The 227,997-nt window shown below is 67.7% G+C and carries 198 protein-coding genes (2 of these 198 cut by a window edge); 107 read left to right on the top strand and 91 right to left on the bottom strand.

Annotation, left to right across the window (positions count from 1 at the left end; genetic code table 11):
* On the bottom strand, positions 1–903 hold the 5' end (the start) of the coding sequence (locus EJO71_RS01845; protein WP_125947071.1) for an indolepyruvate ferredoxin oxidoreductase family protein. The gene continues 2,637 nt to the left of window position 1, outside the view; the window shows 903 of its 3,540 coding nt (coding positions 1–903); its start codon is at positions 901–903; its stop codon lies off the left edge, out of view.
* Between the two features lie 268 nt (positions 904–1,171).
* On the opposite strand from EJO71_RS01845, the gene EJO71_RS01840 reads away from it, so the two are divergent.
* Entirely contained in the window at positions 1,172–2,059 is an 888-nt protein-coding gene (locus EJO71_RS01840) for a LysR family transcriptional regulator (protein WP_093197325.1), read from the top strand.
* A 1,041-nt stretch (positions 2,060–3,100) separates the two neighbouring features.
* The gene (locus tag EJO71_RS01830; RefSeq protein WP_125947073.1) at positions 3,101–3,460 is read left to right on the top strand and encodes a hypothetical protein; all 360 of its coding nucleotides are present in this window, start codon (positions 3,101–3,103) and stop codon (positions 3,458–3,460) included.
* Between the two features lie 79 nt (positions 3,461–3,539).
* Here the strand turns inward: EJO71_RS01830 and EJO71_RS01825 are convergent, their stop codons facing one another.
* Positions 3,540–3,860 (bottom strand): hypothetical protein, encoded by a 321-nt coding sequence (locus EJO71_RS01825; protein ID WP_125947074.1) that lies wholly within the window; start codon positions 3,858–3,860, stop codon positions 3,540–3,542.
* 99 nt (positions 3,861–3,959) lie between these two features.
* Between EJO71_RS01825 and EJO71_RS01820 the strand changes: the two genes are divergently transcribed.
* The 6 genes from EJO71_RS01820 (at position 3,960) to EJO71_RS01790 (ending at position 8,042) form a co-directional block, all read left to right on the top strand.
* On the top strand, positions 3,960–4,775 hold the full coding sequence (locus EJO71_RS01820) for a DUF4375 domain-containing protein (protein WP_125947075.1): 816 nt from the start codon (positions 3,960–3,962) through the stop codon (positions 4,773–4,775).
* Positions 4,776–4,852: 77 nt separating this feature from the next.
* Positions 4,853–5,362, top strand: coding sequence for a hypothetical protein (locus EJO71_RS01815; RefSeq protein ID WP_137860457.1), 510 nt, complete (start codon positions 4,853–4,855; stop codon positions 5,360–5,362).
* 149 nt (positions 5,363–5,511) lie between these two features.
* A complete protein-coding gene (locus tag EJO71_RS01810) occupies positions 5,512–5,790 on the top strand; it encodes a hypothetical protein (RefSeq protein WP_125947077.1) in 279 nt (92 codons plus the stop codon).
* A 161-nt stretch (positions 5,791–5,951) separates the two neighbouring features.
* The gene (locus EJO71_RS01805; RefSeq protein WP_125947078.1) at positions 5,952–6,437 is read left to right on the top strand and encodes a hypothetical protein; all 486 of its coding nucleotides are present in this window, start codon (positions 5,952–5,954) and stop codon (positions 6,435–6,437) included.
* 79 nt (positions 6,438–6,516) lie between these two features.
* Positions 6,517–6,903 (top strand): hypothetical protein, encoded by a 387-nt coding sequence (locus tag EJO71_RS01800; protein ID WP_125947079.1) that lies wholly within the window; start codon positions 6,517–6,519, stop codon positions 6,901–6,903.
* A gap of 644 nt (positions 6,904–7,547) precedes the next feature.
* Positions 7,548–8,042, top strand: a complete 495-nt coding sequence (locus EJO71_RS01790) for a hypothetical protein (RefSeq protein ID WP_125947080.1) — start codon at positions 7,548–7,550, stop codon at positions 8,040–8,042.
* A gap of 122 nt (positions 8,043–8,164) precedes the next feature.
* On the opposite strand, the gene EJO71_RS01785 is transcribed toward EJO71_RS01790, so the two are convergent.
* The 11 genes from EJO71_RS01785 to EJO71_RS01735 form a co-directional block, all read right to left on the bottom strand.
* Positions 8,165–8,593, bottom strand: coding sequence for a hypothetical protein (locus EJO71_RS01785; protein ID WP_125947081.1), 429 nt, complete (start codon positions 8,591–8,593; stop codon positions 8,165–8,167).
* 451 nt (positions 8,594–9,044) lie between these two features.
* On the bottom strand, positions 9,045–9,575 hold the full coding sequence (locus tag EJO71_RS01780; protein ID WP_125947082.1) for a hypothetical protein: 531 nt from the start codon (positions 9,573–9,575) through the stop codon (positions 9,045–9,047).
* Positions 9,576–9,830: 255 nt separating this feature from the next.
* A complete protein-coding gene (locus EJO71_RS01775; protein ID WP_125947083.1) occupies positions 9,831–10,727 on the bottom strand; it encodes an NAD(P)-dependent oxidoreductase in 897 nt (298 codons plus the stop codon).
* Between the two features lie 9 nt (positions 10,728–10,736).
* The gene (locus EJO71_RS01770) at positions 10,737–12,191 is read right to left on the bottom strand and encodes an aldehyde dehydrogenase family protein (RefSeq protein WP_125947084.1); all 1,455 of its coding nucleotides are present in this window, start codon (positions 12,189–12,191) and stop codon (positions 10,737–10,739) included.
* A gap of 25 nt (positions 12,192–12,216) precedes the next feature.
* A complete protein-coding gene (locus EJO71_RS01765) occupies positions 12,217–13,638 on the bottom strand; it encodes an amidase (RefSeq protein WP_125947085.1) in 1,422 nt (473 codons plus the stop codon).
* A gap of 4 nt (positions 13,639–13,642) precedes the next feature.
* A complete protein-coding gene (locus EJO71_RS01760) occupies positions 13,643–15,136 on the bottom strand; it encodes an ABC transporter substrate-binding protein (protein ID WP_125947086.1) in 1,494 nt (497 codons plus the stop codon).
* A 49-nt stretch (positions 15,137–15,185) separates the two neighbouring features.
* Positions 15,186–16,001 carry an ATP-binding cassette domain-containing protein gene (locus EJO71_RS01755; RefSeq protein ID WP_125947087.1) on the bottom strand — a complete coding sequence of 272 codons (816 nt, stop codon included), beginning with the start codon at positions 15,999–16,001 and terminating at the stop codon, positions 15,186–15,188.
* The gene (locus EJO71_RS01750) at positions 15,998–16,993 is read right to left on the bottom strand and encodes an ABC transporter ATP-binding protein (RefSeq protein ID WP_125947088.1); all 996 of its coding nucleotides are present in this window, start codon (positions 16,991–16,993) and stop codon (positions 15,998–16,000) included. The genes EJO71_RS01755 and EJO71_RS01750 overlap by 4 nt, the downstream gene beginning before the upstream one ends.
* Positions 16,994–16,998: 5 nt before the next feature.
* Positions 16,999–17,895 (bottom strand): ABC transporter permease, encoded by an 897-nt coding sequence (locus EJO71_RS01745; RefSeq protein WP_125947089.1) that lies wholly within the window; start codon positions 17,893–17,895, stop codon positions 16,999–17,001.
* Entirely contained in the window at positions 17,892–18,842 is a 951-nt protein-coding gene (locus tag EJO71_RS01740; protein ID WP_125947090.1) for an ABC transporter permease, read from the bottom strand. The genes EJO71_RS01745 and EJO71_RS01740 overlap by 4 nt, the downstream gene beginning before the upstream one ends.
* Before the next feature lie 36 nt (positions 18,843–18,878).
* Positions 18,879–19,964, bottom strand: a complete 1,086-nt coding sequence (locus tag EJO71_RS01735; RefSeq protein ID WP_125947091.1) for a tartrate dehydrogenase — start codon at positions 19,962–19,964, stop codon at positions 18,879–18,881.
* A 352-nt stretch (positions 19,965–20,316) separates the two neighbouring features.
* On the opposite strand from EJO71_RS01735, the gene EJO71_RS01730 reads away from it, so the two are divergent.
* Together EJO71_RS01730 and EJO71_RS01725 are read left to right on the top strand one after the other, a co-directional pair.
* Positions 20,317–21,744 carry a HAMP domain-containing sensor histidine kinase gene (locus EJO71_RS01730; protein WP_125947092.1) on the top strand — a complete coding sequence of 476 codons (1,428 nt, stop codon included), beginning with the start codon at positions 20,317–20,319 and terminating at the stop codon, positions 21,742–21,744.
* A 31-nt stretch (positions 21,745–21,775) separates the two neighbouring features.
* A complete protein-coding gene (locus EJO71_RS01725; protein ID WP_125947093.1) occupies positions 21,776–22,633 on the top strand; it encodes an aldo/keto reductase in 858 nt (285 codons plus the stop codon).
* Between the two features lie 100 nt (positions 22,634–22,733).
* Here the strand turns inward: EJO71_RS01725 and EJO71_RS01720 are convergent, their stop codons facing one another.
* From EJO71_RS01720 to EJO71_RS01690, 7 genes are all read right to left on the bottom strand, one after another.
* Positions 22,734–24,224 (bottom strand): nucleobase:cation symporter-2 family protein, encoded by a 1,491-nt coding sequence (locus EJO71_RS01720; RefSeq protein ID WP_125947094.1) that lies wholly within the window; start codon positions 24,222–24,224, stop codon positions 22,734–22,736.
* 148 nt (positions 24,225–24,372) lie between these two features.
* Complete coding sequence (locus EJO71_RS01715; RefSeq protein WP_125947095.1) at positions 24,373–25,356, bottom strand: NAD(P)-dependent oxidoreductase; 984 nt, start codon at positions 25,354–25,356, stop codon at positions 24,373–24,375.
* Positions 25,357–25,420: 64 nt separating this feature from the next.
* Positions 25,421–27,193 carry an EAL domain-containing protein gene (locus EJO71_RS01710; RefSeq protein WP_125947096.1) on the bottom strand — a complete coding sequence of 591 codons (1,773 nt, stop codon included), beginning with the start codon at positions 27,191–27,193 and terminating at the stop codon, positions 25,421–25,423.
* Positions 27,194–27,312: 119 nt separating this feature from the next.
* Positions 27,313–27,852: a helix-turn-helix transcriptional regulator gene (locus tag EJO71_RS01705; protein WP_125947097.1), complete on the bottom strand. Its 540-nt coding sequence runs from the start codon at positions 27,850–27,852 to the stop codon at positions 27,313–27,315.
* Position 27,853: 1 nt separating this feature from the next.
* On the bottom strand, positions 27,854–28,615 hold the full coding sequence (locus EJO71_RS01700) for a GntR family transcriptional regulator (protein ID WP_125947098.1): 762 nt from the start codon (positions 28,613–28,615) through the stop codon (positions 27,854–27,856).
* Positions 28,616–28,761: 146 nt separating this feature from the next.
* Positions 28,762–29,499, bottom strand: coding sequence for an aspartate/glutamate racemase family protein (locus EJO71_RS01695; protein WP_125947099.1), 738 nt, complete (start codon positions 29,497–29,499; stop codon positions 28,762–28,764).
* Positions 29,500–29,527: 28 nt separating this feature from the next.
* Entirely contained in the window at positions 29,528–31,021 is a 1,494-nt protein-coding gene (locus EJO71_RS01690; protein ID WP_125947100.1) for an NCS1 family nucleobase:cation symporter-1, read from the bottom strand.
* Positions 31,022–31,281: 260 nt separating this feature from the next.
* On the opposite strand from EJO71_RS01690, the gene EJO71_RS01685 reads away from it, so the two are divergent.
* The 3 genes from EJO71_RS01685 to EJO71_RS01675 all read left to right on the top strand — a co-directional run bounded on the left by EJO71_RS01685 (position 31,282) and on the right by EJO71_RS01675 (position 34,174).
* Entirely contained in the window at positions 31,282–32,694 is a 1,413-nt protein-coding gene (locus EJO71_RS01685) for a DUF6792 domain-containing protein (RefSeq protein ID WP_164546727.1), read from the top strand.
* 168 nt (positions 32,695–32,862) lie between these two features.
* The gene (locus EJO71_RS01680) at positions 32,863–33,294 is read left to right on the top strand and encodes a VOC family protein (RefSeq protein WP_125947102.1); all 432 of its coding nucleotides are present in this window, start codon (positions 32,863–32,865) and stop codon (positions 33,292–33,294) included.
* A gap of 130 nt (positions 33,295–33,424) precedes the next feature.
* The gene (locus tag EJO71_RS01675; protein ID WP_125947103.1) at positions 33,425–34,174 is read left to right on the top strand and encodes a TerC family protein; all 750 of its coding nucleotides are present in this window, start codon (positions 33,425–33,427) and stop codon (positions 34,172–34,174) included.
* A gap of 9 nt (positions 34,175–34,183) precedes the next feature.
* On the opposite strand, the gene EJO71_RS01670 is transcribed toward EJO71_RS01675, so the two are convergent.
* Positions 34,184–35,083: a LysR substrate-binding domain-containing protein gene (locus tag EJO71_RS01670; RefSeq protein WP_125947104.1), complete on the bottom strand. Its 900-nt coding sequence runs from the start codon at positions 35,081–35,083 to the stop codon at positions 34,184–34,186.
* A 129-nt stretch (positions 35,084–35,212) separates the two neighbouring features.
* Between EJO71_RS01670 and EJO71_RS01665 the strand changes: the two genes are divergently transcribed.
* The 3 genes from EJO71_RS01665 (at position 35,213) to EJO71_RS01655 (ending at position 38,220) form a co-directional block, all read left to right on the top strand.
* On the top strand, positions 35,213–36,868 hold the full coding sequence (locus EJO71_RS01665) for a HAMP domain-containing sensor histidine kinase (protein ID WP_125947105.1): 1,656 nt from the start codon (positions 35,213–35,215) through the stop codon (positions 36,866–36,868).
* Positions 36,865–37,551 carry a response regulator transcription factor gene (locus tag EJO71_RS01660; protein ID WP_125947106.1) on the top strand — a complete coding sequence of 229 codons (687 nt, stop codon included), beginning with the start codon at positions 36,865–36,867 and terminating at the stop codon, positions 37,549–37,551. The genes EJO71_RS01665 and EJO71_RS01660 overlap by 4 nt, the downstream gene beginning before the upstream one ends.
* 249 nt (positions 37,552–37,800) lie before the next feature.
* Positions 37,801–38,220, top strand: coding sequence for an SgcJ/EcaC family oxidoreductase (locus tag EJO71_RS01655; protein WP_240651277.1), 420 nt, complete (start codon positions 37,801–37,803; stop codon positions 38,218–38,220).
* A gap of 55 nt (positions 38,221–38,275) precedes the next feature.
* Here EJO71_RS01655 and EJO71_RS01650 read toward each other — a convergent pair whose 3' ends face one another.
* Positions 38,276–39,985 carry an S-layer protein gene (locus tag EJO71_RS01650; RefSeq protein ID WP_125947108.1) on the bottom strand — a complete coding sequence of 570 codons (1,710 nt, stop codon included), beginning with the start codon at positions 39,983–39,985 and terminating at the stop codon, positions 38,276–38,278.
* A 182-nt stretch (positions 39,986–40,167) separates the two neighbouring features.
* On the opposite strand from EJO71_RS01650, the gene EJO71_RS34920 reads away from it, so the two are divergent.
* The gene (locus EJO71_RS34920; protein WP_125947109.1) at positions 40,168–42,204 is read left to right on the top strand and encodes a GGDEF domain-containing phosphodiesterase; all 2,037 of its coding nucleotides are present in this window, start codon (positions 40,168–40,170) and stop codon (positions 42,202–42,204) included.
* Positions 42,205–42,210: 6 nt separating this feature from the next.
* On the opposite strand, the gene EJO71_RS01640 is transcribed toward EJO71_RS34920, so the two are convergent.
* The 4 genes from EJO71_RS01640 to EJO71_RS01625 are packed head-to-tail and all read right to left on the bottom strand — an operon-like array spanning position 42,211 to position 46,899.
* The gene (locus EJO71_RS01640; protein WP_125947110.1) at positions 42,211–43,437 is read right to left on the bottom strand and encodes an ArgE/DapE family deacylase; all 1,227 of its coding nucleotides are present in this window, start codon (positions 43,435–43,437) and stop codon (positions 42,211–42,213) included.
* A 17-nt stretch (positions 43,438–43,454) separates the two neighbouring features.
* The gene (gene uraD, locus EJO71_RS01635; protein ID WP_125947111.1) at positions 43,455–45,257 is read right to left on the bottom strand and encodes a 2-oxo-4-hydroxy-4-carboxy-5-ureidoimidazoline decarboxylase; all 1,803 of its coding nucleotides are present in this window, start codon (positions 45,255–45,257) and stop codon (positions 43,455–43,457) included.
* A complete protein-coding gene (gene puuE, locus EJO71_RS01630; RefSeq protein WP_125947112.1) occupies positions 45,254–46,216 on the bottom strand; it encodes an allantoinase PuuE in 963 nt (320 codons plus the stop codon). The genes uraD and puuE overlap by 4 nt, the downstream gene beginning before the upstream one ends.
* A gap of 8 nt (positions 46,217–46,224) precedes the next feature.
* Complete coding sequence (locus tag EJO71_RS01625) at positions 46,225–46,899, bottom strand: GntR family transcriptional regulator (RefSeq protein WP_081269340.1); 675 nt, start codon at positions 46,897–46,899, stop codon at positions 46,225–46,227.
* Between the two features lie 93 nt (positions 46,900–46,992).
* Between EJO71_RS01625 and uraH the strand changes: the two genes are divergently transcribed.
* The gene (gene uraH, locus EJO71_RS01620) at positions 46,993–47,343 is read left to right on the top strand and encodes a hydroxyisourate hydrolase (protein ID WP_125947113.1); all 351 of its coding nucleotides are present in this window, start codon (positions 46,993–46,995) and stop codon (positions 47,341–47,343) included.
* A 2-nt stretch (positions 47,344–47,345) separates the two neighbouring features.
* On the opposite strand, the gene EJO71_RS01615 is transcribed toward uraH, so the two are convergent.
* Positions 47,346–47,843, bottom strand: coding sequence for a hypothetical protein (locus EJO71_RS01615; RefSeq protein ID WP_171022434.1), 498 nt, complete (start codon positions 47,841–47,843; stop codon positions 47,346–47,348).
* A gap of 56 nt (positions 47,844–47,899) precedes the next feature.
* Here EJO71_RS01615 and xdhC point away from each other — a divergent pair, with 56 nt between their 5' ends.
* The 3 genes from xdhC to EJO71_RS01600 all read left to right on the top strand — a co-directional run bounded on the left by xdhC (position 47,900) and on the right by EJO71_RS01600 (position 51,551).
* The gene (gene xdhC, locus EJO71_RS01610; protein ID WP_125947115.1) at positions 47,900–48,709 is read left to right on the top strand and encodes a xanthine dehydrogenase accessory protein XdhC; all 810 of its coding nucleotides are present in this window, start codon (positions 47,900–47,902) and stop codon (positions 48,707–48,709) included.
* 215 nt (positions 48,710–48,924) lie between these two features.
* Positions 48,925–50,130: a urate hydroxylase PuuD gene (locus tag EJO71_RS01605; protein WP_125947116.1), complete on the top strand. Its 1,206-nt coding sequence runs from the start codon at positions 48,925–48,927 to the stop codon at positions 50,128–50,130.
* An 80-nt stretch (positions 50,131–50,210) separates the two neighbouring features.
* Positions 50,211–51,551, top strand: a complete 1,341-nt coding sequence (locus EJO71_RS01600; RefSeq protein ID WP_125947117.1) for a glycerate kinase — start codon at positions 50,211–50,213, stop codon at positions 51,549–51,551.
* Between the two features lie 23 nt (positions 51,552–51,574).
* Here the strand turns inward: EJO71_RS01600 and EJO71_RS01595 are convergent, their stop codons facing one another.
* Positions 51,575–52,162 (bottom strand): phospholipid scramblase-related protein, encoded by a 588-nt coding sequence (locus EJO71_RS01595; RefSeq protein ID WP_125947118.1) that lies wholly within the window; start codon positions 52,160–52,162, stop codon positions 51,575–51,577.
* A 226-nt stretch (positions 52,163–52,388) separates the two neighbouring features.
* Here EJO71_RS01595 and EJO71_RS01590 point away from each other — a divergent pair, with 226 nt between their 5' ends.
* Entirely contained in the window at positions 52,389–53,825 is a 1,437-nt protein-coding gene (locus EJO71_RS01590; protein WP_125947119.1) for an NAD-dependent succinate-semialdehyde dehydrogenase, read from the top strand.
* Between the two features lie 16 nt (positions 53,826–53,841).
* Here the strand turns inward: EJO71_RS01590 and EJO71_RS01585 are convergent, their stop codons facing one another.
* The 5 genes from EJO71_RS01585 to EJO71_RS01565 all read right to left on the bottom strand — a co-directional run bounded on the left by EJO71_RS01585 (position 53,842) and on the right by EJO71_RS01565 (position 59,426).
* Complete coding sequence (locus EJO71_RS01585; RefSeq protein WP_125947120.1) at positions 53,842–54,558, bottom strand: MgtC/SapB family protein; 717 nt, start codon at positions 54,556–54,558, stop codon at positions 53,842–53,844.
* A 32-nt stretch (positions 54,559–54,590) separates the two neighbouring features.
* A complete protein-coding gene (locus EJO71_RS01580) occupies positions 54,591–55,166 on the bottom strand; it encodes an HAD family hydrolase (RefSeq protein WP_125947121.1) in 576 nt (191 codons plus the stop codon).
* Between the two features lie 129 nt (positions 55,167–55,295).
* Positions 55,296–58,061 (bottom strand): magnesium-translocating P-type ATPase, encoded by a 2,766-nt coding sequence (gene mgtA, locus EJO71_RS01575; protein ID WP_125947122.1) that lies wholly within the window; start codon positions 58,059–58,061, stop codon positions 55,296–55,298.
* A gap of 229 nt (positions 58,062–58,290) precedes the next feature.
* Positions 58,291–58,494 (bottom strand): hypothetical protein, encoded by a 204-nt coding sequence (locus tag EJO71_RS01570; RefSeq protein ID WP_125947123.1) that lies wholly within the window; start codon positions 58,492–58,494, stop codon positions 58,291–58,293.
* Between the two features lie 368 nt (positions 58,495–58,862).
* Positions 58,863–59,426, bottom strand: coding sequence for a hypothetical protein (locus EJO71_RS01565; RefSeq protein WP_125947124.1), 564 nt, complete (start codon positions 59,424–59,426; stop codon positions 58,863–58,865).
* Between the two features lie 80 nt (positions 59,427–59,506).
* Here EJO71_RS01565 and EJO71_RS01560 point away from each other — a divergent pair, with 80 nt between their 5' ends.
* Positions 59,507–59,974, top strand: a complete 468-nt coding sequence (locus EJO71_RS01560) for a low molecular weight protein-tyrosine-phosphatase (protein WP_125947125.1) — start codon at positions 59,507–59,509, stop codon at positions 59,972–59,974.
* 11 nt (positions 59,975–59,985) lie between these two features.
* Here EJO71_RS01560 and EJO71_RS01555 read toward each other — a convergent pair whose 3' ends face one another.
* The 10 genes from EJO71_RS01555 to EJO71_RS01510 all read right to left on the bottom strand — a co-directional run bounded on the left by EJO71_RS01555 (position 59,986) and on the right by EJO71_RS01510 (position 71,381).
* Positions 59,986–60,411, bottom strand: a complete 426-nt coding sequence (locus EJO71_RS01555; RefSeq protein ID WP_125947126.1) for an acyl-CoA thioesterase — start codon at positions 60,409–60,411, stop codon at positions 59,986–59,988.
* Positions 60,411–61,712, bottom strand: a complete 1,302-nt coding sequence (locus EJO71_RS01550) for a TRAP transporter permease (protein ID WP_125947127.1) — start codon at positions 61,710–61,712, stop codon at positions 60,411–60,413. Before EJO71_RS01550 ends, EJO71_RS01555 begins: the two co-directional genes overlap by 1 nt.
* The gene (locus tag EJO71_RS01545; RefSeq protein WP_240651254.1) at positions 61,709–62,233 is read right to left on the bottom strand and encodes a TRAP transporter small permease; all 525 of its coding nucleotides are present in this window, start codon (positions 62,231–62,233) and stop codon (positions 61,709–61,711) included. The genes EJO71_RS01550 and EJO71_RS01545 overlap by 4 nt, the downstream gene beginning before the upstream one ends.
* Before the next feature lie 3 nt (positions 62,234–62,236).
* Positions 62,237–63,289, bottom strand: coding sequence for a TRAP transporter substrate-binding protein (locus EJO71_RS01540; protein WP_125947128.1), 1,053 nt, complete (start codon positions 63,287–63,289; stop codon positions 62,237–62,239).
* A 47-nt stretch (positions 63,290–63,336) separates the two neighbouring features.
* Positions 63,337–64,572, bottom strand: a complete 1,236-nt coding sequence (locus EJO71_RS01535; RefSeq protein WP_125947129.1) for an alpha-hydroxy acid oxidase — start codon at positions 64,570–64,572, stop codon at positions 63,337–63,339.
* 3 nt (positions 64,573–64,575) lie between these two features.
* Positions 64,576–65,562 carry a tripartite tricarboxylate transporter substrate binding protein gene (locus tag EJO71_RS01530; protein ID WP_125947130.1) on the bottom strand — a complete coding sequence of 329 codons (987 nt, stop codon included), beginning with the start codon at positions 65,560–65,562 and terminating at the stop codon, positions 64,576–64,578.
* 34 nt (positions 65,563–65,596) lie between these two features.
* Positions 65,597–67,213 (bottom strand): indolepyruvate oxidoreductase subunit beta family protein, encoded by a 1,617-nt coding sequence (locus EJO71_RS01525; RefSeq protein WP_125947131.1) that lies wholly within the window; start codon positions 67,211–67,213, stop codon positions 65,597–65,599.
* A 14-nt stretch (positions 67,214–67,227) separates the two neighbouring features.
* The gene (locus EJO71_RS01520; RefSeq protein WP_125947132.1) at positions 67,228–69,396 is read right to left on the bottom strand and encodes an indolepyruvate ferredoxin oxidoreductase subunit alpha; all 2,169 of its coding nucleotides are present in this window, start codon (positions 69,394–69,396) and stop codon (positions 67,228–67,230) included.
* Positions 69,397–69,495: 99 nt separating this feature from the next.
* Complete coding sequence (locus EJO71_RS01515) at positions 69,496–70,119, bottom strand: c-type cytochrome (RefSeq protein ID WP_206169080.1); 624 nt, start codon at positions 70,117–70,119, stop codon at positions 69,496–69,498.
* A 47-nt stretch (positions 70,120–70,166) separates the two neighbouring features.
* Complete coding sequence (locus EJO71_RS01510) at positions 70,167–71,381, bottom strand: PQQ-dependent sugar dehydrogenase (RefSeq protein WP_206168984.1); 1,215 nt, start codon at positions 71,379–71,381, stop codon at positions 70,167–70,169.
* 125 nt (positions 71,382–71,506) lie between these two features.
* On the opposite strand from EJO71_RS01510, the gene EJO71_RS01505 reads away from it, so the two are divergent.
* From EJO71_RS01505 to EJO71_RS01425, 17 genes are all read left to right on the top strand, one after another.
* The gene (locus EJO71_RS01505) at positions 71,507–72,421 is read left to right on the top strand and encodes a LysR family transcriptional regulator (RefSeq protein WP_125947134.1); all 915 of its coding nucleotides are present in this window, start codon (positions 71,507–71,509) and stop codon (positions 72,419–72,421) included.
* Between the two features lie 141 nt (positions 72,422–72,562).
* Positions 72,563–73,342: a sulfite exporter TauE/SafE family protein gene (locus EJO71_RS01500; RefSeq protein ID WP_125947135.1), complete on the top strand. Its 780-nt coding sequence runs from the start codon at positions 72,563–72,565 to the stop codon at positions 73,340–73,342.
* Positions 73,343–73,519: 177 nt separating this feature from the next.
* Positions 73,520–75,115 carry a xanthine dehydrogenase small subunit gene (xdhA, locus tag EJO71_RS01495; protein ID WP_125947136.1) on the top strand — a complete coding sequence of 532 codons (1,596 nt, stop codon included), beginning with the start codon at positions 73,520–73,522 and terminating at the stop codon, positions 75,113–75,115.
* A 2-nt stretch (positions 75,116–75,117) separates the two neighbouring features.
* Positions 75,118–77,577 (top strand): xanthine dehydrogenase molybdopterin binding subunit, encoded by a 2,460-nt coding sequence (gene xdhB, locus EJO71_RS01490; RefSeq protein ID WP_125947137.1) that lies wholly within the window; start codon positions 75,118–75,120, stop codon positions 77,575–77,577.
* Positions 77,578–77,680: 103 nt separating this feature from the next.
* Complete coding sequence (locus EJO71_RS01485) at positions 77,681–78,682, top strand: LysR family transcriptional regulator (protein ID WP_125947138.1); 1,002 nt, start codon at positions 77,681–77,683, stop codon at positions 78,680–78,682.
* A gap of 76 nt (positions 78,683–78,758) precedes the next feature.
* Positions 78,759–80,159, top strand: coding sequence for an NCS2 family permease (locus EJO71_RS01480; protein ID WP_125947139.1), 1,401 nt, complete (start codon positions 78,759–78,761; stop codon positions 80,157–80,159).
* Between the two features lie 114 nt (positions 80,160–80,273).
* Positions 80,274–81,812 carry an ABC transporter ATP-binding protein gene (locus EJO71_RS01475; RefSeq protein WP_125947140.1) on the top strand — a complete coding sequence of 513 codons (1,539 nt, stop codon included), beginning with the start codon at positions 80,274–80,276 and terminating at the stop codon, positions 81,810–81,812.
* Positions 81,805–82,950: an ABC transporter permease gene (locus EJO71_RS01470; protein ID WP_125947141.1), complete on the top strand. Its 1,146-nt coding sequence runs from the start codon at positions 81,805–81,807 to the stop codon at positions 82,948–82,950. The genes EJO71_RS01475 and EJO71_RS01470 overlap by 8 nt, the downstream gene beginning before the upstream one ends.
* Positions 82,951–82,952: 2 nt before the next feature.
* Positions 82,953–83,873 (top strand): ABC transporter permease, encoded by a 921-nt coding sequence (locus EJO71_RS01465; RefSeq protein WP_125947142.1) that lies wholly within the window; start codon positions 82,953–82,955, stop codon positions 83,871–83,873.
* Between the two features lie 48 nt (positions 83,874–83,921).
* On the top strand, positions 83,922–85,094 hold the full coding sequence (locus EJO71_RS01460) for a BMP family ABC transporter substrate-binding protein (RefSeq protein ID WP_125947143.1): 1,173 nt from the start codon (positions 83,922–83,924) through the stop codon (positions 85,092–85,094).
* 317 nt (positions 85,095–85,411) lie between these two features.
* A complete protein-coding gene (locus EJO71_RS01455; RefSeq protein ID WP_125947144.1) occupies positions 85,412–89,452 on the top strand; it encodes a TOMM system kinase/cyclase fusion protein in 4,041 nt (1,346 codons plus the stop codon).
* A gap of 18 nt (positions 89,453–89,470) precedes the next feature.
* A complete protein-coding gene (locus tag EJO71_RS01450; RefSeq protein ID WP_125947145.1) occupies positions 89,471–90,253 on the top strand; it encodes a BMA_0021/BMA_0022 family TOMM bacteriocin in 783 nt (260 codons plus the stop codon).
* Complete coding sequence (locus tag EJO71_RS01445; RefSeq protein WP_240651255.1) at positions 90,201–91,112, top strand: class I SAM-dependent methyltransferase; 912 nt, start codon at positions 90,201–90,203, stop codon at positions 91,110–91,112. Before EJO71_RS01450 ends, EJO71_RS01445 begins: the two co-directional genes overlap by 53 nt.
* Positions 91,105–93,300, top strand: coding sequence for a TOMM precursor leader peptide-binding protein (locus tag EJO71_RS01440; protein ID WP_137860453.1), 2,196 nt, complete (start codon positions 91,105–91,107; stop codon positions 93,298–93,300). The genes EJO71_RS01445 and EJO71_RS01440 overlap by 8 nt, the downstream gene beginning before the upstream one ends.
* A 21-nt stretch (positions 93,301–93,321) precedes the next feature.
* Entirely contained in the window at positions 93,322–94,260 is a 939-nt protein-coding gene (locus EJO71_RS01435) for an FHA domain-containing protein (protein ID WP_125947147.1), read from the top strand.
* A 100-nt stretch (positions 94,261–94,360) separates the two neighbouring features.
* Positions 94,361–95,017: a hypothetical protein gene (locus tag EJO71_RS01430; protein WP_240651256.1), complete on the top strand. Its 657-nt coding sequence runs from the start codon at positions 94,361–94,363 to the stop codon at positions 95,015–95,017.
* A 132-nt stretch (positions 95,018–95,149) separates the two neighbouring features.
* The gene (locus EJO71_RS01425) at positions 95,150–95,521 is read left to right on the top strand and encodes a hypothetical protein (RefSeq protein ID WP_240651257.1); all 372 of its coding nucleotides are present in this window, start codon (positions 95,150–95,152) and stop codon (positions 95,519–95,521) included.
* Here the strand turns inward: EJO71_RS01425 and EJO71_RS01420 are convergent.
* The gene (locus tag EJO71_RS01420) at positions 95,518–96,699 is read right to left on the bottom strand and encodes a HAMP domain-containing sensor histidine kinase (RefSeq protein ID WP_125947148.1); all 1,182 of its coding nucleotides are present in this window, start codon (positions 96,697–96,699) and stop codon (positions 95,518–95,520) included. The two genes, EJO71_RS01425 and EJO71_RS01420, sit on opposite strands and share 4 nt — an antisense overlap.
* Positions 96,696–97,391: a response regulator transcription factor gene (locus EJO71_RS01415; protein WP_125947149.1), complete on the bottom strand. Its 696-nt coding sequence runs from the start codon at positions 97,389–97,391 to the stop codon at positions 96,696–96,698. Before EJO71_RS01415 ends, EJO71_RS01420 begins: the two co-directional genes overlap by 4 nt.
* A 331-nt stretch (positions 97,392–97,722) precedes the next feature.
* On the opposite strand from EJO71_RS01415, the gene EJO71_RS01410 reads away from it, so the two are divergent.
* Both EJO71_RS01410 and EJO71_RS01405 read left to right on the top strand, forming a co-directional pair.
* The gene (locus EJO71_RS01410) at positions 97,723–98,079 is read left to right on the top strand and encodes a hypothetical protein (RefSeq protein ID WP_125947150.1); all 357 of its coding nucleotides are present in this window, start codon (positions 97,723–97,725) and stop codon (positions 98,077–98,079) included.
* A 100-nt stretch (positions 98,080–98,179) separates the two neighbouring features.
* Positions 98,180–99,649: a DUF4832 domain-containing protein gene (locus tag EJO71_RS01405; RefSeq protein WP_125947151.1), complete on the top strand. Its 1,470-nt coding sequence runs from the start codon at positions 98,180–98,182 to the stop codon at positions 99,647–99,649.
* A gap of 33 nt (positions 99,650–99,682) precedes the next feature.
* On the opposite strand, the gene EJO71_RS01400 is transcribed toward EJO71_RS01405, so the two are convergent.
* The 5 genes from EJO71_RS01400 to EJO71_RS01380 all read right to left on the bottom strand — a co-directional run bounded on the left by EJO71_RS01400 (position 99,683) and on the right by EJO71_RS01380 (position 103,808).
* Positions 99,683–100,078 (bottom strand): nuclear transport factor 2 family protein, encoded by a 396-nt coding sequence (locus EJO71_RS01400; protein ID WP_125947152.1) that lies wholly within the window; start codon positions 100,076–100,078, stop codon positions 99,683–99,685.
* A gap of 89 nt (positions 100,079–100,167) precedes the next feature.
* Entirely contained in the window at positions 100,168–101,448 is a 1,281-nt protein-coding gene (locus tag EJO71_RS01395; RefSeq protein WP_125947153.1) for an FAD-binding oxidoreductase, read from the bottom strand.
* Positions 101,445–102,206 carry an amino acid ABC transporter ATP-binding protein gene (locus tag EJO71_RS01390; protein ID WP_125947154.1) on the bottom strand — a complete coding sequence of 254 codons (762 nt, stop codon included), beginning with the start codon at positions 102,204–102,206 and terminating at the stop codon, positions 101,445–101,447. The genes EJO71_RS01395 and EJO71_RS01390 overlap by 4 nt, the downstream gene beginning before the upstream one ends.
* Positions 102,203–102,874: an ectoine/hydroxyectoine ABC transporter permease subunit EhuD gene (gene ehuD / locus EJO71_RS01385; protein WP_125947155.1), complete on the bottom strand. Its 672-nt coding sequence runs from the start codon at positions 102,872–102,874 to the stop codon at positions 102,203–102,205. Before ehuD ends, EJO71_RS01390 begins: the two co-directional genes overlap by 4 nt.
* A 166-nt stretch (positions 102,875–103,040) precedes the next feature.
* The gene (locus EJO71_RS01380; protein WP_125947156.1) at positions 103,041–103,808 is read right to left on the bottom strand and encodes an ABC transporter substrate-binding protein; all 768 of its coding nucleotides are present in this window, start codon (positions 103,806–103,808) and stop codon (positions 103,041–103,043) included.
* Between EJO71_RS01380 and EJO71_RS34915 the strand changes: the two genes are divergently transcribed.
* The 3 genes from EJO71_RS34915 to EJO71_RS01370 all read left to right on the top strand — a co-directional run bounded on the left by EJO71_RS34915 (position 103,807) and on the right by EJO71_RS01370 (position 105,960).
* Positions 103,807–103,941 carry a hypothetical protein gene (locus EJO71_RS34915; RefSeq protein WP_276311642.1) on the top strand — a complete coding sequence of 45 codons (135 nt, stop codon included), beginning with the start codon at positions 103,807–103,809 and terminating at the stop codon, positions 103,939–103,941. The genes EJO71_RS01380 and EJO71_RS34915 overlap by 2 nt on opposite strands.
* Positions 103,942–104,009: 68 nt before the next feature.
* On the top strand, positions 104,010–104,813 hold the full coding sequence (locus EJO71_RS01375; protein WP_125947157.1) for an IclR family transcriptional regulator: 804 nt from the start codon (positions 104,010–104,012) through the stop codon (positions 104,811–104,813).
* Between the two features lie 85 nt (positions 104,814–104,898).
* Positions 104,899–105,960: an adenosine deaminase gene (locus EJO71_RS01370; RefSeq protein WP_171022433.1), complete on the top strand. Its 1,062-nt coding sequence runs from the start codon at positions 104,899–104,901 to the stop codon at positions 105,958–105,960.
* Here the strand turns inward: EJO71_RS01370 and EJO71_RS01365 are convergent.
* Positions 105,921–107,228, bottom strand: coding sequence for an MFS transporter (locus tag EJO71_RS01365; RefSeq protein WP_125947159.1), 1,308 nt, complete (start codon positions 107,226–107,228; stop codon positions 105,921–105,923). The genes EJO71_RS01370 and EJO71_RS01365 overlap by 40 nt on opposite strands.
* A 105-nt stretch (positions 107,229–107,333) precedes the next feature.
* Here EJO71_RS01365 and EJO71_RS01360 point away from each other — a divergent pair, with 105 nt between their 5' ends.
* From EJO71_RS01360 to EJO71_RS01345, 4 genes are all read left to right on the top strand, one after another.
* Positions 107,334–108,362 (top strand): LysR substrate-binding domain-containing protein, encoded by a 1,029-nt coding sequence (locus EJO71_RS01360; protein WP_125947427.1) that lies wholly within the window; start codon positions 107,334–107,336, stop codon positions 108,360–108,362.
* Positions 108,328–109,134, top strand: a complete 807-nt coding sequence (locus EJO71_RS01355) for a helix-turn-helix domain-containing protein (protein ID WP_125947160.1) — start codon at positions 108,328–108,330, stop codon at positions 109,132–109,134. The genes EJO71_RS01360 and EJO71_RS01355 overlap by 35 nt, the downstream gene beginning before the upstream one ends.
* Positions 109,135–109,256: 122 nt before the next feature.
* On the top strand, positions 109,257–111,791 hold the full coding sequence (locus EJO71_RS01350; protein ID WP_125947161.1) for a penicillin acylase family protein: 2,535 nt from the start codon (positions 109,257–109,259) through the stop codon (positions 111,789–111,791).
* Positions 111,792–111,934: 143 nt separating this feature from the next.
* Complete coding sequence (locus tag EJO71_RS01345) at positions 111,935–114,367, top strand: penicillin acylase family protein (protein ID WP_125947162.1); 2,433 nt, start codon at positions 111,935–111,937, stop codon at positions 114,365–114,367.
* Positions 114,368–114,388: 21 nt separating this feature from the next.
* Here the strand turns inward: EJO71_RS01345 and EJO71_RS01340 are convergent, their stop codons facing one another.
* Entirely contained in the window at positions 114,389–115,624 is a 1,236-nt protein-coding gene (locus EJO71_RS01340) for an MFS transporter (protein WP_125947163.1), read from the bottom strand.
* 170 nt (positions 115,625–115,794) lie between these two features.
* Between EJO71_RS01340 and EJO71_RS01335 the strand changes: the two genes are divergently transcribed.
* Positions 115,795–116,742, top strand: coding sequence for a GlxA family transcriptional regulator (locus EJO71_RS01335; RefSeq protein ID WP_125947164.1), 948 nt, complete (start codon positions 115,795–115,797; stop codon positions 116,740–116,742).
* 109 nt (positions 116,743–116,851) lie between these two features.
* On the top strand, positions 116,852–117,676 hold the full coding sequence (locus EJO71_RS01330; RefSeq protein ID WP_125947165.1) for an SDR family oxidoreductase: 825 nt from the start codon (positions 116,852–116,854) through the stop codon (positions 117,674–117,676).
* A 79-nt stretch (positions 117,677–117,755) separates the two neighbouring features.
* Here the strand turns inward: EJO71_RS01330 and EJO71_RS01325 are convergent, their stop codons facing one another.
* Positions 117,756–118,499: a hypothetical protein gene (locus EJO71_RS01325; protein WP_125947166.1), complete on the bottom strand. Its 744-nt coding sequence runs from the start codon at positions 118,497–118,499 to the stop codon at positions 117,756–117,758.
* 235 nt (positions 118,500–118,734) lie between these two features.
* Between EJO71_RS01325 and EJO71_RS01320 the strand changes: the two genes are divergently transcribed.
* Positions 118,735–119,838 (top strand): BMP family ABC transporter substrate-binding protein, encoded by a 1,104-nt coding sequence (locus EJO71_RS01320; protein WP_125947167.1) that lies wholly within the window; start codon positions 118,735–118,737, stop codon positions 119,836–119,838.
* Here the strand turns inward: EJO71_RS01320 and EJO71_RS01315 are convergent.
* Positions 119,835–120,716, bottom strand: a complete 882-nt coding sequence (locus EJO71_RS01315; RefSeq protein WP_125947168.1) for a LysR family transcriptional regulator — start codon at positions 120,714–120,716, stop codon at positions 119,835–119,837. The genes EJO71_RS01320 and EJO71_RS01315 overlap by 4 nt on opposite strands.
* A gap of 104 nt (positions 120,717–120,820) precedes the next feature.
* On the opposite strand from EJO71_RS01315, the gene EJO71_RS01310 reads away from it, so the two are divergent.
* From EJO71_RS01310 to EJO71_RS01285, 6 genes are all read left to right on the top strand, one after another.
* The gene (locus EJO71_RS01310) at positions 120,821–121,426 is read left to right on the top strand and encodes a short chain dehydrogenase (protein WP_125947169.1); all 606 of its coding nucleotides are present in this window, start codon (positions 120,821–120,823) and stop codon (positions 121,424–121,426) included.
* A complete protein-coding gene (locus EJO71_RS01305) occupies positions 121,423–122,406 on the top strand; it encodes a hypothetical protein (protein ID WP_240651258.1) in 984 nt (327 codons plus the stop codon). Before EJO71_RS01310 ends, EJO71_RS01305 begins: the two co-directional genes overlap by 4 nt.
* Positions 122,407–122,482: 76 nt before the next feature.
* Positions 122,483–123,769, top strand: a complete 1,287-nt coding sequence (gene guaD / locus EJO71_RS01300; RefSeq protein ID WP_125947170.1) for a guanine deaminase — start codon at positions 122,483–122,485, stop codon at positions 123,767–123,769.
* 76 nt (positions 123,770–123,845) lie between these two features.
* A complete protein-coding gene (dcd, locus tag EJO71_RS01295; protein ID WP_019655140.1) occupies positions 123,846–124,412 on the top strand; it encodes a dCTP deaminase in 567 nt (188 codons plus the stop codon).
* 110 nt (positions 124,413–124,522) lie between these two features.
* A complete protein-coding gene (locus EJO71_RS01290) occupies positions 124,523–125,410 on the top strand; it encodes a neutral zinc metallopeptidase (RefSeq protein ID WP_125947171.1) in 888 nt (295 codons plus the stop codon).
* A 131-nt stretch (positions 125,411–125,541) separates the two neighbouring features.
* Positions 125,542–127,005, top strand: coding sequence for a DEAD/DEAH box helicase (locus EJO71_RS01285; RefSeq protein ID WP_125947172.1), 1,464 nt, complete (start codon positions 125,542–125,544; stop codon positions 127,003–127,005).
* Positions 127,006–127,236: 231 nt separating this feature from the next.
* On the opposite strand, the gene EJO71_RS01280 is transcribed toward EJO71_RS01285, so the two are convergent.
* From EJO71_RS01280 to EJO71_RS01260, 5 genes are all read right to left on the bottom strand, one after another.
* Positions 127,237–127,461, bottom strand: coding sequence for a hypothetical protein (locus EJO71_RS01280; RefSeq protein ID WP_125947173.1), 225 nt, complete (start codon positions 127,459–127,461; stop codon positions 127,237–127,239).
* A 153-nt stretch (positions 127,462–127,614) separates the two neighbouring features.
* Positions 127,615–129,240 (bottom strand): rhodanese-related sulfurtransferase, encoded by a 1,626-nt coding sequence (locus EJO71_RS01275; RefSeq protein ID WP_125947174.1) that lies wholly within the window; start codon positions 129,238–129,240, stop codon positions 127,615–127,617.
* Complete coding sequence (locus EJO71_RS01270) at positions 129,237–129,851, bottom strand: cysteine dioxygenase (RefSeq protein ID WP_125947175.1); 615 nt, start codon at positions 129,849–129,851, stop codon at positions 129,237–129,239. The genes EJO71_RS01275 and EJO71_RS01270 overlap by 4 nt, the downstream gene beginning before the upstream one ends.
* Positions 129,848–130,831, bottom strand: a complete 984-nt coding sequence (locus tag EJO71_RS01265) for an ABC transporter substrate-binding protein (protein ID WP_125947176.1) — start codon at positions 130,829–130,831, stop codon at positions 129,848–129,850. Before EJO71_RS01265 ends, EJO71_RS01270 begins: the two co-directional genes overlap by 4 nt.
* Complete coding sequence (locus tag EJO71_RS01260; protein ID WP_125947177.1) at positions 130,828–132,069, bottom strand: acyl-CoA dehydrogenase family protein; 1,242 nt, start codon at positions 132,067–132,069, stop codon at positions 130,828–130,830. The genes EJO71_RS01265 and EJO71_RS01260 overlap by 4 nt, the downstream gene beginning before the upstream one ends.
* Positions 132,070–132,178: 109 nt before the next feature.
* Here EJO71_RS01260 and EJO71_RS01255 point away from each other — a divergent pair, with 109 nt between their 5' ends.
* The 8 genes from EJO71_RS01255 (at position 132,179) to EJO71_RS01220 (ending at position 139,782) form a co-directional block, all read left to right on the top strand.
* Positions 132,179–133,180 (top strand): ABC transporter substrate-binding protein, encoded by a 1,002-nt coding sequence (locus tag EJO71_RS01255; RefSeq protein ID WP_125947178.1) that lies wholly within the window; start codon positions 132,179–132,181, stop codon positions 133,178–133,180.
* Positions 133,181–133,220: 40 nt separating this feature from the next.
* Positions 133,221–134,342 (top strand): LLM class flavin-dependent oxidoreductase, encoded by a 1,122-nt coding sequence (locus tag EJO71_RS01250; protein WP_125947179.1) that lies wholly within the window; start codon positions 133,221–133,223, stop codon positions 134,340–134,342.
* Positions 134,343–134,345: 3 nt separating this feature from the next.
* The gene (locus EJO71_RS01245) at positions 134,346–135,173 is read left to right on the top strand and encodes a class II aldolase/adducin family protein (RefSeq protein ID WP_125947180.1); all 828 of its coding nucleotides are present in this window, start codon (positions 134,346–134,348) and stop codon (positions 135,171–135,173) included.
* Positions 135,174–135,183: 10 nt separating this feature from the next.
* The gene (locus EJO71_RS01240; protein WP_125947181.1) at positions 135,184–136,185 is read left to right on the top strand and encodes an ABC transporter substrate-binding protein; all 1,002 of its coding nucleotides are present in this window, start codon (positions 135,184–135,186) and stop codon (positions 136,183–136,185) included.
* Positions 136,186–136,202: 17 nt separating this feature from the next.
* On the top strand, positions 136,203–137,156 hold the full coding sequence (locus tag EJO71_RS01235) for an ABC transporter substrate-binding protein (protein WP_125947182.1): 954 nt from the start codon (positions 136,203–136,205) through the stop codon (positions 137,154–137,156).
* 85 nt (positions 137,157–137,241) lie between these two features.
* Positions 137,242–137,931, top strand: a complete 690-nt coding sequence (locus EJO71_RS01230; RefSeq protein ID WP_125947183.1) for a fumarylacetoacetate hydrolase family protein — start codon at positions 137,242–137,244, stop codon at positions 137,929–137,931.
* 101 nt (positions 137,932–138,032) lie between these two features.
* Positions 138,033–138,950 carry an AraC family transcriptional regulator gene (locus tag EJO71_RS01225; RefSeq protein WP_240651259.1) on the top strand — a complete coding sequence of 306 codons (918 nt, stop codon included), beginning with the start codon at positions 138,033–138,035 and terminating at the stop codon, positions 138,948–138,950.
* 115 nt (positions 138,951–139,065) lie between these two features.
* Positions 139,066–139,782: a GNAT family protein gene (locus tag EJO71_RS01220; protein WP_125947184.1), complete on the top strand. Its 717-nt coding sequence runs from the start codon at positions 139,066–139,068 to the stop codon at positions 139,780–139,782.
* Positions 139,783–139,791: 9 nt separating this feature from the next.
* On the opposite strand, the gene EJO71_RS01215 is transcribed toward EJO71_RS01220, so the two are convergent.
* Positions 139,792–140,637: a symmetrical bis(5'-nucleosyl)-tetraphosphatase gene (locus EJO71_RS01215; protein ID WP_125947185.1), complete on the bottom strand. Its 846-nt coding sequence runs from the start codon at positions 140,635–140,637 to the stop codon at positions 139,792–139,794.
* A 23-nt stretch (positions 140,638–140,660) separates the two neighbouring features.
* Between EJO71_RS01215 and EJO71_RS01210 the strand changes: the two genes are divergently transcribed.
* The 7 genes from EJO71_RS01210 to EJO71_RS01180 are packed head-to-tail and all read left to right on the top strand — an operon-like array spanning position 140,661 to position 148,257.
* On the top strand, positions 140,661–141,974 hold the full coding sequence (locus EJO71_RS01210; protein ID WP_125947186.1) for a hemolysin family protein: 1,314 nt from the start codon (positions 140,661–140,663) through the stop codon (positions 141,972–141,974).
* 10 nt (positions 141,975–141,984) lie between these two features.
* Complete coding sequence (locus EJO71_RS01205) at positions 141,985–142,974, top strand: serine/threonine-protein kinase (RefSeq protein ID WP_125947187.1); 990 nt, start codon at positions 141,985–141,987, stop codon at positions 142,972–142,974.
* Positions 142,975–143,016: 42 nt separating this feature from the next.
* Positions 143,017–143,991: a VWA domain-containing protein gene (locus EJO71_RS01200; protein ID WP_125947188.1), complete on the top strand. Its 975-nt coding sequence runs from the start codon at positions 143,017–143,019 to the stop codon at positions 143,989–143,991.
* A gap of 8 nt (positions 143,992–143,999) precedes the next feature.
* Positions 144,000–145,346, top strand: a complete 1,347-nt coding sequence (locus EJO71_RS01195; RefSeq protein WP_125947189.1) for an adenylosuccinate synthetase — start codon at positions 144,000–144,002, stop codon at positions 145,344–145,346.
* Positions 145,347–145,369: 23 nt separating this feature from the next.
* The gene (locus tag EJO71_RS01190) at positions 145,370–145,795 is read left to right on the top strand and encodes a hypothetical protein (RefSeq protein ID WP_125947190.1); all 426 of its coding nucleotides are present in this window, start codon (positions 145,370–145,372) and stop codon (positions 145,793–145,795) included.
* A gap of 19 nt (positions 145,796–145,814) precedes the next feature.
* Entirely contained in the window at positions 145,815–146,351 is a 537-nt protein-coding gene (locus tag EJO71_RS01185; RefSeq protein ID WP_125947191.1) for a GrpB family protein, read from the top strand.
* 55 nt (positions 146,352–146,406) lie between these two features.
* Positions 146,407–148,257 (top strand): HAMP domain-containing sensor histidine kinase, encoded by a 1,851-nt coding sequence (locus EJO71_RS01180; protein WP_164546730.1) that lies wholly within the window; start codon positions 146,407–146,409, stop codon positions 148,255–148,257.
* On the opposite strand, the gene EJO71_RS01175 is transcribed toward EJO71_RS01180, so the two are convergent.
* Positions 148,235–149,950 (bottom strand): CocE/NonD family hydrolase, encoded by a 1,716-nt coding sequence (locus tag EJO71_RS01175; protein WP_125947193.1) that lies wholly within the window; start codon positions 149,948–149,950, stop codon positions 148,235–148,237. The genes EJO71_RS01180 and EJO71_RS01175 overlap by 23 nt on opposite strands.
* 127 nt (positions 149,951–150,077) lie before the next feature.
* Between EJO71_RS01175 and EJO71_RS01170 the strand changes: the two genes are divergently transcribed.
* The gene (locus tag EJO71_RS01170) at positions 150,078–150,677 is read left to right on the top strand and encodes a TetR/AcrR family transcriptional regulator (RefSeq protein ID WP_125947194.1); all 600 of its coding nucleotides are present in this window, start codon (positions 150,078–150,080) and stop codon (positions 150,675–150,677) included.
* Between the two features lie 76 nt (positions 150,678–150,753).
* Here the strand turns inward: EJO71_RS01170 and EJO71_RS01165 are convergent, their stop codons facing one another.
* A complete protein-coding gene (locus EJO71_RS01165; RefSeq protein WP_125947195.1) occupies positions 150,754–151,791 on the bottom strand; it encodes a sensor domain-containing diguanylate cyclase in 1,038 nt (345 codons plus the stop codon).
* Between the two features lie 155 nt (positions 151,792–151,946).
* Between EJO71_RS01165 and EJO71_RS01160 the strand changes: the two genes are divergently transcribed.
* From EJO71_RS01160 to EJO71_RS01115, 9 genes are all read left to right on the top strand, one after another.
* Entirely contained in the window at positions 151,947–152,303 is a 357-nt protein-coding gene (locus tag EJO71_RS01160) for a hypothetical protein (RefSeq protein WP_125947196.1), read from the top strand.
* Between the two features lie 327 nt (positions 152,304–152,630).
* A complete protein-coding gene (locus EJO71_RS01150) occupies positions 152,631–154,007 on the top strand; it encodes a DUF1566 domain-containing protein (RefSeq protein ID WP_206169079.1) in 1,377 nt (458 codons plus the stop codon).
* A 490-nt stretch (positions 154,008–154,497) separates the two neighbouring features.
* Positions 154,498–154,806 carry a hypothetical protein gene (locus tag EJO71_RS01145; RefSeq protein ID WP_125947198.1) on the top strand — a complete coding sequence of 103 codons (309 nt, stop codon included), beginning with the start codon at positions 154,498–154,500 and terminating at the stop codon, positions 154,804–154,806.
* Positions 154,807–154,891: 85 nt separating this feature from the next.
* The gene (locus tag EJO71_RS01140; protein WP_125947199.1) at positions 154,892–155,818 is read left to right on the top strand and encodes an alpha/beta hydrolase; all 927 of its coding nucleotides are present in this window, start codon (positions 154,892–154,894) and stop codon (positions 155,816–155,818) included.
* A 217-nt stretch (positions 155,819–156,035) separates the two neighbouring features.
* Positions 156,036–156,677, top strand: a complete 642-nt coding sequence (locus tag EJO71_RS01135) for a hypothetical protein (protein ID WP_125947200.1) — start codon at positions 156,036–156,038, stop codon at positions 156,675–156,677.
* Positions 156,678–157,417: 740 nt separating this feature from the next.
* A complete protein-coding gene (locus EJO71_RS01130) occupies positions 157,418–157,816 on the top strand; it encodes a hypothetical protein (RefSeq protein ID WP_125947201.1) in 399 nt (132 codons plus the stop codon).
* Positions 157,817–157,861: 45 nt separating this feature from the next.
* A complete protein-coding gene (locus EJO71_RS01125) occupies positions 157,862–158,530 on the top strand; it encodes a tetratricopeptide repeat protein (RefSeq protein WP_125947202.1) in 669 nt (222 codons plus the stop codon).
* Between the two features lie 81 nt (positions 158,531–158,611).
* Positions 158,612–159,013: a hypothetical protein gene (locus EJO71_RS01120; RefSeq protein WP_125947203.1), complete on the top strand. Its 402-nt coding sequence runs from the start codon at positions 158,612–158,614 to the stop codon at positions 159,011–159,013.
* Positions 159,014–159,438: 425 nt separating this feature from the next.
* Positions 159,439–159,741 (top strand): I78 family peptidase inhibitor, encoded by a 303-nt coding sequence (locus tag EJO71_RS01115; protein ID WP_125947204.1) that lies wholly within the window; start codon positions 159,439–159,441, stop codon positions 159,739–159,741.
* A 76-nt stretch (positions 159,742–159,817) separates the two neighbouring features.
* On the opposite strand, the gene EJO71_RS01110 is transcribed toward EJO71_RS01115, so the two are convergent.
* Positions 159,818–161,602 (bottom strand): adhesin, encoded by a 1,785-nt coding sequence (locus EJO71_RS01110; RefSeq protein ID WP_240651260.1) that lies wholly within the window; start codon positions 161,600–161,602, stop codon positions 159,818–159,820.
* A 269-nt stretch (positions 161,603–161,871) separates the two neighbouring features.
* On the opposite strand from EJO71_RS01110, the gene EJO71_RS01105 reads away from it, so the two are divergent.
* Positions 161,872–163,509 (top strand): phospholipase D family protein, encoded by a 1,638-nt coding sequence (locus tag EJO71_RS01105; protein ID WP_125947205.1) that lies wholly within the window; start codon positions 161,872–161,874, stop codon positions 163,507–163,509.
* 15 nt (positions 163,510–163,524) lie between these two features.
* Here the strand turns inward: EJO71_RS01105 and EJO71_RS01100 are convergent, their stop codons facing one another.
* Entirely contained in the window at positions 163,525–165,435 is a 1,911-nt protein-coding gene (locus EJO71_RS01100) for an ATPase, T2SS/T4P/T4SS family (protein WP_125947206.1), read from the bottom strand.
* 149 nt (positions 165,436–165,584) lie between these two features.
* Here EJO71_RS01100 and EJO71_RS01095 point away from each other — a divergent pair, with 149 nt between their 5' ends.
* Positions 165,585–165,929: a hypothetical protein gene (locus EJO71_RS01095; protein ID WP_125947207.1), complete on the top strand. Its 345-nt coding sequence runs from the start codon at positions 165,585–165,587 to the stop codon at positions 165,927–165,929.
* Positions 165,930–166,009: 80 nt separating this feature from the next.
* The gene (locus tag EJO71_RS01090) at positions 166,010–166,390 is read left to right on the top strand and encodes a phosphopantetheine adenylyltransferase (RefSeq protein ID WP_125947208.1); all 381 of its coding nucleotides are present in this window, start codon (positions 166,010–166,012) and stop codon (positions 166,388–166,390) included.
* A 12-nt stretch (positions 166,391–166,402) separates the two neighbouring features.
* On the opposite strand, the gene EJO71_RS01085 is transcribed toward EJO71_RS01090, so the two are convergent.
* The 10 genes from EJO71_RS01085 to EJO71_RS01040 all read right to left on the bottom strand — a co-directional run bounded on the left by EJO71_RS01085 (position 166,403) and on the right by EJO71_RS01040 (position 177,295).
* A complete protein-coding gene (locus tag EJO71_RS01085) occupies positions 166,403–166,864 on the bottom strand; it encodes a GNAT family N-acetyltransferase (protein ID WP_125947431.1) in 462 nt (153 codons plus the stop codon).
* Positions 166,865–166,923: 59 nt separating this feature from the next.
* Positions 166,924–167,871 (bottom strand): CobW family GTP-binding protein, encoded by a 948-nt coding sequence (locus EJO71_RS01080; protein WP_125947209.1) that lies wholly within the window; start codon positions 167,869–167,871, stop codon positions 166,924–166,926.
* Entirely contained in the window at positions 167,871–169,556 is a 1,686-nt protein-coding gene (locus tag EJO71_RS01075; RefSeq protein ID WP_125947210.1) for an amidohydrolase, read from the bottom strand. The genes EJO71_RS01080 and EJO71_RS01075 overlap by 1 nt, the downstream gene beginning before the upstream one ends.
* On the bottom strand, positions 169,553–170,590 hold the full coding sequence (locus tag EJO71_RS01070) for an oligopeptide/dipeptide ABC transporter ATP-binding protein (RefSeq protein ID WP_125947211.1): 1,038 nt from the start codon (positions 170,588–170,590) through the stop codon (positions 169,553–169,555). Before EJO71_RS01070 ends, EJO71_RS01075 begins: the two co-directional genes overlap by 4 nt.
* The gene (locus tag EJO71_RS01065) at positions 170,587–171,642 is read right to left on the bottom strand and encodes an ABC transporter ATP-binding protein (protein WP_125947212.1); all 1,056 of its coding nucleotides are present in this window, start codon (positions 171,640–171,642) and stop codon (positions 170,587–170,589) included. Before EJO71_RS01065 ends, EJO71_RS01070 begins: the two co-directional genes overlap by 4 nt.
* Positions 171,642–172,544, bottom strand: a complete 903-nt coding sequence (locus EJO71_RS01060; RefSeq protein ID WP_125947213.1) for an ABC transporter permease — start codon at positions 172,542–172,544, stop codon at positions 171,642–171,644. The genes EJO71_RS01065 and EJO71_RS01060 overlap by 1 nt, the downstream gene beginning before the upstream one ends.
* On the bottom strand, positions 172,541–173,518 hold the full coding sequence (locus EJO71_RS01055) for an ABC transporter permease (RefSeq protein ID WP_125947214.1): 978 nt from the start codon (positions 173,516–173,518) through the stop codon (positions 172,541–172,543). The genes EJO71_RS01060 and EJO71_RS01055 overlap by 4 nt, the downstream gene beginning before the upstream one ends.
* Positions 173,519–173,533: 15 nt before the next feature.
* Positions 173,534–175,141, bottom strand: a complete 1,608-nt coding sequence (locus tag EJO71_RS01050) for an ABC transporter substrate-binding protein (protein ID WP_125947215.1) — start codon at positions 175,139–175,141, stop codon at positions 173,534–173,536.
* 211 nt (positions 175,142–175,352) lie between these two features.
* Positions 175,353–176,849, bottom strand: coding sequence for an FAD-dependent oxidoreductase (locus EJO71_RS01045; RefSeq protein ID WP_240651261.1), 1,497 nt, complete (start codon positions 176,847–176,849; stop codon positions 175,353–175,355).
* Between the two features lie 41 nt (positions 176,850–176,890).
* Positions 176,891–177,295, bottom strand: coding sequence for a nuclear transport factor 2 family protein (locus EJO71_RS01040; RefSeq protein WP_125947216.1), 405 nt, complete (start codon positions 177,293–177,295; stop codon positions 176,891–176,893).
* 151 nt (positions 177,296–177,446) lie between these two features.
* On the opposite strand from EJO71_RS01040, the gene EJO71_RS01035 reads away from it, so the two are divergent.
* The 4 genes from EJO71_RS01035 to EJO71_RS01010 all read left to right on the top strand — a co-directional run bounded on the left by EJO71_RS01035 (position 177,447) and on the right by EJO71_RS01010 (position 182,480).
* Positions 177,447–178,985, top strand: a complete 1,539-nt coding sequence (locus EJO71_RS01035) for a PLP-dependent aminotransferase family protein (RefSeq protein WP_125947217.1) — start codon at positions 177,447–177,449, stop codon at positions 178,983–178,985.
* A gap of 801 nt (positions 178,986–179,786) precedes the next feature.
* Positions 179,787–180,800: a taurine ABC transporter substrate-binding protein gene (gene tauA / locus EJO71_RS01020; RefSeq protein WP_125947218.1), complete on the top strand. Its 1,014-nt coding sequence runs from the start codon at positions 179,787–179,789 to the stop codon at positions 180,798–180,800.
* Between the two features lie 14 nt (positions 180,801–180,814).
* Positions 180,815–181,603: an ATP-binding cassette domain-containing protein gene (locus EJO71_RS01015; RefSeq protein WP_125947219.1), complete on the top strand. Its 789-nt coding sequence runs from the start codon at positions 180,815–180,817 to the stop codon at positions 181,601–181,603.
* Between the two features lie 25 nt (positions 181,604–181,628).
* A complete protein-coding gene (locus tag EJO71_RS01010) occupies positions 181,629–182,480 on the top strand; it encodes an ABC transporter permease subunit (RefSeq protein ID WP_240651262.1) in 852 nt (283 codons plus the stop codon).
* Here EJO71_RS01010 and EJO71_RS01005 read toward each other — a convergent pair.
* Entirely contained in the window at positions 182,398–183,420 is a 1,023-nt protein-coding gene (locus EJO71_RS01005; RefSeq protein ID WP_125947221.1) for a LysR family transcriptional regulator, read from the bottom strand. The genes EJO71_RS01010 and EJO71_RS01005 overlap by 83 nt on opposite strands.
* A 351-nt stretch (positions 183,421–183,771) precedes the next feature.
* On the opposite strand from EJO71_RS01005, the gene EJO71_RS34670 reads away from it, so the two are divergent.
* Positions 183,772–184,080, top strand: a complete 309-nt coding sequence (locus EJO71_RS34670; RefSeq protein WP_240651263.1) for a hypothetical protein — start codon at positions 183,772–183,774, stop codon at positions 184,078–184,080.
* Here EJO71_RS34670 and EJO71_RS00995 read toward each other — a convergent pair.
* Positions 184,073–185,551 carry an HD domain-containing phosphohydrolase gene (locus tag EJO71_RS00995; RefSeq protein ID WP_125947433.1) on the bottom strand — a complete coding sequence of 493 codons (1,479 nt, stop codon included), beginning with the start codon at positions 185,549–185,551 and terminating at the stop codon, positions 184,073–184,075. The genes EJO71_RS34670 and EJO71_RS00995 overlap by 8 nt on opposite strands.
* A gap of 170 nt (positions 185,552–185,721) precedes the next feature.
* Between EJO71_RS00995 and EJO71_RS00990 the strand changes: the two genes are divergently transcribed.
* Both EJO71_RS00990 and EJO71_RS00985 read left to right on the top strand, forming a co-directional pair.
* Complete coding sequence (locus EJO71_RS00990; RefSeq protein WP_125947222.1) at positions 185,722–186,309, top strand: DUF308 domain-containing protein; 588 nt, start codon at positions 185,722–185,724, stop codon at positions 186,307–186,309.
* A 250-nt stretch (positions 186,310–186,559) separates the two neighbouring features.
* Positions 186,560–187,111, top strand: a complete 552-nt coding sequence (locus EJO71_RS00985; RefSeq protein ID WP_125947223.1) for a GDSL-type esterase/lipase family protein — start codon at positions 186,560–186,562, stop codon at positions 187,109–187,111.
* A 48-nt stretch (positions 187,112–187,159) separates the two neighbouring features.
* Here the strand turns inward: EJO71_RS00985 and EJO71_RS00980 are convergent, their stop codons facing one another.
* From EJO71_RS00980 to EJO71_RS00935, 11 genes are all read right to left on the bottom strand, one after another.
* Positions 187,160–187,585 carry a low affinity iron permease family protein gene (locus tag EJO71_RS00980; RefSeq protein ID WP_093305408.1) on the bottom strand — a complete coding sequence of 142 codons (426 nt, stop codon included), beginning with the start codon at positions 187,583–187,585 and terminating at the stop codon, positions 187,160–187,162.
* Positions 187,586–187,715: 130 nt separating this feature from the next.
* The gene (locus EJO71_RS00975) at positions 187,716–189,575 is read right to left on the bottom strand and encodes an FAD/NAD(P)-binding protein (protein ID WP_125947224.1); all 1,860 of its coding nucleotides are present in this window, start codon (positions 189,573–189,575) and stop codon (positions 187,716–187,718) included.
* Complete coding sequence (locus EJO71_RS00970; RefSeq protein ID WP_206168986.1) at positions 189,565–190,476, bottom strand: EamA family transporter; 912 nt, start codon at positions 190,474–190,476, stop codon at positions 189,565–189,567. Before EJO71_RS00970 ends, EJO71_RS00975 begins: the two co-directional genes overlap by 11 nt.
* A gap of 10 nt (positions 190,477–190,486) precedes the next feature.
* A complete protein-coding gene (locus EJO71_RS00965) occupies positions 190,487–193,534 on the bottom strand; it encodes an AMP-binding protein (RefSeq protein WP_164546731.1) in 3,048 nt (1,015 codons plus the stop codon).
* The gene (locus EJO71_RS34255) at positions 193,531–195,318 is read right to left on the bottom strand and encodes an FAD-dependent oxidoreductase (protein WP_164546732.1); all 1,788 of its coding nucleotides are present in this window, start codon (positions 195,316–195,318) and stop codon (positions 193,531–193,533) included. The genes EJO71_RS00965 and EJO71_RS34255 overlap by 4 nt, the downstream gene beginning before the upstream one ends.
* Positions 195,315–196,340: an oligopeptide/dipeptide ABC transporter ATP-binding protein gene (locus EJO71_RS00960; RefSeq protein WP_125947226.1), complete on the bottom strand. Its 1,026-nt coding sequence runs from the start codon at positions 196,338–196,340 to the stop codon at positions 195,315–195,317. The genes EJO71_RS34255 and EJO71_RS00960 overlap by 4 nt, the downstream gene beginning before the upstream one ends.
* A 4-nt stretch (positions 196,341–196,344) precedes the next feature.
* Positions 196,345–197,358 (bottom strand): ABC transporter ATP-binding protein, encoded by a 1,014-nt coding sequence (locus EJO71_RS00955; RefSeq protein ID WP_093200018.1) that lies wholly within the window; start codon positions 197,356–197,358, stop codon positions 196,345–196,347.
* A complete protein-coding gene (locus tag EJO71_RS00950) occupies positions 197,355–198,266 on the bottom strand; it encodes an ABC transporter permease (RefSeq protein ID WP_125947227.1) in 912 nt (303 codons plus the stop codon). The genes EJO71_RS00955 and EJO71_RS00950 overlap by 4 nt, the downstream gene beginning before the upstream one ends.
* Entirely contained in the window at positions 198,263–199,240 is a 978-nt protein-coding gene (locus tag EJO71_RS00945) for an ABC transporter permease (RefSeq protein ID WP_125947228.1), read from the bottom strand. Before EJO71_RS00945 ends, EJO71_RS00950 begins: the two co-directional genes overlap by 4 nt.
* Positions 199,241–199,272: 32 nt before the next feature.
* Positions 199,273–200,301, bottom strand: a complete 1,029-nt coding sequence (locus tag EJO71_RS00940) for a M14 family metallopeptidase (protein ID WP_125947229.1) — start codon at positions 200,299–200,301, stop codon at positions 199,273–199,275.
* Positions 200,298–201,890: an ABC transporter substrate-binding protein gene (locus EJO71_RS00935; RefSeq protein ID WP_125947230.1), complete on the bottom strand. Its 1,593-nt coding sequence runs from the start codon at positions 201,888–201,890 to the stop codon at positions 200,298–200,300. Before EJO71_RS00935 ends, EJO71_RS00940 begins: the two co-directional genes overlap by 4 nt.
* Before the next feature lie 169 nt (positions 201,891–202,059).
* On the opposite strand from EJO71_RS00935, the gene EJO71_RS00930 reads away from it, so the two are divergent.
* The gene (locus EJO71_RS00930) at positions 202,060–202,935 is read left to right on the top strand and encodes a helix-turn-helix transcriptional regulator (protein WP_125947231.1); all 876 of its coding nucleotides are present in this window, start codon (positions 202,060–202,062) and stop codon (positions 202,933–202,935) included.
* 42 nt (positions 202,936–202,977) lie between these two features.
* Here the strand turns inward: EJO71_RS00930 and EJO71_RS00925 are convergent, their stop codons facing one another.
* The 3 genes from EJO71_RS00925 to sctQ all read right to left on the bottom strand — a co-directional run bounded on the left by EJO71_RS00925 (position 202,978) and on the right by sctQ (position 214,838).
* On the bottom strand, positions 202,978–212,793 hold the full coding sequence (locus tag EJO71_RS00925) for a DUF4781 domain-containing protein (protein WP_125947232.1): 9,816 nt from the start codon (positions 212,791–212,793) through the stop codon (positions 202,978–202,980).
* Positions 212,794–213,046: 253 nt separating this feature from the next.
* Positions 213,047–213,706: a type III secretion system export apparatus subunit SctR gene (sctR, locus tag EJO71_RS00920; RefSeq protein WP_125947233.1), complete on the bottom strand. Its 660-nt coding sequence runs from the start codon at positions 213,704–213,706 to the stop codon at positions 213,047–213,049.
* A gap of 28 nt (positions 213,707–213,734) precedes the next feature.
* On the bottom strand, positions 213,735–214,838 hold the full coding sequence (sctQ, locus tag EJO71_RS00915) for a type III secretion system cytoplasmic ring protein SctQ (RefSeq protein ID WP_125947234.1): 1,104 nt from the start codon (positions 214,836–214,838) through the stop codon (positions 213,735–213,737).
* A gap of 313 nt (positions 214,839–215,151) precedes the next feature.
* Between sctQ and sctV the strand changes: the two genes are divergently transcribed.
* From sctV to EJO71_RS00850, 13 genes are all read left to right on the top strand, one after another.
* Positions 215,152–217,227 carry a type III secretion system export apparatus subunit SctV gene (sctV, locus tag EJO71_RS00910; RefSeq protein ID WP_125947235.1) on the top strand — a complete coding sequence of 692 codons (2,076 nt, stop codon included), beginning with the start codon at positions 215,152–215,154 and terminating at the stop codon, positions 217,225–217,227.
* A 44-nt stretch (positions 217,228–217,271) separates the two neighbouring features.
* Positions 217,272–217,538: a type III secretion system export apparatus subunit SctS gene (gene sctS, locus EJO71_RS00905; RefSeq protein WP_093200459.1), complete on the top strand. Its 267-nt coding sequence runs from the start codon at positions 217,272–217,274 to the stop codon at positions 217,536–217,538.
* Positions 217,539–217,552: 14 nt separating this feature from the next.
* A complete protein-coding gene (sctC, locus tag EJO71_RS00900) occupies positions 217,553–219,316 on the top strand; it encodes a type III secretion system outer membrane ring subunit SctC (RefSeq protein ID WP_125947236.1) in 1,764 nt (587 codons plus the stop codon).
* Between the two features lie 2 nt (positions 219,317–219,318).
* The gene (locus EJO71_RS00895) at positions 219,319–220,509 is read left to right on the top strand and encodes an FHA domain-containing protein (RefSeq protein WP_240651264.1); all 1,191 of its coding nucleotides are present in this window, start codon (positions 219,319–219,321) and stop codon (positions 220,507–220,509) included.
* 145 nt (positions 220,510–220,654) lie between these two features.
* Complete coding sequence (locus EJO71_RS00890; RefSeq protein WP_021004014.1) at positions 220,655–220,861, top strand: hypothetical protein; 207 nt, start codon at positions 220,655–220,657, stop codon at positions 220,859–220,861.
* A gap of 72 nt (positions 220,862–220,933) precedes the next feature.
* Positions 220,934–221,347 (top strand): hypothetical protein, encoded by a 414-nt coding sequence (locus EJO71_RS00885; protein ID WP_125947237.1) that lies wholly within the window; start codon positions 220,934–220,936, stop codon positions 221,345–221,347.
* A gap of 7 nt (positions 221,348–221,354) precedes the next feature.
* On the top strand, positions 221,355–222,161 hold the full coding sequence (gene sctJ, locus EJO71_RS00880; RefSeq protein ID WP_240651265.1) for a type III secretion inner membrane ring lipoprotein SctJ: 807 nt from the start codon (positions 221,355–221,357) through the stop codon (positions 222,159–222,161).
* A 6-nt stretch (positions 222,162–222,167) separates the two neighbouring features.
* A complete protein-coding gene (locus EJO71_RS00875) occupies positions 222,168–222,872 on the top strand; it encodes a type III secretion system protein (protein WP_125947238.1) in 705 nt (234 codons plus the stop codon).
* Complete coding sequence (gene sctL, locus EJO71_RS00870; protein WP_125947239.1) at positions 222,854–223,492, top strand: type III secretion system stator protein SctL; 639 nt, start codon at positions 222,854–222,856, stop codon at positions 223,490–223,492. The genes EJO71_RS00875 and sctL overlap by 19 nt, the downstream gene beginning before the upstream one ends.
* Positions 223,489–224,835 (top strand): FliI/YscN family ATPase, encoded by a 1,347-nt coding sequence (locus EJO71_RS00865; RefSeq protein WP_125947240.1) that lies wholly within the window; start codon positions 223,489–223,491, stop codon positions 224,833–224,835. The genes sctL and EJO71_RS00865 overlap by 4 nt, the downstream gene beginning before the upstream one ends.
* Complete coding sequence (locus tag EJO71_RS00860; RefSeq protein ID WP_125947241.1) at positions 224,832–225,320, top strand: serine kinase; 489 nt, start codon at positions 224,832–224,834, stop codon at positions 225,318–225,320. The genes EJO71_RS00865 and EJO71_RS00860 overlap by 4 nt, the downstream gene beginning before the upstream one ends.
* Positions 225,321–225,358: 38 nt before the next feature.
* Positions 225,359–226,141 (top strand): type III secretion system export apparatus subunit SctT, encoded by a 783-nt coding sequence (sctT, locus tag EJO71_RS00855; RefSeq protein ID WP_093200056.1) that lies wholly within the window; start codon positions 225,359–225,361, stop codon positions 226,139–226,141.
* 4 nt (positions 226,142–226,145) lie between these two features.
* A complete protein-coding gene (locus EJO71_RS00850) occupies positions 226,146–227,177 on the top strand; it encodes an EscU/YscU/HrcU family type III secretion system export apparatus switch protein (protein WP_125947243.1) in 1,032 nt (343 codons plus the stop codon).
* 15 nt (positions 227,178–227,192) lie between these two features.
* Here the strand turns inward: EJO71_RS00850 and EJO71_RS00845 are convergent, their stop codons facing one another.
* Positions 227,193–227,997, bottom strand: partial view of an AraC family transcriptional regulator gene (locus EJO71_RS00845; protein ID WP_164546733.1) — the 3' portion only. 95 nt of this gene lie beyond the right edge of the window; the window shows 805 of its 900 coding nt (coding positions 96–900); the start codon falls outside the window, past its right edge; its stop codon occupies positions 227,193–227,195.

The following is a 227,997-nucleotide window of genomic DNA, read 5'->3' as shown; positions in this document are numbered from 1 at the left end:
CGCCTCGAGCACGTCGCGGTACGACTTGCCCGATGCCACGATGCCGAGGCGTGCCTTCGGTGAATCGATGGTCACGCGGTTCAGCTTGTTCTCGCGCGCATAGGCGATGGCCGCGTAGATCTTGTAGTCCTGCATCAGCGCTTCCTGCTTGCGCGCCTGCACGCCTAGCGTGTCGGTCGACAGGCGCGCGTGCACGCCGCCGGGCGGGAAGACGAAGTCCGAAGGCAGCCGTGTGTGCACGTCGAGCGCACCGGCCGGGATGGAGCCCGAAGACTCCACCGTGTCCGCCAGCGCCTTGAACCCCACCGGCAGCCCCGCGAAGCGCGACATCGCGAAGCCGTGCAGGCCGAGCTCGATGTACTCCTCCACGCTCTGCGGATAGAGCATCGGGATCATCGACGCGGCGAACAGGTGGTCGCTCTGGTTGGGCAGCGTCGACGAAGACGCGCCATGGTCGTCACCCGCCACCAGCAGAACGCCGCCGTTGGGCGAGGTGCCCGCGTGGCTCATGTGCTTGAACACGTCGCCGCAGCGGTCCACGCCCGGCGCCTTGCCGTACCACATGGCGAAGACGCCATCGACGGCGGACTCGCCTGTCAGGTGCACCTGCTGCGTGCCCCAGACGGCGGTGGCGGCCAGCTCTTCGTTCACGCCGGGCAGGAACTTCACGGCGTTGGCTTCGAGCTGCGGCTGCGCCTTCCACAGTGCTTCGTCGAGGCCGCCGAGCGGCGAGCCGCGGTAGCCCGAGACGAAGCCCGCGGTGTTCAGCCCGGCCTTCTGGTCGCGCCACTTCTGCACGAGCATGAGGCGCACCAGCGCCTGGATGCCGCTGAGGTAGATCCGGCCTTCGGTGGCCGTGTATTTGTCGTCCAGCGCAACGCTGGCCAGTTCGTGGGATGCCATGACTGAAAAAGACTCCGGGTAGGACTCGTTGGAATGCGGGCGTGGCCCCGGTAGAGGGCCGGCTCGCGGAACGCCCCGGCGGGGTAGACGCCGGAACAGCAACGATTCTTCCGCTTCGCCCGCGGAAAGTGCTTCTTCGTTTGGGCAAAGTGCAGCGCATTCCGGAAGATCTGTCTCTTGCGGGCGCGATCCGCCGAAAGTATTTCGGCCGAGGCCATGGCCCCTGCTGGCCCGACAATGTCGGCCTCGCAGACCGACCCCGAACCCCATGAGACCCGACCTCGATTCGCTGGCGCTTTTCCTGCGCGCCATTGAGCACGGCAGCCTGTCGAAGGCCGCGGCCGAGAGCCACATGGTGCTGTCGGCCGCCAGCCGCCGGCTGGCCATCCTCGAAGAGCACCTGGGCGTTGCGCTGCTCAACCGCACTTCGAGGGGCGTGACGCCCACCGGCGCCGGCGAATCGCTGGCCGTGCATGCGCGCCAGATATTGCGCGACGTCGACCGCATGCGCGCCGACCTCTCGGACTACGCGCAGGGTGCCACCGGCCGCGTGCGACTGCATGCCAACGCATCGGCCATGGGCCAGTTCCTGCCCGACGACGTGGCGAGCTTCCGCCAGCGCTATCCCGAGATCCGCGTGAGCGTGGAGGAGCACCGCAGCGTCTACATCGTGCAGGCCATTCGCGACCGGCAGGCCGACGTGGGCGTCATCACCAGCGAGGCGGCCGACCCGGCGTTGCACTTCATTCCCTACCGCACCGACCGGCTGGTGGCCATCGTGCGGCAGAAGCATCCGTGGCGTGGCCGCGAGGTGTCGTTCGAGGAACTGCTCGACTACGACTTCGTCGGCCTGGAGGACGACTCCGCCATCTCACGCACCATGGAAGACGCTGCGATGAGCGCGCGCAAGGTGCTGCGCCTGCGCGTGCGGGTGAAGAGTTTCGAGGCCGTGTGCCGGATGATCGAAGCGGGCATGGGCGTGGGCATCCTGCCCGAAGGTGCCGCGGTGACCTATCGCAAGGAGATGAAGCTGCGCTTCATCAACCTCACCGATGCGTGGGCCTCGCGCCGCATGTACCTGTGCACGCGGCAGGAGGCGCTGAGCTTTCCGCAGCGGCGGCTGGTGGATCACTTGCTGGCGCGCGGGATGTCTTAAGGCTTGGGCTTGGGTTCGGGTTCATTCAGTGCGGCGCTCACGCCGACGGGGTACCTTGCTCCGCGAATGTCCTCCGGCCTTCGGCCTCCCCCTTTATTTCGCTGCGCAAGGCACCCCATCGGCGTGTGCGTTTGGAGCCGCTGCGGCATCGGCTCACGAGGCTCGCGCACGGCGCATTGCGGAAGCTGCATTTGTTGGCAGTCTTCGCGACTTCGTGCTGTAGCAGCAGCTACTTTGTCGGCTTCTTCTCCAGAGTGAATGCCCCTGTCACTCGATACCCCACCAAGGGGAGCAGAAAGGCGCACACACCAAGCCACCACCGAGATGTTTGAAGGCTGCTTGCCTCGCGGCAGGTCGTCGGTGCGAAAGCAGCGATGCAGATGCGAGGTATCAAAAGGCGACGGCCGGGATGTAGCGAGCACCCCAGCCGTCTAACCAAGTTCGTGCAACCCTCTAAAGAACCGCACAAAAATGGCTACCAAGACTATAGCCCGGCCAACTACGCCGGTAGATTCCGAAGATAACGCCCAGGACCCGGCGGATCTTCTCGAAAACACCCTTTCTCAGCTCGAAGCTCTCCTGTGGGTCTGCCACGGGGAAGACATCGACTGGTGCAGCGGGGATGGGCCTCGACGACTGGACAACCTGCTTTGGCTTGCGGCTGAACTGGCTCGCAAGGCTGGGGAGTTGTTCCAGATGAGCGAGAAGGCGCGACACGGAGCGCCTGAAACCGGCGGCTAGCGGCTGGTCTGCGGGCTGCGTGTTTCGCGGCCCGTGGGGGCTTTGGGGTACGACGGCCGAAGTCTTTGCGTGGTGGAAATCCGTCCGCGCCATACTGATCCTCGGCAAACGCTGCGAGCAGCCGCTTTGCAGCAGTTGCTGTTTTCTGTTTGGGGCGTGCCAAACTTCGGCATCTGGCCGGTAGCGAGTCAGACTACATTCACCAGAAATCGGCCGACGCCCATCAGGGACGATGCGTTGGGAATTTCATCGTCGACCTGCCTTGTGTGACACCAGACAGCACCTATAACGCCAACAAAGATGTCAAACCCAGAAACCGAATGGAACGGCTCCAAGCTTTTCGTGACCTCAACACTTCTGGCTAGAAAGCTGTGGCAAGCCGCATCCATCGACTTGTTTCTAGGCGAAAAATGCCTACTCAAGACAGGCGGAGTGTTCAAGCTTGTCGGCACGCACTCGGTCGAGTTCGAGCATGAAGGAACTCGCCATCGGGCCACCCTGTCCTGGGGCCGCGCCGGCTTCCGCTCCTTTCCAATTAAGGTCGAGATTGATGGTGCCCACCTCCTTGAAGGACACGTCGTCAGCAGCAACTGGCTTCTCTCCTTTTGGCCATGGTTGGTAGTAGGAGGCTTGATTTCTCACTGGGCGTGGAGACAGTGAGGAGAAAGGCTGTTCGCGACATTGGTGCGGCCGACTGCATTCGGCCACAAGCGGACGGTCGGCGTCGCCCTCCAGTTCGCTAGTAGGTGAACTGAACCGAGTACTTCCAGTCACCGCCTTCCGTCTGGTTGACGGAGTACGACGCAGAGCGCCAAACAGTTCCGCGCTCACGGAAAAGGTCAGCGAGCGCATAGAGGCTTGAGTAGATTTCCTCGGTCGGGCTAATCGGCTCGGGCAGGCCGTCTGGCGACGTGATGACGATGGTCATCTGCTCCTGCGAGCCGTGCTGTTCCCGGTCGGCGACAAGGGTCGCCGAATTCCACCATTCCGGGGTCGCAGCAATGAGGGCATTCGCTACTGCCAGGTCCAGCGGAGCTTGTCTTTCGAGCCAATCATCCATCTATGATTCCAACGAGCCGTGTCGGTCCGGAAGGTAGCATGCCGCCGGCGGCACCCGGTCAGCAGAAGACTTTCGGCAACAACCTTTATTCGACCGACTATGCGCATCCTCGCCTCCGACGACGTCGTTGTAGTTTCCCAAGAGAGCCTAGCTGATTCAGATCCCTCTGCGGTCATCGAGTCGAATGTCTCGTTCGTGAACGCTTTGCGCGGTGAGCATTTGCGACAGGAGGAAATCTCGCGCAACGCATGGCTTAGCTACTACGCAGACTACTACCTGCGTCAAGTAGAGAACGGTGGGTTCTCACAGTTCCTCTACAACTCCAAGCGCGCGGAGCCTGGAATGACATTCGTGCGCCAAGGACTGGACGCAATCGGCGCGCGTCGGCATCTCGTGTTGCTAAAGGAAGGAGAATCCCTAGCCGATTCACTGGGCTCACGCATTCGCAAGTTTTTCTCATCTGGTTACTTCGGAAAGAACACGGAACGCGATCGACTTGATGCGATCACCGAGAGCTTTTATCGACTGAATGAGACGGAAAACATCGAACAGCTGAATGCAGCGTGGTTGAAGTCGAACCCCAAACTTTTGGCCGTTCCCCGCGCAGCAATGCGTGAGCAGGTGGAGTTGAGAGCGAGAGCCCTCCCAGACCGCGGACAACGGGAGGCGGTAGCGAGGGCCAACGAACATGTATGGATGAAAAACATTCGGGCAGTGTGCGCGGCGGCGGATCAGGAACTCCTCCGGCTTAATGCTGGGAGCGGATACATGCACGAGGGAAAGACCGTTTTCGCTCATCACTTCTCTACCGACAAGGGCCATCACTTCATGATCGAGGTTGATGGTCAATCGATGCTTTTCGACGGTACAACGAAGCAACGAATATTGGCGTTACCCTCGATCTCCGATTCTTAGCGAGATATCCCCGTTCGGCCAAATGCGGTCGTTCGGCAACAAGCCTCATTCATCGCGTACACAAGAGGAAAGTTCAAGTGAAAAGAATGCCACTGATATGGATGCTGTTGACGCTGACTGGATGCGCAGGCCCGATCGTGCAATACGGACCACAAAGTGGCGATAGCAAACAACAGGCTCGCCTGTTGCTTCGCGGCGGAAAGGCCGAGCCACCATTCGAGGCATTTGCGAAGCTGCAGACCATCGGCTCTGACCGGGTTTGGGATTGGAAGGTTGCAGGCTATGACTTGGCTGCGGGGTCCTACGAACTCCGCTACGCGTGGAGCAGTGGTACAGGCAACGTGGTCATGTATTTCAAGGACTTGATTTACCCATACAAGATCCAAGCGGAACTGAAGGCAGGCTACGTTTATGTCCCTGTGTTGCCTTATGAATCGAATCCCCCCAGCGAGCTGTGCCTTTTTGGTGAGCCGCTCGGGGCACCAGGTCAGCGCAGACTTCACGACTTTGTCATCTTGTCCAAATCAGCGCAGAAAGTCGCGTGCGGCCCGATTGACCGGTCAATGCGCGTGGCCGACGCCGGCTGAGCTGTGTTCGCCCGAGCGTTGCAACAAGTGGCTGCTTTGTGCCCCAAGGAAACGCCCGCAGGGGCCCGAAACTCTCCACGAGCGCAACAGGCTACAGTCGGCCAGAACCGGACATTGAGCAAGGCGTTGTCGTATTGAGGAATCATCGCATGAACCACCGACAAATTGACCTTGGAAATCTACCGTTAGCGGAGCAGATCCAATTGACGTACCCGGAGGAGCCGGATTGGGACAAAGTCGATAGCAAGACCCTCGTTGCTCTCGTTGAAGACTTTGTAATGGAGCAGTCCTGTGCAACGATAGCAATTGGACATCTCGCCACACGACGCCATGAACGCGCTGTGGAGTTGGCCAATTGGCTGCTTGAACAAGAGTGCGCGGACGAATGGCTGAAGGCTTCCGCGCTTGACGTTCTGGCAGCCGAATAGCCGCATGGAGGGCCGATAGTGTGGGCTTTGGTGTGGCAGGATGCGGCCAAAGCGGTCGTTAAGCCGGCGCGCACAATTGCCAAGAGGATGCCAGTTTGGGTGCGCACTTCTCCGTCACCCGTGCCAGGTCGGCGGCGAGTCAGATGACGTAAGGAGGCAAAGTGGAGCCTGAATCTCTGTCGGATGAAGCTATTGAAGCGCAGTACTTCCCTGGAACTGTGCCTCCTGCTGGGCCAGCTTTGCTGCAGTACCGCATTGCAGACGGTAGACCAGATGGCGCGGGAAACTACTTCTTCAACGCAGTTGGTGGCATCGAAATCCTCCTGCCTGAAATCAACGGGCAGCCCGCCGACGATGCGGTCAATCTCCTGAGCTTAGTAGCTGCGCATTTCGAAGACATGCGGGAAGCAGCCTTCCGACTCGCGAAGTTGTTCACTCGAGATGCAGGAAGCTGGAGCCTTGACTCCATTGACCTGGGGACGGCTGCTGCCGCGGACAGATGCGATTTCCAGGTCCACCTGAGCCTTTCCCCCGACGATGGTAGTGAATCGTACGGCTACACGGACTTTGTCGCCTGCTTTCGTCGACACAAGCGACCAGAGCGTGAACCGTTCTCGGCGTTCAAGCTAGTAATCGAGTTTCTTTGAACGCTGGCCAGGCAGTCGGTGCCACCGGCACAATCCGGCCAACACCGGTCATTCGGCGCGAGCAATCAACCTTATCGACATGTTCATTCGCTTTGTAATCCACAGCAACGACATCGACTCTGGCAGAAGGCAGGGCTTGTTTCAGGCACTCGGAGAACTCGAGACACAAGGGTTGCTCTCGGAGCACGAAGTTGAGAACTACTACGAACTTCGAGACTGGTTCCGAAAAAATCTTCGCAAGCCCGTGAGCTTCACTCGCTCATCCAAACCGCACGCGAAGAAGGTGGCACTCAGTTGGTTCAAGGACACTGCAACTCAGCACATCAACATGATGCACGGAATGGCTCGGGTACTGGAAGCGCACGATGTGATGGTTGAAATCTTGCGTAGCGAGCGACCTGGCTATGTTGTTTACGAGGATGAATTTCAAGTCGCGGCTGAACCATTCCATGAAACACTAACGTAGCCTTGCTCGGCAAAATTCGAACAGAACCGGACGATCAGCCCCGAGTCGCTCTTAGAAAGACGCAAATGCCCAGAGTATCGTGTTGGTTGATTGCAGTCATTTTTTTGCCCCTCACATTGCCTCATCAACGTCTATCGTGCTGGCAGAAGGGGCCTTGTACTACCTGAAGGACAGTACAGAGCTTCAACCAAATGACTTGGTGACACTTCAATCCGTGGCGTGCGACGCGAAGGCAACTGGCAATCGAGTTACTTTGGAAGGCAATGCATCAAGCGACGAGAAGCACCCCGATCAACTGTCATTACGGCGAGCTATCGACGTGAAAGACCGACTGATTCGTCATGGTGTGCATAGCGACCAGATTGCGATCGCTGCTTATGGAGTGAAGCGACCCACCGTAAGTAACGAGCTGCCAGAAGGTCGGGCACTCAATCGTGTATTGTTTTTTTCAGCCGGTCCCGTGTCTTCTGGTGAATGCAGCAAGATGATTCGAAGCTTCCCTCGGACGTAGAACTCAAAGCCGGCACGACGTACAAGCTACCGATATCGGAAGACTTCGGGAAAGCCAGACAGTCAAATCTGGCGGCGCGAGCCGGCCGGAAGCTGACAGCCACTTTGACGATTGACCTCACAAGAAAACTGAAATGGCAGACGCCCTCCTGCACGAAATTTCAAGGACCCTCTGGCCGTTCTTGAAGAACGAGGGCTTCACCAAAGTGACGTCTCGCAAGTTCGTGCGCCAGAAGAACGATGTCTTTCAGCAACTCTGGGTCGATGCCAATGGCTCGGGAGGCCAGAAGAGGACCTGCGTAGTTCTATGTGCTTCACTACCTTTCGGACCCGTCAACGGCTACATGGACCCCCATGGTTTCAGAATAGCTAACGGGCGGGCATGGAACATGACCACTCCTGATAGCGCGGCCGATTGCATGTTGCAGGTCGTAGAGGCGCTTCGGTCGCATGAACTGAACAAGCTCGATGCCATTTCAAGCGTGGAAAAGCTCCTCGGGCTTCTGGAGCCGCTTGCGAATCGAAACTGGCATTCGACGTATTCAGTGCTGCATCAAAAGTGGCTCGCCAAACATCCCGAAGCTCTCGCTCTAGAGAGAGCACATCGAGCCAAGTTGAAACTGGCGTAGCAGCTTGAATGGCGGCTTCGAAGAAAGACGTACGTCGGCATCGGGCCCAACGCGGAAGTTGGGTTTGCTCCAGAGCAGCCATTCGTCCCGGTCGTTTGAGTGGCCGAGCCTTCTGAAGTGAGTTAGCTCTCGACCTGCCGAACCGGGATTCCTTGTCTCAAAGCTTCGGCTGCCACTGCTCTACCTTCAACCTCATCTTCAATGAGCAGTGCCATTTTCGAAACTTCGTTGAACGGCAGGTAACCACTGCGGTCCAGCGCCTGCTCTTCCACACGTAGGCCGCAGTCCCGAAGCCTCTCAATCAGCCTTCGGGCTTCCCGGGGCTCCATTTCCCCGAGGTCGATGCGCCGACGTCCGCGAAGCTGCAGGACAGCTTGCTGGGCAGGCAGTGCAGTGAATTCGGGCACCACGCGGCGTAGTGCCTGGATTTCTAGAGGAGCCGCTCCGGGCTCATCAAACAGCACCGCGATGGTCGATCTCTGGCGATGGACCTGCAAAAGTACCCAGCCTGGCTCGGTACCGTCCCATAAGTGGCTGTAGTTCGACATCATGCAGGGCGCGAAGGACTGGTTCTGGTCGAAGTTTGCCTGTCATAGCGCTCTATCTGCCCACGGCTCTGCAATCAGTTCCAAGTCGGAGCAGTAGGGTCGAAGCGCGGCGACTAACTCGTTCGCGAGAGCCTTTTGAACTTCGAGGTCAGATTCGTGCTGCGGAAAGACGGATAGGCTGTACTTGAAGTACGGCCACGAACTCTCGCCGTTCCCAAGCTTGCTGCTGTCACGGAGCGGGTTTTCGGAAAACTTTAGGACGTTGCCTTGTGCAAGCAAGTAACCTCCTTGCCGAGTCCCGCGCAGTGGGCGCTGCAAGGCTTCCAGTAACTCTGCTTCAGTGCGCTCGGACTCGACAAGGACTTCGAAAGTAGGGTCCATCGGGCAGCTTTCGTGGAACGACGGTTCGCAGATTCTGCCTCAGCCCCGAATGTCTGGTTGTGGTCAACAGCCGCTATGCCTTGCGGAACAGCAACGTGTCAGGGGCGTCTGGTTGCGTCAGTCGGTTCAGGATAAGCCCGCCACCTTTTGGCATCGACAAACGCCACCAGGCGCCGCTCGGTTCCGCATAGAACGTTACGTCGCTCTCATCCGGTGCTTGTCCAAGATTCGGCGATGGAAATCTCGCCGGTACTTCGTAGACGCCCAACTTGCTCATGTGGCGCCTGATCAACCATACAACCCGGTAGTGCTCACAGATGTTGAACTCTTCGGCACTCGGCAGGGGATAAGGGCCAGCCAGCTTTCTCCTGTGTTCGATTGCCCAGGGTGGAGGTTCACCCGACTCAACAAATGCATACAGCCCCCGCCATGACTCAGGTTCCGGCCAGTTCTCTCGGTAGCGCTGGCGCTCTTCTTCCTTCAAGGCCAGGAAGAAAATTTTCCATTGACCCCAGTACGCCTCACCCCAACCCATGCGCCACCCGACGCTACCCCACGGGATGTCAGGATGCTTGACCCACAGCGGTGACATTGCGACTGTCATGTTCCTGTGATTGGTGAGTTGGGTTGGAAGGTAGACCGAGGCGGTGAAGGTCGGCTATTGGCCGTGAGCTGCCATCGTAAGCCTCATCCTTCTGCTCTAGACTTACGCCGCTATCGAGCAGCAAGTCTGCCGCCCAACTCACTGGTGCGCGAGAGCGCGTCCACCTGCGATCCGCCCCAGCGGTCGCATCACCAACGCCCTGTGCACGCGCCCCGAACAACGTCGGTGGCGCACAGGGCAGAAGCAGGCAAAGAGTCAGCGCAACGCTTCAACCAGATCGAGCACCATCCGGTCCCCACCGAACTTCTCGACCCCATGAGTCAGCAGCGCATCCACGGCTTGCGCAATGCCATGGCTCGAAGAAGACTGCTCCGCCATGTCGTTGTAGTACCCCAGGTCCTTCTTCGCATTCGCCATCGAGAACTTCAGCGAATCGGTGCTGCCCGTCAGCAGCTTGGGCTTGACGCGTTCCAGCGCCACGCCGTTGCCGCCGCCCTTGGCGAGCACGTCGACGAACACGTCGGGCTTCACGCCGGCGCGCTCGGCGCAGGCGGCAGCCTCGCACAGCAGCGCCACGGTGCCCAGCGACACGAAGTTGTGCAGCAGCTTCATTGCATGGCCTGCGCCGATGCCGCCCACGTGCGTGACGTTCTCTGCGAAGCAGCGCAGCAGCGGCAGGCACGAGGCCAGCACCTGCTCGTCGCCGCCCACCAGCAGGTTGAGCCGGCCTTCGGCGGCTTCCTTCGCGGTGCGGGTCATGGGCGCGTCGATGAACTTGCCGCCCTTGGCGCTCACTGCTTCCGCGACCTTTGCGGTGGAGGCGGGAACGGCCGTCGAGCAGTCGATCACCACGGTGCCGGGGCGCAGCGTGGTCAGCGCGCCGCTGTCGCCGAGCATCACGGCCTCGACCTGCGGGGTGCCGGTGACGCACAGGATCAGCACGTCGACCTGCGCGGCCAGCGCGGCCACGTCCTTCACCGAGGTGGCGCCGGCCTTCAGCAGGCCGTCGATGGGCTGGTTGCCCGCGTGCTCCAGCACGGTGAGCTGGTGGCCGTGCTTGACGATGTTGCTGGCGATGCCGTGGCCCATGAGGCCGACGCCGACGAGGCCGACCTTGCGCGGCGCTTGCTGCTGTTCAGTGGTGGTAGTCATGTGTTGTCTTCATCCGTGCTTGATGGCGATGGTCTTTAGGGTCGTGAATCCGAGCAGGGCCTCGAAGCCCTTCTCGCGGCCGAAGCCGCTGGATTTCACGCCGCCGAAAGGCAGTTCTACACCACCCGCCGCACCGTAATTGTTGACGAAGACCTGGCCGCAATGCAGCTTGTGCGCCATGCGCAGCTGGCGCGCGCCGTCGCGGGTCCACACGCCGGCCACCAGGCCGAAGTCCGTGCCATTGGCCAGGCGCACCGCCTCGGCTTCGTCGGCAAAGGGCGTCAGGGCCAGCACCGGGCCGAAGATCTCGCGCTGCGCGATGTCGCTTTCGTGCGGCACGTCGCGGAACAGCACGGCTTCCTGGTAGTAGCCGGTGGAAGACGCGTTGGGCGACACCGTGCCGCGCGCCGCCACCTTCAGGCCGGCCGCCTCGGCGGTCGCGACCATGTCGCGCACCTGGCGGAACTGCTTTTCGTTGATGAGCGGGCCCATGTCCAGGTCTTCGGCGGGCGTGCCCGCGCGCACGGCGGTGAAGCGCTTGGCGAGGCGCTGCACCACTTCTTCATAAACCGACTGTTCCACCAGCACGCGGCTGCCCGCGGAGCAGGTCTGGCCGGCGTTCTGGATGATGGCGTTGAGCAGCACCGGCTCCGCCGCGTCGAGGTCGGCATCCGCGAACACGATCTGCGGCGACTTGCCGCCGAGCTCGAGCGTCACCGGGCAATGGCGTTCGGCCGCGGCCAGGCCCACGCTGCGGCCGGTCATGGTCGAGCCGGTGAACGAGATGTGGTCGATGCCCGGGTGCGCGCACAGCGCCGCGCCGGCTTCCTTGCCGTAGCCTGTCACCACGTTGAGCGCGCCGGCCGGGAAGCCCACTTCGGTCGCGATCTCGGCCAGGCGCAGCAGCGACAGGCTCGCGTCTTCCGCCGGCTTCACCACGCAGGCGTTGCCCGCGGCGAGCGAGGCGCCCACGCTGCGGCCCGCGATCTGCATCGGGTAGTTCCAGGGAATGATGTGGCCCGTCACGCCGTGCGGCACGCGCACTGTCAGCACGGTGTAGCCGCGCTCGTAGGGCAGGGTGTCGCCGTGTAGCTTGTCGCAGGCGCCGGCGTAGTACTCCATGTAGCGGGCCAGCGCGGTGGCGTCGTTGCGCGCCACGCGCAGCGCCTTGCCGGTGTCGCGCGCCTCGAGCTGGGCCAGTTCCTCATGGTGCTCCATGACGGCTGCGCCGAGCTTGGCCAGCAGGCGGCCGCGTTGCAGCGCGGTCAGGCCGCCCCAGGGGCCGTCGAAGTTCTCGCCCATGGCCTGGCGCGCGGCGCGCACGGCGGTGTCGACGTCTGCGGCAGTGCCGCGCGCGATCTCGCCGAACTTGCTGCCATCGCTCGGATCGATCACGTCGATGGTGGCGTTGCCTTCGGACTGCACATGGTGTCCGTCGATGTAGTGGGCTGCTGCTGCGTTCATGGTGTCTTGTCTCCTAAGGGCTAGGTCAACGTGTCGCGTTGGGCTCCGGCCAGGGTTTCTGCGTTTCGCGGATCTGCTCGAAGGCGCGGCTGAACTGCAGCACGCCCAGGTCGTCGAAGCGGCGACCGGCAATCTGCAGGCCGATGGGCAAGCCTTCGGCCGAGTAGCCGCAGTTGATCGAGGCAGCGGGCTGCTCCGACATGTTGTAGGGCACGGTGAAGCCGATGTGCTCCAGCGGCAGCATCGGGTCGTTGGTCGGCGAGGCGTGGTCGGCCGGCGCGGGCATGTTGGGCGACACCGGCGAGATCACGAAGTCGTAGGCCTTGGTCGCGGCGATGGTCGCCGCGCGCGTGGCGATGAATTCGCTGTAGGCCTCGAAGATGTGTGCGCCTGAAAAGCCGGCCGCGCTCTCGGCCCATTCGCGGATGTACGGCAGGATCTTCGCCCGCTTCTCCGGCGCCATCGCCTGGATGTCGATGCACGAGCGCATGCGCCAGAAGTGATCCATGCCTTTCAGCATCGTCGGCGTCATGAAGGCCGGGATTTCTTCCACGACAGCGCCAGCGGCCTCGATGCTCTTCGCCGCGCGGCGCACGGCGTCGGCGATCTGCGGATCGAGCGGCAGGCCACAGCCCGCGTCCATGTGCAGCGCCACTCGCTTGCCCTTGATGAACGACGGGTCGACCTCGAAGGCGTTCCAGTCGATGACGGGCGGCGGCAGTTCGGAGTAGTCGCGGTCGTCGGGCTGCGCGACCGAAGCCATCATCAGCGCCGAATCGGCCACGGTGCGGGTCATCGGACCGGCGCAGCGGCCCATGTAGGGCGAGCTCAGCGGAATGCGGCCGAAGCTGGGCTTGAGCGTGTAGATGCCGCACCAGCTTGCCGGCAGGCGCAGCGAGCCGCCGATGTCGGTGCCCACGTGCAGCGGGCCGTAGCCCGCGGCTGCGGCGGCGCCTGCACCCGCGCTGGAACCGCCGGGCGTGCGCGACAGGTCCCACGGATTGCGCGAGAGCTCATGAAAGCTCGACAGCCCCGACGACAGCATGCCCAGGTCGGGCATGGTGGTCTTGGCGACCAGCACCGTGCCGTCTTCCTTCAGGCGCGCGGCGGGCGGCGAGTCGTAGGTCATCGGCACGAGGTCGTAGGCGGCGGTGCCCAGCGGCATCGCATCGCCCTTGGTCGCGAGGTTGTCCTTGATGGTCACGGGCACGCCGTCGAGCGTGCCGAGCGGCTTGCCCGCGAGCCAGCGCGCCTCGGAGGCACGAGCCTGCTCCAGCGCCAGTTCGGGGCGGAAGAGCCAGGTGGCATGCAGCTCGGGTTCGTAGGCAGCGATGCGCTCGTTGACCGAGCGCGCCACTTCCACCGGCGAGAGCTCCTTGCTGCGATAGGCCGCGTGCAGCTCCTGCACGCCCAGGGAATACAGGGGCTTCGATGTCGACGTGCTCATCGCATCAGCCCCACGAGATCGCGGCCAGGTCGTTCACCACGATCGGCATGCTCGGCCACAGGCCCTTCACTTCCTTGCGCGCGATGGTCGGGAACACCGCCTGGTAGAGGAAACCGTTGACCGCATCGGTCGCCAGCTGGCGCTGCGCCTCGGCCAGCAGGTCTGCGCGGCGCTTCTTGTTCTCCTCGTTCTGGATGGTGACGAACAGGTCACGGAACTTCTTCGAGTCGTAGCCCCAGTAGTAGTCGGGCTCGGTGTACTTCACCAGGTCGAAGGGCTCCACGTGAGCGACCATGGTCAGGTCGAAGTCGTGCGCGCCGCCGAAGGTGCCGCTGAGCCACTGGGCCCATTCCACGTTCTGGATCTTCACGTTGATGCCGATCTGCGCGAGCTGTGCCGCGATCACCTCGCCGCCCTGGCGGGCATAGGAGGGCGGGGGCAGCTGCAGGCGCAACTCCAGCGGCGTCTTCACGCCAGCCTCGGCCAGCAGCTTCTTGGCCTTCTCAACGTCGAAGGGGTTCATCGCGGTGGTGTCGATGAAGCCCGGCGCGCCCAGCGCGTAGTGGCTGCCGATGGGCTTGCCGAAGCCGTCGGCCGCGCCTTGGACGATCGCGTTGCGGTCGATGGCCGCCAGGATCGCGCGGCGCACGCGCACGTCGTCCAGCGGCTTCTTGCGGTTGTTGATGGTCAGGATCACCTTGCCGCGCGTGCCCACCTCGATCACCTGGAAGCGCGCGTTGCCCTTGAACTGGCTCACCGAGCGGGTGCCCGCGCGCGGGAAGATGTCGATGTCGTTCGACAGCAGCGCGGCGGTCTGCGCGGCCGTGTCCGACATGAAGCGGAAGACGAACTTCTCGGTCTTCGCGAGGTTGGGGTCGCGGTAGGTCGGCGACTTCACCAGCGTGCACGAGGCGCCGCGCTGCCACGCACTCAGCTTGTAGGGGCCGGTGCCCACGGGCGCGGTCGCGTTGGTCTCGGCGCTCTTGGGCTCCACGATGCAGGCGGTCGACTGGCCCAGCATGAAAGGCAGGTCGGGGTTGGGCAGCGTGCTGTTCACGCCGACCATGTACTCGTCGAGCACCACGGTGCCGATCTCGCTGAAGAAGCGCTTGTCCTTGTTGGTGCTCTTGGCGCCGCCGGCGCGGTCGAACGAGAACTTCACGGTGTGCGCATTGAAAGGCTGGCCGTTCTCGAAGCGCACGCCCTTGCGCAGCTTGAAGACGAAGGTCTTCATGTCGGGCGACGAGGTCCAGCTCTCGGCCAGCATCGGCGTGACCGAGCCGTCGGCATTCACCTTGGTGAGCGTCTCGAAGATGTTGTACTGCGTGATCTCGGCAATGGCCGATGCGGCGCCGGTCGTCGGGTCGAGGCCCGGCGGCTCGAGCGGCATGCCGATCGTCAGCGTGTTCTTGCCGGCCTGCGCGCGCGCCTGGGGCAGGAAGACACCCGGGATCGCCGCGGCCATGGCGGAAGTCATGAGTGTGCGTCGCTTCAACATTCGATAGTTCCTGATGTGAGGGTGGAAAGAGAGGGAGGGCCTGCGCTGGCTAGCGCGACGGCGTATGCAGGACGGCGGAAAGCAGGGTGCGCGTGTACTCGTGCTGCGCGTGCTCGAACAGGTCGGCCGGACGGCCGCGTTCCACGATGCGGCCCTTGAAGACCACGCAGACTTCGTCGCACAGGTGGTTGACCACCGCGAGGTCGTGGCTGATGAGCAGGTAGCTGATGCCGAACTGCTGCTGCAGGTCCTGCATGAGGTTGAGCACCTGGGCTTGCACCGATACGTCGAGCGCACTCACGGGCTCGTCGGCCACGATGAGTTTTGGCCGTGTGATGAGGGCGCGCGCGATGGCGATGCGCTGGCGCTGGCCGCCGGAGAACTCGTGCGGGTACTTGTCGAGATCGGTGGTGCGCAGGCCCACTGCGGCAAGTGTTTCGCTGGCGCGCTCGCGTTGCTCCGCACGGCTGGTGGCTGCCAATGCTTCGAGCGGCTCGGCGACGATGCGCGCCACTGTCTGGCGTGGATCGAGCGAGCCGTAGGGGTCCTGGAACACCATCTGGAAGTCGCGCCGCGCCACGCGCAGCTCTTCCTTCGACAGTGAATGCAGGTTGCGGCCTTCGAGCGAGACGGTGCCGGATGTGGGCGTATCGAGCGCCATCACGAGGCGCGCGATGGTCGACTTGCCCGAGCCCGATTCACCGACGATGCCCATGCTCTGGCCGGCCTGCACTTCGAAGCTCACGCCGTTGAGCGCCTTCACCGTCGGCGGCGGGCCGAACAGCTTCTCGCGCGGAAGCGCGTAGTGGCGATAGAGGTTGTTCACGGCCAGCAGGGGCTGGCGGGCGGTGGCTGACTGGCTCATGCGGCGGCGGCCCTGGCGTTCGATGCAGCGATTTCGCCCAGCCGCAGGCAGCGCACCGTGTGGTTGTTCGGCAGCTGCGTCTCGCGCGGCTTCGTGCTCTGGCACAGGTCGATGGTGTGTGCGCAGCGGCCGGCGAATGCACAGCCGCGGGGCATGTCGACCAGCTCCGGCACGCTGCCCCTGATGGTGGGCAGCCGGCCGGCGCGCACCGCGCCGAGTGCGGGGCGTGCCGCGAACAGGCCGCGTGTGTAGGGATGCGCGCGGCTGGCGAAGACGGCGTCTGTCGGACCGCTTTCCACGGCACTGCCGCCGTACATCACGAGCATGCGCTTCACGCTGCTGGAGATCACGCCGAGGTCGTGCGAGATCAGGATCATCGCCATGCCCATTTCCTTGACCAGGCCCTGGATCAGGTCGAGCACCTGCTTCTGGATGGTCACGTCGAGCGCGGTGGTGGGTTCGTCGGCGATCAGCAGGTCGGGCCCGCATGCGAGCGCCATCGCGATGCCGATGCGCTGGCGCTGGCCGCCGGAGAACTGGTGCGGATACGCATCGAGGCGCGATGCTGCGTCGGGGATGCCCACGCGATCGAGCAGGCTCAATGCTTCCTTGCGGGCCTGTGCCTTCGTCAGGCCGCGATGCAGCCGCAGCGGCTCGCCGACCTGGCGCGCGATGGTGTGCACCGGGTTCAGGGCGGTCATCGGCTCCTGGAAGATCATGCCGATGCGGTTGCCGCGGATCTGGCACATCTGCTTCTCGGGCAGGCCGACGAGCTCCTGCCCATCGAGCTTGATGCTGCCCGCGACCATGGCGCTGGAGGGCAGCAGGCCCATGAGCGACATGACGGTGATCGACTTGCCGCAGCCGGATTCACCGACGATGCCGAGCGTTTCGCCGCGTTCCAGCGAGAACGAGATGCCGCGCACGGCCTGCGCCGGCCCGCGCTGGGTCTGCAGGCCGATCTGGAGGTTGTTGACTTCGAGGAGTGGCATATCGCTTACCGGGCGCGTGCGAGGCGTGGGTCGAGCAGGTCGCGCAAGCCGTCGCCGAGCATGTTGAGGCCGAGCACTGCGAGCGCGATGGCCATGCCGGGGAACACGGCCAGCAGCGGCTGCTGGAACATGAGGGTCTGCGCTTCGCTGAGCATGCGGCCCCACGAAGGCTGCGGCGGTTGCGTGCCGAGGCCCAGATAGGAGAGGGCGGCTTCGGCCAGGATCGCGATGGCGAAGCGAATGGTGATCTGCACGATCAGCACGGCCGAGATGTTCGGCAGAACGTGCTGCATCGTGATGGCGAACGAGCCCTTGCCGCAGGAGCGCGCGGCGGCCACGTATTCGCGCGACCAGATCGCGTTGGCCGAGGCGCGCGTGATGCGCGCGAAGGTCGGGATGTTGTAGATGCCGATGGCCACGATGGCATTCACGATGCCCGCGCCGAACACCGCCGTCATCATGATGGCCGACAGGATGGCGGGAAATGCCAGCGTGAAGTCGGACAGCCGCATCACCGCTTCTTCGACCCAGCCGCGCTTTGCCGCTGCGAGCAGGCCCAGTGCAGTGCCGACCACGAGGCCGATGCCGACGGCGATCACGCCCACGAGGATGGATGCGCGCGCACCAACCAGCAGCAGCGAGGCCACGTCGCGGCCGAACGCATCGGTGCCCAGCCAGTGCGAGCCGGAGGGCGCCTGCAGCTTGTTCGCCATGTCCATGCCGTAGGGCGAGTAAGGCGTCCACAGATAGGAGAGCAGCGCGGCCAGCACCAGCAGCGCGGCGAGCACGCCGCCGATGCAGAAGCTGCGATGACGCAGCGCGCGGCGCCAGAAGCCGGGAGCCTTCGGTGCCGCGCCGGTGGGCGCGGGCATCACGGCGGAACTTGGGGTGATGGCGCTCATATGTCGCTGGCCTTGATGCGCGGGTCGATGACGGCATAGAGCACGTCGACCACGAAGTTCACGATGACCACCATGGCCGCCAGCAGCATCACGCAGTTGCGCACCACGATCAGGTCGCGGTTGCTGATGGCCTGGAAGATCAGCCGGCCCAGGCCGGGAAGATAGAACACGTTCTCCACCACGATCGTGCCGGCCAGCAGCTCGGAGAACTGCATGCCCATGACCGTGATCACCGGGATCATCGCGTTGCGCAGCACGTGGGTCCAAAGCACCATGCGCTGCGACACGCCCTTGGCGCGTGCGGTGCGCACGAAGTCCTCGCGCATCACCTCGAGCACGGCCGAGCGCGTGATGCGCGCGAGGATCGCGGCCTGAACGACAGCCAGCGAAAGCGCAGGCAGCAGCAGCGACTTGATCCCCGCGAAGATGCCCTCGCCCCAGCCCTCGAAGCCGCCGGCGGAGAACCACTGCAGCTGCACCGAGAAAACCAGGATCAGCAGGATGGCGAACCAGAAGTTCGGAATGGCGATGCCGACCTGGGCCATGCCCATGAGACCGACGTCGCCGAGCTTGTTGTGGCGGGCTGCTGCAGTCACGCCCACCAGTAGCGCGATCACGACAGTCAGCGCCATGGCCAGCACGGCCAGGGGCACGGTGAGCGCGAGGCGCTCCAGGATCAGGTCGAGCACGGGGGAGCTGTAGGCGTAGCTGTCGCCGAGGTTGCCGGTGAGCAGGCCGCCGATCCAGTGCCAGTAGCGCGTCCATGCGGGCTGGTCGAGGCCGAGCTTGGTGGCCAGGGCTGCGACGGCCTCGGGTGAGGCGTCGGGGCCCATGAGCATCTGCGCGGCGTTGCCGGGCAGGATCTCGAGCACGAGGAAGACGATGACCGAGGCACCGACCAGCGTGCCGATCAGCGTCAGCGTGCGCTTCAGCAGGAACAGGCCCATCTCAGCCTCTCAGTTCGCTACAGGAGATGCAGGGCGTCATGCTGCCGAGACGCATTCGGCGATCGCGCGGCCCACGTCCACCGTGTTAGCCGTGCCGCCCATGTCGCGGGTGCGCGGGCCTTCGCTCAGCACGGTCTCGATGGCCGAGAGCACGGCAGCCGAGGCTTGCGCGTAGACCGGGTCGTCGCCGCCGAGGTGGTCCAGCATCAGCGCGGCCGACCAGATCTGGCCGATGGGGTTGGCGATGCCTTTGCCGGCGATGTCGGGCGCCGAGCCGTGCACCGGCTCGAACAGAGACGGGAACTTGCGCTCGGGGTTGAGGTTGGCGCTCGGCGCGATGCCGATGGTGCCGGTGCAGGCCGGGCCCAGGTCGGACAGGATGTCGCCGAAGAGGTTGGAGGCCACGACCACGTCGAACCAGTCGGGGTGCTGCACGAAGTGCGCGCACAGGATGTCGATGTGGAACTTGTTCGTCGCCACGTCGGGGTAGCGCTTGGCGATGTCGGCCAGGCGCTCGTCCCAGTAAGGCATGGTGATCGAGATGCCGTTCGACTTGGTGGCGGCCGTCAGGCTCTTGCGCTTGCGGCGGCTGGCGAGCTGGAACGCGTAGTCGATGATGCGGTCTACGCCGGTGCGGGTGAACACGGCCTCCTGGATCGCCATCTCGCGCGGCGTGCCTTCGAACAGGCGGCCGCCCACGGAGGTGTATTCGCCCTCGGTGTTCTCGCGCACCACCAGGAAGTCGATGTCGCCGGGCTTGCGGTGCGCCAGCGGGCCGGGCACGCCGGGCATCAGGCGTACCGGGCGCAGGTTCACGTACTGGTCGAAGTCGCGGCGGATCTTGATCAGCAGGCCCCACACGGCGATGTGGTCGGGCACCTTGTCGGGTGCACCCACCGCACCGAAATAGATCGCGTCGTGGCCCTGGATCTTGTCGGCCCAGTCGGCCGGCATCATCAGGCCGGTGCGCACGTAGTGGTCGGAGCCCCAGTCGAAGTGGTCGTAAGAGAAGTCGATGCCGAAACGGCGACCGACCGCGTCGAGCACGCGCAAACCTTCGGGCATGACCTCGACGCCGATGCCGTCTCCGGGAATGACGGCAATCCTGTGCTTTTTCTGCATTGACTCAACCTGTTCCAAGTTCGTTTCGTTCGGGGGAGCTCCGCGCTTGTGACGCCTTGCTGCCAAAAAATTCTAGAAGCGAGAACCGGGCCCGAAGAGGGGGTTCGCACCCAGTTTGACTTGACAAAATAAGAAGGCAGTGAAAGTGCGTTTCTCTATGAAGTGGACCGAATTCTTGTCACGAAACTGCCTTTGAGTTCTAAAAATTAGAAGGCAAGGGGCATTCGGAGGCCAGCGATCGAGGGGCCTTGCGCCTTCTTCATGAAGGCTTTCTGAAGCGCGAATCACGGGCGTGCCGGATACTCCGCGCGCATCGCGATGCGCTCCGAAGAGACCGCTCGCCCGGAGGCCCATGAACTCTTTGTCCGTTGTCGCGAAGGCGCTCGTCCGGCGCCTGAAACGGTGGCTCCAGCCCTCGCTTGTGCGGCGCCTGCTGCTGGCGCAGATCGCGGTGGTCGGACTGCTGTGGGGCGCCACGCTGGCATTCTTCCTGTACGACTCCAACCGCATGCCGGAGCTCGTGCGCTACGACAGGCTGTTCGACAGCATCATGGCCTGCGCGCAGAACCTCGCCACCCATCCGGACCGCCAGCAGCAGACGTTGAAGGCCTTCGACATGGCGCTGCTGGAAACATCGAGCGACTTCAAGTCCGAGCAGGACAAGGCGCCCGTCCTGCAGGTGTGGCAGCTCGGGCGGCTCATCTACAACTCCTCGGCGACTGCGCCGGTCATGCACACGGCGGTGCCGGGGCAGGTCGAGAACGTGCGTGCCGGCGAGCGTGTGTGGCGCGCGCGCACGATGGTTTCGCCGCTGCTGGACACGCGCGTGCTGCTGGCGGAGCCGGACGTGCTGCGCCTGAACTTCACCATCGAGCACCACAGCTATTACCTGCTGCCGCTGGCCATCAGCCTGCCGTTTCTCATCTTTCCCGCATGGCTGTCGGTGATGCTCGCGCTGCGGCCCTGGCGGCAGGTGACGAAGGAGACCGCCGAGCGCGGCCCGGCCGACCTCTCGCCGCTGACCTTCGAGCCGCCGCACAAGGAGCTGCTGCCGCTGGTGAGCAGCATCAACGGCCTGCTGCGCGGCGTGCGCGATCGGGCATCGCGCGAGCGCGGATTGATCGCCGACGCGGCGAACGAGCTGCGCACACCGCTCGACGCAATGCGTGCCAACGTGGAGGTGCTGAAGGACCAGACCGCCGACCCGGGCCAGCGCGAGCTCATGGCCCATGTGCTGCGCAGCAACGACCGCGCCGCGCGGCTGGTGGGGCAGCTGCAGCAGCTGATGCGCAGCGACGAGATGCCGCAGGACGGCTCGCCCGCGACGCTCGCCTTCGATGCGCTGGTGCGGGAGCGCGTCCAGCTCGTCGAGGCGCTGGCCCGGGCGCGCGGCATCTCGCTGGACTTCGCCTCGGAAGAGGCGGCGCCGCTCCAGGTGCATGGCGAGCGCGAGAGCCTGATCTCGATGGTGAGCAACCTGGTGGAGAACGCCATCAAGTACAGCCCGGATGGCGGTTTGGTGAAGGTGCGCGTGGGGCGCGAATCGTCCGATGCCGTGCTGCGCGTGACAGACCAGGGCCCGGGCATTCCACCTGCGCTGCGCGAACGGGTGTTCGACCGCTTCTTCCGCAACCCGGACCAGACGCAGTCGGGCAGCGGGCTCGGGCTGGCCATCGTCAGGTCGGTGCTGGAGAAGCACGGCGGCCGCATCGAGCTGGCCGATGGAGAAGAAGGGCGCGGCTTGTGCGCCACCGTGTGGCTGCCGCTATCGGCAGGCTGACAAGCGGGCGCATCCATCTTAGGATGGCCCGATGCGAACACTCCAACTTCCTTCCGGCGGCGAGATGCCGGTTCTTGGTCTCGGTACATGGCGCATGGGCGAGGACGCGAGCCGTCGTGCCGCCGAGGTCAAGGCGGTGCGCGAAGCCATCGTGCTTGGCTACCGCCTCATCGACACCGCCGAGATGTACGGCGAGGGCGGCGCGGAAACCGTGCTCGGCCAGGCCATCGGCGAGGCCCTGCGCGCGGGCGACGTGCGGCGCGAAGAGCTCTTCATCGTCAGCAAGGTCTATCCGCACAACGCCAGCCGCAAGGGTACGCGCGATGCTTGCGAGCGCAGCCTGAAGCGGCTCGGGCTCGACGCCGTCGATCTCTACCTGCTGCACTGGCGCGGCAATCACCCGCTACGCGAGACGGTGGCGGCGATGCACTCGCTGGTAGCGGACGGCCGCATCGGCCACTGGGGCGTCAGCAACTTCGATACCGACGACATGGAAGAGCTGGTGCAGGCGACGGGCGACGGACCGGTTTGCGCGGCCAACCAGGTGTACCTGTCGCTCGGCGAGCGCGGTCCCGAGTTCAGCCTGCTGCCGTGGCAGCGGGAGCGCGGCATGCCCTTGATGGCCTACAGCCCGATCGACCAGGGCGCGTTGGCCGAAGACGACGGGTTGGCCGATCTGGCCGCCCGGCTGGGCGTGACCGCCGCGCAGCTTGCGCTGGCCGCGGTGATCGCACGCTCCGGCGTGGCCGCGATTCCGAAGGCTGTGCGCAGCGCGCACCTGAAGGAGAACTTTGCCGCCGCCGCGCTGAAGCTCGATGCGGCGATCCTGGCCGAACTGGATCGCCTGCATCCGCCGCCGAAGCGCAAAACGCCGTTGGCGATGATCTGAAGATCGGATTTTTTCGTGGAACACCGCGGAACCGGCTTTGCCGGGCCGCAGGTGTTGCCCCCGGAAGGGGGAGAAGCGACACGAAGTGCGCGAAGCCTGTTCAGTGCGCGTCCGCGTGCTTCGCAGCCGCGATGACCGCGTTCTCGTCGTGCTTCGCGCCGTTGAGAAACAGGTTCAGCAGCACCGCCGCGATCGACGCCAGTAGGATGCCCGACTCGATCAGCGAGTGGATGGCATGCGGCATCCACTGCTTGAAGTTGGGAGCGATCAGCGGAATCATGCCGATGCCGATCGACACCGCGACGATCATCGCGTTGTGGCGGTTGGTCTTGAAGTCCACGCCCGACAGGATGCGAATGCCGGTGGCGGCCACCATGCCGAACATCACGAGGCCCGCGCCGCCGAGTACCACGGTGGGCAGCGACTCGACCAGCGCCGCCATCTTCGGCAGCAGGCCCAGCACGATCAGGATGATGCCGCCGGCCACGCAGACATAGCGGCTCTTGATGCCGGTGACGGCCACGAGGCCCACGTTCTGCGAGAAGCTGGTGTACGGGAAGGTGTTGAAGATGCCACCGATCAGCGTGCCCAGGCCGTCGGTGCGCAGGCCGCGGGCCAGGTCCTTCTGGCTGATCTTGCGGTCGGTCATTTCGCCGAGCGCGAGGAACATGCCGGTGGATTCGATCATCACCACGATCATGATGAGCGTCATCGTGAGGATCAGGATGGGGTCGAACTGCGGCATGCCGAAGTGGAAGGGCAGCACGATGTCGACCCACGCAGCCTTGCCCACTTTCTCGTAGGTCATGAGGCCGGTGACCGAGGCCACGACGGCACCGATCACGATGCCCAGCAGCACCGAGATGTTGGCGACGAAGCCCTTGGCGTATTTCACGATCAGCAGGATCGACACCAGTACCAGGGCGGCCACGCCGAAGCCCGAAAGGTCGGCGTACTTGGGATTGGGCACGGTGGGCATGATCGCGAAGCCCTTGGGCACGGCGGGAATGGAGCTGCCGGGCGAGGTCACCTCGGCGAGCCACTTCGCATACACCGGGTCGACCAGCGCGGGGGCGGTCGGGCCCACGGGGTTGCCGAAGATCCAGTTGATGCCCACGCGCATCAGGCTGATGCCGATGACCGCGATGATGGTGCCGGTGACCACGGGCGGGAAGAAGCGCAGCATTCGGCTGACCAGCGGCGCGATGATGATCGACACCACCCCCGCGCCGATGATGGCGCCGAACAGCAGCTGCGCGCCGTTCTGGCCAGGGTTGGCGTTGGCGATGGCGACCATCGGCGCGACGGAGGCGAAGGTCACGCCCATCATCACCGGCAGCTTGATGCCGAAGAACTGCGTGGCGCCCAGCGCCTGGATCAGCGTGGCGATGCCGCAGCAGAACAGGTCGGCCGAGATCAGCAGCGCGACCTCGTCGGGGCTGAGCTTGAGCGCGCGCCCGACGATCAGCGGCACCGCGACGGCACCCGCATACATCACCAGCACGTGCTGAAGGCCGAGGGCCGCGAGCTTGCCCGTGGGCAAACGCTGGTCAACGGGATGGACTGTTGAAGGGGAGCTGTCGGCCGTCATCGTGTGTCTCCTGCTGCGGCGAGAGAGTGATCGAGGGGAGGCGGGCGACACGGCTTGGCATGCGCACACCCTGTTTGTGTACGCCAAACTGTATACAACTTATGCAACAATCCGGACTCAGGAAAACCCGAATCCGGTGAAGGGCCTATCAGGCTACGGGATACGGGCCTTCGTCGAAAGCTTCGGCGTGGTAGCCCTTGCTGCCCACGTCGCGCGCGAGCTGGCTGCGGAAGTCGCGGCCATCGCGCAGGCAGTTCAGCACATGCGCGAAGTCGTGGCGTGGTTGCCATCCGAGATCGCGCCGCGCGAGGGCGTTCACGTAGACGCGATCGAGGCGGGCGGGCGGCTTCCATCCCCGCTTCGCGTAGAGCGCCTCGGCCTCGGGGAACAGGCGGCGCAACACGGCGGGTGCGCTCTCGCGCAGCATCGGCAGGTCATCGCGCGTGAACGGTGAGGTGGCCGAGACGATGTAGCAACCGAAGCCGATGCGAGGCGCCCGCCGGGCCGCCAGCAGGTGCGCCTCGACCACGTCCTCAATGTCGGCGCGTCGATGCAGCAGCTCGTTGGCCTGCGCGTTGTCCAGCGAATGGAGGCTGCGCGCGGCGGCATCGTCGTCTTCCTCGGGAAAGAAGCGCGAGGTCTTCAGCACCACCACGGGCAGGCGCTGCCTGCGGTGGAACAGCTCGCACAGGCTCTCGGCCGATGTCTTCGTCACGCCGTAGATGTTCTTGGGAACGGGCACGACGTCTTCCGTGATCCATGCGGCCGGCGTGCCCTCGGCGGGCGTCAGCGCAGAGCCGAAGGTGCTGGTCGTGCTCGTGAAGACGAAGGATTCGACGCCGGCCGCCACAGCTTCCTCGAGCAGCACCAGCGTGCCCGTGATGTTGGTGTCGACGAACTCCTGCAGGCTGTGCGTCGCCACATGCGGCTTGTGCAGCGTGGCCGCGTGGATGACGGTGCGCACGCCTTTCATGCAATCGCGCACGAAGGCCCGGTCGGTGATGGTGCCGGCGCGGTCGGTGAAGCCGGAGGAAATGATGTCGATGCCGCGGGCGTCTTGCGAGGTTGCGCGCAGGGTGCGCATCAGGGCCTCGCCGAGGTGGCCGGCGCTGCCGGTGATCAGGATGGTCATGGCCGCGAGACTATCGCCGGTGGCCGGGGCCGTCCACGCATAAGTTATGCGTCAGGCTTGTGCGTCAGGCTCGTGCCCTTGCCTCGCGCACCGTGAGGCCGGAGGCGGCCAGCTTGGCGTCGTGTTTCGCGATGGCCGCTTCGCCGGCCACGTCTTCCGCATGGCTGAACATGCCCGGCGCGACGCGCACCGCGCCGATGGAAAGCGTCGCGCAGGGCGTGAACCGGACCACGCCGTGCCGGTCCTCGCCTTCCACGCCGCCGGCCCGCCGCGCCGCCTCGTCGTAGAGATCGAGCGCCTGGCGGTTGAAGTCTCCGATGAGGTCGGTGCAGCGCTGCAGCCAGTTGCGGCTCTGGAACATGATGAGGAAGTCGTCCCCGCCGATGTGCCCGACGAAGTCGCGGTGCGGGTCCGCATGCCGCACCGCGAGGCGCGCGAGCAGCAGGATCATTTCGTCGCCGCGCCGGTAGCCGTAGTGGTCGTTGAAGACCTTGAAGTTGTTCAGGTCGGCGTAGCTCGCGACGAACTCGGCACCGCTGTCGAGCAGGCGTGCGACGTGGATGTTGATGGGAATGTTCCCCGGCAGGAAGGTCAGCGGATTGGCATGTCGCGCGGCCTCGATGCGCGCCTCGGTGACGGCGCGCACGAGCTGGTCGCCGGTGCCCAGCCCCACGTAGCGCTTCTTCTCGGTCACGATGAAGCCTTCGCTCAGGTAGCGCTGGTCTTCCGACATCAGGATGGCGAGCAGGCTCTCGACGTTGTCCTCGCGCTCCACGATGCGCGGGCTGGCGCCGCCGTAGGACAGGCAGGGCCGCCGGCCGTGCACCTCGCGGAAGTACAGCCGCGCGTAGTCGTTCATGAACGACTGCCGGTTGATGAGCGCCACCGGGCGTCCCTGGTCGACCACGGCCAGCGCGTGCAGCTCGGGGTGCTTCTGGAAGATGTTGGAGACCTCGTCGATCGGCGTCATCGGATGCAGCGCCGGCGCCTGTATGACGGAGAGGCTGCGCAGCACGTCGGGCTGCGCGGGCTGCGACGCGTGCGGCATCACCGCGATGCGGGTGTCGCGGATGACGGCCGCGGCGTGCTCGGGCAGCTTCGGCAGCAGCGCGGGCGACGGATGGCCGAACAGGTAGCCCTGGCCATAGGCGATGCCCAGGTCGCGCAGCACGCGCAGGTCTTGCGCGTCTTCCACGCCTTCGGCCACGAGCTGGGTGCCCAGTGCGCCGCCTAGGCCGACGATGGCGCGCACCAGCTCCACGCTCAGCGGACTGCTCGCGACGCCCTGCGTCAGCAGCTTGTCGATCTTCACGAAGTCGGGCCGGAGCTCTTTCCAGCGCCTGAGGTTCGAGTGGCCTTCGCCGAAGTCGTCGAGCGCCAGGCGCGCTCCCATGGCATGCAGGGCGTTGACCGCCTGCCGCAGCGCCTCGGCGTCGCCGGCGGCGCGTTGCTCGGTGAGCTCCACCGTCACGTCGCGTATCGCGATACCGTGCTGCGCCAGCATGCGTTCCAGCGGGCATGCCCCGTTCGCGAAGCCCATGGCCGCGATCAGTGTGTCGGCACTCATGTTCACGAAGAGCCGGCCCGGCTTGGCCAGCCGGCCCCATTGAGCCAGGATGACCTCCACGCACTGCAGCTCGAAGCCGGTCAGCCGCGATTCGACCGCCGCCAGGGCGAGCAGGGCCTGGGGGCTGTGCGGCGTGCTGTCCGCGGTGTCGCGGATCAGCGCCTCGTGGCCGAAGACCGTGCCCTGGCGCAGGTCCACGATGGGCTGGAAGAACGGCGTGATTGCCGCGTGGGGGACGGTGGGGGTCGCTAGGCCGTATTGCCGGGACATGCTGTGGAGGTTGTTCGTCGGCGGTGCTCGCGCGAAAGGACACGCGCGTAGACCATTTGACCTACAACATGATGCGCTTGTGTGACAACAAGCAACATCGGCCCTCGAGGGCTGAGGGATCAGGCGATCGTGGTGACGATGCGCCCCGCGCTGCCGTCGGCCAGCGCGATGCGCTCCCACAGCACGCGCCCGGGCAGGATCGGGACGATCCGGTCGGCATTGGCCCCGGTCGCAACTTCGAGCGACGAGAGCTCGCCCGCGTGCCAGCCCAGTCCTTCGAGAGTGGCTTCGGCCTCGAGGATTTCCCTGGAGGCATAGCCGATCAGCGACCGGCCCATGAATTCGGCGGCGTCTGCACGCCATTCGGCCTGGCGCGACGGCGAGGCCGCCAGCAACCGGTGCGTCCGGTCGCAGACCAGATGCACCTTGCGCGTGGAAGATTCGACCAGCCGCTTCAGTGCGGCGTCCTGAGTCGAATCGCAGGCCGCCGCGAGCAGCCGGTGCGCCATGGCCTGCTGCGCCGCGGAAAGCGCGAGCTGCCCGCGTTCCCAGCGCGACACCGTCGCCTGATTCACGCCCATCAGCTGCGCGAAATGCGTCTGCTTGATGCCGCGCAGCAGCCGCATCTGGCGCAGCGCGAGGCCGAGGTTCCTGCGCATGTCAGGCCAGCAGCGCCTTGACCAGGTCGAGCTGCCGGTCGGGCTTGTCGGTGCCGAGCTCGAGGCTGGCCTCGATGCGCTCCAGGTGGTCGATCATGCTCGTCACGGCGGCTTCGACGTCGCCCTTGCGGCACAGGCGCAGGAAATCGGAGTGCTCGTCCGACGAGCAGTGCGGGTCGTTGGACGAGTGGTACAGCATGGCGATCAGCGAGCTGCGCGCCACCAGTTCGCGCACCAGCTCGGCCAGCGTGCGGTTGCCCGTGGCCTCGGCCAGCGCCACGTGGAAGTCGCCCAGCAGCTTCTCGCGCACCGTGCCCGTGGTGGTGGTCTGGCGCAGTGCTGCGCGCTCGAACTTGATGTGCTGTTCCAGTACCTGGTAGTCGCGCGGCCGGGCGGAGGCGATGAAAAGGCGCACCACCTCGCTCTCGAGGATGCGGCGCACCGCGAACACCTCGCGGGCTTCTTCCACCGATGGCTGGCTCACGAAGGCGCCCTTGTCGGGAATCATCTCGATGAGCTTGTCCTTCGACAGCATCAGCAGCGCGGCGCGCACCTTGGTGCGGCTCACCGAATACACCCGGCCCAGCGCCTCCTCGCGCAGCCAGGTGCCGGGCGGCAGGCGCTTCTCGACGATCGCGGTGGCGATGTCGTTGGCGATGCTCTCGATGGAACTGTTCTTGTCAACCGGCGCTGCACCGTTCTCTGTCGGTGCGGCGACGGGGGCTGCGGAAAGGGCGGATGATTTGGAACTGGCGCGGGGCATGCACTGATTGTGGCTTAGCAGTGGAGCAAGGGGCCCGGGCGAGCTTTTCAGGAACACCGCGGAACCGGCTTTGCCGGGCCGCAGGTGTTGCCCCCCGGTAGGGGGCTGGCGTAGCGACACGCAGTGCGCGCAGCCTGGGGGCGAGCCTAGGACTTGAGGGTGAAGCCCTCGAGCGCACCAAGGATGGGCTTGGGCAGGGGCTTTGCCAGCTCGCCGCGCTTGCTGGTGCGAAGCTTCAGGCCCACCAGCGACTCGATGAGCTTGGTGCCGGCGGCCACGCCGTCGATCACGGGCACGCCGAGCACGCCCTCGATGTGTTCGCACAGGTCGGTCATGCCGGCGCAGCCGAGCACGATGCAGTCGGAGCCTTCTTCCTCGAGCGCGCGCCGGCACTCTTCGACGATGCGCTCGCGCGCACGCGAGCCGGGCTCCTCCAGTTCGAGCACCGGCAGCTCGCAGGCGCGCACGTTGGCGCAGAAGCGCTCCATGCCGTAGATCTCGGCCAGGTGCCAGGCCTGCCCGATGGTGCGGCCCAGCGTGGTCACCACGCTGAAGCGGCTGCCGATCATGCTGGCCAGGTGCATCGCCGCCTCGGCGATGCCCACGACGGGGCCGCGTGCCAGCTCGCGCGCGGCCTTCAGGCCCGGATCGCCGAAGCAGGCGATCACGTAGCCGTCGATGCCTTCGCGCTCGCCCGCCGCGATCTCCTGCAGCAACCCCGGCACGGCCAGCGCCTCGTCGTAGTGGCTCTCGATGGAGACCGGCCCCATGGCCGGGCTCACGGCGACGATCTCGGTGCCGGCGTGCGCCACCGCGCGGGCGCATGCACCGATCTTCTCGGTCATGCTCCAGGTGGTGTTGGGATTGATGATCTTGATGCGCACGGCGCGGTCCCTTTCTCTCTTCAGAAGTTCAAGTCTTGTCGTTGCGGTTCAGCACGGCGTAGATGATGAAGCCCAGGCCCATGCCGATGAACCACGCATAGTTGGCGGCGCCGCGCAGCGTCGGCACCATCACGCACAGGATCGGCACGATGGCCGCCGGCACCAGTGCCTGGATCGCCTTCGGGTTGTAGCCGCCGCTGTACCAGTATTCGCCCTTGGGACTCATGCTGTAGAGCGCGTCCACGTCGATGCGCTGCTTGCGCACGATGTAGTAGTCGGCAATGAGAATGCCGAACAGCGGGCCGATGAACGAGCCCAGCACGTCGAGCGTGTAGTGGATGACCTCGGGGCTGTTGTAGAGGTTCCAGGGCGTGAGGAACACCGAGCCCACCGCGGCGATCATGCCGCCCGTGCGCCAGCTGATGTGCTGGGGCGCCACGTTCGAGAAGTCGAAGGCCGGCGAGACGAAGTTGGCGACGATGTTGATGCCGATGGTGGCGATCATGAAGGTCAGCGCGCCCAGCACGACGGCGGTGGTGCTGTCGATCTTGCCCACGGTGTGCACCGGATCGGTGATGAGTTCACCAAAAACGGGCAGCGTGGCGGCGGTGGTGATGACGGTCAGCAGCGAGAAGAACACGAAGTTCACCGGCAGGCCCCAGAAGTTGCCCTTCTTCACCGCCTCGAAGCTCTTGCCGTAGCGCGAGAAGTCGCCGAAGTTGAGCATCGGGCCGCTGAAGTAGCTCACCACCAGCGCGATGGCCGAGAGCATCACGGGCAGCGCGTCCCAGCCCTGGAACTTGATGCCGCCCAGGTTCAGGTCGATCTTGCTCCAGCCGGCCTTCCACACCAGCCAGCCGCACAGGATGGCCATGACCACGTACACCGCCGGGCCGGCCCAGTCGATGAACTTGCGGATGGCGTCCATGCCGTGCCAGAACACGAAGGCCTGCAGCACCCACATGACCATGAACGCGACCCAGCCGAGGGCGGACAGGCCCGCGAAGCCGTGCTTCGAGACCTCGGCATACGGCGCGAGGCCCGGCGCCATGTGCAGCGCCAGCACCATGAAGGCGGCGGAAGCGAGGTAGGTCTGCACGCCGTACCAGGCCACGGCGATCAGCCCGCGGATGATGGCCGGGATGTTCGCGCCCAGCACGCCGAAGGGCGCGCGGCACACCACGGGGTAGGGCACGCCCGTCACCTGGCTGGGCTTGGCCACCAGGTTGCAGAAGATCTGCACGATCACGATGCCCACCAGCAGCGACACCAGCACCTGCCAGCTCGACAGGCCCAGCGCGAACAGGCTGCCGGCCGTGATGTAGCCGCCCACGCTATGCACGTCGGACATCCAGAACGCAAAGATGTTGTATTGGCCCCAGGTCTGCTTCTTCAGCGGAGCGAGGTCTTCATTGGTCAGGCGCGGGTGGTAGCCGGGCTTGATGAGGGCGTTCGATTCCGCGTGCGGCGCATTGCCGGCTTCGCTTGCCCCGGCGGGGGCGTGGCTGACGACTGTGCTCATGGTCTTTCCTCTTTCGAGTGGAGTTGGATTGGGACTCTTTTTGACGCAAATTTCGCGCCGGCTTTTCGGATGCGTTATTTGTATACAAAAATTGATCTCAATCAAGGCCATCCGAGGAATCATATATCCGTGGATTCCCTGATGCACCGCGGTTGCAGTGGTGCCGGATGGGGCCGAGGCGCGTCGATGCCGTCAGGGCAGACCTTGATCCCGCGAGGCGCAGCGCGCCGCTATGCTGCGGCACACACTTGGAGCTGGAGATGAAAAGAGAAAACTGGGGTCGTGCCGCCCGGGGCATGGCGGCGCTGCTTTTCTGTGCCGTATTGGGAGGCTGCGGTCTCTTCTCCGTCAGCCGCGAGGCGAAGCTCTACCGCGCCGAGATGGCCGAAGAGATGAGGCGCGAGGCGCAGGAGTGCCGCAGCAGCTCTTCACCTGAAAAACGGCACGTTCTGGATCATCGCTACCGGGATGCCGACGCGTCCGACTGCTACAGCGCGGTGATCTCCTCTTCAAGCCGCCAGCTAGAGGGCGCGGGCGGCGATCAGGTCCGGAAACCGGCGATGGACGGTTCGCCGCCCTCCATCGCAGTGCGCAAGCCGTGGACGCCTGAGGAAATGGCGCAGGCAACCTCCGCGGCCGAAGTGCTCGGCCAGGTCGCGTGGCCCGCGGTGCTGAGCAAGGTGGTCTACCGGCGGTACGCACCCGAGGCCAACCGGGGCGACTGCGTCTACAAGCCGGACCTTCATCCGCTGGAGCGGCTCAAGACGGTTTCCTCCGCCGATGCCGGCAATTGGGAGCGTTGGAAGCCCTCGGGAGTCGGCTGCAAGGCCGTGGGAGGTCTGTACTACGAGACCTTCGTCCATCGCCTCCCGGGCGGGGCGATCACGCAGGCGTTCATCGTCTTCCGCGGGACCGAGAACTACAGCGGCCAGTTCCTGCCCGATTGGGAGGCGAACCTGGCGATGGCGCTGAATCTCGAACCACAGCAGTTCATGCAGGCCAGGGCCGGGTTGAAGGAGGTCATCGAGGAGTTGAAAGCGGAAGCCCCGGGTGTCGAGATCTACACGGCCGGACATTCCCTGGGGGGCAGCATGGCGCAACTGGCCGCATACATCAGCAAGGACGTGAAGATCGCATACGCCTTCAACACGTCGCCGGTGAGCGGCTGGACGTGGCTGCGAAAGCTGCAGCACGAGAACCCGGGAGAAGTCGTGATGCAGAGGAAGAATCCCCCGATCATCCGGGTCATGCAGGACGACGAGGCCCTGGGGTTCGTCCGGGTGTTCTCCAACGCGGCGAATTCGACAGTGCGGCGCTCGGGCCGTACTGACGTGGCGCTGGATTTCCCCTCGAGCCGGGACGTGCTGCGAATCTCCAAGGCGTCGGGGCGTCTGAGTGCCGGTGTCGCCCTGCACTCGATCACCTTGCTCGCATGCAACCTGACGGCCCGCGTCGCGAACGGAGCTCCCGGTGCATTCGGCTTCACCAGGGAACAGGCCAAGGCGGTCATCAGCGAGCGGGATGGGACCTACTCGGTAGCGGGTGCAAAAAGCACGGAAGGTCTTTGCCAGGTGATCGACCATGAGGCGGATTGCACGGTGAACTGGACTGGCGCGGATTGGCCGACGAACTGCAGGTCGGACCAGGCACCTTCGCTTCGTGCGTCGCCATGAGGTTGCCGTGGCGGGGCGTTGGCGCCGGCCTGCCCGGCAGCTGCCTCGCATCGAATCAAGTGATCGATTGATCGAAATCCGTGTTGCTCAGCGGAAAAATATATCGCTTTCGATTGTGAAATGCGCTGCCTAAAGTCGCATCCATCCCTGCCCCTGATGGAAAGCTTCATGAGCAACGCAACCCCCCGCATTCCCTTTCACCTCGCGTTCCCCGTGCGCGACATCGCCGAGGCGCGCGCCTTCTACGGCGGCCTGCTGGGATGCCCCGAGGGCCGCAGCGCGCCCGAATGGGTCGACTTCGATTTCTACGGCCACCAGATCGTGGCGCACCTGGCGCCCGAAGAATGCGGGCATCGCCAGAGCAGCCCGGTCGACGGCCACGACGTACCGGTGCGCCACTTCGGCGCGATCGTCCCCATGGCGCAATGGCAGGCCATGGCCGACAAGCTCGTGGCGCGCGGCACCGAATTCGTCATCGAGCCGTACATCCGCTTCAAGGGCGAGCCCGGAGAGCAGGCGACGATGTTCTTCATGGATCCTTCCGGCAACGCCATCGAGATGAAGTCGTTCGCGAACCTGGATTCGCTCTTCGCCCGCTGAGCGAGTAACCGCTCATGGGCCCATGGGCCCATGGGCCGAGGGGGCGCTGGCGTTCCGCGCGCGCCCACCTTTAAGATGCGCTCGCCCGCCGCGGTCGCCGACCGCGCGTTGACGCAACACAGCCGCGCCCATGCTCGAACTTCTTACCGACCCCCAGGTCTGGATCGCCTTCGCCACTCTGACCGCGCTGGAGCTGGTCCTCGGGATCGACAACATCATCTTCATCTCGATCCTGGTCGACAAGCTGCCGCTGGCCCAGCGGGAGTTCGCGCGGCGCATTGGCCTCTTCATGGCCATGTTCATGCGCATCGGCCTGCTGCTGGTGCTCGCGTGGATCGTCGGCCTCGTGGCGCCGCTCTTCACCGTGTTCAACCAGGCGATCTCGGGCCGCGACCTGATCCTCATCCTGGGCGGGCTGTTCCTGATCTGGAAGAGCACGAGCGAAGTGCACCAGTCGCTGGAGGGCGAGCACGAGCAGAAGCAGAGCGTGGCCAAGGCGAGCTTCTCATCGGTGATCCTGCAGATCATGATCATCGACCTGGTGTTCTCGCTCGACTCGATCATCACCGCCGTGGGCATGGTGGACGACGTGCGCGTCATGATCGCGGCGGTGATCGTCTCGGTGCTGCTGATGATGCTGTTCGCCGGCCCGATCGGCCGCTTCGTCTCCGCCCATCCCACCATCAAGATGCTGGCGCTGTCCTTCCTGGTGGTCGTGGGCGTGGTGCTCGTCGCCGAGGGCTTCGACCATCATGTGCCCAAGGGATACGTGTATTTCGCGATGGCTTTCTCGTTGAGCGTGGAAATGCTCAACATCCGCATGCGCAAGAAGGCGGCCCATCGCGTGGAGCTGAACCCGCCCCGCATACCGGGCGAGTGAGGCGCGAGCCTACGTCGCGCGCCGGCGCTTCTTCGGCGCTGTTTCGGCCGCGTCGCGCAGGCATCGGGCGAAGTGCGCGACCATCGGCGGGCTGGCCTGGGGCTTGCGCTGAAGCAGGCCGATCTCTCGATGGAAGGTGGCGTCGCCGAGCGTGACGATGCGCACGCCCTCCGGCAGCGGAAGATGAGCCTCGACCATCGGCACCAGCGCCACGCCCAGTCCGCGTGACGCTAGGTGGATCAGCCCGGGGATCTCGTCGACCTCGATCGCGTCGTTGACCGAAAGCCCCTCGCGGCGAAGGAAGGCCTCGACCATCCGCCCTCCGAAAGACGCCCTGTCGTAGCGAAGAAACGGTTGCACCTGGAGTAGCGCGCGCCAGTCCCGGGTGGCGGGCAGGGTCTTGGGCACGGCCAGCACGAAGGGCTCCTGCACCAGCGGCTGCCACGTCAGGTCAGCGGGCATGCCGAAGGGCGGGCGGATGATGACGGCCGCATCGATCTTGCCGGCGTCGAGTTCGTCCATCAGGCGCATCGAAACACCGGGCGACACATGCACCCGCACGAGCGGAAAGGACTTGCGGAATTGTTCGAGCGCGCGTGCCAGCAGCGTGGGCTGTGACGAGGCGATCGAGCCGATGCGAAGAAGGCCCTGCGCGGCATCGCCTTGGGGAAGCTCGCCGAGACTGGCGAAGAGGGCGCAGATTTCTTCCGCGCGCGGCAGCGTCGTCTGCCCCGCCACGTTCAGCGTGGCCGAGCGGCCGGTGCGATCGAAGAGCTCGAAGCCCAGGGCCTCTTCGAGGCGCTTCATCTGGCTGCTCACCGCCGACTGCGTGAGGCCGATGCGGTCGCCGGCCGCCGCGAAGGTGCCGAGCTTGCACACCGCGATGAAGGTCTTGAGTTCGCTGATCATCCGGCGAGCATCGCAAACATCGATGCCATGGTCAAACAAGCATCGACGAAATCGATGAATTCCGGATGGCACGGAGGCATGGGCTATTCTTCGCACCCTTCAAAGCAGGCGTTCGCCTCGACCCGACCGATGCCTTCAATCAAGTTCCGCTCGCGGCTTTCGCTGGCCTTCGCGGCGCTCGTCGCGCTGGTCTGCGTGCAGGCCGTGTTCATCTATCTCGGCTCCCAGCGCGTCAATTTCTACGCGCAGCACAGCCGGCTGGCGAGCGACATCCAGTCCGACCTGCTGGAGCTTTCCGCCAACAAGCAGCGGTTGCGGGTCTGGGCCTCGTTGCGGCTGATGAACGGCGACGCGCCCATCGAGGCACGCGACCGCTGGCTGGCAGGCATGCGTTCCAGCGCGGCCAGTCTGCGGGAGCTGACGCAGCGCGACCTGGCCTGGTGGACCACGGTGAACTCGATACGAGGCACGCCGATTCCCGAAGCCGTGACTCATCTCGCATCCAGCATCGACCTGCTCGACGCCAACATCGCCGAGGTGCAGGCCCGTCTGCTGCAGCTCGCGCCGCTGGAGCAGGGGGCGGAATTTTCCTCGGTGTGGCAGCAGATCAACCAGGTGTTCGACGTGACGCGCGGGCGCGACCTGCGCGAACTCGTCAACGGTGCGATCGAGCGCCAGAAGCAGGCGGTGCCGGCCGCGCGGCTGGCCACCGAGAGTGCCCTGGAGGTGCTGCGCCTGCAGGCCATCGGCCTCGCGGTGCTGACCCTGGCCGCCGCGGTGTTGCTCGCCATTCGGCTGAACCGGCGGCTGCAGGCGCCCATCGCCGGACTGCTGACCGGCACGCAGGCCCTGCAGGCGGGCCGCATGGACCATCGCATGGCGGTCGGCTCGGGCGACGAGTTCGGCCAGGTTGCGGAGCATTTCAACGCGATGGCCGCCGAACTGCAGCAGCGCAGGAGCGATGCGGAGGCGGCCCGGCACAAGCTGGAGGAAGCGGTGGACGCTCGAACGGCCGAGCTGCAGACCGCTCACGTCACGTTGCAGAACATCGACCAGCGCCGCCGCCAGCTGTTCGCCGACCTGAGCCACGAGCTGCGCACGCCGGCCACCGCCATCCGCGGCGAAGCCGAGATCGCGCTGCGCGGCGCCGACAAGCCGCTGGCCGAATACAAGCTGACGCTGTCGCGCATCGTCGGCGGTGTGGAGCAGCTCGCGCGCGTGATCGACGACCTGATGCTGATTGCGCGCGCCGAGGCCGACCAGCTCGTCATGCGGCAGGGGCGGGTCGACCTCGGCCTGCTGGTGGGCGACGCCACGGAGCAGGCCGAGGCGCTGGGCGCGCTGCACGGCGTGGGCGTGCGCCTGGACACCCCGCAGGACGCGCAGCCGGGCGTGCTGCACGTTCATGCCGATGCCGACCGGCTGCGACAGGCGCTGGTCATCGTGCTCGATAACGCGGTGCGCTATTCGCATGCCGGCGGAGAGGTCAGGATCGGCTGTCGCGAACTCGACGACGGATGCGTGGAGATCGCGGTGCGCGACAAGGGCATCGGCATCGATGCCGACGAGCTGCCCACGGTGTTCCAGCGCTTCACGCGCGGGCAGCGTGCGCGGGCGCACCGGGTCGAGGGCACGGGCATCGGCCTGTCGATCGCGCAGGCCATCGTCGCTGCGCACGAGGGCCGCATCGACATCGACAGCGAGCCGTCGGTCGGCACCACGGTTCGCATCCGGCTGCCCCGCAGCGACGGTGCCGTTCTTTCAGCGACGCCGGAGGCCGCATGAACAACATCCTCGTGGTCGAAGACGATCCGCGCGTGGCCGATTTCCTGCAGCGCGGCCTGCGCGCCGAAGGCTACGGCGTGCAGCTGGCCCGCACCGGCACCGACGGCCTGGCGATGGCGCGCGGCGGCGAGCCGGCGCTGCTCATCCTCGACCTGATGCTGCCCGGCCTCAGCGGCCTGGAGCTGTGCCAGACGATGCGCGCCGAAGGCCATCACGTGCCCGTGCTGATGCTCACGGCGATGAGCTCGCTGGAAGACAAGGTCAACGGCCTGCGGCTCGGGGCGGACGACTACCTCACCAAGCCCTTCGCGTTCGAGGAGCTGCTCGCGCGCATCGAGGCGCTGCTGCGGCGCGGACGCGAGCAGCGTGTGAAGGCGACCAGCCTGCAGGTGGCCGACCTGGTGCTGGACCGCGAGCGCATGCAGGTCACGCGGGCGGGGCAGCCGATTGCGCTGACGGCGAAGGAGCTGGCCTTCCTGGAGCTGCTGATGAGCGCGCCGGGGCGCGTGTACAGCCGCGAACGCATCCTCTCGAACGTGTGGGGCACCAACGAGGATCCGTTGACCAACGTGGTCGACGTCTACGTGCGCCGCCTGCGGGCCAAGATCGACGAGGGCCATGCGCTCGCCCTGCTCAAGACCGTGCGCGGCTTCGGCTACCGGCTCGACGCGCGGGAAGACTGAGCGCTCAGGCCTTGCCGGGGGGCGGGCGTTAATCCGTTGTTCATCTGCGCTTCAACTCGCGTTCATCGCTGCGCACGGGTGCTGTTCATCCTTGCGCCGGAGACTTGATTCCTGCCTCGCGAATGCGGTGCAGCACCGGCCGACACCGGTGTTCCGCAACTACTTTCAAAGCAAGGAATCTCCGTGAAGACAAGTCTCGCCGCCAGCGCCGCCCTCGGCATTGTTTCTCTCGCTCTTGCCACCGGTGCGCTGGCACAGGGGGCGGGTTCGGTCGCCTGCGCGCCGACGGACCAGGCGCAGGTGGCCGCGCTGTTCGACCGCTGGAACAACTCGCTGCGCACGCTGGACCCCGACAAGGTGGTGGCCAACTACGCACCCGACGGCGTGCTGCTGCCGACCGTGTCGAACCAGCCGCGCACCAACCCGGCGGAAATCCGCGACTACTTCGTCAAGTTCCTCAAGAGCGAGCCGCAGGGAAAGATCGACAAGCGCATCGTCAAGATCGGCTGCAACGTGGCGCAGGACGTCGGCACCTACACCTTCCGCTTCAAGGACGGCGGCACCGTGCATGCGCGCTACACCTACGTCTACGAGTGGGTGAACGGCCAGTGGCTGATCGCGCATCACCACTCCTCGGCGATGCCCGAGGCGCCCGCGCCGAAGAGCTGACCGGCATTGAAGACACCCGCACCGGGGCAACCCCGGTGCGGGTGCCGGCCGCTACTTACTGCGCCGCGACCTTCACGAAAACCGGGTTCGAGTAGAACCAGAGGTCGCTGTAGTTGCGTGCGTTGATCGCGTTGAAGCGCGCCACGTTGTCGGTGCCGGTGGTCTGCGCGTCGGGCAGCGGCTCGCCGGCGGCGGTTTCGTTGGGCACGTCGGTTCCCAGGTTGGTGCCGCGCAGGCGGAAGTACTGGTTGTTGCCGGCCTTCACCGTGTAGCTCACTGCGAAGTAGCCGTCGGCATCGAGCTTCCAGTCGCTGCGTGTGAAGCGCTTGAGCACGCGCGTCGACGGGTTGGTGTCGCGCGAATAGCCCGGCGTGCCTGGGAGCTCGGGCCCGGTCACGTCGCCCACGATCAGGTCGATGTGGTCGACCACCGGCTTCACGTTGGCGAAGAGGCCGCTGCCGAGCTGGTATTCGAAGTTGTTGCGCTCGGGGCTCTTGAAGCGGATGGTGATCTTCAGGTCTTCGCCCGTCCTGGCCGCCACTTCCGAGCCCATCTCGCCTGCGCCCTTGGCGCTCTGCACCTTGAAGTCGAGCGCGTCGATCAGGCCGCCGTTCACCGCGAAGAGCTTGCCGGTGCGCATTGCCGCGAGCAGCGACTTTGGATCCTTGATGTCGCCCCACAGGTGATTCTTCGCGTACTCGCCCGGCGCGTAGCCGCTGCTGTACTGTCCCTGCGAAGTGGTGAAGTGGTAGTCGGAGTCGGCCACGTTCCAGATGCGGCGGCCTTCGGACAGCAGCGAATCCCAGGTGCCGCCGAGCTTGGCAACGAGGTAGTCGACGCCGCCATAGGTGCGATTGGGCAGGTTGGCCGCGATGTAGGCGCTGTTGTAGCCGCCGCGGTCGGGTTCCATCTGGTTGCCGACCATGCCTTCGAGCGAGAACACGATGTTCGGCGCGAGGTCGTTCATCTCGCGCAGCTGGGCGATCGTGTATTTGCCGGGGTTGCGCGACGGGTGGTTGATCTGCAGATAGCTGGTGTCGGGGTAGTTCTTCTTGAGCCAGGCGATCGCGGCCAGCGTTTCGGCATGCGTGTTGTAGCCGGTGCCGGCCTTCGGGCCCCAGGCGGCGACGTCGGCGGCGGGGAACAGCGCGGGGTCGCGGTTGGTGAAGAGGTATTCGAACTGGTTCGCGGCCTTGAGCGCGGCGTCCGACATGGGGTTGTCGGTCAGGATGCCGACGTTGCCGTGGTCGTGCGAGGGCATGTCCCATTCGAAGGACGCGAAGATCGTCTTGTTCGCGTACTTGCCGCCGGCCTGCAGCGCCTTGATGCGCGGCACCTGGTACTTGGCCATGCCTTCCGAGAACGGAATCTGCACCGCCAGCTTGTTGCCGTTGTTGTCATAGGAGGAAAGGCGCAGGTGGTCGGACAGCGCGGCCCAGTCGAGGCCGAACTGGTCGAAGGCCTTGGCCAGCACCTGGTCGAGCGTGGAGATCTGCTGCGTGTCGTCCGACTGCATCGTGTGGATGTGCAGGTCGCCCACTGTCCAGCGGCCGGCCGGTGCTGACGGCCCGGGATCGGCGGCGGGAGCAGGTGCGGGGGCTGGGGCGACGGCCGGCGGAGTGCCGGTTGCCACGGGGAAGAAGGCCGGGCCGCTGGAGCCTCCGCCGCCGCAGCCGGCCAGCATGAGCGTGCCGACGGCAAGGGTGGAGAACAGCGAGCGGCGGAACGGGAGGGGAGTCGAGTGAATGATCGGAAGGATGGACATGGCGGTCGAAAAAATGACGCGCACCTGAAGTGCGCGTGTCCGGGAAAGCCGCCGAGTCTGGAAGGGTGTCATGACGGATCTATGAAATTGAAACGAAAGTTCGTTGTTTTCATGCCCATCGAAAAGATGACGGCTGGCTTGCCGGCCGGGGAGGCGCGCCCTCTATAAACTGTGCGCCTTCCATGATTCCCAGCGCGCCCGCAACTCCGCTCACCGAGTCCGTCGACGATGAGGTGCTGTCGCGCATGGTGCGCACCGACCAGATGGTGGCGGTGCGCCGCACCGTGCTGTCGGCCATTCCCATCAACGTGGTGCTGAGCTGCACCGCGGCGCTGGTCGCGTTCCACGCCGGCCGCGCCTTCGAAGGGCTCAGCTGGCTGCTTCTGTCGCTCGTGGTGAACGGGGTGCGCAGCTACGTCAGCCGCTGGCCGTTCGCGCCGTGGCCCGGGGTCGTGCCCGAAAGCGGTGTCGCGACTTCGTCGAAGGGGCGCCCCGTCGAGTGGCACTTGCGGGCCGCCGCGGTCATGGCCGGAGTGTCGGGCTGCGTCTGGGCGCTCGTCCCGCTGCTTTGCGACGGCTACTCCTCGCCCCAGGCGGTGTTCTACCTGACGGTGGTGTGCGGCATTTGCGCGGGCTCCGTCACCTACGGCATCGCGTATGTGTTCGTGCCGGTCAGCTTCATCGTGCCGGCGCTGCTGTCGGTGGCGGGCAGCCTCGCCTTCGCGGGCGGCTTCGACAACCTGAGCCTGGCGGCGATGGTGCTGCTGTACCTCGCGGCGCTGGTGCGTGGCGCGCTGCACAGCGACAGGACTTTCCGCGAGGGAAGCCGCATCCGCAATGCAGCCACCGCGATGGCCGCCCAGCTGCGGATGGCGCATGCGAAGTCGCTCGATGCCGCGCAGCAGCTGGCTTTCCGGGCCTCGCACGACTCGCTCACCGGCCTGCTCAACCGCGAAGGCTTCACCGAAGCAGCGACGCTGCATATCACCGAGCCCGACGGCCGCCAGTACGGCCTGCTGCTGCTGGACCTGGACGGCTTCAAGGCGGTGAACGACGCCTTCGGCCACAAGGTCGGCGACCGCGTGCTGCAGGACGTGGCCGGCTGGCTGCGGCGCGAGACCGCCGAGATGCAGGCCGTGCTGGGCCGCTGGGGCGGCGACGAGTTTGCGGTGCTCTATTGCCTGCGCGACGAGCGGTACGCGCCCGCCGCGATCGCGCAGACGCTGATCCGCTCGATCTCCTTCGCCACGGCGCACTACGGCGGCCACCTGGGCGTGAGCATCGGCATCTCCATCTCTGCCTCGGGCGAGGCCGAGATCGCCGACATGCTCAGCTTTGCCGACGAGGCCCTGCACGAGGCCAAGCGCACCGGGCGCAACCGCTACCAGGTCTTCGACAAGGGACTCAACCAGCGGCTCGCGACGCGCCGGGACGTGGAGCGCGACCTGCTCCATGCCATCGAGACGCGCGACATCGGCGTGTGGTACCAGCCGATCATGACCAGCGACGGCAGCGAGGTCCACAGCCTCGAGGCGCTGATGCGCTGGAACCACCCGCGCCACGGACATATCGCGCCGGAAGAAGTGATCCATGCGGCCGCGAGCACCGGCGTGGCCGAGCCGCTGCTGCGGCATCTGGTCGACGAGGTCTGCCGGGGCATGCGCCAGCTGGAGGCGGCAGGCTCGAGCCTGGCGGGCGTGCCGGTGGCGGTCAATGTCTCGCCGCGCGAGATGGCGCAGCTGGCGGTGGACGACATCGTGCTTGGCATGCTGAAGGTACGCGGCGTCGCGCCGCGCCGCCTGCAGATCGAGATCACGGAAGAGGTGGCGCTCGACACCCATGCCACGCGCGGCCGGCTGAGCGCGCTCTCGGCCGCGGGCGTGGTGATCGTGGTCGACGACTTCGGCGTGGGCTTCTCGTCGCTGGCGTCGCTGCGCAGCGAGTACGTGCGGCAGGTGAAGATCGACCGCAGCTTCATCCTCGACCTGTCGTCCTCGCCGGGCAACGAGGTGCTGGTGGATGCCATCGTCCAGCTCGGCCACTCGCTGGGCGTCCAGGTGGTCGCCGAAGGGGTGGAGACGCAGGCCGAGCTCGATGTGCTGCGCGGGCTGGGTTGCGGACTGGTGCAGGGCTATCACCTGGCACGGCCCGCGCCGTTGCCCCAGGTGATGGCGTGGGCCGCCGCGCGTTCGGCGCCCGCGCCCGCCGGGGCGGGCTGAAACCGCTCAGGCGAGCAGGTCGCTGAGCGTGCGCGCGACCACCTTGGTGGCGCGGCGCAGGTCCTCGAGCACCACGCGTTCGTCGCTGCGCTTGGCATGCGACTCGAGCACGGTGCGCGGGCCGGCGCCGTAGATCACGCCCGGAATGCCGGCTTCCACGTACAGGCGCACGTCGGTGTACAGCGGCGTGCCCATGGCCTTGACGGGCTCGCCGAACAGCTCGCCGCCATGCTTCTGGATCGCGTCGACCAGCGGCTTGTTGCCGGCCAGCGGCTTCATCGAGTTGGCCAGCAGCAGGCGCTTGATCTCGATCGTGATGCCTTCGCTCCCGGCGGCTGCGTCGGCGATCACCTTGCGGATGGTGGCTTCGACCTCGACCGGGTTCTCCTCGGGGATCATGCGGCGGTCGAGCTTGAACACCACCTTGCCCGGAACCACGTTGGTGTTGGTGCCGCCCTCGATGCGGCCGACGTTGAGGTACGGGTGCGTGATGCCCTCGACCTTCGACGTGACCTGCTTGTAGAGCGTGTTCTGCGCGTACAGCGCGTTCAGGATCTTCGTTGCACCCTGCAGTGCGTCGATGCCGGTGGCCGGTACGGCGGCGTGGGCCATCTTGCCGTGCACCGTCACTTCCATCTGCAGGCAGCCGTTGTGCGCCGTGACCACTTCGTAGCTGAAGCCGGCCGCGATCATCAGGTCGGGCTTGGTCAGCCCCTTCTCGAGCAGCCAGCCCGGACCCAGGATGCCGCCGAATTCCTCGTCGTAGGTGAAGTGCAGCTCGATGCTGCCCTTGGTTGGCTTCGCGACCGCTTCCAGTGCGCGCAGCGCGAAGGTGAAGCTGGCGAAGTCGCTCTTGCTGACGGCGGCGGCGCGGCCGTAGAGGCTGCCGTCGACGATCTCGCCGCCGTACGGGTCGTGCGTCCAGCCTTCGCCGGGAGGCACCACGTCGCCGTGCGCATTCAGGGCCACGGTGCGGCCGCCGTTGCCGTACTTGCGGCGAACGATCAGGTTGGTGATCGATTCGAGGCCGTAGTCCTTCACTTCCTGCGCGGGCACGGCGTGCTTCTCGGCCTCGAGGCCGAAGTCGTTCAGCAGTTCGGCGGTGCGCTCGGCGTGCGGCGCGTTGTTGCCGGGCGGGGTGTCGGTGGGCACCTGCACCAGTTGCTGCAGGAATTTCACTTCCTCGTCGAAGTGGGCGTCGATCCAGGCGTCGAGCTTTGCGTAGTCGGTCATGATTTTTCTTCTGTGAATCAGTGGGCTTGTTCGGCGGCGAGGTTGTCCAGCAGCAGCTGGAAGGCCTGTACCGCGAGCTGGATGTCGTCGTTGGTGCTCGATTCGAGCGGGTTGTGGCTGATGCCCGAGTTGATGCCGCGCACGAACAGCATTGCCTGCGGCATCACCTCGTGCAGCTTCATGGCGTCGTGGCCGGCGCCGCTGGGCATGCGGAAGAGCGGAATGCCCAGCGCATCGACGGCCTTCTCCCAGCGCTGCTGCCAGGCCGGCGCGCTGGGCGCGGCGGCGGCGCGCATCGTTTCCTCGAGTTCGTAGCGTACGCCGCGGCGCTCGCAGATGTCCTTCAGCGCGTTGACCACGTCGGTGGCCAGTGCGTCGCGCTGTGCATTGTTGGGCGCGCGCAGGTCTAGGCTGAACTTGCAGCGCCCCGGCACCACGTTGATGGAGCCGCTGGGCACTTCGAGCATGCCGACGGTGCCGACCGAGTCGCCGTCTTTCGCCGCGCGCTGTTCGGTGTAGAGGATCAGTTCGGCCACGGCGGCTGCCGCGTCGCGGCGGCGGTCCATCGGCGTGGTGCCGGCGTGGCTGGCCATGCCGATCACCTCGCCCACGTAGCGCACGCTGCCGTTGATGGAGGTGACGATGCCCAGCGGCAGGTCGAGCTCGGTGAGCACCGGGCCCTGTTCGATGTGCACCTCGACGAAGCCCAGGTAGCGTGCCGGGTCGCGCTGGATCTTCGGGATGTCTTCCTGCTTCAGGCCGGCGTGCTGCATGGCCTCGCGCATGGTGATTCCGTCGACGTCCTTCTGGTCGAGCCAGCGTTGGTCGAAGTGGCCGATGAGCGCGCCCGAACCCAGGAAGGTCGCCTTGTAGCGCTGGCCTTCCTCCTCGGCGAAGCCCACCACCTCGAAGGCGAAGGGCAGGCGCCTGTTCTGGCGCTTGAGTTCGCGCACGCAGGCCATCGGTACGAAGATGCCGAGGCGGCCGTCGTATTTGCCGCCGTTGCGCACGGTGTCGTAGTGCGAACCGGTGAGCAGCGTCTTTGCGTCGGGCGTTGCGCCAGAACCTTCGATGAAGCCTGCGGCTTCATAGCGGCCGACCACGTTGCCGACCGCGTCGATATGCACCGAGTCGAAACCCACGTCGCGCATCCAGCCCGAGATCTGCGCGGCGCAGGCGCGGTGCGCATCGGTCAGGTAGGTGACGGTGAGCTGACCCTTCTCGGCGTAGCCGGGGTCGGTGTGTACCGACAGTTGTTCCTGCCAGTCCCATACGTCGTTGCCGAGCGCGATGTTGGCGGCGAACTTGTCGTCCAGGCGGATCTCGGCGATGCGATGGATGTTGCGCAGCGCCTCGCCGAGTTCGAAGTCGGGGTGGTTGAACAGCCGGCGCGCGAAGGTCTCGATGATCTCGCGCTTGGCCAGCCCCGTGCCGCGCGGGCCGCGCACCGCGAGGATGAACGGGAAGCCGAACTTCGCGTTGTAGTCGGCGTTGAGCTGCTGGATCTTCGCGAACTCCTCGGGCGTGCAGTCGGTCAGGCCCGCCTTGCTCTGCTCGTTGGTCGATTCGGCCGTCAGCGTCTTGCTGACCATGGCCTTGCCGGCGAGCTCGGGGTGGGCGCGGATCAGGCCGATCTGCTCGTCAGCCGACGAGCCGGCCAGCGCCTGCACCAGCGCGTGCTTGAGGTGTGCGACCGTGCGGAAGGGGCGAGCGGCGAGGGCGCGCTCGGCGATCCAGGGCGAGTGCTCGTAGATGCCGTCGAGCAGCGCGACGGCTTCGGCCGGCGCGGCGGCGTTGAGTTGGGCGATGGTGAGGCTCATGATGCGGCTCCGGCTTCGAAGGGGTGCGCCTGCTTCCAATGGCGCGCGATGTCGACGCGGCGGCAGACCCACACCTTGTCGTGCTTGGCGATGTGATCGAGGAAGCGCTGCAGCGCGGTGATGCGCCCGGGGCGTCCGAGCAGGCGGCAGTGCATGCCGATGCTCATCATCTTCGGGCTGTTGTCTCCATTCGGATCGCCTTCGGCGTAGAGCGCGTCGAAGGTGTCCTTCATGTACTGGAAGAACGGGTCTGCGTGCGAGTAGCCCTGCGGCAGCGCGAAGCGCATGTCGTTGCAGTCGAGCGTGTAGGGCACGATGAGTTGCGGCACCACGCTGCCGTCGGTCTTCTGCACCTTCATCCAGAAGGGCAGGTCGTCGCCGTAGTAGTCGCTGTCGTACTCGAAGCCGCCGTAGTCGGCCACGAGGCGGCGGGTGCGCGGGCTGTCGCGACCGGTGTACCAGCCCAGTGCGCGCTCGCCGGTGAGCTTCTCGATGGCTTCCATGCCCAGGCGCATGTGCTCGCGCTCGGTGGCTTCGTCGAGGTTCTGGTAGTGGATCCAGCGCCAGCCGTGGCAGGCGATCTCGTGGCCCAGTTCCTTGAAGGCGGCGGTCAGCTCGGGGTAGCGCTCCAGCGCCATGCCGACGCCGAACACGGTGAGCGGGAGCCTGCGCTTCCCGAACTCGCGAAGGATGCGCCACACGCCGGCGCGCGAGCCGTACTCGTAGATGCCTTCCATGCTGATGTGCCGGTCGGGAAAGCTCGCCGGGTTGAACATCTCGGAGAGGAACTGCTCGGAGCCCGCGTCGCCGTGCAGCGTGGCGTTCTCGCCGCCTTCCTCGTAGTTCAGCACGAACTGCACGGCAACGCGCGCGCCGCCGGGCCATTGCGCATGGGGCGGGTTGCGGCCGTAGCCGATCAGGTCGCGCGGGTAGGGCAGGGTGGAGTCGTAGACGGTCATTGTGTGGATCAGGACAGCGCCAGCGAGATGTCGTTGGTCGGGACCTTGCGGTCGAAGGTGAGGTTGGCCTCGACGTGCTCGAGGTGTTCGGTCATGAGGCGCACGGCGCGTTCTTCGTCGCGCGCGGCCAGCGCCTTCACGATGTCGGCGTGCTCGTCGTTGGAGTGCTCGGCCGCGCTGGTGCTCTGGTACATCAGCGTGATGAGGGCGCAGCGCGAGATGAGCTCGCCCAGGATCTGCGCCAGCACCTGGTTGCCCATGAGCTCGGCCATGCGCACATGGAAGTCGCCCAGCAGCTCGGTGCGGCCCGAGATGTCTTCGCCGGACACGGCGGACTTCTCGAGCGCCACGTGCTCCTTCAGCGCCTTGATCTTGGCGGGCGTGACGGTGCGCACGAACTCGCGCGTCATCTCGGCCTCGAGCATGCGGCGCACGGCGAACACCTGCTTGGCCTCGTCGACCGCGGGCGCGGCCACGAAGGCGCCGCGCGCGGGTTCGAGGCGTATCAGCTTGTTCTGGGAGAGCTGGAACAGCGCCTGACGCACCAGCGTGCGCGAGACGCCGAAGTGATCGGCCAGCTTCTGCTCGGCCAGCTTGGTGCCGGGCTGCAGCCGGTGCTCGACGATGGCCTTCGTGAGGGCATCGACGATCGAACGGGTGGTGGAGGACTCCATGTTTTTCATGATAGACCCAAAGCCGGTAACTGTATACACTTTTGTCCACCGGAATTTCCCGAGCCCCCAACATCCGACTTTCGGACTTCCAAGGAGAGCCCCATGGGCCTGAGCACCCACGTACTGGACACGATGCACGGCGGCCCCGCGGCCGGCATGGAGGTCGCGCTGTACACCACAGACGCAGACGCCGCCACGCTGGTGAAGCGCTTCACGCTGAATTCGGACGGCCGCAGCGACGGTCCGCTCTACGACAACAACTCGCTGAAGGTCGGCACCTACCGGCTGGTGTTCGACGTGGCCGGCTACTTCAAGACCCGCGGCGTCAAGCTGCCGGAGCCGAACTTCCTGAACAAGGTGTCGCTGGACTTCGGCGTGGCGCACACCGACCAGCACTATCACGTGCCGCTGCTCGTGAGTCCGTGGAGCTATTCCACGTACCGCGGGTCCTGAGGTCAGTCCCCTTGCTGCTGGCCTTCTGTCAAGGTGTCGAGTTGAAAACGCCCGCTTTCGTCCCACAGCCAGGTGTCCGTCCAGGTGACGGCGCCCAGGCGCGTTGCCGGCGGGAAGGGCGAGGCCTTCAGCACCGTGCGTTCGATCTCGGCGATCACCTCGGGCGCGTGCTTGGGCGCGCGCAGCCAGCGCATCGAGCGCACCTTGCCGCTCGTGTCGATCTGCACTTCGAGCGTGCCGACGGCGTAGAGCATCGGCGGCAGCTGGCCCTTGTAGACACGCGAGCGGTTGGTGTCGTAGATGTGGCGGGCGGCGTCGCGGCGGTAGTCGCGGGCGGTGGATGCGTTGGATGCGCGCGGCGTGGGGCCTGCGCCGACGTCGCCGCTTGCCCCGCTCAACTGGCCGGGTACCGAGCCGGTGGAGCCGCAGCCCGCGAGCCAGAGGGCCGAAAGAAGAGAGGCTGCAAGGGCGAGGCGGCGGGGCGTAAGCTGGCGATTCATGGCCGGGTTTATACCGTGAGTCATCGCGCGCCCGGCAACCGAAGGTATCGATCACGATGAGCGGCGCTGTCGACCAACTGCTCGCGCGTCTTCGCCATGAAGACGGCGTGCTGGTGCGCGTCGAGTCCACGCAGGGCTCTGCGCCGCGCGAGGCCGGCACCTGGATGGCGGTGTGGCCCGATGCGCTGACGGCCACCATCGGCGGTGGGCAGCTCGAATTCCAGGCCACGAAGGAAGCGCGCGAGATGCTGGGCGGCACGCGCGAGCCCTTCGACGGCATCCAGCGCTATCCGCTCGGGCCCAGCCTGGGGCAGTGCTGCGGCGGGGTGATGTTCCTGTCGTACCAGCGCATCACCGCGGCCGATGCGCCGGCGTTGCAACGTGAGCTGGTCGCGCAGCTCAAGCCGGTGGCGCTGTTCGGCGGCGGCCATGTGGGCGCCGCGCTGGCGCGCCTGCTGGCCGCGCTGCCGTTCTCGGTGCGCTGGATCGACAGCCGCGATGGCGTCTTCCCCGACGAACTGCCCGCGCAGATCGACACCGAACATTCCGAGCCCGTGCAGGACGCCGTGGCCGCGCTGATGCCGGGCAGCCGCGTGCTCATCATGAGCTTCAGCCATGCCGAAGACCTCGACATCGTCATCGCCTGCCTGAAGCGTCTGCGCGAGCGCAACGACCTGCCCTACGTCGGCCTGATCGGCAGCAAGACCAAGTGGGCCACCTTCAGCCATCGGCTGGAAGCACGCGGCTTCACGGCCGACGAGCTGGCCCGCATCACCTGCCCGATCGGCGTACCCGGCATCACGGGCAAGGAGCCCGAGGTGATTGCCGTGGCGGTGGCGGCACAGTTGTTGCAATCGCTGGGCTGAACAGGGTTTTCCCGGCGGTCGCGCCCCAAAAAACCGCCCCGTCCCTTGCCAAAACTGTATACACTTTCGGTCCACAACAAGCCGCAGCGGAGCGAGGCCCATTTCATGGAGCCTGCGTTCGCGGCACTTTCTCTGCTTACAGCGCCCGCGGTGGTGAGCAGGCTGAAACCCTTCCTTGGCGCCCCCACGCGCCAATCGGGTTGAGAGAGAAGCATATGGAAAGCTACTACCTCGACTGGGCCAACCTGCTGCTGCGCTGGGTCCACGTCATCACCGCCATCGCCTGGATCGGCGCCTCCTTCTACTTCGTGATGCTGGACAACAGCCTCGAGAAGCCGCAGGACCAGGAATCGCTCGACAAGGGCGTGGGCGGCGAGCAATGGGCCGTGCACGGCGGTGGCTTCTACAACATGCAGAAGTACGCGCTGGCGCCCAAGAAGCTGCCGGACCACCTGCACTGGTCGTACTGGGAGAGCTACTCCACCTGGATCACGGGTTTCTCGCTCTTCACCATGTCGTACCTGTGGAACGCGAGCACCTACCTCATCGACAAGTCGAAGATGGACTGGCAGCCCGGCGCCGCCATTGCCGTGGCGCTGGCCTTCTTCGTCGTGTTCTGGATGGTCTACGACGGCATCTGCCAGATCTTCGGGCGCCGCAAGCACGGCGACACCATCGTCGGCGTGCTGATCGCGATCTTCATCGCCTTCGCGACGTGGCTGGCCTGCCAGTGGTTCGCGGGCCGCGCGGCCTTCCTGCTCGTGGGCGCCATGATGGCCACGACCATGAGCGGCAACGTGTTCTTCTGGATCATTCCCGGCCAGCGCAAGAACGTTGCGGCGCTGCGCGAAGGCAAGCCGGTGGACCCGGTGCACGGCCAGCGCGGCAAGCAGCGCAGCGTGCACAACACCTACTTCACGCTGCCGGTGCTGTTCGCGATGCTGAGCAACCACTACAGCTTCGCCTACACGCACAAGTACAACTGGATCGTGCTGCTGCTGATCATGCTCGGCGGCGCGGCCATCCGGCAGTTCTTCGTGGTACGCCACCGCTTCAAGCTGGGCAATGCGGGCAACCCGCTGCCCTACGCGATGGTCGGCATCGTGGTGCTGGGCCTGACCATCGTCTGGATGAAGCCCGAGCCCGTCGCCGCACCCGCGGTGGCCGCCGCCGCGCCGGCCGTGCAGTTCAAGGACGTGCAGAAGGTGCTCGAGCAGCGCTGCTTCATGTGCCACGGCGCCGCCGTGCAGATGAAGAACGTGCGGGTCGATTCGCCCGAGCAGGTGTCGGCGCATGCGCAGGCGATCTACCAGCAGGTGGTGGTCACCAAGATCATGCCGATGAACAACGCCACGGGCATCACCGACGAAGAGCGGGCCCTCATCAGCCGCTGGTTCCAGGCCGGCGCAAAGACCAACTAGTCAGATAGAAGAAGTTGACCGGCGGCAAGGTGGCGGGTCAAGGTCCGCAGCACAATCGCCGGATTGGAGACAAAGCAGCAATGACCGCATCGACCCCATCCTTCGGCCCCACCCCCGATCCGCGCGAAGCCCCGCGCGCCTTTCTCGAGCACCTCTACCGCGTGGCGGTGGACCGCGCGCTGCCGCTGTCCACGCTGGGCGCCCACCTGCCGCCGCCGCCCAAGGGCCGCACGCTGGTGCTGGGCGCCGGCAAGGCCGGCGGCTCGATGGTGCAGGCACTGGAGGCCCTGTGGCCGGCCGATGCGCCGCTGTCCGGGCTGGTCGTCACGCGCTACGACCACATTCCGCCGCGTCCCGAGGGCGTGCCGCAGCGCATCGAGATCGTCGAGGCCGCGCATCCCGTGCCCGACGCGGCAGGCCAGCAGGCCGCCGAGCGCATCCTCGCGCTGACGCAGGGCCTCACGGCCGACGACCTCGTGCTGTGCCTGATCTCCGGCGGCGGCTCGTCGCTGCTGGTGCTGCCCGCCGAGGGCCTGACGCTGGCCGACAAGCAGCGCATCAACAAGCAGCTGCTCGAAAGCGGTGCAGGCATCGGCGAGATGAACTGCGTGCGCAAGCATCTCTCGCGCATCAAGGGCGGCCGGTTGGCCGCGGCTTGCGCGCCGGCCCGCGTGGTGACGCTGACCATCAGCGACGTGCCCGGCGACGACGCGGCCGTCATCGCCAGCGGCCCGACGGTGCCCGACGCCACCACCTGCGCCGACGCGCTGGCCATCCTCGACCGCTACGGCATCGAGGTGCCGGCGCCGGTGCGTGCCCGGCTGGAAAGCGGCGAACTCGAAACGCCCAAGCCCGGCGACGCCGTGTTCGAGGGCCACGAGACGCACATGATCGCCACGCCGCAGCAGTCGCTCGAAGCGGCTGCGAAGGCCGCGCGCGAAGCCGGTATCGAGGCGCACATCCTCAGCGATGAAATGGAAGGCGAGTCGCGCGAAGTCGGCAAGGTGCACGCCGCACTGGCGCGTGCAGTGGCGCATCGGGGCGAGCCGTTCGCTCGGCCCTGCGTGATTCTCTCGGGCGGCGAGACGACGGTGACGATCCGTCCCCGCCAGCCGGGACAGGCCAAGGGCCGTGGCGGCCGGGCCGGCGAGTTCTGCATGGGACTGGCCGGTGCGCTCATGGGCCAGCCGCAGGTGTGGGCGCTGGCCGCCGACACCGACGGCATCGACGGTGTCGAAGACAACGCCGGTGCCTTCGTCACCCCAGACACGCTGGCGCGCGCCGGCGTCGCGGGCAAGAAGCTGTCGGACCACCTCGATCGCAACGACGCCTACGGCTACTTCGACGCCATCGGCGACCTGTTCGTGACGGGGCCGACACACACCAACGTCAACGACTTCCGCGCGCTGCTGGTGCTCTGAAGGGGGCGAGGGGAAAGCCCTCGCTACTCTTTCAGCACCATGTCGATGCACATCACTGCTGCCACGATCAGCAGGCGACGGGCATCGGTGGCCGGCACGCCCGGGTCGATCGACAGCATGTAGTTGTCGGCGGTGGTGAAGAGCTCCTTGCCCAGCCCCGCCCATTTCTTGGACACGGCAGCGAACTCGGTGCTGCCCTGCACGAAGCGGAAATCCCAGCTGGTCCACTTGCCCTTGAGCGTGCAGGCGACCTGCTCCTGCGCGTCGAGCACGTCGAACTTGCCGCCGATGGAGAAGAACTTCTGCTTGAAGAAGCCGACGACCTGGTCGTTTTCGTCCAGCACTTCCACCTTCGACAGGAAGATGGAAACACCGCGCCTGACCGACAGCACCTTCTGCCCCTCGGGCGTCGACACCACCACGTTGAAGGGCGTGAAGCGCTTGTAGTCGGTGAAGCGCAGCAGCTTGCTGAAGAAGCCGAGATCCGGCTCGCGGCACTCAAGAATCTTCTGCTGCGAGTGCGGGTCGAAGATGTCGTAGTTGTTGGCCGCCTTGAAGATGCCGACGTGTTCCTTGATGAAAAACAGGTTGTTGCGCAGCGCTGCGTGCATGGATTTCCCTCGTCCTCTGTATGTTGGAGTGGCGGGATTATGTTCGGCGCGCATGACAGCCCCTGCCTTCACCTGTAGCCGGCGCCGGGCGAGGTTTGTGAACTCGGGTTAATCTATGCCCCCGGCAGCCTCAGGGCTGCCGTTTGTCGACAGCGCACCCCCCGGGTGCCACGCCGGACACCCAGATTCCCCTTTCAATCTCCAGTCTTCGAAGGAAAAGTTCGCCATGACCTACATCGACACCCGCCTGCTGATCGACAACGAATGGGTCGACGCCACCGGTGGCAAGACGCTGGACGTCGTGAATCCCGCCACCGGCAAGGCCATCGGCAAGGTGGCGCATGCCAGCATCGCCGACCTCGACCGCGCACTGGCCGCCGCGCAACGCGGCTTCGAGACCTGGCGCAACACCCCCGCCAACGAGCGCTCTGCTGTCATGCGCCGCGCCGCGGGCCTGATCCGCGAACGCGCTCTCGAAATCGCCAAGCTGCTCACGCAGGAGCAAGGCAAGCCGCTGGGCGAAGCCAAGGTCGAGACGATGGCTGCCGCCGACATCATCGAGTGGTTCGCCGACGAAGGCCGTCGCGTCTACGGCCGCATCGTGCCCTCGCGCAACCTGGCCGCGCAGCAGCTGGTGCTGAAGGAGCCGCTGGGCCCCGTCGCCGCGTTCACGCCTTGGAACTTCCCCATCAACCAGATCGTGCGCAAGCTCGGCGCCGCGCTGGCCACCGGCTGCTCCTTCCTGGTGAAGGCGCCGGAAGAAACCCCGGCGTCGCCCGCGGCGCTGCTGCGCGCCTTCGTCGACGCGGGCATCCCGCCCGGCGTGGTGGGCCTGGTGTTCGGCAACCCTGCTGAAATCTCGAACTACCTGATCGCCCACCCGATCATCCGCAAGGTGACTTTCACGGGCTCGACCCCGGTCGGCAAGCAGCTGGCCGCGCTGGCCGGCCAGCACATGAAGCGCGTGACGATGGAGCTCGGCGGCCATGCCCCGGTGATCGTGGCCGAAGATGCCGACGTGGCGCTGGCAGTCAAGGCCGCGGGCGCGGCCAAGTTCCGCAACGCGGGCCAGGTCTGCATCTCGCCGACCCGCTTCCTGGTGCACAACAGCCTGCGCAACGAGTTCGCGAGCCTGCTGGTCAAGCACGCCGAAGGCCTGAAGCTCGGCGACGGCCTCGCCGAGGGCACCAATATCGGCCCGCTGGCCAATGCGCGCCGCCTCACGGCCATGGCCTACGTGCTGGAAGACGCCCGCAAGAAGGGCGCGACGGTCGCGACCGGCGGCGAGCGCGTCGGCGACGCCGGCAACTTCTTCGCGCCCACCGTGCTGACCGACGTGCCGCTGGACGCCGACGTGTTCAACAACGAACCCTTCGGCCCGATCGCCGCCATCCGCGGCTTCGACACGCTCGAGGAAGCGATCACCGAGGCGAACCGCCTGCCTTTCGGCCTGGCCGGCTATGCCTTCACCAAGTCGATCAAGAACGCCCACCTGCTGAGCCAGAAGCTCGAGCTGGGCATGCTGTGGATCAACCAGCCCGCCACGCCCTCGCCGGAAATGCCGTTCGGCGGCGTGAAGGATTCGGGCTATGGCTCGGAAGGCGGCCCCGAGGCGCTCGAGGCCTACCTGAACACCAAGGCGGTTTCGATCCTGGGCGTCTGAGCCCGCTTGGGCTCAATCACTCCTCGGCGGTGGCATTCCAGAAGGCCTGCTGCACGCCGTCGAGTGCCTCCAGATCCTCGATGACGCGGTCGAGTTCCGCGGGCTCGACCGCCGTCGCATAGAGCGTCGCGCCGATCTCGGTGTCGGCCGGCCCGAACGGGTGCTGGTCGACATCGCGCACCGGGTAGTTCGCGGCCTCGAGCAGCAGCAGCAACTGGTCGAGCACCTCGGGCCGCGCCGCGCGCGAGCAGATTACGCGCACCACGTACGTCGCCTCGCTGGCGCCCTCGCTGATCGGCTGGCGGTTGATGCGGTTCACAACCGGCCGCAGCAGCGTGTTGCTGGCCAGCACGAACAACGCCGCAATCAGCGCCTCGCCCAGCAGATCTGCGCCTGCGCAGGCGCCCACCGCCGCCGATCCCCATAGCGTCGCCGCCGTGTTCAGCCCCGTGACGTTGGCGCCTTCCTTCATGATCGCGCCCGCGCCCAGGAAGCCGATGCCCGACACCACGTAGGCCACCACGCGCACCGCGCCGCCGCTGCCGTCGAGCCGGTAGGCCATGTCGACGAACACCGCCGCTCCCACGGCCACCAGTGTGTTGGTGCGCAGGCCGGCGGTGCGCTGGCGTATCTGGCGCTCCAGGCCGATCACCGAGCCGAGGATGAAGGCGGCCGCGACGCTGACCAAGGTGTCGAGCAGCGAGAGCAGGTTGATGTTCTGGATGGCTTGCATCGATGGATTCCTTGTTGTTGTGATGCCGATGTTCAGTTTGTGGGTGCCGACGTGTTCGCGAGCCGCTGCACGTGTTCGCGCCAGTTGCGCTTTTCCACGCTCCTCACGTTCGGAACGTCGGCAAGGTGCGCCAAGTAGGCGGCCAGCAGTGGCAACTCCACGTCGCTTCTGTCGCCCACGAACTCGCGCACCGTCACCAGGTTGCCGTAGCTCCTGGCGTACTTGGCCGGCGTGTCGTCGACGGCGATGATGGATTCGAGTGGATAGCCCTTGGATCTCAATTTCTGCAGATTCTTGATGGTCTGGTACTCGCCCGTGGTCCAGTTCCGCGTGGTCGTGCAGCGCTTGCTCGACCAGACGAATTCCAGGGTGCCGTCCGGAAAGATCCGTTCCACGACCTGGGCAGCGTAGCTCTCGCCCGATGCGGTCCACACGCCGACCCTGAACTGCGCGAGCACGCTGCTCACGAACTCGGGAAGGTGCGGGCGCAGGTGTACGCGGTAGGGGCCGACACGGAAGTCTTCGGCATGGCCGAGCGTGTCTTCCGTCGCGTGAATCAACGTTTCGTCGAGGTCAAGCACCAGCAGTTTGCGAGTCTTGGGTGTCATGTGCGTGTCGAAGGGCCTCACATCGGGGCAAAGCATATTCGAGCGTCGTGCCTTCCCGCCAACGGGTGCATCCGGGGGGCTGGCACGCGCCCCCGGGCAAGTTCCTCCGGAGCGCACACCGCCAGCAAATCACTGCCACCCGTACCGCCGCGCATACCACCCCTTCACAGCCTGCGTCAGCAGCGCATAGCCCAGCAGCATCGCCACCAGCCACGGGAAGTACATCAGCGGCAGTGCCTGCAGCTTGAAGTAATGCGACAGCGGCCCCATCGGCAGCCAGATGCCCACCGCGGCGATCGCGGCGCCCATGATCAGCAGCGGCCATGCGGCGCGGCTTTGCAGGAACGGGATCTTGCGGGTGCGGATCAGGTGCACGATCAGCGTCTGCGACAGCAGGCCCTCGACGAACCAGCCCGACTGGAAGAGCGTCTGGTGGCCCACCGTGTTGGCCGCGAAGACGAACCACATCACAGTGAAGGTGAGGATGTCGAACACCGAACTCAGCGGGCCGAAGAACACCATGAAGCGGCCCAGGTCGGCCGGGTTCCAGCGCTGCGGGCTCTTCAGGAATTCGTCGTCCACGTTGTCGAACGGAATTGCGATCTGCGACACGTCGTACAGCAGGTTCTGCACCAGCAGGTGCAGCGGCAGCATCGGCAGGAAGGGAAGGAACGCGCTCGCCACCAGCACCGAGAACACATTGCCGAAGTTCGAGCTCGCGGTGAGCTTGATGTACTTGAGCATGTTCGCGAAGGTGCGGCGGCCCTGGATAACGCCTTGCTCCAGCACCATCAGGCTCTTCTCCAGCAGGATGATGTCGGCCGATTCCTTGGCCACGTCCACCGCGCCGTCCACCGAGATGCCGATGTCCGCCGCGCGCAGAGCGGGCGAGTCGTTGATGCCGTCGCCCATGAAGCCCACCACGTGTCCGTTGGCATGCAGCGCGTGCACGATGCGCTCCTTGTGCGCGGGCGTGAGCTTGGCGAACACCACGTGCGACTCGACCACCAGCCGGAGTTCGGCCTCGACCATGTCCTCGATCTCGCTGCCGAGCACGATGCGGCCGACTTCGAGGCCCACGTCCGCGCAGACCTTGCGCGTGACCAGTTCGTTGTCGCCCGTCAATACCTTCACCGCCACGCCGTGCCCGGCCAGCGCATGCAGCGCGGGCGCGGTCGATTCCTTCGGCGGATCGAGGAAGGCCACGTATCCGAGCAGCGTGAGCCCCGACTCGTCGGCCACGCCGTAGGCCGGCTTCTGCGCCTCGGTCTTCAGCGAGCGGCTGGCCACGGCCACCACGCGCAGGCCCTGGGCGTTGAGCTCCGAAGCCACGCTGTGGATGCGCGCCAGCACGTCGGCATCGAGCGCCAGCACTTCCGCGCCGCGTTCGACCGAGGTGCACACCGACAGGATCTCTTCCAGCGCGCCCTTGCAGATCAGAAGATGCTCGCTGCCGCCGTTGGCCACCACCACCGACATGCGGCGGCGCGAGAAGTCGAAGGGCACCTCGTCGATCTTGCGGTAGGCCGTCTGCAGGCGCGTCTCGAGCTGCATCTCGGCATGGCTCAGCACCGCCTTGTCGAGCAGGTTCTTCAGCCCCGTCTGGTGAAAGCTGTTGAGGTAGGCCAGCTGCAGCACGTGATCGGACTGCTCGCCCCACGCGTTGGTGTGGCGTTCGAGCACGATGCGGTCCTGCGTCAGCGTGCCGGTCTTGTCGGTGCACAGCACGTCCATCGCGCCGAAGTTGTGGATGGCCTCGAGCCGCTTCACGATTACCTTCTGGCGCGACATCACGACCGCGCCCTTGGCCAGCGTGGCGGTCACGATCATCGGCAGCATCTCGGGCGTGAGGCCGACCGCGATCGACAGCGCGAACAGCGCCGCTTCCCACCAGTCGCCCTTGGCCACGCCGTTGATCACCAGCACCAGCGGCGCCATCACCAGCATGAAGCGGATCAGCACCCAGCTCACGCGGTTGATGCCGGCCTGGAAGGCGCTGGTGCCGCGGTCGGTGGCCGTCACGCGCTGCGCCAGCGCGCCGAAGAAGGTGCGGTCGCCGGTGTGCACGATCACCGCGGTGGCGGTGCCGCTGATCACGTTGGTGCCCATGAAGAGCAGGTTCTCGCGTTCGAGAACGCCCGCCGCGTGATCGCCGCGGTCGACGACGAACTTCTCGACCGGCATCGCCTCGCCCGTCAGCGCCGACTGGCTGATGAACAGGTCTTTGGCCGTGAGCAGGCGGCAGTCGGCCGGAATCATGTCGCCCGCCGACAGCGCGATCACCTCGCCGGGCACCAGGTCGCGCATCGGCACCTCGACGCGCAGCGTGCCGGCGTGCGTGGTGTCGAAGCCCTCGTCACCGGCCGCGCCAGCCTTGTAGCCCGGCGCGGGCCGCAGCACCGTGGAGGTGTTGCTGACCATCGCCTTGAGCCGGTCGGCCGCCTTGTTGGAGCGCGATTCCTGCAGGAAGCGCAGCACCGTCGACAGCACCACCATGCTGCCGATGACCAGCGTGGCCTTCATGTCCTCGGTGACATAGGAGACCAGCGCCAGCACCGTCAGCAGCAGGTTGAACGGATTGCGGTAGCACTGCCACAGGTGCTGCCACCAGCGCAGCGGCTGTTCATGGCGCACCTCGTTGCTGCCGAGGCGCTTGCGCAGCACCTGCACATGGCCTTCGCTCAGGCCGCGCGGCGAGCTGCCGAGCTTGACGAGCATCTCGCCGGCATCGGTGCGCGAGGCCGCGAGCAGGGCCTTTGCGATGTCGGGCGGCATGCTGACGGAGCCGGTTCCGACGGGCTTCGAGCCCAGCAGCGTCTGCCAGCGCTCGAAGTGATGCAGCATGTGGCGGCTGCGCAGGAAGCTTTCGAAAAAGGACTTGAGGACGTTCTTCATGGTGTTCTCCTTCGGGGCGGCCGCCACTGCCGCCCGCCCAAGGAGAACCCCGGCGCATCAATCAGCCTGCCGGGAGCAACCCTTTGAGAGGCGCGGCAGCGGACCGCGTCTTTGTTGGAATCGATCTGGACGAAGGGGGCGCGCTATGGCGCCAACAAGAGGCGGGATCCATGGTGTGCTCCTGGGTTGCTTGCAGGTTGATGGAGAAAGAAGGGCTGCCGGTCGCGGCTCAGCGACGGGGCGTGCAGGCCGGCTGGAGCAGCAGGAAGCTGCGGATGCGGCGCGTGGTCCAGAGCGCCGCGGCCTGGTCGAGCGCGGCATCGACGACGGGGGCTGCTTCTGCCGCCGCTACTGCGGTAGCGGGCGCAGCCACGTGGGCCGACGGACGAACACGCTGCTCGTGCGGCTGACGACGAAGATGAAAGTGACGCATGACAAGGCTCCTTCGCACAGAAGGGCCTCGCGCACGGACGCACGCAAGCTGACTGAAAAAGTCAGTGACGAAAACGACGGGGATCGGGAGGAGGGAAGCCGTTTGCCGCGGAGGCAAATGGTTCACGCTGTGTGCACACCGGCACGCAGCGCGGGAGAGCCTGCGCTAGAGGGCCGGATGTGTCACGCCCGCCGAGGCACGCGTCTTGTCACTGATCCAACTGGCACTGTCCACGCACGGGGCTCCGAAATGAAGATTTCCGGATTGTTGCACCGCGGCATATGGACGTCAACCCTCGGAATGCCTTCCTGCAATGCGAAAGAGGCTGTATTGCCTCTGTGTTGCGTTTTCGGGGTAGCCGCAACGCATCAGGGGGTTAGAGGCTTGCGCAAGCGCTCGATGGCTTCCGCTTCTTTTGCCGCTTCTCGGCGCCTGAATTCGGCGCCCGAAAGAAATTCGATGATGCACTGCGGGGATTGGATCGGGCAGATCAACTTGATGTCCGCCTCAGCCTTTGCCCACCGGGCATAGCTGCCACTCGGGTAGTTGCCCGAATCGCTCGGCCCCCCGAATCGACGTTCGATCGATGACCTGATCACGGACTCGTCGCCGATCGGCATACGGCCGATCCTCACGTTCTCCAAGATTCCTGTCGAAGTGATGGTCAGTCTCACTTCCCCGCGCCCGGCCCAGCCAGGCGACTTGTCGTCCGGCAACAGGGCGCGTCCGGTTTGTTTCTTGTCCTTGTCGATGGAGGGACGATCGAGCCAACATACTGTATTGGACGTCTTCAAGTTCGGGGCGCACGCCTTCACCGCATTTGGCATCTTTGCTCCCAACGGAAGGCCGAAGATCTGGAACTGCTCCTGCGCTGCGGCTGCGCCGGAGAGGCCTGCAAATGCCAGAAGCGAGATATATGCCGGTACCCTCATTTTTGCGTCACTCTTTGTCGGCGGTATGGATGCGATCCATTATGTCGTCTCGCAAATGGCTGGCACGAGAATCGTTGGCAATGAAGACCGCAATCCTGTTCATCTGTACCGGCAACATCTGCCGCTCCCCCACAGCCCAAACCCTTCTCATGCACAAGGCCCAGGCAGCCGGCCTCGACATCGATGTCGACAGCGCCGCCATCTCCGACGAGGAGCGCGGCAATCCGCCCGATCCGCGCTCCGTGGCCGAGGCAAGACGCCGCGGCATCGAGATGCATGCTCACGCCGCACGGCAGGTCCGCAAGTCCGACTTCGAGCGCTTCGACTTGATCATCGGCATGACCGCCGGGCATTGCACCGCGCTACGCAGGCTTGCACCAGCCGGTACGGCCGGCAAGATCCACCTGTTCACCGAATACGCTGACAACATCGAAGGCGACGTGCCCGACCCGTGGTACGGCAGTCAGAAGGACTTCGTCGAGGTCTTCGACCTGATCGATCATGGTGTAGATGGCCTGCTCGCGAAGCTGCAGGCCGGGGCTCGCTGAGCTGGCGACGGCTACTCGCAGAGCACCCGTATCGAGGGCGGAATCGCCACCGCCCGGATCCCTCCGCCTTCGCGTTTCGCACCGAAGATCCGCACTTCCTCGCATTCGAGGATCAGGTCGTCCCCGCGCGTCACGCGGTACGTCTGCACGAAGCTCTTCTCTCGCCACTCGCTGATGCGCACCGCGATCTGCAGCGTGTCGCCATAGCTCGCGGCCTTCACGAAGCGCGTGTGCGTGTCGACCAGCGGCGTGCCGATCACGCCCAGCGTCTGGGTCGTTTCCTCCCAGCGCGGCACGCCGCATTCGGCAAAGAAGTGCCGCGATGCCGCGTCGATCCAGCGGAAGAAGTTGGGAAACCACACGATGCCTGCGGGGTCGCAGTCGCCGAACTCCACGCGCACCGTGTAGACGATCTCTCTGTTGTTGCTGTTGCTCATCAGCCCATTCTCGTCGGCAGCCACAAGGCAATGATGGGGAATGCGATCAGGATCACCAGCCGCACGATGTCGGTCACGATGAACGGCAGAACGCCCTTGAAGATGGTGGTGAAGCTCACGTCCTTCACCACGCTCTTGATGACGAACACGTTCATGCCCACCGGCGGATGGATCAGCCCCAGCTCCACGGTCATCACGATGATCACGCCGAACCAGATGGGGTCGAAGCCCAGGTGCACGATCACCGGGTAGATGATGGGCACGGTGAGGATGATCATCGCCATCGCGTCCATCAGGCAGCCCAGCACCAGGTACATGAGCATGATGAGCGCGAGCACGCCGTAGCGGCCGATGCCCAGTCCGGTGAGGAATTCGGTGAGCTTCTGCGGGCTTTGCGTGATGGTGAGGAAGTAGCCGAACAGCAGCGCGCCGATCAGCACCGTGAACACCGCCGCCGCCGTGCGCGTGGCCGACAGCAACGCTTCGCGGATCTTCGGGCCGTCGAGCTTGCGCCGCACCAGCCCGAGGATGAACGCGCCGCTCGCGCCCACGCCGCCCGCCTCGGTCGGCGTGAAGAAGCCGCCGTAGAGGCCGCCGATCACGAACACGAAGAGCACCAGTGGCGCCCACACGTTCTTCAGATCCTTCAGGCGTTCCGACCACGGCTTGACCTCGCCGCCGGGCAGCCAGCCGGGCCGTGTCTTCACGATGACCGCGATGGTCAGCACGTACATGGCCATCGCGAGGATGCCCGGCACGATGCCCGCCATGAAGAGCTTGCCGATGTCCTGCTGCGTGAGGATGGCGTACACCGCGAGCACGGTCGAGGGCGGCAATATCGCGCCCAGCGTGCCGCCCGCGGCGATCACGCCGGTGGAGAACGACTGCGGGTAGTTGAAACGCCGCATCTCCGGATACGCCACCGCCGAGAAGGTCGCGGCCGTAGCCACCGACGAGCCGCAGATCGCCGCGAAGCCGCCGCATGCCACCACGGTGGCCACGCCGAGCCCGCCGCGCAGGTGGCCGATCATCGAGTTCGCGGCCTTGAAGAGCTCGCGGCTCACGCCCGACACGGACACCAGCGCGCCCATGAGCATGAACATCGGGATCACGCCGAAGGTGTAGTCGGTCACGGTGCGCATGGAGGTCTGGCCGACCAGCTTCAGCGCGGGGCCGGGCCCGACGAGGTAGCTGTAGCCCACCACGCCCACCAGCCCCATCGCCATGCCCACCGGCACGCGCAACAGCATCAACGCAAAGAGGGCGATGAACCCCAGGATGGCAACTGCGTCCGGGCTCATTCGTCGGCTTTCTGTTCTGCGTGGACTTCCTCGAGCTGCTCCGGATGGAAGATCAGCCTGTAGGTGCGGATGGCGATGAGCAGCACGGCACACACGTCGCCTGCCCAGGCCACGGCGTAGAAGGGCCAGGTCGGGATGTTGAGGTCGTAGGTCTGCACGTTGTCGACATAGGTGCCGCGCACCTTGTCGAACAGCATGATGGTCTGCACCGCCACCACGAACAGCAGCACCAGCGTGGCGAACACGTCGATCACGCGCTTCATGCGCGGGCCCGCCGCCGTCCACACCAGGTCGACCGTGATGTGGCCGCCGCGGTAGCTGGTGGCCGCGATGCGCCAGAAGATCAGGATGCCCAGCAGCATGCGGCCGAAGTCGTAGGCGTCGGGAATCGAGGTGTCGAAGAACTTGCGCAGCACCACGGCCACGAAGATGTTGAGCGCGACGATCCCCACGAAGATGGCGGCAAGCCATTCGATCGTGTTGATCGCGCGGTCCATGTAGCTGGCGGACCGTGTAGCCATCGCTCAGAGCGCCGATTTGTACTTGGCGAGGCTGGCCTTGAGCGCGTCCATCACGGCCTTCGGTTCTTCTCCCACCTTCTTCACGCTCTCGGCCCATTGCGCCTCCGAAGGCGCCGCCGCCTTGCGCCATGCATCCAGCTGCTCGGGCGTGAGCTTGTAGATCTCGTGGCCCGACAGCGACGCCATCTTGGCGCGGCCCGCGAACTCGAAGTCGGCCCACGGCCCTGCCACCTTCTGCGCCCACTCGCTGGTGCAGTGGTCGTCGATCACCTTCTTCTGCGCGACGGACATCGCGTCGTACTTGCCCTTGTTCATCACCCACACGAAGGGCGTGACGTAAAGCGGTACGTCCATGTGGTACTTCACGACCTTGTCGATGCCGAAGAGGCCGATCGAACCCCACGGGAAGGTGATGGCGTCGGCCACGCCGCGCTCCAGCATGTCGCGCGACTCGGGCGCGGAGGCCTGGACGTTGGTGCCGCCCAGCGATGTGATGAGCTGGCCCACGGTGCTGGTGGCCGGGCGCACCTTCATGCCCTTGACGTCGCCGGGCACGGTGATCTTCTTGCGCGAGTGGAAGGTGCCTGGGTCGTGCACGAACGCGAAGCAGTACTTCACGTCCTTCATCTCCTTGGCTGCGTAGCTGCGGTACCAGGCATCGATGGCGGCCGAGCCTTCCTTGCCGTTGGCGAACAGGAAGGGCAGCGACGCGCCCGCCATTACCGGGAAGCGGCCCGGCTGGTAGCCGGGGTTCACGTACGAGAAGTCGGCGATGCCGTCGCGCGCCATGTCGTAGTGGTCGAAGGCCTTGCCCAGTTGCTCCGACGGAAACAGGATCGCGGTGATGGTGCCGCCCGATTCCTTCTTGATGTCGTCGGCCCACGCCTGCAGCGCGGGGTTGAGCGGATGCTGCGCGGGCACCCAGCTCGACAGCTTGAGCTGCACCGGCTTGTCCTGCGCCTGAACGGAGGGAGCGACAAGCGCGAGGGCTGCGGTGGCCGCTGCGAGGGCCGAGGCCAGGCGACGGGGCGGATTGGGTTGGCGAGTGGCTTTCATGGTCTCCTTCGTTGTGTTGTGTGTGTCTCTACGAGTGAATACGCAATCTAGGCAGCGGCATGCGCGGGGTAAATGGAGGCTTTCCCGTGCGCTGGTACGGATGCATGCACGACGTGTTCGGTGTGCGAACGCGGTACCTGCATTTCGACGTGCCGGCGGCCGAGCTCGCTGACGCGCGAGGCCCCCAGCAAGGTCATCGTGCGTTCGGTTTCCTGCGCGAGCAGCTGCAGCACCGAGAGCGCGCCCTGTTCGCCGTCGCACGCGAGGCCGTAGACCGGAGCGCGGCCTACGAGCGCGGCGCTGGCTCCGAGCGCGAGGGCCTTGACGATGTCGCTGCCGCGCCGCATGCCGCTGTCGACCAGCACCGGAATGCGGCTGCCGACCGCATCGAGCATGGCCGGCAGCGCGGCGATGGTGGCCGGTGCCGCATCGAGCTGGCGTCCACCGTGGTTCGAGACCACGATGCCGTCCGCGCCGTGGCGCAGCGCACGGCGCGCGTCCTCCGCACCCAGCAGGCCCTTCACGAGCAGCGGGCCGTCCCACAGCTTGCGCAGCCAGCCCAGGCTTTCCCAGGTGAGCGTGCGGTCCATGGCGCGCGAGAGCAGCGCGGCCTGTGTCTGCGCGGAGACAGGCGCGCCGTCGTCTTCGTCCGGCAGCAGGTTCGCGAACTGCGGCATGCCGCCGCCGGCCAGCCGCAGCAGCCATGCGGGGTGACGCGCCATGTCGAGCACGGTGCCGGGCGTGAGGCGCATGGGCACGCGAAAGCCGTGCCGCAGGTCGCGTTCGCGCAGGCCGCTGACAGGCACGTCCACCGTGAGCACCAGAGCCTCGAAGCCCGCGTTGCGCGCGCGGCGCACGATGCGTTCGGCAATGGCGCGCTCGCCCATCACGTAGAGCTGCATCCACAGCGTGGCGTCGGGGGCCGCGTTGCGCACATCCTCGATGCGCGTGTTGGAAGCGGTGGAAAGAATGAAAGGCACGCCCGCCGCCTGCGCGGCACCGGCCAGCAGGGCGTCGGCGCGCGGCCGCACGAGGCCGGCCAGCCCGATGGGCGCGATGGCGAAAGGCGCACGCCAGCGGCGGCCGAAGAGTCCGGTGCCGATGTCCACCTTGCTGGTGTCGCGCAGGCACTCTGAAATCAACGGCAATGCCTCGAGTGCGTCGCGGTTGCGCTGCAGGCAGCGCTCGTCTTCCGCGCCGCCATCGATGTAGTCGAACACCAGTCGCGGCAACGCGCGTCGCGCCTGGCGCCTGTAGTCCTCGACGTTGAGCAGCAGTGCCATTGTTCAGTCCGCCACGATCCGGCGTTCGCGGATCAGCGCGCCGAAGCGCTGCGAATCGGCAGCCGCGCGCTGCTGGAATGCCGCCGGGGAACCGGGCTGCGCCTCGCCACCGATGGACGCGATGCGTTCCTGCACGGCGGGCAGCGCGAGCGCGCGGTTGATCTGCGTGTTGAGTTGCGCCACCACTTCCGGCGGCGTACCCGCCGGGGCATAGAAGCCGAACACCGTGTCCGCATCGAAGCCGCGCAGCCCGGCCTCGTCGAGCGTAGGCACGTCGGGGAAGAGCGGCGAACGCTTCGGGCTGCCCACGGCCAGCAGGCGCAGTTTGCCCGCGCGCACCTGCGTCAGCGCGATGCCGGGGTCGAAGGCGTAATCGATCTGGCCGGCCAGCAGGTCCTGCAGCGCGGGCGCGGCACCGCGATAGGGCACATGCAGCGCGAAGAGATTGGCCTGCGTCTTGAACATCTCGCCCGCCAGGTGCGGCGAGCTGCCGCTGCCCGGCGAGCCGTAGGTGAGCTTGCCCGGGTTGGCCTTCACGTACGAGATGAACTCCTTCACGTTCGCCGGCGGCAGCGAAGGGCGTGTGACGAGGAACACCAGCACGCGCGCGGCGGCTGCCACCGGCACGAGGTCCTTCGCCGGGTCGAAGCTCATGCGCGAATAGAGGTGCGGGTTCACCGACACCATGCCGCCCGAGCTCATCAGCAGCGTGTAGCCGTCGGCCGGCGCGCGTGCCACGGCCTCGCCGCCGACGTTGCCGTTGGCGCCGGCGCGGTTCTCGATCACCACCGGCTGTTTCAGCGACTCCTGCAGCGGTTGCGAGATGGCGCGCGCGATCTGGTCGGCGGCGCCGCCCGCGGGGAAGTTGACGATCACCTTGATCGGCTTGGCAGGCCAGTTGGCTGCGTTGTTGGCGTATGCGGGGGCCACGAGGGCGGCTGCGGCCAGCCAGAGCAGGCATCGTCGCAAGGGGAGGGTGGGGTGTGTCATCGAATGTCTCCTTGTCTTTTTCTGTACTGTCGTTTCAGGCCTTGACCGAAGGCGGCCGCTTCATCCACCGGATCGGTTGCGCCTGCACCGGTCGCGGCGCGGCGCCGTGTGCAGTCAGCGCGGCGTCGAGCGCCTTGCCGCCCTCGTCGGCCAGTGCCGCTTCGCGCGCGGCGGCGATGGCCGTGGCCCGTGCCGCGGCCGGCAGGGCGGTGCGGCCCGCGAGCTCGTCGGTCACGTGCAGCAGGTTGTGCTTGCCGCGTTCGTTGGTGCTGCCGTAGCCCTTGATGAGCCGCCCGCACAGCGCGACTTCGTGCCCCAGGGCCCAGGCTTCGCGCGTGCCAGCTTCGACTGCCGCGAGCCAGCGCTCGATGAGCGCCTGCTCCTCGGCGAAGCGGCTGCCGCGCCGGCGCAGCCAGCGCAGCGAGGCCAGCAGCCGCAGCGAGGCCATCCCGAACACCGAGTGGCTACCCACCTTCAGCGGCAAGGCCCATGGCGAGAGGCCGCGTGCCTGTCGGCCCCGGTCCCAGGCCGTGACGCGGCGGGCGAGCGACGGCGGCAGCAGCGCAGCGAACTCGGCCGCGCCGGGCTTGAAGTGGTCGTAGACCTTCACGAGGTCTTCTTCGCCGGCGCGCACCTCGCGCCGCACCCGCTGCGCACGGCTGGCGCGGCCCTTGAGCGCGGCCACGCGCACGATGTCGTCGAAGGCCATCCATAGCGCCAGCCAGCGCGCGGCCTCGCGGGTGATGGCGAAGCCCCGCGCGCCGGCCGGGTCGGCCACGCGCTCGGCAGCGAGCACGCGGCCGAGGCGTTGCGCGTAGAGCTCCCCATAGGCGGCATCCTGGTAGTCGAGCACGCGGGCGTGGCCGAGAGCGAGCATGTCGTGCACGGCGGGAGGGAAGCGGCTGGCCAGTTCGGCGGGCAGCGGTGCGGCCTGCGGCGGCGCATCGTTCCCCTCGCCGGCCATCACGCTGCTCACGAAGGCGGCCTGCGCGCGCGGGGCGTTCACCGCGTCGAAGGCGGCGGCAAAGCCGCGCAGGCTGGCTGCGGCCATCTTGCCCAGCTTCTCGGGCGCGCTGGTGTCGCCGCCGCGCACCACGTGCTCGTAGGCCTCGCGCGGGAACGGAAACAGCCCGCTGCCCGCGATGGCACCCAGCATCACGGCGCTGACCACTGTGCCGCTTTCGCGCGCGATGGCGTTCATGTCGAACACATGGTGCTCGCGGCTGAAGGCCTTCACCACGTCGAGCAGCCGCTGTGCATCGGCACGGCCGTCGCCGAGCTGCATGCGCTCCGCTGTCGTGAAGATGCGCGCCGATGAGCTGATGACCAGCGTGCGCTGCGGCGCGCTCATGCCGTTGCCGACCTGGCGCGCGGTTTCCAGCAGCTCCGAGGAAACGATGGCGTCGAGCGCGCCCGGCACCGGGCTCAGGCTGAACACGGGGCGGCGTCCGCCGAGCTGCGCGAGCGGCACCGGAAAGACTTCGATGTAGTAGGTGGTGGCGCCGGTGCGCTGCGCCACGCCGGGAATCGACGTGCTCTGCGCCGCGTAGCCGGCATGGCGCGCGGTGTCGACCAGCCATTCGGTGAGCACGCCGCCGCCTTCGCCGCCGAGGGCGCAGACGAGCAATGTGATGGGGCGATTCTGTTCCATGACTTCCTCGCTCCTCATGCCGGTTGCAACACACGCACGAATGCACCGCGCAGCCCGTGCAGCAGCCGCTCGTGCCACTTCGGGTTCTGCACCACCTCGGCCCGGTAGAAGCTCGGGCACAGCGTGGCCGCGTGCGCGTTCGCACCGCACAGGCCGCAGCCCACGCAGCCGTCGATCACCGTGGCAACGGGATCCACCTTCAGCGGATCGGGGTTGTCGCGCAGCGTGAGCGTGGGGCAGCCCGACAGGCGGATGCAGGCGTGGTCGCCGTTGCACACGTCCTCGTCCACGCCGTACTTCACGCGCACCACGCGCTCGCCGCGCTTCAGCAGGCCGGCGATCCACGGCTTGATGCGGCGCTGGCGCTCCAGCTGGCACTCGCCCTCGGCGATCACCACCTTCAGGCCGTTGAAGTCGCTGGTGAGCGCCTCGGTCAGCGTCTTGCGCATGCGCTCCACGTCGTAGGTGGTCACGGTGCGCATCCACTGCACGCCCAGGCCCTTGAGCGTGGCCTCGATGGTCTGGTTCTTGTCGACCAGGCTCTGCTGCTTGTCCTCGGCGCGTTCCTTGATCTCGTCGTCGGGCGTGGAGATGATGTCCTGCGTGCCGGTGGCCGAGGTGTAGCCGTTCTTGAAGATCAGCAGCACCGCGTCGTCGCCGTTGAAGAGCGCGCTTTGCACCCCGGTGAGCAGTCCGTTGTGCCAGAAGCCGCCGTCGCCCATGATCGACAGGGTGCGCCTGTTCATCATCGGCGCCACGCCCGCGCGGCTCGCGAGGCTCATGCCGTAGCCGAGGATCGAGTGGCCCATCGAGAAGGGCTCGAAGGTGCCGAAGGCGTGACAGCCTATGTCGGCCGCCACATGCACCGGCCCGGTTTCCTGCTGCGCCAGCTTGAGCGCGGAGAACACCGGCCGCTCGGGGCAGCCGACGCAGAAGCTCGGCGGACGGTTGGGAAGCGGCGTGCCCAGCCGGCGCGCGACGGCCTCGCGGCGCTCGCGGTTGCCCGCGAGCCAGGTCTGGGCCGATGAGGACGCTTCGCTCGATCCGATGTTCTCGATGTACTTCGCGGCAAAGGCACCGATGCCGCCCGCCAGCACTTCCACGCCGTACTCGCCCGCCAGCGGCAGCATGTCCTTGCCGTGCAGCGGCGTCTGGATGTCGCGCCGGCGCAGCAGCGTGGCGATGTCCTGCTCGATGTATTCGGGCTGGCCTTCCTCCACCACCAGCACCGCGCGCTTGCCCACGCAGAAGTCGGCGACCTGTTCGGGCACCAGCGGGTAGGTCACGTTGAGCACGAGGATCGGGATGTCCGTCTCGCCGAAGGCATCGGCAAGCCCTTGCTGCTGCAGGCTGCGGATCAGCGCGTTGTAGAGCCCGCCCTGCACCACGATGCCGAGGTCAGCATGGCGCCGGCCGGGCATCAGCTCGTTGAGGCCATGCTCGACGATGTAGCTGCGCGCGGCCGGAATGCGCGCGTCGCCCTTGAGCTTCTCGTGCCGGAAGGTGACGGGCGGATGCGCGAGCCGCATGTAGTCGAAGCCGGCGGGTTCCTCCATCAGCGAGCGGGTGGACACGGCGGGCTGGATGTTGTCCTTGCATTCGAAGCTGCCGCGCACGTGGCAGGTGCGGATGCGCAGCTCCATCAGGCAGGGCATGTTCGAGCTTTCCGAGAGGCGGAAGCCTTCTTCCACCATTCGCACCATCACGCCGAGGTCGGGCCTCGGGTCGAGCAGGCACATGCTCGACTTGAGGGCGTAGGCATGCGTGCGCTCCTGGATCACGCTGGCGCCTTCGCCGTAGTCCTCGCCCACCACGATCAGCACGCCGCCAGTCACGCCGGGCGAAGACAGGTTCGACAGCGCATCGGCCGCCACGTTGGTGCCCACGATGGACTTCCACGTCACCGCGCCGCGCAGCGGGTAGTGGATGGAGGCGCCGAGCATCGCCGCGGCCGAGGCTTCGTTGGAGCAGGCCTCGACGTGCACGCCCAGCTCGTCCATGTAGGCCTTGCCCTGGACCATCACGTCGAGCAGGTGAGACACCGGCGCGCCCTGGTAGCCGCCGACGTAGGCCACGCCCGACTGCAGCAGGCCCTTCGTGATCGCGAGGATGCCCTCGCCGTGGAAGGTGTCGCCTGCGCCGAGGCGCAGCATTTCCACTTCCTTGCTGAATGAAACTTCCAAGAGATTCGGCTCCGATGTTGATGGGTTGTTCAGGATTTGGGGTAAGCAGTGCCCGCACCGCGCTTCTTCTTGCCGGTGCAGCACGTCGGGAGATGGCGTCTATCTGGGGGGCGTGGAGGAAGGCTTTGCAGTGGCGCCCGGGAAGCGCGCCACGTAGTAGGCAAGGGTGTCCAGGTCCTCCGGCGAGAGACGGCCCACCGCCTCGCCCATGGCCTGCGTGTAGCCCGGGCGCTTGCCCGTGCGGAAGCCCTGCAGGGTGAGCTGCAGATAGTCTTCGTGCTGCTGCGCAATGCGCGGCACCTGCTGGCCGCCGCTCAGGTCGGCGCCGTGGCAGAGCAGGCAGCGGTTTTCCTGCGCGAGCGCCTGGCCGCGCGCCATGCGTGCCGCATCGGGCGGCGTGGCCGGCGGCGGGGCCGGCACGGCGGGCAGGGTGGCGATGAAGTCGGAGAAGCCGCGCAGGTCTTCGTCCTTCATGGTTTTCGCAACCGCCGTCATCGCCGGGTTGTCACGGCGGCCTTCGCGGAACAGGTAGAGCTGCGTGATCGCGTAGAACGAATGCTGCCCGGCGAGCACCGGTGTTCCGGCCATGTCGCTGCGGCCGTTGGCGCCATGGCACGAGGCGCAGAGTTCGGCGTAGCGCTGGGCGTAGGGGCTGACTTTCGTGCCCGGCGCGCCTTGTGCGCCCTTCGTGCCTTGTGCACCAGCCGGCGATGCTGCTGCCATCACGATCATTGCCGCCATCGCGTATCGAAGAAGAAGGCCCGCAGGTGTCATCGGCCGCCGTAGCTGATGCGGTAGATGGCGCCGGCGTGGTCGTCGCTCACCAGCATCGAGCCGTCCTTGAGCACCAGGAAGTCCACCGGCCGGCCGAGGTAGTTGTTGTTCTCGACGAAGCCGGTCATGAAGGGCTCGACCTTCGCGCCGCCCTTGCCGTCGGGCCAGGCGACGGCGATGTCGGCGGACTTGACAGTGCGGTTCCACGGGCCGTGGCGCGCGATGAACATCGCGCCGTGGTACTTGGCCGGGAACATCTTCCCCTTGTAGAAGGCGAGGCCCAGCGCGGCGGCGTGCGGGCCGAGCAGGGCGGCGGGCTTCTGGTAGTCGTTGCAGCTCTTGCCCCAGCCGAATTCGGAGTCGAGGATGTTGCCCTGGTGGCAGTACGGATAGCCGAAGTGCTGGTCGGCCTTGGTGACCACGTTCAGCTCGTCGTTGGGCAGGTCTTCGCTGAGCCAGTCGCGGCCGTTGTCGGTGAACCAGAGGTTGCCGGTCTTCGGGTCGAAGTCGAAGCCCACGGTGTTGCGCACGCCGCGCGCCACGGTCTCGATGCCGCTGCCGTCGGGGTTCATGCGGAAGATGCGCGCATGCGCGTCGTCGGGCTCGCACAGGTTGCAGGGCGCGCCGACGGCGTAGTAGAGCTTGCCGTCGTGCATGCGCAGGTAGCGCCAGCTGTGGTCCTGCCCGCCGGGCAGCTTGTCGTTGAGCACCACGGGCGCGCCGGGGTTGTCGAGCTTGTCCTCGATGCCGTCGTAGCGAACGATCTGCTTGTGCGTGGCGAGGTAGAGCGAGCCCTTGTCGAACTCGATGCCGGTGGCGAACTCGGTCTTGTCGATGATCGTCTTCGGCTTGCGGTCGCCCTTCTCGGCGATGGCGTAGACCTTGTTGCCCACGAAGAGCGTGCTCACGAACACCGTGCCCTTGGCGCCCTGGCGCAGCTCGCGCGCATCGAGCACGCCCGAGGCCCAGGTCTCGACCTTGAAGCCCGGCGGGAGCTTGAATTTGGCGGTGGGCAACTGGTCGGGTGCGGTCGGGATCGGGAAGGCGGGCACGGGCGCCATGCGCGTGGCGGCCTCGCTCTTCGGCCGGCCCTTGGCCCAGCCCGGCTCCTCGGCGGGTGGCTGCTGGGCCCATGCGGTGACGGCGGTACAGAGGAGGGCGGCGAACGCCGCATGCGCGCGGAACGCGCGGGGTGCACGAATCGGGGCCATGTCTCGTCTCCTTCTTGTCGTGGGGTGCCGGCCGTTCGCTCCCGCGGGGGGAGGCGATCCGGACAACGCCCGCCAGTGTGCGTGGCCGAGGCTCCTTGCTCAATAAAATGATCGAGCTAAGCAATATGAATGGCATGCATATGGAAGCGCTCGATCTCAACCTGCTGCGGCTCTTCGACGCGGTCTACCGCGAACGCAACGTGAGCCGCGCCGCCGAATCGCTGGGCCTCACGCAGCCGGCGGCCAGCCACGGCCTGGGCCGGCTGCGGCTGCTGCTGGCGGACGCGCTCTTCACGCGCGCCCCCGGCGGCGTGGCCCCCACGCCGCGCGCCGACCGGCTGGCGGTGGCGGTGCAGGCGGCGCTGGCCACGCTGGAAGAGGCGCTGCACGAGCCCGACCGCTTCGAGCCCATGGTGTCGCGCAAGACCTTCCGCATCCACATGAGCGACATCGGCGAGGGGCGCTTCCTGCCGGCGCTGATGGCGCGGCTGCGCGAGCTGGCGCCGGGCGTGCGGGTCGAGACCATGCCCCTGGCGGTAGGCGACATCGCCACCGCGCTCGACAGCGGCAAGGTCGACTTCGCCTTCGGCTTCCTGTCCCGCGTGAAGGACACCCAGCGCACCCAGCTGCTGCGCGACCGCTACATCGTGCTGCTGCGCCGCGACCATCCCTTCGCGAAGCGCCGGCGCAGCGGGCAGGCCCTGCTCGAGGCGCTGCAGGAGCTCGACTACGTGGCGGTGCGCACGCACGCCGACACCCTGCGCATCCTGCAGCTGCTGAACCTGGAAGACCGGGTTCGCCTGACGACCGAGCACTTCATGGTGCTGCCGGCCATCGTGCGAGCGACCGACCTGGCGGTGGTGATGCCGCGCAACATCGCGCGCGGCTTTGCCGAGGAGGGCGGCTACGCCATCGTCGAGCCGCCGTTTCCGCTGCGCGACTTCACCGTGTCGCTGCACTGGAGCAAGCGCTTCGAGGCCGATCCGGGCAACCGCTGGCTCAGGCAGGTCATCGTCGAGCTGTTCTCGGAGAAATCATGATGTGAAGCGGGGCGGGGTTATTCTCGGAAGCGCCTGCCGCCGTCCTGATTGCCCCGAATGTTCCCCGTTCCGTCTCCCGTTCCCCCCGAATTTCTTCCCCGCCTCGTGTTTCCCGACGCGCCCTGACGACAGGTGCCGCCAGTGCAGGAGATTCTTTCCCAGGCCGGCCCCGTGCTGGTCTTCATGGCCTGCGTCGCGCTGGCCACCTACGCGCAGAACCTCACGGGCTTTGCATTCAGCCTGATCCTGTTGGGCCTTGTGTCGGTGCTCCATGTCGCCAGCGTGAGCGACACGGCCAACGCCGCCACGGTGCTGAGCCTCATCAACGCATGGACGTACTTCCGCGCCCGGCCCGGCGTCGTGCCCTGGCAGCTGATGAAGCCGGCGCTCAACGGCAGCACGGTGGGCGTGATCGTGGGCCTCGTGCTGCTCACCTGGCTCAGCGGCGGTGCGGTCGACTGGCTGCGCGGCCTGCTGGGCGTGTCGATCCTGGGCTGCGCCGTGCTGCTGGTGATGCAGGGCAAGCCGCTGCCGGTGGTGTCGGGCCGCGCCAGCTTTGCCCTCATCGGCGGGCTGTCGGGCGTGCTGGGCGGGCTGTTCTCCAGCTCCGGGCCGCCCATCGTCTTCCACATGTACCGCCAGCCGCTGGACCGCGAGCTGGTGCGCCGCGCGCTGTTGCTGATGTTCGCCTTCAACTCGCTCGTGCGGCTGGTGATCGTGGTGCCCACGGGGCATTTCTCGTGGCGTTCGGTGCTGCTGGCCGGATGCGCGATGCCGGTCGTCTACGGGGTGACGCGGCTGCACCACCGCCTGCCCAACAAGCTCAAGCCGCGCACGCTGAAGTGGCTGGTCGGCGGACTGCTCGCGGTGGCCGGCTCGACGCTGCTCGCCACCGCCTGGGTGGCCATCGCGCAGGGCTGATTTCCACGCAGGGGCCGTCCGGTGGCCCAGGAATTGCAACCTCCACGCAAGGGTTTCCCCGTACGTGGCATACCGGCCCCCACATACGCGTTATGGGCACCTCCGTATGCAAGACGCCGGACAAGCCGCTAACGTCCATGACTGACCCATGACGGGTCCCCCACGAGCCCAAGAAGCATGAGCACCGACAGCAGCAAGATTCAACCGATCCGCTTTTTCCATCGCGGAAAGATCGTCGACGTCACCGGCGTCCACCCGACCCGTTCAGTGCTCGACTGGCTGCGCGAGGACGCGCGCTGCACCGGCACCAAGGAAGGCTGCAACGAAGGCGACTGCGGCGCCTGCACCGTCGTCATCGGCGAACTGGCCGCCGACCCGCACGCTCCGGGCACTGTCGACGGCCTGAGCCTGCAGACGGTCAACGCCTGCATCCAGTTTCTTCCCACGCTGCACGGCAAGGCGCTGTTCACGGTCGAGGACCTGAAGGGCCAGTGCAAGGTCGAGAAGGCCACCGAAAAGAAGGCTCACCCGGTCCACGCGCTGCACCCGGTGCAGCAGGCCATGGTCGACTGCCACGGCTCCCAGTGCGGCTTCTGCACGCCCGGCTTCGTGATGTCGCTGTGGGCCACCTACGAGCACCACCAGGCCGAGGGCACGCAGCCCACCCGCCAGCAGCTGGCCGACGACCTTTCCGGCAACCTGTGCCGCTGCACCGGCTACCGCCCGATCCTCGATGCCGGCCAGCGCATGTTCGACCTGCCTTCGGTGCGCCTCGACACCAAGCCCGTGGTCGCCGCGCTCACCGCCCTGAAGAACGACGGCCTCGACTACGCCGCCGCGCTGGGCGCCCGCATCGACCACTTCCATGCCCCAAAGACCCTGGCCCAGCTCGCCGCGCTGCGCGAACAGAAGCCGCGCGCCCAGCTGCTGGCCGGCTCGACCGACGTGGGCCTGTGGGTCAACAAGCAGTTCCGCGACCTGGGCGACATCATCTACGTGGGCGACGTGGCCGAAATGAAGACCATCGAAGACCGCAAGGATGAGCTCTACATCGGTGCGGGCGCCTCGCTCGAATCCGCCTTCGCCGCGCTGGTCGAGCGCGTGCCCAGCCTGTCGGAGGTGTGGCTGCGCTTCGCCTCGCCGCCTATCCGCCATGCCGGCACCATGGGCGGCAATGTGGCCAACGGCTCGCCCATCGGCGATTCGCCGCCGGTGCTGATGTCGCTCGACGCGCAGATCGAGCTGCGCCGCGGCGAGGTCGTGCGCCGCATGCCGCTGCCCGAGTTCTACCTGGACTACATGAAGAACCAGCTGCAGCCGGGCGAGTTCGTCCAGGGGCTGGCCATTCCGCACGCCGCGATGAAGCGCCAGGTGCGCGCCTACAAGATCAGCAAGCGATTCGACTGCGACATCTCGGCGCTGTGCGCGGGCTTCGCCATCGAGCTCGAGGCCGGCAGCGACACGGTGAAGGCCGTGCGCCTTGCCTTCGGCGGCATGGCGGCCACGGTCAAGCGCGCCGCGAACGCCGAGGCCGCGCTGGTCGGTAAGCCGTGGACGCAGGCCAGCGTCGCCACCGCCAGGCTCGCGCTCGCCCAGGACTTCAAGCCGCTGTCGGACATGCGCGCATCGGCCGACTACCGGCTGCTGGTGGCGCAGAACCTGATCCAGCGCCTGTGGCTCGAAACGCGCGCCGACGACGCACTGTCGCTGGAAGAAACCAGCGTGTGGAGTGTGATGCCCCACGCAGCCAAGGCCACCGCCGAAGGAGTCTGACCATGAACAAACCCATCGACGCCCGCCTGCTGCAGCCCGCCGAGGCCTTTGCCGACTACCTGACCAACACCGCCGCGCGCATCGACGTGAGCGCCGAGGCGCTGGCGCACGAGCGCGGCATGCGCGTGGGCATCAGCCGCCCGCACGAGTCGGCGCACCTGCACGTGGCCGGCGAGGCCACCTACATCGACGACATTCCCGAGCTCACCGGCACGCTGCACTGCGCGCTGGGGCTTTCGCCGGCCGCCAACGGCCGCGTCACGGCGCTGTCGCTGGACGCGATCCGCGCGATGCCGGGCGTGGTCGCGGTCATCACCGCCGACGACATTCCGGGCGTCAACGACTGCGGCTCGATCATTCACGACGACCCGATCCTGCTGCCGGTGAACGACGGCGGCGAGATCCGCTACCTCGGCCAGCCGGTGTTCGCCGTGATCGCGGAAACCCGCGACGCCGCACGCCGCGCCGCCGCGAAGGCCAAGGACGCGCTGACCATCGAGGCGCAGCCGCCCGTGCTCACGCCGCAGGCCGCGCACGAGCGCGGCCAGTACGTGGTGCCGCCGATGCACATCGTGCGCAGCGGCGGCGCCGCCAACGAGGGTGACGAGGTGGCGGTGCGCGCGGCCATCGCGAAGGCGCCGCACCGCATCAAGTCCACGCTCGACGTGGGCGGGCAGGAACAGTTCTACCTGGAAGGCCAGATCAGCTACGCCATTCCGAAGGAAGGCGGCGCGCTGCACATCCATTGCTCCACGCAGCACCCGAGCGAGATGCAGCACCTGGTGGCGCATGCGCTGCACCTGCAGTCGAACGAGGTGCACGTCGAGTGCCGGCGCATGGGCGGCGGCTTCGGCGGCAAGGAATCGCAGTCGGCGCTGTTCGCCTGCGTGGCGGCGGTCGCGGCGCGTCAGCTGCAGCGCCCGGTGAAGCTGCGGCTGGACCGCGACGACGACTTCATGGTCACGGGCCGTCGCCACTGCTTCTGGTACGAGTACGAAGTCGGCTTCGACGACGAAGGCCGCATCCTCGGCGCCGAGATCACGATGGTCTCGCGCGCCGGCCACTCGGCCGACCTCTCGGGCCCGGTGATGACGCGCGCGCTGTGCCACTTCGACAACGCCTACTGGCTGCCCAACGTGTCGATGCACGGCTTCTCGGGCAAGACCAACACGCAGAGCAACACCGCCTTCCGTGGCTTCGGCGGCCCGCAGGGCGCCATCGCCATCGAGAACATCATGGACTCGGTGGCCCGCGACCTGAAGCGCGACCCGGTCGACGTGCGGCGCGTCAACTTCTACGGCAAGACGGAGAACAACGTCACGCCGTACCGCCAGACCGTGACCGACAACATCGTCCACGAACTCGTGGCCGAGCTGGAGCAAAGCAGCGACTACCGCGCGCGGCGCGAGGACATCGCCGCCTTCAACAAGAAGAGCACGGTGCTCAAGCGCGGCCTGGCGCTGGCGCCGCTGAAGTTCGGCATCTCGTTCAACGTGAAGCACTTCAACCAGGCCGGCGCGCTGGTGCATGTGTACACCGACGGCTCGATCCTCGTGAACCACGGCGGCACCGAGATGGGGCAGGGCCTCAACACCAAGGTGGCGCAGGTTGTGGCGCACGAGCTGGGCGTGAGCTTCGAGCGCGTGCGCGTCACTGCGACCGACACGACCAAGGTGGCGAACACCTCCGCCACGGCCGCATCGACCGGCGCCGACCTGAACGGCAAGGCCGCGCAGGACGCCGCACGCCAGATCCGCGAGCGCCTGGCCGATTGCGCGGCCGAGCGCCACGGCGGCAAGGCCAGCGAAGTGCGCTTCGCCAACGACAAGGTCGAGGTCAACGGCAAGTCGCTGGCCTTCAGCACCGTGGTGGGCGAGGCGTATCTCGACCGCAAGCAGCTGTGGTCAGACGGCTTCTACGCCACGCCCGGCCTGAGCTGGGACAAGGACAAGATGCAGGGCCGCCCGTTCTACTACTACGCCTACGGCGCGGCGGTGAGCGAGGTGATCGTGGACACGCTCACCGGCGAATGGAAGCTGCTGCGCGCCGACATCCTGCACGACGCGGGCAAGTCGCTGAACCCTGCCGTGGACATCGGCCAGGTCGAAGGCGCCTTCATCCAGGGCATGGGCTGGCTCACCACCGAGGAGCTGGTGTGGCATCCGCAAAGCGGCAAGCTCACCACGCACGCGCCCAGCACCTACAAGATCCCGACGGCCAACGATTGCCCGCCGGTGTTCAACGTGCGCCTGTTCGAGGGCCAGAACTTCGAGGACTCCATTCACCGCAGCAAGGCCGTGGGCGAACCACCGCTGCTGCTGCCGTTCTCGGTGTTCTTCGCGATCCGCGACGCGGTGTCTGCCGCGGGCGACCACAAGGTCGATCCGCCGCTGAAGGCGCCGGCCACGAGCGAGTCGATTCTTCGCGCCATCACGGTGGTGCAGGCGGCATCGGCCGAATGACAGCGGGCCGTGCTCGCACGGTCCGAGCTTCACTCCCCTACCGAGTCTCGCCAAATGCCGCGCTGTATAACTGTTCGCACAGACAGGAAAGGTGTGAACAGCCATGAGAGACCAGGCTCTTTTCGACAAGATCGATCTGCACCTCATCAGGGTGCTTCACACCGTGCTGACCGACCGCAGCGTGTCGCGGGCGGCCATCCGGCTGGGCATGTACCAGCCGGCGGTGTCGGCGGCGCTGAAGCGGCTGCGCGAGCTCTCGGGCGATCCGCTGCTGGTGCGCTCGGGCTCGGGCATGGTGCCGACCGACGCGGGGCTGCGCATGATCGAGCCGGCGGCCAGCATCCTGCGCGCGGCGGAAATGCTGTTCTCGGATGCGCGCGGCTTCGATCCGCAGTCGGCGGCCACCACCTTCCGCATCGCGGCCAGCGACTACATGGACCCGCTGTTCCTGCCGATGCTGGTGGCGCAGGTCAAGCGCGACGCGCCGCTGTGCCAGATCGAGATCCATGCGCTCTCGCCCGATTCGGACTACCACGGCCACCTGGCGCTCGGCCAGGTCGACCTGGTGATCGGCAACTGGCTCAAGCCGCCGGAAGACCTGCACATGGCGCGGCTCTTCGGCGACGAGGTGGTGTCGCTGGTCAACAAGGACCATCCGGCGGTGCGCCGCGGCTGGGACCTGGAGACCTGGCTGGCCGCCGAGCACATCGCGCCCACGCCCATGCACCCGGGCGGGCGCGGCATCATCGACCAGATGCTCGACGAGCTGGGGCGGCAGCGCAACATCACGGCGCGCTGCGCGCACTTCGGGCTCATTCCGGACATGGTGGCCTCCAGCCTGCTGGTGCTGACCACCGGGCGCCAGTACTGCGAGCGCTTCGCCTCGCGGCTGCCGCTGAAGATCCTCGAATGCCCCGTGGCGCTGCCGCGGCTTATGTACTACCAGCTCTGGCACGAACGCACCCATTCGTCGAGCTCGGCGCGCTGGCTGCGCGAATGCATCAAGGACGTGGCGGCGTCGCTGCGGCCCCCGGCTTCCGCCATACCCGGTGTACCCGGCGCCGCAACGCGCCCGCCCGCCGCACCTGAAACCTCGGATCCCTGAGAACCCCCCGTTCGCGCCGGCGTCGTGAGCGGGGCAACGATGAAAACCGCCACTACAACAGCTGGAGACAAGCGAAATGAGTACGTTTGAACAGGCGCCGAAAGGCGCCGAGCCCCGCACGCCGGGGCATGTCGAGTCCGCGCGTCCGCGTGCGGCTGTGGGCAGCGCAAGCGGCTCGGGTCTGCTTGAACGCGTGTTCAAGCTCAGCGCGCACAACACGACAGTGCGCACGGAAGTCATCGCGGGGCTGACCACCTTCCTGACGATGGCCTACATCATCTTCGTGAACCCGTCGATCCTCGGGGACGCGGGCATGCCGAAGGGCGCGGTCTTCGTGGCCACCTGCCTGATCGCGGCACTGGGCACGCTCATCATGGGCCTGTATGCCAACTACCCGATCGCCATGGCGCCGGGCATGGGCCTGAACGCCTACTTCGCCTACGTGGTGGTGCTGGGCATGGGCTACACGTGGCAGGTTGCGCTGGGCGCGGTCTTCATCTCGGGCTGCCTGTTCCTGATCGTCACGGTCACCGGGCTGCGGGAGCTTTTCATACAGGGCATACCGCAATCGCTGCGAACGGCGATCACGGTGGGCATCGGGATGTTCCTGGCGCTCATCGCGCTGAAGAGCGCGGGCGTGGTGGCCGCTTCGCCCGCCACCTTCGTCACGCTGGGCGACCTGCACTCGGCGCCGGTGATCCTGGCGACGCTGGGCTTCCTCATCATCGTGGCGCTCGACAAGCTGAAAGTGCGCGGCGCGATCCTGATCGGGATCGTCACGGTGACGGTGCTGTCGTTCTTCTTCGGCGGCAACAAGTTCCACGGCGTGTTCGACGCACCGCCATCCATCGCGCCCACCTTCATGCAGCTCGACATCCTGGGCGCGCTGAAGGGCGGCATCCTGAACGTGGTGCTGGTGTTCTTCCTGGTCGAGATGTTCGACGCGACCGGCACGCTGATGGGCGTGGCCAAGCGCGCCGGCCTGCTGGTGCCGGGCAAGATGGAGCGCATGAACAAGGCGCTGCTGGCCGACAGCGGCGCGATTTTCGCGGGCTCGCTGCTCGGTACTTCGAGCACCACGGCTTATGTGGAAAGCGCGGCGGGCGTGCAGGCCGGCGGCCGCACCGGCCTCACGGCCGTGGTGGTGGCGGTGCTGTTCCTGGCCTGCCTGATGATCTCGCCGCTGGCGGGCTCGGTGCCGGCCTACGCCACGGCCCCGGCGCTGCTCTTCGTGGGCTGCCTGATGCTGCGCGACCTGGTCGAGCTCGACTGGGAAGACACCACCGAGGTGATCCCGGCCGCGGTCACCGCGCTGGCGATGCCTTTCACCTACTCGATCGCCAACGGCCTGGCCTTCGGCTTCATCACGTACGCCGTGCTGAAGCTGTGCACCGGGCGGGCACGGGAAGTGCATGCGATGGTCTGGGTCATCGCAGCCGTGTTTCTCTTCAAGTTCGCCTACATCGGCGGGCATTGAAATGCTGAACTGAGCGAAGCGCCGTCGGGCGCCGATGGTCGCGGGGGACGCTATTAAACTGATAGCTGCTCCCGCTTTGTTGCAGTTGAACGAGACAAATCCACGAAACCCGGCATGACAACCCCCAGACTCCAGCTCGCGCACATCACCAAGCGGTATCCCGCGGTGGTGGCGAACAGCGACATTTCCCTGAGTGTCGCGCCCGGCGAAATACATGCCGTGCTCGGCGAGAACGGCGCCGGCAAGTCGACCCTGATGAAGATCATCTACGGCTCGGTCAAGCCCGACGAAGGCACGGTGATGTTCGACGGCCACGCCGTCAACCTGCGCAACCCGCAGCAGGCGAGGGCGCTGGGCATCAGCATGGTGTTCCAGCACTTCAGCCTGTTCGACACACTCACCGTGGCCGAGAACGTCTGGCTGGGGCTGGACAAGTCTTTGCAGCTCGCCGAGGTGACGCGCAGCATCACGGCCAAGGCGGGCGAGTACGGCCTCGACATCGACCCGGCGCGGCCGGTGCACACGCTGTCGGTGGGCGAGATGCAGCGGGTGGAAATCATCCGAGCGCTGCTCACCAACCCCAAGCTGCTGATCCTCGACGAGCCGACCTCGGTGCTGACGCCGCAGGCGGTCATCAAGCTCTTCCATGTGCTGAACAAGCTGGCCTCCGAGGGCTGCAGCATCCTCTACATCAGCCACAAGCTGCACGAGATACAGGAGCTGTGCAGCGCCTGCACCGTGCTGCGCGGCGGCAAGGTGACGGGGGTGTGCAATCCGCAGAACGAGAGCACCCAGTCGCTGTCGCGGCTGATGATCGGCAGCGAGCCGCCGCCGCTGCAGCACCGGCCGGTGCACGCGGGCGCGGTGGCGCTGCGCGTCGACCGGCTTTCGCTGGCGCGCGAGGATCAGTTCGGCGTGGACCTCGACGGCATCTCGTTCGAGGTCCGTGCGGGCGAGGTCGTCGGCATTGCCGGGGTCTCGGGCAACGGCCAGAAGGAACTGCTCTACACGCTCTCGGGCGAGGACGTGCGTGCCGAGGCCGCGATGGTCCGGGTGTTCGACAAGCCGGCCGGCCGGTTGCGTCCGCGGGCGCGGCGCGCGCTCGGACTGCACTTCGTGCCGGAAGAGCGGCTGGGCCGCGGCGCAGTGCCCACGCTGGGGCTCGCGCACAACCTGCTGCTCACGCGCGGCGACGCGGTGGGCCGGGGCGGGTGGATCCGCACCGGCGCGCTCGAGCGGCAGGCGAAAGCCATCATCGAGCGCTTCAAGGTCAAGGCCGGCGGGCCGAAGGCGGCGGCGCGCTCGCTCTCGGGCGGTAACCTGCAGAAATTCATCGTCGGGCGCGAGATCGACGCCAATCCGAAGCTCTTCATCGTCTCGCAGCCGACCTGGGGCGTGGACGTGGGCGCGGCCGCGCTGATCCACGCCGAGATCCTCGCGCTGCGCGACGCGGGTTGTGCCGTGCTGGTGATCAGCGAGGAGCTCGACGAGCTGTTCAACATCAGCGACCGGCTGCATGTGATCGCCAAGGGGCGACTGTCGCCTTCCATCGACCGCGCGGCCGCCACGCTGCCGCAGATCGGCGAATGGATGAGCGGCCTTTGGCAGGACACGCAAGGCGCCGGCAAGAAGGCGGAGGCTGCCCATGTTTAAGCTCGAACCGCGCCCGGAACTATCGCGCTTCTGGAGCTATGCCTCGCCGATCCTGGCGCTTCTCATCACCGTGCTGATCGGCGTGGCGCTGTTCGCCGCGCTCGGCAAAGACCCGGTCAAGGGCCTGCTGGTGTTCTTCTACGAGCCCATCAAGAGCGGCTACGCCATCGGCGAGCTGATGGTGAAGGCGACGCCGCTGCTCATCATCGCGCTGGGGCTGGCTGTGTGCTTCCGCTCGAACGTGTGGAACATCGGCGCCGAAGGGCAGTTCGTGTTCGGCGCCATCGCGGCGGGCGGCGTGGCGTTGCTGGCCGACAAGAACACGGGGCAGTGGATCGTCGTGGCCATCCTGCTGGCGGGCGTGCTCGGCGGCATGGTGTGGGCTGGCATCGTCGCGCTGCTGCGCGACAAGTGCAACGCCAACGAGATCCTGGTGAGCCTGATGCTGGTCTACGTGGCCACGCTGCTGCTGGGCTATATGGTCTACGGGCCGTGGAAGGATCCGCACGGCTACAACTTCCCGCAGACCAAGACCTTCGAGGCGGTCACGCAGATCCCGCGCCTGTTCAAGGGCTCGCGCGTGAGCATCGGGCTGGTCATCGCACTGGTGGGGGCGGGGGCGCTGTGGGTGTTCCTGTTCCGCACGCGCGCGGGCTTCGCGCAGCAGGTCGGCGGGCTGGCACCGGCGGCCTCGCGCTATGCCGGCTTTTCGGCGCGGCGCGCGGTGTGGGTCGCGCTGCTGACCTCGGGCGCTGCTGCCGGCCTGGCCGGCGCGCTCGAAGTGGCCGGGCCGCTCGGGCAGCTCACGCCCTACGTGCCGGCGGGCTACGGCTTCGCAGCCATCATCGTGGCCTTCGTCGGTCGGCTGCATCCGGTGGGCATGATCTTCTCGGCCATCCTGATGAGCATGTTCTACATCGGTGGCGAGCTGGCGCAGTCGCGGCTCGGCCTGCCCAAGTCGCTCACCGGCGTGTTCCAGGGGCTGCTGCTGTTCACGCTGCTGGCCTGCGACACGCTCATTGCCTACCGCATCAAGCGCAAGGCGGCTGCGAAGGCAGCCTCCATGACCACCGCCTCCTTGCAGGCGAGCACGCCCATTACCGCACCCGTCGCGCGTGCCACCGAAGGGAGCCACTGACCATGGAAAGCTACGCACTCCTGCTGGGTTCCACTCTCAGCGCAGGCACCGTGCTCGCCATCGCGGCGCTGGGCCTGCTCATCAACGAGAAGGCCGGCATCGTCAACCTCGGCGCCGAGGGGATGATGCTGTGCGCCGCCATCGCGGGTTTCGCGACGGTCGTCATCACGCACAACCCGTGGCTCGGCTTTCTCGCCGGCATGGCGGCGGGCGCCTTGCTCGCGGCCTTCTTCGGCGTGCTGGTGATCTGGCTCAACACCAACCAGTACGCGACGGGCCTCGCGCTGAGTCTCTTCGGCGTGGGCTTCTCGGCCTTCGCCGGCATCAGCTTCGTGCAGGCGAAGCTGCCGGAAAGCGCCTCGTATGCCATCCCCGTGCTGGGCGACATCCCGCTGGTCGGCCCGGCGCTGTTTCGCCATCACCCGATGGTGTATTTCGCGGTGGTGCTGACCTTCGCGCTGATCTGGTTCCTCTACCGCACGCGAGCCGGCCTGGTGCTGCGCTCTGTGGGCGAGTCGCCCGAGTCGGCGCATGCGCTGGGCTATCCGGTGCGGCGCATCCGCTTCATGGCGGTGATCGCGGGCGGCGCGCTGTGCGGGCTGGCGGGCGCGTATCTCTCGACCGTCTACACGCCGCTGTGGGTCGAGGGCATGGTGGCCGGCCGCGGCTGGATCGCGTTGGCGCTCACCACCTTCGCCACCTGGCGGCCGGTGCGCGTGCTGCTGGGCGCATACCTCTTCGGTGGCGTGTCGATGCTGGGCTTCCACCTGCAGAGCAGCGGCGTCGACGTGCCGGCGCAGTTCCTCAGCATGCTGCAGTACATCGCGCCGATCGTGGTGCTGGCGCTGATCTCGCGCAACCCGGCCTTCATCCGCGCCAACATGCCGGCTTCCATCGGGAAACCGTTCTACCCCGGCTCATAATCGCGTTCTCGTTTTTCCGCCAACCCGTCCTTTTGAGGATTTCCGACAATGAATGATCTGAACAAGCGCTCCCTGCTCAAGCTGGCCGCCCTCACCGCGGTCGCTTCGGCGGCCCTGATCGGCTGCGGCAAGAAAGAAGAAGCGGCAGCACCGGCCGCGGCCCCCGCGCCGGCCCCGGCACCCGCCGCAGCGGCTCCGGCACCGGCAGCGCCCCTGAACATCGCATTCGCATACGTCGGCCCGGTGGGCGACGGCGGCTGGACCTTCGCGCACGACAACGCGCGCAAGGCGCTCGAGAAGGAATTCGGCGACAAGATCAAGACCACCTTCGTCGAAAGCGTGCCCGAGGGCGCCGACGCCGAGCGCGTGTTCCGCGACATGGTCGGCCAGGGCAACAAGCTGATCTTCGGCACCACCTTCGGCTACATGGAGCCCATGCTCAAGGTCGCGGCCGACAGCAAGGAAGTGAAGTTCGAGCACGCCACCGGCTACAAGACCTCGGACAACATGCGCACCTACGACAGCCGCACGTACGAGGGTGCGTACATGGCCGGCGTGATTGCAGGTGCCATGACCAAGAGCAACACGCTGGGCGTGGTCGGCTCGGTGCCGATCCCCGAAGTGCTGCGCAACATCAACAGCTTCACGCTGGGTGCGCAGTCGGTCAACCCGAAGATCACGACCAAGGTCGTGTGGGTGAACGAGTGGTTCAGCCCGCCGAAGGAAACCGAAGCCGCCACCGCCCTCATCAACGGCGGCGCCGACGTGCTGTTCCAGAACACCGACTCGCCGGCCGTGCTGAAGACCGCGCAGGAAAAGGGCAAGCGCGCCTTCGGCTGGGACTCCGACATGACCGCCTATGGTCCCAAGGCCCACCTGGCCTCGGCCACCATCAACTGGGCTCCGTACTACATCAAGGCCACCCAGGAAGCCCTGGACGGCAAGTGGGCCACCGGCCAGGCCTGGTGGGGCGTGAAGGAAGGCGCGATCGACCTCGTCTCCATCGCCGAAGACGTGCCGGCCGAAACCAAGGCCAAGGTCGAGGAAGTGAAGAAGGGCCTGAAGGACGGCAGCTTCGTGATCTGGAAGGGCCCGATCCTCGGCCAGGACGGCAAGGAAGTGGTCGCCAAGGACGCGGTGGCCGACGACAAGTTCCTGTCGGGCGTGAACTTCTATGTGAAGGGCGTCGAAGGCAAGGTGCCGGGCGGCGACAAGAAGTAAGGCTCGCCCCCAGGCTGCGCGGACACTTCGTGTCCGCTACGCCAACCCCCTACCGGGGGCAACACCTGCGGCCCGGCAAAGCCGGTTCCGCGGTGTTCGCGAATGGGCCCGGGCTGCGCCGGGTGCCTCATATACACCGAAAAGTTCTAACGACCCGCACATGTTGCGGGTTTTCTTTTTTTGAGGGGTTACCTACCTGAAACCTCCCTGCCTCCGCTAAAGTAACAATTAGTGTCACTATTGCGTACCGTCGCAGGGCGGAACGCAGCCGAGGCAAGTCCCGGAGGACCATCAACGCTCATCACGACGAGACTGAAATGCAGGACGCAGTCACCAATCCCACGCACGCAGCGTTGCCGCCATCGTTGCCCGATTCGCTGGAGATCCCGGGTTACGAATTGCTGGAGGAACTGGGTGCGGGTGGTTATGGCACCGTGTATCGCGCGCTGCAGCGAAGCACGGGCACCGTGGTCGCGATCAAGGTCGTGAAGTTGCAGGTGGGTAGCCAGCGCGTGGCGCGCTTCCATCGCGAGACGAAGCTCTGTGCCTCGCTGCACCATCCGCATATCGTGCAACTGCTCGACAAGGGCGAGCAGGGCGCCTGCGTCTACGGCGTCTTCGAGTACGTGCCGGGCGAGACGCTCACCAGCCTGATCCGCCGCAAGGGCTCGCTCACGGCCACCGAAACCGGCCACCTGATGGCGGAAGTGCTCGACGCGCTGGACTGCGCGCACAGCGCCGGCATCGTGCACCGCGACCTGAAGCCCGACAACGTGATGGTCACGTTCACCGGCGCCGTTCCGCACGCGAAGGTGCTGGACTTCGGCATCGGCACCGTCATTCCCACGAACCGGGGCGTCGAATTTCCAACGCTCACGATGACCGACGAGGCCCTGGGCACGCCGGCCTACAGCGCGCCCGAGCAACTGCGCGGCGAGCCGCCCGGCGTCAAGTCCGACCTCTACGCGTGGGGCCTGATGTTCATCGAGTGCCTGACCGGCGCGCCCGCCATCCGCGGCGCATCGGCGGCCGAAATCCTTCACCAGCAGCTGAGCCCGCAGGAGATTCAACTGCCCGCCGAGATCGCCGCCCATCCGGTGGCCTCCGTGCTGCGCCAGGCCCTGAGGAAGAAGGCCGCCGACCGCTCCGACTCCGCCGCCGCGCTGCTGGCAGAGCTCGGCCGCCTGCGGCTCGACGACCTCGTGGGCGTGCTGCGCTCGGCCAAGCAGGCGCAGGACGAGGCGCTGGCGCAGACCGTCATCACCACGCGCGGCTTCTCCGAGAAGCGGCAGCTCACCGTGCTGTGCTGCAGCGTCTCGGTGTGGCCCGATGCCGGCGCGGACGACGACAGCGCCGACGACGCCTTGCCCTCCGACATCGAGAAGCTGGAGCTGCTGCAGCGCAACGAGCTCGCCCTGTTCGCGGAAAGCGCAACGCGCCGCGGCGGCCTGCTGGCGGGCACGCTGGGCGACCGGATGATCGTGCTGTTCGGCTATCCGCACGCCAGCGACACCGACGCGCGGCAGGCCGGCAAGACGGCGCTCGAGCTCATCGCGCTGAGCCGCCAGCGCTCCGCCGCCATCGAGCAGGAGCACGGCGTTCATCTCGGTATCCGCATGGGCATGCACACCGGCATGGCGGTGGTGGCGGCCGGCGAGATTCCGTCCGGCCATGCCGTCAACGTCGCGGTGCGGCTCGAAGGCGTGGCCGACACCGGCACGCTGCTCGCGAGCGAAAGCAGCCACCGGCTGCTGAGCCGCCACGCGCGCTTCGACAAGGCCGGCACCGTGACGCTGCCGGGGCAATCGGGCGGCATCCAGACCTACCGCCTTGGCGCCGAGGAACAGGCGCCCCTGTCCGACGAGTCCGCCGACCAGGCGCTGCACAAGGCATGCATCGGCCGCGAGCCCGAGCTGGTGCAGCTGCGCTCCACCTGGGAGCAGGCCCGGCAAGGCCAGGGCAGCGCGGTGTGGATCCGCGGCGAGCCGGGCATCGGCAAGTCGTGCCTTGCCGACGTGCTGCGCGAGCAGGTGGCGAAGGAAGGCCTGCAGACCGTCATTGCGCAGTGCCAGCCCGAGAACCAGAACAACGCGCTGACGCCGTTCCTGGCGTTGCTGCGCCAGTGGCTCGATGCCGCTCCCGATGCTGCCTCACCCGATGCGCGCCGCGAGCGCCTGCGCGAGGCCCTGCACGCCGCCGGCTGCGACGGCGAGGCGGTGCTGCCGATCTTCTGCGCGTGGCTTTCGCTTCCGCTGGGCGACCGCGCGCCGAGCCAGATGTCTCCGCCGATGCAGAAGGCGCTGCTGCTGCAGTCCACCGCACAGTGGCTGCTGCACATGGCCGAGACGTCGCCGCTCCTGCTGCTGCTGGAGGACGTGCACTGGGCCGACCCCACCACCATCGAATTCGTCGAGCAGCTGATCGCGCAGCTGCCGCAGCGGCGCGTGCTGCTGGTGCTGACCGCCCGCCCCGAATGGGCGAAGCCGGACGCCATGCAGGCCGAATGCATCGAGGTTCGGCGGCTCGAAGACACGCAGGCCGCCGAGCTGGCGCGCCAGGCGCTGGCGCCCAGGGTCGTCGCGCCTCAGGTGATCGATAACGTGGTCGCGCGCACCGACGGCGTGCCGCTGTTCATCCAGGAAATGGCGCGCATGATGCTCGACGCCTACCTGGTCGAGAAGGACGGCGTCTGGGTCTTCAAGGACACCGCGCAGCCGGCCGCCATTCCGGTCACGCTGCGGGACTCTCTGGTCAGCCGCTTCGACCGGCTGGGCCCCGTCAAGGGCCTGCTGCAGCTGGCGGCCACCATCGGGCGGCAGTTCGAGGCGGAGCTGCTGTGCGCCTGCTCGGGCAAGACCGCCGAGACGATGGACAAGGACATGGCCGTGCTGCTCGACGCCGGCCTCGTCGCGCCGGCCGGCCTGCCGGGCGCCTTCATCTTCCGCCACGCGCTGATCCGCGACACCGCCTACGAAAGCATGCTCGTCGCGCAGCGCCGGCAGCTTCATCGCAACGTCGCGCAGACGCTGATGGACAGCCAGCCGCAGCACGTGGCGAGCGAGCCGGGCAGCGTGGCGCAGCACTGGGCCGACGCGGGCGAGCATGCGCAGGCCGTCGCGCTCGCGGTGCGGCAGCTGCGCATCACGCAGCACCGCTCGCTCAACGACGAAACGATTTCCTACGCCCAGCACATCGACGGCTGGATGGCGCACCTGGACGGCAATGCGCAGCGCGAGGCGCGGCTGGACGTGAACAGCTACGTCACGCAGGCGATGATGAACAAGTACGGCTGGGCGCATGCGCAGGTGGTCGACCGCATCGCGCTGTCGCAGGAGCTGCTGTCCGACGAAGTGCCCCGCGAGAAGCAGGTGCAGCACCTGTGGACGCTGATCACCTTCCACCACGTGGCGAGCAACCGCGCCGAGGTGCAGCAGCTGAGCAACCGGCTGCTCGACCACGCCACGCAGCAGCAGGACCAGGGTGTGTTCGTCGCAGCCCAGACCTACCTCGGGCTCGCGCACTACTCCGACGGCTACTTCGAACGCGCCGAGCAATCGCTGAGCGACGCCATCGAAGGCTACAGCCCCGAGGCCCACGCGCACCACGCCGCCGACTTCGGCTTCGACACCCGCGTTTGGGCGACCACCGGGCGCGCGCTGGTGCGTTGGTTCGCGGGCCACGACGCGGCCGCGCGCACCGACGCCACGAACGCCGTGCGCTGGGCCCGCGAGATGTCGCACATCCCGTCGCTGAGCATGGCGCTGCTCTACCAGAGCCTCGGCCACCAGGCCCGCAACGACAAGGCGCGCGCGCTGGTGAGTACTGGCGAGCTGCTGGGCATCACGCAGCGCTACGGCCTGCCGGCGTTCCAGGGCTATGCCGAAATCATCCGCTGCTGGGCCACCGGCGACGTCGACAGCATCGCGCAGGCCGATGGCTGGATCCAGGCGCTGTGGGGCATGGGCTGCCGCTACTGCCAGACCTACTACCGCGCCTTCGCCGCCGACACGCTGGCCGCCAACGGCCGTTGGGACGAGGCGCTCGCGCGCATCGACGAATCCCTGCGCCTGACCGACGAGCTGAAGGAAGGGCTCTACCGCTCCGAGCTGCACCTGCAGAGGGCCCGCTACCTGCAGGCTGCCGGCGGTGACCGCGAGGCCGTGGCCGCGTGCTTCGCGAAGGCCGCCGAAGTGGCGCGCGAAGGCGACAAGCACAGAACCGAATACGAGGCCCTGGCGGCGTTGCAGGCACTGGCGGATTCCGCCGCGCCCGACGTGGCCGCTCGCCTGAAGGATCTGGCCGCGCTGCGGCCGGAATTGCCCGCGCGCATGTCCGTTCATGCGCCCATTTCCTCTTGAACCAAGGATGAAGTAATCATGACCTTCCAAGTCCAAAGCGGTGATCCGTTGCTCGAGTTCCGCCTTGCTTACCTGCGGGCCATCGCCCGTTCGTGGCAGGACGACGCCTACCGCGCCAAGCTGCTCGACCAGCAGGACATCCAGCCCATGCTGCACACCGACTTCGGCCTGCCGACGCTGTGGCCCATGCTCGACGTCTCGCTCTTCCTGAGCCCCGATCCGGCCCAGCGCGCCGAATGGAAGCCGATGCTCACCTCCGGCTGGGTCGGTCCCGACGACTCCTTCGTCATCGTGCTGCCGCAGGCTCCGACCTCGCACGCCACGGAAGCCCTGGCCGCCTACTACCAGCTGTTTCCGAACTTCATGGGTTCTTCGGCTGCATTCGAGATTCCCCCGGGCCTCATGGGTGGCGCACTGCCCACCGGCCTTGGCATTCCCGGCGGCGGCGACGGCTCGCTGCTGGCCTTCGGCGGCGTGGTGCTGCGCGCGATCGCGATCGCATGGCAGTCGCCCGAGCTGCTCTATCAGCTGACGCGCGATCCGGAGGCCGATAAGGCCAACGTGCTGAGCCAATGGCTGGGCTACAACAACCCGTTCAACTTCAAGATCCTGTTCACCACCAACGCCGCCTTCACCTGGGACGCGACGAAGGGCGAATGGAACCAGAAGAACGCCGACGGCACCGCGATCAAGAACGCCATCCGCCTGAACTACCCGACAGCACCGGTGGAAGAGAGCATGCGCGCCGTTGCGCTCACCTCGTACAACAACACGGGCGACCCCTATCCGTTCACCTGCTGAGTCCCCGGCCGGCCAGGGGCCGGCAGAAGCAGGGGCGGGCAGCGCGCTGCAGGGCGCCACGGCCACGCTCCTGCTGACGCTGGCCGCGCGCGCCCATTCGGGCAGCGTGGCCGATGCGTCGGTGTTTTCCGATCCCGAGGCGCGGCGCATCGCAGCGTCGCTTCCTTTCGACATCTCGGGCTACGCGGCGGACGATGCCTTCGTCAGGAGCATCGTGCTGCGCGCGGCCCTGTTCGACCGTTTCGCGGCCGAATTCCTTGCCGCCCATCCGGACGGCTTCTGCATCTCGCTGGGCGCGGGCCTGTGCACGCGGCGCAGCCGGATCGACGCGGCCCTGGTGGCGCGCTCTCACTGGCTCAACATCGACCTGCCGGACGCCATCGAGCTCAGGCAACGGCACATGACGCGCCACGAAGGCGAGAGCGATCTCGCATGCTCGGTGCTCGACGAAAGCTGGCTCGATGCCGCCGGCCTGCCCGGCGATCGCCCTGTGCTCGCGATGCTGGAGGGCGTGTGCCCCTATCTGCCGCAGGCTCCGCTGGAGGCCCTGCTGCGAAGCCTTGCCGCGCGCTTCGAGCACGCAAGGGTGCCGTGCGTCCTCGTGCTCGACCACGTCCACCCGGTGCTCGCACGCCAGTCGATGGCCGTCGGCGGCATGCGGCTGCCGGTGGTGTCGGGCTTCGAGAACGCGGCGCAGGTCGCGGGCCTGCATCCGTCGATGCGGGTGCTGTCCGAAGACCACATCTATGCGCAGTTCTCGGAACGCCACAGCCTGTTCGAGGCGGCGTTCCGGGCCACGACGGGGGCCTGGCCGTATGGGGTCGTGCGCCTCGCGCTGGGTCCGCAAGGCGATGAGTGACGGCTTGAGCAAGGGTGCGCCGCCCGATTTCTTCGGCGACGTCTTTCGCTGGCACGACAGGTTCCTGCCGCCCGTGGTGCTGCAGGACCGCCTGCTGCTGGCGAGCGAGAACGACCTGCTGGTGCTCGGCTCGCCGGGCGTGATGGCCGTCGAGCGCGTGCTGCGCGAAGGCATCAGCCTCGCCGCGCATTGCCGAGCCGAGGGAGCGGCCGAGCCGCTCGCGCAGATGCTGCATGCGCTCGAGGCGCTGGCACGTCAGGGGCTCGTTCGGCCCGCGGCGGCGGACGGTGCCGACTTCCATTTCGTTCCCGATTATTCGGTGGGGCATGTACGCACGGCGCTCTCCGGCAACGTGGACGTCGTCATGCTGTCGGGCGCGGTGAGCGGCGAGGCGGTGAGCCGCTGGGGGCAGGCCCTGTCGCAGGAGCTGCCCGGCGGCGCCGGTCTCACGCTCGTGTTCTGCGACGACTATCTCGATCCCCGGCTGGGCGCCGTCGACGCGCAGCAGCGTGCTTCCGGCCGCGCCTGGCTGCTGGTCAAGCCGACGGGCGAGCAGGCGATGGCCGGCCCCGTCTTCAGGCCGGGCGCGGTGGAGCCCGGTCCGTGCTGGCATTGCCTCGCGCATCGCTGGCTCAGGAACCGGCCGGCGCGTGCGTGGTGGCAGGAACGGCACGGCCGCCCCGGCAGCGGATTGCCCGTGCGGGCCGGCGCCGGGCTGGTCGGCGAACGGCTCGACCGGTTGTTGCCCCTCGCGCGGGAGCTTGCAACCCATGCGGATGGCGCGCAGCTGCTGGTGCTGGATTCATCGCAGCCGCATCCCGTGGCCATGCGCCCGCAGTGCCCGCATTGCGGCACGCCGGGGCTGGTCGCGCGGCGGCAGCGCGAGCCCGTCGTGCTGGCGCCGGGCCTGCCCACCGCCAGCCACGACGGCGGCTGGCGCACGGTGCCGGCCTCGGTCACGGTGGAGCGGCTGATGCGCCACGTCAGCCCGCTGAGCGGCGTGATCGCGCGGATCGTGCCGCTGAATGCCGAGGCGGAGGGCGCGCTGACGGTCTATCGCAGCGAAATCTTCAGGACGCCGCCGAGCGGCGACGACGAACTGCCCGGCGTGCTGACCCAGGTGTGCCTGGGCAAGGGCATGTCGATGGCGCAGTCGCGCGCCAGCGCGCTGTGCGAGGCGGCGGAGCGGCATGCCGCCTTCTTCCAGGGCGACGAGGCGTGGGTGATCGCGCCCGCGGCCGACCTCGACGCGCGTTGCATCGAGCCGCAGGCGCTGGCGCTCTTCAGCGAACGGCAGCGCGCGGAATTCGACGGCCCCCGGAAGCCGCCGCACGCCGTGGCACCGTCCGCAGCGCAGCAGCAACAGCGGCCGTCCTGGTGGACCCCGGCCTGGTCCCTGACCGCCGGCGAGCGCCGTTACCTGCCGCTGGCCTTCTGTTTTGCCAACGCGCCGGCGCAAAGCCGGTTTCACGTGAGCTGGACGTCCAACGGCAGCGCGGCGGGGAACACCCGTGAGGAAGCCATCCTGCAGGGTTTTCTGGAGCTGGTGGAGCGCGATGCCGCCGCCGTCTGGTGGTATGGCCGGCTGCGCAGGCCGGGCATCGACCTGGGCGGCCTGTCCGGCGAGATCCGCGAGCGCGTCGAGCGCACCTGCGGCCCGCGCTGGGAGCGCTGGGTGCTCGACATCACGCACGACTTCGGCATTCCGGCGGTGGTAGCCGTCGGACGGCACCTCGACACCGGCGCGTGGGCGATCGGCTTCGGCTGCAGTCCCGAGCGCTCGCTGGCCTGCGAGCGGGCACTGACCGAAATGAGCCAGCTGATCGCGGCAGGCAAGACTTTTGCTGTGCAGGCCGATGAAGGCGCGGAGGAGGGCGCGCCGCCGGTTTTCCTCATGCCGGCCGGGATGGCCGACGCCGCGCCCGCCATGCCGCAGGCGCGGACGGACATCTCCGCCGAGATCCGCCGGTGCGTCGGCATCGCCGAATCCCTTGGCCTGGAAACCATCGTCCTGGACCACACGCGCCCCGACGTTCCCCTGTGCACGGTGAAGGTCGTGGTGCCCGGTCTTTGCCACATCTGGCCCGAACTTGGCAATCCGCGCCTGTACCGCGTGCCGGTCGGGCTGGGATGGCGCGACACTCCGATGTGTGAGGCCGACCTGAATCCGCAGGCGCTTTACGTCTGATATCGCGAAGGAGAAGAAAGAATGGCCATCTTCAGGAACAAGCTCGACCAGCGATCCACCGTGCTGCGGCCGGTGCACGCCTTCGGTCGCCGCGCCTCGGTGTGCCAGACGGTGCTGCAGGCGCCGGACGTGTCGCAGGTCCACGCGCTCGTGCGATGGAACAGGCACACCTGGGAAATCGTCGACCAGAGTCGCAACGGCACCACGATGAACGGCGAACGCCTTGCCAGCGGCCGATGGACCGCCCTGTCGGCGGGCGCCGAAGTCCGCATGGGCGTGGGCGACGAGTCGGTCTGGATCGCGGACGACCTCGCGCCGCCGGCCACCTGCCTCTTTCCCGTGGACGGGGACGGCATCATGGTGGCGCTGGGCCTGCGCGAGAACCTGCTGCCGGACGACCAGCAGCCCGAGGCGAACGTCTACTTCCAGGAAGGACGCTGGATGCTGGAGCACATCGACGGCATCGAGCACCTGAGCGATGGCGCCATGGTCCGCACCTCGGGCAGCACCTGGGAGTTCGTGCTGTGCGACGACCTGGCCTTCACCTCCGAGAACCCCATCGCAGCCTCGGCGCCGGCGACGGCGGATGTCGCGCTGCACTTCGACGTCAGCCAGAACGAGGAGCACACCAGCCTGAACCTGGTGGCGGAGGGCAAGTCGGTGCCGCTGGGCGAACGCATCCATCACTACACCCTCGTCACCCTCGCGCGGCTGCGCCAGAAGGACGCCCAGAGGGGCCTCGCGCCGCAGAGCCAGGGCTGGATCGGGCTCGACGAGCTGTCGCGCATGCTGGGCGTGGAGCCCTCCTACGTGAACATCCAGATCTTTCGCGCCAAGCACCAGATCCTGAATGCGCTGCCGCCGCACCTGGCCGAACCGCCGCTGGTCGAGCGGCGGCGCGGCAATGTGCGCCTGGGCAACTACTCCTTCGAGATTCGTGGCGGGGCGCAACCTCTGTAATCTTCTGTAATTCCGATCGTTCCCTGCACTCCCTAGAGTGACGTCCAGCCTGGTGCCGTCGTGGCCCGGGCTGTCAATCACTAGCTTGTGGGAAGTTGCCATGGGAATGATCTACTCCGTCGCGGTCGACAACCATGCGAGCCATCCGGGCTGCTTCATGGTGTTCCAGAACGATCCGACGCAGTTGGCGCCGAATGCGCTGTCGCTGGCCTGGCTCGTCAGGTTCTCGAACCCCGGCCCGACCTCCCGCGTCAAGTTCCAGTGGAGCGTCGACACCGGCTTCTCCTGGGCCGAAACGGGCGAACTGCAGCCCGGCGCCCAGTTCACGCCCACCGAGACCTACGTGCCGAGCGGCCCGAACAACAAGATCACGCTCGACTGCAACCGCACTTACCGGTTCATGAACCCCACGCAGGGGCCCGAGCAGTCGCGGTTCTATCTCGCGCAATCGGCGGGCATCCCGGCCAGGTCGGCCGCCGCCGTGGGCGTGACCATGGGGGGGAGCACGGTGTACGCGGTGCAGGCGCGTCCCAACCAGAACCTGGTCATCTCGCCGCATCCGAAGTACTTCATGGCCTACGGCGACTACCAGGAAGGCGACGTGATCGACGCGAGCACGATCAACAACCCGCTGGAGCTGCGCTACCCGCCCGGCGTCTATGCGCTGACCACAACACTGAACGCGGACGGAACCTGGGACCAGCCGGAGAGCCTGGCCCATTCCAACGCGAGCCGCCTGCGACTGCTCGCGGCCTGAATTTCCTGCTGTCACACCTCCCCGTTCCGCTGAGGACGACGACCATGAGACCAACACGCCATGCTGCAAACCATCATTTCCCCGTTTCTTGCGCCGCGTCGGCTGTTGCCAACCAGCTTCCGGAGTCCGGCCATGCGCCCGCAGCAAGCCGCGGTTGAGCGTGTCGCGATGCGGCGTGTGTTCATGGTGCCTCCGGGCGCGCGCCTGGAGGATCCGGAAGTCGACTGCCTGCCGATGGCCGAAGCAGTCTGGGAGCGCGGCTACACGCTCGTGATCGACGAAGTCAAGCGCGGCCTGCTGCAGGACTTCTGGAAGAACTACTACGGCGCCTCCGCCGAGATGGCGATGTCCGGCAACCGGCTGATGGAGCTTCGCAAGGACATCATGGCGATCACGCCCGACTGCCTGGGCGAGCCGGCCGTGTTCCAGTTTCTCGTGCAGCTGACCCGCATGTGCGTGCGCGCGTACACCGTGCAGGGCACCCTGCAGGTACTGGCGGACTAGGCGCCTGCAGCACCCCCCGCACGCGGGAGGCAGACGCGGATCTCCATGCCTCCGCCGGTGCGTGCCGCGGCAACCGCGTGCCCGCCATGCGCCTTGCAGATCGCATGGACGATCGACAGGCCAAGACCCGTTCCACCTGCGTGCCGCGAGCGGGATTTCTCCCCGCGCCAGAAGCGCTCGAAGAGGCGCGAGAGGTCCTTGTCGTCGGGCGAGATGCTCGTCCCCCGGTCCCTCACGATCAGCTCGACGCTCTGGTCTCCCGCCTCGAAGTCGACCTCCACGATGCCTCCGTCGCTTGCATGGCGCATCGCGTTGTCGATGAGGGCCGACAGGGCCTGACCGAGCCGGCTCCTGTCTCCGCGCAGCATCTGCGCCGCATCGGCATGATTGAGCGCCCGCAAGCCGCACTTGCGCAGGGCGGGGCCGGCCCACGAGATGCGTTCGTCGATGAACTCGCGCACGGTGAACTCGGTGATCTCCAGCTGAAGCCTGTTGCCCTGCACGAGCGACAGCACCTGCAGGTCACCGATGATGTGCTGGATCTGCACGAGCTGGTCCAGCACCGTGGCGATCTGCTTCTCTTCCAATGGAAACACCTGGTCGATGATGCCCTGCAAGCGTCCCATCGCCGCGGTCAAGGGTGTCCGAAGCTCATGCGCGATGGCCGCGCTCGAATCGTGGAGCTCCCTGTCGTACGACTCCAGCTGCTGCGCCATCTTGTTGAAATGAGTGGCGAGCCGTTGAAGCTCGGCGGGCGCGGTCTCCGGAACGGGGGCCCGCGTCGAGAACCGCCCGACCGAAACCGATTCGGCGGCCACGACCACATGCGAGAGTGGCTGCACGATGCGGCGCGCCAGGATGAGGGCGAACACCACCACGAACGGGATGATGGCCAGGCTCAACAAAGCCTGGACGAGCAGGTCCTCGGTATCGGTGGGGGAAACGAAGAGATCGGAATACTGCGTGTAGATCTCGTGGAGCCGCTTCGTGTTTTCTTTCGGCGCATCTTCGAGCCGTCCCAGTTCGGCCGCTATCTCCGGGGGCAACTGGGAGTTGATTCTTTCCGACCAGATCTCGTAGCGAATCCACATCCCGACCTGCACGGCGGCCGTCGCGGCAACGGCCAGGGCGACCATGCGCCAGGTGAGCCACGCCCACAGCGATCTGCGCGACGTCATGGCCAGGAACTGCTCAGGCGATAGCCGACACCTCGGACCGCGAGGGGAATGCCGGTGACGCCACGCTCTTCCAGCTTGCGGCGCAGGTTGTGCACGTGCGTGTCGACGACACGCTCGAGGGCATCGCTCTCGGGCAGGGATGCCTGCAGCAGTTCGAACCGGCTGAAGGCCTTGCGTGGGTGTTGCATCATGACCGACAGGAGCTTGAACTCGGTGATTGTCAGATCGAGCGGGGTTGAGTCACCCGCGGCATGCACGGTCACTGCATCGAGATCGAGTTCGAGCGCGCCCCAGGACAGCCGGGCCTGCGGCGCGAGGAGGGGAGCCCGGGTGCGCCGGAGGACGACCCGCACGCGCGCGACGACCTCCTTCGGATTGAATGGCTTGACCACGTAGTCGTCCGCGCCGTAGCGAAGCGCCCCGAGTTTTTCGGCTTCCTCGTTGACGGCCGTGACCATGATGACCGGGACGTCGCCCGCGCGCCGGATGGCGGCAAGAACGTCGCTGCCGCTCAGCCGGGGCAGCATGTAGTCTAGGAGCACCAGGGCGGGTTGCCACTGCCTGAATACGCGCAAGGCCTCTTCTCCATCGAGGCAGTGCGTCGTCTGGTAGCCCTCGTGCCGCAGGTAGGCGGTGAGCACCTCGGCTATCTGAGGGTCGTCTTCGACAATCAGGATACGTTCGTCGGTCATGGAACTGTCAATGTGCGGGACCAGCGCATCGATGCCTCGGCGTTCGCGCCGCCAGAACATCGCCAGAGCCCCGCGTGTGCCACTGCTCTCGCGCGGCGCGCAAGCACTGTCCGTCGCACCCGCGGAATGTTAACTCGCCAGGATTTTCCGCAGGGCCAGCGTTGCCCGAGGTGCCGTGCTTCGCCACGACGGCCCGGACCGCATGGCATCGGCTGCACATGCGGCTTGATCCAATCTTGATGGAAGTTGCAGAGCTTCTGAACATGAGCGCGCGAGCATCGGGTCTCAGACCATCCTCCCCAGGAGTCCAGCCGGACCCGGGCACCCTCGAATGCCGTTCTCGCCAGCAAACACCGCTTCCGATCCAGCAAGCATCCAGCCCTTTCCTGTTGTTCCTCGCTCCCCGTCGCGCGTCGAGCGCTTCTTCCTGCTGCTTTTGTTTGACGTTGCATGGCTGCCGGCTCCCGGTGCGCCGCAAGAGGCCGCATCGCCAGCCGTGGCGATTGCCGTGCATCGCCGCATGGGTCACTGGAGAGCGAGGGCGAACCACGAGCTGAGGCGGGCGACAGCCTTCGCGCAATGGAAGCTGGCCGCCCTCCACCGGCTGCGCCGCTGGTCCCACACCATCGTCCTGTTCTCGACCCTCGCGGTCCTTGCCGCATGGCTTTTCTATTGGTTCGGCCCCTGAATCACCCGCACCGAGCGGCATTGCCTTCAGCGCAATCCCGAATCCAGCACACGTCCACCGTTCACGCACGCGGGGATCAACCTACAAACGAGTCACAAACATGCAGAAGCAACACTTCCTTCGCCGTCCATTCCTGGGCATGAGCCGCCTTGCAACCGTCCTCTCGATGGCGATCCTCACCGCCTGCGGTGGCGGCGGTTCGGATTCGGGCGCACTCCCGCCGCAAGGCTCCCTCTTTTCGCCTTCCATGAATAACGAACTGAAGACGGTCGTCACATTCACCGCGACCGACGCCGATTTTCCCAACCCCGAGCGCGGCTTCTACCGCTGGACCTGGACCGACCTGGACACGCTCACCCGCGACGACGCGGACGATGCCTACAAGAACGGCTACCGCCTGCTGTTCTCAAAGCTGAACCTGTCGGCATACCGCAATGCGGAGCTGCCCTCGACACTGCTTGCGCAGGTGGAGACCGCCCTTGCCAACTCACGCGCCGCCGGTACGAAACTGGTCATGCGCGTCGTCTACAACTATCCGGAAACGGAAGTCGACTACCGCAACGCACAGGACGCGCCGTTGTCCCGCGTGCTTGCCCACATCGAGCAGCTCAAGCCGGTATTGCAGCGCAATGCCGACATCATCGCGTTCATGCAGGCCGGTTTCATCGGCGCCTGGGGCGAGTGGCATACCTCGTCCAACAACCTGACCGAAGCGGCCCCTCGCAACCAGATCCGCGATGCCCTGCTCGCCGCACTGCCGACGAGCCGTTTCATCCAGCTGCGCTACCCCGCGTACGTCATGGAGGGCTCACCGCAGCTGCCGGCCGCGGGTACGCAGCGTGTCGGCGTGCACAACGACTGCTTCCTCGCGAGCAGGACCGATGTCGGCACCTACGACGAAGACGCCACGATCGCGGCGAAGCAACGCGACTACGTCGACCGTCTGGGGAATTTCGCTCCTTTCGGTGGCGAGACTTGCAAGCCGGCCGACGAGCTCAACGCCGAGCTTCGCTCTCAATGCGCCGACATTCTTGGCGAGGGCGCAAGGTACAAGCTGACCTATCTCAACGACGAGTACTACCGCGCCATGTTCCACGACAAGTGGGTGAAAGGCGGCTGCATGGCCGAGGTGCGCCGCAGGATGGGCTACCGGTTGGTGCTTTCGAGGGCCACCCACGCCAGCGAGGTCGTGCGTGGCCAGGCGCTGAGCGTCCAGCTCTTGCTGCGCAACGGAGGCTGGGCACGCATCTTCAATCCGCGTGGGGTGCAGCTGGTGCTCAGGCATGCGGTGACGAGCGAAGTCCACCGCCTGGGCACGACCGGCGCGGATCCGCGCACGTGGATGCCTGCCTCCAGCGATCAGGCCGCGACAGTCACCACCACGCTGCCGGCCAATCTTCCTACCGGCAGCTATCAACTGTGGCTCGCGCTACCCGATACCGACGCACGGCTGGCCGCCGATGCCCGCTTCGCAATCCGCTGGGCCAATGCGGACAACGCGGCGGCCGGCCAGCGCTGGGATGCGCAACTGGGCGCCTTTGCCCTGGGCTCGGTCGTCGAGGTGAAGTAGGCCGTGAGGGGGCTGTGGCTAGGCCGCCGGTGATCAGGCCTGCTGCCCCGCCTGCAGCTGCGCGCCCATCTTCTGGTGGATCAGGTTCACTGCCTTCAGGGGGCGCAGCATCACCTTGAACTCGGTGATCCTTCCCTCGTCGTTCCACTTCATCATGTCGACGCCGTTGATCTGGATGCCGTCCAGTTCCAGCGCAAATTCGAGCACTGCGTCGTGCTCCGACCTGAGCTCGCGCACGTAGCGGAAGCTCTCGTTGAAGAAGACCTGGAAGGCAGCCGCCAGGTATTTCTTCGTGATGCCCTTGCCGGCCTGGGGCGTGTGCACCACGGGCGAATGAAAGACGGCCTGGTCGTCTAGCAGGGCATCGAGCCCCGCCACGTCGCGTTCCTTGACGAGCCGGTGCCAGGTGGCGAGGGTGTCGATCGGCATGGGTCTCCTGAAGCTGTTGTGAGTGATGCCCGCCATTTGACGCAAGCGCGCGCCGCATGGCAAGGCGTCGCGCGCACCTGGGCGACTCTTCAGGCCAGCCGGTCGAGCAGGCTGTACCAGGCCACGCCGCCGGCCACGTAGAAGCGCTGCAGGCCATGCAGCGGGATCGGTTGGATCGGCGTCACCGGATAGGGGAAGCCGGCCTGCGCACCCGCGATCCGTGCCGCCACATGCTTTCCCATGCTCGTCGCCAGCGCGATGCCGCGCCCGTTGTAGCCCAGCGCCACCGTCACGCCCGGCGCGGGCGTGTGCACGTGCGGCATGAAGTCGCGCGTGACGGCGATGCGGCCGGCCCAGCGGTACTCGTAGCGCAGCGGCCCGAGCTGGGGAAACAGCAGTTCGAGCGAGCGCTCCAGATGCGCGAAATCGGCGGGCCCGGCCGGATCGGCGAAATGACCGCGCCCGCCCATCAGCAGCCGGCCCTGCGCGTCCTTGCGGAAGTAGAGCAGCAGGCGCTGCGAGGTCGAGGCGGTTTCCCCGCCCGGCAGGATGGCGTCGGCGGCGGCGCCTTTCAGCGGCTCGGTCGCGACGATGAAGCTGTTGGCCGCCAGCACGGTGTGTTGCAGCTTGGGCCACAGCGCGCCGGTGTAGCCGTTGGTCGCGATGAGCACCTGCTCGGCCGTCACGCTGGCGCCGGTCGAGGTGGTCGCATGCCAGTGCGCGCCGCGCCGCTCCAGCGCCGTGACTTCGGTGCCGCCGTGCACCGACGCGCCCGCCGCCTGCGCGGCGCGCACCAGTCCGCGCGTATAGGCCAGCGGCTGGATGCTGCCGGCGCGGCCGTCGAGCCAGCCGCCTGCGAAAGCCTGGGTGCCGAGTCGTGCGCTGACTGCGGCGTGGTCGAGCTGCTCGGTGCGGACACCACGCTTCGCCCACTGTTCGGCACGTGCATGCAGGCCGCCGACGTCCTTCGGCGAATAGGCCACCTGCAGCCAGCCGTTGCGCACCGGCTGGCAGTCGATGCCGTGGCGCGCGATCAGGTCGAACACCAGGTCGGCCGAGCCTGAGACCGCGTCGATCAGCCGCCCGGCGCGCTCCGGACCGTGGATGCGCACCAGCTCGTCGGGGTCGTGCTTGAGCGAAGGATTCACCTGCCCGCCGTTGCGCCCCGAAGCGCCCCAGCCGGGCTCGTGCGCCTCGAGCACGCAGGCCTGCACGCCGGCCTCGGCCAGGTGCAGCGCGGCCGAGAGGCCGGTGAAGCCGCCGCCGACGATCAGCACGTCGGCCTTGCGCGATTCGGCGAGCGGTGGTGTCGGCGGAGCGGGTGGTGCGGTATCGGCCCAGAGAGAAGGAGGCAGTGCGCCAACGCTCATGCGCGCACCTCCGCGGACGCAACGGCACCAGATGGATGCAGCACGCGCCGCAAAAAGTCTTGCGTGCGCGCCTGGCGCGGCGCGCCCAGCACCTGCGCGGCCGGGCCTTCCTCGACGATGCTGCCGCTGTGCAGGAAGCAGACGCGGTCGGCTACCTCGCGGGCGAAACCCATCTCGTGCGTGACCACGATCATGGTCATGCCCTCGTCGGCCAGTGCGCGCATCACGCCCAGCACGTCACCGACCAGCTCGGGGTCGAGCGCCGAGGTCGGCTCATCGAACAGCATGGCCTCGGGCTTCATCGCAAGGGCGCGGGCGATGGCCACGCGCTGCTGCTGGCCGCCCGAGAGCTGCGCCGGATATGCCTGGGCCTTCTCGGCCAGCCCCACCTTGGCCAGCAGCGCCAGTGCTTCCTCGCGCGCCTGTGCCGCGCTCTGGCGCAGCACGTAGACCGGGCCTTCCATCACGTTCTCCAGCACTGTGCGGTGCGGGAACAGGTTGAAGCGCTGGAACACCATGCCCATGCGGCTGCGCAGCCGGTGGATGTTGGGCGCGTTGCGGTCCACGCGCTCGCCGAAGGCGCGGATCTCGCCGCCTTCGTACGACTCCAGCGCGTTGATGCAGCGAAGCACGGTCGACTTGCCCGAGCCCGAAGGGCCGATGAGGCACACCACCTCGCCCTTGTCCACATTCAGGCTCACGCCCTGCAGCACGCGGTGCGTGCCGAAGCGCTTTTCCAGTCCCTCGACGTGGATCATGGTTGTTTCCTCCCGGCGGCAAAGCGCTTCTCGAGCCGGCGCAGGCCGTACACCAGCGGCAGGCTCATGAGCAGGTAGAGCAGGGCGACCAGCGTGTAGACCGTCATGTTCTGGAAGGTCGACGAGGCGATGAGCTGGCCGGCGCGCGTCATCTCGGCCACGGTGATGGTCGAGACCAGCGAGGAGTCCTTCAGCATCATCACCAGCGTGTTGCCGTAGGGCGGCAGCGCGATGCGAAAGGCCTGCGGCAGGATCACCCGCCGCATGATCAGCGCCGAGCGCATGCCCATGGCCTGCGCGGCCTCGCGCTGGCCCGGATCGACCGCCTCGATGCCCGCGCGGAAGTTCTCCGCCTGGTAGGCCGAGTAGGCGATGCCCAGGCCGATCACGCCGGCCTGGAAGGCCGTGAGCTGCACGCCGAACTCCGGCAGCACGAAGTAGATGTAGAAGAGCTGCACGATGATCGGCAGCCCGCGGATCACGTTGACGATCACCGAGCCCGCCCACGAGAGGGCGCGCACCGGCGAGAGCTTCATCAGCGCGAGGCCGAGGCCGAGCACGCTGCTCAGCAGGAAGGAAAGCACGGTCACCTGCACGGTGACAACCGCGCCCTGCAGGAGGATCGGCAGGAAGTCCTGCGCGTGCTGTAGGAAGGTGGGAGCAGCCATCTACCTCATTCCTTTCGCTCGACGCGCGGCACGTCAATTTGGCCGGCCGACGTAGTCGGGCCCATTCGCGGAACACCGCGGAATCGGCTTTGCCGGGCCGCAGGTGTTGCCCCCTGCAAGGGGGGTGGCGTAGCGACACGAAGTGCGCGAAGCCTGGGGGTGTGCATCAGATCCCCCACTTCTGGACGATCTTTGCGAGCGTGCCGTCGGCCTTGATCGCGGCGATCGCCTTGTTGATGCGTGCCAGCGTCTCGGCGTCGCCCTTGCGCACCACGAGGCACACGTCGCCCACGTTCACGGGCTTGTAGCTGTCGACCAGCTTCACGCCGGGGAAGGTGTTCTGCCGGATCTGGTAGGCCATGATGGGCTGGTCGCCGAGCCCCGCCTTGATGCGGCCGAGCGAGAGGTCGCGCGTCATGTCGGCAACAGAGTCGTAGCTGCGCACCTCCTTGAAGATGCCCTTCTTGTTGAGCATGTCGAGGAACACGGTGCCGACCTGCGCGCCCACCACCTCGCCCTTGAGCTCGTCGAGCGAGACATACGCGCGGGCGTCGTCGGCCTTCACGATCAGGCCCTCGCCGTAGGAATACACCGGGTCGCTGAAGTCGACCACCTCCTGGCGCGCCGGCGTCTTGAGCATGGCGGCCGAGACGATGTCGATCTTGCGCGCCGTGAGCGAGGGAATCAGCGCCGAGAACACCGTCTGCTGCACGTTCACGCCGAAGCCGCCCGCCTTGCCCACGGCGGTGACGGTGTCGACCATCATTCCCTGGATGCTGTTGGTCTTCACGTCGAGGAAGGTGAAGGGCACGCCGGTGGCCGTGGCGCCCACGTTGTAGGTCGGCGCGGCGCCCTGCGCGGCCGCCAGCGAGGCGGCGCCGGCGATGCAAAGACCCAGGGCGAGGCCGTGAAGGCGGCGAACGATGCGATTCATGGAAGCACTCCTCGAAGGAAGGGAAGTTGAAGAAAAAGGAAGGCGAAGTGGAGGTGAGCGAAAAACGGTCGGCATCCGCGATGCAACATGCATGCCAATATTCGATTCTTTTGAATCTCTAATCAATAAATGAAAACCACTAGTCGAATCTAAAGAATCGATATTCGATATTTCAAAGGACTGTGGCTATACTCCGCAGCCATGGACGCCACACCCGACACAGCCGCCGAAGACAGCCAGAGCCTGCTTTTCAACCAGTCGCTGGAGAAGGGCCTGGCCGTGCTGCGCGCCTTCAGCGCCCGGCGCCGCACCATGACGCTGGCCGACGTGGCCGAGGCCACCGACATCACCAAGAGCTCGGCCCAGCGCATGGTCTTCACGCTCGAGAAGCTGGGCTACGTGCGCAAGCACCCGAAGACGCGGCGCTACCAGCTCACGCCGCGCGTCATGGAAATCGGCTTCAACTACCTCGCGGCCCATTCGCTGATCGACGTGGCGAACCCCTTCCTGTCGGAGCTGACCAAGGTGACGACGGAAACCTCCTGCCTCACCGAGCCCGACGGGCTGGACATGGTCTACGTGGCGCGCTTCGTGAGCGCGCAGTTCGTGCCGGTGCACATGCCCATCGGCAGCCGCATTCCCATGTACTGCACCGCCTCGGGGCGCGCCTTCCTGAGCGCGCTGCCCGAGGAAGAGGCGCGCTCGCTCATCGAGGCTTCCGACCGCGTGGCCCACACCATGCACACCCGCACCGGCGTCGACGAGATCCTCGAGGCGCTGCGCGAGGCGCGGCAGCAGGGCTTCGCCACCAATGCCGAAGAGCTGTTCCTCGGCGACATGACCATCGCCGCGCCTGTGCTGGGTGCCCAGGGCCGCCCGGTGGCGTCGGTGCACATCGTGGCGCCGACCAGCCGCTGGACGATGGAAGAGGCCGTGCGCAAGCTGGCGCCCACGCTGCTGCTGTGCGCGCGCTCGCTCACCAGCTCGGCGCGCAGCGTCGACTGAGGCCTATACGCTTTCGGGCATCGCGGCGGCGGTGGCTGGCTTTATGCTGTGCGGGATCACAACGCGGCAGCAGCCTCAACCCACCATGACCGATTTCCGCCCCGCCTACGACAAGAGCTTCGACCGCATCGCAGCCGACCGCCTGCCCGAATTGCTGCGCGCCATGCCCAAGGCCGAGCTGCACATGCACATCGAGGGCTCGATCGAACCCGAACTCATCTTCGCGCTGGCCCAGCGCAACGGCGTGTCCATTCCCTACGCCAGCGTCGAGGAACTGCGCAAGGCCTACGCCTTCACCAACCTGCAGAGCTTTCTCGACATCTACTACGCCGGCGCCAGCGTGCTGCTCAAGGAGCAGGACTTCTACGACATGGCCTGGGCCTACCTGGAGCGCGCCGCTGCCGACAACGTGGTGCGCACCGAGATGTTCTTCGACCCGCAGACGCACACCGCGCGCGGCGTGGCTATGGAAACCGTGGTCAACGGCCTGCACCGCGCGTGCACCGACGCCCAGGCGAAGCTGGGCGTGAGCGCCGCGCTCATCCTGTGCTTCCTGCGCCACCTGAGCGAGGAAGAAGCCTTCGAGACGCTGGAGCAGGCGCTGCCTTACCGCGACAAGTTCATCGGCGTGGGGCTCGATTCGAGCGAAGTCGGCCACCCGCCCGAGAAGTTCGCGCGCGTGTTCGCGCGCTGCCGCGAGCTGGGCTTCCACCTCGTCGCGCATGCGGGCGAGGAAGGCCCGCCGGCCTACGTGTGGAGCGCGCTCGACGTGCTCAAGGTCGAGCGCGTCGACCACGGCGTGCAGAGCACCAAGGACCCCGAGCTGATGAAGCGGCTCGCGCAGGACCGCATTCCGCTCACCGTGTGTCCGCTGTCGAACCTCAAGCTCTGCGTGTTCCCCGACCTGTCGAAGCACAACCTCGGTGCGCTGCTCGACGCGGGCCTGGTCGCCACCGTCAACTCGGACGACCCGGCCTACTTCGGCGGCTACATGAACCAGAACTTCACGCAGACCTTCGCGGCCACGGGCCTGAGCGTGCAGCAGGCCTGGCAGCTTGCGGCGAACAGCTTCGAAGGCAGCTTCATCGACGCTGCCGCCAAGCGTGCCTACGCCGACCGGCTCAACGCGGCCTTCGCGAGCTTCTGATCCGCAGCGGCGATCCGCGGCACCAGCAGCGGCATCGCCACCAGCGCACAGGCGCTGGCCGCCAGCCACACCAGCGGCCAGCCCTGCAGCGCCAGCAGGTGCGGAATGGAGAAGGGCGTGACGAAGCACACCAGGAACACGCTGGTGTTCGCCATGCCCAGCGCCGTGCCGGCACGCGCCGCGCCGGCCAGCGTGGCCAGCTCGGTGTAGGCCACGCCGTGCCAGGCCGACACGCACACGCCGCTCACGCCCAGCAGAACGACCAGCGCGATGCGCAGCGCCGATGAATCGGCGGCGTGCGTGCCGGTGAACAGCGCCAGCGCCGCGAGGCCCGCGAACAGCAGCACGGTGAGCGCGCTGCAGGCCCGCAAGTAAGCCGGCCGGTTCCTGTTGCGGTCGGTCCAGCGGCCGCTCCATACGCGCATGACCATCGCGCCGACCTGCACGAACACCATCGTCGCGGTGATCGTCGCCAGCCCCGCGTGGCCGAAGTCGTGCAGGAACACGGTGCCGAAGGACAGCACCGCGAACTGCGGCGCGCAGAGGATGCCGATGCCGGCGACGATGCGCCACACGCGCGCATCGCGCAGCGGGCCGGTCTTCGGTGCGGCCGTTGCTTCCACGGCCTTGCTGCTGCCGCGCGGCGCAATCGGCGGCTCGTGCACCCACGCCCAGCTCATCGCCGCGCTCAGCGCGCACAGCAGTGCCAGCAGGCCGTACAGCGCCGCGAAGCCGAAATGCAGCGCCACGAAGGGCAGCACCAGCGCGCCGATGCCGCCGCCCATCGGCACGGCGGTCTGGCGGATGCTCATCGCGAGGCCGCGCTCGCCGGCGTCGAACCACGTCATCACCGCGCGGCCGCTGGCGCCGTTGACGCTGCCGCCGAGCAGGCCGACCAGGAGTAGTCCGGCGCCGAGCCAGCCGAGGCCGGGAATGTGCCCCGCGACCGGCGCCGCCCACAGCCCCATCGCGACGAGCGCGACAGCGGTGCTGCCCAGGCCCATCAGCAGCACGGGCCTGTCGCCCCAGCGGTCGGTCAGCAGTCCCCAGGGCAGTTCGCTCACCGCGATGCCCAGGCCCATGAGGCCGAGCACCAGCCCGAGCGTGGCGTTGTCGAGCTGGTAGCCGGTGCGCATCAGCACGGCCGTCATCGGGATGCCGCTGAAGGCCACCGAGAAAGCCGCGTTGGCGGCGACACCAGCCGCCAGCACTTTCCAGCGGTGACGCGGCGAGAACGAGGAAGAGGAGGATGGGGTGGATTGCGTCATGTTGCGGTGCAGTGTCCGCCGCTGGGAAGGTTTTGAAAATCAGAAAATAATGCGCGAACCGTCCTGAAAAACAGGATGATCAAGACAACTCCCGAAGGACCCGACATGAGCCAGGTGATGTTCGATCTCGACGTGCTGCGCACTTTCTCCACCGGCGTCGCGCTCGGCAGCTTCGCGCGCGCCGCCGACAAGCTGGGCCGCTCGACCTCCGCGGTGAGCGCGCAGCTGAAGAAGCTCGAATCGCAAGCCGGCACCGCGCTGTTCCGCAAGGCCGGCCGGGGGCTGGAACTCACCGACGCCGGAGAGACGCTGCTGGCGTATGCCCACCGCATGCTCGAGCTCAACGACGAGGCCAGCGCCGCCATGCGAGGCGTCGATCTCCAGGGTTCGGTGCGGCTGGGCTTGCAGGAAGACTTCGGCGAGACACTGCTGCCGGCCGTGCTCGGCCGGTTCGCGCGCGCGCATCCCAAGGTGCGCATCGAGGCCTGCGTGGCGCGCAGCGGCGAGCTGCGCGAGCGGCTCGAACTCGGCCAGCTCGACCTGGCACTTGCGTGGGACGCAGGTGACCAGCCCCTGTCGCCGTATGCCGAGCGCGTGGCGCGGTTGCCCCTGCTGTGGATCGGGCCCCGCACGCCCGAGCGGGTCGAGGCTCCCTGGTGGACGGAGCGCGAGCATCGCGGCACCGGCGCGCGCCTCGCGAAGAGCAAGGAGCCGCTGCCGCTCATCATGCTCGACGCGCCATGCCCGCTGCGCGAGATCGTCATCGCCGCGCTCGACCGTGCCGGCGTGCCCTGGCGCCGCGCCTTCGGCAGCGCCAGCCTCTCGGCGCTGTGGGCCGCCGCCTCGGCGGGGCTGGGTCTCACGGTGCGCACGCCCTTCGGCCTGCCATCGCACGTGAGCGCCCTCGACCGCTCGGTGCTGTCGCTGCCGGCGCTGCCGCAGATCTCACTCGTGCTGTACCGCGCGCAGGCCCATCCGGAAGCCCCTGCGAGCCGGCTGGCCGCGCTGCTGCTGGAGGCCGTGCGCCAGCAGGTGCTGCCCGCCGGCCTGCCGATGCGTGAGAATCCGCCGCTGGAGACAAAAACAAAAGTGATACGGCATGGCAACGCAAAACTTCCTGCACCTGTGGGATGACAGGTTCCTCTACATCACACCGGCCATCCAGTCGGGCCTGACGGCCCGCTCGTCGGCCACGCTGCTGGCATCGGTCAGCGGGCACCCCTTCATGCTGGAGGCAGTCGACGGCACCCGCGTGCATTGCACCGCCGCGCTGGTGGCGCCGCATGTGTCGCGACGGCTCGACGTCGACGGCTGCGGGCTGCTGTCGCTCAACCTCGACCCAGCTTCCAGCGCCTACCGCATGCTCGCCAGGCGAATGGGAGGCCACGGCATCCAGCCCATCGACGCGCGGCGTTTCGGTGTGCTGCGCGACGACTTCGCACCCGCGCAATACGGCGCGTTGCCCAGCGAGCGGCTGCAGGCGCTCAGCGCCAGGATGGTCGAAGCCATCACCGAGAGCCCCGAACTCCAGGTGCCGCTCGATCCGCGCATCGACCGCGTGCTGCAGTCCATCCGCGCGCACGCGGGGCAGATCGCGCTGCGCGATCTCGCGGCGGTGGCCTGCCTCTCGCCCGACCGGTTGACGCACCTGTTCGCCGAGCATGTCGGCGTGTCGGTCAAGCGCTATGCGCTGTGGACCAAGGTGCGCCGCACGGTGCAGCAGTTCACCGGACAACGCTCGCTGACCGACGTGGCGCTGATCAGCGGCTTCACCGACGCGGCGCACATGAGCCGCACCTTCCAGCGTTACTTCGGCCTGCCGCCGTCGTTTCTCGCGAGCCGCGTGTGCGTGACGGCGGACGAGCATGCCTCGCATGCCTGGGGCCAGAACGCGCCGCTGCACTGACGGGGCTTGAAACCTTAAGAGAGCCTGAAGCATTGCAGCGGCTGCGTACAAGCCGCGGGCTGCGTGGCTGCCTAAGCTCCGGGACGCTCCGCCAAGAGAGCATCAACTGGAGACAAGACATCATGAGACTTCCGTTCCGTCGCGGCGCCATGCCGCTGTCGTTGCTCGCGCTCGCCACCGCGGCCGCCCTCACAGCCTGTGGAGGCGGTGGTGGCGGAGGCAGCGGCTTCCTGTTCTTTCCGTCGTCGCCATCCACGCCAGCGAACCCACCGGCCGAGGGCACCTACAAGGCCGAGATCCGCCGCACCGCGATGGGAGTGCCGCACATCAAGGCCGACAACTGGCCCGGCGTGGGCTATGGCTACGGCTATGCGCAGGCCGAGGACGACCTGTGCACCATGGCCGACTCGTTCCTCACCTACCGCGGCGAGCGCTCGCAGTATCTGGGCGCCGACGCGAAGCTGGTGGCCAGCAGCACCATCGGCCAGCCGGCGAACATCGAATCCGACTTCTTCCACCGCCATGTCATCTCGGCCGACGTGCTGCAGAAGATGATCGACGCGCAGCCCGACAACCTGAAGAAGCTGGTCGAGGGCTTCACCGCCGGCTACAACCGCTACGTGCGCGACGTGAAGGCCGGCGGCACCGCGCACGCGGCCTGCCGCAACGAGGCGTGGGTGCAGCCCATCACCACCGACGACATCTACCGCCGCATGTACGCGGCCAATCTCGCGGGCGGCTACAGCAACTTCCTCGCGAACATCTCCAGCGCCACGGCGCCTGCGGCCACGGGGCCGACCAAGGTTTCCGCGCACAGGGCGAGGAAGGCCCAGCCGGTGCACGTTGCGGCCCGGCACTTCAATGAGCCCGAACTGCAGGTGGGCGGCCACGAGGGCGTGGGCAGCAACATGATCGGCTTCGGCACGGCCGCCACAGGCGACGCGAGCCCGCTGCTGTTCGGCAACCCGCACTGGTATTGGCGCGGGCCGGACCGCTTCTACCAGGCGCAGCTCACCATTCCGGGCCAGCTCGACATCAGCGGCACCTCGTTCCTGGGCATCCCGGTGATCCTCATCGGCTTCAACGACAACATCGCGTGGAGCCACACGGTGTCGACGGCTCGGCGCTTCGGCTTCTTCCAGCTGCAGCTGGCTTCGGGCGACCCGACCAGCTATATGCGCGACGGCGCGGCCGTGAAGATGAAGGCCTCGGACATCTCCGTGAAGGTGAAGGGCGCGGACGGCGCCATGACGCAGGTCACGCGCACGCTCTACAAGAGCGAGTACGGTCCGATGGTCAACCTGAAGCCGCTGAACGCGGGCCTGGCCTGGAGCCAGACCATGGCCTTCGCGATCCGCGACATCAACGGCGAGAACTACCGCACCTTCCGCAACTGGCTGCGCTGGAACCAGGCGAAATCGCTCGACGAGTTCATCGCCATCCAGCGCGAAGAAACCGCCATTCCCTGGGTCAACACCGTGGCCGTGGGCCGCGGCAGTGCCAAGGCCTGGTATGCGGACATCGGTGCGGTGCCCAATGTGTCGCCCGCGCAGGTGACCGACTGCACCACGCCGGTGGGCGCGTCGATGCAGGCGACCTTGCCGCGCGTGCCGATCTTCGACGGCTCGCGCAGCGCCTGCGACTGGCAGACCGACGCCGACTCCGCCCAGAAGGGCGCCATCGGCGCCTCGCGCATGCCGAACCTGCAGCGCGACGACTACGTCGCCAACATGAACGACAGCTACTGGCTCGCCAACCCGAAGGCCCCGATGACCGGCTACCCGGCCATCATGGGCCCGGCCGGCACCGAGGCCGTGAGCTTCCGCACCCGCATGGGCAACCTGCTGGCGCAGGGCCGCATCGACGGCAGCGACAGCTACGGCGCGAAGGGCGCGACGCCCGACAACATCAAGCGCATGGTGCTGAACAGCCGCGTTCTGACGGCCGAGCTGTTCAAGTCAGACGTGCTGCCGATCGTGTGCGACGGCTCGCCCATCGCCGTCAGCAAGGATCCACTGACCGACGAAGCCATCGGGCCGAGCATCGACGTGGGCGCCGCGTGCACCGCGCTCTCGGCATGGGATGGCACGGGCACGACCGGCGCGAAGGGCGCGCACCTGTGGGACGAGTTCTGGAGCCGCGCGTCGAAGATTCCGGCCGCGTCGCTCTACACCGTGCCCTTCGATCCGGCCAACCCGATCACCACGCCGCGCGGGCTGAACGCCGCCGCCGCCACGCAACTGCGTGAAGCCTTCGGCGCCGCGGTGGCGCGCGTGCAGGCCAGCGGCTATGCCGTGGATGCGCCGCGCGGCGACTACCTGTTTGCCACGCGCGGCGGCAAGAAGATCCCGCTGTACGGCGGCTGCGGCGGCCCGGGCTACTTCACCATCGCCTGCTCGGAGAACCGGCTCGACAAGGGCGGCTACACCATGGACGGCAATCCGAACGGCAACAGCTACATGCAGGTGGTGAGGTTCCCCGCAGGCGGTGTCGAGGCCCACACCTTCCTGACCTTCTCGCTCTCGGACGACCCGGCCTCGGCGCACAACGGCGACTACACGCAGGCCTACAGCCAGGGCAAGTGGCTGAAGGTGCCGTTCTCGGAAACCGAGATCAAGGCCGATGCGGAGTACCGCAGCTCGGTGATCTCCGAGTAGCGGTCAGGGCGCGGGCGGCGGAAATGTAAAGAAAGGCGCGCGGGGCGGTGCCCTGCGCCGCCGGTCTTAAGATCTGCGCCGAACGCGCCACGCACGCTCGACGCCCACGCAGCTGCGTTCCTCATACACAACAGGAACACTGCATGCGCCCGAAATTTCCAGGCGGCCTCGGGCCGCTTTTCATCGTGCCCGTCGCCATGGCCCTTGCGGCCTGCACCGGCATTGCCGATAAAACGGCTTCCCTGAATCACGACGGCTACAAGGCCGAGATCCGCCGCACCGCCATGGGCGTGCCGCACATCAAGGCCGACGACTGGGCCGGCGCGGGCTATGGCTACGGCTACGTGCAGGCTCAGGACGACTTGTGCACCATGGCCGACGGCTTTCTCACCTACCGTGGCGAGCGCTCGCAGTTCTTCGGCGCCGAGGCGCTGCTGCCGGCCAACAGCACCATCGGCCGGCCGAAGAACATCGATTCGGACTTCTTCCACAAGCACGTGATCACGACCGATACCGTCGCGGCCATGGCCCGTGCGCAGCCGGCCAGCATCAAGGGCATGGTCGAAGGCTTTGCCGCCGGCTACAACCGGTACCTGCGCGACATGAAGGCCGACGCCTCCGCGCATGCGGCATGCCGCAACGAAGCGTGGGTGCGGCCGGTGACCGCCGACGACATCTACCGGCGCATGTACGCCACCAACCTCGCGGCGGGCTACAGCAACTTTCTCTCGAACATCGCGAACGCAGCGCCGCCCGGCGCCAAGGTGTCGTCGCGCGAGGAACCACAACCGCTGGCACTGCAGGTGGGCGGCGAGACCGGCGTGGGCAGCAACGTGATCGGCTTCGGCACGGCCGCCACCGGCGACGCGAGCCCGCTGCTGTTCGGCAACCCGCACTGGTACTGGCGCGGGCCGGACCGCTTCTACCAGGCGCAGCTCACCATTCCGGGGAAGCTCGACGTCAGCGGCACCTCGTTCCTGGGCGTGCCGGTGATTCTCATCGGCTTCAACAACGATGTCGCGTGGAGTCACACCGTGTCTGCGGCGCGGCGCTTCGGCCTCTATCAGCTGCAGCTCGCACCGGGCGACGCCACCAGCTACATGCGCGACGGCCGCGCAGTGAAGATGCAGGCCCGCACCATCACCGTGAACGTGAAGCAGGCATCGGGCAAGGTCGAGCCGGTGACGCGCACGCTGTACACATCGGAGTACGGGCCGCTCGTGAACCTGGGCGCGATCAATCCGGCGCTGGCCTGGAACCAGTCGGCGGCCTTCGCCATCCGCGACATCAACGCCGACAACTTCCGCACCTTCCGCACGTGGCTGCGCTGGGCGCAGGCGAAGTCGCTCGACGAGCTCATCGCCACGCAGCGCGAGGAAGCTGCCATCCCCTGGGTCAACACCGTGGCCGTGGGCCGTGGCAGCGCCAAGGCCTGGTATGCGGACATCGGCGCCGTGCCCAACGTGTCGCCTGAGCAGGTGGCGAACTGCACCACGCCTGCCGGCAAGGCGATGGCGGCGGTGCTGCCGCGCGTGCCGGTGTTCGACGGCTCGCGCAGCGCCTGCGACTGGCAAAGCGATGCCGACTCCGTGCAGAAGGGCGCCATCGGCCCCTCGCGCATGCCGAGCCTGCTGCGCGACGACTACGTCGCCAACATGAACGACAGCTACTGGCTCGCCAATCCGAAGGCGCCGCTCACGGGCTACCCGGCCATCTTCGGCCCGGCGGGCAGCGACGCGCAGACCTTCCGTACGCGGCTGGGCCATCTCATTGCGCAGGGCGCTGCCAAGGGCGCTGCCAAGGGCGCGACGGTGGATGCCGTCGAGCGCGCGACGCTCGGCAGCCGCGCCCACACCGCCGAGCTGTTCAAGACCCCCGCGCTGGCGATGGTGTGCGGCGTGCCCCGCATCGAGGTCAAGGGCGACGCGCAGACGGGCGAGTCGTTCTCGGCGCCACGCGGCGTCGACACCGGCCCCGCTTGCGCAGTGCTGAAGGCATGGGACAACACCGGCCTGGCTTCGGCGCGCGGCGCCCATGTGTGGGACGAGTTCTGGGCACGCGCCGCGCGCCTGCCCGCCGACAGGCTCTACGAAGTGCCCTTCAGCGCGAGCGACCCGATCGCCACGCCGCGCGGGCTCAAGGCCTCGGCCGCCGAAGACCTGCGCCAGGCCTTCGGCGCGGCCGTGCTGCATGTGCAGGCCAGCGGCTTCGCGCTCGACGCGCCGCGCGGCGATGTCCTGTTCGTGACGCGCAACGGCAAGAAGATTCCGCTGTCGGGCGGCTGCGACGGCCAGGGTTACTTCACCGTGCTGTGCTCGGAGCACCGCCTCGACAAGAGCGGCTACACGATGGACGACAACCCCAACGGCAACAGCTACATGCAGATCGTGCGCTTCCCCGCGGGCGGCGTGGAGGCTCGTACCTTCCTGACTTTCTCGCTGTCGGACGATCCGGCGTCGCTGCACCATGCCGACTACACGCGCGCCTACAGCGCCGGGAATTGGCTGCGCCTGCCGTTCTCCGAATCGGAGATCAAGGCCGACGCCGCCTACAGCAGCGTGACCATCCGCGAGTGAGGAGGCCGGGGCGGCGCCTCGTCAGCGCCGCTTCGCCAGCCAGTTCCACGCGGCGCCCGCTGCCATCAGCACGCTGGTGCCGAGGAACACGGCGCGCATGCCGACATGCCCGCCCACGAAGCCGCCCAGAAGCGGTCCCGCGACCTGGCCCGCATACTGCGCCGAGGTCGAGTAGCCCAGCATGTTGCCGGCTACCCGCTCGGGCACGTTGTGGCGGATCACGCTCGCGATGCAAGGCAGCAGCCCGCCGAGCGACAGCCCCATGAGAAAGCGCAGCACCACCAGCTGCCAGCCCGACGTGACGAATGCCTGCGGCACCAGCAGCAGCGCCGACACCGCGAGACAGCCGACGATCACGTTCCAATGCCCCACGCGGTCGGCCAGCCTGCCCAGCCGCGAGGCCGAGAGGATGCTGCCGAGCGCCGCCGCCGACATCACGAGGCCGGCCATCATCGTCACGCGGTTCGGGTCTTCGAGCAGCGTGGCGACGTAGACGGTGATGATCGGCTCGATCGACATGTTCGCGAGCATCAGCAGCATGCCGGTGAAGAGCATCGCCAGCAGCGGGCGCTTGTCGGGCACGGCGGCCCAGCCGGTCTGCTCGGGGGCGTCGCCTTGCTGCTTTCGTGCGGAAGGAGCCTTTCGCTCTTCGCGGATCAGGAAGGCGGTGGCGAGAAAGGCCACGAAGATGATCGCGCCCGCCGCGAAGAAGGTGTTGCGGATGCCGACCAGCGGCGGCAGCGCACCACCGATCAGCGGCCCCACGAGGTTGCCCGCCATGATGGCCGACGACATCGTGCCCAGCGCCCAGCCGGTGCGGTCCTTGGGCGTCTGCGTGGCGACCAGCACCATCGAGCCCGAGGCGTATCCGCCGAGCAGCCCCGCCAGCAGCCGCAGGCCCACGAGCTGCCACACGTTGGCCGCGAGGCCGATCAGCGCCATCGCCACCGCCATGCCGAGGCTCGCGCGGATCAGCATCGGCTTGCGCCCGTAGCGGTCGGCCAGCCGGCCCCACAGCGGTGCCACCAGCGCCGCGCTCAGGAAGGTGGCTCCGTAGGCCGCGCCCGACCACTGCACGATGGCTGCGTGGTCCTTCACGCCGAGCTGCTCGACGTACAGCGGCAGGAAGGGCAGCAGCAGCGTCATCGCGATGATGGTCGTGAAGGAGCCGAACATGCAGACCGCGAGGTTGCGCTGCCAATGGAGGTTGGCGCCCTGCTCGGCGGGCGGGGCGGTCGTTGTCGTCGGATGCGTCATGGGGAGCGCTCATTGTGGGACGCCGTGCGCGAGTTGGCGCTTGCCGATTGGCGGCGGGACCCATCGCGGCGTGGAAGGGCGCGCCGGTTGGCCCTCATCCCGGTGCGGTCGGCATGGGTAGCCTAAGCTCGCGTCCTTCATCGCCCAAAACCTCTTTTCAGGACATCGCCATGAAACGCATCGGCGTGCTCGTCTTCTCCGGTTTCCAGATCCTCGACCTTGCTGCCATCGCAGCCTTCGAGCTCGCGAACATCCATGCGGGCAAGCCTGTCTACCAGGTCGAACTGTTGTCGGAAGAAGGCGGCCTCGTGGTCAGCTCGTCGGGCGTGAGCACCGACAGCAAGCGCTTCGGCACGGCGAAGTTCGACACGCTGATCATGAGCGGCGCGCTCTTCATCACGCCCACTTCCGAGAAGATGTGCCGCTTCCTGCGCGCGGGGCTGCGCAACGCGCGCCGCGTGACCAGTATCTGCACCGGCGCTTTCGGGCTGGCCGATGCGGGCCTGCTCGACGGGCGCAGGGCGACCACGCACTGGTCCTTCGCGGGCGAGCTGCAGAAGCGCCATCCCGCCGTCAAGGTGCAGCCCGACCGCATCTTCATCAACGACGGACCGGTGTGGACCTCGGCAGGCATGACGGCGGGCATCGATCTCGTGCTGGCGCTGGTGGAAGAAGACTTCGGCGTGGAGGCGGCGCGCTTCGCCGCAAGGAAGCTGGTCGTGTATCACCGCCGCGCGGGCGGGCAGTCGCAGTACTCCGCGCTGCTTGAACTGGAGCCCAAGTCCGACCGCATCCAGAAGGCGCTGGTGCACGCGCGCGCCAACCTGCGCGAGACGCTGTCCGTGGAAGAACTGGCCGAGGTCGCGCACCTCAGCCCGCGCCAGTTCAGCCGCGCCTTCAAGGCCGAGACCGGGCAATCGCCGGCGCATGCGGTCGAGAACCTGCGGGTGGAGGCGGCACGCGCGTTGATCGACGAGGGCAGCCTCGCGCTCGGCGTGGTCGCGCGCGAAACGGGCTTCGGCGACCCCGAGCGCATGCGCCGCGCCTTCCTGCGCACGCTGGGGCAACCGCCGCAGAGCGTGCGCAGGGTCGCCCGTCGGGAAGCCGCGGCGGCTTGAGCACCTGATGTCCTGAAAGGTGGCTTATATGACATTTACGCCATAGCCTTCCAGGAAGAGACTTCCGCCATGGCCGCGCATACCGACGCGGCGAAACAAAGGAAGCTCCATGACCACCGCAACTTCAGCAAACCTCCACAAGGGCACCGCCCTCGTCACCGGCGCGTCGTCCGGCATCGGCGCCGTGTACGCGGACCGCCTCGCGCGGCGCGGCTTCGACCTGATCCTGGTGGCGCGCAACCGCGAGCGCCTCGAGGCGCTGGCCGCCAAGCTCACGCGCGAGACCGGCCGCAAGGTCGAAGTCCTGCCCGCCGACCTCACCGACCGCAAGGACATCGCGCTCGTCGAGGCCGCGCTGCGCACCCGCGCCGACATCACCATGCTGGTGAACAACGCCGGCTTCGGCGCCGCCGCGCCGCTGCTCGGCTCGGACATCGAGAAGATGGAGGAAATGATCGAGCTCAACGTGAGCGTGCTCACGCGGCTCACCTACGCGGCCGTGCCCGGCTTCGTCGAGCGCGGTGCCGGCACGCTGGTGAACATCGCCTCCATCGTGGCGATCTCGCCCGAGACGCTCAACGGCGTGTACGGCGGCAGCAAGGCCTTCGTGCTGGCACTGAGCCAGTCGCTGCAGCACGAACTGAAGGACAAGGGCGTGCGCGTGCAGGCGGTGCTGCCCGGCGCGACGGCCACCGAGTTCTGGGGCGTTGCGGGCGTGCCGATGGAGCACCTGCCCAAGGAGATCGTCATGACCGCGCAGGACATGGTCGACGCGGCCCTCGCAGGGCTCGACCAGGGCGAGCAGGTCACGATTCCCGCGCTGCCTGATCTCGCGGAGTGGGATGCCTTCGATGCGGCTCGGCGTGCGATGTCGGGGCGGCTGTCCAACACCCTTCCCGCGGCGCGCTATGGCGCCGGCACGGCACGGGCATGACCCCTGCGTTCAGCTGGCGGGGCCGGCTGTCGTCCACAAGGAGGATGTGACCCAGGCGTTCCGCGACCGCCCCCCGGTGTCAGAGCGGTCGCACCTGCCATGTGGAGTCGGGCCCGAACAGTGCCCGGCACTTGGGGCACTCCTCGGAGAAGTACGGGATCTCCGCGTCGCACGAGGGGCACACGCCCAGGCGCGTCGCAGGATCGAAGGTGCCCGGCGCCGGCATGTCGTCGGTGGGGAAGCCGGAGGAGGGAAACGAGAGCGGTGCAGCCGAGGGGGGCGGCACGACAGGGGCCAGAAGGCGGCCTTTCAGCGCGTCGCGTGTCTGCGTGTCGAGGCCTTCGCTGTCGGCATAGGCGTCCACGACCTTGCGCCGCTTCTCCAGCCATTCCGGCTGGTGCTGGCGCCAGATTGCGAAGGGCTCGGCCAGCGCCGCGCGCAGCACGGTCGGCGGCATGCCTCGGTAGAACAGGTGCAGTTCGCCGACATGCGTGATGAACGAGATGAAGCTCTGCATGGTCGGTTGCGTCGTGGCGGAGGTGTATTCCAGGAGCGTCGGGTTGCCGCGCCCGTCCAGGCCCTGCCTGATCTCGCCGGTCGTCGAGACTTCGCCGTTCTCGATCGTGACCTCGGCCAGCTCGAAGTAGGGCAGGGGGATCGGATCGCGGTTCCTGGTCTTCACCATCGCGCATTTCGTGCCGAAGCTCAGGGTGACGGTCTCGTTGATGAAGAGGTCGTAGCCCGCGGCGCTGATGACCGTGCATGCCTCGAAGACGGGTGTGCGCGGAAGCGGCGTGAAGTCGAAATTCATGGTGAGGGACATGGCCGGCAGGATGTGATGTGGAGGCAAGGATGTTAGTGAACGCGCGGTGCTCCGGGCCGTCGCGCACTGATGAACCATGCGTGGTCCCGATGCTTCCGGGGCCTGCGTCGGCCATGCCGTCGGAGGCCCTGTGCAGGGCTTGGCCGGGCCTTCAGAACTAAAATCTTCACCCCGCAGCAGGGCGTCCCGGCCTGCTGCGGGGTTTTGTTTTTCCGGGGCCATGTAGAGGAACACCATGTACAAAAACCTCGCGGGCCGCGCCTTTCTGGCGTTGGCAGCCGCCTGTTTTCTGTCCCCCGCCTTTTCGCAGACGCAGCAGCAGCCGAAGGCGCCGCTGAAGATCGGCTTTGTCTACGTCACGCCAGTCACCGATGCCGGCTGGGTGCGCCAGCATGAGGAAGGCCGCAAGGCCGTCGACGCGGCGCTGGGTGCGAAGGTCAAGACCACGTATGTCGAGAACGTGGCCGAAGGCGCCGATGCCGAGCGCGTGATTCGCGATCTCGCGCAGCAGGGCAACACGCTCATCTTCACGCCCAGCTTCGGCTACATGGAGCCGACGATGAAGGTGGCGAGGGACTTCCCCGAGGTGAAGTTCGAGTCGATCACCGGCTACAAGACCGCGCCCAACGTGGCGACCGCCAATGCGCGCTACTACGAGGGCCGCTACCTCGCCGGCATCGCGGCGGGCCGCATGACGAAGACCAACATCGCGGGCTACGTCGCGGGCTTTCCGATTCCCGAGGTGCTGCAGGGCATCAACGCCTTCACGCTCGGCATGCGCTCGGTGAACCCGGCCGCGCAGGTGCGCGTGGTGTGGCTCAACGAATGGTTCGATCCGCCGAAGGAGCGCGACGCGGCGATGGCGCTGTTCAACCAGAACGCCGACGTGATCGCCTTCCACACCGGCTCCACGGCCGTGATGGCGGCGGCGCAGGAGCGAGGCAAGCTGGCCATTGCCTATCACTCCGACATGCGCAAGATCGCGCCTGACGCGCAGATCGTCGCGGTCACGCATCAATGGGGCGGCTACTACACGCAGCGCGCGAAGGCCGTGCTCGACGGCAGCTGGAAGAGCGGCAACCTCTGGGGCGGCGTGAAAGAGGGACTGATCCGCGTCGGCGACTTCGGCACGAAGGTGCCCAGGGCCGTGCAGGACGAGGTGCTGGCGCGGCAGAAGGACATCGCCGCGGGCAAGCTGCAGCCGTTCCGCGCCGCTGCGGCCGACGTGCGCGACAACGAAGGCCATGTCGTGATCGCCAAGGGCTCGCAATTGAGCGACGAGCAGATCCTGAAGATGAACTGGCTGGTGGAAGGCGTGCAGGGGCGGGTGACGCGCTAGCCCAGCCGATCGACGACGAAGTCGACGAAGGTCCGTAGCTTGGCACTCGGGCGCGCTTCCGGCAGCCGCATGATGTGCACCTGCCGCGTGGGCAGTTCCCAGTCGGGCAGCAGCTGCACCACCTGACCCGATGCGAGTGCCGGACCCAGCAGCGCGTCGGCCTGCACGATCACGCCCACGCCGGCCATGGCCGCGGCCAGCAGCGCCTGGCCGTTGTTTGTGGTGAGCGGGCCGCGCACCGGCACGTGCACCGTCTGCCCGTCGCGCGTGAATCGCCACGAATGGTTCGGTCCCCAGGCCGCGAAGCCCAGCAGCGGGAAGGCCTCCAGCTCTGACGGGTGCTTCGGTTGCCCGTGGCGCGCGACCCATGCGGGGCTGGCCACCGCGTACATGCGCGCCAGCGCGAGCGGTCTTGCAATGAGCCGCTCGTCGACGGCCGCGCCCGAGCGGATGCCGCAGTCGAAGCCTTCCTCGGCCAGGTCGACCACGCGGTCGTTGAGGCTCAGGTCCACCTTCACCTGCGGATAGGCGGCGATGTATTCGCCGATCACCGGCGTGAGCCGGTGCGCGCCGTAGGCCACGGGCGCGGTGACGCGCAGCACCCCCTGCGGCATGGCGCGCAGCGACTCGGCCACGCCGTCGGCTGTGTGCACGCTGGCCAGCACGTCGCGGCAGCGCTCCAGGTATGCGGCGCCGATCTCCGTGAGCGAGTGGCGGCGCGTGGTGCGCTCCAGCAGGCGGGCGCCGAGCTGCTCCTCGAGCGCGCGGATGTGCTTGCCGACCATCACGGCCGAAAGGTCGAGCGCCTCGGCGGCGGCCGCGAAGCTGCCCGCATCCACCGTCGCGACGAAGACTTCCATGGCGCGGAGCTTGTCCATATTGCGAACTCCTGATTTCGAATGGCATAACCGTGAGGCAATTTATCAAATCGATGGTTCGCAAAACAATAGCCGCTTGTTGATTCACTCTGGCGAGGTTTTCCATGAAGGTTCTTGTTGTGGGCGCGACGGGCGCGGTCGGCAGTGCGGTGGCGCAGGTGTTGGCCGGGCGGGGCCACGAGGTGATTCGCGCGGGTCGCACGCGCGGCGACCATCAGGTCGACATCACGAGCGATGCCAGCGTCGAGGCGCTGTATGCGGCGGTCGGCCGTGTCGATGCGATCGTCTCGACGGCTGGCGGGCTCTTCTTCGGCCCGTTGGCCGAGATGACGCCAGCGAACTTCAACGTCGGCCTGCAGGACAAGCTGCTGGGCCAGGTGCGGCTCGCACTGCTGGGCCAGCATGTGCTGCGCGACGGCGGCTCGATCACGTTGACCACGGGCGTTGCCGCCGAAGATCCGGTGCGCGGCGGAGGCAACGCGGCTGCCGTGAATGCGGCGGTCGAGGGCTTCGTGAAGGGCGCGGCCATCGAGCTGGCGCGCGGCCTGCGCATCAACGCGGTGAGCCCGACGCTGCTGACCGAATCGGTGGAGGCATATGGCGCGCTCTTTCCGGGTGTCGAAACCGTGCCGGCCGCGCGCGTGGCACTGGCCTATGTGCGCAGCGTCGAAGGTCCGTTGACGGGGCGCGTGTTTCGCGTGTGGCAATGAGAAGCCGGCTTGCAGGCGCGCTGCTTGCGCTCGCGACGACGACGGCCGTCGCTGCCCCGCCCGTGGTGCAGGCACTGCCGGAAGACTGGTATCCGGAAAGCGTGGCCATTGGGCCGGACGGCGCGTTCTACGTCGGCAGCTGGCGACAGGGCGCAGTCGCGCGCCTGAAGCCGGGCGTCGCTCCGAAGGCCGAGGTGCTCGTGAAGCCCGGCAGCAACGGGCTTGCGAACGGGCAGGGCGTGCTGGTCGATGCGAAGCACCGGGCGCTGTGGGTCTGCTCGGGCAGTAGCGGCTTCACCACCGTGCCACAGACGCCGAGCGCGCTCAAGCGCTATGACCTGGCCACGGGCGCGCCGCGCGCGAGCTATGCGATGCCCGATGGCGGCTACTGCAACGACCTCGCGCAGGACGCGAGCGGCAACCTCTACGTGACCGACTCCTACAACCCGCGCGTGCTGAAGCTTGCACCGGGCGCTGCCTCGCTCACGGTGTGGAAGGAAGACCCGATGCTGGCCGGATCGGGCCCCTACAAGGGCCTGAACGGCATCGCCATCGACGACGGACGCGATGTCTATGTGAGCCTCGTGGCGGCTGCGCCTTGCGTGCTGCGCATCGGCCTCGGCACGGATGGCAGTGCCGGCGAGGTCACGCGCGTCGAGGCGCCGCGCGTGCTGAAGAACGTCGACGCGATCCGCGCGTGGAAGCCCGGCCAGCTCGTGCTGTTCGAGAGCAATGCCTTCGGCGAAGGCCCTTACGGCGGCCAGATCACGGCGGCGCGTGTCGACGGCGCGAAGCTCGGCCTGCAGACGGTGGTGGCGGGGCTCAACGATCCGTCCTCCGGCGCGGTATGGGGCGACCGTGTCTACTTCATCGAGTCGAAGTATTCGCTGCTCACCAAGCGCAGGGACGGCGACGGGCCTGTGCCGACGGGCGTGCCCTTCGACATCCAGTCGCGTGCGCTGCCCGTGTCGCCGAGGTGAGTGCGCTGCGCATATAGCACTCATATGCGCATGGAAATTGCGGCGGGGCGGGGCTGGATTACCCTCCGCACCCACGATGAAAAAAGCCTACCGCGCCTCCCTCCTGCGATTCGACGCCTCCGGCAAGCCCGTTTTCGATGAGGACGGCCTGCTGGTCGTCGCCCCCGACGCCAGCGGCCGCCAGCGCGTGCTCGACGCCGGCAGCCATGCCGACATCGCGCCGCGCCACCCGGGCGCGCACACGACCCACCTGCCGGGGCGCATCCTCGCGCCGGGCTTCGTGGACATGCACATCCACTACCCGCAGACCGACATCATCGGTTCGCCCTCGCCGGGGCTGCTGCCCTGGCTCGAGAACTACACCTTCCCGGCCGAGAGCAAGTTCGCCGACCCCGCGCATTCGAAGGAAGTGGCGGAGTTCTTCCTCGATGAGCTGCTGCGCAACGGCGTCACCACCTCGCTGACCTTCGCGACCTCGCACGTTGCATCGGTCGATGCCTTCTTCGAGGGCTCGCAGCGCCGCGGCCTGCGCATGATCACCGGCAAGGTGCTGCAGGACCGCAACTCGCCCGACGGCGTGCGCGACCAGACCGAGCAGAGCCTGATCGACACCGAGGCGCTGATCCGCAAATGGCACAACGTCGACCGGCTGGGCTACGCCATCACGCCGCGCTTCGCGCCCGCGAGCACCGATGCCCAGATGCACGGCGCGAGCGAGCTGGCCGCGAAGTACGCCGACACCTGGATCCAGTCGCACGTGGCGGAGAACCGCGACGAGGTGAAATGGGTGCGCGAGCTGTACCCGAAGGCGCGCTCGTACCTCGACGTGTATGCAGGCTTCGGCCTGATGCGCGAGCGGGCCGTGTACGCCCACTGCATCTACCTCGACGACGCCGACCGCGCCCTGCTGCGCGAGACGAAGACGGCCGCGGCCGTGAGCCCCACGAGCAACCTGTTCCTGGGCAGCGGCTTCTTCGACTTCGGTGCGGCCGACCGCATGGAGTACCCCTACGGGCTGGCCAGCGACGTGGGCGGCGGCACCAGCTTCAGCCCCTTCCACACCATGATGGCGGCCTACTACGTGGGCCGCGAGGGCCAGACCAAGGCCGGCCTGAGCATCGCGCCATCGGAACTGTGGTGGCGCCACACCGGCGGCGCGGCACACGCGTTGGGGCTCGACGGCGTGGTCGGCAACCTGCAGCCGGGCTGCGAGGCCGACTTCCTGGTGCTGAATCCGGCGGCCACGCCGCTGCTGGCACGCAAGACGAAGCGGGCGAACTCGCTGGAGGAACTGCTCTTCGCGATGATCGTGCTGGGCGACGACCGGCTGGTCGAGCGCACGGTGATCTCGCAGGCGCTGTAGCCCCTGCGGCGGCGGGCGGGCCGGCGGCGCGTGCCACAATTCGCCCCCGATTCCCCCGCAGCAGCAGCGAGCGCATATGAGCATCAAGAGCGACAAATGGATCCGGCGCATGGCCGAGCAGCACGGCATGATCGAGCCCTTCGAGCCCGGCCAGGTGCGCGAGGCCTCCGGCCACAAGATCATCAGCTACGGCACCTCGAGCTACGGCTACGACATCCGGTGCGCGCCTGAATTCAAGGTCTTCACCAACATCCACAGCACGGTCGTCGACCCGAAGAACTTCGACGAGAAGAGCTTCGTCGACATGCACGGCGACTACTGCATCATCCCGCCCAACAGCTTCGCGCTGGCACGCACCGTCGAGTACTTCCGCATCCCGCGCAACGTGCTCACCATCTGCCTCGGCAAGAGCACTTATGCGCGCTGCGGCATCATCGTCAACGTCACGCCCTTCGAGCCCGAATGGGAAGGCTACGTGACGCTCGAGTTCAGCAACACCACGCCGCTGCCCGCCAAGATCTACGCTGGCGAGGGCTGCGCGCAGGTGCTGTTCTTCGAGAGCGACGAGGTCTGCGAGACCAGCTACAAGGACCGTGGCGGCAAGTACCAAGGCCAGCGCGGCGTGACGCTGCCAAAAACCTGACAAAACGCACCGCCGTCTGCTGACGGCCGGTTACCCCGGAGTGCGCCGGGGCAAGTACCATCCTGCGACCGCCGGCAAATCCTCCAGCAATGGCCGGCAAGGAGACTGCGATGAGATGGGAAGGCAACGAACAATCGGACAACGTCGAGGACCGCCGTGGTGAAGGTGGCGGAGGCGGTGGTGGCGGCGGCTTCATCGGTGGCCGAGGCATCGGCATCGGCACCATCGCGGTCGCGCTGATCGCGGGCTGGGTCTTCGGGATCAATCCGCTCACCGTGCTGAGCCTGCTCAGCGGCGGCGGTGGTCCGGCGCAGGTGCAGCAACAACAGGGGCCGGCGCAAAAGCCGCCGTCCGGCGACCGCGAGGCGGCCTTCGTCTCCACGGTGCTCAAGAACACCGAAGTGGTCTGGACGGACATCTTCAGGAAGAACGGCGGCACGTATCACGCGCCGCGGCTCGTGCTGTTCCGCAATGCCACGCCCACGGCCTGTGGCACTGGGCAATCGGCCATGGGCCCGTTCTATTGCCCGGGCGACCAGAAGGTCTACATCGACCTCGGCTTCTACGACACGCTCAAGAACCAGCTCGGCGCGCCGGGCGAGTTCGCGCAGGCGTATGTCATCGCGCACGAGGTCGGCCACCATGTGCAGGACGAGCTCGGCATCACCGCCAAGGTCGATGGCATGCGCAGCCGCCTGAGCCAGACGCAGAACAACGCGATGAGCGTGCGCGTCGAACTGCAGGCCGACTGTTTCGCCGGCGTGTGGGCCCACCACTCGCAGGAGTCGAAGAAGTGGCTCGACCCGGGCGACATCGAGGCCGCCATGAATGCCGCTCAGAAGATCGGCGACGACGCGCTGCAGCGCTCCGCAGGCCGCGCGGTGGTGCCCGACAGCTTCACCCATGGCTCCAGCGCTCAGCGCCAGCGCTGGTTCGGTGCGGGTTATCAAAGCGGCGACATCAAGGCCTGCGACACCTTCAATGCGCGCAGCCTTTGAGCAAGGCCCTTCTGAAGGGGTTGCCGCTGCTGGCTTCATTGCTATTGAATAAATAGCAATTCCGCTCGCGCGGGCGTTGTCATGCCGCAGTCACTGCCGTTTTTTGCGGCAATGCGACAATAGCGGGCTCAATGACAAGCTCCTTCTCCAATCTACTGCTGGCGGAACCGCTGGCGCGCGCCGTGGCCGAAATGGGCTACGAGACCATGACACCGATCCAGGAGCAGGCCATTCCGGTCGTGCTCGCGGGCCAGGATGTGATGGGCGCCGCCCAGACCGGCACCGGCAAGACGGCGGCGTTTTCGCTCCCGCTGCTGCAGCGCATGCTCAAGCATGAAAACGCCTCGACCTCGCCCGCGCGGCATCCGGTCCGGGCTCTTGTGCTGTTGCCCACGCGCGAGCTGGCCGACCAGGTCGCGCAGCAGATCAAGCTGTACGCCAAGTACACCAACCTGCGCAGCACGGTGGTGTTCGGCGGCATTGACATGAAGCCGCAGACGCTGGAACTGAAGAAGGGCGTCGAAGTGCTGGTGGCCACGCCGGGCCGCCTGCTCGACCATATCGAAGCGAAGAACGCGGTGCTCAACCAGGTCGAGTACGTCGTGCTCGACGAAGCCGACCGCATGCTCGACATCGGCTTCCTGCCTGACCTGCAGCGCATCCTGAGCTACCTGCCCAAGCAGCGCACCACGCTGCTGTTCTCGGCCACGTTCTCCCCCGAAATCAAGCGCTTGGCCGGCAGCTACCTGCAGAACCCCGTCACCATCGAAGTGGCGCGGCCGAACGAAACGGCTTCCACCGTCGAGCAGCACTTCTACAGCGTGGCCGACGACGACAAGCGCCGCGCGCTCAAGCAGATCGTTCGCCAGCGCGGCATCACGCAGGCCTTCGTGTTCGTCAACAGCAAGCTCGGTTGCGCGCGCCTCGCGCGTTCGCTGGAGCGCGACGGTCTTCGCACCTCGGCGCTGCACGGTGACAAGAGCCAGGACGAGCGCCTGAAGGCGCTCGCTGCCTTCAAGGCCGGCGAGGTCGACCTGCTGGTGTGCACCGACGTCGCGGCCCGCGGCCTCGACATCAAGGACGTGCCCGCAGTCTTCAACTTCGACATTCCGTTCAACGCCGAAGACTACGTTCACCGCATCGGCCGCACGGGCCGTGCCGGCGCCTCCGGCCTGGCCGTGAGCTTCGCCAGCGGCGGCAACGACGCGCGCCTCGTGGCCGACATCGAGAAGCTGATCAAGAAGAAGATCGAACTCGAACCCGTCGAGTTCGAGGAAGACCGTCCGCGCGGCCGCATCAACGACGGACGCCGCCACTGGCGCGAGGAAGGCGAATCGGGCGACTCACGCGACGTGCTCGATCAACCCCGCGAGCGCCGCGACGCCGACAGCCGCCGTGGCGGCGGGCGCCCGCATCGTGCACCCTCGGCGCCGCGCGATCCCTTCTTCGACAAGCCCTACGAGCCGGGCGAGCCCGACGCGACGCCCGCATGGGAAGCCGCCGCCAAGGCCGCAACGCCTACGCGCGGCATCTCCAGCAACATCAAGCCCAAGCGCAAGGTCGCCGCCCTGTTCAAGAGCGCCGAGCCAAGCTGAGCTGAGTCGAACCGATGCCCGCGCCGCGGGCCTCGAATAGTGATTCCCCTTCGCGAAACACCGAGGAACCGGCTCTGCCGGGCCTCAGGTGTTGCCCCCGGAAGGGGGATGGAGCAGCGACACGGAGTGCGCGGAGCCTAGGGGAGAGCCTAGTGCTCCGGGCCTCAGGTGTTGCCCCCGGAAGGGGGTTGGCGTAGCGACACGAAGTGCGCGAAGCCTGGGGGGGAGCTACTACCTCCAGCCGCGATGCCAGCCGTATTGCGGGTGATGCCAGCCCCAGCCATAGCGCGGGTGGTAGGCCCACACGAAGCCGACGCCGGGCGACACGTAGGTCGGTGCCACGTAGGCCACGCCCGGAGGCGCCGAGTACACGGGGGCGGCCGGCGCGACCACGCAGCCGGTCAGGACTGCTGCCAGCGCGGCAGCGGGCAAAGCAAGAAGAACAGGGAATCTCATGGCGAAGCTCCTGGAACGAGTTGTTGTCGGTATGAGCCTCCAACGCTGCGCCATTTCCCCGGATGACGACCTTTACCCGGGCTACACAGTGTCACCGGGATGTCGCCATCCTTTCAGGATGCTTTCGCTGCCAGTACGGGCGATTCGGGCAGTTCAGATCACCTTGAAGTGATGCGTGCCATCGCGCCCCAGTTGCTCGACCAAACCGAACTCCCAATCCAGGTAGGCCTGCATCGCCTCGGCGGGGGCGTCGGTGCCCTCGTAGGGACGGCGGTAGCGGTCGGTGCGTGCGGTCGCGAGGCGGGTCTCGCCGCTTTCCGCTTCGAGGCCTGCCGCGAACCATGCCGCGTTGCCGCCGGCCAGCACCAGCACTTCGGCGTCGCCGTGGTCGCGCGCGTCGAGCAGCGCGCGCAGGTCGGAGGCTGCGTAGCGTGCGAGCAGGCTGCTGCCGCAGGTCAGTACGTAGCGTTGCGCGGGCGGAACGACTGCGTCGAGGGCCTGGGCGAGTTGCGCGCGGATCGCATACCAGGCGCCCGGGATGTGGCGCTTCACGTAGTTCGCGCTGGTGGTCACGTCGATCACCGCCGTGCCGGACTGCTTCAGCAGCACCGCCAGTTCCTTCGGCGCGATTTCGCCTACCGCAGCCGCAACCGGCGGATGCGAGCTCGATGGCGTGCCCGTCTCGATGAAATCCGCCGCTGCGGGCACGGCGTCCGGCACATAGACCTCCCAGCCCATCTGCGCCAGCCACGACGCGCTCATCGAGGCCCGCACCCCGTCGTCGTCCACCAGCACGATGCGCGCGCCGCGCACCGGCACCTGATGGTCCGTCTCCTGCACCAGTTGCCCGCCGGGCGCGCTGGCGAAGCCGGGAATGTGGCCCGCCGCGTATTCCCCGGGAGTGCGCACGTCGAAGCGGTACACGGTGCGTCCCGGGGCCTCCAGGGTCTGCAGCGCCCCGAGCGCGATGCGGCGCACGCCGGCCAGATCGGCCACGCGCCGCGCATCGGCCTGTGCCTGTTCGCGATGCGCCTTCGACACGGCCACAGGCGCCTGCCGGCTCGCGCCATGGTCGAGCACCTGCCCCGCGAGCTTCCATCCGATCGTGCCGTTGCGCAGCGCGGCCACCGGGTTCGGAATGCCTGCGTTCACCAGCGACTGCGTGCCGATGATGCTGCGCGTGCGCCCCGCGCAATTCACGATCACCCGTGTCGCCGGATCGGGCGCCAGCTCGCGCACCCGCAGCACCAGTTCCGCGCCCGGCACGCTGGTGGCCGTTGGAATGCTCATCGTCTGGTATTCGTCGAAGCGGCGCGCGTCGAGCACCACCACGTCGGCCTTCGCGTCGACCAGTGCCTTCACCTCGGGCGCGGAGAGAGAGGGCGTGTGCCGCTCGTGCTCGACCAGTTCGCCGAAGGACTTGCTGGGCACGTTCACGTCGCGGAACAACTCGCCGCCGGCCTTGCGCCAGCCTTCGAGGCCACCTTCGAGCAGGTGCACGTTCGTGTAGCCCAGCGCGGCGAAGGTGCGCGCGGCCAGCGGCGCGAGGTCGGTGCCGCCATGCTCGCCATACAGCACGATCAGCGTGTCGCGCCGCGGAATGCGCCGCCAGGCCTCGATCTCGATGCGCGACAGCGGCAGGTTGGCCGCCCAGAGCGGGTGTTCCTGCGCGAACGGGTCTTCCTCGCGCACGTCGAGCAGGGCGGTCTCGTCGCGGGCGATGAGCCGCTCGCGCACCGCAGCGAAGGAAAGAACGGGAAAGGTGGCTGTCGTCGTCATGCGTCTGTCGAGGCTCTGAGTTCTGCGCTGCGGTCCCACAGGTTGGGCAGCAGCGTGTTGGAGTATCCGGAGACGAAGGGCTTGCGGCCGCCCTCCGCCGGGTAAGTATGCCGCCGTACGGCGCCGATGTTCGCGCCGTACACGTGGATGCTGATAGACACCCGGTCGGCATGCGCGTTGTGCACGCGGTGCAGGTCACCGACGGTGGGCGACACCGCCTCCACCTGGCCGGCGTCGAGCCGCACCGCCTCGCCTTGCGGCTGCGCGTCGCCTTGCGCATCGAGCGCGTAGCCCTGGCTGTACTCCGAGCCGCGCAGCATGCCGATCAGCCCCCACACCGTGTGATCGTGCACCGGCGTGGCCTGCCCCGGTCCCCACACGAAGCTCACGACGGAGAAGCGCTCGGTGCTGTCCGCGTGCAGCAGGAACTGCCGGTAGTACACGGGGTCGGGCTGGGCGAAGGCCTCGGGCAGCCAGTCGTCGCGCGACACCAGCTGGCGCAGCAGCACGCCGCCCTCGGAAAGAATGCGGGGCTCGTCGGGTGCGCCGTCGAGCAGCCGGCCGAAGGCGCCGACGAATTCGCGAAGAGGTGTCAGGGAGGTTGTTGTCATGCGGGGCGTTTCCAGACGCCAGTGTCGGTGATCGCGCGCACTTCCACCCGCACCGGCAGGATGCCGTCTCGCGCCGAGCGGTCGGCCACCGCCTGCAGCGCGACGATGTCGGCCTCGCTCACCGGCCGGCCCGCCACCGAGGCCCGCGCGGTGATGATGCGCGACGACTCGATGGGCAGCCGCGTCAATTGGCTGTAGGCCTGTGCGTAGGCCTCTGGATTGGCCAGCGCCCAGTCGCCCGCGCGGCCCAGCCGGTCGAGGAACTGCACGATGGCCGCGCGCTTGGCCGGATCGGCCAGCGACGACTCGGTGGCCGTGATGAAGCCCAGCGCGGTGTTGATGCCTCGCCCGTCGCGCAGGATGCGCCCACCCTGCTGCAGGGCGATGGTGTAGTAGGGGTCGAAGATGGCCCAGGCGTCGATCTGCTTTGAGGCGAAGGCGGCGGCTGCATCGGTAGGCAGCACGAACTTCACCGTCACTTCCTCGCGCTTCACGCCGGCCTCTTCGAGCGCGCCGTAGAGCTGGTATTGCGAGATGCTGCCGCGCGCCGAAGAGACGATGACCGTCTTGCCGCGCAGGTCAGCCACGCTGCGCAGCGGCGAATCGGGCTGCACCACGATGCCCAGCGAATCGGCCTTGCCGACGCGCGTGGCGACGATCTTCAGCGGCGTCTTGCCCACGGCGGCGGCGAGTACGGGCAGGTCGCCGGCCATGGCGGTGTCGACCGCCGCGCTGCGCTGCGCCTCGAAGAGCGGCGCCGCGCCCTGGAAGTTGGCCCAACGGTAGGCAAAGGGCGCGCCTTCGAGCGCGCGGGACGCCTCGAACAGCGAGCGCAGGCCGCCGGCCTGGTCGCCGAGCACCAGCGTCGTCTGCCGGGGCTGGGCCCATGCACGCAGCGAGCCGGTAGCGGCCAGCGAGAGCGCCGCGCCCTGCTTCAGCCAGCTGCGCCGGGATGCCTTGGAGAAGAGCAGGTCGGTCATGCAGCGGCTCCTTGCGCCGCCAGCGCACGCTTGCCCGCCCCGACCAGGATCGCGTCGTTCTGCGGCGTATGGATGCGGCTGCACAGCACGTCGCGGTAGTGCCGCTCCAGTGGGTTCTGCCGCGTGAGGCCGTGGTTGCCGCTGAGCTGCAGCGCCAGCTCGACTGCACGGATCGCGTTGCCGGTCACCGTGAACTTGAGCAGGCCGCTGTCGGCGGCGGACTGCGCGTGGCCGCGGTCGACGGCGGCGGTTGCGTCGTCGAGCAGCACGCGGTTGGTGCGCAGCAGCGCCTCGATCTCGCCCACGTGCTCCTGCACGCGCGGCAGGCTGGCCAGCGGCGCACCCAGGCTGCCGGGCGCACGCCGGTTCAGGAAGCCGACCAGCCAGTCGCGCGCGGCCGTGGCCACGGCGTCGTAGAGGCTGCCGAGCAGCACCGTCATCCACGCTTGCTGCGTGGCATGGGCGTCGATGTCGGTCTGGCTGCCCGCATCGGGCGCCCAGTCGGCCGGCGCGCGCAGGTCCACCGCGTGGTCGAGGCCGATGGAGACGTTCTCGAACACCACTTCATGGCTGCCCGAAGCGCGCAGGCCCAGGTGGTCCCAGCTGGCGATCACGCGCACGCCGGGTGCGTTGCGCGGCACCAGGAACACCCCGGTGCGCGGTTCGGCTTCCTCCGTGCGGGCCCACACGGCGAGCCAGCTCAGCCCCTCGATGCCGGTGGTGTAGAGCTTGTGGCCGTCGATCTTCCAGCCGTCGCCGTCGCGTCGCGCGACCGTGCCGGGCAGGCCGCCGCGGGCCGGCGAGCCGAGCGCGGGTTCCACGCGCAGCGCATTGATGAGCGCGCCGTTCGCCACCGCGTCGCGCGCCACGCGCTCGCGCAGATGCACGGGCCAGCGGCTGTCCGGGCGCGTCAGCGCATGGTGCTGCAGGTAGGTCATCGTGAGGATCAGCGCCGTGGCAGGTTCGCCGCGGGCCACGGCCGAGATCACGCGCCGTGCCGTAGCCAGCGTGGCACCGCCTCCGCCATGTTCGATGGGCGCGACCAGTCCGATCAGCCCATGCGCCTGCAGTGCAGCGAAGTTCTCGCGGGGGAAGGCGCCGCTCTGGTCATGGTCGGCGGCGGTGGCCGCGAACTGGGCCGACAGGCGCGCCAGCACCGAGGCGTCGACGGAGGCGGTTGTGGTTTGGGGGGCTTCATCGGGGGTGGCCGGCGTGCGGCGCAAGGGGAGGGCACTCATGGTTCCCGCACGGTACCGGGCCGCCCGCCGCCGGAAAACTACGCATCCCGCATATGCAAACTCGTTTTTCTGCGTTCGCTTGAGCGGTGCGTCTGGTTACGGTCGGTGCATGAATCCAGACTTTCCATTGGATCGGCGCCGCCTGTTGCAAGCCGCAGCCGCGCTGGCCACGGCCGGCACCGCGGGTTGGGCGCAGGCCGCCGCGCCCTCGCGCGACCTGTCCGGCGTCACGCTGCGCGTGGGCACCTACAAGGGCCTGTGGCGGCCGCTGCTGGCGGCCTCGGGCCAGGCCGACACGCCCTACAAGATCGATTGGCGCGAACTGAACAACGGCGTGCTGCACATCGAAGCCATCAACGGCGACGCGCTCGACCTGGGCTCGGGCAGCGAGATCCCGCCGGTGTTCGCGGCGCGGCAGAAGTCCAGCGTGAAGCTGGTGGCCGTCACTCATGAAGACCTGAACAACCAGGCCACGCTGGCGCGCAAGGACGCTCCCATCCGCAGCATCGCCGACTTCAAGGGCAAGCGCGTGGGCTACGTGCGCGCCACCACTTCCCACTACTACCTGGCCAAGCAGCTGGCCGAGGCGGGCCTCTCGTTCAGCGACATCCAGGCCGTGAGCCTCACGCCTTCCGACGGCCTCTCTGCCTTCGCTCGCGGCGATCTCGATGCCTGGGCCATCTACGGCTACAACGGCCAGCTGGCGCGCACCCAGTACGGCGCGCGCGTCATCAAGACCGGCGTGGGATACCTCTCGGGCAACTTCCCGATCTACGCCAACCCGCGCGCGCTCGACGATTCGCTGCGCCGCGCGGCGCTGAGCGACCTGCTGCAACGGCTGCAGCGCTCCTTCGCGTGGATCAACGGCAACTTCCTCGCCTATGCCCGCGCGCAGTCGGCCGAGACGCGCGTACCCGTGGGCGACATCGTCGAGCTCTTCAACCGCCGCAGCGGCGACTACAGCCTGGGCCCCGTCAGCGACGCGGTGGTGCGCAGCCACCAGGACGTGGCCGACACCTTCCTGAAGATCGGCGTGCTCGACGGCCCGGCCGACGTGAAGCCCCTGTGGGACCGCAGCTTCGAGAGCGTGCTGCGCCTGCCCGCCGCCTGACAACCATCTCCCGCAAACAGATTCAAACAAGGACAGCACCATGAGCCAGCCACAGCAAGACGGCGTCGTCGAATTCATCGGCATGATCCAGGGCCAGAAGGTCTCGGAGATCCACGCGGCCAAGGGCCCATCGCTCGACCGCGACTACGTGCGCGCCTTCGCGCAGGCCCACGAGACGGCGGGCTTCGACCGCGTGCTGGTGCCGCACCACTCGACCAGCCCCGATGCCACGCTCACCGTGGCCTACGCGGCCTCGGTCACCGAGCGCATCCACTTCATGCTGGCGCATCGCCCCGGCTTCGTCGCGCCCACGCTGGCGGCGCGGCAGTTCGCATCGCTCGACCAGTTCAGCGGCGGCCGGCTCGGCGTGCACTACATCTCGGGCGGCTCCGACGATGAGCAGCGCCGCGACGGCGACTGGCTGGACCACGACCAGCGCTATGCCCGCACCGACGAATACCTCGAGGTGCTGCACAAGGTGTGGACGGCCGAGAAGCCCTTCGACCACGAAGGCGCGCACTACCGTTTCCAGAGCGCGTTCTCCGAAGTGAAGCCCGTGCAGACGCGCAACGGCAAGCCGCATGTGCCGGTGTATTTCGGCGGTGCTTCCGAGGCTGCGATTCCAGTCGCCGGCAAGTACGCCGACGTCTACGCGCTGTGGGGCGAGTCGCTCGACCAGGCGCGCGAGCTGACGACCCGCGTGCGCGCCGAGGCGGCCAAGCACGGGCGCAGCGTGCGCTTCTCGGTGTCGTTCCGCCCGATCCTGGCCGAGACTGAAGAAGCCGCATGGGCGCGCGCCGAGAACATCCTGGCCGAGACCAAACGGCTGCGCGTGGTGCAGGGGTACAACCGCGGCGGCCCGCAGCAGAGTGAAGGCGCCAAGCGGCTGCTGGCAGCGGCCGAAAAGGGATCGCGGCTCGACAAGCGGCTGTGGACGGCGGTCGCGCAGGAGATCGGCGGCCGCTCGAACAGCACCGCGCTGGTCGGCACGCCCGAGCAGGTGGCAGATGCGCTGCTCGACTACTACGACCTCGGCGTGACCACCTTCCTGATCCGCGGCTTCGACCCGCTGGAAGACGCGCTGGACTACGGGCGCGAGCTGATCCCGCGCACGCGCGAACTGGTGGCGCAGCGCGCGCAATCCCAACGCAAGGCGGCCTGAACCATGAGCGCAGTTCTCTCCATCGATCGCAGCGCGGCCCAGCAGCCGCTGAAGCTCAACCCGAACCCGCAGCAGAAATACTGGTTCGACCCCATTCCGCCGCGCACCACCGTGCAGGCCGAGCGTCGTCACCGGCAGGAGCGCCTGGCCGGCGCCTTCCGCCTGTTCGCGCGCTTCGGCTTCGCGCAGGGGTTGGCCGGACATATCACCGCGCGCGACCCGGAGCTTGCCGACCACTTCTGGGTCAACCCGCTGGGCATCCATTTCTCGCGCATCAAGGTGTCCGACCTGCTGCTCGTCAACTCGAAGGGCGAGACCGTCATCGGCGACAGGCCGCTGAATAAGGCCGCCTTCGCGATCCACGCGGCCATCCACGAGCACAACCCGAAGATCATTGCCGCCGCCCACACGCACTCGACCTACGGCAAGGCGTGGTCCACGCTGGGCCGCAAGCTCGACACGCTCACGCAGGACAGCTGCGTGTTCCACGACGACGTGGCGCTGTTCGACGACTTCACCGGCATGGTGGTCGACACCAGCGAAGGCGATCGCATCGCCCATGCGCTGGGCGACAGGAAGGGCGCCATCCTCAAGAACCACGGCATCCTGACCGCGGGCCCCACGGTGGAAGCCGCCGCGTGGTGGTACATCGCGCTCGACAACGCCTGCCATACGCAACTGCTGGCCGAGGCCGCCGGCAAGCCGCAGCCCATCGACGAGGCCACCGCGCGCCACACGCACAGCCAGATCGGCGGGCCTGAAGGCGCCATCCATTCCTTCGACAGCCTCTACGAAGGCCTGGTCGAAGCCGAACCCGAACTGCTGCTCTGACGCGATCACGATGAACCCAACTCTCTCCCGCCGCGGCGTGCTGCGCGCAGGCGCCGCCGCCGCCGTGGTCGCTTCCGGCGGCCTGATCGCATCGCAGGCCTTCTCGCAGCAGTCCCGCAAGCTCACCTTCGCCTGGAACGCCTCGGCCTTCTGCCTCTCGCCCGTGGTGGTGGCGCAAGAGCGCGGCTACTTCGAGCGCAACGGCCTGCAGGTCGACCTCATCAACTACACAGGCTCCACCGACCAGCTGCTGGAGTCGCTCGCCACCGCCAAGGCCGACGCGGCCGTGGGCATGATCCACCGCTGGCTCAAGCCGCTCGAATCGGGCTTCGACGTGAAGATCGTCGGTAGCTCGCACGGTGGCTGCGTGCGGCTGGTGGGCGCGAAGAGCGCGGGCGTCACCAATCTGGCGAGCCTCAAGGGCAAGACCATCGGCGTGTCCGACATCGCCAGCCCGGGCAAGAACTTCTTCTCGATCCTGCTCACGAAGAACGGCATCGACGCCGACAAGGACGTCACCTGGCGCCAGTACCCGGCCGACCTGCTCGACATTGCGGTGAAGAAGGGCGAGATCCAGGCCATTGCCGACGGCGACCCCAACATCTACCTGATCGAGAAGCGCAACCAGGGCGCCTACGTCGAGGTGGCGAGCAACCTCTCGGGCGAATACAAGGACAAGGTCTGCTGCATCGTCGGCGCGCGCGGCGAGCTCGTGCGCAAGGACAAGGCGACCGTCGCCTCGCTGGTGCGTGCCATTGCGCAAGCCTCCGACTACGTGGCCGAGAACCCGAACGAATCGGCGAGGCTCTTCGCCAGGTATTCGCCCAACGTCGCGGTGGAAGACCTGCGCGCCTTGCTCGGCACGCTCACGCACAGCCACCATCCGCTGGGCCGCAACCTGCGCGACGAGGTCGAGTTCTATGCGCGCGACTTCCGCAGCGTGGGCGTGCTCAAGAAGACCACCGACCCGGTGCGCTTCGCGGAACACGTCTCCTTCGATCCCCTTGCATGAACAGAAGCCGTATCCGCATGAACCTCAGTTCCCGTCGTCAGTTTCTTGCTCAAGGCACGGCCGTCGCCGCTGCAGTCGCATTGCCTGGCGTGGTTTCCGCGCAGGGCCGCCCGGTGCTCAAGGCCGGCGACCAGAAGGGCGGCCTGCGTGCGCTGCTCGAAGCGGCCGGTGGCCTCGAAGGGCTGGGGTACGACATCCAGTGGTCCGAATTCCCGGCCGCCGCACCGCTGGCCGAGGCGCTCAACGCCGCCGCGGTCGATTCCGGCCCCATCGGCGATGCGCCGCTGATCTTCGCGCTGGCGGCAGGCACGCGCGTGAAAGCCATCGGCGCGAACCGCTCCGATTCCTACGGCACGGCGGTGCTGGTGCGTCCCGATTCGCCGCTGAAGACGGCCGCCGACCTCAAGGGGAAGAGCGTCGCGACCAACCGCGGCTCCATCGGCCACTACGTCACGCTCAAGGCCATCACCTCGGCCGGCCTCAAGCCCGAGGACGTGAACCTGCGCTTCCTGGCGCCGGCCGACGCCAAGCTCGCACTCACGCAGGGCTCGGTCGATGCATGGGCCACCTGGGAGCCCTACACAGCGCTGGCCGAGGTCAGCAACCATGCGCGCGTGCTCGTCAGCGGGCGCGGGCTGCTGCCGGGCCTCAGCTACTTGGCGGCCACCGACAGCGCCATCGCGGCCAAGCGGCCGGTGCTGCAAGATTTTCTGCAGCGCGTGGTGAAGGCGCAGCTCTGGTCGTACCGCAACGTCGACGCCTACTCGGCCGCGCTGGCGCGCATCATCGGCATTCCGCCCGAGGCGGCGAAGCTGCAGTTTGAGCGCCGCCAGCAGAAGTGGGTGGCCATCGATGTACAGGTCATCGCCGACCAGCAGGGCACGGCGGACTTCTACCGGCAGGTGGGACTCATCAAGCAGCCGCTGGACGTGAAGGGCACCTTCGACACGGGTTTCGGCGTGGCCGGCTGAAAGAAGAACGCAGGAGCGTAGCTGAGTCCAAGACTCGCGTAGATGCGTCCCCGGGGCGCGGGGCTGCGCTGGCTAGAGTCGTCGCATGACTTCCTACGCCATCTCCCCCGCACCCGTTTCTTCCCTGCCCATCCAGGGCGAGCAGGCCCGCTTTCCGGTCAATCGCATCTTCTGCGTGGGCCGCAACTACTCCGAGCACGCCCGCGAGATGGGCCACAACCCCGACCGCGAGCCGCCGTTCTTCTTCATGAAGCCGGCCAGCGCCATCGTGGCCGACGGCGGTGAGTTCGCCTACCCGACGCTGTCGAGCGACGTGCACCACGAGATCGAGCTGGTGGTCGCGCTCAAGACCGGCGGATCGAACATCGCCGCGGCGGACGCCCTCGGCCACGTGTACGGCTACGCCGTCGGCCTCGACATGACCCGCCGCGACCTGCAGGCCGAGGCCAAGAAACTGGGCCGCCCCTGGGACACCGGTAAGGCCTTCGACGGCTCGGCCCCCTGCGGCGAGCTGGTGCCCGTGGCCAAGGCCGGCCATCCGGCGAAGGGCGAGATTCGCCTCGAAGTGAACGGTGCCCAGCGCCAGGTCGGCGATCTCTCCGACATGATCTGGAACGTGCCCGACACCATCGCCTACCTGTCAACCCTGTTCACCCTGCAGCCCGGCGACCTGATCTTCACGGGCACGCCGGCCGGCGTGGCGGCAGTGCAGCGCGGCGACCGCATGCGTGGCAGCGTGGCGGGCGTCGGCGTGCTCGAAGTCGCGGTCGTCTGAGCCTGAAGACCGCGCGCGCATCGGACCTGCTGGGCGTGGCCGGTTCGCCGGCCCGCAAGTTGGCGTACCCTCGCAGGCGAAAGACGAAGACGCCTGCCCCGATGCGCCCATCCCCACCCACGTCGGTCCGAACCTACGGCATGCACGAGCGTGCCGACCACCTCGACTTCGACATCCGCTTCCAGGGTGCGCGCAACGAGCTCACGTTGCCGCACCGGCATGCGTATTTCCAGATCCAGGTCGGCATCGAGGGCAGCTCGCAGCAGTCCATTGGCGGCGAGGTGCGTCCCTTCGGTCCGCGCCACCTGAGCTTCGTGCTGCCGTACCGGGTGCACGTGATCCCGCACCCGCCCGAGGCGCTGTACTGCATCGTCAACTTCGACCAGCGTTTCCTGTGGCCGGAGCTGGAGGTCGACGCGCTCGACCTCGAGGACGTGTCGCTCGCGCGCCATCCCGAGCTCGCGCCCTTCCTGTTCCAGGAGTACGTCGACTTCGCCTTCGACGAGGCCGACTTCGCCCGCATCCGTGGCTGGCTCGACGAGCTGCATGCGCTGAACACGGGCCGCAGCTTCGGCGCCAAGACCGCGATGCGCGGCATCCTGCAGCAGATCATCGCCCTGGCCTGCATGCGGCAGGAGCAGGCGCTGATGCGGCTCTCGCTCCAGCACAACGGCAAGACCTCGCAGCGCGACGCCCTGCAGCGCGTGGTGCGCTACGTGCGCGACAACCTCGACAAGCCGCTGTCGCTGACCGACGCGGCGGCGGCAGCCTTCCTCTCGCCCAACTACCTCGCCAACCTGCTGCGCAAGGAAACCGACCGCACCTTCACCGACCTCGTGACCGAGCGGCGCATCGAGCGGGCGAAGGAACTGCTGTCGTCCACTTCGCTGCTGGTGCGGGAGATCGCGCACCAGTGCGGGTTTACCGACGAGGCGTATTTCAACCGGCGCTTCAGACAGGTGGTGGGGACAACGCCGCGCAACTTCAGGCGGGATCACGTGGTGGGATCGCGAGGCTGACCGCGAGGCGCCGTGGCCCCATCGGATAGGGCTTCGGTGGCACTTTTCGTGGCGCCATGAAGCGGGTACGTTAGCGCTTTCCGTTCCCTTCTTCCTTCCGAAAGAGTCCCCGTTCATGCCAGTCCGCCACAACGAGTTCGGCCAGTCCATCGGCCCCGACCTGCCCGAGTGGAGCCCGCGCTCCCTGCCGCCGCGCCGTGCCCTCGAGGGCCGCTTCTGCACGCTCGAACCGCTGGACCCCGCCAGGCACACCGACGACCTGCACGCCGCCTACGCGCAGGCCCCGGACGGCCGCGACTGGACCTACCTGGGCATCGAGCGGCCCGCCGATCTCAGCGGCACCCGGGCCTACCTGGAACGCATAGCGAAGAACGCCGACCCGATGCATTTCGCCGTCATCGACAGGCAGAGCGGTCGCGCAGTCGGCTCGCTGGCGCTGATGCGCATCGACCCCGCCAATGGCTCCATCGAGGTAGGCACGGTCAATTTCTCGCCGCTGCTGAAGAACACGCCGATGTCCACCGAGGCCCAGTACCTGCTGATGAAGCTGGTCTTCGACGAACTGGGCTACCGCCGCCACGAGTGGAAGTGCGACAACTTCAACGAGCCCTCGAAGCGCGCGGCGCTGCGTCTGGGCTTCAGGTACGAAGGCCTCTTCCGCCAGGCGGTGATCTACAAGGGGCGGGGCCGCGACACGGCGTGGTTCTCGATCATCGACAGCGAGTGGCCAGCGCTGTGCACCGCTTTCGAGCGCTGGCTGGCGCCCGGCAACTTCGACGAAAACGGCCGCCAGCGCATGTCGCTCGACAAGTTCAGGCTGCCTTCCTCCTGACGGAGCCGGCTATTTGCCGGGCTTCTGCGCCTGCTCGCACTCGACCTGGATCAGCTCGCGCTCGTCCAGCGTCGAACCGATGCGCACCGCGCTCAGGCAGCCGCCCCACACGCAGCCGGTGTCGGTCGAAAGCAGGTCGGGCCGCGACAGCCAGCCCAGCGTCGACCAGTGGCCGAAGGCGAGCGTCGCATTCGCCGTCTTGCGACCGGGCACGTCGAACCAGGGCATGTAGCCTTCGGGCGCGTTGGAGGCGCTGTCCGTGACCTCGAAGTCCATCACGCCGCCGGCGGTGCAGAAGCGCAGCCGCGTCAGCGCGTTGACGATGGCGCGCAGCCGGGCATTGCCCGTGAGCGTGTCCTGCCACTGGGCCGGCTCGTTGCCGTACATCGACATCATGAATTCGCCCAGCGCCGGCCCACGCAGCACCGATTCGACCTCGGAGGCCAGCACAAGCGTGTCGCCCACCGTCCATTGGGGCAGTACGCCCGCATGCACCATCAGCAGGTCGCCATTGCCGATGCGCATGTGCAGCGCCATGTGCTGACGGCGCACCCATTCGAACAGCGCCTCGCTGTCGGGCGCGGCCAGCACTTCGGCCAGCGTGTCCTTGCGTCCGGCCTTGCGCGCGCCGTGCGCCACGCCCAGCAGGTGCAGGTCGTGGTTGCCCAGAAGGCTCAGGGCCGAGGCGCCGTAGCCCTGCACGCGGCGCAGCACCGCGAGCGAATCGGGACCCCGGTTCACCAGGTCGCCCAGCAGCACGATGGTGTCGCGGCTGGGGGAGAAATCGATCTTCTGCAGCAGCCGCCCGAGGGGGGCGTCGCAGCCCTGCAGGTCGCCAATCAAGTAAAGTGCCATTCCCCCATTCTCTCCCTCAGTTCATGGATGTCTTCCTCCTGGCCTTGCTGACCACGCTCAACGCGTTGTTCGCAATGTCCGAAATGGCCCTTTCCACCAGCCGGCGCGCACGTCTCGCGGCATTGGCCGAAACGGGAGACACCGGCGCGGCGGCTGCGCTCAAGCTGATGGAGTCGCCCACGCAGTTCCTCTCGACGGTGCAGATCGGTATCACCTCCATCGGCATGCTCAGCGGTATCGTCGGGGAGGCGGCCTTCGCGGGGCCGCTGGCGGTCTGGATGGAAAGCGTCGGCGTGGGCCATGGCACGGCCGACATCGCGTCCACCGCGGTGGTGGTTGCCTGCATCACCTTCTTCACCATCATCTTCGGCGAACTGGTGCCCAAGCGCATCGGCCAGCTGTATCCCGAGCCGGTGGCGCGCTGGGTGTCGCGCCCGATGCGCGGGCTGGCCAAGGCCGCCAAGCCCTTCGTGTGGATGCTGGCGGGTGCCACGGCCACCATGCTGAAGGTGCTGCGCATCGACGCCAATGCGGCCCGCTCGGTCACCGAGGAAGAAATTTCGGCCAGCCTCGAAGAGGGCGTGGACGCCGGCGTCATCGAGCAGCACGAGCACCAGATGGTGCGCAATGTGTTTCATCTCGATGACAGGCGCCTGTCGTCGCTGATGATCCCGCGCGCCGACATCGAGTGGCTCGACGCTTCCTTCACCGTGCAGCAGGCGCTGCAGAAGGTGGCCGACGCGGGGGCGCTCAACCTGGTGCATTCCTGGTATCCGGTGTGCCGCAATTCGCTAGACGACGTGGTCGGCGTGATCAGCGTGGCACACCTTCTGCGCCTGGGCCCCGCGCACCGCGGCGTGCTCGGCCAGGAAGCCGCGCCCGCCGTGTTCGTGCCCGAAACGCTCACAGGCATGGAGCTGCTGGAGCAGTTCCGCGCCCGCGCCGGCCGCCTCGTGTTCGTGGTCGACGAGTACGGCGTGGTGCAGGGCCTGATGACCCCGCGCGACCTGCTCGAGGCCATCACCGGCGAGCTGCAGCCCGGCATGCAGACCGATGCCTGGGCCCACCAGCGGCCCGACGGCATGTGGGAACTCGACGGGCTCATGCCCGTCTCGGAGCTGCGTGCGCGCCTGGGCATCCGAGAGCTGCCCGACGAGGAGCGCGGCCTCTACAACACCGTGGCCGGCCTGCTGATGGCCGTGTCCGGCCACCTGCCGGAGGTGGGCGAGCACATCGATTGCGCCGGCTGGTGCTTCGAGGTCGTCGCGCTCGAAGGCCGTCGCATCGACCGCGTGCTGGCTTCGCCCGACCCGGCGGCGCCTCCCAAGGAAGAGTAGGGCGCGGGCCATGCTGTCGCTGCAGGCCCTGAGCTGCCCCCAGTGCTCCGCGCCCCTGCCGCGCGCCGCCCGCTGGCGCACGGTGAATTGCAGCTACTGCGGCGCCACCGTGGTGCGCGGCCAGGAGATCGTCGAGCGCGAGAGCTTCCGCGCCGCGCTGCGCCGGGCGAATGCCGACGTGCCCGGCGGTCGCGTCCTCGCTTGGCGCGGTGCCCGCTATCGCGTGCTGGCACCGCTGGCCACGGGCGAGCACAGCGAGGTGCTGCTGGCCGAGCGCCTGGGCGCGCTGCCCGAGCGTGTCACCTTCAAGCTTGCGCGCGACAGTTCTGCTGATGGCGTGCTGCAGCGCGAAGGCGTCGTCCTGCAGGCTCTGCAAGACCTTTCCGTGCCCGGCGCGGCCTACTTCACCCGCCGCCTGCCGCAGCCGCTGGGCACGGGCGTGGCCGAGGGGCTGGCAAGCGCCCAGGGAGACGGCTCCCGGCAGGCGCTGGTGCTGCGCCACCCGACCGGCTTCTGGGGCAGCCTGCAGGACGTGCAGCAGGCCAACCCGCAGGGCATCGACCCGCGCCACGCCGTGTGGATCTGGCGCCGCATGCTCGAGGTGCTGGCCTTCGTGCACGGCGCCGGCTGGACGCACCGCGACCTGTCGCCCGCGCACGCGCTCGTGCATCCGCGCGATCACGGTGTGCTGCTCATCGGCTGGTCGCGCGCGCAGCATGCCGCCGGCGCGGCTCACGACGCTGCCGCCGCTCGCGATCTCACGCAGGCGGCGTGGACCGTGCGCGCGGTGCTGCATGGCGGCGCGGCCGGTGAGCCTGGCCTCGGCGCTCACACCCCCGCGCCGCTCGCTGCCTTGCTGCGCGAGTGCAGCGAAGACGCCGCCGCCTGCCGGCGCCTCGGTGCGCAGGGCATCGAGCAGGCGCTGTCTGCCGCGTCGCGCGAAGCCTTCGGCGTGCCGAAGTTCGTCCATTTCGATCCTGCGCCGCACGCCGGCGCCTGAAGAACCGCATAACAGCCAGACAGTCACAGAGGAGCAAATCTCATGGGCTACGGAAACTATTCGCACGCCGCCCACACGGCGCTCATCGCCGATCGCGCCGCCAAGCCGGGCGCCGAGGTCTTCACGCAGCGCTCCACCCACCCGCTGATGAATCCGCACGGGCTCAAGGTGCGCGAGTCGCGCGACAACGCCGACCATCCGAACTCGCTGGGCATCGTCTTCGCACTGGACGTGACCGGCTCCATGGGCGACATCCCGCAGACCCTGGCGCGCCGCGAGCTGCCCACTTTCATGAAGCTGCTGACCGACTGTGGCGTGGCGGATCCGCAGCTCATGTTCATGGCCATCGGCGACGCCAATTCCGACCATGCGCCGCTGCAGGTCGGCCAGTTCGAGTCGACCGCCAACCTCATGGACCAGTGGCTCACATGGAGCTACCTGGAAGGCGGTGGCGGCGGCACCGGCGAGGAGAGCTACGAGCTGGCCTTCTACGTCATGGCGCAGCACACCGACATGGACTGCTGGGTCAAGCGCAGGAAGCGCGGCTACCTGTTCGTCACCGGCGACGAGCTGCCGTACCCGGCCGTCTCGCGCCACCAGATCGAGGGCCTCGTCGGCGAGAAGCTCGACGAGGACATCCCCATCGAGGAAGTCATCGCCGCCGCGGCCGAGACCACCAACCTGTTCTTCCTGATTCCCGACGCCCAGCGCCGCCGCCGCTGCGAGCCGCGCTGGCGCGAGCTGCTGGGCGATCACGTCATCTGCATGGACTCGCCCGACGACGCCTGCGCCGTGGCCGCCGGCATCGTCGCCCTCACCGAGAAGGCCGTGCCCAGTCTCGAAGCGCTGGCCGGCGTGATGAGTGCCACCGGCATGGCCAAGGAGCGCGTGGGCGGCGTGCTGCATGCGCTCGACGGCTATGCCGCGCTGCTCGATCCGGCCGCGCCGCGCCGCGCGCCGCCGGGCGTCGCCGCCACGGGCCCGCGTTCGTCGTGGTGGAAGCGGCTCTTCGGCTGACCGCATCGATGGCCGACGCAGCAACGGCCACGCGCTACGTCTCGCTGCTGGGCCTCGGCTTCGGGGACTGCGGCAAGGGGCTCTTCACCGACCACCTGTGCGGCGCGTTGCAGGCCCACACCGTGGTGCGCTTCAACGGCGGCGCGCAGGCCGGGCACAACGTGGTGCTGGCCGACGGGCGGCATCACACTTTCTCGCAGTTCGGCGCTGGCAGTTTCCATGCGGGCGTGGGCACTGTGCTCGCGAGCCCGGTGGTGGTGCATCCCACGGCGTTGCGCGTCGAGGAAGAGGCATTGCGGCGGGTGGGCGTGGAAGATGCCTTCTCGCGCCTGCTGGTCGATGCGCGCTGTCGCGTGACCATGCCGTTCCATCAGGCTGCTGGCCGGCTGCGCGAATGGGCGCGAGGGGAGGAGGGCGCGCATGGGAGCTGCGGAGTGGGCGTCGGCGAGACCGTGCGGCATGCGCTGGCTCGGCCTGACGAAGCCTTGCTGTACGGCGACCTGCTGCAACCGGCCCGTGCGCTCGAAAAGATCGGAGCCCTGCGCGCCACGCTTCTGCGCGAGTTCGCCGCGAGCCCGGTTCTCCAGAAGGCAGATGCCGCACAGGAGCTCGCCATGCTGCGCGACGACACGCTCGCGCAACGCTGGCTCGATGCGGTGGCGCCATGCCTGAAGCAGTCGCCACCTGCGAGCGCGGACCGGATCGCCGAACGCCTCGCGCGTCCCGGCACAGTGATCTTCGAAGGCGCGCAAGGCGTGCTGCTCGACGAGTGGCGTGGTTTTCATCCGCACACCACCTGGAGCACGATCTCGACCGCAGCGGTCGAAGCCGTGTTGCATGACGTTGGCATCGACGCGCCCGTGCAGCACTTCGGCGTGCTGCGCAGCTACCTTACGCGCCATGGCGCCGGCCCGCTGCCCACGCATGACCGCGCGCTCGATGCGCGGCTCGCCGAGCCGCACAACGCGGACGAGGGTTGGCAGGGCGCGTTCCGCAGAGGGCATCCGGATGCGGTGCTGCTGCGATATGCGCTCGAGGCGGTCGGAGCGCTCGACGGGCTTGTGGTGAGCCACCTCGATGCCGTCGGGCGCGCAGGGCTGAGGTGGTGCGCGGGCTATCGCACCGTCGACGCGGGCCGTCTCATGTCGCTACCCCTCGGCGGCGTGCGGGACCTCGATCACCAGCACGCGTTGACGCAGTTGCTGCAAGGCGCCGAGCCCATCTACGAGCCGCATCCCATCGCCACGCCGCATGCATGGGTGGAGCACGTCGAAGCACAGAGCGGCCTGCCCGTGCGCTTCGGTGCCTTCGGGCCTACGCGCGAGGCCGTGCGCGCGCGCAAGCATCTGCCCTGATCGAACCGCAGCGAAGGAGCCTCGTGGACTACAACATTCCCTTGATCGCCGGAGCCGCGCTCAGCGCCATCGCCGCGCTGCTGCACATCTGCGTGATCTTCGGCGGACCTGCGTGGTATCGCTTCTTCGGAGCGGGGGAGCGCATGGCTGCGGGCGCGGCAGCCGGACATCTCTATCCGGCCCTCGTCACCCTGCTGATCGCATGCGTGCTGGGAACGTGGGCTGCATATGCGCTCTCGGGGGCAGGCGTGTTGCGGCCGCTGCCACTGCTGGTCTTCGTGCTTCCGGCGATCACTGCGGTGTACCTGTTGCGGGGGCTCGTGGTCGTGGCGATGTTCGTGTTCGACCGGCGGCGGCTGACTGCGTTCTGGGTCTGGAGCTCGGTGATCTGCCTCGTGTACGGCATCGTCCATCTGGTCGGGCTGCTCCAGGTGTGGGACAGGCTTTGACTGCCTGAAAGGTCTCGCGATGACGATCGACCCGTTCGACGAGGGGCTCCAGCACCGGCGCATCGTGCCGTACGACCCGGCCTATGCCGAAGTCTTCTCCCTCGTGCGGGAGTACGCACGATCGCGCATCGAAGGCGTCGAGCTCGTGCACATCGGCAGCACGGCGGTTGTCGGGCTGCGCGGCAAGCCCATGATCGACATCACGGCCATCACCGCGCGCGAGAACCTGCGCGAAGAGCAGAAGGTCTTCGATCAGGCCGGCTTCCATCGCCGGCCTGTGTGGGTGGACAAGGACGAGAAGCCCTATGTCTGCGCCTCCGTGCTGCATGGCGGGCGGCGTTTCAACGTCAACATCCATATCTGCCACCGCGGCGATCCGGTGCACAAGGATTCGCTTGCCTTCATGGACATCCTCGAGCGCCGGCCCGACCTGCGCCGCAAGTACGAGGAGGCCAAGGACCGGGCCCATGCGGTGGACCCTGCCGACCCGCAGGCCTACAACCGCGAGAAGGAGGCAGTGATCAGGGAGATCGAGGCGCAGATTCCAAGGACCTGACGGCGAGGCGCCGCATGCTGTCCGGGCCGGCATGGCCTCCCTTACACTGCCGCCCATGAGCAGGCAGGGATCAACTTCCTCCGTGTCGAACGACGCGGTCGCAGGCGCGGATGTCCCGCCTGGCCTTGCCGACTCCCACGCCCAACTGGTTCGCGAGCGACTGCTGCGCCGCATGTTCGTGATGGGTCCGCCCACCGTGCTGACGGCGCTCGCCGCAGCCATCGCGATGGCTGGCGTGTTCTTCTGGATGACCCGCGGCCTCGGCGCACTGGCGTGGGGCATCGTGATCTGCACGCTGCTCGGCCTGCGGCTGGTGTTCATGCGCTGGAACGCGCGCCTGTATCCCGAGCCGGAATTCACCCTGCGCCAGCCCGACGGCGCATGGCGCTTCATGTTGCCGCTGGGCGCCTACATGTCGATGTGGGCACTGGCGCCCTGGGCGCTCATGCCGCCGGGCGCCGAGTCGCCCACGCGTATCCTGATCCTGCTGCTGGGCATGTTCGCCGTGCTGATGGGTTCGGTGCCGGTGATCGCCACCTGGCGCGCGATGGTGCCCGTGGTCACCATTCCGCTCACGCTGGGCGTGGTGACGCGCTTTGCGTGGATGGGCGGCACGGACGGCTGGTTCACCTGCGTGGTCGGCCTGCTGTTCGGTGGCTCGATGGCGCGCTATGCGCTGTCGCAGCACCAGCTCATCCGCCGCAGCCTCTCCGACCAGATCGACAAGGAACTGCTGAGCGAGCAACTGTTGCGCCAGTCGTTCGAGCTGCAGCGGCTCAACCGCGAGCGCAGCCGGTTCTTCGCCTCGGCCAGCCACGACCTGCGCCAGCCGGTGCATGCCCTGGCGCTGTTCTCGCGCTCGCTGGAGCGCGACCTCGCGGATCATCCGCTGGCGCCAGTGGCCGGTCGCGTGGTGCAGGCCACCGATGCCGTGAGCGGCCTGCTCAACGCGATGCTGGACATCTCCAAGATCGACGCCGGCACCGTGGTGCCCCAGCCCGTCGAGATCGCGGTGGACCCTCTGTTCCTGCGGCTGGCGCAGCTCTTCGAGCCACGGGCCCAGGAGGCCGGTCTGTCGCTGCGCTTCCACACCGCGCCCGAATGGCTGCAGACCGATGCCGACCTGCTGCTGCGCGTGCTGACCAATTTCGTCGACAACGCCCTCAAGTACACGCGGCGCGGCGGCATCCTCGTGAGCGCGCGGCCACGCGGCGACCGCCTGCGTCTGGCCGTGTGGGACACGGGCCTGGGCATTGCGCCCGAGCACCTGCCTCACGTGTTCGACGAGTTCTACCAGGTCGACAACCCGCAACGCGACGTGGCGCGCGGCCTGGGCATCGGGCTGGCCATCGTCAAGCGACTGGTCGATCTGCTCGGCGGGGAAATCGGCGTGCGCTCGCGGCGGGGCCATGGCAGCGTGTTCTGGGTCGATCTGCCGTGCAGGCCGCCGGCTTCCCCGGCCGTGGTCCTCGCGCCAACGGCGACGCCAGCATCCGCCGGTGTCGAGACGATCGAGCTGCCGCTGGTGCCGCCGCGCGTGCTGCTGCTCGACGACGAGCAACCGGTGGGCGAGGCGGTGCGCATGTGGCTGGCGCCTTATTGCGAACGCATCGAGATCACATCCCGGCTGGCGGATGCCAGCGCGAAGGTGCGGGCAACGCCGGAGGGCTTCGACGCCTTCATCATCGACTTCCGGCTGGCGGATCCGCAGGACGGCATCGAGGCGACGGCGGAGCTGCGCAGGCTCGCGGGCCGCCGCGTGCCCACGATCCTGGTCACGGGCGATACCGATCCCGAGCGCGTGCGTGCCGCCTATGCCAGCGGCCTGGTCGTGATGTTCAAGCCGGTCCAGCCCGAGGTGCTGCTGCGGACCTTGCACCAGATCATTCGCGCGCAGCCGGAATGACAGGCAGCAGCAGGGACGACTCGTACCCGCCGCCCGTGTAGATCGTCGTCTGGCCGGCGAACCGCTCGGCCGTGCGGTCATCGGGGTGATCGTGCAGCAGCACGGAGCAGCCGCGCATTTCCTTGCCGTAGATCTGCGGATGCGGGCCGGGCAGGCCGTGCTCGAAGTCGGAGCTCCCCACCGTCAGCACCAGCCTGTAGCCCTTCGGGAAGACGAAGCAGAGCGGCCAGATTTCCACCTGCAGTTCGTACACGTTGCCCGGTTCCAGCGGCTCGATGGCTTCGTGCGCATGCACGGGCCGGTAGGGTTTCGATGCCTGGAGGTCGAGCTTGCGATGCGACGCGCGCAGCCAGCCCTGCGCCAGGGGCGCGCGCGGCTCGATGGCGCCCACGACCAGATGTTCCTTGCCGTCGGGGGCGAATGCGCGCACCGTCAGGAACAGGTCGGCGTCCTTCGCGGTCGTGGCGATGTGGAGCGTGGCAGCCAGCGGGCCGGTCACTTCCATGTCCTGCTCGAAAGGCGCTGTGCTGAAGCTCACGGTGCCCTTCAGTCCGTCGAACGCGGCTTGCGATTCGGTGGGGGCGGGCGCGGGCTGCAAGGACTGCCGGCTCGCATCCAGGTGCAGGCGAGTCCACTCGGTGCGGGCCAGCGGCCATTCGTGCTCTGCGCGCTCCACGAATTTGCCGGCATGCCGTATCTGCAGCTTCAGCGGAGGCTCCTTGTCCCATCCGTTGTCCTCGCCCTTGAGGAAATGGTCGAAGAAGCGCTTCTGCAGCGCGACGCCGTAGTCCGTGTAGAACTCGGTCCAGTGCTCCAGGCCATGCAGTTCGAGCCACTTCTGCGCCGAGCCCGCGCCCAGGTAGCCCTCGACGTTGCCGCGCAGGTGCAGGCCGTGGCCGCCCCAGTTGCCGCAGGAGAGCACCGGCACTTCGATCGCGGCAAGGTTCGCGCGGCGGCCTTCGTAGTGGCTGGCGGTGATGCATTCCGAGCGCAGGTGCACGGCCGAGATGTCGACGCGGTTGGCGCGCATCTCCTCGTCGCCCAGTTCCGCCGGGCCGGAGACAGGCACGCCCGTGTTGGGGTTGACGCGGCCCCGCATGCCCAGGCCGTGCTGCACGTTCTCCACCTGGCGCGGATACCACTCCTTCATGAAGGTGCCGAGGATCCCGCCGTGCCGGCAGGCGTCCCGGTAGTAGTCGGAGAAGCCTTCGAAGGGGCAGATGGCAGCGAGGTGCGGCGGCCGCAGGCCCGCCACCACCCACTGGGTGGCGGCGTAGTACGACACGCCCGCCAAGCCGATCTTTCCGTTGCTCCAGGGCTGGGCGGCGGCCCACTCGATGCAGTCGTGAAAGTCCTGCGCCTCGCGCGGCGAGAAAGGGTCCACCACGCCGGGCGAGCGGCCGGCGCCGCGTGAATCCACGCGGATGCAGATGTAGCCCAGCGGCACCCATCGCTCAGGGTCGGCTGTTTCCCAGTTTGCGTAGCGGCCCGAGCTGCCTTTCAGGATTTCCGGATGCGCCGCGACAAGCGTCTGCCATTGCATCGGATAGCCGTCCTGGAACGGAAGCCCCTTCGCATACGGCCCGTAGGACATGAGCACCGGATGGCGCCCTTCGCCTGCCGGCCGAAAGACGTCCGCGCGAACGACCGACCCGTCGTCCATGGGGATCTCGACATCCCAATCGATTTGCATGACAGCTCCTTGCGTGATGGTTCGCAAATCATATTTAACGCAAGTCAACTTGCATTAGTGGTTAACCCTGTTAAAGCAAGTTGACTTGCGTTAGTCGGTGATTTGCTTTTCACTACCATCGGCAACCATGAAGACACAGCCAGAAGAAGCGCTCCAGCCGCGGCGCCGCACGGGCGGGCGCAGCGCGCGCGTGCATGCGGCGGTGCTCGAGGCCACGATGGACGAACTCAAGGAGCACGGCTACGAGGGGTTTTCCGTCGCGGCGGTCGCCGCGCGCTCAGGCGTGCACGAGACCTCGATCTACCGGCGCTGGAAGTCGCGCGATGGCCTGGTCCTGGAGGCCACGTTCGCGCTGTTTGCCCAGGACATTCCCATTCCGGACCGCGGGAGCCTGCGCGAGGACCTGGTCACCCTGCTGTCGAGCGCCGTGCGCCGGCTCGCCAGCCCGCTGGGCTGGGCCGCCACGCAATTCGCGATGGCGCTGCCGCGCGAGAGCGAGATGACGCAGGAAGTGCGGCAGCAGTGGGCCAGGCGCTTCGCCTCGGTGCGAGAGGTGTTCGAACGCGCCAGCCTGCGAGGGGAGTGGCCCGTTGGCAAGGACCCTCAGGATCTCGTCGAAAGCCTCGTCGGCGCGGTGTACCTGCGCGTGCTGCATCTGCGGGAGCCGGTTACCGCCGCGCATCTGAAGCGGCTTGTGGATGCAGTGCTTCCTGCCAGCAGCGAGTGAGCCCGTGGCCAGGGCGGGAGCACATCGAGGCTCCAGGAGCCAGATAACGCCGTCCAGAACAGGCGCCGGCACTCGCTCAGGCTGATGAAGACACTTCCCTCTGGCTGGCGACGACGCGGCGGCCGCGCTTGACGGCATACATCGCCTCGTCGGCCAGCCGCAATGCTTCAGCCGCCGTGGTGGTGCGCGAGTCGACGGCCACCACGCCGACACTGGCGCCCGCGTAGTCGATCGTCGTGCCTTGCAGGCGCAGCTCGCCGATGGTGCTCTTGCCGAGCCGCTCGGCGAGTGCCCGCGCCGCGGCGTCCGGCGATTGGTCGAAGGAAGGGCCGGCTCCGATCACCACGAACTCGTCGCCGCCGCTGCGCGCCAGCATCTCGCCGGCATGCAGCGAGGCCGACAGCCGCCCCGCCATGGCGATGAGAAATTCGTCGCCGATGTCATGGCCGTGCGTGTCGTTGATCTTCTTGAAGCCGTCCATGTCGATGAAGCCCACCAGCACGCTGAGCCGGTCGCGCTCGCCCTGCGCGAGCAGGCCGCGCAGGCCGTCGATGAGCGTGCGGCGATTCGGCAGGCCGGTGAGCGCATCGGTGGAAGCGAGGGTGACCAGTTCGGCGTGTGCCCTCTCGAGCTTCCTGTAGAGCAGCTCGCGCTCGACCTGCTGGCCGATCAGCCGCGCGAACAGTTGCAGCACCGGCTCGGCATGTGGCGCGAGCGGCATCTGCGTGGCGCTGGCGGCGCACAGGGTGCCGAACAAGCCGCCACCTTCAGCCTTGACCGGCGTGCTCACGTAGGTCTGGATGCCGAGCTGCCGGGCAGCGTCGGAGTCGCCCCAGCAGCTTGCGACGTCGCCCGTGTAGGTGCGACCCTCTTCCAGGGCGCGCTTGCAGAGGGTGTCGGCCCACGGCACCGTGAGGCCTTCGGGAATGCTCAGCTGTCGCACATTGCGGGAGAAGAGAATGTGCTGCTGCCCCTTGTGGAGGTCGATGGTGGTGAGGTAGGTCGACTCCATTCCGGTCACCGCCCCGAGCATCTCGAGCATCGGCCGGGTCAAGTCTTCCAGGGTCTTGGCCGAAGCCATCGAGCCTGAGAGTTGTTCGATCAGAGATTCCATGGCCTTTATTTTGACTGCGAAGCGGGCTTTGCCCTTGCCGCCGGGCGTATCGAGCTGTGACGTGGCGTCGGGGAATGTGCGGCACGGCACCAAGGCAGAATCCGGCGATACCCCGGATCTTCCGTCGACCAACCGCAACACCACACCGCCACGACATGCGTGACGTCATCTACTACTCGCTGATGCTCCTGCTGGGATTCGCCTGGTACAGGTTCGGGCAGAGCCTGCTCCGGAAAGGGCGTCGCGACGAGAACGACGAACTCACCAAGGGGGTTGTCGGGCCTGTAGGCTTTCTGATGACTGCCGCGGTGACCTGCTACCTCGTCTTCGCCGTGTTGCGTGCGTTGGTTCGGGGCGAGGTGCCATGTGTCGGCAAGGCTTGCACGGGGCAGACGTATGTTCTGGCGGCAAATCCCGGCGAGTACTGGGCCAATATCTTTTACCTGGTGTGGCTCGCAGTTGCCCTCGGCTATGCGATGTATGTGACGTTCAGGATCTGGTTCAGGGCTTGACGTGGGGCCGGGCGGCCTTGTTTGCCCGCATGCCTGTTGTAAGGTTCGTCCGCTGACTGTCTTCCGGCTGGAACAGGCCGTTCGTAGTGCCCGCGAAACAAAATCGATCGGGTTGTCAAACAAGAGGAGCTTCGATGAAGTTGATGCCATCAAAGTCCGCACGCGCCTTGCCGGCAACTGCTACTGGCGCGCAAGCCGTTGGTACCAGCGCGTTGGGCTCCGTCCTGCTTGGTGTCGCGGCACTCGGTGCTCTGGCCATCGGTGCCTTGTCCATCGGTCGGCTCTTCGTGGGCCGCGCTCGAATCCGCCGGCTGGAGATCGACGAGCTTGTTGTTCGTCGTGTTCGAGTCATCGACGATTCGACGTCAGTTGCCGAATCGCGCTCCTGGAGCGCTGGGCCAAGGCGCGGCCGCTGACCGAAGTCGGCGTCGATCCGAACTGGAATCCAGCGCACTGACCATGATTCGCGCGGCAGCCACAGCGCTCGTCCTGCTGGGGCTTGCCGTCGTGCCTGCCGCCGCGCAGTCGCCGGCGGTGACCGCCGAAGCCACAACAGTGAAGGTGCCACCCACCGGCGCGCGTGTGTGTCTTGGCTTGCAGCAAGACGGCAGGCCGGCTCCTCAGGCGTGCACGGACGCGGGACCACTGGCCCTGATCCCGAAACAGGACGGCATGTTTCACACGGGCCGGCCCGACTACGAGGCGGTTGCCGGCCAACCTTTGACCTCGTGCGTGCGCGATCGGGTGTCCGGACTGGTCTGGGAGGGCAAGCCCGACAGCGGCAAGCTGGCGTGGATGAGGACACAGGCCGGTCCACCGGGCACCGGCAGGCTGATCACCACCTACGGCCCGCACAACGAACCGGCGCCGGGCAGCCGCGCCAATACCGACGCCTACTCCTACCATGGCGATGGCCGGCCGGGCGATGCCATGGCCTATGTGGCGCAGGTGAATGCGATGCGCCTGTGCGGCTTCACCGACTGGCGCCTGCCCACGGTGGCCGAGCTGCACGGCCTGCTCGACCTGGGGGAACTCATCGATGCACGGTCCGCGAAGTGGCCAGCCGAACGGGCAGCCGTCGATGAGCGCTGGCTTCCCAACACCGTGCCGGGGAACTACATGACGTCCGAGCCGGACGACGAGACCCGCATATGGTGCGTGAACTTCATTGTCGGATTTGTCTACAGCTGCAACCGCAGGATGGAGAGAAAGCCGCAGCCGTTGTTCGTCCGGCTGGTGCGGGGCCCCGAGGTGCCGGAGACCGGACGCTGGCGTGAAGTGCCCGACGAGCGCGGCGTGCCCGGCGGCGTGGTCGAGGACCGCCACACCGGCCTGGCGTGGCGCCGCTGCGAGGAGCCGCAGGTGTGGAACGGCCAGCGCTGCACCGGGACGGCCCAGCGCTACGGCTATATGCAAGCCCTGCAGCGCGCCAGCGAGCAACCGGGCTGGCGCCTGCCGACGATCAAGGAGGTGAACAGCCTCGCGGAACGCTGGTTCAAGAAATTGGACATACCCGCCGCCGATTTCCCGGTGTCCGGCACGCAGCCGCTGCGCGAAGGCTATTGGTCCTCCACCGTCTGCAGTGGTGGCGCCGCGACGCGGGAGGCCACTGCATGGATCAGAGCCTGGATGCTGGGGAGTGGCGGCGACATTTCCTGCGAGGTGCGCAACCTGCGCCTCGGGGTCCGGCTCGTGCGCGAGTGATGTGCAATGAGCATCTTCCTCGAAGCAGTGCCGTGAAGCTGGTTCTGGTGGAAGGGTTGCCGGGAACAGGCGAGACGACATTGACCGAGCGCCTCTGTGATTGGGCTGTCTCTTCCGGACGGCTGGCCGTGTGGCACCGGGAGGCGCAAAGAAACCACCCGGTCCACCCCCATGTCTTTGTCGACGTCTCGGGAGCAGCCCGGATTCGCATCGAGGTGCCTGCGAAGCTGGCGAGCATTCGCGCAGCGGGCTCAATCCGTCGACGGTTTGTGCATCCTCGAAGGAAGCGCTTTTCAACGTACGGTGCGCTTCCTCATGGAGCAGGAGCGAGAGGACGTACATGGCTATATCGTGGCGTTCACGCGTGTCGTGAGCTTGGTTTCTCCGGTGCTCGTCTATATGCGTCCCGCCGACGCTACCAGTTGCTCTCGTGGCGTCGCCGCCCACAGGGGAGAATTGGCCGAAGACGGACATTGCAGCGAAAAGCTACATGAACTCGACGGATACCTCAGAAGCGCTTTGGGCTGCAGCCCTTTCGGACGACGATTGCATCCGGTTCATGGCGCTGCTTGCTCATGGTTTGACGATTGGGCAGCGAGTGCTTTGCGATGACGGCAATGTCGAGGGGGTTCGGCAGCTCAACGAGGCCAATCATCAGGTCGCAGGGCTGCTCGTCGACCACTTCGACGGCCGCACTCGGCGGATGTTTGAGCCATTCCTGTTCAAGTTGACCGATGCGCAAGCGCGAATCCAGGGCGGTCAGGCTTGGACCTATGCGAAGAGCCACTTCGCCGCCTGACTGGACCCAAATATCTATAGCTCCCTGTGCGGCAAAGCCTCAGAATACGCCGCGCCGATCAGGTCCTTCAAAGTGGAGTTTCGATATGAAGAATCGCTTTGCGCTGGTACTCGCGCTGTTGACTGCTGTGCTGTGCATTGCCAGTGCTGGAGCCCAGCCGGCCTTCCCAGGCAGCTTCAAGACCCGGGCCGTCACCACGGCAGATGGCGCGAGCATCTTCGTTCGCTCCGGTGGCGCCGGTCCCGCCGTGGTGCTCATTCATGGGTTCGGCGACACGGGCGACATGTGGGCTCCGCTGGCGCAAGAGCTGGCAAAGACGCACCTGGTGATCGTGCCGGATCTCCGCGGCATGGGGAAATCGTCAAAGGCTGCCGGCGGCTACGACAAGAAGTCACAGGCTGTCGACATACGCGCGGTCGTGACCGCATTGAAGCAAGACCACACCGCCGTCGTCGGCCATGATATCGGCACGATGGTCGCCTATGCGTATGCGGCAAGCTACCCCGACAAAGTCGACAAGCTCGTCGTGATGGACGCACCCGTGCCCGGCATCGCGCCGTGGGACCAGATCATCCTGTGGCCCGCGCTATGGCATTTCAACGCCGGCGGCCGCGATTTCGAGCGGCTGGTGGCTGGCAGGGAGCGCATCTATCTCGACCGGTTCTGGAACGAGTTCGCTGGCACGCCTTCGAAGATCGACGAGGCAACGCGGCGCCACTACGCCAAACTCTACGCGCAGCCGGGCGCGATGCGCGCCGCCTTCGCGCAGTTCAATACCATCGCCAAGAACGACGTCGCCGACAACATCGCGTTCTCCAAAACCAAGCTCACCATGCCGGTGCTCGCCATCGGCGGAGAGAAGTCCTTCGGCGAGAACATGGCGATCGTCATGCGCAACGCAGCAACCAATGTGCGCGGAGAAGTCGTACCAGGCGCAGGGCACTGGTTGATGGAAGAGAGCACCGGCGCCACGGTGGGGTTGATCGGAAAATTTCTGGCTACTTCGCAGTAGCGCTGTCGGCGTACATCGTGCCGACGAACGCCGGCTCTAGAGAAGCTCGAAGGACTGCAAAAAGGTCTTCTTGCACCAACGATCAACCCGGTTGCTGTCGGCCAGAACCGGGCATTGGCGTCGCCTTCCTATGACCTAACATCCTGATCCAGGATCGCACCGCAAAGACGACAAGTCGCAATAGTGGATTGAGCATGAAAGACCAGGGAGGTGACACGTGCCGAGAAAATTCTTCAACTTGCGCTTTAACAGTGAGTCCTCTCAAGATTCCGTGGGTGGGGCTTATCTGACACCGGAGGGGCAAGGTTTTCCGTGTTGTGCCCAGTGCGACCGGCAGATGATTCCGTTCCTGCAGTTCACGCTCCCCGTTGCGACCGAACTCCCCTTTGTCGAAGGCAGCAGGTTGTCGGTACTCATGTGCCCCGAGCACAACGAGATTCCAAGCTTCGAATCTTTCGATATCCTCCCTCCGGCCTATTGGGAGCAAAGCGAAGGTCACTGGTACGCTTCGCTGGAAAAACCGCGAACCATGCATCGCGTGGCGGGCGCCCCGATCCTTCAGCCGGCTGAGCTGGTACTTGCCGATACACCCGCGGACAAGCACTACTACATCGCGGTTGGAGGTACGCCCGACTGGGTACAGGACGCCGAAACCTTCACCTGTGCCTGTGGCTCGGCGATGGAGTTTGTGTGCCAGGTCAGCGACGGCTTTGAGTTTCCCAAGCTACCAAGCGCACCAGAGCAACCCGACAGTCCCTCGGCAAGAAGCTACGTGCTCTTTCTGGGCAACGAGGTCTATGTGTTTGCGTGCGCGCAACAATGCGACCCCAGGGCGGTGTGGATCACGGTTCAGAACTAGGCAAGACTGAAGTCGGCCACAAGCGATCGTTCCGGCGTAGGAGTCAAAGCGTCGCCAGTGATCTCTGCAAAATTTCTTCGACTTTTCTAGAGAACACCACCGCCTATGCGAAACATTTCTGAGCTCATTGAGTGCTACGAGAAAGGCATATACACCTTCCCCGAGGTAATAACTGCAATCGTGGTCGAAGGCGCGTCCAGGGAGCCACGTGTGCTAGCTCAGGAACTGCCGACGCAATTCCTAGATGGCGTTGTTGAGTCAGTTCTTGCACTTCCGGCGAATGCAACGACTGATGACGTATTTGTCCTCAAGTCAAGCCGCTCCCATGCGGAGGCATGGTTCACCGGAGCATTGAACTGGAAGCGCTATACCGGTGGCCAAGTCTGACCACCCTGGCGCACCTCCCTGACAGCACGGCCCCGAACCTCTCGAGCACCACTTGGTCCTCATTTGACTGACGCTGCTGGTCTACAGTCGGCCAGAACCGGACCTTCCGGCGCGCCGTACAACTCGGGCAGAATTCGTTCGTTACAGTCCAGGCCCGACACCGCAGAGGTCGTCGTCAGCAGTCGTTCGTACACCGGTCAAGAATGATGTTTCGTAGACGATTTTTCTCAACCTTAGGATGCGGCGTCTGCCTCGCCATAGCTGGATGTGCAGCGAGTTCAGCGCCACAGGCCGCCCCCGCTGGAATTGCCAACCAGAGCAAGACCCCTCTGACACACAAGGTCGACTTCAAGGTGAAGCGAGCGACGAGTGGTTTCGAGCTTCAGGACAAGGTGTTGAACATTGGAGTAAGCCGCCTCACTGACCGGAACGGACGCAAGTGGACGGCCTACGACCCCGAGATACTGAATAGCCGCCACGTTGCGTCCGCTGTCGTCGTTCCGCCGCTTGCAGACGAAGGGCGGTACGCTGAACCTCGCCTGAAGGTCGTGCTTAGCCCGGAAGGCCACGCAGTCCTCGAGAAGGCAACGGGGCAGATTGTTGGGCAGACCATCGTCTTCCTTATCGATGGCGAAATACGTTCTGTGGCGGTCATCCGCAGCGCTATCACGACTGGCTCGCTCCAGCTGAGCATCGACGGGGCCAAGCTGCCTGAGCTGCAACGGCTTGCTCAAGGGCTTAGTGGCGTATGACGCCCGAGGGTGACTCACGGCCAAAAGCAGCCGGTCACTCGCGCTATGGAATTGCACCAGAAAGCCGACCCTTACTACGTGCTTGCAACAACGATGAAACCACCGCACCGCCGGGTAACCGCCCTTGCCGCTTTCTGCGTGGCAGGTTTTGCATTCGACGCTCTCGCAACGTGTGGTCCGCAGGACGACGCACAAGCAGACTACTTCGGGGCCGCAAAGCTAGAAGACGTTCGAGCGCGGGCAGATGGAGGCAACGCAGCGGCACAGAATGAAATGGGGCGGCGGTACGGCGTTGGCAAAGACGTCGCCAAAAACTCCGAAATCTCGTTCTCTTGGTACGAAAAGGCCGCAACCCAACATTTTTGTGCGGCAGAGGCAAATCTGGCCTTCATGTACTTGAACGGCGAAGGCACTGCAAAAGATGCCCAAGCAGCAAAGGAATGGTCCCTGAAGGCAGCAGCACAAGGAGCACCGCGCAGCCAGTATGCACTCGGCTACATGTACGCCACGGGCGTTCTGGGAAAGCCGGACGGCCGGTCTGCTGAATACTGGTTTCGCAAAGCTGCGTACCGGGGAGACGTGGGTGCCCAGCGCGTGTTGATTCGCTTCTATGAGTCTGGGGAACTCGTTCCGAAGGACCTGGAGGAGGCCGCCCTCTGGCTCCATCGTGTGCGAGATGCGGGGGGCGGGCGCGTTTGGCGACAGGAAGAATGACCGGCCCGCTACGGCCAGGACCGGACACCCCGCCCCTGGGTCTACTTATCGCGGAGTAGTTCTTCTTGAAATACGAACCAGATGAATGCCTCATTAAAGAAATGGCTCGATTGGGCAATGTCCTTAGGTCACACGCTTTACGGAGAGGACAACATGCCCCTTAGGGAATGGCGGCCAGGAACTTCGCTCGTCAACATCGCCAACGAACTGCTCGAAGTTGCCAGGTTTGAGAGCCCAGAGGAATTTGTTCCCATGGTCCCCGCGTCAGTGCAAAGGGCGCTTCGCGAAATCACGCGGACGCCGCCCGAAACGTTGGAGTACTTGAACTATGTTGCGCATCCCACGTATAGCGCTGCGTACTTCGAGGGCTTAACTCAAGAAGAGGGTGAGAGAAAAGTTCTCGCGGAAGAGCTTGCCATCAAGCAATCTCGGTTCGAGGCGCTGTGGTCGATTCATCGATACTTCACAGATCACCCAGCGTAGTCCAGAAAATCTGAGGGCGCCCAGATCACCTCAGAACGATGGCTCTTTGGCCCTCCACTTTCGTTTCCGAACCAAACTTTCTGTCGCGACCATTGCGTTTCGTGATGCGAGCCTGAGCAGTAGCAGAAAGCTGCCGACGGTCCGCTTTGTAGAAAGGCGACTGGCAGCCTCGGCCCATTCCGGTCCTTCACTTCGAGCGATTGCGATGGAGATTGCCCAGCGATTGCCACGGAGCGTTTGCCTGCCGCCAAGGCAGCACAACCGTATTCACAAGCAGTGATGAACCAAAGGCCAGACTCCTGACCAGCCTCTCGCAGCACGCGAACAACCTGCGCATTGCCAAGGGAGTCCAACGAGTTGACCGAAAGCCATGGCCAAGGTGGAATGCAGAAGAAACTCTTTGCCCCCACAGGAAAGGACATGCCTTGAAACTCAACAAGAAACTGATCCCGAGCGGAGCCCTCGCTCTCGCCATCCTGTCGATCACAGCCTGCGGAGCGCAGCAAGCACGTGATGACAGCGCAACCGGAGCCTGCAAGCAGGACGCCGCCAGCGCGCTGGCGGGTAAGAGCCGCATCAGCGATGCCGATGCGCGTCAGATGACCGGCGCATCCATCGTTCGCCAGATCGAGCCCGGGCAGCCCGTGACGATGGACTATCGGCGCGAGCGAGTGACGATCGAGACGGATCCGAAGACCGGCAAGATCGTCCGGGCGTTCTGCGGATAGGCCAGGCTCGAAGCGAGCGGGCGGGTATCTCCCGCCGGTCGCTTCGGCGCCCATTCATGCAGCCCCGAACGACCCTTCACCACGCATAACCCGCCTGCACCCGAGCCGCCACCCGGCTCCCGCTCCCGCTGCTCGTGGCCGTCGAAAGCCCCACGCCCAGATTCAGGTTGTCGTTGACCTGGTAGCCGAAGGCAACGCCCACCCCCGATGCACCCGCATAGTTGCCGACCGCCGCCCCCATCCACTTCCTGCCCACCGGCAGCGTGGGCATCGACGGCATGGCCAGTGCTGCCGCGACGCCCTGCGCGGCGAAGGCGTTCGCCTGGCTGGTTGCGTTGGCCACGGCCTGCTGCAACTGGTTGACGTTGACGGCGTCGGTGCCCAGCACACCGGGTGCGACATTCGTGATGCCGCGCAACTGGTTGGTGGATGCGTTGCCCACCGACACGGTGTTGTCGCGCTCCGCCACGGAGCCCTGGCCCAGCGCCACGGAGTTGTTGCCGCTCGCCAGCGTGTTGGCGCCCAGCGCGACGGCGTTGTTGCCGGTGGCGATGGCGTTGTTGCCCACGGCGGTAGTGGGATCGGCCAGCGCCTTCGCTCCCGCGCCGATGGCGACCGAGCCGGCGTGGTTGGCCTGCGCGCCGTTGCCGACGGCCACGGTGTTCTCTCCGTTGGCTTGCGCGTTGGTGCCCATCGAGGTGCTGCCCGCACCGCTGGCGCCGGCGCCCGGGCCGCACGCCACGGAGCCGTTCGCGTTCACCGCGCACACGCCGCTCGACAGGGCCTGGTTCATCAGCGACTGCAGCGCATTGACCTGTTGCACGGTGAAGTTGTTCGCGGTGGTGATGGCCGTTTGCTGCGCCTGCTGCACCTGGCCGACGTTGGCTGCGTCGGTGCTTGCCTGGCCGGCGGCCACGTTGCTGATGGTGGTGCCCGAGCCACCGTTGGCGTTGAGCTGCAGCGTGGTGCCGCCAGCGCCGTACTGCGCCGAGTTCTGCGCGAGGCCCAGGGCCGTGTTGGAGGTCTGCTGCACGGTGTAGAGCTGGCTGCCGTTGACGGCGTCGGTGCTCGTGGCGTTCACCGCGCCCGCGCTCACGTTGACGAGGGTTCGCGTCTGGCCCGCCGAGCCGAAGGAAACCGTGTTCGCCGCGGTGGCGACCGAGTTGGCGCCGATGGCCACGCTGTTGGTCGCGCCGCTCGCGACCTGGCTGCCCGAGCCGAGGGCAACGCTGCTGGCGGCCAGCGCCGATGCGCCTGCCGATCCGTTGTAAGCGCCGCCGATCGCCGTGCTGCCGTTGCCCGAGGCCACCGCGCCCGGGGTGGTGCTCGAAGCGCTGCCGATGGCGATTGCCGAGATGCCCGAGGCCTGCGCGCCGCTGCCGCCGGTCTGGCCGCCGAAGCCGCAGCAGCCGTCGCCGCCCGTGCCCCCGGCGCCGACGGCGATCGCGCCGCTGGCCGATGCCTGGGCGCCGCGGCCCCCGGTGCCGCCGGTGCCGCCGGCCGCGCCATCGCCACCGGTCCCGCCGCCGCCGATGGCGGTTGCGCCGCCCGCGGTGGCGCTCGCTCCCGCACCGCCTACGCCGCCGGTCCCGCCGGAGTTGGCGGTGCCGCCAGTGCCGCCTGCACCCACAGCAGTCCCTCCATCCGCCGTGACGGTTGCCGCGGCGCCACCGGCTCCGCCCGTTCCGCCGGAGTCCGGCACCCCCGTGCTTCCGGCAGTTCCACCGGCGAAGCCATCGGCAAAGGCGCTGCCGGCCACGAGCAGGGCGATGACGGGCCAGTACCGCATTGCGCCAAGTGGCTGCCGCCGGCCTTCCGTGGCTTTCGTCGGGGCGCCGCTGGCATTGGCCTGGATGAGCATGGTGTTTCCTGTGATGAAGAGCGAGAGAGACGCGGACGGCGAGCAATCCGGACGCGGGCGAGTGTGTCGTTTCGTTTCCGGCGGGGCCATACCCGAAAACAAGTAAATCGGAGGCTCTCAGCAAGGGCTTCGTATCCGGTCGCCCGGGGCTGCCTGGTTGCGCAGAACGAACCCGCCCGTCCCGCGAGCGCCCCGGGGCCGCGTCATACTCTCGGCCGGGTCGTCCCTTGCGGGTCGAAGTGCCAACCGAAGAGCCGGGAGCGGAAAAAATGACAACCACATGCTGGCGCGTGCCTCTTGCCGCGCTCGCGCTCGTCTTCTCGATGCTGACGGGCGCATGTTCCGGCCTGCCGCCCCGGGTATCGGAGCGGCCGGTCGCCGCCATCACCGACTTCCGGTCCACGCCGCTCGATGCGATCACGCGGAAGGTTCTGCCCAGGGACGAACAAGCAGACGACCGCTCCGGCTTCCAGCTGCTGCCCTACGGCCCCACCTCGTTCGCCACCCGCATCGAGCTGGCGAAGCTCGCCACCCGCAGCCTCGACGTTCAGTACTACCTGCTGGCCGCCGACAACACCGGCCGCGCCCTGATGCGCGAGCTGCGCAATGCGGCGCAGCGAGGCGTCCGCGTGCGGCTCCTGGTCGACGACCTCTACACCACCGGCGAAGACGACCTGCTGCTCGCGCTCGCCAGCTATCCCAACGTGCAGGTCCGCCTGTTCAACCCGTTCCCTGGCGGGCGCGGCAGCGACCTGACGCGCTTCATCAGTTCGGGACTGGAGTTCAGCCGCATCAACCGGCGCATGCACAACAAGCTCTTCGTCGCCGACAACGTCGCGGCCGTGGCGGGCGGGCGCAACATGGCCGACGAGTACGTGATGAATGCCTCTGGCAGCAACTTCGTGGACATGGACGTCTTCGCGACCGGGCCTGTGGTGCGCGGGCTGTCCGACGAGTTCGACCATTACTGGAACAGCGATGTCGTCTACCCCGTGGGCCGCATCGCCAGCAGCGCGCTGACGCTGCCGCAACTGCAACAGAACTTCGAGAAGCTGACCGCCGCCGTGAAGCCGCCCGAAGCGCCCCGCATTCCGCCCGACGGCAAGATCGCGAACCCGGTCGATGGCGAGCCTCACAGCCTGCCGCTGGAGATCGTGCCCATGCTCAACCTGCCTTTCGAGCTGGCCGAAGACCGGCTCAGCCCGCTGCTGTGGGCGCATGCGCGGGTGCTGTTCGATCCGCTCACCAAGACCGAGGGACTGAACGAGCGCGAGAACTCCATCAAGGGCACCGTGACCGAGGGCGTGATCCAGTGGTTCCGCACCTCGCGCTCCAGCATCAAGATGGTGTCGCCTTACTTCGTGCCGTCGGACGCGGCGGTGGCCAACCTCGCGGAAGCACAGGCAGCCGGCATCAAGGTCGAGCTCGTCACCAACTCGCTGGCCTCCACCGACGAGCCCTGGGTGTACGTGGGCTACTGGCCGCACATCCACGAGCTGCTCAAGTCGGGCGTGGCCATCTACGAGCTCAGTCCCACGCTGAGCGTGAAGCGCGGCAAGCTCGGCATCTTCGGCCACCGCACCGGCGCGCTCCACATGAAGAACGGCATCGTGGACCGCAAGCAGGTGTTCCTGGGCTCGATGAACCTCGACCCGCGCTCGGCCCGTCTCAACACCGAGCTGGGCATCATCATCGACAGCCCCGAGATGGCGCGGCAGCTCGACAGCTTCGCCGACGCGGGCAGTGCCTACCGGCTGCGGCTCGATGCCGCGGGCCGGGGTATCGAATGGGTGGAGCAGGACGACGACGGCAAGGAGACGGCCTACGACGTGCCGCCCGAGACCACGGCGTGGCAGCGCTTCAAGCTGCGGCTGGTTGCGCCGTTCATTCCGCTGAGCCAGCTGTAGCCGCAGCCGCGCGGCTCACGCGTTGCTGGTCGCGCGCACTTCCTCGATGGTGGTCTGCCCGGCCAGCACCTTCTCGATGCCGTCCTGCCGCAGCGTGCGCATGCCTTCCTGCAGGGCCGCCTGCTGAAGCTCCTCGGCACGCGCGCCGGTCTGCACCAGGCGGCGCAGCGACTTCGACATGCTCATCAGCTCGTGGATCCCCACGCGCCCCTTGAAGCCGGTGTCGCCGCAATGCTTGCAGCCCTTGCTCGTGTACGTGTGCAGCTTTCCGTCGCGGCCATGGCGTTGCACCCAGCCGGCCAGCACCGCCTGGCGCTGGCCGGGGTCGTTCTGCTGCGCGCCGCCGAAGGCGTGCATGTAGTCGTTCAACAGCTCGTTGACGGTCTCCGGGTTCGCGGGTGTGCTGGTAGTGCACTGCGAGCACATTCGGCGCACCAGCCGCTGCGCGAGCACCGCCAGCAGCGAGTCGGCGAAGTTGAACGGGTCCATGCCCATGTCCAGCAGCCGTGTGACGGTCTCGGGCGCGCTGTTGGTGTGCAGGGTCGAGAGCACGAGGTGGCCCGTCAGCGATGCCTCGATGGCGGTCTTGGCGGTTTCCTCGTCGCGGATCTCGCCGACCATGATCACGTCCGGGTCGGCGCGCACGAAGGCGCGCAGTGCTTTTGCAAAGGTCCAGTCGATGCGCGGGTTGATCTGCACCTGCCGCAGCCCGGCCTGCGTGATTTCCACCGGATCTTCAGCCGTCCAGATCTTGCGCTCGGGCGTGTTGATGTGCATCAGCGCCGAGTGCAGCGTGGTGGTCTTGCCCGAGCCCGTGGGGCCCACGCACAGCACCATGCCGTAGGGCCGCTCGACGGCCTTCGTCAGCTGCGCGAGGTTGTCCGGAGAGAGGCCCAGCGCATTCATCGGAATGGGCCTGGCCGAGGCCAGGATGCGCATCACCACGTCCTCGAGGCCGTTGTTGGTGGGAATGGTCGCCACGCGCAGCTCGATGCGGTGCTGTGGCGAATACCTGGTGAAGTTGATCTTGCCGTCCTGCGGGTTGCGCTTCTCGCTGATGTCCAGGTCGCACATGATCTTCACGCGCGCGACGATGGCGTTGCGGTAGCTCGGCGGCAGCTCGAGGTAGGTGTAGAGCAGGCCGTCGCGGCGAAAGCGGATGCGGGTCTTTTCCTGGCCGGGGTAGCTCTCGATGTGGATGTCGGAGACGCCTTCGCGGTGCGCCTCGATGATCATGCTGTTGATCATGCGCACCAGCGAGTTGTCCGACTGCTCGATGGGCGCCTCGCTCGCGGGCGCCGCCGCGGTGCCTTCCTTCTCCAGCGTCTGCAGCAGCTCGCTCGTGCCGGCGATGTCGAAGTCCAGGGGGCGCGACGGGTCGGTGTCGATCTGGAAGGCACCGGGCACCACGCTCGCGGTCGACTCGCCGATCTTCTCGTAGGCGCCGAGCAGCACGCCGTCCAGGTCCAGGCAGTGCCCGACGACCGGCGTGACCTTCATCTGCGCCATGAACTCCACCTCGTCGAGCGCCGTATGCCGGCCCGTGGGGTCGTCGACCGCGACGACGAGGCGCCCTTCGTGCACCATCAGCGGCATGAGCTGCAGCCGCTTGGCCACCGCGTGCGGCAGCTTGCGCAGCGCATCGGCCATCGGGGGAAACAGATGCAGGTTGACAAGGGGATAGCCCATCTTCCGCACCAACGCCGTCTGCAGCTGGCTGCGGTTCACCGCGCCCATGCGCACGAGGGTCTCGCCCAGCGGCACTGTCGGCTCGAGCTTCTGTCGCTCGAGTCCTTCGCGAAGCTGCGCCTGCGTGATCATGTCCAGCGAGATGAGCGCCTCGCCGATGCGCGCGATGGGGGTACGGCTCTGTGCCGCGAGCGCGCTCAGCAACTGCTCGGGCATGACGACTTCGTTGTTGGACATCGGTGCGTTCTCCTTCCTTTGCTGGCACGCATCGTAGGGCCTGATCGAGTCGCTTGCCATTCGTTTTGTCATTGAGTACGCAAGTTCTCAGTGTCGAATTTCCTCCCGTCCTACGCGCGTCGATCGCTGTCTGCCCAAGGATGTAAACAATGCGTCAACTATTGATTCTTGCGACAACCCTGGGGCTCGCCGTGCTCGGCCTTGCAGCACGGGCGGAGCCCATCAAGGTGCCCGTCGACAGCGACGAGAAGGGCTCCGTCTACGTCGCCCCCAACGTCAACCCCACCGAGACCTCGGCCACGGTCAACGGAGCCACGGTCGGCGTGCAGCGTCCCGACGGAAGCGGCACCTACATCGGCACCGACACCTCCACGCCGCGGCCCACGTACTCGCTGGGCGCGAGCACCGGCGGCAACATGTCGTTCTCGGGTGGCGTGCAGTCGGACGGCAAGGCCAACAACGGCGTGAAGGCCGGGGTGACGATCAAGTACTGAAAAACACTGAAGGCCGCGCATGCGGTGCCATGACCTCGCAGGTCATGGCGGGACGACCGGCGGCCGCATAGAAACGCGGCATGCGCTACATCGTTCCCGTTGCTCTTTTTCTCGTCGGCCTCATCCACGTTCTTCCGCTTGCCGGCGTGCTGGGTGCAGCGCGGCTGCACGGCCTGTACGGCATCGCCATCGCGGAACCGAACCTCGAGATCCTGTTGCGGCATCGCGCAGTGCTGTTCGGGCTGCTCGGCCTGTTCCTTTGCCAGGCCGCGTTCCGCCCGTCGCATCAGGCCATGGCGCTGGTTGCGGGGCTTGCGAGCGTCGCGTCGTTCCTGCTGCTGGCGGTGACGGTGGGCGGGTACAACGCGCAGCTCGCCAGGGTTTTCGCGGCCGACTTGGTGGCGCTGGTGCTGCTGGTCATCGCCGGCGGCGTGTTCCTGTACGCGAAGGCGCGCGCCTGAGCTGCTGCCCGCTCAGACCAGCTTGCCGTAGACGATGAACCCGTCGTGCGTCGCGACCTTGTCGTAGAGCGTGCGGCCCGCCGTGTTGGTCACGTGCGTCTGCCAGTACACGCGATGCCCGCCCGCGAGTTTCACGCGTTCGTACACGCCCTGGATCAGTTGCCGGCCCACACCCTTGCCGCGCTCCGAGTTCAGCGTGAACAGGTCCTGCAGGTAGCAGGTCGGCTCCAGCCTCGTGGTGCTGCGGTGGAAGAGGTAGTGGGTGAGCCCCACCAGTTGCCCGTCGCGCTCGGCGACCAGCGCATGCACCGGCTCGTAGGCGTCGAAGAAGCGCTGCCAGGTGGCCTGCGTGATCTCGTCGGCGAGGGCGGTCGGGCCCTCGCGTCCGTAGAAGGCGTTGTAGCCGTCCCAGAGCGGCTTCCATCCCGCGTAGTCGTCGGGCGTCGGTGGGCGGATCAGTAGCGAGGAACTCATGTCGTCGGTGGCCTGCACGTTGGAAACGTGCGATTGCAACACGACGAGGGACGCGGCGCTCAGGCCGCGAAGAATTCCTTCAGCTTCTTTTCAGGCAACTGGCGATGCAGGCCGATGGCGACGACGCCGGCGCGGGCCTGACCCGCAGGGGGCGCGGCCTTGCGAAGGGAGCCGTGGCGGCCGGCGTACTGGACTTCGGACCACTCGTCGCCATCCGCGCTGCGGCCGGTGCGCAGCAAGCCCTTGAGCCGAAGAACGCCCGGCGGCATCTCGCGCAGCCAGGCGCGCAGCGCAGCCGCCGGAATCACCGCCTCGGGTTCTGCGCTCCAGGTCTGGAAGATCGCGCCGTGGTCGGGCGAGCCATGGTCGTGATCGCAACCCGGGTCGCATGCATGCGGTGCGACAGCGGAATGCGGCAGCCCCGACAGCAGCGCCAGCGGCAGCGCCGACTCGACGGTCTCGATGCACGGCGTGCCTGGCGCGGTCGCCGCGACCCATGTCTTCGCGGCGGCCAGCGCATCGGCGGTTGCGATGTCGGCCTTGTTCACGACCACGAGGTCGGCCGACTTCAGCTGCCGCGCCAGCGTGTCGGCCAGCAGCGGGTCCGCCGACTGCCGCGCGGCCACGCTCGCATCCACCAGCACGACCACGCCCTCGAGGCTCAACTCCGGCGCTGCCATGCCGATCTGCGCGATGCGCCACGGGTCCGACACGCCGCTGGCCTCGATCACCACCGCATCGAAAGGCGTCTTCGCCTCGATCACGTCAACCAGCGCGCGGCCCAGGTCGTCGCCGATCTGGCAGCACACACAGCCGTTGGTCAGCGCGGTCGTGTCGCCGTGCGTGGCGGCGATGAGGTCGGCATCGATGTTGAGCGCGCCGAAGTCGTTCACCAGCACCGCCATGCGCAGGCCCTTCGCCTCGCGCAGCCAGCGGTTGAGCAGCGTGGTCTTGCCCGCGCCGAGGAAGCCGCCGATGACGGTGAACGGCAGTCGCCTTCCAGGCATCACGCGCCTTTTCCCCTCTGCGCCTCGAACACGCGGCCCGACAGCACCGTGCCCCACACGCGCGCGTCCTTCAGTGTCATCGGGTCCATCTCCAGCGGGTCGTCTTCCAGCACGCAGAAGTCGGCGCGCTTGCCGCACTCGATGCTGCCGATCTCGCCGTCGAGCTTCAGCGTCCATGCCGCGCCGAGCGTGATGGCGCGCAGCGCCTGCGGCACGGTGATGCGCTCGGCCTCTCCCAGCAGCCGGCCCTTGGGCGTGATGCGGTTCACGGCGCACCACGCGGTGAAGAGCGGCCCGAGCGGCGTCACCGGCGCGTCGGAATGAATGGCCAGTGGTACGCCGGCCGCGAGCGCGCTGCCGCAGGCGTCGAGCCGGTTGGCGCGGTCGGGGCCCATGGTCATCTCGTAGTGCTGGTCGCCCCAGTACCAGATGTGGTTGGCGAACAGGTTGGCGCACAGGCCCAGCGATGCCATGCGGCGGAACAGCGACGCGTCGATCATCTGGCCGTGCTGCAACGTGTGGCGATGGTCGGGGCGCGGCGCGCGCGCGAGCACGCGCTCGATGGCATCGATGGCCACTTCGCTGGCCTCGTCGCCGTTGGTGTGCGTGTGGATGGTGAGGCCCGCGCGGTGGTAGGTCTCGAAGTCGGCCTCGTACTGAGCGGGCGCGGTCACCCAGATGCCGTTGGGCGCGCCGTTGAAGTGGCCCGGCCAGCGCAGCCGCGCCGAGAAGCCCTGGATCGATCCGTCGAGCATCATCTTCACCAGGCCGTAGCGCAGCCGGTCGGTGTTGCGCGGCACCAGCGACTTCACGTGCTCCGCGCCCTGCGCGGCCCCGTGCGTGCCGTGAAAGGCCTGGAACGCGGGCAGGATGCGCACGCCGAAGCCGTCGTCGCCCGTTGCCTTCTCCAGCACGCCGCAGTCCTCGGGCGTGAGCTTGTTGACCAGGTCGGTGGCGGTGGTCACGCCCTGCAGGCACGCCAGCCGCGCGAAGGAGCGCACGCCGGCCTCGGTCATCGGCGCGAGCAGGCCGGCGTTGCCGATCTTGCGCAGCACCAGGAACATCGCGGCCGGCTCCTGCAGCTCGCCTGTGGGCTCGCCCTCGCTGTCGCCGCCAGCGAACTTGACCACGCCTTCCACCTCGTTGTCGCGCGTGATCTCGGCAATGCGCAGCATCGCGCTGTTGACGTTCATCAGGTGGCCGTTGGCGTGGCCGATGACGATGGGCCGCGTGCTGCTCGCGCGGTCGACATGGCGCACCGTCATGCGCTCGCCGCCGAAGTAGATCGGGTCGAAGCCCCAGGCGACGAGCGGTTCGCTGTCGGGAATGCCGTCGGCCGTCATCTTCGCGGCGACTTCGCCCAGGCGAGAGACCACCTCGTCCATCGAGCGCAGGCCGCTCCACACCTTGCCCTCGGGGTCGCGGCGGTCGAACCAGCCGAGGTACGTCCAGTCCCACATGCTGCCTTCCTTCAGGTGGCAGTGGCCTTCGACGAGGCCGGGCATCAGCACCTTGCCGGCGAAGCGCTCGTCGAGCGTGAAGGGGCCCCAGCCCTGCATGTCCGCCAGCGTGCCGACGGCCAGCACGCGGCCGTCGCGCACCGCCACGTGGGTGGCGTGCGGCTGCATGGGGTTCATGGTGATGATCTTGCGGGCGGAGTAGATGGTGGTGGTTGCTTGGCTCATGGCGATTCGGGAATCGAAAGAGGAGGGCGTGGCATCCCGTCGACGATGTCGACGCGCCTGCAGCGTACCCAATGATCGGGCGCGACCTCGCGCAGCGGGGGCAGTTCCGCCGCGCAGGCCGCTTCCGCCACCGGGCAGCGGCCTGCGAAGCGGCAGCCCTTGGGCGGGTCGATGGGGCTGGGCGGGTCTCCGCTCAGCTTGATGCGGTTGGCCGCGCGCCGCCGTCCGCCACTCACCGTGGGCACCGCCGACATCAGCGCCACGCTGTACGGATGCAGCGGCCGCGCGAAGAAGCTGCGGCGCGGCGCGCGCTCGACGATCTGGCCGAGGTACATCACGGCGATGTCGTCGCAGATGTGTTCCACCACCGCCATGTCGTGCGAGATGAAGAGGTAGGTCAGGCCCAGCTCGCGCTGCAGCCGCGCCAGCAGGTTCAATATCTGCGCGCGGATGGCGATGTCGAGCGCCGACACCGGCTCGTCGCACACCACCAGCTCCGGGTTGGTGGCCAGCGCCCGCGCGATGTTGATGCGCTGCCGCTGCCCGCCCGAGAACTGGTGCGGAAACAGGTGCTGCTGCTCCGGCCGCAGGCCCACCGCCTCGAACAGCTCGGCCACGCGGCGCGTGCGCTCCTCGGGCGTGCCCACCCGCATCAGGTCGAGCGGCGCGCGCACGGCGGAGCCCGCGCGCTCGCGCGGATTCAGCGAGGAGAACGGGTCCTGGAAGATGATCTGCATCCGTGTGCGCGCCTGCCGCAGCGCCTCGCCCTGCAGCGCGCCCAGGTCGGTGTCGCCCAGCCGCATGCGCCCCGAGGTGACCGGTGCGAGCCGCATCACCGCCAGCGCGGTCGTGGTCTTGCCCGAGCCCGATTCGCCCACCACCGCGAGCGTGCTGCCGCGTCGCACCGCGAAGGAAACGCCGTCCACCGCCTTCACCACCTCGGGCGTGCGGCCCCAGCCGGCCTTGCCGCGCGGAAAGTGCACCTTCAGGTCGTCGACCGAAAGCAGGGTGTCGGTCTTGCCGATGAACGTCATGCGGCCTCTCTTTCGGGTTGTGCTGCCGCGGCCTCGGCATGCAGCCAGCAGGCCGCGCCGTGCGGTACGCCGGCGGCCACTTCGCCATGCACTGCGAACATTGGCGGCACCTCGGCCGCGCAGCGCGGCATCGCGCGCGGGCAGCGCTCGCGGAAAGCACAGCCGGTGCCCAGCTCCCAGATCGATGGCACCACGCCGGCGATCTCGGCCAGGTCTTCGCGCCCGCCGTCGCCGTATGCCGCGCTGCTGCCGAGCTCGGGCAGGCAGTCGATCAGCCCGCGCGTGTAGGGGTGGCCGGGCTCCGACAGCACCTGCTCGGTGGTGCCCTGTTCGATGACGCGGCCCGCGTACATCACCATCACGCGGTCGGCCATCTCGGCCACCGCGCCCATGTCGTGCGTGATGAGCATGATGGCCGTGCCCTTCTCGCGCTGCAGCTCGCGCAGCAGGTCGAAGATCTGCGCCTGCACCGTCACGTCGAGCGCGGTGGTGGGCTCGTCGGCAATCAATATGTCGGGCCGGCAGGCCAGCGCCATCGCGATCATCACGCGCTGGCGCATACCGCCGGAGAGCTGGTGCGGATACTCGTCCACGCGCCGCTCCGGCGCCGGAATGCCCACCTGCCGAAGCATCTCGATGGCGCGCTGCCGCGCCGCGTGCGTGTTCATGCCGGCATGCAGCTGCAGCGATTCGCCGATCTGGTCGCCCACGGTGAACACCGGGTTCAGCGATGTCATCGGCTCCTGGAAGATCATCGAGATGCGGTTGCCGCGCACCTCGCGCATACGGGCGTCGCTGGCCTGCACCAGGTCTTCGCCCTGGAACAGCACACGCCCGCCGCGAATGCGCCCCGGCGGCGAGGGAATGAGCCGCAGCAGCGCCAGCGCCGTCATGCTCTTGCCGCAGCCCGATTCGCCGACCACGCACAGCGTCTCGCCGGCGCGGATCTCGAAGTCGACCCCGTTGAGCACCAGCGCCTTGCCGCGCCGCGTGCTGAACTCGACGTGCAGGTCCTGCACGCGCAGCAGTGTGTCGTCATCCTGGTGGGGCATCAGCGTTCCCTCAGCTTGGGGTTGAGGGCGTCGTTCAGGCCGTCGCCGATCAGGCTCACGGCAAGCACGGTGATGAAGATCGCCGCACCGGGGAAAGCCACGGCCCACCAGCACGACAGCACGTACTGCCGGCTGGAGCCGATCATCAGCCCCCAGCTCATCTGGTTCGGATCGCCCAGGCCGAGGAAGGAGAGCCCCGCCTCGAACAAAATCGCCGCGCCGATGGCCAGCGTGGCCGACACCACCAGCGGCGGCAGCGCGTTCGGCAGGATCACCTTCCAGATGATGCGGGCGTCGCGCGCGCCAATGGCCCGCTCGGCACGCACGAACTCCAGTCCGCGGTACTTCATGAACTCGGCGCGCGTGAGCCGTGCGGTGCCGGTCCAGCTCACGATGCCGATGGCCAGCGTCACCGTCACCAGCGTGGGCGAGAACAGCGTCACCACCACCATCGCGAACAGCAGTGCCGGCAGCACCTGGAAGAACTCCGTCAGCTTCATCAGCGCGGCATCGACCTTGCCGCCGTAGTAGCCCGCGAAGGCACCGAGCGTGATGCCGATCAGCACCGACAGCAGCGCGGCCACCGCGCCCACCAGCAGCGTGGCACGCCCGCCGTAGATCAGTGCGGTGAGCACGTCGCGGCCGAGGTAGTCGGTGCCGAGCCACGCGTCTTCGCTGAAGGGCGGCGTGAGCGGCGCGGCCTTGATCTCGAACGGGTCGGCCGGGTAGAGCCACGGCCCGAGGATGGCCACCAGCAGCACGACGATCAGCATCGCCATTCCGACGATGGCCGCCGGGTTGCGCAGGAACATGCGCATCGCCTCCACGCCCGGGTGCTCGACGCGCACGACGGGCCTGGAAGAAGCGGAGACTGCGGTGGGCATTGCGATCACCTTGCTCATGAGGCCTTGATCCGCGGATCGATGAAGCGATAGCACAGGTCGGTGAGCTGGTTCATCACCACCACCACGATGGAGGAGAAGAGCAGCACGCCGAGGATGGTCGGGTAGTCGCGCCGCAGCACCGACTCGAAGGCCAGCCGGCCGAGGCCGGGCCAGTTGAACACCGTCTCCACCAGGATCGCGCCCGCCAGCACGTTGCCGAACTGCAGCCCCAGCACCGTCACCACCGGCAGCAGCGCGTTGCGCAGCGCATGCTTGTAGAGCACTACCCGGTCGGCCAGGCCCTTGGCGCGCGCGGTGCGGATGAAGTCGGAGCCGAGCACGTCGAGCATCGACGAGCGCGCGAGCCGGCTGTACTGCGCGAGGTACACCAGGCTCAGCGTGAGCGTGGGCAGCACCAGGTGATGCGCCACGTCGAGCATGTCCGCGAAGCCGCCGCCCCCCGTCGAATCGATCGATCGCATGCCCGCCACCGGCAACACGGGGAACACCGAAGCCAGCAGGATCACCAGCATGATCCCCAGCCAGAACACCGGCGCCGCGAAGCCCACCAGCGAGAGCACGGTGATGAACTGCGAGAGCAGCCCATTCGGCCTGCGCGAAGACAGCACGCCCAGCGCGGTGCCCACGAAGAAAGCCAGCAGCACCGAGCTCAGCACCAGCAGCAGCGTGGCCGGAATGCGCTCGGCGATCATGCTGGTCACCGGCAGGTTGAAGAAGTACGAGTAGCCCAGGTCGCCCTGCGCCACCTTGCCGAGGTACACGCCCAGTTGCACCGGCAGCGAGCGGTCGAGCCCGTACTGCGTGCGCAGCTGCGCCATCAGCTCGGGCGACATGCCGCCGCTGGCGCCCGCGATGGTTTCTACCGGGTCGCCCGGCGCCGCGTGCACCAGCACGAAATTGAGCACCACCACGGCCAGCACCAGGCCCAGGGCCTGGAGCAGCCGCGAGGCGGCGTAGCGAAGCGTGCCCATGGTGTTGCCGCCCGCTTACTTCAGGTACACCTCGTCGAGCGGCGAGAGCGGCCCCCAGATCGTGACCGGCACATTCGCCACCTTCTTGCTGGTGATGGTGTGGTACGGCACCTGGTTGATGAACTCGATGGGCAGCTCGTCGGTCACGATCTTCTGGAAGGTCGCGTAGTAGGCCTTGCGCTGCGTCGGGTCGATCAGGCCGCCGGCGGTGTTGAGCAGCTCGTCCACCTTCGGGTTGGCGTACGACTGGGTGTTGGTCCAGACGATGGGCTTGATGTTGGTCGACAGGTAGGTGCGGTGCACGCCGATGATCGGGTCGCCCCAGTTGAATACCGTGTCCATCGACAGGTCGAAGTCGTGCGAGGCCAGCCGCTTGGCCCAGGCCGGGAAGTCGGCCGAGGCGCGAACCTCCACCGTGATGCCCACCTTCTTGAGCTGGCCGCGGATGTACTCGGCCACGTTCTTCTGCTGGTCGTCCGCGCCCGGCAGGTAGTCGATGGTGAGCTTGAAGCGATCGCCGTTGGCGCCGGCCTTGTAGCCCGCGGCGTCGAGCATCTCGCCGGCCTTCTTCAGGTCGAGCGGGTAGCGCACGAGGTCGGGCACGGCGAAGGGGCTGCTGGCCACCAGCGGCCCGTCGGAAACGGTCGCGAAGCCGCCCATCAGCGCCTTGGCGATGAAGTTCTTGTCGATGGCTGTGGCGATGGCCTTGCGCACCTGCACGTCCGACAGCGGCTTCTTCGCCGTATTGAAGGCCAGCCAATTCAGTGCGCCGATGCCGTCGTAGCCCTTCGGCGTGAGCGACACCCTCGGGTCGTTCGCGAAGCGTTTCAGGTCGGTGGGCAGCGTGGCGAAGGGCACCATCTGGATGTCGCCGCGCTCCAGGCCGAGCACCAGGCTCGCCATGTCGGGCGTGACGTTGACGATCACCTTGTCGAGGTAGGGCTTGTTGGGCAGGAAGAACTTGTCGAAGCGTTCCAGCACGATGCGCTGCGCGGGCTTGAATTCGGTCACACGGAACGGGCCCGAGCCGACCACGTCGGTGGTGTTGCGCGGGTGGTTCTTCAAATCCTGCCCGTCGCCGTAGATGTGCTTGGGAAGAATGGGGCACAGCGCGGGCGACATCGCGAGCACGATGGCCGGGTGCGGCACGCTCATGCGGATGACGGCGGTGTACGGGTCGGGCGTATCGACTTTCTCGACCGGCCCCATCATCGTGGTGAACGGGTGGTTGGCCTTGATGGCCATGATCGAGAAGGCCACATCGGCCGAAGTGACCGGCTTGCCGTCGTGGAACACGGCGTCCTTGCGCAGCTTGAGCGTGAGCGACTTGCCGTCCTCGGCCAGCTTCCACGATTCGGCCAGGTAGGGCTGCGGATTCCACTTGTCGTCGAAGCGCAGCGGGCTCGCGAAGATCTGCGTGGAAGGCATGGCCGTGGCAATGCCCGACTGCACCGCGCCGTTGAGGTGCCGAGGCGTCTGCGTGCTGCCGATCACCAGCGTGCCGCCGCGCTTGGGCTCCTCGGCCGCGGAGGCGGGCAGCGGAAGCAGGGTGCTCGCGGCCAGCAGCGTGGCGGAGAGCAGGGTGGTGCGGCGCGTGAAAAGAGGAGGGAGCGGGAGCTGCATGACAAGACCTCGGGGAGTTCGACACAGGCAATCGGATTCGGCCCTCACCAAGGCAAGGACCTTGTGTCGAAGATAGGCGCTGGGTGCATGCCGGCGAAGAGCCAACCCGGCACGACTCGCAGGGCCAGAAGGGGCGGGTTTGCCCCGTTGTGCGGCGGGCGGTGCGCCACTTCGGTGAATGCGCACAGGCGGTGCGCTCCGGTCCTCGCTCCTATTTCTCGTCCCGCAGCCAGTACCACTTGTAGAGCATGCGCTGCCCGATGCGCCGGAAGGGTGCGAACGCACGCGACTCGACAACCCCCAGCACGTTGGGATAGGGCAGCTGCGAGCCATAGATCGGCAGCTCGAACACGTCCTTGCCCGAGTCCTTGCCCGCAATGCGCTCGGCCAGCCGCTTGCCGGCCCAGGTCGAGAACGACACGCCGTTGCCGCCGTAGCCCACCGCGTACCAGATCTTCTTGCTCGTATCGGGCTGCGTGATGCGCGGCATCATGTCGTGGCTCATGTCGACCCAGCCCCACCACGAGTAGTCGATGCGGATGCCCGCCAGCGGCGGGAACTTGCGCGCGATGGCGTCGGTGAGCAGCTTCAGGTGCATCGGGCCTTCGGCGTCCGCGCCGGTCACGGCGCTGCGGCTGCCGATCTGCAGCCGGTTGCCGTCGAGCAGCCGGTAGTAGAAGCGCAGCGTGCGCGTGTCGGTCAGGAAGGTCTTCGAGCGGAAGTTGGTGGCCTGCAGCTCGGCGTCGGTGAGCGGGCGCGTGACCACCGAGTTCGACAGGATCGGCATGATCCGGTCCTTCAGCATCGGGTTGAGCGCCTGCCCCGTGTAGCCGCCGGTGCACACCGCCACGCGGCGCGCGCGCACCACGCCGGCGGGCGTCTGCAGGTGATGCACGCCGTCGATGGTCTGCCAGCCCTGCACCGGGCTCGATGTGTGCACCTTCACGCCCAGCGCGCGGGCGCGCCGCATCAGGCCGAAGGTGAACTTCAGCGGATGGATGCCGATGCCCTCGGCCTCGTACATCGCGCCGACCGTCTCGCGCTCGTCGCAGTAGTCGCGGCGCACCTCCTCGGCGCTCATCATGCGGGTGGCATAGCCGAACTTCTCGCGCATCAGCCGCGCCTCGGCATCGAGGATGGGCAGCTTCTCCGCGCGGTGCGCCAGATAGAGGTGGCCGCCATCGTGCGCATCGCAGTCGATCTGCGTGGTGAGGTGGCGGAAGTTCTCGAAGCCGCTGCGGATCTCGCCGTCCAGCCTCTTCGCCGTGTCGAGCCCCCAGCGTTCGATCCACTGCGAGCGCTTGAGCCGGCCGCTCGCGTTCTGGCCCTGGCCGCCACTGCGGCTGGAGCAGCCCCAGGCCGCCTGGTTGGCCTCGAGCACCGTGGCCTGTATGCCGTGCTCCTGCGCGAGGTACAACGCGGTCGACATGCCGGTGGCGCCCGAGCCGATGATGGCCACGTCGACATCGATGTCGCGCAGCAGCGGGCCGTCGTCCTCCGGCGGCGTGCCGGCGCTGGCGACCCACCAGGTGGGCGCATAGGCGCGGCCGGCGCCGGGGTCGGGGGCGCGCAGCGGGTCGTACTGCGGGTCGTAGGGGCGGAAGGGGGCCTGCGGCGGCGATTGCTGCTGTTCGATCACGTTGTCGTCGATGGCCGCGCTCGCGGTGCCGTTGGCGGCGACGAGGCGCACGGTACCTGTCATGGTCATGAAGGGCTCCAGGAGAGGAAGAACGAGGGCCTGACGAAGGCCTATTTCGCTGCGGGCAGGTTCGGGCGCGCCTTGCGGAACACGTTCTTCAGGTGGATCTTTCCGTCCTTGAAGGTGAAGACGTCGATGCCGTCGGTCTCGATGCGGCTGCCGTCGGCGGCGGTGCCGGTGAAGGTCCACTGCGAGGTGCCGAAGTCGCCATGCACGAAGTGCACGCCGTTGGTCCATTGCGCGTCGGGCACCGTGGCCCATGCGGCGGCGAAGGCCTTGCGCACCGCTTCGGTGCCGACGTGGCGCGTGCCGCAGGCGTCGGGGCCGGCGGCGGTCTGGAAGATGCAGTCGGGCGTCATGAAGCTCATCAACGCGTCGATGTCGTGGCGGTTCCAGGCGTCGCTGAAGGCGGCGAGGGTGTCGGTGGTCACTGTGGCGGTAGAGGAAGAAGACATGGCGTTTGCTGCACGAAGGCTCGGAAATTCGATGAGGCAAGCGTAGGCAGCGGCCTGCCCGCGCGATAGGGCCAGTTGGTGGGATTCGACCGAGCCAGAGCGCCACGGATACGCCACGGATTGCACGCGCTGCCCTAAACTGCGGCGCACCATGCCCCCGAATCCGCGAGCCATCCAGTGGGCGCAGCTCTTCGCGCTGCCCGATCAACCGGCGCTGCCGCTTCAGGCCCGACTGCGGGCCGCCGTGGTGCAGGCCATCCTCGAAGAGCACCTGTCGCCGGGCGCGTCGTTGCCTTCGTCGCGCGAACTGGCCGCTTTGCTCGGCCTGAGCCGCAACACCGTCACCTCGGCCTACCTGCAGCTCATCGACGAAGGCTTTCTGGAAGCGCGTCCGCGCAGCGGCGTCTTCGTGGCGCACGGTGCTCGCCCCCTCTCGGCTGTGCATGCCGAGCCTCTGGTGGGGCGCAGCGGGCAGGCCACTCAGCCACCGGACTGGTCGGGGCGCGTGCTGCGCTCGCTGGTCGACAAGCCCACGCTGTCGAAGCCCGACCAGTGGCGCGACTACCCGTACCCTTTTGTCTACGGCAACTACGACCCGCAGCTGTTTCCCACGGAAGACTTCCGCGAATGCTGCGCGCGCAGCCTGGCGCGCTCGCAGCTGCCGCATTGGACACCCGACTTCGAGACGGACGACGTTCCCGACCTGATCGAGCAGATCCGCACGCGGTTGCTACCCAAGCGCGGCGTGTTCGCGCTGAAGGAAGAGATCCTCGTGACCATGGGCGCGCAGCATGCCTATTACCTGCTGGCCGAGGCGCTGTTCGACGAGCAGACGCGCGTGGGGCTGGAGGAGCCGGGGCATCCGCATGCGCGCAACAGCTTTTCATTGCGGCAGCCGAAGTGGGTGGAGGTCGATGTCGACGAAGACGGGCTGGTGGTCGATGCGCTGCCTGCTGCGGACTACCTGTTCGTTACTCCCTCGCACCAGAGCCCCACGACTGCGACGCTGAGCCTGGAGCGGCGGCAGTGGCTGCTGCGCAAGGCAGAGCTGCAGGACTTCGTGATCATCGAGGACGACTACGAGGCGGAGAACCTTTACGAAGGCACGCCGATGCCTGCGCTCAAGAGTCTGGACAAGACGGGGCGGGTGATCTACGTGGGCTCTGTTTCCAAGAGCCTTTCGCCTGCGCTGCGGCTGGGGTTCATCGTGGCGCCGCGGGCGTTGATCAAGGAGCTGAGGGTGATTCGGCATGCGATGGTGCGGCATCCGAGTGCTTTTTTGCAGCACGCCTATGCGCTGTTTCTCTCGTTGGGGCATCACGAGTCGCATGCCCGGCGGGTGAATCATGCGATGCAGGAGAGGTTGGCTATTGCTGCGCAGGCGCTGCGGGATCATTTGCCGGACTTCGAGTTTCGATTGCCTTCTGGGGGGGCTTCTATTTGGGTGCAGGCGCCTACCTGGGTGGATGCGACGGAGCTGGCTTTGATGGCTCGCAGCCATGGGGTTTTGATTGAGGCGGGGGATGTGTTTTTTGCTCGGCCTCCTTATCCATGTCCGTTTTTTCGGTTGAGGTTGTCTTCTATTGCTGCTACTCAGATTCCTGCTGGGATTCGGGCTTTGGGGATGGCGGTGGAGGAGTTGGCTTTGGCTCGGGGGGAGTCGCGGGTGCCTGGGCGGCGGATGCACTGAGTTTTCTTGTTTCCCGAGGCCGGGACTCGCCCCGGCGGGCGACCTACTTTCTTTTGCTTCGCCAAAAGAAAGTAGGCAAAGAAAAGGCGACCCCACTGTCTGCGACCCTTCGCTTCGCTACGGGCAACCTGCGGTGCTCGCGTTTCGCGGGGTCTCGCAGAACTCGCTTCGCTCAAACAGCTGCGAGCCCTGATCCGCGAAACGCTGCGCTCCTCGGCGCAGCCAGAGGGGGGTGGAGATGCACGGGCCTTTGCTTCGCTCGGCCACCAAGGCACGGCAAGCGCTTCGCGCTTGCCGTGCTTGGAATGGAGCGTAGGGTCTGCTGGAGTGGCGAGGCCTCAATGCGTGGCCGAGCGAAGCGAAGGCCAGTGCAGGCTGTTCGGAGGCCGAGCGCAGCGATGGCCTGTTCGGTTTCCAACTCCCTTCTGGCTGTGCCGAGGAGCGCAGACGTAGGAGGGATAAGGGCCGCAGCTGTTTGAGCGAAGCGAGTTCTGCGGACCCCCTCCGTAGTCGAGCACCGCAGGTTGCCCGCAGCGAAGCGGAGGGACACAGACAGTAGGGTCGCCTTTCTTTTGCCTACGTTTCTTTGGCGAAGCAAAGAAAAGTAGGTCGGCCGCCGGGCCGAGACCCGGCCCCGGAAAGCAAACCCCTAAAAAAGAGTGCACCTCCCCCGTGCAGAACGCACCACAACAAGGGTATTCACTCACCGACTGGCTCCATGCCGACACAGTCGCTGGTACTTCCTGGCTGCTCCCGATGGGTGCAAAGTCGCGGCGAGATTCACCCACCCGGAGAAACCAGATGACCATGTCCCGCCGTCTCCCCCTCCAGTTCGCCATCCTGGCCACCACGCTCGCAGCCCTGTGCGGCACGGCTTCCGCCCAGCAAGCCAAGGAACTAACCTTCGCCCATCAGGACATGCTTGTCCCCCTGCGCCTCGTCATGGAATCCGGCGAGGTAGAAAAAGCCACCGGCTACAAGATCAACTGGCGCATGTTCGCAGGCGGCGGCGACGTGATCCGCGCGATGGCTTCAGGCGACGTGCAGATGGGTGAAACCGGCTCCAGCCCGTTGACGGCCGCCGCCAGCCAGGGGCAGGACATCAAGCTTTTCTGGATCTCCGCCGACATCGCGAACGCCGAAGCGCTCATCGCGCGCAACGCCTCGGGCATCAACAGCATGAAGGACCTGGCCGGCAAGAAGGTGGCCACGCCTTTCGTGTCGACCGCGCACTACCAGCTCATGGCCGGCATGAAGATGGACGGTGTCGACGCCAAGAGCGTGAACGTGATGAACATGCGCCCGCCGGAGATCGCGGCCGCGTGGGAGCGCGGCGACATCGACGCCACTTTCATCTGGGACCCGGTGCTTTCCAAGATCAAGGCCACGGGCAAGACCATCGCCACATCGGGCAGCATCGGCAAGCGCGGCGCACCCACCTTCGAGGGCATCGTGGTCAACGCGAAATGGGCGGCCGCCAACGAGCCGTTCATGATCGCCTTCGTGAAGGCGCTGAACCGCGCGAACGAGGAATACAAGGCAACGGGAAAGAGCTGGACGCCCGATTCGCCGCAGACGAAAGCCATGGCGAAGTGGACGAAGGCCGACCCGAAGGACGTGGGCGCGGCGATGGCGCTCTACACCTTCCCGACGATGGCCGAGCAGGTCTCGCCCGCATGGCTGGGCGGCGGTGCGGCCAAGGCGATGGCGAACACGGCCGCCTTCCTCAAGGAGCAAGGTCGCGTGCAGGAAGTGAAGCCCGACTACAGCGCCTTCGTGACCACCACCTACGTCGACAAGGCGATGGGCAAGTAAGCGGGTAGCGACGCATGCCCACGCTCGACATTCGCGACCTGACGGTCAACTACGCGGTCAAGGGCGGCACGCTCCAAGCGCTGGCGCCCGTGAACCTGACGATGCACGACGGCGACTTCGTCGTCGCGCTCGGCGCCTCGGGCTGCGGCAAGACCACGCTGCTCAACAGCATCGCGGGCTTCCTGCCGCCATCGACCGGCGAGATCCTGCTCGACGGCAAGCCGGTAGCCGGCCCCGGCGCCGACCGTGGCGTGGTGTTCCAGAAGCACGCGCTGATGCCATGGCTCAACGTGCGCGACAACGTGGCGCTGGGCCTACGGCTCGGCGGCGTGGGCAAGGCCGAGCGCGACCGCATCGCGGAAGAAAAGCTCGGCCTCGTCGGTCTGCAGAAGTACGCCGACCGCGCCGTGTACGAGCTCTCGGGCGGCATGCAGCAGCGCGTGGGCATTGCGCGTGCTCTCGCCAGCGATCCGGCCGTGCTGCTGATGGATGAGCCCATGGGCGCGCTCGATGCGTTCACGCGCGAGCAGGTGCAGGAGATTCTTCTCCAGGCCTGGTCCAAGTCGAACAAGATGGTTTTCTTCATCACCCACTCGGTGGAAGAGGCGCTGTTCCTCGCCACTCGGCTGATCGTGATGAGCCCGAGCCCGGGGCGTATCTCGCACGTCTACGACGACGTACCCTTCTCGCGCCAGTACCTCTCGCACGGCGATTCGCGCAAGGTGAAGTCGGAGCCCGATTTCATCCGCATGCGTGAAGAAGTGCTCTCGATCATTCATCATCGCGAGGTTGCCCATGCCTGAGGTGTCGATCGCTTCCCCCGTCGCCATGACGCCACCGCCTTCCAAGCCTGCCGCATCGCCAGTACCAGCAGCAGGCACCAAGCTCAAGACCAGCGCCTTCAAGGTGCCGGGCGAAGGCTCGAGCCTGACGATCAGCATCGTCACGGTGATCGCGCTGGTGGCGCTGTGGTTCATCGTCACCAACATGGGCTGGGTCAAGCCGCTCTTCCTGCCGACGCCGCAGGCGGTGTTCCAGCAGTTCTACGAATACCTCACCGGGCAGGCCAACGACAAGCCGCTGTGGCAGCACTTCCTGGCGAGCATGTTCCGCGTGTTCTCGGCCTTCCTGCTGGCCTGCGTCACGGCCATTCCGGTGGGCATCGCGATGGGCATGAGCCGCTTCTGGCGCGGCATCTTCGATCCGCCGCTGGAGTTCTACCGGCCGCTGCCGCCGCTGGCGTACCTGCCGCTCATCATCATCTGGTTCGGCATCGACGAGTTGCCGAAGGTGCTGCTGATCTTCCTGAGCTGCTTCGCGCCGCTGGCGCTGGCCGCGCGCTCGGGCATGCGCAGCGCGTCGCAGGAGCAGATCAACGCTGCGTACTCGATGGGCGCGAGCTACATGCAGGTGATCCGCCACGTGATATTGCCGTCGGCGCTGCCCGACATCCTGGTGGGCATGCGCATCGCCATCGGCTTCGGCTGGACCACGCTGGTGGCCGCCGAGATGGTGGCGGCCAACATGGGGCTGGGTCAGATGGTGCTGAACGCGTCGAACTTCCTGCGCACCGACATCGTCATCATGGGCATCATCGTCATTGGGGTGGTGGCTTATCTTTTCGACCTGCTGATGCGGTGGCTCGAGCGCCGGCTTGTGCCCTGGAAAGGGCGCATGTAGCAGCCGCCTGGTGCGACACCACCACCGGCAACGCGGGCGGCAGCGCCGGGCCTTCGGTGAGTGCCTCCATCGACTGCTCGAGAAAGTCGAGCATCGCGCGCATCGCGGCGCTGTTGTGGCGGCGCTGCGAGTAGGCCGCATACAGCCAGTGGTCGCGCGGCATATGTTCGCGCAGCACCGGCACCAGCGCACCGCGCTCCAGGTGCGACTGCGCCAGCGGCTCCGGCACATAGGCCACGCCCACGCCGCGCAGCGCCAGCTCGATCAGCGCCACGGCATCGTTGGCTTCCAGGCGGCTGTGCACCGGAACTTCATAAGGCTCGCCGTTGGTCTCGAAGGGTAGATGCGTGGTCGGCTTCGCCGAGTAGCTCAGCACGTCGTGCCGGCTCAGGTCTTCGGGCGTCTGCGGCATGCCGCGCTGCGCCCAGTAGCTCGGCGTGGCGCACACCACCATGTCGAACTGCACGAGGCGGCGCACGATCAGGTTCATGTCGTCGATGCGCCCGCCCGTCAGATGGATGTCGATGCCTTCCTCGATCAGGTCGAGGTCGTCGTTGGTGAACACGAGGCTCACGTACACGTCGGGGTAGCGCTTGATGAAGCCCGCGATCACGTCAGAAAGCCAGCCGGCGATCAGCCCGTGCGGCGCGCTCATGCGCAGGCGCCCGCGCGGATGCGAGCCATGGGCCTGCAGGTCGTTCAGCGTGTTCTCGGCCATCGTCACCAGTTGCGTGCTGCGCTCCAGCAGCACCTCGCCTGCGTCCGTCAGGCTCAGGGAGCGGGTGGACCGGTTGAGCAGCCGCACGCCGCTTCGGGTTTCGAGCTCGGCCACGTAGCGGCTCACAGTGGCCTTGGACATGCCCAGCGAGATCGCCGCGCGGGAGAAGCTGCGCCGGAAGGCAACTTCGCGAAATGTTTTGATGAGGTCCAGACCGTCCATGGTGGCTGGATTGTTCCAGCTTCCGGGATGAGGCCGTCGGCTGTAGGGGCATCGCCTGTTCTGGGGCGGATGCGATGAATACCTCCGTAGCTATACTGCGCCCCGTCACGTCAAGAAAAGGCGTGATCGGGCTTGGACTCCCGTTGAAATCGCTGCGACGCAAGCCGCAGTCACCCCGCAGGGTATGCGGCTTTGTCGTTCGTGCTTCCAGTTTTGGCGGCTCGATGGGCGGGCGCAAGCCCGGCCGGTTTCACGCAAGTGGTTTCCCGGTAGTCCAACCCGTCGAGCCGCCGCCCCCGCTTGGACTCGGGTGCGTCGGTTTCAGCAAACCGAAACCCTTGGAGGCCGTTCATGGCTGCATCCGCTCGCGCGTCCGCGCGTGTCTCTTCATTTCCCGAATCTTCTTCCGAAGCGGCAGGCGTCGAATCGCTTGCTCTGCAGGCTTGCGACGACGTCGAGAGCCTTCACGAAGTGCGGCACGCGTATGCCGGCCTCGAAAGACTCATCGGCCCGCAGCGAGTGAATGAGACGGAGGAAGTCTGCTCCAGCCGCTCTGAACTCAGCGCGCTGGTACGCGTCGTCAACGAGGAGCTGCGTCGGCGCATCGAGGCGGCCGAGGGCACGCTGCAGTCGTTGCGTGCCGCCGTTGCTGCTAGATGAGCCCCCTGGTCGCGGCCTTCAGCGTCGCGGCCGCACGGGTCGTGCATCCGAGCTTCTGGAACAGGCGCTCGACATGAGTGCGCACCGTGCTCGGGCTGATGCCCAGCGCACGGGCGACTTCCTTCGTGTTGTGGCCTTGGCTGATGCTGCGCAGCACCTCGAGCTCGCGCTGTGAAAGAGACGCGTCGCCTTGTGGCGGCGAAACGGGCTTTGATGATGAGGTGCCCGGCAGGACGCATGCGAGCAGCGCCGTGACGACTTCCTCGTCGAAGCGGCCCGCCTTGACGTCTTCTTTCATGCTGTCGAGCGCCTGCGCCTCCGTGAGTTCAGGCCGCCACGGACGACGGGTGCGGTGCGATTGCCACTGCTGGGCCGCCGCGACGATCTGCCCCTCCAGCGGCATAGCCGAGCCCGAGCGACCGCGAAAGTGGCCGGAGCCGTCGCGCCGCTCGAAGGCGAAGGACGCGATCTCCGCTTCCGCTGTAAGGCCGTCGATCTGCCCTGCGGCGCGGGAAGTCCAGTACGGCACGAGCCGCACGTGCTCCAGCGACGAAGCCGGCAGCGGCTCGGGCGCATTCCAGATGGCATTGGGAACCGCCGCGCGCCCGATGCCGTGGATCAGGCCCGCCTTGTACGTGCGGTCGCAGGCCGCCTCGTCCAGGCCGAGCTGCGCGCCGCAGTCGCGCGCCAGCCGGGCCACGCGGCGCGAGTAGCCAGTCATCCAGGGCAGCTTGAGGTCGATCACGTCGCCGACGAGTTCCAGTCCCATGCGCCGGAGCATCGAAGGGGGCTGTTCGGCGGGCTCGGTCCATGGCGCGACGGGGGAATCCAGCTCCTTCATCCATGCCAATGCACGAGGCGTGCTCGCATCGACGAGAAAGGCCGGGTAGAGGCTGTCCGCGCGTCCGCGAGCGAGCGTGAGCGCTTCGTCGATTCCGTAGAGGCGACCGAAGATCTCCAGGTCGCTCGCCAGCGCCACGACGTAGGTCGCGAGCGGAACCTCGTTGCCCTGCAGCACGCCGGGGATGCCGCTGCCGTCGTAGGCCTCGAACACCGCGCGCAGGGCTGCTTCGGTCTCGCGGCTCAACCCCAGCGTGTTGGCGATGTCGCCGGCAATCTCGCAATGGATGTCGGCCATTGCCAGCACCGCGTCGGGCACCGGCCCGCTGATGTGCGGCTGGCGAATGCGGGGTGCAGGCGACGCAAGCAGGGCGCGCCGGCCCTGCACGTCGTCTTCGAGGAAGTCGGCGAACTCCTGGGCATTGGCGGTGCAGCCCGACCAGCGCAGCAGCGCGACATGCCGCACGGCCTCGACCTGGGCGGCGTCGCAGCCGGCCTCGGCCGCGATCTTCCCGGCGAGCCAGGCCGTGCGCAGCGAATGGTCGGTCGGCTGGCCCATGCTCAGGTCGCCGATGAAGGCCAGTGCGCGGACCGCGTCGAAAACAGTGATGGTCGTCGTGTCGTCGGACATGGGGCGTGAATCGCTGCGGCGGGCACGCAGCATCGCACAGTTCCATTGGGGCCCGTGTCGGTCATCCGACGGATACCGCGTGGGGCGAGGGCGCAGAAGAATCGTTGCACCGTTCGCTCCTCGATGAGCTGGAGCCTTCTCAACTCGCGGCTTCAGCCGCCCCATCTTCCATGTCAGACACCTTGAAAACCGAATCCCAGCGAGCCGCCTGGCTGCGCAACTACTACCTCGTTCGCGCTGCCTTTTCCTTCGCGTGGGTCGCGGCGAGCTTCACCATCGCCAAGCATTCGCCCGTCTTGGCAGCCGCGCTGCTGATCGTCTATCCCGCCTGGGATGCCCTTGCGAACCTGCTGGACGTCAGGATGACGGGCGGTGCCAAGGCCAATGCCACGCAGTTGATCAACATCTGGATCAGCGCGCTGGTCACGCTCGCGGTTGCGGGCGCCTTCGTGTTCGAGCTGCAGATCGTGCTGGCGATCTTCGGGGTCTGGGCCATCGTCGCAGGCCTGCTGCAGCTGGCGACGGCCGTGCGTCGCCGCAAGGACAACGGGGGGCAGTGGGTGATGATGCTGAGTGGAGCGCAGTCTGCCCTGGCTGGTGGGTTCTTTGTGGCGCAGCAGGGTGGTAGCGCGCCTGTCTTGCAGACGATTGGCGGCTATGCGGCGGTTGGGGCCGTGTACTTCTTTATTTCGGGGTTGATCGTCCTGTTCCGGGAGAGCAGGCGGGGCGCTCGAGGCCTTGCTTCCGGGAAAAGCTGATCGTTCCCGCCAGCCTCAAGGCCATCTCCACAATTTCCCCTCGATTGCTCCCTAGTGTCGGTGGGTGCCTCATCCCACCCGACTTTTCCCCCGCATTCCGCTCCGCCGGGCGAGACGCCGACAGATCGCCATCGCCGCGGTTCTGGGCGCGGTGCTCGCCGCCGGCTGTTCGCCATCCCGTGTCGCGCCGCCGGAAAACCGCGCCCTCGCGGTGCCAGCCGCGGCTGCGCCCGTGAATGGGCCGGCAGGCATGGCTGCCGCGAAGCCCGAAGCCGTCTGCAGCGTCGAGCTGTACGGCGACTCGATCCTTCATGGCGGCTACCTGGGTGACAAGCGCCTGCAGGAGCCGCCGGCGGCCGCGCTGCGCAGGCTGCGCCCGCGATACAAGGTGGTCGATCGTTCGGTGAACGGCGAGACGGCGAGTGCCCGTTCGGCTTCGTTCGCGGGCGAGGAGCGCTCGGGCCGCATCGTGGTCATCGAGCACGGGCTCAACGATGCCATGCAGGGACTGCCCCTGGACGGGGCGTTGCGCGCCATGATCGTGAAGGCGAGGGCGGAGGGCCGTCACGTGGTGCTGACCGGCCTGTCGCGCACGCTGACCGGGGCGCAGGTCCGTGCGCAGGGCGACGCGGTCGTGCGGCGCGTGGCCAGGGACATGGCGGTGCCCTTTGCCGACTGGGGCAGCGTGCCGGTGCAGCCCACCGAAATGGCGGACATCCTCCATCCTGCGCAGGCCTATTCCGCGCGGCTCGTCGAGCACCTTGCCAGGGTGCTGGACACTGTCGCGCCCGAGTGCGCCTAGGGACTGTTCCGGCAACTGCGCGCTCGAGCCATTCGTGCGTCGGCCCCTTCAATGCGCCTGCGGCCCGGGCTGCGTGTGGCCGCGCCGGCGGCGTTCGGCGCGCGTGCGCTCGAGCGTCGCCTGGCTTTTCCTGGCCGCGGCCTCGCATTGCGCGTGCAGCGCGCTCAGCTCCTCGTCGGTGAGTTTCTCGATGCCCATGAACTCGTTGTGCGCGGCCGATGAGCGGATGAGTTCGTCGAGCTTGGTCTGCAGCGCCGCGCCATCGCGGTTCTGGGTGTTCTGGATCAGGAACACCATCAGGAAGGTCACGATGGTGGTGCCGGTGTTGATGACCAGCTGCCAGTTCTCCGAGAAGTGGAAGACGGGCCCGGCCGCGGCCCATGCGATGACGAGCAGCACGCAGGCCAGGAAGGTGGCGGGACTTCCCGCGACGTGCGCGATCCTGTTGGCGAAATGGGCGAAGAGGCGGTCCATGGCTGAAATCTCCTGCCCTGCAAGTTGACCGAAGCGGCATCGTTGCCGCGTCGTCCGCCGCCGCGAGAGGGGCTTCCCGAAGATCCCGAGGCGTCGTCGGTGCGCGCCGTACGGCTCCTTCGGGACAAGGTCAGTCGCGTTCGAGCGCCGGCGTGCCGGTCGTCCGCGCGCCCTCGCCACGGTGCGCGGATGCGAGCCGCTCCCACAGCGCATCGAGCGCCGACTGCACGCTGTCGAAGACCCGCGACCGGCTCTTGGGCGAAGGCAGGTAGTGGTTGAAGTAGCGCAGGCCTTCGGTGGGCACGCCGAGCAGCGTGAGCTGGTGCACCGGCAGGCCTGTCGCATCGAGCGGATGCCCGATGGTGTCGGTGCGCGGCACCCGCCTTCGCGTGTCCTCAGGGGGCACCGGTGCCGCACCGGCGCAAAGGCCCGAGCGGTAGAGCGCGGCGAGCAGGGAGTCGTCCGCGATGTCGATCGCGCCGTGCCCCGCGCGGCCATGCACCAGGTGGTCGAGACAGGCCACGAAGGGCGTTTCGAAGGCGCTCGAGCGCGCCCGCCACACACCGAGCGCCGCATCGCGCTCGAGCGTGGGCGCCGGGCCGAGATCGGCGCGCAGCAGGCCGGCGCGCATCAGCGCCAGCCATTCGAGTCCGCGCGCTATCGGCGGGCCCACGACCAGCTGGGAGATCCGTGGCGCCACCACGTCGAAGAAGCGGTGGCGAGACGCCGGTGCGAGCGCGTCGAACTCCACCGCCTGGCGGATGAAGCCGCGCAGCACGCGCAGAAGCTCCACCGCGTACTTGTACGGGCTGTGCGCCTCGCCCTTGCGCGCCTCCTCCACGTCGAAGCGCAGGCGTGCCGCGAAGGCGGCATTGAAATCTGCCGCGCCGGGAAATGAAGGCGAGGGGGAGGGCGCGAGCAGCGTCTCGGGCGAGAACCACGCCATCGACGGTAGGGCTGCTTCGCAGAAATCCCTGACCTCGGCCGGTGCGAGCACGGCGAGCGCGCGCCTGCAGGCCGCGGCCGCGTCGGCGCCCTGCGACAGCGCCAGTGCGCGCATCAGGTAGGCGGCGCGCATCTCGGCCGCGAGCACCGCCAGCAGGTCTTCGTCGAGCTGCAGGCCTGCGGGGCCGCGGGCCGCCCGCCGCAAGGCCAGGTAGGCCTCGGTGCAGAAGATCGGCGCGAAGCTGCCCGACAGGTCGAGCGATTGCGCGGGCCGGCATGCGAACGGCGTGCCGCTGCGAGAGTGCACGAACATCACCGGCTCGCGCCCGCCCGGCAGGTAGTGCAGCATGCCGTCTTCCTCGCGCACGAAGCGTCCGCCGCGGCCCACGGTGAGCGCGGCGACCACGTCGACCGCCGCCAGCCCGGTGCCCGAGATGCCCACCGCCGAGCCGGCCTCGATGCGCGCCTGGAGCGGCGCCAGCGGGTACGGATCGATCGGCTTCGCCGGCGACGGAGCCTGCCCGCCGGCGGCATGCGCCAGCCCGTGGCCCGTGCAGAGAAAGACATGGTCCACGGTGAGCGCCGAGCCGTCGCCCAGGCGCACGCGCGCCTTCGCGTCGGCCGCGAGAGAGACATCGAGCGCGCGCTGGCGCACCTGCAAGATCCGCATGTGCGACGGCGCGTTGTCGCACAGCACCGCGTGCACGTGGCGCAGGTAGTCGCCGAAGAGCGCGCGCGGCAGGAAGCCGTTGGCATCGGCCTCGATGTCGCGCGCCTCGCGCAGCCAGTCGATGAACGGCATGGCGCCCGTGAGCGGCGGCTCGCCGAAGTGGCGAGCGCTGAAGCTGTCGAGCTGGCCGGTGACGGTGTTGAGCAGCAGGAAGTCTTCCTGCTGCGGCTTGTGCAGGCCCGGGCCCGGCTCGTCGGGGTCGATCAGGTGCACCGTGAGCGCGAGCCGCGGCTGCCGGCTCGCGGCGGTGACGAGCCGGTCGAGCACTGCCAGGCCCCAGGGGCCGACGCCGACGATCGCGATCTCAGCCCGCACGACGCAGCTCCCGGCCCGGCCTGCCCGGCCGCGTGACGAGCACGACGCCGGCGACGATCAGCGCGCTCGCGGCCAGCAGGCTCCAGCTGAGGGGCTCGGCAAGAAAGACCACGCCGAACGCCACGCTCACCAGCGCCCGCAGGTAGGCGTTGCTGGTGGTGGTGACCGGGCCCAGCGTGCGGATCAGCCGGAAGAAGACCACACTGGCCAGCGCGGTCGACAGCAGCGCGAGGGCCAGCAGCGCCAGCGTGGCCTCGAGGCTGGGCGCGAGCGTCCAGGGCCGGTCGAGCGCGAGGCTGAACGGCAGCATCGTGGCCCCTCCGCACAGCAGCGAGCCGGCCGCGGTGACCACGGCGGGCTGGTCGCCGAAGCGATGGCCGAACACCGCGCCGCACGCATACGACGCGCTCGCGCCCAGCACCGCCATGGACGCCAGGAAGTCGCTCTGGCCGAGCGCGGCGATGGAGGAGCCGTGCCCGACGATCCCGGCGACGCCCGCGAGCCCGAGCAGGACGCCCAGGAACTTCGTGAGCACGAAGGGCGCCGAGCCGACGACGAACACGGCAAGCAGGAAGGCGAACAGCGGCACGGTCGCATTGAGCACGCCCGCGAGCCCGCTCGCGATGTGCAGCTCGCCCCAGCCGATCAGCGTGAACGGCAGCGCGCCCTGCAGCAGCCCCTGCACCCAGAGCGCCCCCCAGCGGCTGGCGCGCGTCGGGAATGCGAGGCCCCTGGCCACGGCCACCACGCCCAGCAGCGCGCCGCCGAGCAGGATGCGCACCGCGGCCAGCGTGGCCGGTGGAAAGTCGGCCACCGCGACCTTGATCAGCGTGAAGGAGCCGCCCCAGAGGATCGAGAGCAGCACCAGCAAGACGTATTCGCCCATTGGCGCGGGATTCATGGTCGGCTTCTCAGGCATGGCTCAAGGCCTCCAGGTGCGTGCAGTAGTCGGTGAAGCACTCCTCGACCGCGGCCGGCGTGAACAGGCCGGCGCGGTACTGGATCTCGATGTGCGTGGCGTCGTGCCATCCGCGGATCAGCATCAGCAGGTCGTACTTCAGCCGGTAGCCGCGGTCCGCGTGCCGCACCGTCGCGAGGGCGGGTGCATCGCCCGTCGCCTGCGGCATGAAGTTGAGCGAGAAGCCGGTCAGCGGGTTGCGATCCGCATCGAAGGGCACGCCGAGCTCGTCGAGGATCTCGTCGAACTGCAGTTCCTGGTTGCGCGCGGCGAGCGCGATGCCGTCGTGCACGCTCTCGACCAGCTGGCGTGCCGGCAGCGCGCCCAGGCGCTCGATGCGCAACGGCACCAGGTTGATGAAATCGCCGATGGTCTGCGCGACCTGCGGATGGGCGCGGCCGGCCAGCGGCGTCACGACCACCAGGTCGTCGCATTCGGTCAGCGTTGCGAGCCAGCGGAAATACGCGGCCACGTACAGCACGTAGGGCGTGCACTTCAGGCGCCGCGCCGCCGCGCGGACCGTGTCGCGCAGCGTGCCGTGCAGGGCGGCTTCCATCGCGTGGCAGCGTTGCGGATCGTCGCAGCGCAGCCTGTCCGGCAGGTAGCGGTGGCGGTAGGGCGCGCCGAACAATGCGCGCAAGTGCGCGCGCGCGGCTTGCGCAGAATCGTTGCGCGCGCCGGCCCAGGCTGCGATGTCGCGTATCGACGGCGGGGCATCCGTGGCCCAGGGCCGACCGGCGAGGCGGTCGGCCAGCTCGCGCGCGAGCAGGCCCTGGCTGGTGCCGTCGCTGACCAGGTGATGAACGGTCCACAGCAGCCGGCGCCGCTGGCCGGGCAGGGCGAGCAGGGTGGCGCGAAAAAGCGGCGCATCGGCGAAGAGCGCGATCTCCGCCTCGCCCTCGGCCACCCGCATCGCGCCGATGCGCCGCGCGAGTGCCGCCGCGTCGAGCGCGCCCAGGTCGCATTGCGCCACCTGGACATCCGTCGTCGCCACGATCGTCTGGCGCACGAGGCCTTCCCCGTCGTGGCCGAAGCGCAGGCACAGGCTGTCGTGGCGCAGCGCGATCTCGGTCAGCGCACGGCCCACCGCATAGGCATTGACGCCGTCGGGCAGCTCGAACAGCGCCACCATGTTGCACCAGTTGCGGTTGCCTCCCGCGCAGAAGGTGCGGAAGTAGCGCCGCTGCTGCGGGCTCAGCGTGAACCAGCGGGTGCGCGGCGCGGGCGGGATCGGTGCCGGCGCGAAGGAGCCGGCCGCCTGCAGCTGCTGCGCCAGCTCGCGCGCGGTGGGCGCATGCATCAGCAGCAGTGGCTGCGCATGCACGCCGAGCTGCGCTTCGAGTTCGGCGCACAGCCGCATCGCCGCGAGCGAGTCGCCGCCGAGCGCGAAGAAATCGTCGTCGACGCTAACCTGCGCCTGCTGCAGCACCCGCGCGATCGCGGCGGCCACGCCGAGCGCGAGTTCGTCGGCGTCCGCTTCGGTGTCGGCGGTGGTGGCGGTGCGCGACGCCGGCATGGGCAGGCGTGCGCGATCCAGCTTGCCGTTGGCCGTGAGCGGCAGGGCGTCGAGCGCGATCAGGTGGCCTGGTACCGCCGCTGCCGGCAGGCGCTCGGCGAGAAAGGGCCGCAGGCGCCGGCGCAGGGCCTGCGCGTCGGACCGCGTGCAGAAGTAGCCCACGAGCTGTGCTTCGCCTTCTTCGTTCTGCATGCACACGACGGCCGCGTCGATCACCGCTTCGTGCGACTGCAGCACCGCCGCGATGCCCGCGGGCTCGATGCGGGTGCCGAGGATCTTGACCTGGTGGTCCTTGCGGCCGCGCAGGTGCAGCGCGCCGCTCTTGTCGAGGAAGCCGAGATCGCCGCTCAGGTAGGCCGGCAGCCCGTCGAGCTCGATGAAGCGCGTGGACGAGGGCTCCGCAGGGTCCAGGTAGCCGAGCGAGCCATGCACCGTGCGAATGGCGACTTCGCCGACACGGCCCGTGCCGAGTGGCTGCAGTGCCTCGTCGAGGATGCTCACGCCCACCTCGGGCAGCGGCAGGCCGCAGCACTGGATGCCCTCGGGCGCGGGGGCGGGCACGCGGGCGCAGAACTTCGCGAGCGTGGTCTCGGTGGGGCCGTACAGGTTGTAGATCGCGCTCGCCGGAAATGCCGCGCGCCAGCGACCGACCAGTGCGCCGCCGAGCGGCTCGCCCGCGAACAGCGTGTGGCGCAGCGTGCCGTTGCGGGTGTTGGAGCGCAGACCCGCCAGGCAGGCCTGGGCCAGCGAAGGCACCGTGTGGAGCACGCTGACGGCCATTGCGGCCAGCCAGTTGGGCATTTCGGCCGGCGTCATCGGGGAGTCGGCAGGCGGCAGGCACCCGGTCACGCCTGCCACGATGGGCAGCAGCAGGTCGCGCAGCACCACGTCGAACGACAGGCGGGTAAGAACGCCAACGCGGTCGCCGGGCTGCAGGCCGAGCATGCCGGCTTCCCACGCCAGGAAGTGTGCGAGCCCGCCGCGCCGCCCGAGGATGCCCTTGGGCCTTCCGGTCGTGCCGGAAGTGAAGAAGATGTAGCAGCCAGCGTCGGGCGCGACCTCGGGCAGGCCCAGGTCGTCCAGCGTCCATCCGGTTTGCGGCAGCGGCACGCCCGCGACGCATCTGATGCCGGCTGCGTCGAGCGGTGCCTGCGCCGCGAACTCGATCGCCAGCTTGGGAGCCGACGCCTCCACCATCGCCTGCTTGCGCGCGCGCGGCAGCGCCGAGTCGACCGGCACGGCAACCACGCCTTCGAGCAGGCAGCCCACGAGCATGGCCACCAGGCCGCGCGAAGCCACGCCGTGCAGCGCCACGCGATCGCCGGCCTTCATGCCCTGCCGGCGCAGCAGTGCCACCTGCGCGACCACGAGCGCCGCGAAGTCGTCGCGGCGCATCGAGCCTTCGGCATCGATCCACATCGTCGTCGCCCCGCCGCGCAGGCCGTCGCGCAACAGCGCGGTGAGCGATGTCTGGCGCGTGCTCACAGCGTCACCTCGAACACATCGGCAAAGCGCCGTGGGTGGTAGAGCGTGTGCATGGCGTGCGGGCGCGTCTCCAGCGCGCATGCCACGGCCTCGGCGACGGCCGGCGACTGCGCGAAGCCGCCGGTGTTGTGGCCGCCGCTGAGCACCAGCTTGCCGCCCGCGTCGCTCTCCTGCACCTCCAGCACGCCCAGGCCCGAGGGCGTCCATGGACGTACGCAGAAGCCCGGGCGCTCGCCGAGCATGCCGGCCTGCCGGGCACGCTGGAACTTGTCGGCGAACAGTTCCTCCGCTGTCTCCATCACGCAGCGCGCGAGCTCGGGCAGGTCGGCCAGCCGCACGTCGTCGGCCGAGACACCGACGAAGCCATGCCCCGAGCTGCAGTGCAGCACCGGCCGCCCGGCGGCGTCGCGGCCCGGCACGACGTTGGCGCCCTGGGCCGCCTCGCTGCTGGCGAATGCGCGCCGGCGCACCTTCAGCGGCGTGTTCAGCGCGGCGCCGTCGTTCGGCAGCGTGACCCACATGCCGACCATCGCGCCGATCGCGGCCAGCCCATCGGTCTTCGTGGAGAGGGTGCGCGCCTGTGCGCCGGGCGAGAGCACGTAGTGGTCGGCGCGCCGCAGCTTGCCGTCGACCACGATGCCCGTCACCGCGCCCGAATCCGCGTACCGCACCTCGCTTACTTCCTGCTGCCAGTGGAAGCGCGCGCCGAGGTGCTCGAGCAGCGCGATCAGGTTGCGGCAGAACGAGACGATGTTGAGCGAGAAGCCCTGCACTTCGAGCGCGCCCGCGATGGCGCCGCTGTCGATCGCGTCGCCCAGCGCGGGCTCCCGCTCGCGCAGCCGTGCAAGCGGCACCTCGCCGAGCAGGGCGCCGATCTCGGCCTCGGCCGTGCGTCCCGCGCGCAGGGAAGCATCGCTCGGGTAGACGCGCAGCAGCCGCCCGACATGGTGCGTCTCGCGCAGCAGTTCGGGGTAGAGGCTGAAGATCTCGTGCCATAGCCGGTGGCTCTGCCGGTTGAAGCCGACGATGTCGTTGCCGTACAGCAGCGCTGCCCAGGGCGGCACCTGCTCGAGCTGGGCGATCCAGCGGCGGTCGGTTTCCGAAAGCGACTCGTAGCGGCGCGACAGCCATCCGTCCTGTGCGATTCCGAGGCGAAAGCGCGGCAGGTCCTGCGGCGTGTACAGCGGCGAGCAGGCCAGGTGATGTCGCGACTCGTTGTACGAGAAGATGCGCGCGTCCCTTCCGCCGAAGGTCGCTCCCGCGCGTTCGGGATGCGATTCGCCATGCCCGCGCGGATCGGCCATGCGGTCGAACACCGAGACCCGATGGCCGCGCCGGCACAGCGCCAGCGCCGTGACCAGGTTGACCACGCCTGCGCCCACCAGCATCACCTCGCCCGGTGCGCTTGCCGAAGCGCCGGCGGGCTGCCCGGGCCGCGGCCGGCACAGCGATTCGGCGAGCACGAAGGCTTCATACTCGGCGCGCTCCCAGGTCGATCCGGTGGCGAAGGCGCAGCGTGCCGCGAGCGCCGAGGTGTCGATGGCGGCCCGCGAGGACGCGAGGCTGTAGAAGACGAATCGGCAATCCGCGAGCCCGGCCGCGACGGCCGCCACCAGCTCGAACTGCGACTCGCGCGCGATCACCACGTCGGGCGCGAGCGCGGCGAGCTCGGATGCAACGTGCTGCGGCGCCTTGGCCGCGAGATCGGGCCGCAGCACGATGTTGCGCGCGACGAAGACATCGACCGATGCCCGCGCGAGCCAGCACATGACGACGATCTTCATGCGCCGCCCGCCCGCTCGATCAGATGGCAGGCGACCCAATGGTCGACACCCACGCGCGCGAGCACCGGTATCTCCTCGGCGCAGCGCCGTGTCGCGCGCGGGCAGCGCGGATGGAAATGGCAGCCGCGCGGCGGATTCAGCGGCGAGGGGATCTCGCCCCGGATCGCCACGAAGGCCTTCTTGCGCACCTCCAGCTTCGGCGCCTCGGCCAGCAGACCCTCGGTGTAGGGATGCAGCGGCTGCTCGAACAGCGCGTCGGCGCCCGCCGACTCGACCACACGGCCAAGGTACATCACCACCACGCGGTCGCTGATGTGCCGCACCACACCGAGGTCGTGGCTGATGAAGAGATAGGTGAGGGCGAGCTCCTCGCGCAGTGCCATGAACAGGTTGATCACCTGCGCCTGGATGGACACGTCGAGCGCGGCCACCGCCTCGTCGCAGATCAGCAGCCGGGGCCGCACGGCCAGCGCGCGGGCGATGCCGATGCGCGCGCGCTGGCCGCCCGAGAACTGGTGCGGAAAGCGGCGCATGAAGCCGGGGTCGAGGCCGACCTTCTGCATCAGCGCGGCCACGTGCGCCTCCTGGTCCCCGGCCTCGACCAGCCCGTGCGCCACGGGCGCCTCGCCGATGATCTGGCGCACCCGCATGCGCGGATTGAGGCTCGCATACGGGTCCTGGAAGATCATCTGGACGCCGAGCATGTCGCGCCGGTGCTCGCTCGCCGAGAGGCGACGCTTGCGCAGCTCGGCGTTCTCGCCCTGCCACCACCGCTCGCCCTCGCTCAGAGACTGCAGCCCCGCGGCCATGCGCCCGAGCGTCGACTTGCCGCAGCCCGATTCGCCCACCAGCCCCACCACTTCGCCGGGGTGCACGGCGAGCGAGACGCCGTCGACGGCGTGGACGGTGCGCGACGGCACCGGGGCGCCGAACAGGCGCGCGATCTTCGCCGCGGCATCGGGCTTGCGGACGAAACGCTTGGCGCTGGCGCGCAGTTCGAGCAACGGGGTGACGGTGTCCATGGTGTCAGTTCGCAATCGCACAGGGAGAGGGCAGGGGCGCCGGGTGGAAGCAGCGCAGCCTGCGGCCATCGAGCGCCACCAGCGGCGGCTCGTTGCGGCAGACCACGTCCGCGCTGGCGCAGCGCGCCTGGAATGCGCAGCCTTGCGGCAGCGCGAGCAGCGAGGGCGTCATGCCCGGGATCTGCTGCAGCGGGCGTCCGCGCGGGTTGCGCGACGGCGCGCTCGCTATCAGTCCGCGCGTGTACGGGTGGCGCGGCCGGTCGAGCACCTCGGCCACGGGGCCCTGCTCGACGATGCGCCCGGCATACATCACCGAGACCGTGTCGGCCAGCCCCGCCACCACCGACAGGTCGTGCGAGATCCAGATCAGCGCGGTGCCCGAGGCGCGGCACAGGCTCTGCATCTGCGCGAGGATCTGGCCCTGCACCGTGACGTCGAGCGCCGTGGTCGGCTCGTCCGCGATGATCACGTCGGGCTCGTTGAGCAGCGCGATCGCGATCGCCACCCGCTGGCGCATGCCGCCCGAGAACTGGTGCGGATAGGCCAGCAGCCGCTCGTGCGGCGACGGGATGCCGACCTTGGCGAGCGCCGCGGCGGCGCGTTCGCGCGCCACGCGCTCGCTGACCCGGTGGTGCGCGCGCACCGCCTCGATCATCTGCGTGTCGATGCGCAGCACCGGGTTCAGCGTCATCATCGGATCCTGGAAGATCATCGCGATGCGGTTGCCGCGCACGCCCTGCAGCGCGCGCGGCGACAGGCGCCGCAGGTCGAGCACCTCGCCGTTGCGCGGCGCGAGGCGCAGCCGGCCTGCGACAACCTGGCCCGGCGGGTCGATCAGCCCGATGAGCGAGTAGCCGGTCATCGACTTGCCCGAGCCCGATTCGCCGACCAGGCCCATGATCTGGCCGCGCTCGATCGAGAACGACACGTCGTCCACGGCCTTGACGATGCCGGCGCGCGTGGCGAACTGCGTCTTCAGGCCCTCGACGAGCAGAACGGGTTGAGATGCGCTCGTCATTGTTTCTGCAGCCTCGGGTTCGACACGTCGCGCAGCTGGTCGGCCACGAGGTTGATGGCGAGGATCGTGAGAAGCAGCAGGACGCCGGGGTAGAGCGACATCCAGTACTTGCCCGCCAGCAGGTATTGCTGGCCGTTGGCGATCAGCAGGCCGAGCGAGGGCTCGGTGATCGGCACGCCCAGCCCCAGGAAGGACAGCGTGGCCTCCAGCGAGATCGCGTTGGCCACCTGCAGCGCGGCCACCACGATCACCGGCGGCAGGCAGTTGGGCAGCAGGTGCCGCAGGACGATGCGCGCATCGCTCAGCGCCAGGCCCTGCGCGGCCTCGATGTATTCCTTGCGGCGCTCGACGAGCGCCGCGGCACGCACCGTGCGTGCGTAGTAGGCCCATTGCACCGCCACCAGCGCGATGGCGACATTGCCGACGCCCGGCTTGAGCACGGTGACCAGCACCAGCGCGACCAGGATCGCGGGAAACGACAGCTGGATGTCCACGATGCGCATGAGCAGCGCATCGAGCCGGCCGCCGGCGTAGGCTGCTAGCAGGCCCAGCGTCGCGCCCAGCGACAGTGCCGCGAGCGTGGCCACCACGCCGATGCCCAGCGAGATGCGCAGCCCGTAGAGCATGCCCGAGAGCATGTCGCGACCCTGGTCGTCGGTGCCCAGCAGGTAGAGCTTGCCCTGGCCGGCGGCATCGTTGCCGCCGTGCGAGCCCGGCGGCAGGCGCGAGTCGAGGATATTGAGCTGCGCGAGGTCGTACGGGTTCTGCGGCGCGAGAAGGGGCGCGAACAGCGCGGCGAGCATCAGTGCCAGCAGCACGGCCGCGCCGAGCACGGCGAGCCTGGAGCGGGCGTACTGCCGCAGCAGGCGGCGCAGGGGGGATTCGTCTTCTTCGAACATGGTCGTCATGCGCTTTGTTCGTCGAGCCGCACGCGCGGGTCGAGGCTCGAGTACGCGATGTCCACGAGCAGGTTGAGCAGGGTGAACATCGACACCACCACCAGCAGGTAGGCGACGATGACCGGGCGGTCGAGCGAGCCGATCGACTCGATGATCAGCTTGCCCGCGCCGGGCCACACGAAGATGGTCTCGGTCACGGCGGCGAACGCGACCAGCGCGCCGAACTCCAGCGCCACCACCGTCACGATCGGCACGAGGATGTTCTTGAGCACGTGCACGCCCACCACGCGCGCCGGCGAGAGGCCCTTGGCGCGGGCGTACTTGACGTAGTCCTGCGTCAATGCCTCGTGCGTGCTGGCCCGGGTGAGCCGCGTCACCAGCGCGAGCTTGAAGAGCGCGAGGTTCACCGCCGGCAGCAGCAGGTGCTTCCAGCCTTCTACGCTGAAGATCGACAGCGAAAGCCCCAGCACCTCGCGCGTCGGCCCGCGTCCGCCCGCGGGCAGCCAGGCCAGCTGCACCGCGAACACGACGATGAGCATCAGCCCTACCCAGAAGGTCGGCAGCGAGAAGCCCAGGATCGAGCCTGTCATGATGCTCCTGCCGATCCACGAATGAGGCCGCAGGCCGGCCCACAGGCCGAGCGGCACGCCCAGCGCGATGGCGATCAGCATCGCGACGCAGGCCAGCTCGAGCGTGGCGGGAAGCCGCTCGAACACCAGCGAGATCGCGGGCACGCCGTGCACGAAGGAGTTGCCCAGGTCACCGCGCAGCGCGTGCTGCAGGAAGTTCCAGTACTGAAGCGGCAGGGCCTGGTCCAGGCCCATGGCCTGCACGAGCCGCGCGCGCTCGGCCTGATCGGCATCCATGCTGATCAGGATGTCGGCGGGATTGCCGATCAGGTAGACGCTGGCGAACACCAGCATCGACATCGCAAGCAGCACGCCGACGCTCTGCGCCAGGCGACGAAACACATAAACCAGCATGAAGGTCCTGTATCGAAGGTTGTGCGTGCGGCCTAGAGCGCGTGTGCGGGCACGCGTTGCATCAGGTAGCCGAGGCAGTCCTGGCGAATGGCGCGCAGGTCGCGCGTGAACATGGCGGCGACCGCGTGCGTCGAAAGGCAGACGTCGGCCCCCTTGCGAACCAGCATGCCGGCGATCGCCTCGCCGTCGAGCCGGTAGGCGCGAAGCGGTTCCGCGTCGGGGTGCGACAGCGTGGTGGCGATCACGTGGCCGGGCTCGAGCGCGCGGAAATTGAAGGACTCGATCTCCGGCGGCAGCTGGAGGTCGGCGGCCTGGCCGTCGCAGCTCAGCGTGAGGCCCTCGGCGACCTTGAGCATCGCGAAGGCCTGGTAGATGTCGATCGCCTTCGCGTCGTCATGGGCAGTGCCGTCTCCGAAGTCGTCGGCGAGGCAGCGTTCGATGAGCGTCGCGGCCTGTGCCACGCCCTCGGCGTTGCCGATCTCGCCGCATTCGCAGCACACCGTCGGGCAGATGGGCGTGAACGCGGCGCCCAGAGATTGCGGCGCCTGGATGAGCACCGCGAGCGGCGAGAACATGCGCGCGAGCCGCAGATGCTCCGCGCCGGTAGAGCTCAGGCAGGAATAGAGCGGATTGCGTCCCGAGTTGTTGTGCAGGTCGATGGCCAGGAAAACCTCGCGCTCGCGCATCGCTTCCATCACGCGCGCCGCCATGCGCTGGTGCGGTGTGGCCGGAGCGGCACTCGGCCAGATGCGGTTGTAGTCAGGCTGGTCTTCCAGTCGGCGCACGCCGGCGCGCGCGGCCTCCACGTTGCCGACGAAGATCGAGAGGGCGCGCGGCAGTGGCCGGTTTCCGAACTTCGCGAGCACCGATTGCAGCGCCAGCAGGCCCGCGTCCTCGTTGCCATGCAGCAGCACCGAGACGAACACCGGCCGGGGCCGCAGGCCGGGCAGGTGGATCAGCGTCGGTGCCGGCAGCACCTCGTGCAGCGTGCGCGCCGAAGCGCCCATGAACGCGGGCGGCAGGTGGTCGAGCACATGCGGCAGGTCGGACATGTCGCTCACTTGCGGTCCTCCGCCTCGGCATGGACCTGCTGGGCCTGCGTGAACTCGTCGACGCGCGGCACCATCGTGAGGCCCTTGCGCGCGGCCCAGGTCGAGACCTGGTGGTACAGCGGAATGATCGCGTAGTCCTTCTTCAGCGCGAGCGCGGTGGCGTTGCGCAAAAGGGCTTCGCGCTTCGCGTCGTCGACGGTGTTGAGCGCTTCGTTCAGCAGCGCATCGAACTGCGGATTGCTGTAGCTGCTCCAGTTGGTCGCGCCCATGCCGCGCTCCTTGTCGGGTGTGGCGAGCAGGCCGCGCAGCGCGCCCGAGGGCTCGCCGCCGCCCACGCCCCAGCCGAGCAGGCCGAAGCCCAGTTCCTTCTTCGAGGCGCGTCCGACATAGGTCGCCATCGGCGAGACCTGCACCTTGGTCACGATGCCGCCTCGGGTGAGCATCTGGCCGATGGCCTGTGCGACCTGCTTGTCGTTGACGTAGCGGTCGTTCGGGCCGAACAGCGTGAGGCCGAAGCCCGCGGGATAGCCTGCCTCGGCGAGCAGCTGGCGCGCGCCCTGCACGTCGACGGCATCGGGCTTGAGCTCGGGGTTGAAGCCGAACATGCCGTTCGCGGCCAGGTTGCCGGTGGGCACGCCGAGCTGGTCGAGCACGCGCTCGGCCAGCACGCCGCGATCGATCAGCTTGGAGATCGCCTGGCGCACGCGCGCGTCCTTCAGCGGATTGCGATCGAGCGGCTTGCCGTCCTTGTCGGTGACGAAGGGCGAGGTATCGCGATGGTCGGTGTAGAGGAACATCACGCGGCTCGACACCTTGGTGAAGACGCTCAGGCTCTTGTTCTGGCGGAACTGCGAGACCAGGTTGGCCTGCACGTTCTCCACCAGGTCCACGTCGCCCGACAGCAGTGCCGACATGCGCGCCGATTCGGCCGGCAGGGCGCGCAGCGTGACGCCGGACCACGCCGGCTTCGGTCCCCAGTACCCGTCGAAGCGCGCGAACTGCACGCCGGTGCCGGGCGTGAACTTCACGAGCCTGAAGGGGCCGGTGCCGGCCTGCACCTTCGCCTGGTTGAAGTCGTCGCTGCTGGCCTTCTCGGCCGACTTGCGCGAGACGATGAAGATGCGCGTGAGGTCGTTCGGCAGCAGCGGTGCCGGCGTGGCGGTCGTCAGCTGCAGCGTGAGGCGGTCGACGACCTTCTTGCCCGTGATGGAACGCGTGTAGGCGGCGAACGAGCTCGGGCTGTTGACGATGGTCGCGGGGCGCTCGAGCGAGAACACCACGTCCTGCGCGGTGAGCGGGCTGCCGTCGTGGAACTTCACGCCGTCGCGCAGCTTGAACTCCCAGGTGGTGTCGTCGACGGCGCGCCACGAGGTCGCGAGCGCGGGTGTCAGGCGTGCGTCGGCGTCGAGCGCGACGAGGGTTTCGTAGGCGTGGCTCACCACCGCGCTGATCGCATCGTTGTTCACGAAATGCGGATCGACCGATGAAGGATTGCTGCTCAGCCCGATACGCAGTTCCTGCGCATTGGAAAGACATGCAAGGCATGCGAGAAGCGCGCCGCACAGCAGCGCGCGCCAGTGACGCAGGGTCGGTCTCATGGGTTCTGTCTCCGTTGGAATTCCGGTTGTCGCAACGGTTCGGGATTCATAGAATCCAGCCCGCCATCGACACACATTCATGCGCTTGAATCGTTGGATCCGTGGGCGCAAATCGATGCCGGGACATTAGCAAGCGGCGGCTTTCCCGCCATGTAGATTCTTAGCTTCCATGGAACTTCTTGCATCTTCCTATTGGCGCGACAAAGAGTTGGCAGGCCTGCAGTTCACCGCCAACCGGTTCGTTCAACGAGAGATCCGGGCGCACCGGCATGGCGGCTACACGCTGTCGGTTTCCGACACCGAGTTGCATGTGAGAACCAGCGCCGGCGTCACCGTGGTGCCCCCTGGTGCGCTGCTGCGCATCGGTCCGCAGGTCTGGCACTCGATCAAGGCGCGAAGCACGCCCTGGCGCGAGGACGCGATGTACTGCAGCGTGGCGGTTGCACGCTGCGTGAACCCGGTGCCCGAGGCGGACGAAGGCGTGCACGGGCCCGAGCCCGAACCGGTCTCGGTGTTCGCGTGCGAGCCTTGGGGGCGCGAGTTTGCGCAGTGCCACCGGCTGCTGCACGAGATCGCGGACACGGGCCGCGAGGACGCGGGCATCGCGGCGCGCGCACTGGTGCGCCGCCTGCTCGCGCAGTGGATCCCGCTGCAAGCCGGCAAGACGACCGAGTCAGGCGAAGCGGACGACCGCCTGCGCCGCTCCTACGGCCTGATCGCCACCGGCTTCCAGCAACGCCTGACGCTCGACGACCTTGCCGAGGCGGTCAACTGGCACCCGATCCATCTGCATCGCCGCTTCAAGGACGCGTGGGGCTTCACGCCGCACGAGCTGCTGGTGGGGCACCGCATCGAATACGCGCGCGACCTCATGGCCGGCGGCGCCCGCGTGACCTATGCGGCGCACGCAGCCGGCTTCAGCGACCAGAGCCACCTGCACAAGACCTTCATGAGCACCTATGCGGTGGCACCGAGCGAGTACCGGCGGCTGTCGGCGCTCGATGCGCTGCAGCCGCCGGCGGCGAGGAACGGCATCGTCGACTGATGCCGCGCGACCCCACGCGGCCCCGCACGGGTCGCGTCCACGTCAGGCGAGCAATACCTCCGCCGCTTTCGTACGCTGGGAGTGGCCCGGGTCGACGTTGAGGAAGTTCGACAGCGCCGGGTTGACGGGCTGCAGCGGGTCCTGCGCGGTGCCCGCATCGAGCATCGCCTGAAGCTCGACGGCCGTGGGCTGCATCGTGTCGACGATGAAACGCACGCCACCATGCTGGGGAGGCGTGGGCTTCGGATTCGGTGTCGGGTTGGGCGTTGTCGTCGACTTGGGTATCGGTGTCGGAGTGAACGTCAGGGTGGGGGACGGGGTCGGCACCGGCGTGGTCGTCTGCGAAGGAGTGGGCGTCGGTGTGGGTGTGGGTGTGGGTGTAGGGGCCGGCTGCTGCGGCTTCTTGTTCTTCTCGTGCATCGACCATTCCTCGGCCGCCACCCGCGCGGCGACGGCCACGCCGAGCAGCACCAGCGGCGCCGCGCCGCGGCGGATCCAGCCGTGCGAGGTCTCGGTCGGATTCGTCCTGGCCTCTCCGAGCGGGGCGTTGAAGTAGTTGGTCAGGCGCGAGTGGTAGACCATCGGGCCCATCTGCCGGTTCGAGCGGTACTCGTCGATGTAGTCCTTCTGCGTGCCGCGGAAGATGCCTATGTCGCTCGCCACCTTCACCAACTGCGGTGTCGCGAGGTCCCATTGGCCGGCGCGTATGTACATGTAGGCCTGGATGCTGTCGGAGATCGTCAGGCCGATGGTTCCGCTGGAGTCGCCCCACGACGAGAACTGCGCCAGGCGCTGCGTGAAGGTGCGCTTGACCATCGGGCCGCCGTCGGGTGCCACGCCGTCGTGCGTGACCGCCTTCGGGTTGCCCAGGCCGATGAGGACGCGCCTGAACCACGAGTAGCCGTTGGTGGCCTTGTAGACCGGCAGCGGATTGCCGTCCTTGTCGAGCGGCGCCGTGGTGGCCTTGGGCGGCGGCGTCTCGCCGGCCTTGGGTACCGGGGCCTTGGTCGATCCGCGCTCGCTCATGACATGCCCGCTGCGCGCCTGCGCGATCGATGCGTAGCGGTTCGCCACGCTGGCGCCGAGGCCGGTGGCGTTGCCCACCGCATAGTGCAGGCTGCCTTCGTTGCCGATCCACTGGCGCACGCCGTCGAGCGTGGTGATGTCCCAGGTCCACTGGTGGCTCGGCGCGTCGAAGAATGGGTTCAGGTACAGCCGCGTGCCCGCCGAGTGGCTCAGCCCGAAGCTCAGCACGCGTGCGCCGAACAGCGCGCGGCCCACCGGCGAGTTCGGCGAAGTGAGCTTGCCGGGGCTCTGGTCCAGCACCGCGCGCGAGCGTTCGTCCGACGGGTTGGCGCGCAGCGTTTCCGTCGCCATCGCGATGGTCTGGCGGTCGGCCTTCGGAATGCCGCGGAATGCGCCGCGGGCGCCCGTGGTCTGGCGCGCGACGGTGTCGAGCGGAATGCCCTCGAGTGTCTTGAGAGCGGCGTTGACGTCGCCGCTCCTGGTCGCCATGGTCTGCACTGCCTCGCGGTAGCGCGCGCGGTCCGCGCCCGGCACGTTGCGCAGCAGGCGCCCGCGCACGAATCCCGCATGCTGGGTGCCGCGTCCCACTTCCGGTGCGGTCATCAGCAGCGCCGCGGCCTGGGTGTCGCGGGGGTTTGCGTTGAAGGCCTTCAGCGCCTGGGCGTAGTCGTTGCGAAGCGCCGGCGGTATCCGGTTCAGCCAGCCGCGCTTGCCGATCACCGGACGAGCGCTGCGCTCGATGGCGCCTTTGTAGAGCGTGTCGAGGGCGGTTGTGCTGTCGGGGTTCCTCGACAGGATCCTCAGCGCCTTGGCATAGTCGTGGCGGTCCTGGATGCCGCGCCGCGCCGCGTGCCAGCTGTCGAGCTGGCTCTTGAGCTGGAACAGCGAGGCCTCGCGCTTGGCCGGGTCGGCGATGTTGCCGATCAGCGCGAAGGTGTCCTGGTCCTTGGGGTTGAGATACTTCTGCAGCCGGATCTTGCCGCCCTGCTTCAGGCCCGCGATGCTGCCGCGGTAGAAGAAGGCTTCGTAGGCGTAGCGAAGGAACACGGCGCGCGCACCGACGTAGCCGCCGAGCGAAGCGCCGGCGACGCCGAGCGCCGGGTTGGTCATGTGCAGGCCCAGTGCCGCGCCGCCGAAGCGCACGGCGCCATAGAAGGCAGCGCCGGTGCCGACCATGTAGCCCACCGACTTGAGGAAGATCTTCCTCTTCTGCGCCGGCGTCATGACCTGATCGTTCTTCTCCATCGTCTTGTGCGGATCGACGAAGACCTCGCCGGGCTTCGGCGCATGCGCGGCCTGGCGGTTGCTGATGCTGACGGGATGTACCGCGCCGTCGGGGCGCACGCCGACGATGCCGTCGACCTGCGCCTGGGTGAAGCGTCCGGTGGCCGCGACCTGGGCCATCTCGGTCTTCGGGCCGATCAGCCGCACCACGCCCACGAGGCTGCTGCCTTCGGCGTTGGCATGCGCGGCCGCCGCTGCGCGCGCGCTCTCGAAGCTGGAGTACACGTGCGAGCGGCCGAGCAGCGGGAAGGTCGCATCGGGCGCGCCCTGGTTGAGGCCGGCCGCGTCCTGGGCCAGGACGTAGCGCCCGCCGACGTAGTCCGGTGCACCGATGAACGAGGGCTCCTTGCCGCGCGCCCATTGCACGAAGCGCGTGCGCAGCGGAACGTCGCGCGCGGCATGGCCGTCCGGCGAGCCGGCGCTTGCGAGGTAGTGCGTCTGCTCGACGTCTTCGGGTGTGGCCGGGGCCTTGCTCGCCTGGAGCTCGCGCAGCGTGGCCGGGCCCGCGTAGGCCGGGCGCGGCTTGGTGTAGTCGCTGCCCCCTTCGAGCAGCGCGTCCATGTCGGGCTCGACCATCGCGAGGCCGGTGGATTCGCCTGCCTGGTGGTTGGCCGCCGCCGTGCTCGGAGCCGCCGGCGCAGTCGCGCCTTCGCGCCATGCAGCCGAGCGCACGTTCGGAATGCCGATGGGCATCGGCTGGCCGTCCGCGCCGACGTGCACCGAACCCATGATCTCCTCTGGCGTTGCGCGGCCGCGCTTCGTCAGCGGCGCCATGCTGCCGTCGGGATGGATGCGGTACACCCACGCGCCGCCCTTCTGCTGCGCCGCGGCGGACGCCTCGGCGAAGGTCCCGAAGGTGTTGTTGCGCTTGGCGCGCACGCCGGTGCCGCCATACATGGTTTCGCCCGGCGCCATCGGATGAACCGCGAAGCGCACGTTCGAACCCGCGGCGGGATCCTCGGTGATGCGGGCCGTCACCGCGGCCTCGTCGGGCGAGGGCTGCAACGGGCGCAGCCCCGAGCCGGGCTCGCTCGCGCGCTGGTGGAACGCGACGAGCCTGTCGCCGCGCAGCCCGATCTGCAGCCAGCTGCGCCCGGTGCCGAGCGTGGTCGGCGGCAGGGGAGCGCCGTGCGCATCCACGCCGGTGGCGGCGGGGTCCCTCGGCAGGCCGCCCGTCTTGACGGAGGGCGTGTCGGTGTCGCCGCGGCCGGTGCCGGCGGTGCGCGGCCGCTCGGGCGCGATCGGTCGTGTCGTGCGCGGGGGCTCCGGCATGGCGGATGCGGCGCGCGGCGCGGCGGGTTGCGCACCGGCCGGCTCGATCGGCAGGCCCGGGCGAAAGCGCGCGTAGACCGGCGTGCCCTGCACCGCGATGTCGTCGTAGACGGTGCGCCCGTTCTCGCGGATTCCGACGATGGGCAGCGACTGCAGCGGCTCGGCCTTGAGCGCGCCACCGTTGTAGGAGCTGCCTTCGTTGCTCAGGGAGATGCGCCGGGTGTAGAGGGAGCCCGGCGCGTTCGCGTCGCGGTTGTTCATCATGACCGACTCGGTTGCCGCGTACACGTCGTGGCCGAGCAGCGTTGCCAGGCGCTGCGCCATCGGCACCGCGCCGTCCCCGCTGAGGCACGACAGCATCAGCACCGGCTGGCCGTGATAGTTCTCGTGCGCGACGATGGCTCGCGCCAGCCCCTCGGCCGTGAGCGGATTGCCGCTCGCGTCGTTCATCATGCCTTCGAGCCCGTGGCCGTTGACCGCGAAGTAGCCCTCGGGGATAGGGACCGCCTCGCTGCCCGGCTGGCCGTCGCTGCGCGCGGCGCGCTCGCCCGGCGCGAAGATCTCGAGGTCGGCCACGCGGCGGCGGAAGGCGTTGATCCCCATCTCGCTGCGGCCGGACTGCGTGTTGAGCAGGTCGACGCGCTGGCCGTTGGCGCTGGTGTAGATCAGCGGCTGGCCCGGCGCATAGCCCTCGGGGTAGGCGATGCGCAGGGCGGGCCTGCCCGGATGGGCGGTGACCTGCGTGGCCTTCGCGGGGCCGCCTTGCGTGGTTTCGACCTTCACGGTGGCCATCACGGCCGAGGGCGGGACGCTGCCGTCCGGCGCGATGCTTGCCGCGTGCACGATCGCGATCTCGTCGCCCAGTGCGACGAAGCCCTCTGGCTGCACCGTCGCGAGCGCTTCGTCGAGGGTGGCGTAGTGAGCTGGCAGGACGCCGGAGAAGTCGCCGCTGTTTTCGCCCCGTGCATGGTCGCTGGCGCGCTGCGCGGCACTGGGGCTGTCCGGGCCGGCGGGCAAGCCGTCGCGATGCGCGGCGAAGACGAAGCCGCTGTCGTCAACGGTGCGCGGATAGACGTAGTAGCGCACGCCCTCGGCTTCGCCGCCGGCGGCGAATACGGTGAGAAGCGAATCCGACCAGTTCGTCTGGCCGAGACGGCTGGTTGCCGGCAGCGGATAGCTCGTGGGCCCGCCCAGCTCGGGGTCCTGTGCCGGGCTGTAGACGGCGAAGCTGCCCTCATCGCCCTTGGCGGGCGACGCCGGCGTGGACTTCACACTGACCAGATCCTTCGTGCCTGCGCTTTGCTTCAGCCCGATGCGTTGCGCCGAGCGCACGAAGGGTGCGTTGGCGCGCGGTGCATCTTCCGCGATGTTCGAGCCCGGGTCCGAGCGTTTCTCCTGGGGACTGCGTGCGCCCGTCGGTGTGCGCGCGGTTCCCGGGGCATCGGCGGTATCGCCCGCGCGTCGCACCGAGGCCATGACCGGGTTGAACGAGACATCGGTCACGATGGACGGCAGCGCCGCCGGACCGGCCACGTCGGCGGGCACCGTACGCGGCGTCGTGGGCCATGCGACGCTCATGCGCGGAGGCTCGCGGAACGGCGTGAGCGCATCGGGCTTTGCCGTTGCGTCCGCCGGCTTGGCGGTGCCGGCCGTATCGGCAACATCGACCGCATCTACGGGCTTGGGCGACGCGGATTGCGCCGGCCGCGCGGGCGCGGCCGCGTCGGTGGGCGTCGTGTTCCGCGCCTCGTCGCCCACCGTGCCGGCCGGCCGGTTCGCGACCGCGGGCCGCGCGGTGTTCGTGGACGGCGGCTTGATCGCGTTGTGCACGCGCACGTAGCCCTTGGCGAAGATCGGCGAGGCAAACCCCGCGGCGTTGACGCCGAGCATCATGATCTGCTGCTCGCGCTCGGCCGGGCTCATCTGGTCCCAGTTCTTCACCAGCGAGTGCACGCCTTCCCCGGTGGCGTAGGCACTGCCGAGGCCGAGCGGCTTGGAGGCCATCGCCGCGGGCTTGCCCCAGGCCTGGGCAGTCTTCGCGTAGCGCGCGAAGTCGGCCGCGCGTGCCTGTGCCGTCACGGCGTCGCCGGCGGCTTCCGCGGCGGTGGCCGCCTTGGCGGCCCGGCCTGCGCGCAGCGCGGCCATGGTGGCGCGCGTGGAGGCGCCTACCACCGGCACGCTGACCGTCGACAGGCCGAGGTTCAGCCAGTCCATGCGCGCCTGCTCGCTGTTCGCCGGATTGATGCTCTGGCCGTGCGCGCTGAGCTTGTTCAGGTCTTCGACCGAGGTCGCGACGCCGTAGCCGGCCGCGAGCACGGTGAACGCTCCGGCCGCCAGCATGACGCCCGGCGCCGCGAGCGTGCCGAAGGAGCCCACCGTCAGCGCCACGCCGGCCACCAGGCCGACGCCGGCAACCACCATGTCAAGGTGGGTCGCGCGCCGGAAGGTCTCCCATCCGGTCTCGGTGCGCGCGTCGCCGGCGAAGAGCTTGACGTTGCCGTTCTGGTCGAGCGAGTAGCTGGCATCCTCGGGCGTCACGAGCTTCACGCCCTCTACCGGCAGGCTGTTGCTGGCGCGGTAGTCCGTGAGGTTCTTGTAGGTCCAGGCCTGTTCGTCGACGAGCTTGGTCTCGCCGGGCTTGTCCTTGCTCTCTACCTTGAAGATCGCCGTCTTGATGATGCCGCCGTCGTCGCTGTCGAGGGCGTAGACGACGGGCAGCACGGTCACGCGCGCGTGCTCGCCGCCGACTTCCACCACCTTGTCGACCATCTTCGAGAGCAGCTCCTTCTGCGCGTCGCCGAGGTTGCCGAAGAGGCGCTGGTTCTGCCGGATGCGCTCGCTGTCGGCCTGCGTCGCGGCGTCGAGCGAGCGGCTGGGGTTCCAGCCGAGCGCGAGGCCGATCTCGTTCTCGAGCTGCGTGCGGCTCTTCATCTCGATCGGGCCGCCGCCGTACTGCACGAACTGGTCGTTCATGATGGCCTGCGCCATCACCTGCGGGTTCTGCTCGAACAGCCGGTAGAGCGCGCGCTTGTCGTCGCGCTGGTTGAACGGCAGGTTCTCGATGGTGAATTTCTGCTGCTGCGCGTAGGCGTTGTCGCGTGCGCCGGCGGCCTGGTAGCGCACGGCCGTGTCCGATTGGGTCTGCGCCGCCTGCAGTGCCTTCCATGTGTCGCTGCCGGTTTCGGCCAGGCCGGGGTTGGCACTCTTCCATTTCTCGTGCGCCGACTTCGCGGCGGCAAGATCGCGCGCCGCGGTGTCGGCGTGGAACTTGTTGACGGAGCTGAGCCAGTCCTTGCGCGCGGCGTCGGCCTTGTCGCGCGCATCGTCGGCGGTCTGCTGCGGCGAGGTGGCGTAGCACATCAGCGCGCGGCCCGCGCGCGTGTCGGCTTCGATGCGCTGGCGCGCGTGGTTGGCCTCCTGCCAGGCGATCGCGGCATCGACTGCGGTCTGTTCGTTCTTCGCGATGGTGACGCGCGCCTTGGCATCTTCGAGTGCGTTGCCCAGTGCCGTGCGGTCGCCTGTGCCGGCGTTGTAGTCGGCCTGCGCTTTGTCGAGCGCGGTGGTTGCGTCGGTGAAGTTCTTGTCCACCGTCTTCTTGCGCGGCGCGAGGTCGTCGCCGAAGTTCAGCGTGGGCACGGGCTTGCCGTCGGGCCCGAGCGACGGCTGTGCGCCGGGCTGCGGCGGCGCGTCGGCCGCGGCCTGCGCCAGGCGCTTCTCGACGTCGGCGCGCGCGCCGCGCGCCTTTGCCAGGTCGCCGTCGCCGAACTCGGAGGTCTTCCACCGTGCGGCCGTGGCGGGGTTCATCTTGTAGGTGCCGGCGCGCACCGAGAAGTCGACCATCTTGCCCTGGTCGGACTGCTGCCAGCCGAAGACCTTCGAGTCCTTCTTGATCGTGACGTTGTAGCCGCCGTTGCAGTCCGCGTGCACCTCGATGTCGTCGGGCGAGAGGCCGCGCGGCAGGCCCTCGGCACTGACCTTGCCGTCATCGCCGCGCTTGATGTTCCAGGTCGGGTCGTAGTTCTTCGGGTAGACGTCGCCGGTGGTCGACTTGTCTCCGTTCATGAACATCGTCAGCTGCGGCTTGGCGAAGGTCGTGCGGTCGTACTGGTAGCGCGCGGCATACCAGGCGCGCTCGGCATCGATCTGGCCGAGCTGGGTCTCGATGTCGCGTTTGGAGAGGTCCAGCGCGTCGAGCTCGTCGAGCGCCTTCTGCTGCTCGGCCCCGGTGGCCTTGCTGCCGGGCTCTGTAAGCGTCTTCACCTCCGCGGCCTTCTTGTCGTAGGCCTCCTTCGCCGCGGGCAGCTGCGTCTCGCGCATCTTCTTCTCGTCGTCGGCCGAGAGCTTCGGCTTCGCGGCGTCGGCCTGGCGCTGGGCCTCGCGCGCGGCCACGCGCAGGTCATCGAGCTTGCCGCCGTCCACAGGCTTGCCCGCGGCCTGGTCGCGTTCGGCCGCGCGCAGGTCCTGCATGGCCTTCAGCGCATTGGCGTCGGCCTGCGCGGCGCGCTGCTGCTCGAGCGCCCGGCCCAGGTCCTGCGGCCGGGCGTTCGCGACGGCGTTGTTGGCGTCGGTCAGCCCCTGGTTGATCGTGTCCGCGCGATCGAGATAGCCGGCCTCGTCGAGCTTGGCGCGGCTGCCGTCGGCGCCGCCGAAGAGGTCGTCCTTGGCCGCGTTCAGCGTGGTCGTGGTCTGGTCGTTGCGGGCCTTGGCGGCGTCGTGCTTCTCGTTCGCGGCGTACAGCGCGGCTGTCAGGGGATCGAGCTCGGTCTTCTTGTCGCCGTCGACGTAGAAGTACTTGCCGTCGATGTTCTGGACCTTCTTGCCTTCCTCGCTGCCGGGCTTGGCCCAGAACGCGGGATCGTAGCCGTCGGGGTCGATGTTCCGCGTCGTGGTCTTGTCGCCATCGTGCTCGGTCACCGTGACGCGGGCGGGGCGCTGCAGCGATGCCGCACTCCATGCGCTCTCGGCGTCGGTTTTGGCGTTCTCGGCGTCGCTGGCCCCGAGCCCGGCGTCGAGGTCGTCGCTCAGCGCGTGCATGTAGCGCTGGCCCTGCTGCGCATCGCGCAGGGCAGCGTCGGCCTTCTGGATCTCCTTGGCATCGCCGCCGGCCACCGCCTGGTCGTACTTGAAGCTCAGCTCCTTGACCTCGGCGTCGGCAACGCGCGCGTTGTAGTCGGCATCGACCGTGCCGAGGGTGTTCGTCTTCGGGTTCTGCGGGTCCGACGGGTCGGTGGTGCCGAAGGCTTTCTCGGCGCTCTGGAGTTCGGACTTGGCGCGGTTGGCCACGGCGCGCAGGCGCTCGGCTTCGGCCTTCGCGTTCTGCCGGGCGGTGATGATCGTGTCGTTGCCGCCGCCTTCGGTGCCGAAGCCGGCGGCGTATTTCTCGGCCTTGGTCGCGGCGGCGTCGGTGTCCTGCGCCTGGCTGCGCGCATCGGCCACGCGCGCCTTGCCCGCCTGGCCGGCGTCGTATTGCTCGCCGCGCAATTGGCGCACCTCGGGCGAGTCCGCGCGCACGCCGTCGCGAGCCTTGTCGATGTACTTGCCGATGCTCTCCGGGTCGAACACGCCGCCCTTGTCGAGCGCGTCGTGGGCGTCGGCCGCCACCTTGTCGATGGCGTCGTTCGGGTCCTTGCCTTCGGCGATCGCCTTGAGGCTGGCCTTGCGCATGTCCTGCTCGGCGGCCTGCAGCCAGTCCGTCATGGCGGTGTCGACCGCGGTCTTCTGTTCCTTGGTGCCGTCGCCGCCGTTCGCCTGCGCCTTGAACACAGGCTTGGCGGCGGTCTGTGCCTTGTCGAGCAGGTCCTGCGCGCCCGGGCTGGTCGCAGGGGCCTGGTCCTTGGGCTGGTTGGCCGGTGGCTCGAAGATGGCGTTCATCTTCTGCGCCGCGTCGACCTCGCCCTGCGCGGCGCGCGTGGCTTCGGAAGGGTTGTTGTCCGCACGGCGCTGCCGGATGTCGTCGAGCTTGGCATCGGCGAGCGTGGACTGCTTCTGCTTGAGGTTGCTCGCCGCTTCCTGCTTGAGCGCATCGCGCTCGGCCGCGTCGCTGGCACTGCGCGCCTTGGTGGCTTCCTGCTGGTCGGCTTCGGCCTTGCTCTTCTCGGCCTTGGCTTCGGCGGCTTCCGCGGCCTTGCGCGCTTCCTCCGCCTTGCGGCGCGCCGCTTCGGCCTGCTTGCGCGCTTCCTCGGCCTGTCGTCGTGCCTCCTCGGCCGCGCGCTTCGCCGCGGCTTCCGCCTGGCGCCGCAGTTCTTCGGCAGCCCTGGCGGCCGCCAATGCCTCCATCGCCGCCTGTGCGGCGGATTGCGTTCCCGACCCATCGCTGCTGACTGCTAGAACCATAAGACCCCGGATGAAGTTGCAGATTGAAAGAAGGGCGCGCGGAACAGCCCGGCCGGCTCCGATGCCGCGCGAACTCTAAGTGGCATCGCCGCGCGCGGGCAACAACGAGTTTTCGTAGACGGGCGCGCACCGATGCGTGGATCAGCGGGGCCGCGCGATGGCCGCCGCGGCCGAAGAGTGATGGACCGTCGCGAGCTCATCGGTACGACAACACGAGCCCGTGCACCAGTCGCGTCCAGCCGTCGAGCATCACGAACAGGAGCAGCTTGAACGGCAGGGAGATGGTGGTGGGCGAGATCATCGACATGCCCAGTGCCAGCAGCACCGTGGCGACGATCAGGTCGACCACCACGAACACCAGGTAGATGATGAAGCCGATCTGGAAGGCTCGCGTGAGCTCGCTGAGCGTGAAGCTCGGCACCAGCACCATGAAGTCGTCGTCCTTCAGTTGTTCGGCGCGCGCCTTCGGCCAGATGTTGGCGGCCGACTTCAGGAAGAACTGCCGCTCGCGCTCGTGCGTGTGCTTCTGCAGGAACTCCTTGACCGGCGCCTTGGCCGCATCGATGACGGCCATGATGTCGCCCAGTCCTTCGCCCTTGGCGCCGAAGCTGCGGCTGCGCAGCGTGTCGCCGATGTCCATGCCCACCGGCGCCATGATGTAGACCGACAGGATGATCGCGATGCCGTTGAGCACCATGTTGGGCGGCGTCTGCTGCAGGCCCAGCGCGGTGCGCAGAAGGCCGAACACGATGACCAGCTTGGTGTAGCTCGTCACCATCAGCGCCACGAACGGCGCGATGCCGAAGGCGACGATGAGCGCGACCAGCGTGAGGGGTTCGGGAAGTCCGCCTTGCATGGGTATGGACCGCTTGAGGGGCGGCTCCTCAGACTTCGCCCGGCGCGAATTCCGACACGCGCACGCCCAGGCGGTCGCCCACCGCGACCAGATAGCCCTTGCCCAGCACGTTGCCGTGCGCAAGGATGCGCACCGGGCTGCGGTTGAGCGGCTGGCCAAGGTCGAAGACGTGGCCTGCGCGGATGCTCCTGAGTTCGCCGAGCGACACGGAGAGGTCGCCGACCTCGAAGCGCAGCGTGACCTCCAGCGCGTCGAGCCGGTCGATCGGCAGGTTGGCGTTGTCCGCGGCGTCGGTCGCGAGGGCGGGTGTGTCTGGCTTCATGGCACTGTCTCTCGATTGCTGAACGGTGATGCGCGAGCCTTCGGCGAAGGCGGAAAGATGCCGGCCCGCGGGGCCTCCGAGTTCCGCCGTGACCACGATGGCGGCTCCCGAAGAACTCCATTGCTCGATGCCGACGATGTCACCTGGCCGGATGCTGCCGACCTCGCCCAGGCGGATCGGCGTGCTGCCGAGGCGAAAGCTCACGGGCAGGCGCAGCGCGTCGAAGGCATTGGCGGCGTGGGCGTTGTGGCGCGAGCCGGAGCCCGCGGGCACCAGCGCGTCGAGCGTGGATGCATCCTCGAACTGCACGAAGCCGCGCAGCACGGCGCTGCCTTCCAGCGGCATGGCGACGAAGAAGGCCGCGCGTTCCGGATCGCAGTGAAGCGGCACCGCCTGCAGGCTGCGCTCGTGGGCCTCGCGCGCTTCCGCTTCGGAAGGCTGCCATTCGAAATGAAGCCGCAGCGCCTTCTCGAGCGCATCGATCAACGGATGCAACGCGTCGGCAAGCAGGATGTAGCGAAGGTCGCGCGGCAGCAGGTCGATGCGGCGCTCGCCCAGCAGCGCCTGGAGGCTGGGCGCGTCCATCGCGAGATGGCCGACGTGCGCGCCGAGCCTGAAGCGGAAGCTCTCGCGCGCGGTGCGGCCGAAGGCCGGGTCGTGGTGCCAGCGGATGCGGTAGCGCGCGCCGCGCGCGGCCGCCATGTCGGGGAGCGGCGCGGCACCGTAGAGGCGATTGAGCGCGCGCACATTGGAGGCATCGGCACGCGGCAATGCGCGGGCCTCGCCGAGCTCCGTGACTGCGTCAGGCATGAGCGCTTTCGGTCGGGATGCGGATGCTGGCGGCTGTGCTTCTTGTCACCTTCTTCATGCCTCGGAGCAACGCGAGACGGCTCGCATCGGGACCGGCAGCTTAGCCAGCCGCGTTGCGCGAAGGTAGTCCGCAAACACGTAGTGCCGCGCGCACCACACGTGGTGGCCGTTTACGAAAACTCGTTGTTGCCGTGGATGGATGGCGGCGCATAGAGTCCGTCCCGTCGCGACATTCCTCGCGACCGACAACGAAGCGATGCAATGCAATCGGCATCGCGCGGCACTTCGGAACATCCGCAAGAAATAAGACGCCATGGCGAGTTCTCCGCGATCCTTCCCGACCTACCGTGGTGGTGGCATGCGCGACCTGCTGGGCAGCGCGGGCCGCTACAACGACCTGCTGCTCGCGGGCCTGCTGGTGGTGATCGTCGCGCTGTTCGTGCTGCCGCTGCCCACGCCGTTGCTCGACCTGCTGATCGCGAGCAACCTCGCCATCAGCCTGGTGCTGCTGATCGTGGCGATGTATGTGCCTTCGGCGCTGTCGCTTTCGACCTTTCCGTCGCTGCTGCTGTTCACCACGCTGTTCCGTCTCGCGCTGAACATCGCGTCGACCAAGCTGATCCTGCTGCATGCGCATGCGGGCCACATCATCGACACCTTCGGCAAGCTGATCGTCGGCAACAACGTGGTGGTCGGCGGCGTGGTGTTCCTGATCATCGCGATCGTGCAGTTCATCGTGATCGCGAAGGGCTCCGAGCGGGTGGCCGAGGTGGCCGCGCGGTTCGCGCTCGATGCGATGCCGGGCAAGCAGATGAGCATCGACGCCGACGTGCGCGCCGGCGTGCTGTCGTCCGCGCAGGCGCAGAAGCGCCGCCAGATGCTGGAGCAGGAATGCCAGCTCCACGGGGCCATGGACGGCGCGATGAAGTTCGTCAAGGGCGACGCCATCGCGAGCATCGTGATCGCGCTGGTCAACATCCTCGCGGGCATCGCGATCGGCACGATGATGCACGAGATGAGCCTGGGCGGCGCGCTGCAGCGCTACGCGATCCTCACGGTGGGCGATGGCATGGTCTCGCAGATTCCGTCGCTGCTGGTGTCGATCGCGGCAGGCATCGTCATCACGCGCGTGAGCACCGGCGAGCGCCGCGACACGCAGCTCGCGAACCAGATCGGTCAGCAGCTGATGGCGCACCCGCGCGCACTGATCATCGCGGGCCTCGCGGTCGCGAGCTTCCTGGTCGTGCCGGGTTTTCCGAAGTGGGTGTTCGGCCTGCTGGCAGCGGTGCTGCTGGGCCTGGGTTTCGCCGTGCGCATGCGGCGCCAGAAGAACCAGACACCGGGCTGGATCTCGCACCGCGAAGGCGCCGACCAGGAAGATGCCGACGGCGACCACGCGATCGCGGCGCCGCTGGCGGTGCGGCTGTCGAGCGGCCTGCGCGGCGGCGTCGACCGCCATGCGCTCGACCTGCAGCTGGCCAAGGTCAAGACCGCGGTCGAGTCCGATCTCGGCCCTGTGTTCCCGCGCCTGCAGCTCGCGTATGCGGAGGGTCTTGCCGAGAACGGCTACCAGGTTCTCGTGCACGACGTCGCCGTGACCGGGGGCACGCTCAGGCCCGGGTGGCTGATGCTCGATCCGGCCGAGGCGGCCGCACCGCCGGCCGGAGCCGAGGTGGCCGAGCCTTTCGGTCCCTTCGCGCGGGTGGTCTGGGTGCCGGGCGAGGCTGCAGGGTTCAAGACCTGGGACAACGAGGAGGTGGTGGGCCTGCATCTGGACCACGCGGTGCGCGGCAACGTTCGCGAGCTCATCGGCCTGCAGGAGGTGCAGCGCCTGCTGCATTCGGTGCAGCGCGACGCGCCCGAGCTCGCGGCCGAGGTGTCGCGCGTGGCCTCGAGCCAGCGCATCGCCGAGGTGCTGCGCCGGCTGCTGCAGGAAGGCATCCCGATCCGCAACCTGCATGCGATCTTCGAATGTCTCGCGACCTGGGCGCCGAAGGAGCAGGACGCCATTGCGCTGACCGAGCTGGTGCGCATCGACCTGGGGCGCTACATCACCAGCCGTTACGTGGGGCCGAACCGGCAGCTCGAGGCGATCCTGTTCGAGTCGAGCCTGCTGGAGCGCGTGCAGAACGCGATCGAGCGTTCGCCTCGCGGCAACCTGCTGCTGCTGAGCCCGGCGGTCACGCAGGACATCCGCGAGCAGGTGCGCCGCATCCTCGGGTCGGCCGCGACGCGCGTGGTGGCCATCGCCTCCTCGGACGTGCGCCGCTACATCAAGACGCTGATCGAGCCGGTGGCACCGCTGCTGCCGGTGCTGTCCTACCAGGAAGTCGATGAAGACGTGGCCCTGCAGCCGGTGGGCTGGGTCACCAACCCGCAAGCCCACTGATGAACTTTTCACAGCCTTCGAAGGCGCACCGCAAGAACAACGCAATGACTCCGCAGAACATCCTGGACATCACGCGCGAGGGCCTGCTCCTCGTGCTGTGGATCTCGCTGCCGGTGGTGGCGGTAGCGACGCTCACGGCCCTCGTGGTGGCGGTGCTGCAGGCCGTGACGCAGGTGCAGGACCAGAGCATCGGCCAGTCCATCCGGATGATCGCGGTGATGGTCGCGATCATCGCCACCGCGGGCTGGATGGGACGCGACGTGATGCGCTTCGCCGAGCGCGCGATCCAGGCATTGAGTTCGCTGCCGTGAGGAACTTCTTCGACATGCCCGCCCCGCGCCTGAAAGCCTTCAGCCCGCGCAGCCTCGTGCTGTGGGGTTGCGCAGCCCTCGCGCTGCTGGCAGTGCAGCCGCCGGCTCGCGCGGCCGAGCTGCGCTGGAGCAACCGGCCGTTCCAGATCGTCGCCAACGAGAAGCCGCTGGCCGACTTCCTGCGCGAGCTGGCGTCTTCGCAGAACGTCACGGCGGTGATCGACACCAAGGTGGCCGGCGCCATCAGCGGCAAGTTTGCCGGCTCCGCGCTGGCCACGCTCAACAGCGTGTGCGCGGTCAACGGGCTGACCTGGTACTTCGACGGCGCCTTCCTGTTCATCGACCTGGCCGCCGACGCGAAGAGCGAGGTGCTGCCCATCGCGGCCGAGAACGCGGGGCGCATCGCCGAGACGCTGGTGCGCCTGCACATCTCCGACGAGCGCTATCCGTTGAGCATCAGCGAGCGCGACGCCAGCGTGTACGTGACCGGGCCGCGCCGCTACGTCGAGATGGTGCGCCAGGCGGTGAAGCTGGCCGACCAGAAGAGCGCGATGGCCGAAGGCGCCGAGATCCGGCTGTTCCCGCTCAAGTACGCGTGGGCGTCGGATTTCCGGATCAACCGCTCCGGCAAGGAAACCGTCATTCCCGGCGTGGCCAACGTGCTGCGCAGCCTCTATGGCCGCGCCAGCGGAAATGCCCCGTCGGGCAGCGGCGGCCCCCGGGGCATGAGCGGCGGCATGTCGCTGGGCCCGAACCGGCAGATCAAGCTGCGCAGCGGCGAGACCATCAACGCTCCCAAGGTCGAGATCGCCGGGGGCGGTGGCGGCGATGCCATCGCACAGGGCGGCGTCCCGGGCATCGCGGGCGGCGAGCTGCCCCAGTTCCAGGCCGACACGCGAATGAATGCGGTGCTGGTGCGCGACATGCCCGACAAGATGGCCCAGTACGCGAAGCTGATCGAGTCGATGGACGTGCGGCCGCGGCTGGTGGAGATCGAAGTGACCATCATGGACATCAGCTCCGACACGCTCAACAGCCTGGGCATCGACTGGCGCCTGCACGGCCGGCACGCCGACTTCCAGACGGGCCGCGGCGATCGCGGGCAGCTGACCTGGGGCGGCACGGGCAGCGAGGCCGGGCAGATCGGCAGCTCCGACGGCTCGGGCAATCCGCTCACGCCTCTGGGCGGCATGTTCACCGCCGCCATCGGCAACAGCGCGCGCAACTACCTGCTGGCCCGCGTGACCGCGCTGGCCACCAACGGTAACGCGAATTTCGTGGCGCGCCCCAAGGTGATGACGCTGGACAACACCGAGGCCGTGCTGGAGAACCTCAGCGAGTTCTACGTGCGGGTGGATGGCTTCCAGGACGCGGGCCTGTTCAGCATCACGGCCGGCACCGCCGTGCGGGTGACGCCGCTGGTCATCGACGAGAAGGCCTCCCGCGGCGTGATGATGTCCATCGACATCGTCGACGGCGACCTCAGCCCGATGTCGGTCGACAAGATCCCGATCGTGCGGCGCCGCACCGTCAACACGCAGGCGCTGGTGGAGGAGGGCGCGAGCCTGCTGATCGCGGGCTACTCGTCGGAAGAGAAGAGCAATGCCGTCACGGGCGTGCCGCTGCTCAAGGACATTCCGGGCGTCGGCGGGCTCTTCCGCTCGACCGAGAAGAAGCAGTCCAACATGGAGCGCTTCTACCTGCTGACGCCACGCCTGGTGCTGCCCGGCGCCACGGCGAACGTGCCGACGCTGCCCTTGCCGGAAGTGGGAGGCTGAACGTGCGCGATCAGGACGACGACATCTCCCTCGATGGCGAAGAGCAGCCCGCGGCCGGCCCGGCCCCGGCGGCGCTGGGCGACGGCTGGTGCCTGCGCTTCCTCAGCGGCGCGGTGAAGGGACGGACCATCGCGCTCAAGCCCGGCCTCAACGTGCTGGGTTCGGGCGGCGACTGCGAAGTGATGCTGCCCGGCGGCGACGTGCTGCCGCGCCATCTGGCGTTCACCGTCGGCGAACTGGTGGTGTCGATGCAGCGCCTGGGAACGGCCTCGGCGCGGCTCAACGGCGAGGACATGCGGCAGCCGCGCAGGAGCGTGGTCGCGGGCGACGTGGTGAGCCTGGGCCAGATCGACTTCCAGCTCGACCGCAGCTATGCGACCCGCGTGCGCGAGGACCGCATGTTCGCTCCGGACCATGCGGCGCAGCCCGATGTACTCGCGCAGGCGAGCCCGTCGACGGCCCGATCGCGGCGCCTGGGCTACTGGGCGGGCGGCGTGATGGCGCTGCTGGCGCTCGTCGGCCTGGCCGCGGTGTCGCTCGGCGATGCGGGCGCCAGTTCGCGGCGCACCGCCCGCGTGGACCTGGCCGCGGTGGAGAAGGCGCTCGTGCCGTTCCCCGAGGTGGAAGTGGTGGCCGCGCAGGGCGGCCGGCTCGGCGTGAAGGGTTATGTCGAGTCGAGGCAGCGCCGCGAGGCCCTGCAGCAGGCGATGGAGCCCTTCGGCAGCCAGGTCAGCGTCAACGTGCATTCGGCCGAGGACATGGTCGAGCAGGCGCGTCGCTACGTGGGCGACCCCGGCGTGGCGGTCACCTACACCGGCCAGGGCCGCCTGGTGCTTACCGGCACGGTGGAAGACGCGGCCGTGCGGCAGAAGATCCGCAGGCTCGGCGAAGACCTGCATCCGTCGGTGCTGGTCTCCGACAAGGTCCAGTACCGTGAGAAGCCCGCGGCCGAGCCCAAGGAGACCGACCTGCGCACGCAGTGGGACGGCTGGCAGAGCGTGCTGCCGGCGCGCATGGTGAGCATCACCGAGGACGGCAACGGCCTGCGCCACATCCAGCTGTCCAACGGCAGCCGGTACTACGAAGGCTCGGTGCTGCGCTCCGGCGCAGAACTCAAGCGCATCGACGCCGACGGGCTGGTCCTGAGCGGCGGCGTGCCCGACAGCAACAACAACAACAGGCGCGGGAGGTGAGGCATGGCCATAGGCAAGGTCCTCCTCGCGCGCACCCCGGATTTCATGCGGCGCCGCATCCGTGCGCCGCGTGGAATGGCTCCGTCCCGCCGGGACGGAGCGCTTCAACCCTCGTAAATCATCCTTTCTTGACCAGGAGATACACATGGCAGGCGCAGTTGACAGCTCTATCCAGCAGATGAACCAGGCCGCGGCGGACAACGCCAGGCTGATGTCGGCCAGCATGGCCGCCTCCACCAGCATCCAGGGCGCGGCCTCCACCGCGCACACGGTCAACGGTGCGAGCGCCGCCGGCGGCGAGGTGGCCAAGTCCACCGGCAACGACATCCGCCAGTCGGCCAAGTCCTCGTAAGCAGGTCCGCGCGGTGCCCCCGGGGTGCATCGCGCGGCCCTTTTCCCCAAGGACCCCCGAAAGAGGTGAACCATGACCGATCCCACCGCGCTGGTCGCGGCAGGCGCGCAGCCGGCCGGCGTGTCCGGGCCCGCGGCGCCGCAGCAGTCCGCGGCCCCTTCGCGCCTCGATCCGGGCGAGACCCGGATGTTTGCCAACATGATGCAGGGCGTGCAGGCGCCGCCGTCCGCGGTGGCTGCGCCGAGCGCGCTGGGCGATGCCGCCAAGGCGCTCGCGTCCCAGCTCTCGGGCAACGTGCGCTCCTACGAGGAGATGCGCCACAGCATGCTCGAGTCGATCGACATGTCCGACCCCATCAAGACCATGTTCGCGATGACCGACCACGCCATGGAGGCGCACATGATGTTCGCGAAGATGCACATTTCCACGGGCCTGGCGAGCGCCGCCACCAGCCTGTTCGGCACCCTGCTGAAGAACCAGCAGTGAGGATGCCGTGAAGCTGCTGTCGCGCACCCTTTCATTCATTCCGCGCCGTGGCCGCTGGCTCGCGGCGCTGGCCCTGCTGATGGCATTGGGCGGCTGCAAGGTCGGCCTGTATTCCAACCTCAACGAGCAGGAGGCCAACGAGATCGTCGCCGCGCTGTCGTCCGAAGGCATCGATGCGGCCAAGAGCCGCGTGGAGGGCAGCAACTGGCAGGTCGAGGTCGACGAAAGCCGCATGAGCGCCGCGCTCGACGTGCTGCGCGCCCAGGGCCTGCCCCACGAGCGCTTCGCCACCATGGGCGAGGTATTCCAGAAGCAGGGGCTGGTGTCCACGCCCTCCGAGGAGCGCATGCGCTACATCTATGCGGTCTCGCAGGAGCTGTCGCAGACGCTGCGCAACGTGGACGGCGTGGTGTCCGCGCGCGTGCACGTGGTGATCCCGGCCAACGATCCGCTCAGCGAGAAGACGCGGCCGTCGTCGGCCGCGGTGTTCATCAAGCACCGGCCCGATGTGGACATCCGCCTGCTGGCCCCGGCCGTGAAGGAGATGGTGGCGCACAGCATCGAGGGGCTGACGCACGACCAGGTGTCGCTGTCGCTGTTCGAGGCGCGCCGGCCGGCGGTGTCGGCGGCCGCCCTGGCAGGCGGCGCCAGGGAGCGCCCGATGGTGCTGGGCCTGTTCCCGGCCTCGACCGCGATGGTGCTGCTGGGCCTGCTGCTTGTGGCCGCCGTCTGCCTCATGGTGCTGCCGGTGCTGCTGCGCAGGCAGGGCGTGGACTGGCGCAACTGGGCGCGCCGCCAGGTGCTCAGGCGCTGACACGCGATGCCGGTATCCGCTCCTTCCGTCGACCCCCAAACCGCACAGGCCGCGCCCGGTCCGATGGACCTCGTGCGGCTGGTGATGCGCTTCAACCTGCATCCCGAGATCGACCTGCATCCGAGCTGGCTGCCCGCCGACTGGCCGGCGCGCCACCGCATTCCGGCGCGGCTGGGGGAAGCGGGCCGCACGGTTCTTGCCGGCCAGCTTCGCCGCAGCCAGGGGCCGGCGAACGGTGCCGCCGACTACAACTTCGATGCCCGCCTCAAGCGCGTGGTGCTGCTCGACGGCGCCGCGCTGCGCCGGCTCGCGGCCTACCTGGGCTTCTGCGTGCACCTGCCGCTGTTCCGGCTGCGCGGCGGAGCGGGGGCGCAGATCCGCCGCCAGGCCCGCCGCTTCGATGCGGATGCCGTGGAGTTCCTGCTCGAGCGCGTGCCGCAGCTCACCGAGCTGCGCATGGACAACGCCGCGCTGCAGCAGTGGCCGCTTTCCGCGGGCCGGGTCGCGGTCGACCGGGGCTACCGGCTGCTGCTGGCGGCGGCTGCCGCCGAAGGCGACGTGGTGCGCCGCCGCCTGGGACACAAGCTGCCGCGCCGCATCTCGGTGCTCGGCGTGCCGCCGCTGCAGCGGCGCCAGCTCCTGCAACTCAACGAACTGATGCTCTCGTGCATCGTTCCCGAAAGACTGCCGCAATGGGATTGGCTTTTCTGATCACCACCGAGAACCTGCAGCTCCTGAGCGAGCGCAAGGTCTTGAAGGAACACGAGTACGCGGCGCTGCTCGACGCATCGACCGTGGTCGAGACCGCGCGGCGCGAGGCGCGTCGCATCGTGCAGCAGGCCACGCAGGATGCCGAGGCCGGCCGCAGGCAGGGCTACGAAGAAGGTCTGCGGCAGGCCAGGACGGAATATGCGACCCAACTGGTGACCGACACCGTGGCGGCCGAGCGCCAGCTCCATGCCTTGCGCGCGTCCATGGCGCAGATCGTGGTCAAGGCCGTCGGACAGTTCATTGCCGACGCGGACCCGGCGGCGCTGTTCGAGGCGGCGCTGCTGCGCGTCGATACGCTGATCCGCCAGGAGCCCTTCATCACCGTGCGCGTGGCGCCCGCGCAGGAGGCGATCCTGCGCGGCGTGGTCGCGCGGCTACGCAGCGACGCCAACTGGTCCATGACCGTGCACTTCGTGGCCGACGCGGCGCTGCCCGTCGGTGCCTGCGTGCTGCAGACGGCGTCCGGCGTGCTGGACATCGGCGCCGACGCGCAGCTCGAGGCCTTTCGCCGCGCGGTGGAACGCAGCGGCCTCGGCGAGGCCGGGGAGGGGCAGCAGTGAATCCGGTGTCCGACGCGGCGCTGGGCATCGTCGCCGAGCTCGAGCTGGCACTGGGCCGCGTCACGCCGGCGACGATTCGCGGGCGCGTGAGCAGGGCGGTGGGCATGCTGATCGACGCATCGGGCATCCAGGCCCATGTGGGCGAGCTGTGCGAGCTGGTCACGCCGGGCGAGCCGCCGCTGCTGGCCGAGGTGGTCGGCTTTCGCGACAACACGGCCATCCTCACGCCGCTCGGGCCGATCACCGGCATCTCGGCGCTGACCGAGGTGCTGCCTACGGGGCGCGGTCATGTCTGTCCCGTCGGCGCGGGCCTGCTCGGGCGGGTGCTCGATGCGCTGGGCCAGCCCATCGACGAGAAGGGGCCGCTGAAGACCCGCACGCTGCTGCCGGTGCACCGCGAGCCCGTGAGCCCGCTGGCGCGCCGCATGATCGAGGCGCCGCTGCCCACCGGCATCCGCGCGGTCGACAGCCTGCTCACGCTCGGCGAGGGGCAGCGCGTGGGCGTGTTCGCGCCGCCGGGCGTGGGCAAGAGCACGCTGCTGGGCATGCTCGCGCGCGGCGCGACGGCCGACGTGAACGTGATCGCGCTGATCGGCGAGCGCGGGCGCGAGGTGAAGGAGTTCATCGAGCACAACCTCGGCGCCGAGGGGCGGGCGAAGACGGTGATGGTGGTTTCCACCTCCGACCGGCCACCGATGGAGCGCATCAAGTCGGCCTACGTGGCCACCACCATCGCCGAGCATTTCCGCGACCAGGGCAAGAAGGTGCTGCTGCTGGTCGATTCGCTCACGCGCTTCGCACGCGCGCAGCGCGAGATCGGCCTCGCGAGCGGCGAGCCGCCCACGCGGCGCAGCTATCCGCCGTCGATCTTCTCGATGCTGCCGCAATTGCTGGAGCGCGCGGGGCAGGGCAGGACCGGCTCGATCACCGCCGTCTACTCGGTGCTCACCGAGGGCGACGAGGAGAGCGACCCCATCGCGGAGGAGGTTCGGTCCATCCTCGACGGCCACATCGTGCTGTCGCGCAAGGTCGCGGCGGCCAACCGCTATCCGGCGATCGACGTGCTCGCGAGCATCAGCCGCGTGATGCCGCTGGTGACCTCGCGTGAGCACCGCGCGGCGGCGGCGCATTTTCGCGGCCTGCTGGCCAAGTACCAGGAGATGGAGCTGCTCGTGCAGATCGGCGAATACAAGGCCGGCGCCGACGCGCTGGCCGACGAGGCGATCGGCGCGCGATCGGCGATGCTCGAATTCCTGTCTCAGCCGCCGGACTCGAGCCTGCCCTATGCGCAATCGGTCGAGGCACTGCGGCAGTTCGGCTGGACCGGGGAGCCCGCGCGATGAGCGGCGTCGACTGGAAACTGCTGGTGGGTGTGCGGGAGCGCCAGAAGACCGCGGCCATGGGCGTCGTCGCGCGCGACCGGGCCGCCGCCGAACAGAGCCACGCCGAGCTCCGGCAGGCCGAAGCGTGGCAGCAGCAGCAGGTGCAGAACAAGGCTGCGCACTGGCTGGCGACGAACGGCGCGCTCTCGCACGGGGAATGCAGCGTTGCGCAACTGCGGCACGCGGGCGCCTGGAGCACGGCGCTCGATGCACGGATCGCCGAGGCCGGCCAACTCGCCGCGCAGGCCGGACAGGCCCATGCGCTGCGCGAGAACACGCTCGAGGCCAGCCGGCAGAAGCTGCGCGCCGCCAGCGGCGATGTCGAGAAGGCGCAGCAGATGCTGCAGCGCGCACGCAGCGAGCAACTGCGCCTGCGCGAACTCCGGCTCGACGACGCGACCGAGGAAGCCACCTCGCAGGCATGGGCCGCGCGGCGCCGGGCCTAGGGGCGACGACCAGACGACGAGAGAGAGACGGATTGCCCGTGGATGCTTCCATCGAACTGGCCAGCCTCGAGAGGTTCTTCTCGTCGGTGGTGCTCACCCTGCCGCGGCTGTTCGCGATCTTCGCGGTGGTGCCCTTTCTTTCGGGCGGCATGCTCACCGGCACCGTGCGCAACGGCCTGCTGCTGATGCTCGCGCTGTTCATGTCGCCCGTGGCGGGCGACATGCCGGTGGCCTCCATCGGCACCTGGGTGCTCATCGCCGGCAAGGAGGCTTTCATCGGCCTGCTGCTGGGCCTGGGCTTCGGCATCTTCATCTGGGCGGTGCAGAGCGTGGGCGACCTGATCGACTTCCAGACCGGCTCCAGCAACGCGTCGTTCTTCGATCCCGTGGCGGGCCACGAGAACGGGCCCACGGGCGAGTTCCTCGGCTGGATGGTGATCACGCTGTTCGTCTCGGCCGGCGGGCTGCTGGCGATGCTGGGCGTTGTCGTCGACTCGTACCGGCTCTGGCCGGTGGCCTCGTTCTTTCCGAACCTGGGGCTGGTGATCGAGCAGTTCGCGATCCGCCAGGGCGACACGCTGTTCCTGTGGATCGTCAAGCTGGCCTCGCCGGTGATCTTCGTGCTGCTGCTGGTCGAGCTGGGCGTTGGCCTCGTCAGCCGCGTGGCGCCGCAGCTCAACGTGTTCGTTTTCTCGCAGCCGCTCAAGAGCCTGCTGGCGCATCTGATGATGCTGCTGTTCGTCTTCTTCGTGTACGAGTCGCTGCAGGAATTCCTGCGGCCCGAGAACGGCGTGCTCGACTTCCTGCGCGCCACGCTCTAGCGCCATGGCGGAGAAAGACCAGGACCCCACGCCCAAGCGGCTGCGCGACGCGCGCAAGCGCGGCGAGGTGGTGTTCAGCAGCGACGTGGCATCGACCGTCGTGTTCGCCGTGGTCGTGGTCTGCATGTGGCTCGGAGGCGGTGCCCTCTACAGCCTGCTGCGCGAGCTCTGGCTGCACGCCACCAGCACCAGCCTGCTGACGCAGCCCGACGACCGCTTCGCCGAGCTGCTGCTGCACACGGGAGAGGCCCTTGCGTGGGGCACGCTGCCCATCATGGCCATTGCGGCCGTGGCCGGCATCGCGGGCTCGCTGGCCCAGGTGGGGGGCGTGGCGGCGTGGGAGCGGCTCAAGCCCGACGTGAACCGCATGAACCCGGCGCAGGGGCTGCAGCGCATCTTCTCCACGCGCAACCTCATCAACCTGCTGAAGATGAGCTTGAAGACGCTGCTGCTCGCGGGTCTGATGTTCGTGGTGGTGCGCGGTTTCGTCGATACCTCGCTCAAGCTGGGGTATGCCAACCCTGCCGCCATCATGACCGCCGCGGCCCACATGGTGCTCGTGACTTTCGGGTGGTCGGTCGTGATCTTCGCGCTGATGGCCGCGGTGGACTATGCGCACGAGCACTTCGAGTTCATGAAGCAGCAGCGCATGTCCATCGAGGACATCCGCCAGGAGTACAAGGAAGTGGAGGGCGACCCGATCAACCAGTCGCGCCGCCGCTCCGCGCACTTCGAGGCTGTGTACGCCAGCCTGGGCGATCGCGTGCGCATGGCTTCGGCCGTTATCCATTCGGCCCGCACGGCCGTCGCCCTGCAGTACCTGGGCGAGACCGACCTGCCGCGCGTGATCGCGCGCGGCGAGGGCGAGGTTGCCGCGCAGATCCGGCGTTTTGCCGGCGAGGGCCTGGTGCCGATGGAGTTCGAGCCTTCGCTGGCCGAGCGCATCTATGCGGAGGTGCCGGTGGACCAGCCGATTCCGCGTTCGCTGTATGCGCCTGTAGCCACTCTGCTGCGCTGGGCGCAGGGCCTCGGATGAAGCCGGCGTCGCGAGCTATCCGGCGATGCCGTTCCTGGCCGAGAGCGGCTGCAGCGCGTCGAGCGCGGCGAGCCTGCGGTAGTCGCCCGGCAGCACGGCGTAGGTGCTCATGAAGGTCTTGTGCAGATGGCTCTGGTCTGTGAAGCCCGCCGCATGCGCCGCGTAGGTGACGTGGGCGCCGCCGGCGATGAGGTCGCGCGCGTACTCGATGCGGTGGCCCACCAGCATCTCGTGCGGCGTGAAGCCCCAGGCCGCGCTGAAGCGCCGCTGCACGTGCACGGGGTGCCAGCCGACCGCATCGGCCAGGCTGTCGAGAGTCATGCGTTGATGAAAGCCCGATGCGATCAGGGCATAGAGCCGGTTCAGGCGTTCGTCGCCGCTGTCGGGGAATGGTCGTTCCGCGTCGAGGGAATCGTTTTCCGTGGGCGAGGGAGCGGGGAGCCACTGCGCGAGGCGCCGGCGCAGCAGTGCGCGGCCCGCCGCGATGTCCTCGGGGTCGCCGGTGCTCGTGGGAACGAAGAGCAGGCGGTGGCATTCGAGGAATTCGAGCGCGGCGGCGGCGTCGATGAACACCGAGACGCCCGCATCGTTCTCCACGCGCGCGAGCGGCAGGGCATCGTCCGCGGGGCTGATGCAGCGCGCCACGGCAAGGCTGCAGAAGAGGGCGTCTTCGCGCCAGGCGTGCGAGCGCGCCTGCACCGAGTGCCAGACATGCGGCGCGATCCGGAACAGTGCGCCCGGCGGCACCACGGTGACGCGCGTGCCGCTGCGCACCTGGAGCTCGGTGTCGGCCACCGCGAGCGTGAAGCCCACGTGCCGG

Origin of the sequence: Variovorax sp. 679, from assembly GCF_003952185.1 — a bacterium.
Lineage (GTDB): Bacteria > Pseudomonadota > Gammaproteobacteria > Burkholderiales > Burkholderiaceae_C > Variovorax.
This window is presented reverse-complemented; position numbering and strand designations above follow the sequence as displayed.

Excerpts from the sequence above, each read along its gene's own strand:
- EJO71_RS01840 (WP_093197325.1), top strand. The coding sequence starts at position 1,172 with ATGAGACCCGACCTCGATTCGCTGGCGCTTTTCCTGCGCGCCATTGAG.
- EJO71_RS01830 (WP_125947073.1), top strand. The coding sequence starts at position 3,101 with ATGTCAAACCCAGAAACCGAATGGAACGGCTCCAAGCTTTTCGTGACC.
- EJO71_RS01825 (WP_125947074.1), bottom strand. The coding sequence starts at position 3,860 with ATGGATGATTGGCTCGAAAGACAAGCTCCGCTGGACCTGGCAGTAGCG.
- EJO71_RS01820 (WP_125947075.1), top strand. The coding sequence starts at position 3,960 with ATGCGCATCCTCGCCTCCGACGACGTCGTTGTAGTTTCCCAAGAGAGC.
- EJO71_RS01810 (WP_125947077.1), top strand. The coding sequence starts at position 5,512 with ATGAACCACCGACAAATTGACCTTGGAAATCTACCGTTAGCGGAGCAG.
- EJO71_RS01800 (WP_125947079.1), top strand. The coding sequence starts at position 6,517 with ATGTTCATTCGCTTTGTAATCCACAGCAACGACATCGACTCTGGCAGA.
- EJO71_RS01790 (WP_125947080.1), top strand. The coding sequence starts at position 7,548 with ATGGCAGACGCCCTCCTGCACGAAATTTCAAGGACCCTCTGGCCGTTC.
- EJO71_RS01785 (WP_125947081.1), bottom strand. The coding sequence starts at position 8,593 with ATGATGTCGAACTACAGCCACTTATGGGACGGTACCGAGCCAGGCTGG.
- EJO71_RS01780 (WP_125947082.1), bottom strand. The coding sequence starts at position 9,575 with ATGACAGTCGCAATGTCACCGCTGTGGGTCAAGCATCCTGACATCCCG.
- EJO71_RS01775 (WP_125947083.1), bottom strand. The coding sequence starts at position 10,727 with ATGACTACCACCACTGAACAGCAGCAAGCGCCGCGCAAGGTCGGCCTC.
- EJO71_RS01770 (WP_125947084.1), bottom strand. The coding sequence starts at position 12,191 with ATGAACGCAGCAGCAGCCCACTACATCGACGGACACCATGTGCAGTCC.
- EJO71_RS01765 (WP_125947085.1), bottom strand. The coding sequence starts at position 13,638 with ATGAGCACGTCGACATCGAAGCCCCTGTATTCCCTGGGCGTGCAGGAG.
- EJO71_RS01760 (WP_125947086.1), bottom strand. The coding sequence starts at position 15,136 with ATGTTGAAGCGACGCACACTCATGACTTCCGCCATGGCCGCGGCGATC.
- EJO71_RS01755 (WP_125947087.1), bottom strand. The coding sequence starts at position 16,001 with ATGAGCCAGTCAGCCACCGCCCGCCAGCCCCTGCTGGCCGTGAACAAC.
- EJO71_RS01750 (WP_125947088.1), bottom strand. The coding sequence starts at position 16,993 with ATGCCACTCCTCGAAGTCAACAACCTCCAGATCGGCCTGCAGACCCAG.
- EJO71_RS01745 (WP_125947089.1), bottom strand. The coding sequence starts at position 17,895 with ATGAGCGCCATCACCCCAAGTTCCGCCGTGATGCCCGCGCCCACCGGC.
- EJO71_RS01740 (WP_125947090.1), bottom strand. The coding sequence starts at position 18,842 with ATGGGCCTGTTCCTGCTGAAGCGCACGCTGACGCTGATCGGCACGCTG.
- EJO71_RS01735 (WP_125947091.1), bottom strand. The coding sequence starts at position 19,964 with ATGCAGAAAAAGCACAGGATTGCCGTCATTCCCGGAGACGGCATCGGC.
- EJO71_RS01730 (WP_125947092.1), top strand. The coding sequence starts at position 20,317 with ATGAACTCTTTGTCCGTTGTCGCGAAGGCGCTCGTCCGGCGCCTGAAA.
- EJO71_RS01725 (WP_125947093.1), top strand. The coding sequence starts at position 21,776 with ATGCGAACACTCCAACTTCCTTCCGGCGGCGAGATGCCGGTTCTTGGT.
- EJO71_RS01720 (WP_125947094.1), bottom strand. The coding sequence starts at position 24,224 with ATGACGGCCGACAGCTCCCCTTCAACAGTCCATCCCGTTGACCAGCGT.
- EJO71_RS01715 (WP_125947095.1), bottom strand. The coding sequence starts at position 25,356 with ATGACCATCCTGATCACCGGCAGCGCCGGCCACCTCGGCGAGGCCCTG.
- EJO71_RS01710 (WP_125947096.1), bottom strand. The coding sequence starts at position 27,193 with ATGTCCCGGCAATACGGCCTAGCGACCCCCACCGTCCCCCACGCGGCA.
- EJO71_RS01705 (WP_125947097.1), bottom strand. The coding sequence starts at position 27,852 with ATGCGCAGGAACCTCGGCCTCGCGCTGCGCCAGATGCGGCTGCTGCGC.
- EJO71_RS01700 (WP_125947098.1), bottom strand. The coding sequence starts at position 28,615 with ATGCCCCGCGCCAGTTCCAAATCATCCGCCCTTTCCGCAGCCCCCGTC.
- EJO71_RS01690 (WP_125947100.1), bottom strand. The coding sequence starts at position 31,021 with ATGAGCACAGTCGTCAGCCACGCCCCCGCCGGGGCAAGCGAAGCCGGC.
- EJO71_RS01685 (WP_164546727.1), top strand. The coding sequence starts at position 31,282 with ATGAAAAGAGAAAACTGGGGTCGTGCCGCCCGGGGCATGGCGGCGCTG.
- EJO71_RS01680 (WP_125947102.1), top strand. The coding sequence starts at position 32,863 with ATGAGCAACGCAACCCCCCGCATTCCCTTTCACCTCGCGTTCCCCGTG.
- EJO71_RS01675 (WP_125947103.1), top strand. The coding sequence starts at position 33,425 with ATGCTCGAACTTCTTACCGACCCCCAGGTCTGGATCGCCTTCGCCACT.
- EJO71_RS01670 (WP_125947104.1), bottom strand. The coding sequence starts at position 35,083 with ATGATCAGCGAACTCAAGACCTTCATCGCGGTGTGCAAGCTCGGCACC.
- EJO71_RS01665 (WP_125947105.1), top strand. The coding sequence starts at position 35,213 with ATGCCTTCAATCAAGTTCCGCTCGCGGCTTTCGCTGGCCTTCGCGGCG.
- EJO71_RS01660 (WP_125947106.1), top strand. The coding sequence starts at position 36,865 with ATGAACAACATCCTCGTGGTCGAAGACGATCCGCGCGTGGCCGATTTC.
- EJO71_RS01650 (WP_125947108.1), bottom strand. The coding sequence starts at position 39,985 with ATGTCCATCCTTCCGATCATTCACTCGACTCCCCTCCCGTTCCGCCGC.
- EJO71_RS34920 (WP_125947109.1), top strand. The coding sequence starts at position 40,168 with ATGATTCCCAGCGCGCCCGCAACTCCGCTCACCGAGTCCGTCGACGAT.
- EJO71_RS01640 (WP_125947110.1), bottom strand. The coding sequence starts at position 43,437 with ATGACCGACTACGCAAAGCTCGACGCCTGGATCGACGCCCACTTCGAC.
- uraD (WP_125947111.1), bottom strand. The coding sequence starts at position 45,257 with ATGAGCCTCACCATCGCCCAACTCAACGCCGCCGCGCCGGCCGAAGCC.
- puuE (WP_125947112.1), bottom strand. The coding sequence starts at position 46,216 with ATGACCGTCTACGACTCCACCCTGCCCTACCCGCGCGACCTGATCGGC.
- EJO71_RS01625 (WP_081269340.1), bottom strand. The coding sequence starts at position 46,899 with ATGAAAAACATGGAGTCCTCCACCACCCGTTCGATCGTCGATGCCCTC.
- uraH (WP_125947113.1), top strand. The coding sequence starts at position 46,993 with ATGGGCCTGAGCACCCACGTACTGGACACGATGCACGGCGGCCCCGCG.
- EJO71_RS01615 (WP_171022434.1), bottom strand. The coding sequence starts at position 47,843 with ATGAATCGCCAGCTTACGCCCCGCCGCCTCGCCCTTGCAGCCTCTCTT.
- xdhC (WP_125947115.1), top strand. The coding sequence starts at position 47,900 with ATGAGCGGCGCTGTCGACCAACTGCTCGCGCGTCTTCGCCATGAAGAC.
- EJO71_RS01605 (WP_125947116.1), top strand. The coding sequence starts at position 48,925 with ATGGAAAGCTACTACCTCGACTGGGCCAACCTGCTGCTGCGCTGGGTC.
- EJO71_RS01600 (WP_125947117.1), top strand. The coding sequence starts at position 50,211 with ATGACCGCATCGACCCCATCCTTCGGCCCCACCCCCGATCCGCGCGAA.
- EJO71_RS01595 (WP_125947118.1), bottom strand. The coding sequence starts at position 52,162 with ATGCACGCAGCGCTGCGCAACAACCTGTTTTTCATCAAGGAACACGTC.
- EJO71_RS01590 (WP_125947119.1), top strand. The coding sequence starts at position 52,389 with ATGACCTACATCGACACCCGCCTGCTGATCGACAACGAATGGGTCGAC.
- EJO71_RS01585 (WP_125947120.1), bottom strand. The coding sequence starts at position 54,558 with ATGCAAGCCATCCAGAACATCAACCTGCTCTCGCTGCTCGACACCTTG.
- EJO71_RS01580 (WP_125947121.1), bottom strand. The coding sequence starts at position 55,166 with ATGACACCCAAGACTCGCAAACTGCTGGTGCTTGACCTCGACGAAACG.
- mgtA (WP_125947122.1), bottom strand. The coding sequence starts at position 58,061 with ATGAAGAACGTCCTCAAGTCCTTTTTCGAAAGCTTCCTGCGCAGCCGC.
- EJO71_RS01570 (WP_125947123.1), bottom strand. The coding sequence starts at position 58,494 with ATGCGTCACTTTCATCTTCGTCGTCAGCCGCACGAGCAGCGTGTTCGT.
- EJO71_RS01565 (WP_125947124.1), bottom strand. The coding sequence starts at position 59,426 with ATGAGGGTACCGGCATATATCTCGCTTCTGGCATTTGCAGGCCTCTCC.
- EJO71_RS01560 (WP_125947125.1), top strand. The coding sequence starts at position 59,507 with ATGAAGACCGCAATCCTGTTCATCTGTACCGGCAACATCTGCCGCTCC.
- EJO71_RS01555 (WP_125947126.1), bottom strand. The coding sequence starts at position 60,411 with ATGAGCAACAGCAACAACAGAGAGATCGTCTACACGGTGCGCGTGGAG.
- EJO71_RS01550 (WP_125947127.1), bottom strand. The coding sequence starts at position 61,712 with ATGAGCCCGGACGCAGTTGCCATCCTGGGGTTCATCGCCCTCTTTGCG.
- EJO71_RS01545 (WP_240651254.1), bottom strand. The coding sequence starts at position 62,233 with ATGGCTACACGGTCCGCCAGCTACATGGACCGCGCGATCAACACGATC.
- EJO71_RS01540 (WP_125947128.1), bottom strand. The coding sequence starts at position 63,289 with ATGAAAGCCACTCGCCAACCCAATCCGCCCCGTCGCCTGGCCTCGGCC.
- EJO71_RS01535 (WP_125947129.1), bottom strand. The coding sequence starts at position 64,572 with ATGGCACTGCTGCTCAACGTCGAGGACTACAGGCGCCAGGCGCGACGC.
- EJO71_RS01530 (WP_125947130.1), bottom strand. The coding sequence starts at position 65,562 with ATGACACACCCCACCCTCCCCTTGCGACGATGCCTGCTCTGGCTGGCC.
- EJO71_RS01525 (WP_125947131.1), bottom strand. The coding sequence starts at position 67,213 with ATGGAACAGAATCGCCCCATCACATTGCTCGTCTGCGCCCTCGGCGGC.
- EJO71_RS01515 (WP_206169080.1), bottom strand. The coding sequence starts at position 70,119 with ATGGCAGCAGCATCGCCGGCTGGTGCACAAGGCACGAAGGGCGCACAA.
- EJO71_RS01510 (WP_206168984.1), bottom strand. The coding sequence starts at position 71,381 with ATGGCCCCGATTCGTGCACCCCGCGCGTTCCGCGCGCATGCGGCGTTC.
- EJO71_RS01505 (WP_125947134.1), top strand. The coding sequence starts at position 71,507 with ATGAATGGCATGCATATGGAAGCGCTCGATCTCAACCTGCTGCGGCTC.
- xdhA (WP_125947136.1), top strand. The coding sequence starts at position 73,520 with ATGAGCACCGACAGCAGCAAGATTCAACCGATCCGCTTTTTCCATCGC.
- xdhB (WP_125947137.1), top strand. The coding sequence starts at position 75,118 with ATGAACAAACCCATCGACGCCCGCCTGCTGCAGCCCGCCGAGGCCTTT.
- EJO71_RS01485 (WP_125947138.1), top strand. The coding sequence starts at position 77,681 with ATGAGAGACCAGGCTCTTTTCGACAAGATCGATCTGCACCTCATCAGG.
- EJO71_RS01480 (WP_125947139.1), top strand. The coding sequence starts at position 78,759 with ATGAGTACGTTTGAACAGGCGCCGAAAGGCGCCGAGCCCCGCACGCCG.
- EJO71_RS01475 (WP_125947140.1), top strand. The coding sequence starts at position 80,274 with ATGACAACCCCCAGACTCCAGCTCGCGCACATCACCAAGCGGTATCCC.
- EJO71_RS01470 (WP_125947141.1), top strand. The coding sequence starts at position 81,805 with ATGTTTAAGCTCGAACCGCGCCCGGAACTATCGCGCTTCTGGAGCTAT.
- EJO71_RS01465 (WP_125947142.1), top strand. The coding sequence starts at position 82,953 with ATGGAAAGCTACGCACTCCTGCTGGGTTCCACTCTCAGCGCAGGCACC.
- EJO71_RS01460 (WP_125947143.1), top strand. The coding sequence starts at position 83,922 with ATGAATGATCTGAACAAGCGCTCCCTGCTCAAGCTGGCCGCCCTCACC.
- EJO71_RS01455 (WP_125947144.1), top strand. The coding sequence starts at position 85,412 with ATGCAGGACGCAGTCACCAATCCCACGCACGCAGCGTTGCCGCCATCG.
- EJO71_RS01450 (WP_125947145.1), top strand. The coding sequence starts at position 89,471 with ATGACCTTCCAAGTCCAAAGCGGTGATCCGTTGCTCGAGTTCCGCCTT.
- EJO71_RS01440 (WP_137860453.1), top strand. The coding sequence starts at position 91,105 with ATGAGTGACGGCTTGAGCAAGGGTGCGCCGCCCGATTTCTTCGGCGAC.
- EJO71_RS01435 (WP_125947147.1), top strand. The coding sequence starts at position 93,322 with ATGGCCATCTTCAGGAACAAGCTCGACCAGCGATCCACCGTGCTGCGG.
- EJO71_RS01430 (WP_240651256.1), top strand. The coding sequence starts at position 94,361 with ATGGGAATGATCTACTCCGTCGCGGTCGACAACCATGCGAGCCATCCG.
- EJO71_RS01425 (WP_240651257.1), top strand. The coding sequence starts at position 95,150 with ATGCGCCCGCAGCAAGCCGCGGTTGAGCGTGTCGCGATGCGGCGTGTG.
- EJO71_RS01420 (WP_125947148.1), bottom strand. The coding sequence starts at position 96,699 with ATGACGTCGCGCAGATCGCTGTGGGCGTGGCTCACCTGGCGCATGGTC.
- EJO71_RS01415 (WP_125947149.1), bottom strand. The coding sequence starts at position 97,391 with ATGACCGACGAACGTATCCTGATTGTCGAAGACGACCCTCAGATAGCC.
- EJO71_RS01410 (WP_125947150.1), top strand. The coding sequence starts at position 97,723 with ATGCCGTTCTCGCCAGCAAACACCGCTTCCGATCCAGCAAGCATCCAG.
- EJO71_RS01405 (WP_125947151.1), top strand. The coding sequence starts at position 98,180 with ATGCAGAAGCAACACTTCCTTCGCCGTCCATTCCTGGGCATGAGCCGC.
- EJO71_RS01400 (WP_125947152.1), bottom strand. The coding sequence starts at position 100,078 with ATGCCGATCGACACCCTCGCCACCTGGCACCGGCTCGTCAAGGAACGC.
- EJO71_RS01395 (WP_125947153.1), bottom strand. The coding sequence starts at position 101,448 with ATGAGCGTTGGCGCACTGCCTCCTTCTCTCTGGGCCGATACCGCACCA.
- EJO71_RS01390 (WP_125947154.1), bottom strand. The coding sequence starts at position 102,206 with ATGATCCACGTCGAGGGACTGGAAAAGCGCTTCGGCACGCACCGCGTG.
- ehuD (WP_125947155.1), bottom strand. The coding sequence starts at position 102,874 with ATGGCTGCTCCCACCTTCCTACAGCACGCGCAGGACTTCCTGCCGATC.
- EJO71_RS34915 (WP_276311642.1), top strand. The coding sequence starts at position 103,807 with ATGGAAGCACTCCTCGAAGGAAGGGAAGTTGAAGAAAAAGGAAGGCGA.
- EJO71_RS01380 (WP_125947156.1), bottom strand. The coding sequence starts at position 103,808 with ATGAATCGCATCGTTCGCCGCCTTCACGGCCTCGCCCTGGGTCTTTGC.
- EJO71_RS01375 (WP_125947157.1), top strand. The coding sequence starts at position 104,010 with ATGGACGCCACACCCGACACAGCCGCCGAAGACAGCCAGAGCCTGCTT.
- EJO71_RS01370 (WP_171022433.1), top strand. The coding sequence starts at position 104,899 with ATGACCGATTTCCGCCCCGCCTACGACAAGAGCTTCGACCGCATCGCA.
- EJO71_RS01365 (WP_125947159.1), bottom strand. The coding sequence starts at position 107,228 with ATGACGCAATCCACCCCATCCTCCTCTTCCTCGTTCTCGCCGCGTCAC.
- EJO71_RS01360 (WP_125947427.1), top strand. The coding sequence starts at position 107,334 with ATGAGCCAGGTGATGTTCGATCTCGACGTGCTGCGCACTTTCTCCACC.
- EJO71_RS01355 (WP_125947160.1), top strand. The coding sequence starts at position 108,328 with ATGGCAACGCAAAACTTCCTGCACCTGTGGGATGACAGGTTCCTCTAC.
- EJO71_RS01350 (WP_125947161.1), top strand. The coding sequence starts at position 109,257 with ATGAGACTTCCGTTCCGTCGCGGCGCCATGCCGCTGTCGTTGCTCGCG.
- EJO71_RS01345 (WP_125947162.1), top strand. The coding sequence starts at position 111,935 with ATGCGCCCGAAATTTCCAGGCGGCCTCGGGCCGCTTTTCATCGTGCCC.
- EJO71_RS01340 (WP_125947163.1), bottom strand. The coding sequence starts at position 115,624 with ATGACGCATCCGACGACAACGACCGCCCCGCCCGCCGAGCAGGGCGCC.
- EJO71_RS01335 (WP_125947164.1), top strand. The coding sequence starts at position 115,795 with ATGAAACGCATCGGCGTGCTCGTCTTCTCCGGTTTCCAGATCCTCGAC.
- EJO71_RS01330 (WP_125947165.1), top strand. The coding sequence starts at position 116,852 with ATGACCACCGCAACTTCAGCAAACCTCCACAAGGGCACCGCCCTCGTC.
- EJO71_RS01325 (WP_125947166.1), bottom strand. The coding sequence starts at position 118,499 with ATGTCCCTCACCATGAATTTCGACTTCACGCCGCTTCCGCGCACACCC.
- EJO71_RS01320 (WP_125947167.1), top strand. The coding sequence starts at position 118,735 with ATGTACAAAAACCTCGCGGGCCGCGCCTTTCTGGCGTTGGCAGCCGCC.
- EJO71_RS01315 (WP_125947168.1), bottom strand. The coding sequence starts at position 120,716 with ATGGACAAGCTCCGCGCCATGGAAGTCTTCGTCGCGACGGTGGATGCG.
- EJO71_RS01310 (WP_125947169.1), top strand. The coding sequence starts at position 120,821 with ATGAAGGTTCTTGTTGTGGGCGCGACGGGCGCGGTCGGCAGTGCGGTG.
- EJO71_RS01305 (WP_240651258.1), top strand. The coding sequence starts at position 121,423 with ATGAGAAGCCGGCTTGCAGGCGCGCTGCTTGCGCTCGCGACGACGACG.
- guaD (WP_125947170.1), top strand. The coding sequence starts at position 122,483 with ATGAAAAAAGCCTACCGCGCCTCCCTCCTGCGATTCGACGCCTCCGGC.
- dcd (WP_019655140.1), top strand. The coding sequence starts at position 123,846 with ATGAGCATCAAGAGCGACAAATGGATCCGGCGCATGGCCGAGCAGCAC.
- EJO71_RS01290 (WP_125947171.1), top strand. The coding sequence starts at position 124,523 with ATGAGATGGGAAGGCAACGAACAATCGGACAACGTCGAGGACCGCCGT.
- EJO71_RS01285 (WP_125947172.1), top strand. The coding sequence starts at position 125,542 with ATGACAAGCTCCTTCTCCAATCTACTGCTGGCGGAACCGCTGGCGCGC.
- EJO71_RS01280 (WP_125947173.1), bottom strand. The coding sequence starts at position 127,461 with ATGAGATTCCCTGTTCTTCTTGCTTTGCCCGCTGCCGCGCTGGCAGCA.
- EJO71_RS01275 (WP_125947174.1), bottom strand. The coding sequence starts at position 129,240 with ATGACGACGACAGCCACCTTTCCCGTTCTTTCCTTCGCTGCGGTGCGC.
- EJO71_RS01270 (WP_125947175.1), bottom strand. The coding sequence starts at position 129,851 with ATGACAACAACCTCCCTGACACCTCTTCGCGAATTCGTCGGCGCCTTC.
- EJO71_RS01265 (WP_125947176.1), bottom strand. The coding sequence starts at position 130,831 with ATGACCGACCTGCTCTTCTCCAAGGCATCCCGGCGCAGCTGGCTGAAG.
- EJO71_RS01260 (WP_125947177.1), bottom strand. The coding sequence starts at position 132,069 with ATGAGTGCCCTCCCCTTGCGCCGCACGCCGGCCACCCCCGATGAAGCC.
- EJO71_RS01255 (WP_125947178.1), top strand. The coding sequence starts at position 132,179 with ATGAATCCAGACTTTCCATTGGATCGGCGCCGCCTGTTGCAAGCCGCA.
- EJO71_RS01250 (WP_125947179.1), top strand. The coding sequence starts at position 133,221 with ATGAGCCAGCCACAGCAAGACGGCGTCGTCGAATTCATCGGCATGATC.
- EJO71_RS01245 (WP_125947180.1), top strand. The coding sequence starts at position 134,346 with ATGAGCGCAGTTCTCTCCATCGATCGCAGCGCGGCCCAGCAGCCGCTG.
- EJO71_RS01240 (WP_125947181.1), top strand. The coding sequence starts at position 135,184 with ATGAACCCAACTCTCTCCCGCCGCGGCGTGCTGCGCGCAGGCGCCGCC.
- EJO71_RS01235 (WP_125947182.1), top strand. The coding sequence starts at position 136,203 with ATGAACCTCAGTTCCCGTCGTCAGTTTCTTGCTCAAGGCACGGCCGTC.
- EJO71_RS01230 (WP_125947183.1), top strand. The coding sequence starts at position 137,242 with ATGACTTCCTACGCCATCTCCCCCGCACCCGTTTCTTCCCTGCCCATC.
- EJO71_RS01225 (WP_240651259.1), top strand. The coding sequence starts at position 138,033 with ATGCGCCCATCCCCACCCACGTCGGTCCGAACCTACGGCATGCACGAG.
- EJO71_RS01220 (WP_125947184.1), top strand. The coding sequence starts at position 139,066 with ATGCCAGTCCGCCACAACGAGTTCGGCCAGTCCATCGGCCCCGACCTG.
- EJO71_RS01215 (WP_125947185.1), bottom strand. The coding sequence starts at position 140,637 with ATGGCACTTTACTTGATTGGCGACCTGCAGGGCTGCGACGCCCCCCTC.
- EJO71_RS01210 (WP_125947186.1), top strand. The coding sequence starts at position 140,661 with ATGGATGTCTTCCTCCTGGCCTTGCTGACCACGCTCAACGCGTTGTTC.
- EJO71_RS01205 (WP_125947187.1), top strand. The coding sequence starts at position 141,985 with ATGCTGTCGCTGCAGGCCCTGAGCTGCCCCCAGTGCTCCGCGCCCCTG.
- EJO71_RS01200 (WP_125947188.1), top strand. The coding sequence starts at position 143,017 with ATGGGCTACGGAAACTATTCGCACGCCGCCCACACGGCGCTCATCGCC.
- EJO71_RS01195 (WP_125947189.1), top strand. The coding sequence starts at position 144,000 with ATGGCCGACGCAGCAACGGCCACGCGCTACGTCTCGCTGCTGGGCCTC.
- EJO71_RS01185 (WP_125947191.1), top strand. The coding sequence starts at position 145,815 with ATGACGATCGACCCGTTCGACGAGGGGCTCCAGCACCGGCGCATCGTG.
- EJO71_RS01180 (WP_164546730.1), top strand. The coding sequence starts at position 146,407 with ATGAGCAGGCAGGGATCAACTTCCTCCGTGTCGAACGACGCGGTCGCA.
- EJO71_RS01175 (WP_125947193.1), bottom strand. The coding sequence starts at position 149,950 with ATGCAAATCGATTGGGATGTCGAGATCCCCATGGACGACGGGTCGGTC.
- EJO71_RS01170 (WP_125947194.1), top strand. The coding sequence starts at position 150,078 with ATGAAGACACAGCCAGAAGAAGCGCTCCAGCCGCGGCGCCGCACGGGC.
- EJO71_RS01165 (WP_125947195.1), bottom strand. The coding sequence starts at position 151,791 with ATGGAATCTCTGATCGAACAACTCTCAGGCTCGATGGCTTCGGCCAAG.
- EJO71_RS01160 (WP_125947196.1), top strand. The coding sequence starts at position 151,947 with ATGCGTGACGTCATCTACTACTCGCTGATGCTCCTGCTGGGATTCGCC.
- EJO71_RS01145 (WP_125947198.1), top strand. The coding sequence starts at position 154,498 with ATGAACTCGACGGATACCTCAGAAGCGCTTTGGGCTGCAGCCCTTTCG.
- EJO71_RS01140 (WP_125947199.1), top strand. The coding sequence starts at position 154,892 with ATGAAGAATCGCTTTGCGCTGGTACTCGCGCTGTTGACTGCTGTGCTG.
- EJO71_RS01125 (WP_125947202.1), top strand. The coding sequence starts at position 157,862 with ATGGAATTGCACCAGAAAGCCGACCCTTACTACGTGCTTGCAACAACG.
- EJO71_RS01120 (WP_125947203.1), top strand. The coding sequence starts at position 158,612 with ATGAATGCCTCATTAAAGAAATGGCTCGATTGGGCAATGTCCTTAGGT.
- EJO71_RS01110 (WP_240651260.1), bottom strand. The coding sequence starts at position 161,602 with ATGCTCATCCAGGCCAATGCCAGCGGCGCCCCGACGAAAGCCACGGAA.
- EJO71_RS01105 (WP_125947205.1), top strand. The coding sequence starts at position 161,872 with ATGACAACCACATGCTGGCGCGTGCCTCTTGCCGCGCTCGCGCTCGTC.
- EJO71_RS01100 (WP_125947206.1), bottom strand. The coding sequence starts at position 165,435 with ATGTCCAACAACGAAGTCGTCATGCCCGAGCAGTTGCTGAGCGCGCTC.
- EJO71_RS01095 (WP_125947207.1), top strand. The coding sequence starts at position 165,585 with ATGCGTCAACTATTGATTCTTGCGACAACCCTGGGGCTCGCCGTGCTC.
- EJO71_RS01090 (WP_125947208.1), top strand. The coding sequence starts at position 166,010 with ATGCGCTACATCGTTCCCGTTGCTCTTTTTCTCGTCGGCCTCATCCAC.
- EJO71_RS01085 (WP_125947431.1), bottom strand. The coding sequence starts at position 166,864 with ATGAGTTCCTCGCTACTGATCCGCCCACCGACGCCCGACGACTACGCG.
- EJO71_RS01080 (WP_125947209.1), bottom strand. The coding sequence starts at position 167,871 with ATGCCTGGAAGGCGACTGCCGTTCACCGTCATCGGCGGCTTCCTCGGC.
- EJO71_RS01075 (WP_125947210.1), bottom strand. The coding sequence starts at position 169,556 with ATGAGCCAAGCAACCACCACCATCTACTCCGCCCGCAAGATCATCACC.
- EJO71_RS01070 (WP_125947211.1), bottom strand. The coding sequence starts at position 170,590 with ATGACGTTCATCGGCAAGACCGACACCCTGCTTTCGGTCGACGACCTG.
- EJO71_RS01065 (WP_125947212.1), bottom strand. The coding sequence starts at position 171,642 with ATGCCCCACCAGGATGACGACACACTGCTGCGCGTGCAGGACCTGCAC.
- EJO71_RS01060 (WP_125947213.1), bottom strand. The coding sequence starts at position 172,544 with ATGAGCAAGGTGATCGCAATGCCCACCGCAGTCTCCGCTTCTTCCAGG.
- EJO71_RS01055 (WP_125947214.1), bottom strand. The coding sequence starts at position 173,518 with ATGGGCACGCTTCGCTACGCCGCCTCGCGGCTGCTCCAGGCCCTGGGC.
- EJO71_RS01050 (WP_125947215.1), bottom strand. The coding sequence starts at position 175,141 with ATGCAGCTCCCGCTCCCTCCTCTTTTCACGCGCCGCACCACCCTGCTC.
- EJO71_RS01045 (WP_240651261.1), bottom strand. The coding sequence starts at position 176,849 with ATGACCATGACAGGTACCGTGCGCCTCGTCGCCGCCAACGGCACCGCG.
- EJO71_RS01040 (WP_125947216.1), bottom strand. The coding sequence starts at position 177,295 with ATGTCTTCTTCCTCTACCGCCACAGTGACCACCGACACCCTCGCCGCC.
- EJO71_RS01035 (WP_125947217.1), top strand. The coding sequence starts at position 177,447 with ATGCCCCCGAATCCGCGAGCCATCCAGTGGGCGCAGCTCTTCGCGCTG.
- tauA (WP_125947218.1), top strand. The coding sequence starts at position 179,787 with ATGACCATGTCCCGCCGTCTCCCCCTCCAGTTCGCCATCCTGGCCACC.
- EJO71_RS01015 (WP_125947219.1), top strand. The coding sequence starts at position 180,815 with ATGCCCACGCTCGACATTCGCGACCTGACGGTCAACTACGCGGTCAAG.
- EJO71_RS01010 (WP_240651262.1), top strand. The coding sequence starts at position 181,629 with ATGACGCCACCGCCTTCCAAGCCTGCCGCATCGCCAGTACCAGCAGCA.
- EJO71_RS01005 (WP_125947221.1), bottom strand. The coding sequence starts at position 183,420 with ATGGACGGTCTGGACCTCATCAAAACATTTCGCGAAGTTGCCTTCCGG.
- EJO71_RS34670 (WP_240651263.1), top strand. The coding sequence starts at position 183,772 with ATGGCTGCATCCGCTCGCGCGTCCGCGCGTGTCTCTTCATTTCCCGAA.
- EJO71_RS00995 (WP_125947433.1), bottom strand. The coding sequence starts at position 185,551 with ATGTCCGACGACACGACGACCATCACTGTTTTCGACGCGGTCCGCGCA.
- EJO71_RS00990 (WP_125947222.1), top strand. The coding sequence starts at position 185,722 with ATGTCAGACACCTTGAAAACCGAATCCCAGCGAGCCGCCTGGCTGCGC.
- EJO71_RS00985 (WP_125947223.1), top strand. The coding sequence starts at position 186,560 with ATGGCTGCCGCGAAGCCCGAAGCCGTCTGCAGCGTCGAGCTGTACGGC.
- EJO71_RS00980 (WP_093305408.1), bottom strand. The coding sequence starts at position 187,585 with ATGGACCGCCTCTTCGCCCATTTCGCCAACAGGATCGCGCACGTCGCG.
- EJO71_RS00970 (WP_206168986.1), bottom strand. The coding sequence starts at position 190,476 with ATGAATCCCGCGCCAATGGGCGAATACGTCTTGCTGGTGCTGCTCTCG.
- EJO71_RS34255 (WP_164546732.1), bottom strand. The coding sequence starts at position 195,318 with ATGAAGATCGTCGTCATGTGCTGGCTCGCGCGGGCATCGGTCGATGTC.
- EJO71_RS00960 (WP_125947226.1), bottom strand. The coding sequence starts at position 196,340 with ATGGACACCGTCACCCCGTTGCTCGAACTGCGCGCCAGCGCCAAGCGT.
- EJO71_RS00955 (WP_093200018.1), bottom strand. The coding sequence starts at position 197,358 with ATGACGAGCGCATCTCAACCCGTTCTGCTCGTCGAGGGCCTGAAGACG.
- EJO71_RS00950 (WP_125947227.1), bottom strand. The coding sequence starts at position 198,266 with ATGACGACCATGTTCGAAGAAGACGAATCCCCCCTGCGCCGCCTGCTG.
- EJO71_RS00945 (WP_125947228.1), bottom strand. The coding sequence starts at position 199,240 with ATGCTGGTTTATGTGTTTCGTCGCCTGGCGCAGAGCGTCGGCGTGCTG.
- EJO71_RS00935 (WP_125947230.1), bottom strand. The coding sequence starts at position 201,890 with ATGAGACCGACCCTGCGTCACTGGCGCGCGCTGCTGTGCGGCGCGCTT.
- EJO71_RS00930 (WP_125947231.1), top strand. The coding sequence starts at position 202,060 with ATGGAACTTCTTGCATCTTCCTATTGGCGCGACAAAGAGTTGGCAGGC.
- EJO71_RS00925 (WP_125947232.1), bottom strand. The coding sequence starts at position 212,793 with ATGGAGGCATTGGCGGCCGCCAGGGCTGCCGAAGAACTGCGGCGCCAG.
- sctR (WP_125947233.1), bottom strand. The coding sequence starts at position 213,706 with ATGCAAGGCGGACTTCCCGAACCCCTCACGCTGGTCGCGCTCATCGTC.
- sctQ (WP_125947234.1), bottom strand. The coding sequence starts at position 214,838 with ATGCCTGACGCAGTCACGGAGCTCGGCGAGGCCCGCGCATTGCCGCGT.
- sctV (WP_125947235.1), top strand. The coding sequence starts at position 215,152 with ATGGCGAGTTCTCCGCGATCCTTCCCGACCTACCGTGGTGGTGGCATG.
- sctS (WP_093200459.1), top strand. The coding sequence starts at position 217,272 with ATGACTCCGCAGAACATCCTGGACATCACGCGCGAGGGCCTGCTCCTC.
- sctC (WP_125947236.1), top strand. The coding sequence starts at position 217,553 with ATGCCCGCCCCGCGCCTGAAAGCCTTCAGCCCGCGCAGCCTCGTGCTG.
- EJO71_RS00890 (WP_021004014.1), top strand. The coding sequence starts at position 220,655 with ATGGCAGGCGCAGTTGACAGCTCTATCCAGCAGATGAACCAGGCCGCG.
- EJO71_RS00885 (WP_125947237.1), top strand. The coding sequence starts at position 220,934 with ATGACCGATCCCACCGCGCTGGTCGCGGCAGGCGCGCAGCCGGCCGGC.
- EJO71_RS00875 (WP_125947238.1), top strand. The coding sequence starts at position 222,168 with ATGCCGGTATCCGCTCCTTCCGTCGACCCCCAAACCGCACAGGCCGCG.
- sctL (WP_125947239.1), top strand. The coding sequence starts at position 222,854 with ATGGGATTGGCTTTTCTGATCACCACCGAGAACCTGCAGCTCCTGAGC.
- EJO71_RS00860 (WP_125947241.1), top strand. The coding sequence starts at position 224,832 with ATGAGCGGCGTCGACTGGAAACTGCTGGTGGGTGTGCGGGAGCGCCAG.
- EJO71_RS00850 (WP_125947243.1), top strand. The coding sequence starts at position 226,146 with ATGGCGGAGAAAGACCAGGACCCCACGCCCAAGCGGCTGCGCGACGCG.